Raw genomic sequence first — 226,550 nt, 5'->3', positions numbered from 1 at the left:
CGTGCCGGCGGTGGTGTCGGCGGGGGCCGCGCTCGCGATGCCGGACCCGGCGGGGTTCTTCACGCGGACGCTGCCGTTCCTGCTGCGGGGCGACGACAGCTTCGTACGGCTCTACGAGGCGTCGCCCGCCGCGATCCTGCCGCGGCTCGGGGTGCCGCAGGGGGTGGCGTCGCTGCTCGCCCTCGCGGCGGCAGGGGCGGGGGTGTGGTGCGCCTGGCGGCGGTGGAAGAGCGGTGGGGGGCCGGGGGAGCTGCGGGTGGTCGAGACGGCGGTGATGCTGATGCTGGCGGCCTTCCTGGTGTCCAGGCCCTCGTACGACCACTACCTCCTTGTGGTCGTGCCGCTGCTGCTCGCGGGGGCGCTCGTGCCGGGGGCGGTGGCCCGGGGGCCGTGGTTCTGGGTGGCGCTCGTGCCGCAGGTCCCGGGGTTCAGCTGGCCCTGGCTGGAGCCGGGCACCAGGCGGGCCTTCCGGGACTGCGTGACGCTCTGTGTGCTGGCGCTCACGGTCGCCCGGAGCTGCGTCCGGAAGGGCGGGGCTACTCTGGAAAGTACAGACCCGCCGGTGGTGGGGGAGTCGCCGTTGCCGGTCTCCAGAGCCGCGTTTTGACCCGTACGGGGCGGCGCGGGTACTCTCGGAGATTGTTATGCGTATTGGTGTCGTCGTTCTCACGCGAAGGGCCCATACGTAGGTTCCCTGGAGCAGTTACCAGTGGCTCGCATACGGGCAGCGTCCCCGGCACTGTGAGCCCCAGCTGCATGATCGCTTCCTGGGTGCCGTGTGTCTGGACCCCATCCACTGAAGAAGCGAAGGCTACGAAGTGCGTACGTACAGCCCCAAGCCCGGCGATGTGACCCGCCAGTGGCACGTCATTGACGCTCAGGACATCGTCCTGGGCCGTCTGGCGACCACTGCCGCCAACCTCCTGCGCGGCAAGCACAAGGCGATCTACGCCCCCCACATGGACATGGGCGACTTCGTCATCATCATCAACGCCGACAAGGTTCACCTGTCCGGCAACAAGAAGACCCAGAAGATGGCGTACCGCCACTCCGGCTACCCGGGTGGTCTGCGTTCCGTCCGCTACGACGAGCTTCTTGCGAAGAACCCCGAGAAGGCCGTCGAGAAGGCCATCAAGGGCATGATCCCCAAGAACACCCTGGGTCGTCAGATGCTCTCGAAGCTGAAGATCTACTCGGGCGACCAGCACCCCCACGCTGCTCAGCAGCCGGTGCCGTTCGAGATCACCCAGGTCGCGCAGTAGTTCCGGCCACAGCCCCTAAGACGTAAAGAAAGATCTGAGGAGAATCGTGGCCGAGACCACCGTTGAGCAGCCGGTCGAAGAGACCGAGGTTGTTGACGTCGAGCAGTACACCACCGAGTCCGAGGCGCCCGTCGAGGGCGAGTACACCTCGGAGTCGAACGCCGCGCGCTTCGGCGACCCGCAGCCGGCCGCCGGCCTGGGCCGTCGCAAGAACGCGATCGCCCGTGTCCGGATCGTTCCGGGCACCGGCAAGTGGAAGGTCAACGGGCGCACGCTCGAGGACTACTTCCCGAACAAGGTCCACCAGCAGGAAGTCAACGAGCCCTTCAAGGTGCTCGAGCTCGACAACCGCTACGACGTCATCGCCCGCATCTCGGGCGGCGGCGTCTCCGGTCAGGCCGGTGCGCTCCGTCTCGGTGTCGCCCGTGCGCTGAACGAGGCCGACGTCGACAACAACCGCGCCGCCCTCAAGAAGGCCGGTTACCTCAAGCGTGACGACCGTGCGGTCGAGCGCAAGAAGGCCGGTCTCAAGAAGGCCCGCAAGGCTCCGCAGTACAGCAAGCGCTAATCTGCCTGCTTGTGCTTTTCGTTCGCCCCGGCGGCACGTTGTGTGCTGCCGGGGCGTTCGTTTATCGGGAACCTGGTGATCACCCCGGTGATCCCGGGTCGGGACCCCGGTGATCCCGGGGTAGAAGTCCGGAGGAGGACAGCAGTGGGACGACTCTTCGGCACGGACGGCGTGCGCGGTGTCGCCAACGCGGATCTGACGGCCGAGCTCGTGCTCGGGCTCTCCGTGGCGGCGGCTCATGTGCTCGGCGAAGCGGGCACGTTCGAGGGCCATCGGCCGGTCGCGGTGGTCGGACGAGACCCCCGCGCGTCAGGGGAGTTCCTGGAGGCCGCGGTGGTAGCCGGTCTCGCGAGCGCGGGCGTGGACGTCCAGCTCGTCGGTGTGCTGCCCACCCCCGCGGTGGCGCATCTCACCGGTGCGCTGGGCGCCGACCTCGGCGTGATGCTCTCCGCGAGCCACAACGCCATGCCGGACAACGGCATCAAGTTCTTCGCGCGCGGCGGTCACAAGCTGCCCGACGAGCTCGAGGACCGCATCGAGTCCGTGTACGAGGAGCACCGCACCGGCGATCCCTGGCAGCGGCCCACGGGCGCGGGCGTCGGCCGTGTGCAGACGTACGACCAGGGCCTGGACCAGTACGTCGCGCATCTCCTCGGTGTGCTCCCCAACCGCCTCGACGGACTGAAGATCGTCCTCGACGAGGCGCACGGCGCCGCCGCCCGTGTCTCGCCCGAGGCGTTCGCGCGCGCCGGTGCCGAGATCATCACGATCGGCGCCAAGCCCGACGGCCTGAACATCAACGACGGCTGCGGCTCCACCCACCTGGGTCTCCTGAAGGCCGCCGTCGTCGAGCACGGCGCCGACTTCGGTGTCGCGCACGACGGCGACGCGGACCGCTGCCTCGCGGTGGACCACACGGGTGCCGAGATCGACGGCGACCAGATCCTCGCCGTCCTCGCGCTGGCCATGCGCGAGCACGGCACGCTGCGCTCGGACACGGTCGTCGCGACGGTCATGTCGAACCTGGGCTTCAAGCTCGCCATGGAGCGCGAGGGTCTCTCCCTGGTGCAGACCGGTGTCGGCGACCGCTATGTGCTGGAGTCGATGAAGCAGAACGGCTTCGCACTCGGCGGCGAGCAGTCCGGGCACGTGATCATCCTGGACCACGCGACCACGGGTGACGGCACGCTGACGGGTCTTCTGCTCGCGGCGCGCGTCGCCGAGACCGGGCGCAGCCTCGCCGAGCTCGCCGGGGTCATGGAGCGGCTTCCGCAGGTCCTGATCAATGTGCCCGACGTCGACAAGTCCCGGGTCACCACCTCCGCCGAGCTGACGGCCGCCGTCGCCGAGGCCGAGCGTGAACTGGGCGCCACGGGACGGGTGCTGCTGCGGTCGTCCGGCACGGAGCCGCTGGTGCGTGTCATGGTCGAGGCCGCCGACATCGACCAGGCCCAGTCCGTGGCCGAGCGGCTCGCCGACGTGGTGAAGTCCGCGCTGGGCTAGGGCAGTTGAGTTGCCCGGCCGGGACCGCTGCCCGGCTAGGACGGTTGTGACGTGGCGGTGCGCTCGCGTTGCTTGGCCCAGAAGAACTTCTGGGCCAGGAGCGTGAGCGTACCGGCGAGGACGATGCCGAGCAGGTTGAGCAGGAGCTGCTCGGTGGAGCCCCACGCCTGCTTGTACTCGTCGTAGCTGAAGGCCACGGCCGCGTTCGCCGCCGCGGGGACCGTCGTCACCGAGATCGCGACGCCGACCAGGGCGCCCGACTTCGCCGAGGTGAGGGAGAGCATGCCCGCCGCGCCCGCGAGGACCGCCACCACGAACGAGAACCAGTCGGGGCGGTAGATGAAGTTCGTGTTCGGGCGCTCCGACTTCAGGGCGTCGTCGCTGAACAGGTTCACCGCGTCCATGAAGTAGCTGAAGCCGACGGTCACCACCATCGCGACCGCGAAGCCCACCAGTATCGCGATGAGCGAGCGCAGGGCCAGGCGCGGGGCGCGCTGGACCAGGGCGGTGCAGAAGCCCGCCAGGGGGCCGAACTCGGGGCCCACCGCCATCGCGCCGACGATCAGGATCGCGTTGTCGAGGACCACGCCGCAGGCCGCGATCATCGTGGCGAGCGTGATGAACGCGACGTACGTGATCGAGAGCGTCGACTCCTCGTGGGTCGCGTCGGAGAGCTGCTCCCACAGGACCGCGTCCGCGCCTTCGCCCGGGGCGTCCTCCTCGGCCTTGTCGGCGCGGTGGGACAGGGACAGGTCGATGTTCTCGACCGCGATCGAGCCCGACTCGTCGATGCCGAGCCCGCGCAGACCGCCGATCAGTTCGTCGCCCGCCTCGCGGGCCACGTCGCACATGACGACGTCGCCCGAGGGGTTGCGGGCCGCGCCCGGCAGCACGGCGAGGTGGGTGGTGCCGGTCGTCTCCTCGATCAGACGCACCACGTCATCGGTTCTGTCCGCCGGGGTGATCAGGCGTAGATGCAGCATGCGCGCAGGGTAGCCGCCCGTACCGGGACGTGTGGGGTCAGAGCTTGCGCAGCCTCAGGCGCTGCACCTTGTGGTCGGGGCCCTTGCGGATGACCAGGGCCGCCCGGCCGCGCGTCGGGGCCACGTTCTGAAGGAGGTTGGGCTTGTTGATGGTGCGCCAGGTCGTACGGGCGTAGTCCAGGGCCTCTTCCTCCGAGACCTGGGTGTACTTGCGGAAGTACGAGGACGGGTCCTGGAAGGCCGTGGCGCGCAGCTTCTTGAAGCGGTTCAGATACCAGCGCTCGATGTCCTCGGCGCGCGCGTCCACGTACACGCTGAAGTCGAAGTAGTCGGCGAGGCCCACGCGGGTGCGGCCGTCCTTGCCGGGGAGGGCCGGCTGGAGGACGTTGATGCCCTCGACGATGAGGATGTCGGGGCGGCGGACCGTGAGGCGCTGGTCCGGCACGATGTCGTAGATCAGGTGGGAGTAGACGGGCGCCGTCACCTCGTCCTTGCCCGCCTTGATGTCCGCCACGAAGCGGGTCAGGGCCCTTCTGTCGTACGACTCGGGGAAACCCTTCCTGGACATCAGGCCGCGGGCCTGAAGCTCCTTGGTGGGCAGGAGGAAGCCGTCCGTCGTCACGCGCTCGACGCGAGGGTGCTCGGGCCAGCGGGAGAGGAGTGCCTGGAGGAGACGGGCGACGGTCGACTTGCCGACCGCCACCGAGCCCGCGACTCCTATGACGAAGGGCGTGCCCGACTGGGAGCCCTTCTCGCCGAGGAAGGTGTTGAGCGCGCCGCGCAGGCCGTCGGTGGCGCCTACGTAGAGGTTGAGGAGGCGGGAGAGCGGGAGATAGATGTCCCGCACCTCGTCCAGGTCGATGACATCGCCCAGGCCGCGCAGCTCCTCCAGCTCGGCGGCGGTGAGGGGAAGCGGCGTCTTGTCACGCAGGGCGCTCCACTCGGTGCGGGTGAGGTCGACGTAGGGAGTCGCCTCCGGCCTGTGCCGGTGGGCGCTCCGCGCGGTCGTCGGGGGTACGGAGACCGATGAGATCACAGTCCATTGTTACGGCTGTTTGAACGGGGCGGGGGGTGGGGTGCGTCACCCTGCGGGGCCTGGGCGGTCGGGGTGTGCGGTTTTGTGGGCCGGCGCACCCTGCGGGGCTTGGGCGGTGGGGGGTGCGCGGGCTCGTAGGCTGCTGCTCGTGATTATTGGGGTCGGTATCGACGTGGCCGAGATCGAGCGGTTCGAGGCGGCGCTTGAGCGTACGGCGGGGATGGCCGGGCGGCTGTTCGTGGAGCGGGAGTTGCTGCTGCCGAGCGGGGAGCGGCGCGGGATCGCCTCGCTGGCGGCGCGGTTCGCGGCCAAGGAGGCGCTGGCCAAGGCGCTGGGGGCGCCTGCGGGGCTGCGGTGGACGGACGCGGAGGTGTTCGTCGAGGGGAGCGGGCAGCCGCGGCTGCGGGTGAAGGGGACGGTGGCCGCGCGGGCCGCCGAGTTGGGGGTGCGGTCGTGGCATGTCTCGCTGAGTCATGACGCGGGGGTGGCTTCGGCCGTGGTGATTGCCGAGGGCTGATCGCTGAAAGGCTGATTGCTGAGGGGTGGGCGTCGTGCTCGGCGCTGGGTGACACTCGGGGTATGCGTACTGCGTACACGGTGGAGACGGTCAGGGCAGCTGAGCGGGAGTTGATGGCTCGGGTGCCGGAAGGTGCCTTGATGCAGCGGGCCGCTGCGGGGCTCGCGGTGGTCTGTGCCGAGGTGCTCGGCAAGGTCTACGGCTCCCGGGTCGTGCTGCTCGTGGGGAGCGGGGACAACGGGGGTGACGCGCTGTTCGCCGGGGCGCGGCTTGCCCGGCGTGGGGCCGGGGTGTCCGCGGTGCTGCTTTCGCCCGAACGGGTGCATGCGGGTGGGCTTGCGGCCTTCCGCGCGGCTGGGGGGCGGGTTGTCGCGGGTGAGGGTGCGGAGGGTGTTCTGCGGGGGGCCGACCTTGTCGTGGACGGGATCGTGGGTATCGGGGGGAAGGGCGGGCTGCGGGCCCCGGCTTCTCAACTGGTGAGTTCTGTACGGGCGTTGGGCGCGCCGGTGGTTGCCGTGGATCTGCCGAGTGGTGTCGATGCGGACAGCGGTGTCGTCGTCGGCGAGGCGGTGCGGGCCGATGTGACGGTGACGTTCGGGGTGTACAAGCCGGGGTTGCTGATCGATCCGGGGCGGGAGTACGCGGGGGTCGTGCGGCTGGTCGACATTGGGCTTGAGCTGGGTGTGGGTGTGGGCGCGGGTGGGGGTGCGGGTGCGGGTGTGGGGGAGGCTGAGGTCGAGGCTTTTCAGTACGCCGATGTGGCCTCGCTGCTGCCGTTGCCGACCGGGGAGAGCGACAAGTACCGGCGGGGTGTCGTGGGGATCGTCGCGGGGTCCGCCCGGTATCCCGGGGCCGCTGTGCTCGCTGTCGGCGGTGCGCTGCGGGGCGGCGCGGGGGCCGTGCGGTACGTGGGGCGCGCGGCGGATGCGGTGATCGCCCGGTTCCCGGAGGCCCTTGTCTCGGCGGGGCCGCCGTCCAAGGCGGGGCGGGTGCAGGCCTGGGTGGCCGGTCCGGGGCTCGGGGACGATGCCGAGGGGCTCGCGGATGTGGTGGGTGCCGATGTGCCCGTGCTGATCGACGCGGACGGGCTGCGGCTCGCCGATGCGGCGGCGGTGCGGGGGCGGGGCGCGCCTACCTTGCTCACGCCGCACGCGGGGGAGGCTGCCGCGCTGCTGGGAGTTGCGCGGGAGGAGGTCGAGCGGGGGCGTCTTGCCGCTGTGCGGGAGTTGGCGGGGCGGTACGGGGCGACGGTGCTGTTGAAGGGGTCGACGACGCTGGTCGCGGGCCCGGACGGCGGCGCGGTGCGGGTCAACCCGACGGGGACGCCGTGGCTGGCCACCGCGGGCAGCGGGGACGTGCTGTCGGGGCTGGCGGGGGCGTTGCTCGCGGCGGGGCTCGGGGCGGGGGATGCGGGGGCGGTGGGCGCGTATCTGCATGGGCTCGCGGGGCGGCATGCGGCGGATGGGGCGCCGGTGGGTGCGCAGGACGTGGCGGAGGCGATTCCTGCGGCTTGGCGGGATGTTCGGGGGGACTAGCGTCCGGCTTGGCGGTGCGGTGCGGGTCTGTCTGTGGGGCGGGGCCGTGCCGGTATGTCCGTCCTCGCTATCGTCCGGTGGCCGTGGGGTTGCTTCGGCGGGGGAGTGCGGGGAGCCGTGCTCCGGGCGGACATACCGGCACGTCCCCTCGGGTGCGTTCCCGGCTGCGGCCCATCCGGTCTCGCTCTTCGGTCAGGCGCGTGCTGCGGGGCAAACGGGCGGGTGGGAGGGAAAGCTTGTTCGTCCAGGGGTGGATGCGGGGCAAACGGGCGGGTGGGTGGGAAAGGCTCGTTCGGGGGGCGGGCGTTGCCGGGTGATCGGGTGGGGCAGGCAATCGGGGGAACCGGCGTAGGCGCGGGGTGACCCCACCGCGCGGCACAGGCCGACAGGCCACACCGCAGGGTTCGCTCATCGCATGATCAGTAAGACAGCTCAGCGCGGCCTGGCCGTGCTGCTCGCGGTGGCCGCCACGCTGCCGGCAGGCCCCGCGTTCGCCGACCCCGCACCGCCGAGCCCCGCGTCCCCCGCCGCCCGCCTCGTCCCCGGCATCCCGCTTCCGCCACGGCACCCGTGGCAGCTGGACACCCCGGACCAGGATCTGGCGCCGCACGTCTACACCCCCGGCGCCGCCGAGGACGCCATCGAGCCGGACGACGCCGTCGGCGAGCAGCTCATCGAGTACGTGCCGCCGGGTGAGGTTGTCAGGAAGTCGGTCGGCGCTCGGTGCAGCGCGAGTACCGGGCCCCATCAGCGGGATGTCGAGCGGTGGCTGAGGCTTGACGTGGACGGGAAGCAGTCCGCCAAGGACTGCCGGGCCATCCGTGCCTTTCAGCGGAAGGAAGGGATCCGGCCCGCCATCGGCTTCGCGGGGCCCGTCACCTGGGCGCGGATGCGGCTCATCTCCGCCCGCAAGAAGCCGAACGCAGCCAAACAGTGCCCTACGCGCGCGTACCGCCTCGCCTGCGTCGATCTGCGGCGGCAGCTGATGTGGGTGCAGAAGGGCAAGAAGGTGCTGCTCGGGCCCGTGCCGATCCGGAGCGGGCGGGCCGGGTACGCGACCCGCGTCGGGTGGCACAAGATCTACTGGAAGCACAAGAACCACTGGTCGTCGATCTACGAGACCCCCATGCCCTACAGCCAGTTCTTCAACGGAGGCCAGGCCTTCCACGCCATCTACGGCAACATCTACAGCCCCCCTGGCTCACGCGGCTGCGTGAACATGCGGCTCGACGACGCCCGTGCCCTGTGGAAGACCCTGCACAAGGGAGACCGGGTCTACGCGTGGGGACGCAGACCCGGGACCTGAGGCCAGCGGCTGCCAGGGTGTCAGCGGGCTCTGAGACACTGGTCGGCGTTATGACTGAGACCGCACCCTTGCGTGCCCGCGCCGAGATCGACCTGGCCGCCCTCCGGGCCAACGTGCGGACTTTGCGCGCCCACGCCCCAGGCGCCGCCTTCATGGCCGTCGTGAAGGCGGACGCGTACGGCCATGGGATGGTGCCCTGCGCCCGCGCCGCCGTCGAGGCGGGCGCCACCTGGGTGGGCGCCGCGACGCCCGAGGAGGCGCTCGCGCTGCGGGCCGCCGGGATCCAGGGGCACCTCATGTGCTGGCTGTGGACTCCGGGCGGGCCCTGGCGCGAGGGCGTCGAGGCCGATCTCGACATGTCGGTGAGCGGGCTCTGGGCGCTGCGCGAAGTGTCCGCCGCCGCGCGGGCCGTGGGGCGCACCGCGCGTATCCAGCTGAAGGCCGACACCGGCCTCGGGCGGGCCGGCTGCATGCCCGCCGACTGGCCCGAGCTCGTCTCGCAGGCACGCCAGGCCGAGGCCGAGGGCCTGGTGCGCGTCACGGGGATCTGGTCGCACTTCGCGTGCGCCGACGAGCCGGGGCATCCGTCCATCACCGCTCAACTCACCCTCTTCCGCGAGATGATCGCGGCCGCCGAGGAGCGCGGGATCCGCCCCGAGGTGCGGCACATCGCCAACTCGCCGGGCACACTCACGCTTCCGGAGACCCACTTCGATCTCGTACGACCGGGGATCGCGATGTACGGGATCTCGCCGAGCCCCGAGGTCGGCACCCCGGAGGAGTTCGGCCTGCGGCCCGTCATGACGCTCAGCGCCTCGCTCGCCCTCGTGAAGCACGTCCCGGGGGGTCACGGCGTCAGTTACGGGCATCACTACGTCACACCCGGCGACACGACCCTGGGCCTCGTCCCGGTCGGGTACGGGGACGGGATCCCGCGCCACGCGTCCGGCACGGGCCCCGTGCTCGTCGGCGGCAAGTGGCGCACGGTCGCGGGGCGCATCGCCATGGACCAGTTCGTGGTCGACCTCGGCGGCGACGAGCCGGAGGTGGGCTCCGAAGCGGTCCTGTTCGGTCCCGGTGACCGGGGCGAGCCGACCGCCGAGAACTGGGCGCAGGCGGCGGGCACCATCGCGTACGAAATCGTCACCCGCATCGGATCGCGTGTCCCGCGCGTCTATGCCAATGAGCGACCCGACGACTGAGTAGGAGCGGCACGTGAGCGAGACCAGCACGGGGGCGGCCGCGGAAGCGGTGACGGAAGTCGCCGCGGCGGCCGGGAACTGGCGCAGGGCCGGATTCGCCGGCGCGGCGATAGGCGTCGTCGCCGCGGGCGCCGCGGCCGGTGTCGCCATCGAGCGGCTGACCGTCGGACGCGGCATGCGCAAGAAGGCGCGGCTCGCACTCGACGCCTCCGGGCCGTACGGCTCGCTGCGCGGCATGCCGGGTCAGGCGTACGCGGACGACGGCACCGAGCTCTCGTACGAGGTCGACGAGGTCGAGGCGGACAGCGCCCAGGCACCGCGCCGCCGCAGGCTCTTCGGGCGCAAGGCCCCCGCTCCCGTCACCGTCGTCTTCAGCCATGGGTACTGCCTGAGCCAGGACTCCTGGCACTTCCAGCGGGCGGCCCTGCGCGGCGTCGTGCGCTGTGTGTACTGGGACCAGCGCAGCCACGGCCGTTCGGGGCGGGGAGCCGCGCAGCTCGCGGACGGGACGCCGGTCTCCATCGACCAGTTGGGGCGGGACCTGAAGGCCGTCATCGACGCGGCGGCGCCCGAGGGACCGCTGGTCCTGGTCGGGCACTCCATGGGCGGCATGACGACGATGGCCCTCGCCGACCACTTCCCGGAGCTGATCCGCGAGCGCGTCGTCGGTGTCGCCCTCGTCGGTACGTCGTCCGGGCGGCTCGGCAGCGTCAACTTCGGTCTCCCGGTCGCCGGGATGAATGCCGTGCGACGGGTGCTCCCGGGTGTCCTGAAGGCGCTCGGCTCGCAGGCCGATCTCGTGGAGAAGGGGCGGCGGGCCACCGCGGACCTCTTCGCCGGCATCATCAAGCGCTATTCGTTCTCGTCGAAGGACGTGGACCCGGCGATCTCGCGGTTCGCCGAGCGGATGATCGAGTCGACGCCCATCGACGTGGTCGCGGAGTTCTATCCGGCGTTCGCCGAGCACGACAAGACGCAGGCGCTGAAGCACTTCTCCGAGCTCCCGGTGCTCGTCCTGGCCGGGGACAAGGACCTGGTGACGCCCAGCGAGCACAGCGAGGTCATCGCCGATCTGCTCCCGGACGCCGAGCTCGTCCTCGTCCCGGACGCCGGGCACCTGGTCATGCTGGAGCACCCCGAGGTGGTCACGGACCGCCTCGCGGATCTCCTCGCCCGCGCGGGGGCCGTCCCCGCGGCGGCCGACGCACGGACGTCCAGCGGCTAACGTTGGGGGGCATGGAAGCACCGCACAACCCGGCCCCCGTGAACTCCCTCGGCATCACCGTCACCTCCCCCGAGCAGATGGGGGACCTGGGTCGCCGCCTCGCCAAACTGCTCCGCCCCGGTGACCTCGTGATGCTCACCGGCGAGCTCGGCGCCGGCAAGACGACGCTCACCCGCGGCCTGGGCGAAGGCCTCGGCGTCCGGGGCGCCGTCACCTCCCCGACCTTCGTCATCGCCCGCGTCCATCCGTCCCTGTCCGAGGGACCGCCCCTGGTGCATGTGGACGCGTACCGCCTGGGCGGCGGTCTCGACGAGATGGAGGACCTCGACCTCGACGTCTCGCTGCCCGAATCGGTGATCGTCGTGGAGTGGGGCGACGGCAAGGTCGAGGAACTCTCGGACGATCGGCTGCGCGTCGTCATCGACCGGGCCGTCGGCGACACGACGGACGAGGTGCGCGAAGTGACGCTGACCGGGGTCGGGACGCGGTGGGCCGAGGCCGACCTCACGCTGCTTTCGGCCTGAACCGCGTCTTCTCGCCCTGATCCGCTGCCTTTTCGCCGAACATTCCGACAAGGCGTCGGGAAGATGTTGCGCGGCGTGCTCCGGGCGTGGTCACATGGATACCGGTACTGGTTAGGTCTACCTAACCACGTCTGCCCCCGGAGCCCAGGAGGCATCCATGTCGGCTTCAGAACGTGACGTACAGCCCCGGCCGCGAGGGCTGTCGGGGCCATCGGGGATTTCCATGCGCGATCTGCTGGCGTCCTGCGCGGCCGCCACCGCGGTCTCGACACCGCCGCGCGATCCTGCGCCCACGGGCGAGGTCCCTAGGGAACGACGACGACCTTCTTGCTGATCGTCGCGAACTCCCACATCGCGTTGCCGTCCTTGCGCGACTCGCGGATGCCGCCGGTCTTCTTCGACGGGTCGGGCTTCGGCGTCGAGCCGTCGACGGCCGCGCTGAAGCCGATCGCGATGCCGTCCACGTTCGCGAAGCGCACGACGTGCTCGATCGCCACGCCGTCCGTTCCGGTGACGGTGCCCGAGCGCGAGGTGACGGCGTACGTGCCGGGGACCGGGTCCACCGTGCTCGGCGTGACCTTGAACGTGCGCTGCGCCTTGCCGGAGCCTCCGACCAGCCACACGCGGTCCTCGCCCACCGAGTAGACGACCCGCTCGCCGCTGCCGGACTGCGCCGGAAGCGCCGTCGGGTTGGCCTTGTCCTTGGGGGAGCGCGACGCGGAGGCCGAGGGGGACGTGTCGGGCTTCTTGCCCAGGGAGTCCGGCGCGCTGGCCGAGGCCTGGTAAGCGAGGAAGCCGACCGCGGCGAGCGCAGCGGCGGTGAGCCCGGCCACGAATCCCGAGCTGCTCCTAGACACCTGCGCCACCCTCTTCGTACTCCGTACGGCTACGGGGTGACGTTAGCAGCAGGTGTGCGGCATCCTCGGTCGGCCGTGCGCCGGGCGCCGGAGCCGTAGGCTATTCGCGTGCTCTTGCTCGCTCTGGATACCGCCACCCCCGCCGTCACCGTCGCGCTGCACGACGGCGCCTCCGTCCTCGCAGCCTCCAGCCAGGTGGACGCCCGCCGCCACGGCGAGCTGCTGCTGCCCGCCGTCGACCGCGTGCTCGCCGACGCCGGGCTCAGACTCGACGCCGTGACCGGCATCGTCGTCGGCGTGGGCCCCGGCCCCTACACCGGCCTGCGTGTCGGCCTGATGACCGCCGACACCTTCGGCCTCGCGCTCGGCGTGCCGGTGCACGGGGTGTGCACGCTCGACGGGCTCGCGTACGAGTCCGGCATCGAGAGCGGCCCCTTCGTCGTCGCCACGGACGCGCGGCGCAAGGAGGTCTACTGGGCGCGGTACGCGGACCCGCGCACCCGCCTCACCGAGGCCGCCGTGGACCGCCCCGCCGACATCGCGGACGCGGTGGCTGGCCTGCCCGCCGTCGGCGCGGGCGCCGTGCTCTACCCCGAGACCTTCACCGACGCCCGCGCCCCCGAGCATGTCTCGGCGGCCGCTCTCGCCTCGCTCGCCGCGGAGAAGCTCGCCGCCGGTGAGGAGCTGCTGGCCCCGCGGCCGCTGTACCTGCGCCGCCCGGACGCGCAGGTCCCCAAGAACTACAAGGTGGTCACCCCCAAGTGACATCCGTGACGACAGCTGTCCTGCGCGAGATGCGCTGGTGGGACATCGAGCCCGTCTTCGTCCTGGAGAAGGAGCTCTTCCCGGACGACGCCTGGTCGCGCGGCATGTTCTGGTCCGAGCTCGCCCACGCCCGCGGGCCGCTGGCCACCCGCCGCTATGTGGTCGCCGTGGACGGGGACCGGCTCGTCGGGTACGCGGGGCTCGCGTCGGCCGGCGACCAGGCCGACGTGCAGACCATCGCGGTGGCCCCGAGCCACTGGGGCACGGGGCTCGGCTCCCGGCTCCTGACCGACCTGCTGGGCGCGGCCACCGCCTTCGAGTGCGCCGAGGTCATGCTCGAGGTGCGGGTCGACAACACACGGGCCCAGAAGCTGTACGAGCGCTTCGGCTTCGAACCCATCGGCTTCCGGCGGGGCTACTACCAGCCGGGCAATGTGGACGCCCTGGTCATGCGTCTGACCGATCCCTCAACTTCCGTACAAGGAACCGACACCCATGGCTGACTCGCGCGATCAACCTCTCGTTCTCGGCATCGAGACCTCCTGCGACGAGACCGGCGTCGGCATCGTCCGCGGCACCACCCTGCTCGCCGATGCCATCGCCTCCAGCGTCGACGAGCACGCGCGCTTCGGCGGCGTCGTGCCCGAGGTCGCCTCGCGCGCGCACCTGGAGGCGATGGTGCCGACCATCGACCGCGCGCTGAAGGAGGCGGGGGTCGCCGCCTCCGACCTCGACGGCATCGCGGTGACAGCCGGTCCCGGCCTCGCGGGCGCGCTGCTCGTGGGCGTCTCGGCGGCCAAGGCGTACGCGTACGCGCTCGGCAAGCCGCTGTACGGCGTGAACCACCTGGCCTCGCACATCTGCGTCGACCAGCTGGAGCACGGCACGCTGCCCGAGCCGACGATGGCGCTGCTCGTCTCCGGCGGCCACTCCTCGCTGCTGCTCTCCACCGACATCACCTCGGACGTACGTCCCCTGGGCGCGACCATCGACGACGCGGCGGGCGAGGCCTTCGACAAGATCGCGCGGGTGCTCAACCTCGGCTTCCCCGGCGGCCCCGTCATCGACCGGTACGCGAAGGAGGGCGACCCGAACGCGATCGCCTTCCCGCGCGGCCTGACAGGCCCGCGCGACGCCGCGTACGACTTCTCCTTCTCCGGCCTGAAGACCTCCGTCGCGCGCTGGATCGAGGCCAAGCGGGCCGCGGGCGAGGAGGTGCCCGTCCGTGACGTGTCGGCGTCCTTCCAGGAGGCGGTCGTCGACGTGCTGACCCGCAAGGCCGTGCGGGCCTGCAAGGACGAGGGCGTGGACCACCTGATGATCGGCGGCGGCGTGGCGGCCAACACGCGGCTGCGGGCGCTGGCCCAGGAGCGGTGCGAGGCGGCCGGGATCCGGCTGCGGGTGCCGCGGCCGAAGCTGTGCACGGACAACGGCGCGATGGTGGCCGCGCTGGGCGCGGAGATGGTGGCCCGTAACCGCTCGGCCTCCGACTGGGACCTGTCGGCGGACTCCTCGCTGCCGGTGACGGAACCGCACGTCCCGGGCCACGCGCACAGCCACGACCACGACCACGACCATGTGCACGAGGTCAGCAAGGAGAACCTGTACTCGTGACCGTCGCGCTGATGTGGGAGGCCCGAGCCGTCGACGGCCGTGGCGAGGAACTGCTCGCGTGGGCGCGGGCACAGCCCCTGGCAGCCGAGCCGGTACGCCGCGAGAGCTTCCGCGCCCCGCAGGACCGGGTCCTCGTCCTGACGTGGTGGGACGCGGCGTACGACGCCGACCTGCCCGAACTGCCGGAGCCCGCGCCGGAGTTGGTGACGCGGGCGGTGCACAGGTGGCGCTTCGAGTCGGCCGGGCTCGGCTGACCCGGAGGGACCAGCCGGTCAGGGGCGTCGCGCCTGCCCAAGGAGCCCGTCGATGACCGCTCCCAGCTGCTTGGCCACGTCGTAGTCCGCCGTCAGTTCCAGCCAGCGGCCGGCGAGTGCGGTCATGTGGGGGAGTTCCTCGGCGTCCGCGTCCGTGAGCATGCCGGGGAAGTGGCGCCTGCGGTCCGGCTCCTCGGCGCGGCGGGCCATCGCCTGGCGGAAGACCAGGTCGCCGTAGACGCAGTGCCAGATGGTGCGGTAGGCGGCGACGGCCTCGGCCGGGGTCAGGCCGCAGGTCATGCAGGAGTCGATGATCTCCTCGACCATCCACAGGGCGCCCTTGTCGGTGAGGTCGCCCAGGCTCAGCACCTCGACCACCCAGGGCATCCGCGCCAGCGTGCCGTGCATGTGCAGGGAGACCGCGAGCAGCCGGTCGCGCGGGTCGTCGGGGAGCTCCGGGCGCGGGACTGAATCGGCCGTGCCGGACAGGGTGAGCATCAGGAGCTCGTCCTTGTCGCGCACGTGGTGGTAGAGGGCCATCGGGGTCGTGCCGACCTCCTTGGCGACCCTGCGCATGCTCAGGGCGGCCACGCCCTCCTCCTGGAGGATGCGGCGCGCGATGCCGACGATCGTGTCGAGGTCGATGCGGCTGGGGCGGCCGCGTTTCTTCTTCTGCTCGACGGGTTTCTCCGCGGCCGCCGGTGGTGCCGCGTCTGTGCTTTCCGATTCTGCTGCCACGTGGCTCATTGTCGCGCCCCGAGGGTGTGGGTGACGCACGCCGTTTTATTTTCTATACGCGTACAGTAATGTGCGTGGGCATGGTGAATCCCGCTGACTCGAAGCCCCCGCGGACCCGTTGGCTGCTGCCGGTGCTGCTCACCGTGCAGTTCCTGGTCTCCCTGGACATGTCCGTCGTGAACATCGCGCTGCCCGACATCGGCGACGACCTCGGCTTCGGAGCCGATTCGCTGCTCTGGGTCGTCAACGCCTACGCGCTCGCCTTCGGTGGCCTCCTCATGCTGGGCGGGCGCCTCGCCGACCTGGCCGGGCGGCGGCGCACCCTGATCGCCGGGTTCGCGGTCTTCGGCATCGCGAGCCTGGCGGGCGGGCTCGCGCAGACGCCGGGGCAGCTCGTCGCGGCGCGGGCCGTGCAGGGCGCAGGCGCGGCGGCGCTCGCTCCTGTCGCGCTCGCGCTGATCACCGTCAACTACGCGGCCGGGTCCGCGCGTTCACGGGCGCTCGGGCTCTGGGGCGCTGCGGGCGCGCTCGGCGGTGCGGTCGGAGTGATGGCGGGCGGGGTGCTCACCGACTGGGCGGGCTGGCGCTCCGTGATGCTGATCAACGTCCCCGTGGTGCTCGGCGCGCTCCTCCTCTCGCGCCGCGGCGTGCCCGCCGACCGGCGCACCGGGCCCGCGCCGCGCCTCGACGTACTGGGCGCGCTGCTCGTCACGGCGGGCATGGCGCTGCTCGTCCTCGGCCTCGTCCGCACGGAGACGTACGCATGGGGATCCGGCACGACGCTTGGCACCCTCGGCGCTGCGGCCCTGCTGCTCGCCGCGTTCGCCGTCGTCGAGTCCCGGCAGCGTGAGCCGCTGCTCCGGCTCGGCCTGCTCAAGAACCGCCCCGTGGCCTCCGCGAACGCCTTCGCGCTGCTGATGTCGTCGGGGCAGTTCGCCGCCTTCTACTTCACCTCGCTCTATCTCCAGGAGGTCATGTCCTACGGGTCGACGCGGGCGGGGGCGGCGTTCCTGCCGTTCTGCGTGGGCGTCGTCGCCGGGTCGGTGATCTCGGCACGGAAGGTCGGGCGCTTCGGGGAACGGGCGCTGCTGGTGACCGGAGGGCTGCTCGGAGCGGCGGGGTTCGTGTGGTTCGCCCTCACCGTCGGGCCCGGCGGCACCTTCCTGGGATCCATCGTGGGGCCCTCGCTGGTGGCGAGCGTCGGCATCGGCATGTGCTTCGTGCCGCTGGGCACGGCGGCGACGTCCGGCGTCGCCGCCGAGGAGACCGGCATGGCATCGGGGCTGCTCAACAGCTCCCGGCAGCTGGGCGGCTCGCTGGGGCTCGCGGTCCTGGTGACGGTGGCGTCGGGCGTCACGGGGTCAGGGCGGGGGCCCGGCGCGCTCGCGGACGGGTACGCGACGGCGTTCGGTGTCGCCGCGGCGCTGCTCGTGGCGGCAGCGGTGGCCACGGCCGTGCTGCATCGTGCTCCCGCACGGCTGCGACCTGCGGAAACGTACGCCCAAGAAGAATCTTCGAAGAATCTGGGCGACGATGTCGATCCGGGCGTCTCCCGTTCGACGCATGGGTGAGAGGCGAGGAGAAGCCCCGCCACCACCCGATGGGAGACCACCATGCCGCGCTACCTGACGATGATCCGCGTCGACGAGAAGAACTCCCCCGAGGGCGGCCCGAGCCCCGAGATGGGCGAGCGCATGGGTGCGCTCCTCGAAGAGATCACCAAGGCCGGGGTGATGCTCGAGACCGCCGGCCTCACGCCGAACGCCGAGGGCACCCGTGTCCACTGGGAGGGCGGCCGGCTGTCCGTCACCGACGGGCCGTTCACCGAGGCCAAGGAGGTCGTCGGCGGCTACTCGATCACCCAGTGCAAGGACAGGGCCGAGGCGGTCGAGTGGGCGAGCCGGTTCCTGAAGGTCCACGACGAGCAGTGGACCGTGACGGCGGAGGTCCGGGAGATCATCGAGGGCTGAGGCTGAGGCTGAGTCCGGGCTGCGGGCTGCGGGCCGCGGGCCGTGGGCGTCGGGTCTTTGCGGTGCCCCGCGGAGGGTGCTCTGATGGGTGGCCGTGACGGCCCACTCCTCAGAGCACCCTCGCCAGGACGCTCCCCGCAACGCCATCGAGACCGTCTTCCGGATCGAGTCCCCGCGCCTCATCGCCGGTGTCGCGCGGATCGTGCGCGACGTGGGCATCGCGGAGGAGCTGGCGCAGGACGCGCTGGTCGCCGCCCTCGAACAGTGGCCGAAGACCGGCGTCCCCGACAATCCGGGCGCCTGGCTGACGACCACCGCCAAGCGCCGCGCCATCGACCTCGTACGCCGCAGGGAGCGCTACGCGCGCAAGTTGGAGGAGATGGGCCGCGACCTGGAGACGGCCCCGCCCCACGTCGACGAACCCGCGGACTCCGTCGACCCTGACCACATCGACGACGACCTCCTGCGCCTCGTCTTCACCGCCTGCCACCCGGTGCTCTCCGCCGAGGCCCGCATCGCACTCACCCTGCGGCTGCTCGGCGGCCTCACGACGGCGGAGATCGCCCGCGCGATGCTGGTCCCCGAGGCGACGGTGGCCCAGCGCGTCGTGCGCGCGAAGCGCACGCTCGCCGCCAAGGGCGTGGCCTTCGAAGTGCCGTACGGAGCCGAGCGCGAGGCCAGGCTCGGATCGGTGCTCGAAGTCATCTACCTCATCTTCAACGAGGGCTACGCGGCCACGGCGGGCGACGACTGGCTGCGCCCCTCCTTGTGCGAGGACGCGCTGCGCCTCGCCCGGGTGCTGGCAGGGCTGATGCCGCGGGAGGCCGAAGTGCACGGCCTGGCGGCGCTGTTGGAGCTCCAGACGTCCCGCGCGGCGGCGCGGACTGGCCCGAAGGGCGAGCCGGTGCTCCTCGCGGACCAGGACCGCCGCCACTGGAACCGGCCGCTGATCCGGCGGGGCTTCGCGGCACTCGCCCGCGCGCGGGCCGTGTCGACGGGTGGCCCCGGCCCCTACGAGCTCCAGGCCGCGATCGCCGCCTGCCACGCGAACGCCGCGTCGTACGAGGAGACGGACTGGCCCCAGATCGCCGCCCTGTACGGCCTGCTGGCCGCCCGCACTCCGTCACCGGTGATCGAACTGAACCGCGCGGTGGCGGTGTCGATGGCATCGGGCCCGGCTCAGGCGCTGCGTCTGGTGGACGCGCTCGCGGACGAACCCGCCCTGAAGGACTACCACTTGCTGCCCAGCGTGCGGGGCGACCTGCTGGCCCGCCTCGGGCGCGGCGCGGAGGCGCGGGCGGAGTTCGAGCGTGCGGCGGGGCTCACGCGCAATGAGCGGGAGCGGGAGTTGCTGCTGGGGCGGGCGGAATCTTGTAGCCCGTCCGGCGTTTGAGGACGAACTCGGCGGAGCCGGTGATGACGGCGACCAAGGCCCCCGCGCCCAGCGGGTTTGTGGGAACGGGCGGGGTTGGGGAAAGGGAATCAGTCCACCACCGCCGGGTGCCCGATCAGCATCGCCGGCGCACCCGCCACCCGGGTGAGGAACACGGTGGCCGAGTTCTTGCCCTGCGGCTTCACCTTCCGCCGCAGCTCCTCCGGCTCCACCGCGGACCCCCGCTTCTTCACCGTCAGGATCCCGACCTCCCGCTCCCGCAGCACCGCCTTCAACTTCTTGACGCCGAAGGGCAGTTGATCGGTGATCTCGTACGCCACCGCGTACGGCGTCGCGTGCAGCGCGTCGGAGGTGACGTACGCGATGGTCTCGTCGATCAGGCCGCCCTCCACCCGCGCGGCCACCTCCGCCACCAGATGCGCACGGATGACGGCGCCGTCCGGCTCGTACAGATAGCGTCCGACGGGTCGCACCGCCGGGTCGGGGAGCATCTCGGCGAGGGAGGACGCGACCGAGACTCCCGAGGGCAGCAGCGTCGCGCGGTGCGAGGACGGGGTGTCCGTGCCGAACCACAGCACGGCCTCCTTCACGTCCCCGCCGTCCGAGATCCACTCCGCAGCGGCCTCGGCGGGAACCGCCTCGTGCGGAATGCCGGGAGCGATCTTCAGCGCCGCGTGCGGGGCCTTGCGGGCGGCCTCGACGGCCCAGGAGAGGGGCGGGGAGTAGGCCTCGGGGTCGAAGATGCGGCCCCGCCCGCCACGCCGCGCCGGGTCCACGAAGACCGCGTCGTGGGCGGCCGTGTCGACCTCGGTGACATCGGCCTCGCGCACCTCGATGAGGCCGTCGAGCCCAAGCGCCTCCGCGTTCGCGCGCGCCACCGCGCAGGTCAGCGGGTCACGGTCCACGGCGAGGACGGCGATCCCAGCGCGCGCGAGGGCGATCGCGTCACCGCCGATGCCGCAGCAGAGATCGGCCACGCTCCGTACGCCGAGGGACCTGAAGCTCTCGGCGCGGTGCACGGCCACGCTCGTGCGGGTCGCCTGCTCGACACCGTTCGGCGTGAAGAACATCCGCCCCGCGTCCTGCGCGCCGAACTTCGCCACCGCCCGCCGCCGCAGCCGCGCCTGCGCGAGCACCGCCGTGACCAGCTCCGCCGGGTGCTCGCGGCGCAGTCGGGTGGCGACGGCCAGCTCCCGGGCCGGATCGGCTTCGCGCACCTCGTCGAGATCGAGCAGGGCCCGGCCTTCGGCGGTGAGCAGCGCGGAGAAGGAGGTCAGGGCGGTCGAGTCGCGGTCGAGGTCGTTCACCCGGCCCATTGTGGGCCAGTCGGTGGATGGTGCGCGCCCGGCGGCGGTGTCGGCCCGTCAGCAGGGCTTTGAGCTGCAAAGATCCGGCGCCATGCAACTAGTACGACAAAACGACAAATTCAGGGCGAGACGGAAGGCGCGGAGGCCTGTCCCGGCCCGGGTCCCGGCCCGGGTCAGGGGCCGGGTACGGGCCGGGGCGGCCGTGCTCACCGTCGCCGCGATCGCCTCCGGCTGTGCGTCGGGCGCCGACGGCGGGGCGAATCCCGCCCCCGGTCAGCAGCGCCTGGACGCGCCGCCCGCCCGCGCCCTCGACTCCTACGCCCAGAAACTCCGCGTCGCCCAGGTCGCCCGCGCCGCCGCCGCGAAGCGCTGGGGCCTGGCGAAGACCCCGCTGACCGCGCCGGCCGCCCCGGCCGTGAAGCCGAAGATCACCACCCGCAAGGGATTCGAGGTCAAGGGGCAGGCGGGGCTGCCGCCCGTCTTCACGACCATCCCGACCAAGAAGAAGATCGTCTTCCTGACCATCGACGACGGCGCCGAGAAGGACCCGGCGCTGCTCAAGATGATGAGCGACCTGAAGATCCCGTACACCGCGTTCCTCAGCGACTACCTGGTCAAGGAGGACTACGGCTACTTCAAGAAGATGCAGTCCCGCGGGGTCGCGCTGAACAACCACACCCTCAACCACCGCTACCTGCCGGGGCTTTCGTACGAGGGTCAGCGCCGCGAGATCTGCGGCATGCAAAACGTCATCCACAAGCGCTACGGCAAGCGGCCCGAGCTCTTCCGCCCGCCGTACGGCAACTACAACGTGGATTCGCTGCGCGCCGCCAAGTCCTGCGGCATCAAGGCGGTCCCGCTGTGGGCCTCCGAGGCCTTCCCCCACCGCATGGACTGGCGCGAGTGGGACAAGGACCTGCACCCCGGCGACATCATCCTCACGCACTTCCGGGGGCGCGAGGACTGGAAGGGCACGATGCCGGACATGGTCCGCAAGGTCATGAAGACCGTCACCGACAAGGGGTACGCGGTGGCCAGGCTGGAGGACTACCTGTGACGGGGCGGGCGCGGGCGCACCGCTACTTCGCCGCGGCCCTCGCGGCGGGCGTGCTCGCGCCCGCGCTGCTCACGGGGTGCGCGCAGTCGGTGGACCCGATCGAGCGGTTGGGGAGGAAGGCGGCGGAAAAGGTCCCGAAGCGAAAGCCGATGGACGACCGCTGTGGGCAGGCGTTCCGCACGGCGGAACGGGTGGGCACAGCCCCACCTGCAGGGCCACCAAAAACAGGGCAGATCCCAGCTTCGGGCAAGGAACTCCCTGACCATGAGAAGCGTTGCCCGGACACGGGCGAGACCCCGCCCGCACCGCGGGATGACGCCTCGCCCCGCTGAGCCAGCCGCCAGGCGAATTAGCAGTCCGCTTGACCGAGTGCTAATCGTCGTCCTAGTCTCGGCCTTGGCACTCACCACTGGAGAGTGCCAACAGCGACGGGCAGGTCCGGCACCCGCGACGACGGATCCACCTGGTCGCCACCCCAGACTGTTAACCCCGTAGATCTCCGAAGGGGGAGACCGGATCGTGACGACCGCCAGCTCCAAGGTTGCCATTAAGCCGCTCGAGGACCGCATTGTGGTCCAGCCGCTCGACGCCGAGCAGACCACGGCCTCCGGCCTGGTCATTCCGGACACCGCGAAGGAGAAGCCCCAGGAGGGTGCTGTCCTCGCCGTGGGCCCGGGGCGCTTCGAGAACGGCGAGCGCCTGCCGCTCGACGTCAAGGTCGGCGACGTCGTTCTGTACAGCAAGTACGGCGGCACCGAGGTGAAGTACAACGGCGACGAGTACCTCGTCCTCTCGGCTCGCGACGTGCTCGCGATCGTCGAGAAGTAATTCACCTGCTTCACCAGATTTACTTTTTTGAGCTGCGCCCCTGGTCACCCCGCTGATTGCCGGGCGGCGAGGGGCGCAGCTCGTTAAACCCGAGTTTCGAGAGGGCTGAACCGCTCCCATGGCGAAGATCCTGAAGTTCGACGAGGACGCCCGTCGCGCCCTCGAGCGCGGCGTCAACAAGCTTGCCGACACGGTCAAGGTGACGATCGGCCCCCGCGGCCGCAACGTCGTCATCGACAAGAAGTTCGGCGCACCCACCATCACCAACGACGGCGTCACCATCGCCCGTGAGGTCGAGGTCGAGGACCCGTACGAGAACCTCGGCGCGCAGCTCGTCAAGGAGGTGGCGACCAAGACCAACGACATCGCGGGTGACGGCACCACCACCGCGACGGTCCTCGCCCAGGCCCTGGTCAAGGAAGGCCTGCGCAACGTAGCCGCCGGCGCCTCCCCGGCCGCCCTGAAGAAGGGCATCGACGCCGCGGTCAAGGCCGTGTCCGACGAGCTCCTCTCGACCGCGCGCCCGATCGACGACAAGGCCGACATCGCGGCCGTCGCCGGTCTGTCCGCCCAGGACCCGCAGGTCGGCGAGCTCATCGCCGAGGCGATGGACAAGGTCGGCAAGGACGGTGTCATCACCGTCGAGGAGTCCAACACCTTCGGCCTGGAGCTCGACTTCACCGAGGGCATGGCCTTCGACAAGGGCTACCTGTCCCCGTACATGGTGTCCGACCAGGAGCGTATGGAGGCCGTCCTCGACGACCCGTACATCCTGATCCACCAGGGCAAGATCTCCTCCATCCAGGACCTCCTGCCGCTGCTCGAGAAGGTCATCCAGACCAACGCTTCGAAGCCGCTCCTGATCATCGCCGAGGACGTCGAGGGCGAGGCCCTGTCGACCCTGGTCGTGAACAAGATCCGTGGCACCTTCAACGCCGTCGCGGTGAAGGCCCCCGGCTTCGGCGACCGCCGCAAGGCCATGCTCGGTGACCTCGCCACCCTCACCGGCGGCACCGTCATCGCCGAAGAGGTCGGCCTCAAGCTCGACCAGGTCGGCCTGGACGTGCTCGGCACCGCGCGCCGCGTGACCGTCACCAAGGACGACACCACTGTCGTCGACGGCGGCGGCGACGCCTCCGAGGTCGCGGGCCGCGTCAACCAGATCAAGGCCGAGATCGAGTCCACGGACTCGGACTGGGACCGCGAGAAGCTGCAGGAGCGCCTGGCGAAGCTCGCCGGTGGTGTCTGCGTGATCAAGGTCGGCGCCGCGACCGAGGTCGAGCTCAAGGAGAAGAAGCACCGTCTGGAGGACGCCATCTCCGCGACCCGCGCCGCGGTCGAGGAGGGCATCGTCTCCGGTGGTGGCTCCGCTCTGGTGCACGCCGTCAAGGTGCTCGAGGGCAACCTCGGCAAGGAGGGCGACGAGGCCACCGGTGTCGCCGTCGTCCGCCGCGCCGCCGTCGAGCCGCTGCGCTGGATCGCCGAGAACGCCGGCCTCGAGGGCTACGTCATCACCTCGAAGGTCGCCGAGCTCGACAAGGGCTTCGGCTTCAACGCCGCGACCGGCGAGTACGGCGACCTGGTCAAGGCCGGTGTCATCGACCCGGTCAAGGTGACGCGCTCTGCGCTCGAGAACGCCGCCTCTATCGCTTCGCTGCTGCTGACGACTGAGACCCTGGTCGTCGAGAAGCCGGCCGACGACGAGGGCGACGCCGCGGGCCACGGCCACGGTCACTCCCACTGACCCGCTGCCGCTGAGCTGAACCGAGGCCCGGTGCCCCCGCTTGGGGGCGCCGGGCCTCGGCGTTTTCGGATGCGCGTCTGCCGGGTTGTGCGCCGTTGCCGACCGCGGGTCGTGGTCCGTCCTCGCGCAGTTCCCCGCGCCCCTTGCGGGGCGCTCCCTGCGGGGCGTATCTCTCTACTGCGGGCCGTACTTCCTGCCCGTCCTGGACGTCACCCCGCCAAGCAGCGCCCTCGGCGTCACCTTCACCACGCCCATCAGGGCCTTGTACCTGGGGTCCGGGACGGAGAGGGTCTTGCCCCGCGCCAAGTCGGACAGCCCCGCCGCGACCAGCTTGTCCGCGTCGAGCCACATCCACTTGGGGATGTTGGACGTCCCCATCCCGGCGCGCTCGTGGAACTCGGTCCGTACGAATCCGGGGCACAGGGCCATCAGCCGCACCCCGGAGCCGGCCAGATCCTTCGCCGCGCCCTGCGTGAACTGCACGACCCACGCCTTCGACGCCCCGTACGTCCCGCGCGGCACGAACGCCGCCACCGATGCGACGTTCACGACGCCACCGCGGCCCCGCTCCCGCATCGACTCCGTCGCCGCCGACGTCAGCCGGAGCACCGCCTCGCAGTGCACCTTCAGCATCGTCAACTCGTCCTCGATCGACACCTCCAGGTACTGGCCCTTGTTGCCGAACCCGGCGTTGTTCACCAGGAGGTCGACCGCGTTCCTGCGGTCCGCGAGGCGCTTCTCGACGGCGGCGATACCGTCGTCGGTCGCGAGGTCCGCGGTGAGGACCTCCGCCTCGATGCCGTGCCGGTCGTGCAGTTCGGTCGCCTGTTCCCGCAGTCGCTCGGTGTTCCGTGCCACCAGGACCAGGTTGTGGCCGTCACCGGCGAGCCGCCGGGCGAAGGCCGCGCCGATACCGGCGGTCGATCCCGTAATCAGAGCCGTAGTCATGGACCAAGGCTAGTGAGATCCGAAGGCCGCTGTGTCGCCCGGACCGGCCCCTTGACCTGCTGCCTCGTCAAGTCGCCGGTCCCGAACGTCAGTTACGAGGCCTGCGAGCCGTACTTCGCCACATACTTCCGAGCCGTTTCGATCGCCTCGGGATGCAGCGCGTCCCCGGCGGCGAGCAGGCGCGGCAGCAACTCCCTCTCCGTCGTGACGGCTTTGAACTGGAGGGCGACGGTGACGTCGTGCTCCGGCCGGTGCACGACCTCGATCGTGTCGCCGCCCCGGATCTCGCCCGGTTCGATCACCCGCAGATAGGCGCCGGGAGCGCCCTGCTGCGTGAAGCGCTTGACCCACTTCGTCTCGCCGAGATGGCCCTGGAACGTCTGACAGGGAATGCGGGCCGACGTCACCTCGATGAGCAGATCGGGGCCGACGCGCCAGCGCTCGCCGATCTTCGCGCCGCTCACGTCGAGGCCGGACGTCGTGAGGTTCTCGCCGAAGGAGCCGCCCGCCAGCGGGTGGCCGAGCAGGCGCTCCCACTCGTCCAGGTCCTCGCGCGCGTAGGCGTACACCGCCTGGTCGTTTCCGCCGTGGTGCCGCAGGTCGCAGACCTCGTCCCCGGCTACCCCGCTCCCGGCGGCACCCTTCGCGCCGGGAGCCGCCACCCGTACGGCCCCTTCGGCGGGCTGTTTGTCGATGCCGGTACCGCCCGAGGGGGCGTCGGTGTACTCCACGGCTTTGTGCCGGCCCAGATTCACGGAGAGAAGCTTCATGGCGGAAGGGTAGGCGAGCCCGCTCAAAGCGTCGACGCATTATTGGGCGTTTGATCCAAGTGTCACTTATGCTTGATCCATGATCGAGGCCCGTCATCTCCGCGTCCTGCGTGCCGTCGCCGCCACCGGCTCCTTCTCGGCAGCCGCGCGCGAGCTCGGCTGCACCCAGCCCGCCGTCAGCCAGCAGATGAAGGCACTCGAAACCTCCGCGGGTACGCCGCTCCTGATCCGCACAGGGCGTGAGATGCGCCTGACCCAGGCGGGCGAGGCCCTGGTCCGGCATGCCGCGGGGATCCTGGCGGGACTGACCGCCGCCGAGGAGGAGGTCGCCGCCATCGCGGGCCTGCGGGCGGGCCGGGTCCGCCTCGTCTCCTTCCCCAGTGGCAGCTCGACGCTGGTGCCGAGCGCGCTCGCCGCCCTGCGCGCGGCACACCCCGGCACCCGGGTCTCACTGGTGGACGCCGAGCCGCCGCGCTCGGTCGAGATGCTGCGCGAGGGCGACTGCGACGTGGCGCTCGCCTTCCGGTACGACGGCGCTTGTGCCGCCGAGGAGTGGGACGACCTGGTCGTGCGGCCGCTGCTCGCCGACCGGCTCGTCGGCCTCGTGCCCGAGGGGCACCGGCTCGCCAAGGCGGAGTCGGTCGCCATCGGGGAACTGGCCGACGAGCCGTGGATCGCGGGCTGTCCGCGCTGTCGCAGGCAGCTGGTCGAGGTCTGCGAGGGGGCGGGGTTCGTGCCCCGCATCGATTTCGCGACCGATGACTATCCGGCGGTGATCGGCCTGGTCGGCGCAGGCCTGGGGGTCGCGGTGCTGCCCGAGCTCGCCATCGAGTCCGTACGCCCCAAAGGTGCACGCACAGTGACGGTGGAGCCTGCCGTCCAGCGCGAGATCGTCGCGCTCACCCTGCCGGATCTGGCGCAGGTGCCCGCTGTGGCGGCCACCCTTGACCACCTGGCGCGGGCCGCGGAGCGCTGAGCGCCCGCCGCGAAGAAACGTTCCTTCAGGTACGCGTGATCATGCCGCCGTGCGCTGCCGAGGCCGCGGCGGACGCCGATGCCGACGGCGTGGATGTCGTGACGAGGCGGTTGCGGGCGCGGCCCATGAGTTCCTCGCGCTCGTCCTCGGTGAGCCCGCCCCACACGCCGTACGGCTCCCGTACCGCGAGGGCGTGAGCGGCGCACTCCGCGCGTACCGGGCACCTCATGCAGACCTCCTTGGCGGAGTTCTCACGCGCGCTGCGTGCCGCGCCCCGCTCGCCCTCGGGGTGGAAGAAGAGCGAGCTGTCGACCCCGCGGCAGGCCGCGAGGAGCTGCCAGTCCCAGAGATCTGCGTTCGGTCCTGGAAGGCGGGAGAAATCTGCCATTGCTTGTCTCCTGGTAGCCGTTCTGCGCGGATACGGTGCCCATGACCGTACATCTACTGTCTAAGGAGATGAAAATATGACTCATTGGAAAATCTAGCCACAGACACCAGCAAAAGGGAAGGAAGAGGGCTAAATGGGGCATGGGTTGTGATGAAAGGTTGAGGGTCTCTCGCGCTGTCTGCTCTGTGTCCGCGCCCTCACGTAGAGTGCCGAACGAGGCCGACCGCCCCGTAACTCTTTCGGGTGACCGTCGTTGAGAGTGCGAGGCGGTTGAAAGAACAAGCGCTCGGGCAGATGTCCGAGAGCGTCAACCGCACAGGTGACGAATATGTACCAGCCTGGAGGCTCAAGGTGACGCGCAGCAGCTGTGAGAGCCGCGGAGGACAGTCATGACATCCGTCCTCGTCTGCGACGACTCCCCGCTTGCCCGAGAGGCGCTCCGCCGCGCGGTCGCGACCGTGCCCGGCGTCGAGCGCGTGACGACAGCGGCCAACGGCGAGGAAGTCCTCCGCCGCTGGGGCGCCGACCGCTCGGACCTGATTCTGATGGACGTACGCATGCCCGGTCTGGGCGGCGTGGAGACAGTGCGGCGGCTGTTGTCCGCCGACCCCGGTGCGCGCATCATCATGCTCACCGTGGCCGAGGATCTGGACGGTGTCGCGCTCGCGGTCGCCGCCGGTGCCCGCGGCTATCTGCACAAGGACGCCTCGCGCGCCGAACTGCGCGCGACCGTCACCCAGGCACTCGCCGACCCGACGTGGCGACTGGCTCCGCGCAGACTGCGCTCGGCCGAGATGGGCGCCGCGCCCACACTCACCGCGCGTGAGATCCAGGTGCTCGAGGGCATGAGCCACGGCCGGTCCAACGCCGAGATCGGACGTGAGCTTTTTCTCTCCGAGGACACGGTCAAGACCCACGCCCGGCGGTTGTTCAAGAAGCTCGGCGCCTCGGACCGCGCGCACGCCGTGGCGCTCGGTTTCCGCTGGGGCCTGGTCCGATAGGTGTGCCGCCGTGCGGGCACGGCGCTCCCCGCCCGCCGAGTGGTGGGCGGGGTGACGGATGCCCGTAGCTCCCTCTCGCGGGAGCGGTTGCCGTTGCTTCGCCGCCGATGCCGCATCCTTGAGGTGTGGAGTTCCTCGGGGACAGGTCGGTCGAGCGGGAGGGGAGGGCGCACGAGATGAGTTCCGGCGCACCTGCTCATAACGCTTCGGTGCACAACTACGGACGTGGTGCCACGGATCAATCGGCGCCAAGGCACCATGGACCGATGCGCGATGACAAGACGACGGTGATCGGTGCCCTCGTCCTTCGCGCGGTCGAGGGTGATGAGCAGGCCACGCACGATCTGCTGGCTCATGTGCACCCCCTGGCGCTGCGGTACTGCCGCACACGGCTCTCCCGACTGCCGGGTGACGCGCGGCACTTCGTGGAGGATCTGGCGCAGGAAGTGTGCGTCGCGGTCCTCCTCGCGCTGCCGCGCTACAAGGACACGGGACGCCCCTTCGAGGCGTTCGTCTTCGCGATCGCCGCGCACAAGGTCGCCGACCTGCAGCGCGCGGCGATGCGCCATCCCGGATCCACGGCGGTGCCGTCGGACGAGATGCCGGAGCGCCCCGACGACTCCCTCGGCCCCGAGGAGCGCGCGCTGCTCAGCAGCGATGCCGAGTGGGCCAAGAAGCTCATGGCCAACCTTCCGGAGAACCAGCGCGAGCTGCTGCTCCTGAGGATCGCGGTCGGGCTCACCGCCGAGGAGACCGGGCAGATGCTGGGGATGTCCCCGGGGGCCGTGCGCGTCGCGCAGCATCGCGCGCTGAGCCGGTTGCGGGCACTGGCCGAGCAGTAACGATCACCGGTTGCCCGACGATCGCCTTCGCCGTCCGTTCATGACGTATGAACGTACAAACCTGGTCGATGATCTTGATCGTGGAATGAGACACCCTCCGTTCCCGTTAGCATGGACATCCGCACCGATCAAGGCCATTTGGGGAAGGTGTCATGACTGCAAACGGCGGTTCTTCGACTGGGGTGCCCGAGAAATTCGCGACGCTCGGGCTGACCTACGACGACGTGCTGCTGCTGCCCGGCGCGTCGGAAGTCCTCCCGAACGCGGTCGACACCTCGTCGCGTATCTCCCGCAACGTGCGCGTGAACATTCCGCTGCTGTCCGCGGCGATGGACAAGGTCACCGAGGCCCGCATGGCGATCGCCATGGCGCGGCAGGGTGGCGTCGGCGTGCTGCACCGCAACCTGTCGATCGAGGACCAGGTCAACCAGGTCGACCTGGTGAAGCGCTCCGAGTCCGGCATGGTCACCGACCCGATCACCGTGCACCCGGACGCGACGCTGGGCGAGGCCGACGCGCTGTGCGCCAAGTTCCGCATCAGCGGCGTCCCGGTGACCGACCCGGCGGGCAAGCTGCTCGGCATCGTCACCAACCGCGACATGGCCTTTGAGAACGACCGCAGCCGCCAGGTGCGCGAGGTCATGACGCCCATGCCGCTCGTGACCGGCAAGGTCGGCATCTCCGGCGTCGACGCCATGGAGCTGCTGCGCCGCCACAAGATCGAGAAGCTGCCGCTCGTCGACGACGCGGGGATCCTCAAGGGCCTCATTACGGTCAAGGACTTCAAGAAGGCCGAGCAGTATCCGAACGCCGCCAAGGACGCCGAGGGCCGTCTCCTCGTCGGTGCCGCCGTCGGTGCGAGCCCCGAGGCTCTGGAGCGCGCGCAGGCACTGGCCGGTGCGGGCGTGGACTTCCTCATCGTCGACACCTCGCACGGGCACAACAGCAACGCCCTGAGCTGGATGGCGAAGATCAAGTCGGGCGTGGGTGTCGACGTCATCGGCGGCAACGTCGCGACGCGCGACGGCGCGCAGGCGCTGATCGACGCCGGTGTCGACGGGGTCAAGGTCGGTGTCGGCCCGGGTTCCATCTGCACCACGCGCGTGGTCGCCGGAATCGGCGTCCCGCAGGTCACCGCCATCTACGAGGCGGCTGTCGCGGCGCGCGCGGCTGGTGTCCCGGTCATCGGCGACGGCGGCCTCCAGTACTCGGGTGACATCGGCAAGGCGCTGGCCGCCGGCGCCGACACCGTGATGCTCGGCTCGCTGCTCGCGGGCTGCGAGGAGTCGCCGGGTGAGCTGATGTTCATCAACGGCAAGCAGTTCAAGTCCTACCGCGGCATGGGTTCGCTCGGTGCCATGCAATCCCGCGGCCAGGGGCGTTCGTACTCGAAGGACCGCTATTTCCAGGCGGAGGTCTCCTCGGACGACAAGCTCGTCCCCGAGGGCATCGAGGGCCAGGTGGCCTACCGCGGCCCGCTGGCCAACGTGCTGCACCAGCTCGTCGGCGGCCTGCGCCAGACGATGGGTTACGTGGGCGCCGCCTCCATCGACGAGATGGAGTCCAAGGGCCGCTTCGTGCGCATCACGTCGGCGGGTCTCAAGGAGAGCCACCCGCACGACATCCAGATGACGGTCGAGGCGCCGAACTACACGAACAAGCGCTGACCCACTTCGCGTGTGGGGGGCGGTCCCGATTCCCGGGGCCGCCCCCTTTGCGCGCGTCGGGGATACTGGAGCGGCAGACCGAGTGCCGAAGTGCCGAAGAAGTGCGAAGTACCGAAGAAAGCTGAAGGGCCACCCACGTGACTGAGATCGAGATCGGGCGCGGCAAGCGCGGCCGCCGCGCGTACGCCTTCGACGACATCGCCGTCGTGCCGAGCCGTCGTACCCGCGACCCGAAGGAGGTCTCGATCGCCTGGCAGATCGACGCCTACCGCTTCGAGCTGCCCTTCCTGGCGGCGCCGATGGACTCGGTCGTCTCGCCGCAGACCGCGATCCGCATCGGCGAGCTGGGTGGTCTCGGCGTGCTGAACCTCGAGGGCCTGTGGACGCGGTACGAGGACCCGCAGCCGCTGCTCGACGAGATCGCGGAGCTGGACACCGACAACGCCACCCGGCGCCTCCAGGAGATCTACGCGGCCCCGATCCAGGCCGACCTGATCGGGCAGCGCATCAAGGAGGTGCGCGACTCGGGCGTGGTCACCGCCGCCGCGCTCTCCCCGCAGCGCACCGCCGAGTTCTCCAAGGCCGTCGTGGACGCCGGTGTCGACATCTTCGTGATCCGCGGGACCACCGTCTCCGCCGAGCACGTCTCCGGTGCCGCCGAGCCGCTCAACCTCAAGCAGTTCATCTACGAGCTCGACGTGCCGGTGATCGTCGGCGGCTGCGCCACGTACACCGCCGCGCTGCACCTGATGCGCACGGGCGCGGCCGGTGTCCTCGTCGGCTTCGGCGGCGGCGCCGCGCACACCACGCGCAACGTCCTGGGCATCCAGGTGCCGATGGCCACGGCCGTCGCGGACGTCGCGGCCGCCCGCCGTGACTACATGGACGAGTCCGGCGGCCGGTACGTGCACGTCATCGCGGACGGCGGCGTGGGCTGGTCCGGCGACCTGCCCAAGGCCATCGCCTGCGGCGCCGACTCGGTGATGATCGGCTCCCCGCTGGCGCGCGCCACGGACGCGCCCGGCAAGGGCCACCACTGGGGCATGGAGGCCGTCCACGAGGATGTGCCGCGCGGCAAGCGCGTCGACCTCGGAGTGGTCGGCACGACGGAGGAGATCCTCAGCGGTCCCTCGCACATCCCGGACGGTTCGATGAACTTCTTCGGGGCGCTGCGCCGGGCGATGGCGACGACGGGCTACAGCGAGCTCAAGGAGTTCCAGCGCGTCGAGGTGACGGTCGCGGACGCGCAGCACAAGCGCTGATCGACTTCTTCTTTAAGAAGGGCCCCGGTACTCGTACCGGGGCCCTTCTTCGTCTGTCAGATGTCAGATGTCAGATGTCAGATGTCAGAGGCGGTGGGCCGCGCCCGCCGGGGTCGCGCCCCGGGTGTCGAGGAGCAGCTGGGCCTTCACGGCGAGACCTTGCAGGTCGTACGTGCGGTGGTGCTGGAGCAGGATCGTGAGGTCGGCGTCGGCCGCCGCTTCGTAGAGGGAGTCCGCGCGGGGGACGGGGTGGCCGAGGACGCTCCAGCTGGGGACGTAGGGGTCGTGGTAGCTGACGGCGGCGCCCATCTCCATCAGGCGGGTCGCGACCTCCTGGGCGGGGGAACCCTGCTGGTCGGCGAGGTCGGGCTTGTAGGTGACGCCGAGGAGCAGGACGCGGGCGCCGCGGGCGGACTTGCCGTGTTCGTTGAGCAGGGTCGCCGAGCGCTGGATCACGTACCGGGGCATGCGGTCGTTGACCTGCTGGGCCAGTTCCACCATGCGCAGGGGGCGGGCGCCGCGGCCGGGGCCGGGGATGTCCAGGGGGACCCCGTGGCCGCCGACGCCGGGTCCCGGGCGGAACGCCTGGAAGCCGAAGGGCTTGGTCTCGGCGCAGCGGATGACGTCCCACAGGTCGATGCTCAGGTCGTGGCAGAGCACGGCCATCTCGTTGACCAGGGCCATGTTCACGTGCCGGTAGTTGGTCTCCAGGAGGTGCACGGTCTCGGCCTCGCGGGGGCCACGCGCGCGTACGACCTTGTCGGTGAGCCGGCCGTAGAAGGCGGCGGCCGATTCGGTGCAGGCCGGGGTGAGGCCGCCGATGACCTTGGGGGTGCCCGCGTAGCCGTGGGTGCGGTTGCCCGGGTCGAGGCGGCCCGGCGAGTGCGCGAGGTGGAAGTCGCGGCCCGCGCGCAGGCCTGAGCCCTCTTCGAGGATGGGGCGGAGGAATTCCTCCGTGGTCCCCGGGTAGGCGGGGGACTCAAGGATGACCGTGGTGTGCGGGCGCAGGCGCGCGGCCAGGGCGCGGGCGGCTTCGGCCACCTGGCCCAGGTCGAGGGTGCGGTCGGCCGCCGGAGGAGTGGGAGCGCAGATGACCGCGGTACGGACCCGGCCGAGCTCGACCGGGTCGGTGGTGGGCCGAAAGCCCCTGGAGAGCATCCGGCGGACATCGGCGGCGGTGAGGGTTCCCTCGGCGCCGTCGCAGGGCAGGCGGCCGCTTGCCAGGTCGACGGCGCGGGCGGGGTCGTAGCCGATGGTGGCGATGCCGCCGGAGACGGCGGCCTGGGCGAGGGGCAGGCCGAGGTGGCCGAGACCGATGACGGCGAGATCTGCGGGCATGGCGGTGGGCCGTCCTCCCAATAGCCGGAGCGGGACGAGCGCGCAAGCCCTGTGGACAAGGTGGACCAGCGCAATGTCAGACTAGGAGTAAATATGACCGTTATGCGGCATTGCGCTGCGCCGGGCGTCGGAGTGTTGGCCGCGTGTTGTCCACAGGCGGCGGCCGAACTCAGCGGACCTGACCAGAATCTGGGCATGATGTGAGCGCGACCACACCCGACAGCTAACGGGAGGCAGCGGTGAGGACAGCGACCTTGGGACCGGCGGAGCGTGCCGAGTCACTTGCGGAAATGGCCGAGCGGGAGCTGGATGTCCTGGTCGTGGGCGCGGGAGTGGTCGGTGCGGGCACCGCACTGGACGCCGTGACCCGCGGCCTGTCCACCGGCCTCGTCGAGGCACGGGACTGGGCGTCGGGCACGTCGAGCCGGTCGAGCAAGTTGATCCACGGCGGCCTGCGCTATCTGGAGATGCTCGACTTCGCGCTGGTGCGCGAGGCGCTGAAGGAGCGCGGCCTGCTCCTCGAGCGGCTCGCCCCGCATCTCGTGAAGCCGGTGCCGTTCCTGTATCCCTTGCAGCACAAGGGCTGGGAGCGGATCTATGCCGGATCGGGCGTCGCGTTGTACGACGCCATGTCGATGTCGCGGGGCCACGGCCGAGGCCTGCCCATGCACCGCCATCTGACCCGGCGTCACGCCCTGCGCGTAGCACCGTGCCTGAAGAAGGACGCCCTGACGGGGGCCATGCAGTACTACGACGCGCAGATGGACGACGCCCGCTATGTGGCGACACTGGTGCGCACAGCGGCGGCGTACGGCGCGAAGGTCGCCAACCGCGCCCGCGTCACGGGCTTCCTGCGCGAGGGCGAACGCGTCGTCGGTGCCCGGGTGCAGGACGTCGAGGGCGGCGGGGAGTACGAGGTCCGGGCCAAGCAGGTGGTCAACGCCACCGGTGTGTGGACGGACGACACCCAGGCGATGGTTGGCGAGCGGGGACAGTTCCACGTCAGGGCGTCCAAGGGCATCCATCTGGTCGTGCCCAAGGACCGGATCAACTCGACGACTGGCCTGATCCTGCGCACGGAGAAGAGCGTCCTCTTCGTCATCCCGTGGGGACGGCACTGGATCGTGGGGACGACCGACACCGACTGGGACCTGGACAAGGCGCATCCGGCGGCGTCCAGCGCCGACATCGACTATCTGCTCGAGCATGTGAACTCGGTGCTCGCGGTGCCCCTCTCACGGGACGACGTGGAAGGGGTGTACGCGGGACTCAGGCCGCTGCTCGCCGGGGAGTCGGACGCCACGAGCAAGCTGTCGCGCGAGCACACGGTGGCGCATCCGGCGCCGGGCCTGGTCGTCATCGCGGGCGGCAAGTACACGACGTACCGAGTCATGGCGAAGGACGCCGTGGACGAGGCGGTGCACGCCCTCGACCAGCGGGTCGCCGACTGCGTCACCGAGGACATCCCGCTGGTCGGCGCCGAGGGGTACAAGGCGCTGTGGAACGCGCGCGCCAGGATCGCCGCACGCACCGGGCTCCATGTGGTGCGCGTGGAGCACCTGTTGAACCGGTACGGATCGCTGGCGGAGGAAGTCCTCGCCCTCGTCACGGCCGACCCCACGCTGGGCGAGCCGTTGCCCGCCGCGGACGACTATCTGCGCGCAGAGATCGTCTATGCCGCGTCGCACGAGGGGGCACGGCATCTGGACGACGTGCTGACCCGGCGCACGCGCATCTCGATCGAGACGTTCGACCGGGGCACGCGCAGCGCGCGGCTGTGCGCGGAGCTGATGGCGCAGGTCCTCGGCTGGGACAAGGACCAGGTGGAGCGGGAGGTGCAGCACTACGAGAAGCGGGTGGAGGCCGAGCGGGAGTCGCAGCGACAGCCGGACGACCTGACGGCGGACGCGGCGAGGCTGGGCGCGCCGGACATCGTGCCGCTCTAGCCGCGGGCGCCCTCAGCTGCCGGACGGGCCGGAGCCGCAGAACTCGGCAGTCAGGAGAGCCGGTTCGAGGGCCGGGTCGGCCAGCTCGTCCGTGTTGACCCGGAAAGTCAGGACACGGTCGCCGTCGCGGGTGGCGGCCGTGCGGACGTAGCTTCCGGCGATGCGGCCGTTGTGGCCCCAGACCGTGGTGCCGCAGGGCAGCTTCTGCGGGTAGAGGCCCATGCCGTAGTGGCCCTCCGTGGTCCGGGTGTTGAGCATCTGTCGCAGCTGGGGCGCGGGGAGCAGCCGGCCGGTGAGGAGGGCGGCGTAGAAGCGGTTCAGGTCGGTGAGCGTGGAGACCAGCTCGCCCGCGGCGCCCGCGATGCCCGGGTCGAGGGCGGTGACGTCCTGGCCCTCGCTCGTGTATGCGCGACCGTGCGGGGCGGGGAGCGTGGTGCGGGTGCCGGGGAATGAAGTGCCGGACAGGCCAAGGGGGGTGATGACGCGGCGTTCGGTCTCGGCGGCGTAGGAGCGGCCGGTGACCTGCTTGATCACCATGCCGAGGACGACGTAGTTGGTGTTGGAGTACGACCAGCGGCCCGGCGTGGTCGCGGGGTGGGCGAGGGCGGTGCGGACCGCCTCCGTCGGAGTGAGGGGGACGAGGCCTTTGGTGTCGGTGGTGTAGTCAGCGAGGCCGCTGGTGTGGGTGAGCAGGGCGCGCAGCGTGAGGCTGTGGCCGTCGAGACTTTTGCCGCGGATGAGACCGGGCAGGTGGAGTTCCACGGGGTCGGACAGGGACAGACGGTGTTCGGCGGCGAGTTGGAGTACGACCGTCGCGATGAACGTCTTGGTGATGCTTCCGGCGCGGAAGTGGTCGGTGCGGCGGATGCGGGTGGCGTCGCCGGTGTCGCGGGTGCCCGCGCGGGCGCCGGTGCCGGAACCGGTGTCGGCGCCGCTTCCAGGTCCGGTCGCGGGCGCTTGGTTTCTGTCCGTACCTGTGGTGGTGTCGTCGGCCGTGGGCTGTTTGGCCTGGGCGAAGTGCCAGTGGGGCCGCTGGGTCGCCCGCTGTCCCGGTGGTGGGTCCGGGGCGCCCGGCTCGGTTGTTGACCATGGGGCCTCGCGGGCCAACAGAGCCGCGGCGGGGGCCTTGCCTCGGGTGACGAGCAGCGGAAGAGTGGCGTCCGTGGCCGGTTTGGCGGCCAGCGGCGCACTGGCGGAAGTCAGGCCGATGAGGGTCACCGCAAGGGGCAGGGCCAGCAGTGTCCGCGGAATGGGCATGACGGTCCCTCCTTGTGCGGAGCCCATCATGAGGGACGTTGGACCCTGGGCGTAGACCGGTCCCTGAGTAAGGGACAATGGAGGCTCTGTCAGGGCGGGTTGCGCGGGTAGCAGCGGTAGCAGCAGAGGGGACGCATGTCGGACGCGGAGCAGGCGGGTCAGTCCCGTCAGGACAAGAGCGAACGTCTCCTCTCCGGGCGTTACCGGCTGGGAGAAGTGCTCGGCCGCGGCGGAATGGGAACCGTCTGGCGCGCCAAGGACGAGACACTCGGTCGTACGGTCGCGGTGAAGGAACTGCGTTTCCCGTCGAGCATCGACGACGACGAGAAGCGCCGGCTCATCACGCGTACGTTGCGTGAGGCCAAGGCGATCGCGCGGATCCGCAACACCAGTGCGGTCACCGTGTACGACGTGGTCGACGAGGACGACCGGCCGTGGATCGTGATGGAGCTGGTCGAGGGCAAGTCCCTCGCCGAGGCCATCCGCGAGGACGGGCTGCTCACGCCGAGGCGCGCGGCCGAGGTCGGGCTCGCGGTGCTCGACGTGCTGCGGTCCGCGCACCGCGAGGGAATCCTGCACCGTGACGTGAAGCCGTCGAACGTGCTGATCGCCGAGGACGGCCGGGTCGTCCTCACGGACTTCGGCATCGCGCAGGTCGAGGGCGACCCGTCGATCACGTCCACCGGCATGCTCGTCGGCGCGCCGTCGTACATCTCGCCGGAGCGTGCACGAGGGCACAAGCCGGGCCCTGCCGCCGACCTGTGGTCGCTCGGCGGGCTGCTGTACGCGGCGGTGGAAGGTGTTCCTCCGTACGACAAGGGGTCGGCGATCGCGACCCTCACCGCGGTGATGACCGAGGACGTCGAACAGCCGACGAACGCGGGTCCGTTGGAGAAGGTCATCTATGGCCTGCTGGCCAAGGACCCCGAGCAGCGGCTGGACGACGCGGGGGCGCGGGCGCTCCTGCTCGACGTGATTCACGCGCCCGAGGTCAAGGACGAGCCGGAGCCGGTCGACGCGACGAAGGTCGTGCCGTTGCCTCCGGTGCCGCCGGCCTTGGGGAAGCGGTTCGGGAAGGACAAGGGCAAGGACAGGGGCAAGGGCAAGGGAGGCGTCGGCCGTGCGGCCGGTGCGGGTGCGGCCGGTGGAGGCGCCGCGGGTGCCGCTGGTGCTGCGGCCACGTCTGAGGCCGCAGGGTCCTCCGAGACCGCTGGATCCTCCGTGGACTCCGGTGGCCGCAAGGGCGAGGAGGCCGCCGAGCGGCTGAAGGGCGCGCTCCGGTCGGTGCGGAAGGCCGCGGCTGCGGCTACCGCGCGGGGCGCGGGGTCGGGTGCGGGCGCCGGGACGGCTGCTTCTGGTTCTACTTCGCCCTCCGACTCCGGTTCCGGTTCCGACTCCAATTCCGGTTCTAGTTCTGGGGCCGGTTCCGCTTCTGGTGCGGTGGCGGAGAAGCCGTCGCGTTCCGGGGCGGCTGGAGCGGCCGCTGGAGCGGCCGCTGGTTCTACTGCGTCCGGTCCTGCTCCTGCTGCCTCTTCTTCCGCTCCTGCCACTCCGCCGGTTCCCGCGACGCCGCCGCGTGCGACGCCTCCCAAGGCCTCGCTCACCGACGTGGTGCCGCGGCGCACGCTCGTGATCATCTCGGTGGCCCTCGTGCTCGCGGTGCTCGGGACCGTGCTGGCCTTCGCGCTGAACGGCGGGGACGAGAACGGCGGGCAGGACAGCAAGAACGGCGGTGACAAGGCCGCGTCCAGCGGCGCCACCGCGGGCAGCGGCGAGAAGGAGACGGACAAGGGCGCCGGGCAGGACGACGGCGCCGAGAAGGACACGGACGACGCGGACAAGGGCACGGGCTCGGGGGCGAACCCCGGCGCGGACGAGAGCAAGGATCCGGACGGCAGCGGCGAGGGCAGCGGCAACGACCCCGGCAAGGAGCCGGGCGACGGTGCCGAGTCGACGTACAAGCACTCCCAGGGTTTCTCGGTGGGCCTGCCCAAGGGCTGGAAGTACCAGTCCACGGCTGCCGCGGGCGCGCGCTTCACCGGTCCGAACGGGCAGAAGCTGCTGATCGGCTGGACTCCCACCCCCAAGTCCGACCCCGTGGGCGACTGGAAGAGCCAGGAGTCGTACATGGTCCGGTCGCAGTACAAGCGGATCCGGATAGAGAAGGTCGACTTCCGCGGCTGGAACACGGCTGACTGGGAGTTCACGTACGTCGAAGGCGGCACGAAGTACCGCTCGATAGACCGTGGCTTCGTCGTCAACGACCACCTGGGCTACGGAATGATGTACACGGCCAAGGACGGCAAGTGGGGCAGCGACGAGCGCAAGGACGCGTGGCGGACCTTCACGAAGTCGTTCGAGCCGAAGAAGTAGCCAGAGGGAGTAGCAGAAAGAAGTAGCCAAGGGTCTCGGCGAGATCTCGCATCCCCTCAATGTGGTTTGCCTCCGGCACGTATCGTGAGTGTCTGCGGACCGTACGCAGCCGCAACAAGGCGTTAGACGAACGGAATTGACCACCGGGCGGACGGGGGAGGCGTCGTGGACGAATACGCGGGGCGGGTACTCGCCGACCGCTATCGCCTGCCGCTGCCTCCCGCGGATGAGTACGAACTCGCCGAGACGCGCGCCTTCGACACGTACAGCGGGCAGGAAGTCCTGGTCAGGCAGGTTCCGTTGCCTGAGGTCGTCGACGCGGAAGTGCTTGAGCTCGATGAGCGCGACCTCCCGGAGGGGGAGCTTCCGGCGGGGTTCGTGAGTGCGGGGGCGGTGCGGCGGCCGTCGGCGCGTACGACGCGCAGGCCGTCGGACCCGGCGGTGCGGCGCGCGATAGAGGCGGCGCAGGCCGCCGCGCAGATTCCCGACCATCCGCGGCTCGACCAGGTCTTCGACGTGTTCGCCGAGGGCGGTTCGCTGTGGATAGTCAGCGAGTTGGTCGCGGCGAGGCCGCTGGCCGCGCTGCTCGCGGACCGGCCGCTGAGCCCGTATCGGGCGGCGGAGATCGCCTCGGACGTGGTGACGGCCCTGCGGGTGCTGCACGCGCACGGCTGGGTCCACCGGAACATCACCGCCCGCACGGTCCTGGTCTGCGACGACGGCCGGGTGGTCCTCACGGGCCTCGCGGCGGGCGCGGCGGAAGAGGCGCTGTGCGGGTACGACCCTCGGCCCGAGGAGTTCCTCGCGGGTTTTGAGGGTGAGGCTGGGGATGGTGCCGGGGGTGGTGCCGGGGCCGCCCCGAACGCCGATGAGGGTGAGCCTGACGAGGCCTATGAGGTTGACGAGAGCGATCGTTCGCGTGGGCATGCCGCGATCGAGGCCGCCCCGGCCGCTGAGCCCGGGGGCGATGTGCGGGCGGCACGGTCCAACGCCATAGCCGCGTATCGCGCCGGGGCACGGGCCGCGGCGCGGGTGAGCGAGGACGAGGGGCGGCGGGGCCCGGCGTCGAGGGGCGCGGAGTTGCCGGGGCCCAGGGGCGGCGGGTCGTTCGGGGCGCGTGAGGGTTACGAGGGGTATGAGGCGTACGACGATGAAGGGGCGCGTGGGTACGGCGCGGAGGGCGGGAGCGGGGGCGAAAGCCGCAGCGGGGGCAGCGGGAGTAGCGGGAGCAGTGGGAGCAGTGGTGAGGCCGAGGTCGCCGGGCGGATCCTGGATCCGTATGGCGTCAGGGGTACGCAGCAGTGGCACGGGGCCGTGCCGAGGGGCGGAGGCGCGGGGGCGTCGAGTGCCGGTGCGGGCAAGGGCGTTGGGGGTGTTGGGGATGTTGGGGGCGTCGGCGGTGGAGGCTTTGGTGGGCCTGCCGGTGGGTTCGCCGGTGGGGTAGGCGCCGAGCGAGGCGCCGACCGAGCTGAGCTAGGCCCTGCGAGTGGCCGTGGCGGTCAGGGCACTGGTGCCGGCTATGAGGGACAGAACTTCGGCTACGAAGGACATGGCTCTGGCTACGGCGCCCCAGGTTCCCCGTCGCGTCACGACGCACCGGGCTCCGCGCTCAGCCGAGGCGGTCCGGACTCCACCTCCGGCCGCACCACTCCCACCCCGAAGCCGACCCCACCCCGACCCCCACCCCGCCCCCCTCCTCGTCCGGCCACAGCTACTGGGACGCCCTCGTCGCCGAGCGGAGCGTGGCCCGGCGTGGCCCCGCCACCGCCCTTGCCGCCGAGCGGGCCCGGCACGCGCGGATGACCGTGGTCGGGGCCGTGACCGAGCGGTGGGCGCCCGAGCAGGCCGGGCCCGTGCACGAGAACTGGCAGCTCGCCCCGCCCATCGGACCCGCCACCGACCTCTGGGCGCTCGGCGCGTTGCTGTTCCGGGCTGTACAGGGCCACGCGCCCTACCCCGAGGAGAGCACCTTCGAGCTCGTCCAGCTGGTGTGCGCCGAGCCGCCCGCCTTCGCGGAGGAATGCGGTCCGCTCCGGCCCGTGGTCGAGTCGTTGCTGCGCCAGGACCCCACCGAGCGGCTCGACTTCGAGGAGCTGAACGGCTGGCTGCGGTCGTTGGTCCGCTCGGCGCCCGAGCCGGAAGCCGGTGCGAACGTCGTGCCCGCGCCGCCGTTCGACGCCAGGCGGCTGCCTGTCGTACGCCGTCGCGGTGTTCTCGTACGCCGCAAGAAGCGGCGCGCCACCGCGCCCGCCGCCACCGCCCCCATGCCGAACTCCCGCCAGAACGGGCGTCACAAGCACAAGCAGTCGAAGCAGTCCAAGCAGTCGAAGCAGCCCAAACGAGGGCGGGAGGCCAGGCCCGCAGCCGCCGCGTCCGCCTCGGCGTTCGCGTCCGCACCCGCACCCCCGCGGGCACCCGCGCCCCCACGCGCACGCGCGCCCAAGCGGAGCGGGACGGGGCAGCCGCGCTCCCTGGGGCGCCTCCTGCTCCTGCTCATCCTGGTCGGGCTCGTCGCGGCGATCGCGTACGCCGTGGCCTTCATGCCCAAGTCGGGCGAGAACAAGGGCAGCGAGCGTGCCGGATCCGCCGGTGACCCCGGCACCAGCCAGGGGCCCGACCCCGGCAGCAGCTCCAGCTCCCGGCCCAGCGAGGACGGCAAGTCCGACAAGCCCAGAGACAATCCGAGCGACAAACCGGAGAGGAGCCCCGACTCGCAGCAGCCGCAGACCAGCGGACCCGCGCTGCCGAAGGGCTTCACGCTCCGTAAGGACGCCGAGGGCTTCCGGGTCGCCGTCGCGAGCGGCTGGGACCGGCAGCCCAAGAACGGGCGGGGACAGGTGCTTTACACGCAGGGCGACTTCGAGCTGATCGTCGTGCCGGGGCGGGACGGCACGGACGAGTACGGCAGCGACCCCATGAAGTACCAGCGCGAGCACGAGCGCGAGCTGCAGCCGTTCCGCGACTCGACCTGGGCGGTGTCCTCCGGGATGCGCAGGATCGATGTGGGCGGACGGGTCATGGGCGAGGGGCAGTTCACCTGGAGCGGCTCGGACGGCGGCGAAATCTTCGTACGCAATCTCGCGATGATCGTCGGCGGGAAGTACCACGTCGTGCAGATCCGAGGGCCTGAGTCCGAGCGGGACGAGGTGGACCGGTTCTATGAGCAGGCCTCGGCGACCTATCAGGTCACTGATTGAGCTGTTGACCGGTTTCCAGTCCTCATCAGTCATCATGTGATGCGTCGGGCACGGTATTTGACTGTTCCTGATCGACGTTTCGCGGAGCTTCTCGGCCGCGGGAGCGGTTCGGTGTCGTTGCGTCACGCGTCACAGTGAGGTCTCCGAGCACCCCCGGAGGTTCCCCGCACGCCACCGGCTCCCTAACCTGGGCCATGTCAGAACCATTGCGGGGGATCGTGAATCAGATGCAGGACCTGCTCCTCGCGGGCCGCTACCGGCTCGGAGAGTCCATCGGGCGCGGTGGCATGGGACGGGTGTGGCGCGCGCGGGACGAGGTGCTGCACCGGGTCGTCGCCGTCAAGGAGCTGACGGCCGCGCAGTTCGTGCAGGAGGCCGACCGCGCGGTCCTTTTCGCCCGTACGCACGCGGAGGCGCGGGCCGCGGCCCGGATCAACCACCCCGCGGTCGTCACCGTCCACGACGTCCTCGAGTACGACGACCGGCCCTGGATCGTGATGGAGCTGGTCGAGGGCCGGTCGCTCGCGGACGCCGTCAAGGAACAGGGCCGCATCGAGCCCGCCGAGGCCGCCCGCATCGGCCTGTGGACCCTGAAGGCCCTGCGCGCGGCGCACGCGGCCGGGGTCCTGCACCGTGACGTCAAGCCCGGCAACGTACTCCTGTCGAACGACCGGCGCATTCTGCTCACCGACTTCGGGATCGCCGCGATCGAGGGGGACTCGACGATCACGCGGACCGGCGAGGTCGTCGGCTCCGTCGACTATCTGGCGCCCGAGCGGGTCAGCGGCGCCAACCCGGGCCCCGCGTCCGACCTGTGGGCGCTCGGCGCCACGCTGTACACGGCGGTCGAGGGGAACTCCCCGTTCCGGCGCACGTCCCCGCTGGGCACCATGCAGGCCGTGGTCACGGAGGAGCCCGCACCGCCCGAGTACGCGGGGGTGCTCGCCCCTGTGATCAGCGCGCTCCTCCGCAAGGACCCGGACACGCGGCCGACCGCGGAAGAGGCCGAGCTGATGCTCGCCGAGGCGGCGGAGGGACGACAGCCGAGCGGGGGGCAGGCGTATGTGCCGACGCAGATCCACTCCACGTCCCAGCAGCAGCAACAACAACAGCCACAGCAGCCGCAACAGCCGCAGCCCCAGCCCCCAGCGCAGACCCGGCACCAGTACACACCGCAGTACGGCCACCACTCGGCGGAACCCGGCACTGTCGTCCACGGGAACAGCGGGACAGGAAACGGCACCGGCCCCAACTCCGCGTCCTACCAATCCGGCACCGTCGTCCACGGCATCCACCAGTCGCACCAGTCACAACAGTCCCCCCAGTCCCCGAGTCATCCCCCGAAGCGCCGCAAGCGGGCCGCGATCGTCGCGGTGATCGCCGCGGCCGTGCTGCTTGGCGGCGGAACCGCGGGCTACCTGTACTACGCGGACGGCGACGACGGCCGTACGGAGCAGTCCAGTGACGGAGCGCCGGGCAAGGCGGTCGGCGGCATACCCAAGGACTGGCCGTTGGTGGAGGACGCCGAGGGCTTCAAGCTCAGGCTGCCCAAGGGCTGGGAGCGCGAGGCCGACGGCAATCAGATCGACTACACCCCTGACCACGGACGGCATTTCGTACGCATCAGCATCGACCGCAACACGACGTGGGAGAGCCCCTACACGCACCAGCTGGACCTGGAGAGGAACCTGAAGGTCAAGCTGCCCGACTACAAGCGGCTGCAGCTCGACCAGAACACCTACCGCGACCGGACGGGCGCGCTCTGGGAGTTCAGCTGGACGGCGGGAGCGAACGACACGACCGCGGGCCCGCGCCGCGCCATCTCACAGTCCTATATCGGCCGTGACGGCGTCGAGTACGTGATTTACATGTCGTCCCCCGCCGCCGACTGGAACAAGGCGCGCCAGCAGTTCGACGCGATACTCCGGGGCTGGCGGGAGCGCTGAATGTCCTCGCCCGCGGCCGGGGTGGCTGGGACGAGCGGCCTGAACCAGTCCGCCGCCCAGGTCCGGAGGGTCCGTTCGCACACGTGTGGGGCATGATGGCCGCATGGGGAGCGTGGGGGACAACGCCCGGGTCATAGCTGGCCGTTACCGCCTGGATGTGCGGCTCGGCAGGGGTGGCATGGGCGTCGTCTGGCAGGCCACCGATCAGTTCCTCGGCCGCCGGGTCGCCGTCAAGGAACTGGCGCTCGACGACACGCTCTCCGAATCCGACGCGATGCAGCAGCGCGAACGAACCCTGCGCGAGGCGCGGGCGGCGGCGCAGCTCAGGCATCCGCACATCATCGTCGTCCACGACGTCGTCGTGCAGAGCGACCACCCGTACATCGTCATGGAGTTGATCGAGGGCGGTTCGCTCGCCGGGCGGATCGCGCGTTCGGGTCCGATGAACGCGCGGGCGGTGGCCCGGATGGGCATCGATCTGCTGGGCGCGCTGAGCGTCGCGCACGCCGCCGGGGTCCTGCACCGCGACATCAAGCCCGCGAACGTCCTCATGGAGGAGGCGACCGGGCGCGTCGTCCTCACCGACTTCGGGATCGCGCAGGTCAGCGGGGCGACGACGCTCACGGAGATCGGGTCGTTCGTGGGCTCGCCCGAATACACCGCGCCCGAGCGGATGTCGGGCGAGCGGACAGGGCCCGAGTCCGACCTCTGGTCGCTCGGCGCGCTGCTCGTCGCCGCGCTGACCGGCGAGTCGCCCTTCCGGCGCGACTCGATCGGCGGCGTGCTGCACGCCGTCGTCTTCGACGAGATCCGCCCGCCGCCGGCCGCCGCACCGCTGCTGCCCGTCATCCTCGGCCTCCTCGAACGCGACCCGGACCGACGGCTCGGGGCGGCGGAGGCGGTGCGGCTGCTGCGGACGTACGTCGAGACGGGGCAGATGCCGTCGACACCGGCGGGCCGGGCCGGCGGTCAGCCTTCGGCGCTGCCGGGCGGGCGGCTCGGCGGCTACACGCCCACCTACCGTGACCTGCCCACTCGTCCGCCCGCGCACCCGGCAGGGCCTTCCCGGGGCAGGCGCAGGGCCATGCTGATCGCCGCCGCGCTGGTGGCCGCGGTGGCCGGGGCCGGGGTGTCCGCCGCCGTCCTGCTGGGCAGGGACGACGACGGGAAGGGCGGCACGCCGTCGACACCGGCCTCGCAGAGTTCGCAGACCGGGCAGACGGGGAAGCCGAGCCCGTCGCCTTCGCCGACCCCGACGGTGACGGTCACGCGCGGCTCCCGTACGCCGAAGCCCTCCACGCCCGAGGCCCCCGAGGGCTACCGCGTGACGAAGGACCCCAGGGGCTTCACGCTCGCCGTGCCGGAGGGCTTCACGCGCGAGCTGGACGGGCCCCGCACCTTCTACAAGTCCCCCGGCGGCACCTACCGCATCGGCATCAAGGAGTCGGCCCCGGAGCCGGGCGGCCCGCTCGCCGTGCAGCGCCGCTCCGCCGCCAAGGGGCCGGAGAACAACCCCGGTTACCGGGACGGCGAGGTCAGCGAGACCTCGCACAACGGACGGCCCGCGGCCCTGTGGCAGTTCAGCTGGGACGGCTTCACGGAGGCGGAGGGTGCCCGGCACACGTACGACCTGTGCTGGGAGGAGGGCGGCCGGATGTACGACGTGTGGGTCTCGGCGCCGGTCGGCAAGGCCGAGGAGGGCAGGCGGTATTTCGACACGGCGGTGGACTCGTTCGTACGCCGCTGAAGCGGGGAGCCGTACGCCGCTGGAGCGGGGAGCCGTACGCCGCTGAGGCCGGGCCCGGCGCATCACCCCTGTCACAAGTCGGTGACCCGAGTGGAAGCGGGGGCCTTCGGCAAGGTACTGATGTGGGCATGAGTAATGACGGGGGAGCCAACTACGGCCCGTACGAACCGACCAGTTTCGGACTGCAGCCGCCGCAGTCGTCCGTACCGGGGCAAGGCGGGCAGCAGGGTCAGGACGGCAACCCGTACGCCCAGCAGCAGCCGCACCAGCAGCCGCACCAGCAGCCGCATCAGCAGCAGCCGCCGCACCAGCACCAGCCGCACACGCAGCTGTCGCACCCGCAGCAGCCCGCCGCGCCGACGCCGCCCCCGTCGCCCTACGCCCAGCCCACCCAGGTGGTGCCGAACCAGCAGTCCGAGCCGGACCCGGGCGCGGGCCGCCTGATCGCGGGCCGCTACCGCCTCCTTTCGAAGCTCGGCCACGGCGGCATGGGCACGGTCTGGCGCGCGAAGGACGAGACGGTGGACCGCGACGTCGCGGTCAAGGAACCCCGCATCCCCGACCACCTGCCCGAGCGCGAGCGCACCAACGTCTTCGAGCGGATGCGCCGCGAGGCGCGCGCCGCGGCCCGCCTCGACCACCCGGCCGTGGTCAACGTCCACGACGTGGCGGTCGAGGACGGCCAGCCGTGGATCGTCATGGAGCTGGTCCAGGGCCGCTCGCTCGGCGCCGCGCTCCAGGAGGGCACCCTGGGCGCCCGCGAGGCGGCCCGCGTCGGCCTGGAGGTGCTCGGCGCCCTGGACGCCGCCCACCAGGCGGGCATCCTGCACCGTGACGTGAAGCCGGACAACGTGATGCTGGGGCAGCACGACCGCGTCATCCTCACGGACTTCGGCATCGCCCAGATCGAGGGCGAGACGAACCTGACGGACACGGGCGGCTTCGTCGGTTCGCCCGAGTTCATCGCCCCGGAGCGGGTCCTCGGCCAGCGCCCGGGACCGGCATCCGACCTCTGGTCGCTCGGCGTGGTCCTCTACGCCGCGACGGAGGGCGTCTCGCCGTTCCGCCGCAACAACACCCCCGCGACACTCCAGTCCGTCCTGAACGCGACGCCCGCGGCACCGGCTTCGGCCTCGGGCCCGCTGGCACAGGCGATCAACGGGCTCCTGGCGAAGGACCCGGCCCAGCGCCCGCGCGCGGCCCAGGTCCGCGCCCTCCTGGAGGAAGCGGCCAAGCCGCCGGAGGTGGCGCCGACGCGGGTCGTCCAGGTCGGCGGGGGCGGTGCCTCCGGTGGCAAGGGCGTCACCATCGGCCGCAAGGGGCTCATGGGCATCGGCGCGGTGGTCGTGGCGGCCGTGGTCGCAGGCGTCCTGGTGGTCATGAACCCGTTCGCGGCGGCCGAGGCGGACAGCTGGAAGCAGCACGAGGAGAAGGCGCTGGGCGCGACGCTGGCGGCGCCGCCGGACTATGTGAAGTCCGCGCCGGACGGCACCGTCGCGACGGAACACTGGGTCAGGTACACCGACCCGAGCACCGCCATCTCGATCACTCTGTCCCTCGCGAAGAAGTCCGAGGACAGCACCGGCGAGATGGCGGGGTCCGCGGCCGCGCAGGCGTACAGCGACAGCGACGGCGTCGAGAACGGCGACGACACCGACATGGCCGAGGATCCCGCTCCCCGGAGCAGTACGGCGAAGACGTCGTACAAGGACCGGGAGTCCGCCGAGAACACGATCACCTACGTCGACGATTCGGACTCGGAGAGCCTGAAGCCGCGCGAGGCCAAGGTCTTCTACTACAAGACCGCCAAGTCCGGCGACATGTACAAGCTCGCGATCGACTACCCGAGCAAGGGCGACTTCGTCGAGCGCGGCCGTGAGGTCGCCAAGACCGCGATCGCCGAGCTGGAGATCACGAACCCCTGACGCGGGCCTGTTCCGCGAGTGCAGTCCGAATTGGTGACCCGTCGTTGATCAACTCCGGCTAAGCCGCTGATCAGGTGCTTTACCGCCAGCGATCGCTGGCGCGGTGTGTGCGCCCGGTGAAAGCTGATTACCGACGGGTACCCAAATCCCTGACCTGGGCCTACGCTCACCTCCATGACGGACTCGCAGGCCACCGCAGCGCCCCTCGGAACGAACCCGATAGCCACCGCCCCCGAAGGCGCGCGCACCGCCGCCGACGTGGTGACTCCCGAGCTGATCGCGCAGCTCACCCGGGATGTGATCGGCACGGGCCGGACCGCCAATCACCAGCCGTTCACCGGTGAGAAGCTGGCCGACCTGCCCGAGTCCACCCCCGAGGACGTGGCCACCGCCTTCGAGCGCGCCCGCGTGGCCCAGGTCGCCTGGGAGCGCACCCCGCTCCGCCGCCGCGCCGCGATCCTGCTCCGCTTCCACGACCTGGTGCTCCAGCGCCAGGCGGAGGTCCTCGACCTCATCCAGCTGGAGACCGGCAAGGCGCGCCTGCACGCGCACGAGGAGCTGCAGGCCGTCGCCGTCGCCGCCCGGCACTACGGCCGCAAGGCCCCCGCGTATCTGAACCCCAAGCGGCACACCGGCGTCGTACCGACCCTCACGAAGGTCACAGAGAACCGTCAGCCGCGCGGTGTGGTCGGCCAGATCGCGCCCTGGAACTACCCCCTCGAACTGTCCATCGGCGACGCCCTCCCCGCGCTCGTCGCGGGCAACGCGCTGGTGATGAAGCCCGACACGGAGACCTGCCTGACCGCCCTGTGGGCGCGGGACCTGATCATCGAGGCCGGGCTGCCCGCCGAGGTCTTCCAGGTGGTCCTCGGCGAGGGTCCTGTCGTCGGGCCCGAGATCGTCAAGCACGCCGACTACGTCTCCTTCACCGGCTCCACCCGCGTCGGCCGCGAGGTCGCGCAGGGCGCCGCGGGCCGGCTCGTCGGCGTCTCGCTCGAACTCGGCGGCAAGAACGCCATGCTGGTGCTGCACGACGCCGACATCGACAAGGCCGCGGCGGGTGCCGTGCGCGCCTGCTTCTCGTCCGCCGGGCAACTGTGCATCTCCATCGAGCGGCTGTACGTCCATGAGTCGATCGCGGACGAGTTCGTGGAGCGCTTCGCGGCGCGGACGAAGGCGATGCGGCTCGGCAAGTCCCTCGCGTACGGCGCGGAGATGGGCTCGCTGGTCGGCGAGCGGCAGCTGGAGACCACCAAGCGGCACGTCGACGAGGCGGTCGCCAAGGGCGCCACGCTGATCGCGGGCGGCGTCGCCCGTCCCGACATCGGCCCGTTCTTCTTCGAGCCGACGATCCTGGACGGCGTCGAGTCCCCGATGGCGGTGTGCGGCGAGGAGACCTTCGGGCCCGTCGTCTCCATCTACCGCTTCACCGACGAGAACGAAGCGGTCGAGCTCGCCAACTCCACGTCGTACGGACTGAATTCCTCGGTCTGGACGAAGGACGGCAGCCGCGGCCGCAAGATCGCGGCGCGCCTGCGCACCGGCACGGTCAACGTGAACGAGGGCTTCGCGCCCGCCTACGGCAGCGTGCAGTCGCCGATGGGCGGCATGAAGGACTCGGGCCTCGGCCGCAGGCACGGCTCCGAGGGCATCCTGAAGTACACCGAGGCGCAGACCGTCGCGCACCAGCGCCTCATGCCGCTCGCGCCGTCCTTCGGCATGGACGACGAGAAGTACGCGGCGTTCATGAGCCTGAGCCTGAAGGTCATGAAGTCGCTGCGCCTGCGCTAGGCATCTCAAGAGCCGTTCTCTAGGGGTCAGTTCTCAACGAGGAGAGTCAATGTCACAGGAGAGCTCTGTCCAGAAACAGTCGGACAGTGAGGCGGGTGGATACGACGACGCGTCGTACGACTACGACGTCATCGTCGTCGGGTCCGGCTTCGGCGGCTCCGTCTCCGCCCTGCGCCTGACGGAGAAGGGTTACCGCGTCGGGGTGCTCGAAGCGGGCCGCCGCTTCACCCGTGAGTCGCTCCCGAAGAACTCCTGGGACCTCAAGAACTACCTCTGGGCCCCGGCCCTCGGCCTCTACGGCATCCAGCGCATCCACCTGCTGGGCAACGTGATGGTGCTCGCGGGGGCGGGCGTCGGCGGAGGTTCGCTGAACTACGCGAACACGCTCTACGTACCCCCCGCGCCGTTCTTCAACGACCCGCAGTGGAAGGACATCACGGACTGGCAGAACGAGCTCGCCCCCTACTACGAGCAGGCCAAGCGCATGCTCGGGGTGCGGCTCAACCCGACCACGACGCCGTCCGACGTCCACCTGAAGGCGACCGCCCAGGCCATGGGAGTGGGCGACAGCTTCCACATGGCGCCGGTCGGCGTCTTCTTCGGCGACAAGCAGGACGCCTCGGGTACGTCAACGGCCAAGCCCGGCACGGAAGTTCCCGACCCCTACTTCGGTGGCGCGGGCCCGTCGCGCAAGGCCTGCACCGAGTGCGGCGAGTGCATGACGGGCTGTCGGCACGGCGCGAAGAACACCCTCAACGAGAACTACCTCTACCTGGCGGAGAAGGCGGGTGCCGTCATCCACCCGATGACGTCCGTCGTCACCGTCACCGAGGACTCGCGGGGCGGGTACGCCGTCGCCACCCTGCCCACCGACGCCAAGCGCAAGGGCAAGGGGCGTACGTTCACGGCGCGCAGGGTCGTCGTCGCGGCGGGCACCTACGGCACGCAGACGCTCCTGCACCGCATGAAGGACACCGGAATGCTGCCGCGCATCTCGGGGCGGCTCGGCGCGCTGACCCGCACCAACTCCGAGGGTCTGGTGGGCGCGCAGACCACCGACCGCCGCTACCGCAAGCAGCACGGCGCCGAGAAGGCCGACTTCACCAAGGGCGTCGCGATCACCTCGTCGATCCACCCGAACGCCACCACGCACATCGAGCCGGTGCGCTACGGCAAGAGGTCCAACGCGATGGGCGGCCTGACGGTCCTTCAGGTGCCCTACAGTATCGCGGGCGGCAAGGCGCGCGTCGCGGGCTGGCTCGGCAACGTCGCCAAGCATCCGTGGCTCGCGGTCCGTTCGCTCTCCAACTGGCACTGGTCGGAGCGGACCATCATCGGCCTCGTCATGCAGACGCTCGACAACTCCCTGACCACGTACCGCAAGGAGAAGGGCATCGGCAAGGGCCTGCTGACCGCACGGCAGGGCCACGGCGCGCCCAACCCGACGCAGATCCCCGAGGCGACCGAGGCGGCGACGCTGCTCGCCAAGGAGATCAACGGATTCGCGGGGTCGAACGTCGGCGAGCTGATGGGCACCCCGCTGACCGCGCACTTCCTGGGCGGCTGCCCGATCGGCGACAGCGCCGACACCGGGGTCATCGACCCCTACCACCGCCTCTACGGCCACCCCGGCATCTCGGTCGTCGACGGCGCGGCGGTCTCCGCGAACCTGGGCGTGAACCCCTCTCTGACGATCACCGCGCAGGCCGAGCGCGCGATGTCGTTCTGGCCCAACAAGGGCGCCGAGGACACACGCCCCGCGCAGGGCACGCGGTACGTACGCCTCGCCGCCGTCGAGCCGAAGTCCCCGGCGGTACCGGCGGGCGCGTTCGGCGCGCTGAGGCTTCCCTTCCTGGGGATGCCCGCCGTGCCGGCCAAGAAGTAGTCCGGCAAGAAGTAGTCCTGGCGGCCACCACGGCCGCGTACGCGAAAGGACCTGCGCCCCCCTCCGAGCGCAGGTCCTTTCGCGTGCTTCAGGTGCCGCTGAGCGGCGTGCCGTCGGCAGGCTTGCTGCTGCCGTTACCGGCATACGTGCTTACGCGGTGGCGTCGGCCTTCTTGCGGCGGACGACGAAGACCGCGCCCGCACCGGCGATGACGGCGACGCCGCCGACGAGGCCGATGGTCGGCAGCATGGAGCTGGAGCCGGTCTCGGCGAGGTTGCCGGTGGTCGGGATGTCGTTGGCGCCGCCCTGGGGGGCAGTGCCGCCGGAGGGCTTCTTGCCGTCCTCGTTTTTGTCGGCCTCGCCCGGGTTGTCGTTCGTGCTGCCGGGCTTCAGGACGGTGAACTCGTAGAAGGCGAACGACTCGTGCACGCAGTTCTGCTCGGAGTCGAGGTAGCCGCCGAGGCCGAGCGCGTAGCCGTCACCGGCCGGGGCCTTGGCGCTGACGTTGACGCGCAGCTTGATGTCGACCTTCTCCTTGGCGCCCAGCTCGGTGGTGCCGAAGTAGAGGCCGCCCGAGACCTCGTCCGCGATGGACTCCCAGGCCTTGGTGTCGGGGTTGAAGTACTGGATCTGCGCGTAGTTGGCGAGCCAGTCCTTCTCGTCCTCGCTCTCCGTGAAGTTGTCCACGGCGGCGAGCCACTGGACCTCGCCGAGGTCCTCGTCGGTCGGGTTGGAGGCGGTCAGCTTGAACTGGTGCCAGCCGCTGCCCGCGACGATCTTGCCGGGCAGACCCGAGAGTCCGAGCTCCAGCTTCGAGTCGACGTCGTTGCCGTCCTCGTCGACCGGGCAGTTCGTGGGCTCCTCGGAGGGCTCCTCGGTCTCGGCCGGCGGGGTTGTCTCGGCCGGAGGCGTGGTCTCGGCCGGCGGGGTCGTCTCGGCCGGAGGCGTGGTCTCAGCCGGCGGGGTCGTCTCGGCCGGAGGCGTGGTCTCAGCCGGCGGGGTCGTCTCGGCCGGCGGCGTCTCGGACGCGGGGGCCGACGTGCTCGGCGGCGGAGTCGTGGGCTCGTCGGTCGCGAAGGCGGCAGGGGCCGAAAGCAGCGCGATCGGGGCTATGGCGGCGGTCGCGGCCGCGGCGGCCATGACACGGCGAAGCTTCATGAAGACCTCAGTCAGTCCGGCGTACCACCTGGTGGGCGATACGGAGGTGGAGGCCTCCGCGGTGGGGACGCGGGTGTGGCCGTTGTTACGCATGCATGACCTGCGTCTGCTGTGAATGGTTGTCCTGGAACTCACAGAATTCTTATGTGGCTTGGATCACAGAGCTTGTGCGTCCGTCGCCGGGTGCCGTAGAAATTCCCCCGCTCTACGGTGATCCGCCGGGAGCAAGGGGCAGCGGGAGGGGGCGGCGTGGCGGAGCCGGATGAGATACCGGACGCGATACCGGACGACGTGTGGGAGCGGTTCGAGCGGGACAGTCTGCGCGACATCCGTTCCTCGGCGCCGAAGGAGCCGTCCGCGCGGGCGCGCATGGTGGCCGAGAGGCTGCGGCGTCTTGACGAGGAGGCGGCGCGCCAACAGGCCGCGGAGTCACGGGCGTTGGGTCGCAGGCGCAGGAAGCGCAAGGCGGCGAAGGGGGAGGCCGCCGGGGCGTGGCGGCCGGACGAGTGGCGGTCCGCGCCGACCGGGCCGCGGCGCGGCGGGCGTTCGGAGCGCAGCCGCCGGGTGTGGAGCGTGGTGATCGTGGTGGGCGGCATGGCGCTGGCGATCGTGTTCCTGAGTCCGTTCCGGTTCTGGATCTGGCAGTAGCGGGACCTGGCAGTGGCGGGATCCGGCAGTGGCGGGATCCGGCAGCGGTGGGACCCGGCGTCGGGAACTGGTGTCGGAATTCGGTGGCGGGAACCGCCCGGAACGATCTTCCGTCGTAGAAGGGGTGCGGGTGACTCCGCATGAGCGGGTGGCCGCGCGTGAGCGGGTGACCCGCACTGTGCGAGACGAAATTGGGGGAGCGGGAACGTGAAGTCGGCTGTGTCGCGTGGTGTGGTGGCTGTTTCGACCGTGGCGGTGCTGGGCCTTACGGCGGCGTGCAGCGGTAGCGGTGGTGGCAGTGGCGGCGACGGCAAGGACGAGAAGCCCGGACGGGCGGACGCGACCTCCGCCACGGCGAAGCTGGAGAAGGCGGCTCTCGCCTCGGGCGACGTGAAGAAGTACAAGGTCGCGAAGGAGTCCGGCGAGGCCAACCAGGGCAAGGGCGCGCCGCAGGCGGGACGCGTGAACCCGGCCGAGTGCCGCCCGCTGTCCGAGATGCTCACGGCCGCCGCCCCGCCGAAGTCGAAGGCTCACGTCAGCCGCACGCTGAGCAGCACCGATGTCGCGGAGACCACCACGACGGAGGTCGTGCTGCTGGCGTACGGCCAGGCCGATGCCGAGAACACCATGGACACCCTGCGCACGGCGACGAAGTCGAAGAAGTGCGCCACGTTCGGCGACGGCGGCCACCGCTACATCGGTGTCCGTCCGCAGCCCGCGCCGGTCGGCGGCGACGAAGCGGTCTCGTACAAGCTCGCGAGCCGTGCCGGTGAGTTTCTCGACCGGGACCGCGTCACCGTCGTACGCAGCGGCTCGACGCTGATCGCTTTCCGTGCCTCGAACGTCTTCGACCCGGAGTCGGCCAAGTCCGACGAGGAGGGCGAGGCCGCCGGGCTGCCCGAGAAGTTCCGTGACGGAGTGACGGCCGACCCGAAGGTGGCCGACGCGATCGTCGACGCGCAGCTCGCGAAGCTGGCCGAGGCGGGTAAGCGGTAGCGGGGTGACGGAGCGAAGGGCCCCGCGGGACGGATCCGCGGGGCCCTTGGCCGTCAGCACCGACGTCAGGGCAGCGTCGGTGCCACGGAGCGGCGCAGGGGGGAGTGCGCCGCGGGTCTGGAGGTCGCCGGTGGCAGCCCCGGCGCACGAGGGGTGCACGAGGGGCGCACGAGTGGTCTCGACCAATGGCAATGAAGTTGTGGAGTGCCGCGCGTGCGGCCAGTCCTGCTACGCATCGTGCTCGATGCGCCGTGGCCCGCGCAACCGGTTCGACATGATCCGGACGAACAGGGACAGCTGGGCCTTTTCGTGGGAACGGGGGACGGTTCGAGGGGACGGTCGGGGGACGGTTCGGGGGACCGGGAAGGCCGGTCGGCTCCGGGCGTCCCCGGAGCCGACCGTTCCCTGGGTGACCGGGCTGCTGTCCCCTGCCGTCCGGTCACGTCTCTGGAGCGAGGTCCCACGGCACACACGGAGTGTGCGCCTCATCGCTCCAGCGGAGCCACGCGTGGTTTTTCCGTGCCCGCCCCTGGCTGGCACGGACATCGGGACCAACGAAGCCGCTCCGCGCCCGGTCACGCGCCGTACGGGTGAGAGCGGACCCGAACTCAGGTCCGGGGGCGGCAGCGGGGGCGGCGCCGGGGGCGGCAGCGGGGGTCGGACCCGGCCCCCGCACAGCTCTCAGACCCGGCCCCTGCACAGCTCCAGGAGCGTCATCGCGAGCGACGTACCGGGCTTGCCGAGCGCGTCCCTGTAGTGGCCGAGGACCTCCATCTCGCGCGAGAGATTGACGCGGCGGCCGCCCGAACCGATCCGGGCCTCCTGGATGACGGCCGACACGGCCATCCGTTCCTGTACGAGACCGATGATGCGGTCGTCGAGTGCGTCGATGCGGTCACGCGCGCCCTCGATCACGTCGGCGGCCTCGGGGGTGCGGGCGCCGGTCTTGTCGGTCGTGGTGATGGTCATCTGGGGCTCCTCATCGGATGTGGATCCCGGGATCCCTAGGGGTCCCGGTGGGTCCCGCTGGATCTCGGACGGAGTGCCCCGGAGCGACAAGGCCCGGAAATGACAGAACGCCCCGGGCCTTGTCGGCCCGGGGCGCCTGGGAAGTCGCTTGTCAGTGGATCAAGCAGCTCGACCATGGCAGCCGGCGGGCCGGTTGCCATAGGTAAAGAGGAAGCTGAGGTGCTTGGTCACGAGGACAGTATGCCCCCAGGCGCGCGTGCCTGGTCAACACGGGTTCCGCCGCGGCTCGGATGCTGAGACGCGACGCACTGCCACCTGCGCGGGCATCCCACCGTCACCTCTGGGGGGCACCGGCTCCGTCGGATGCGACGAAGGGGGGGCCCGCGAGCCCGTTAGAATCGACAAAACAGATCCCTGCTCACGCACGAGCCCCAGCTCACGCGCAAGCTCACGCTCAATGCCGGAAGGCCGCCGCCGTGCCATCAGCGTCCCCCGCTGCCGCCGCCCCCGACACCGTTCTGGTCGTCGACTTCGGAGCGCAGTACGCCCAGCTCATCGCCCGCCGCGTCCGCGAGGCCCGGGTCTACAGCGAGATCGTGCCGAGCACCATGCCGGTCTCCGAGATGCTCGCGAAGAACCCCGCCGCGATCATCCTCTCCGGCGGCCCCTCGTCGGTGTACGCGGACGAGGCGCCCAGCGTCGACCGCGCCCTGTTCGAGGCCGGTGTCCCCGTCTTCGGCATGTGCTACGGCTTCCAGCTGATGGCGACCACCCTCGGCGGCACCGTCGACAACACGGGCGCGCGGGAGTACGGACGTACGGCCCTTGCCGTCTCCAAGCCCGGCTCGACGCTCTTCGAGGGCACCCCCTCCGAGCAGTCCGTGTGGATGTCGCACGGCGACGCGTGCAGCGCGGCGCCCGAGGGCTTCACCGTCACCGCGTCCACGGACGTCGTGCCGGTCGCGGCCTTCGAGGACGACGAGAAGAAGCTGTACGGCGTGCAGTACCACCCCGAGGTCATGCACTCCACGCACGGCCAGCAGGTGCTCGAGCACTTCCTCTACCGGGGCGCGGGCCTGAAGCCCGACTGGACCACCGGCAACATCGTCGAGGAGCAGCTCACCGCGATCCGCGAGCAGGTCGGCACCAAGCGCGCGATCTGCGGCCTGTCCGGCGGCGTCGACTCCGCCGTGGCCGCCGCCCTCGTGCAGAAGGCCATCGGTTCGCAGCTGACCTGCGTGTACGTCGACCACGGTCTGATGCGCAAGGGCGAGACCGAGCAGGTCGAGAAGGACTTCGTCGCGGCCACGGGCGTGCAGCTCAAGGTCGTCGACGCGCAGGAGCGCTTCCTGACCGCCCTTGCCGGTGTCTCCGACCCCGAGCAGAAGCGGAAGATCATCGGACGCGAGTTCATCCGCGTCTTCGAGCAGGCCCAGGCGGAGATCATCGCCGAGGCACCCGGTGACCAGCCCGTCGAGTTCCTCGTCCAGGGCACGCTCTACCCCGACGTCGTCGAGTCCGGCGGCGGCTCCGGCACCGCCAACATCAAGTCCCACCACAACGTGGGCGGCCTCCCCGAGGACCTCGAGTTCCAGCTGATCGAGCCGCTGCGCCAGCTCTTCAAGGACGAGGTGCGGATGGTCGGGCAGGAGCTCGGCCTGCCGGACGAGATCGTCCAGCGCCAGCCCTTCCCGGGCCCCGGCCTCGGCATCCGCATCGTCGGCGACGTCACCAAGGAGCGTCTGGACCTGCTGCGCGAGGCCGACGCGATCGCCCGCGAGGAGCTGACCGCGGCCGGTCTCGACCGTGAGATCTGGCAGTGCCCCGTGGTGCTGCTCGCGGACGTGCGCAGCGTGGGCGTGCAGGGCGACGGCCGGACGTACGGCCACCCGATCGTGCTGCGGCCCGTCTCGTCCGAGGACGCCATGACGGCCGACTGGACGCGCATGCCGTACGACGTCCTCGCGAAGATCTCGACCCGCATCACGAACGAGGTCGCCGACGTCAACCGCGTCGTCCTCGACGTGACGAGCAAGCCGCCGGGCACCATCGAGTGGGAGTAGTCCTCCCGGCGGGACGCCCTGTCCCGCAGCGCTGATACGGCGCCGTCCACCGAGGTGGGCGGCGCCGTTCGCGTACGTCAGGTCCGCCTGGTCGTCCGCGCCGGCGCACCCGGCTTCCACAGCTGCACCGCCAGATACTTCTCGTCCTCGATGTACGTCCGCACCACCTCCGTCAGCTCCGTGCGGAAGAGGTGGAACGCGTCCGGGTCCGGCGGGTTCACCTCGCCCGTGTACCGCGCGATGAGCTCGGGGTCCTCGGCCTTGATCGCCCGCCCGGAGATCCGGATGTCGCCGCCTGCCATCTCCGTGCCCGGTCCCGGGTTCGCCTGGAGCGAGAAGCGCGGATCGCGGAGCAGGTCGAGCGCCTTCATCGAGTTCGGCATCATGCCGAGCCACAACTCCCCGTACAGGAAGCGCACTTCGAGCCCGCTCGTGCGTGGTGATCCGTCCTTGCGGAGTGTGGCGAGGGTGTGGTGCGTGAACAGGCCGAACCGCTCCTCGGCGGTCCGCGCGAAGGTGGGTTCTGCTGCGCTGAAGGCTGCCCAGTTCGTCGTCATACGGCGAGTGTCCCGCCGATACCCGACACCTACTGTCCGGCATGACGCACCGACTTCTGTCCCGCCTCGCGCCCCGATTGCGCACTCTCTTCACAGGGCACCCCTGTCTTCCTGCGCTGACCGGCGGTAACTTCCGCTCCGTACAGCCAGGGATGGAGGACACATGCAGGCGCCCACACCGATACCCGTCGAGCGGTTGCAGTTCGCGATGCCGCCGGTGCACGACTCGTTGGCGGAGGAACGGCGTTACCGCAAGGAACGGCTCGCCGGGGCACTGCGGATCTTCGGACGGCTCGGCTACGAGGACGGGGTGTCCGGGCACATCACGGCGCGGGACCCGGAGCACGAGGACTGTTTCTGGGTGAACCCCTTCGGGATGCCCTTCAAGCACGTCACCGTGGGCGATCTGGTCCTCGCCAACGCGGAGGGGCAGGTCGTCGAGGGACGCCACCACGTCAATCAGGCCGCCTTCACCGTCCACGCACAGGCGCACCTGGCGCGGCCCGACGTCGTCGCCGTCGCACACTGCCACTCGCTGCACGGCCGCGCCCTGTCCACACTCGGCGAACTCCTGGACCCGATCACTCAGGAGTCCTGCGCCTTCTACGAGAGCCACGCGCTGTACGACGGCTACACGGGCGTCGTCGTGGACTCGGACGAGGGCCGGCGGATCGCCGCCGCGCTCGGCAACCACAAAGCCGTCATCCTGCGCAACCACGGGCTGCTCACCGTCGGCGACTCCGTCGACGCCGCCGCCTGGTGGTTCCTCACGATGGAGCGCTCCTGTCAGGTCCAGCTGAGCGCGCGGGCCGCGGGTCGGCCGATCCTCATCGGCCACAAGCAGGCGGTGGCGACGCGCGAGCAGCTCGGCAGCGACCTCGTCGCATGGATCAACTACCAGTCCCTGTGGCAGGACATCAGCCGCAGCGAACCGGACCTGCTCGCCTGAGCCGTTGACCTCGGACGTCAACACGGGCGCGGCGCATTCACCCTCGCTGACCTGACCCGGGGAACCCGATCGCCTTCCAGTACGGCACAATCCCCTTTCATCGCAAGGAAGTTCACGTTTCGGTGCTCGAACGAGGGCGGGGAAGGCGGCGTACGCGGTGGCGGTGCAGGAGGCGCGGCAGGGCGCACACGGGGGCGGCTGCACATGCGGCGACTGCCCGCACGGTGCGCGCGAGGGGCATCGGCGTGCCGTGGCCGCATTCCTCGCCAAGCGCGACGAGCTGGCGGTGGGCCATGGGCTGCCCCCGGCGGTCGCCCACTCGGCGGGCGCTTCCCGGCAGTGGGTGTCGGACGAGCTGACCCAGTCCGCACGCGACGTCGCCGAACGTGGCCGGGCCGATGGCCAGGCCTGGCTCGGCCTGCAGTGGCGGCGCACCGCCGCTGTCGTCTGGGTGGCCGTGGGCGTCCTGCTCCTGGTCCAGGCGCTCACCGCGATCGGCACCGGGTGGACCCTCGCCCGCACCGCCGGAGTGCTCGCGGCCGTGGTGGTCGGCGGCCTGCTGACCGGTGCCGGATATGTGCACCGGGCGCGCGGCGGGATCCTCGCTCCGTTGATCGGCGAGGACAACCGCCTCTCCACCTCCCGCTCGGTGGCCGCGTGTTGGGTCCTGCTCGTCGTCTTCGCCGTGCTCGTCCTGGTGGGCGAGCTCGCCGGGGCGTCCGGGCACCGCGAACGGGACGAGCTGATCGCCGGGCTCGACCTCGCCCGCGCCGCGGGCGCCGTGACCGTGCTCGCCGTGGTCTGCGGGGTCGCCGTGCTCGTACGCCGCGTGGTGGGTCTGCGCGTCCTTGGCCAGCGGCTGCAGAAGGTGCCCGCCGACCGCCCCCGGGCCGCCGACCTGCTCACCGACGACGCGGGCCGCGGCAGCTTCGCGGACGCGCAGTACATCCTGGTCAGCGCCGTCGCCATGATCTTCGCCGCCGTACGCCTCGCGCGCCGTCCCGAGCAGCTGCCCGACCTGCCGTGGGGGCTCGCCCTCCTCGTCCTGGTGTCGGCGGCGACGTACCTCGCCGGCAAGTACGCCGAGGGCGGCCGGCCCGTGATCCTCTCCGTGGTGCGCGCCCGCGAGGCGGGCGATCTCGACGCCCCCATCCGCACGGGCGACGACATCGAGATCCGCGGCGCCGGATTCGTGCCCCCGGGCGCGCAGACCGCCGATCGCCTCGCCCGTATGGTCGTTCGCATCGGAACCGTGCACGTCCATGTGCCGCTCGTCCCCGTGCCGGGCGGTTTCACCAACCCGACCGACGCGGCCCTGACCGTCCCCGTCCCGGTGGACGTGGAGCCGGGGCGGGTCGACGTCCAGGTGATCACGGCCGCGGGCGTCGAGACGAACCGCTGCACGATCGACGTCACGGACTGAGCACCCCGGCTCCGCGCCGGGCCGGTCCTCGCGAATTCGATGCAAGCCACTGAGCAGGCCCCCCTGTTCGTACGTATCGTCAGATGACGGGTCCATGGGCGAAGCGGGTCAACGGGAGAGGCGGCGAGAGCGATGGCTCACGGCATGCGTACCGACAGCCACACCAGCTACGTCAGAAGCAGCGGCTGGCGGGAGAGCGCTTCCCGATACGCCCTGCTCCCGCTCCGCGTCTTCCTCGGGGTCACCTTCATCTACGCGGGCCTGGACAAGCTCACCGACAGCGCCTTCATGTCGGCCAGTGGCGCCGGGTCCATCGGCGAGATGATGGAAGGCGTCCGCGACATCTCCGCCATCCCGGCCCTCGTCGACCTCTCCCTCAAGAGCCCGGTCGGCTTCGGCTATGCCATCGCCCTCGGTGAACTGGCCGTCGGCATCGGCACCCTCGTCGGCCTCTTCGCCCGGATCGCCGCGCTCGGCGGTGCGCTGATCTCGCTCAGCCTCTGGCTGACCGTGAGCTGGTCCACCGAGCCCTACTACTACGGCAACGACCTGGCCTACCTGATGGCCTGGCTCCCGCTGATCCTCGCGGGCGCGTCCATCTTCTCGCTGGACGCGATGCTCGCGGCCCGACGCAAGTACGGGTCGGGGCTCGGCTGAGCCGCGGGCCAGGCCGGGCAGGGCTGGGTCGGGTCGGGCTGGGGCGGCTAGGCGTCCCGGGAGTCGTCGACCGGGCGGTCGGCTATTCGGTCCGCCGTGCTGTCCGTCGTGCTCTCCGCCGTCCGGTTCGCGGTGCGGTCCGCGGTGCGGGCCCTGGGCCGGCCGCGTATCCCGTAGGACACGGCTGCCGCCGCGCCGCCGAGCAGCAGACCCGCCAGCAGGAGCGGGAACACCACGAACCACGGTGTGTCCCAGATGCCGCCCGCGTCACCCGCGTAGGCGATGGCCGCCATCAGCAGGAACAGGCCGAGGACCAGCTTGCCGGGATGGAACTCATGACGTAGCACGGGTCACCTCCACCTGTCCGATGCCCACTTCGACGTGCAGCTCGAGCGTGCCGCCGTCCTTGCTTCCCGCGGGCGGGTTCAGCGTCACCGTCTTCTCCTTGCCCGGAGCGATGTCCACGTCGCCCTTGCGGTCCTCCGGCAACTGGATGTCGCCGATGCCCACTTCCACGTCCAGCTTCACCGTGCTGTCCTTCGGCACGATCACCTTCACCTGGCCTGCCCCCACCTCGGCGCCAGTGCTCAGCGTCTCGCCCTTGCCGGGACCGGCCCGGGTCAGGTCGAGCGTGCCGAGGCCCGTCCCCAGTTCATACCGAGGCTCGACCTGTTCCGCCGCGGTCGGTTTCCACTCCGTCTCCGCCCAGGTGGTGCTGATGTCCTTGGGCAGTGCGGCCGCGCCCGCGAGCAGCCCGGCCGTGATCACCGCGAGCACGATCGAGCCCACGCCGGTGCGTCCCAGGAAGGCGCTGAGAGCGATGCCGATGCCGAACACGGCGAGCGCGAGGGCGAGGCCGGTCTGCAGGCTGGTGCCGAGCGGCTGCTCCTCCCACGTGAGGCCGGTGCCCAGACCGCCCGCGAGCAGCGCTCCCAGAAAGACGGAGCCGCCGATCCAGCGCGGGCCGCGCTGCTTGGGCCGGGGGGCCACCGCGGGCTCCCGCTGCTGCCGTATCCGCCCGTGCGGTGGGTCGGGCTGATACTGGACGGCCACCCCCTCGGGCCCCCAGAAATAGCCCGAGATCCCGTCGTGCGTGCCGTCCTTGACGATCGGGTCCCGCCACCACGAAGGCGCACCGGCCACCGGCGGTGCCTTCGCCTCGGGCGGGGCGTCCGCCACGGCCTGGGCCGCCACCGGATCGGGGTCGGTCGTGCCGCGCTGCTGCGACCAGTACCCCGCGCCCGCGAGGAGCAGGGCGAGGACGGCCGCGAAGGTGAGCGCCCCGCCGTTGTTCAGCAAGGAGAGGAAGACGCCGCAGCCGACGAGCGCGAAGAGCACGGCCGTCAGGGCCTGGCCGTCCACACGGCCGGAGAGGAGCCTGCGCGCCTCGTTCTCCTCCTCGTCCTCGGAGGGGACGAACAGCCACGCGAAGCCGTAAAAGACAAGGCCGAGCCCGCTCGTGACGGAGAGGAGCGCGAGCCCGATCCGGAAGATCACCGGATCCATGTCGCAGTGCTGACCGAGACCCGCGCACACGCCGCCCAGCTTCTTGTGCCGGCGGTCGCGGCGGAAGGCCCGCACGTCCATCGGCCCGCCCGGTTCCTGCGCCGTGGCGGTGAGAGGATCGCGCGGCGCGGCCTGCGGGCCCGTCCCGGCGGGCTGCTCGTCTGTCATGTGTCCATGGTGACGGGCCGGAGGCCACCGCGGCAGTCGGGACAACCCTGGCCGAACCCTGAGATCGCCCCTGACACGTCCCTGCCCCGGCCTCCGCACCCCTGTGTCCGGGGCGGAGATCAGGGACGTCTCGGGGGTCGACCCTGATGCCCCCGCCCGCGTACGCGTGTGAATATCGGAGGCATGCCGGAAGCCGCAGCAGTATCCATCGAAGACGAGCGGCCGCTGCGAAAGCTCTATCGCAGCGGTGACGGCCGTTGGCTCGGCGGGGTCGCGCGCGGCCTCGCCGGTCATCTCGGTCTGCCCGTCGTCTGGGTGCGGCTGATCTTCGTCGGCCTGTCCATGGCGGACGGGATGGGTGCGCTGCTGTACGCGGCGTTCTGGTTCTTCGTGCCGCTGGGCGTCGGCGGGGTCGACGCCCAGCGGCCGCCCTCGGCCGTGACCACCGAGACGGCGCCCGACGGACGCCGCAGACTCGTGGCCCGCAAGCCGGACAAGGGCCAGCTCGTCGCGCTGCTCGCGATGGTCGTCGTCGCCATGGTCTTCGTCGGCAATGTGGATCTGGGCAGCTCGACCAAGGCCTATCTGTTCCCGACGCTGCTCGTCGCCGCCGGTGTCGCGCTCGTCTGGCGGCAGGCCGACAACGCCCGCCGGGCCCGCTGGATGGCCGTCGGCCGCCGCAGGCGCACCCTGACCATCGCCCGTGCGGGGGCCGGAGTGCTGCTCGTCGGCGCCGGTGTCAGCGGCATCGTCGTGCTGCAGGGCTCCACCTCGCACCTCAGCTCCGTGCTACAGGCCGCGCTCGCCGTCCTCGTGGGCGTCGCGCTGCTCGCCGGCCCCTATCTCGTGCGCATGATGCAGGACCTCTCCGAGGAGCGGCTGATGCGGATCCGTGCACAGGAGCGGGCGGAGGTCGCCGCTCATGTGCACGACTCGGTCCTGCACACCCTGACCCTGATCCAGCGCAACGCCGAGAACGCCTCAGAGGTGCGCCGCCTGGCCCGCGCCCAGGAGCGGGACCTGCGTCAATGGCTCTACAAACCGGAGGGCACGGGCAAGGACGAGGCGGACGAGCCCGACACCCTCGCCGAAGCGGTCCGGCGCAATGCCGCGGAGGTGGAGGACAAGCACGGAGTGCCCATCGAGGTCGTCGTCGTCGGCGACTGCCCGCTCGACGACCGGCTGACCGCGCAGATGCAGGCCGCGCGGGAAGCAATGGTGAACGCCGCCAAGTACGGTGGCGATGGCGGTGCGGTGCAGGTCTTCGCCGAAGTCGAGGGGGAGACGGTGTTCGTGTCCGTCCGCGACCGTGGCCCCGGCTTCGATCTGGATTCCGTGCCGGACGACCGCATGGGCGTACGAGAATCGATCATCGGCCGTATGCAGCGCAACGGCGGCACGGCGCGGCTGCGCGCGGTGCCGGGGGGCGGCACGGAAGTCGAGCTGGAGATGGAGAGGACGGCGACGACATGAGCGACGCGAGTGAGGCCGTGGGGCCCAGGGGCGGATCAGAGGGTGCGGCCGAGCCGTCCGCGGCCGAACCGAACACGGCGGCCACGGCCGGGGCGGCCGAACCGGCTCAGCCCGCCGACGCGGCCGATTCAGCCGGTGCTGCCGTCGGCGGCGACCAGGAGAGCCGCCGTGCGCGCGTCGTCCTCGTCGACGACCACCGGATGTTCCGCACGGGCGTCCAGGCGGAGATCGGCAGGACCGCGATCACCGGTGTCGAGGTAGTCGGCGAGGCCGCGGACGTCGACCAGGCGGTCACGGTCATCACGACGACGCGCCCCGAGGTCGTGCTCCTCGACGTGCACCTTCCGGGCGGCGGCGGGGTCGAAGTGCTGCGCCGCTGCGCGCCGTTGATGTCCGATGCCGAGCGCCCCGTGCGGTTCCTCGCACTGTCCGTATCGGACGCCGCCGAGGACGTCATCGGCGTCATCCGTGGCGGTGCCCGCGGCTATGTCACCAAGACCATCACCGGTACCGACCTGGTCGACTCCATCTTCCGCGTGCAGGACGGCGACGCGGTCTTCTCGCCCCGCCTCGCCGGGTTCGTCCTCGACGCCTTCGCGTCGACCGACGCGCCCCCGGTGGACGAGGACCTGGACCGCCTCACGCAGCGCGAGCGGGAGGTGCTGCGGCTCATCGCTCGGGGGTATGCGTACAAGGAGATCGCCAAGCAGCTCTTCATCTCCGTGAAGACGGTCGAGTCGCATGTGTCGGCGGTGCTGAGGAAGCTCCAGCTGTCCAACCGGCACGAGCTGACGCGGTGGGCGACGGCGCGCCGACTGGTCTGACGGTCGGGCCGGTCCCGGCTAGGTAGTGCGCCGGTGGTCCGGTGGTCCGGCCCTGGCTCAGCGGTGCGCGCTGTTCGCCGCCGGGGTGGCCCGTGTGGCGGGGCCCAACTTCCGTATTGCCCAGCGGTAGTGGCCCACCGCCTTGGTGATGCCGATCAGGCCCGTCAGCCACAGGATGAGGCCCGTGCCCATGCCGAGCACGACGTCGCTGTACGAGTCCCGTCCCGGTTCGGCGTAGGCGGCGGACGCGAAGGACGCCCACAGGCCGAGGGCGCACACGAGGAGGGACGAGAGGAGCCAGCAGAGGCTGAGGCCGGGGGAGCGGAGGGCGGAGTCCGACGCCGGGTGGCTGTCGAGCGCCAGCCAGCTGTCGGTGAGTTCGCGGGCCTTGCGGTCGTTGCGGATGCCGGCGACGACTCCGTAGACGCAGGGGGCGATGGCTCCCAGGCCCAGGATCGCGCAGAGCGGGACCATGACGACGGCCATCACATCGTGGTCCTCGATCATCTCCAGCGGCACCGTCAGGAGCGCCCAGCCGATGACGCAGCCGAGCCCGAACAGCCAGAGCAACAGGATCCGGTGCAGGCCCAGGCTCCGCCTGCGCAGTTCATCGAGCGCCATGCCGCGGTCGTGCAGGAGCGCGTTCCGGTCCGGCCAGGTGCGCAGATAGGCAGGTGGCGGGGGCGGCGGCAGCGTACGGCGGGGCATGCCCCTGACAGTACCTGCGGGGGTCGAGCGGCTCCTCAACCCCCTTCCCCGCCGCCCCCTGCGAGCCCTTCATCGCACCCGCAGGACGTCTCACGCCACCCGCGTCGCCCCCGCGAAGGGCATTTGGCTGATCGGCGCGAGGCGCACCGGAGCGCTCGGGTTCGGGGCGTGGATCATCTGGCCGTTGCCCACGTAGAGGCCGACATGGCTGATGCCCTGATAGAAGAAGACCAGGTCGCCGGGCTGGAGTTGGGAGCGCGGGATCCGCTCGCCCGCGGCGATCTGCGCGTACGTCGTGCGCGGCAGGTCGACCCCCGCCGACCGGTAGGCGGCCTGGGTGAGCCCGGAGCAGTCGAACGCGTCGGGGCCGGTGGCGCCCCATACGTACGGGCTGCCGAGCGCCTTGTGGGCGTACGAGACGGCCGCTGAGGCGCGGGAGTTGGGAGCCTTGGCCGTACCGCCCGTGATGCCGTCGCGGGCCGCCGTACGGGACGCCCTGTCCTCGCCCGAGAGCTCCGCGCGCTGGTCGCCGGTGAGCTGCGACAGGAGCCGCTTGGCCGTGTCCAGCTTTCCGTTGACCGTCTTCTTGTGCTTCTTCAGCTCCGCCTGGCGGGACTTGAGGTGCGCGAGGGTGTCGTCGGCCTCGGTGTGCAGCTGGTCGATCTCCTGGAGCTGCTTGCGCACGCCGGTGACGGCCGCGGCCTGGCGGCTGTCCGCCCGGTCGGCGAGCGCGGCGCGCTCGAGGTACTGGTCGGGGTCGGAGGAGAGCGCGAGCTGGACGGCCGGGTCGATGCCGCCGCTGCGGTACTGCGCGGCGGCGATCGAACCGAGGCCCTCGCGCGCCGAGTTGAGCTTCTCCGTCTTGCGGGCCGCCTCGTCGCGCAGCTCGCCCAGTGACTTCTCGGCGTTCTGGGCCTTCTCCTTGGCGCCGTTGTACTTCTCGGTGGCGATCTCCGCCTCGCGGTAGAGCGCGTCGACCTTGGACTTCACCTCGGCCGGGCTGAGCCGCGGGTCGGCGTGTCCCGTCCCGTCGAAGGCGGTGGCTGTCGCGGCCCCGGCGAGGGCGATGGTGGCGGCGGTGCGGGCCGTATGGCCACTGAGCGAGCGCTGTTTGGGCTTGCGGTGCGCTGCCACGAAGGGGGCTCCTTAAGGTTCCGGCGGCGGCCCGCACAGGGGGAGCGGACCGCCGCCGGATTCTCGGCGGTGGTGTCCGACTGCCGCCCCTGGTCCGGGCGGCGGTGGGGAGCCGGGCACCTGACGAAGGACGCTAAACCTGGCCGTCACGGGTTGGTGACGGAATGTGCGCAACTGACGGAAGTGTTCTGGAAGGTGACCGTATGTGACTGCGTCATCCGCCAGGCCGCACGTCCTTCACGTGCGCGCGTGACCGATGCGGCGCTTGTGGCCCACCTGGCTACGGAGTGGTGATAAGGCCCCGGCTAGGCTCCGGAACCATGGACGTTCTCACCCATCTCTTCGTCGGCCTGCACATCATCGGCATCGCCTCCCTCCTGGGCGGCTTCCTGACTCAGATGAAGCAGATGGGCCAGGGCACGGCCCGCTTCAACCCGGCGATGCTGCACGGCGCGCTGACGATGCTCGTCACGGGCGTCATCCTGGTGGGTCTCAATCAGGCGGACGACAACCCGGTCAACAACCTCAAGATCGGCATCAAGATGGCCGTGCTGATCGTGATCCTCGCGCTGGTCTATGTGAAACGGGACGAGGAGAAGGTGGACAAGGCGATGTTCGGCGCCGTCGGGCTGCTGACCGTCGTGAACATCTTCATCGCGGTGCTGTGGACCTGAGTCGCCCCGCAGACAGAAACGGCCCTCCACGCGCGCGTGGAGGGCCGTTTTCTTGTGTGTGGTGTCTTGTGTGACGGTTACGCGGGCCGCACCACGCTGTGGATCGGCATGTAGTAGATCGACTCGACGCGGACGTTCGCGCCCGGCTTCGGGGCGTGGATCATCTTGCCGTCGCCGATGTAGATGCCCACGTGGCTGATGTCGTCGTAGAAGAAGACCAGGTCACCCGGCTTGGCGTCGGCGGTCTTCACGGTCGTGCCGACCTTCACCTGGTCCCACGTCGTACGCGGCAGGGAGATCCCCGCGGCCTTCCACGCGTCCTGGGTGAGCCCGGAGCAGTCGTAGGAGTCGGGGCCGGTGGCGCCCCACACGTACGGCTTGCCGATCTGGGCCTCCGCGAAGTTGATGACCTTCGCGGCCTTCGTCGCGTAACCGCTGTCCGTGTCGCCGGAGCCGGAGCCGGAACCCGTGCCGGATCCGGAGCCGGTGTCGGAACCGGAGCCGGAGTCCGGGGTCTCCTTGTTCTGCTCGCGCTCCTTGGCCGCCGCCTCTTCCGCCGCCTTGCGCTTGGCCTCCGCCTCGGCCTCCTGCTTGCGGGCCAGCTCGGCGGCCTTGCGCTTGGCCGCTTCTTCCTTCTTCTTCTCGATCGCCGCGAGCCGCGCCTTCTCCTCGGCGGTCAGCTCCGAGAGCATCGTGCGCGCCTGGCCCAGCTTCTTCTGGACGGTCTGCTTGCTCGTCCTGAGATCGTCACGCGAGTCGCTCAGCGTCTCCAGGCTCTTGGCGGCCTTGGTGCGCTGCTTCGTCGCCGAGGCCTGCTCGGTCTGATAGTCGTCGACCGCCTTCTTCTGGCGCGCGGTCAGCCGGTCCGACAGGTGATTCTGGTCGAAGTACCCCTGCGGGTCGTCGGCGAGCATCATCGTGGCGGTCTCGGAGACGGCGCCGGTGCGGTACTGGGCGGCGGCGAACGAGCCCAGCTCCTGGCGGGCCTCGTTCAGCTTGTCGGTGCGCTTGGCCACGTCGTCGAGAAGGGTGTCGACCTTCTTGCGCTGCTTGTCGGTGCGCTCCTTGGCCGAGTTGTACTTCTGCGTGGCCACGCCCGCCTGGTGGTAGAGGTCGTCGACCTTTTTCTGGACCTCTTCGAGGCTGGGCTTCTGCGGCGCGGACGGTGCGGCTTGCGCGCTCTGTGACAGGAGGGCCACGGAGGTGAGGGCCGCCGTCGTGATGCCGAGGGCGGGAGTGGCGCGTAGGCCGGTCATGCGGGTCCGCGGCTTGCGGTGCGACGCCAAGGGAGGCGACTCCTTCCGTAGACCGCCTACCGGGTTAGCTGTCGGGTTCGGGCGGATGGTTCCGGAAGGTTGCCCTACAGTCCCGTACTTCGTACGGGACCGATTCACCCCAAGTTCATGGTGGGTCCCCGGCTCCGAGGAGATCGAACTCGGCGGAGGCCACCCGTTCCCGGCGGGGTTCGCCGGTGGGAGTACGAGCGGCCCGCGGAGCACGCTAGCCAACTCGTGTGGTCCGTGTGAAGGTTGATGTTCGATATGCCCGATACATTTTCGTTACTTTACGAAGCTCTTGACGCGGGCACGCCGTGCCATGGCGGAGCGTGACCATGCGCGCTCGGGGCGTAGGCATGTGACGTGGCCGGAACCCGGGGCGGGTTGTCAGTGGGGCCGCCTAGACTCGGGAGGCGATGAGCAGCCTCTTTGATGACAGCTTCCTGGCGGACCTCAAGCCCTCGCGGGCTTCGGAGGAGGAGCACCCGCCGCCGCCCGAGGACAGTGCCCCGGAGTCCATTCCGGATGATCTGTTCGACGGGAAGTTCGACGCGCCCGCACCCCGGGACGCGCACTATCGCGGCGGCGCCCCGCGCCCCGTGATCGACCCGGCGGCCCTGCTCGACGGGCTGAACGAGAACCAGCGCGCGGCCGTCGTGCACGCGGACTCCCCGCTGCTCATCGTCGCCGGCGCGGGCTCGGGCAAGACCCGGGTCCTCACGCACCGCATCGCGTATCTCCTGGCCGAGCGGCACGTGCACCCGGGGCAGATCCTGGCGATCACGTTCACGAACAAGGCCGCGGGCGAGATGAAGGAGCGCGTCGAGCAGCTCGTGGGGCCGCGGGCCAACGCGATGTGGGTGTCGACGTTCCACAGCGCGTGCGTGCGGATACTGCGCCGCGAGTCGAAGACGATCGGCTTCACCTCCTCCTTCTCGATCTACGACGCCGCCGACTCCAAGCGCCTGATGGCACTGGTCTGCCGCGACCTGGACATCGACCCGAAGAAGTTCCCGCCGAAGTCCTTCAGCGCCAAGATCTCGAACCTGAAGAACGAACTGATCGACGAGGAGACCTTCGCGGGACAGGCCGCCGACGGCTTCGAGCGGACGCTCGCCCAGGCGTACGCGATGTACCAGTCGCGCCTGCGCGAGGCGAACGCCCTCGACTTCGACGACCTGATCATGACGACGGTCAACATGTTCCGCGCGTTCCCGGACGTCGCCGAGCACTACCGCCGCCGCTTCCGGCACGTGATGGTCGACGAGTACCAGGACACGAACCACGCCCAGTACGCCCTGGTGCGCGAGCTGGTTGGCCCCTCCGGGGGTGAGGGCGACGACCCCGCCGAGCTGTGCGTCGTGGGTGACGCGGACCAGTCGATCTACGCCTTCCGCGGCGCCACGATCCGCAACATCCTCCAGTTCGAGGAGGACTACCCGAACGCGACGACGATCCTCCTGGAGCAGAACTACCGCTCCACGCAGACGATCCTGACCGCGGCCAACGCCGTCATCGAGCGCAACGAAAGCCGCCGCCCCAAGAACCTGTGGACCAACGCGGGCGCGGGCGCGGGCATCACCGGCTATGTGGCCGACACCGAGCACGACGAGGCGCAGTTCGTCGCCGACGAGATCGACCGGCTCACCGACGCGGGCGACGCGAAGGCGGGCGACGTCGCGATCTTCTACCGGACGAACGCGCAGTCCCGTGTCTTCGAAGAGATCTTCATCCGCGTCGGCCTGCCGTACAAGGTCGTCGGCGGCGTCCGCTTCTACGAGCGCAAGGAGGTCCGGGACGTCCTCGCGTATCTGCGCGTGCTCGCCAACCCCGAGGACTCCGTCCCGCTGCGGCGCATTCTCAACGTACCCAAGAGGGGTATTGGCGACCGCGCGGAGGCGATGATCGACGCGCTCTCGCAGCGCGAGAAGATCTCCTTCCCGCAGGCTCTGAAGCGCGTCGACGAGGCGTACGGAATGGCCGCGCGCTCGGCGAACGCCGTCAAGCGGTTCAACGTGCTGATGGAGGAGCTGCGGACCGTCGTCGAGTCCGGCGCGGGCCCCGCCGTCGTCCTGGAGGCCGTGCTCGAACGGACCGGGTATCTCGCCGAGTTGCAGGCCTCCACCGACCCGCAGGACGAGACGCGCATCGAGAACCTCCAGGAACTCGCCGCCGTGGCACTGGAGTTCGAGCACGACAACGGAGAAGCCGCACAAGCCGGTGAAGGCGGCGAAGGACAAGGCGAAGGACAAGGCGAAGGGGAGGCGGAAGGCGGAGAGGACGCGGGCGCGGGCACAGGCGTGTCGGGCACGCTCTCCGAGTTCCTGGAGCGGGTCGCGCTCGTCGCCGACTCGGACCAGATCCCGGACGAGGAGGACGACGGCTCCGGAGTCATCACGCTGATGACCCTGCACACCGCCAAGGGCCTCGAGTTCCCGGTCGTCTTCCTGACCGGCATGGAGGACGGCGTCTTCCCGCACATGCGCTCCCTCGGCCAGGTCAAGGAGCTGGAGGAGGAGCGCCGCCTCGCGTACGTGGGCATCACGCGCGCGCGTGAGCGGCTCTATCTGACGCGGTCCTCGATGCGCAGCGCCTGGGGACAGCCTTCGTACAACCCGCCGTCGCGCTTCCTGGAGGAGATTCCGGAGGCCCATCTGGACTGGAAGCGGAAGGGTTCGGTCGGCGCACCGGCATCCTCCGGGCCCGCGGCCGGAATCGCCTCCTCCTTGTCGTCGTCGCGCTCGCGCACCGGGGGCGCGCAGGGCTTCGCCACGCGCCGCGCCACGGAGAAGCCGGTGGTCGCGCTGGCGATCGGGGACAGGGTCACGCACGACCAGTTCGGCCTCGGGACCGTGGTCGGGGTGAAGGGCACGGGCGCGAACGCGGAGGCGACGGTGGACTTCGGAGAGCCGAAGCCGAAGCGGCTGCTGCTGCGGTACGCGCCGGTGGAGAAGCTGTAACGCCGGGGGCGGCGGCCGGAGTTACGTCGGGTCGAGGCCGTGGCTGCGCAGCCACGGCAGCGGGTCGATCGCCGAGCCGCCGCCGGGACGCACCTCGAAGTGCAGGTGCGGTCCCGTGGAGTTGCCGGAGTTCCCGGAGAAGGCGATGGGGTCGCCCGCCTTGACGGGACCGCTGGAGACCTTGTGCGTGGAGAGGTGGCAGTACCACGTCTCCGTGCCGTCCTTGGCGGTCACGATCGCCATGTTGCCGTAGGCGCTGTTCCACTTCGTGGAGACGGTGCCGTCGGTGGCGGCGAGCACCTCGGTGCCGTACGACACCGGGAAGTCGATTCCGGAGTGCGCGGACATCCAGTTGATGCCGGCCTGGCCGTAGTACGCGCTCAGGCCGTGCTGCTTGACCGGCAGCGAGAACTTGGGGCGCAGACGCTCCTTGCGCGCGGCTTCCTCGGCGGCCTTCTTCTCGGCGGCGACCTTCTCCGCCTTGAGGTCGATGCGCTCCTGGGTGCGGCTCGCGCGGTCGGCGAAGTCACCGGCGTCCGCGGAGAGGTTCGCCAGCTGCGTGTCGAGCTTGTTGTTGGCGGCGGAAGGCTGGACCGACGTGGGGTCCGGGGCCGATGCCGCCTGCGCCTCCTTCTCGTCCCCGCCGCCGAAGTCGCCCACGGACGCGGCGGCGATACCCGCGACGCCCATCACGCAGGCGGAGGGCACGGCGACGGTGAAGAGCGCGGAGCGCTTGGCGGGGGAGCGGCGGCGGGCCCGCGAGCGGGAGCCGTGCGAGCGGTCCATGACCGGCGGTTCGTCGTCGCCGACGGAGCCGTGACGGCTCGGCTCGACCGGACCGAGTGAATCGGCGGGAGCCTCGTCGGGCGTGAACTCGTGCTCGGCGGGGGCCGGTTGTGCGTAGGCCTCGGGGGCGTGGGATCCGGAGGCGTAGGACCCGGTGTCGTAAGGCGAATGCTCGTACGGTTCGGGTGCCTCGTACGTGTCGGGCGCTCCGGGCGTGTCCTGGGCCTCGTACGTCCCGTGTGCGCCGTGTGCCTCTTGCGCCTCGGGGGCGCTGTACGCGTCGAGCGTCTCCGTGGCCCCGTACGTCATGTCCTGGCCGCCGGAGTTCCACGCGGTCGCGTCGTACGCGCCGGTGTCGAAGGCCTGGGTCTCCCACTGGCCGGTCTGCTGCGCCTGGTGCTGCTGCTCGTGCTGCGGCTGGTTCTGCGGCTGGTTCCAGGAGGCGGTGTCCCACTGGCCGGTGGCGTCGGGGCCCGGCTGCGCGGGGATGTCGGCGGAGAGGTGCTGATAGCCGCCGGTCGACCACATGCTGGTGTCGTAGCTGCCGGTCTCGTAACCACTGGTGTCGTACGCGGCCTGGTGCTGCGCGGCGTACGGGTCGTAGTTCAGCGTCTGCTGCGTCCCCGTGGCGGACCACTGGCCGGTGTCGTACTGACTGCCGGGCATGTCGCCGAAGAGCGGGTCGGACGCGAAGCTTCCGGTGTCGGGACCGGCCGTCGCATAGCCGCCTGAGGTGTCGAAGCTACCCGTGGAGTAGCCGTCGTACCCGGCGTAGGCGCCATGCTGGGTGCTCTGCGGTTCATACGCCGCGTAGGGCGCATAGTCGGCGGGTGCCGAGGCCGGGGGTGTTGAGCTCCCCGACGGGTGACGGTCGTTCACCAACTTCTCTTTCGCCTCGGCAGCAGGGGCAGAGCAGTGCGGCGACTGTACCCGGCGGTATGCGGGCGCGACAATCTTCGGCAGGTTTCACGCTCTCAGGAAACGGGCATTCGGCCGCCTTTCGGCGGACTGTGGGCACAGCTTTGGCCCTGCGTTCGAGCTCCGTTCGACAAATTTCCCGCATCGAGGGGTGCGGGAGCTGCTCCTCAGGCCACGGTCAGTCCCGTTTCGGCACCCGTGGCGGGGGTCCCCGAAGCAGGCATGTCGAGGGCCTGGCGGATTCCGGCGGCGACCGCGGGGTGCACGGGCAGGGCGAGATGGCCGATACCGGAGACACGTACGTTCTGTGCGATCAGGTCGGGATGGTTGACGCAGGCCGTTTCCAGGGGGGCCATCAGCTGGTCCAGGTCGCTCCAGAAGCTCACGAAACGGGTCCGGCAGCCCGGCGCGGGCTCGCGCAGCTCCTCGATCACGTCCGAGCCGGGGCGCATCTGGCGCACGATCGGGTGCGCGTCGGCCAGCGGCACGACCCGTGTTCCCTCGTGTGGGGTACCGAGGGTGACCAGCGTGCGGACGCGTTCGTCGCCGCCGAGGCGCTGCGCGTAATAGCGGGCTATCAGGCCGCCGAGGCTGTGTCCGACGATGTCCACCTGGTGGTGGCCCGTGCGCTCACAGATCTCCTCTATATGGCGGCCGAGCAGCTCGGCGGCGGTGCGGATGTCGCAGGTGAGGGGGGAGTAGTTCAGGGACTCCACGTGCTGGCCGGCGTGCTGGGCCAGGGAGCGGCGCAGCAGGACGAAGACCGAGCGGTTGTCGATGAAGCCGTGCAGGAGGACGACCGGGGGGCGGCGCTCCGCGGGGAGCCTGGGGGCGTCCGGCGGCGGCAGTTCGGCGGCGACCCTGCGTTCCTGGGCGATGCCCGACGGGTACAGGAGGAGGTGGCCGGCGAGGATCGCCACCTCGAGTGCGGTCGCCTTCAGCAGGGCCAAGGAGAGTCCCGCGAGTCTGGCGGGCAACTGGAGGCAGGGCGGGCGAAAGGGCAAGACCCTGGTGACGGTCATGGTCGACCTCCCGGTCGGCACGCGGGAGGACGGCTCTGTCCCCCGTGTGCCCGTAGTGGGGAGGCGTGACAGAGGTCGTACGGCGGTACGTGGTCGGCGCATGTGGCGCACCGAATACCGGCGCGATCGCCGATGCGCCGCATCACCACGGCGCGCAGCTGGCGGCGCGGTGGCACGGCGACCTCGTTGCGGCTCCCCTTGCGCCGTCCCGAAAACGGTCCGTATGCCGCTGGATACGGGAGTGGCGCGCAGCGAACGTGTCCCATCGTGTGATTTCCCCCTCGCTCTCCACCGTGAAACTGCCGGGTGCGAGATGCTGGAGATAACGTTCGTTCACTTCCCCGGCCGGTGCGGCACGGGGTGCCAGTGCTTGGACAGATGGATATCGGTACATGGAGGCAGTGATGGGTGTGGCAGCCGGTCCGATCCGCGTGGTGGTGGCGAAGCCGGGTCTCGACGGTCATGATCGCGGAGCCAAGGTGATCGCGAGGGCACTGCGTGACGCGGGTATGGAGGTCATCTACACCGGCCTGCATCAGACGCCCGAGCAGGTGGTGGACACCGCGATCCAGGAGGACGCCGACGCGATCGGCCTGTCCATCCTCTCCGGCGCCCACAACACGCTCTTCGCGCGCGTGATCGAGCTCCTCAAGGAGCGCGACGCGGAGGACATCAAGGTCTTCGGCGGCGGCATCATCCCCGAGGCGGACATCGCGCCGCTCAAGGAGAAGGGTGTCGCGGAGATCTTCACTCCCGGGGCGACGACGGCTTCGATCGTGGACTGGGTCCGTGCGAACGTCCGCCAGCCGGCGGGCACCTGACGGCAACCGCTCCTCGGCGGGGGCGTCGTCCGGCCTCTCTCGCTCCGGGGTGAGGGCGGCTCGGCGGCCTTGGGCTGCGCGGCGGCTTTGGGCTGCGCCGGGAGCGGCCGACCGCCTTCGCCCCGGGACGAAGGCGTCTGGCTGCCTCGGGATCGGGGGAGAGCTGTTCGGCTGCTGCGAAGCTGGGCCTGGGCCTGGGGCTGGGGCTGCGGTGAGGGGCGTGGGCTGCCTTGGCTCAGGGGCTTCGGTGAGGGGTGTCCGCTGCCTGGCATCAGGGGCTGTGGTGAGAGGCGCCGGCTGCCTCGGCTCAGGGGCTTCGGTGAAGGGCGTGGGCTGCCTCCGCTCAGAGGCTTTGGTGAGAGGCGTCGGGCGCCCCGTCCCAGCAGCGGGGTCGCCTAAGTTGCCTGACATGACGGCACCCCCGGATCTTCCGGCGCCGCGCCCAGCTCCGCCCGCATCGCCGCGCGTAGACGCAACGTACTGACCAGGCGCTGGAAGGCCTCCGACCAGTAGCCGCCCGCGCCGGGGGAAGCGTCCTCCGGCTCGTCCGGTATCGCGGTCAGTACGTCGAGACGGACCGCCTCCGCAGGGTCGAGGCAGCGCTCCGCCAGACCCATCACCCCGCTGAAGCTCCAGGGGTAACTCCCGGCGTCACGCGCGATGTTCAGCGCGTCCACCACCGCACGGCCCAGCGGTTCCGACCAGGGCAGCGCGCACACGCCGAGCAGCTGGAACGCCTCCGAGAGGCCGTGCGTCCCGATGAATCCCGCGACCCAGTCGGCCCGCTCAACGGCCGGCAACGCGGCGAGGAGCTTCGCGCGCTCGGCGAGCGACGCCGCTCCGGGGCCCGCCGCATCGGGGGACGAGGGAGCTCCGAGCAGCGCCCGGGACCAGACGGCGTCGCGCTGCCGCACCGCCGCGCGGCACCACGCGGCGTGCAGCTCGCTCTGCCAGTCGTCGGCCACGGGCAGCGCCACGATCTCCGCGGGGGTCCGGCCGCCGAGCCGCTCCGGCCAGGTTCCGAGCGGTGCCGCCTCCACCAACTGGGCTAGCCACCAGCTGCGTTCGCCCCGACCTGCGGGAGGCTTCGGAACGACGCCGTCGCGCTCCATGCCCGCGTCGCACTCGTGCGGCGCCTCGACCGTGAGCGTCGGCGTGCTCTTCGTGCCCTGGGCGTGGTCGATGGCCACGCACGAGGCGGCGCGGGCCGCCATCCGCGCGGCGAGGGCGGATGAGGGCAGTGCGGAGAGGAGCTCGGCCGCCGTCGCGCGGACGTTGCGGCTGCGGTCGGTGAGGGCCTGCTCCAGGAACGGCTCGTCCGCGTCGCACAGTTGGGTGCGCAAGGAGTCGAGGAACATCAGGCGGTCCTCCGCTCGCTCCGTGCTCCAGGTGGAGGCGAGCAGCTCCCGCGCGGCGGCGGGTTCATGCGCCCGCACCGCGCCGAGCAGGGCGACGCGCTCGGCGAACAGGCCTTCCTCCCAGAGCTGTTGGACCAGTGCCGTCTCCTCGGGGGCGGGCAGCGACACCCCACCGCCCGGAGTGGAGCGGAGCGCGAACTTCCAGTCCGGGTTGAGCCGCGCGAGCCACAGGGCCCGCGGGCCCGCGAAGGTGAGCGCCTGCGGCCGGAGGTCCGTGCGCCCGCGCGCCGCGTTCAGGAGGGCCGGAATCAGCTCGGGCGGCGCAGCGAAGCCGCGGTCGTTGGCCAACGCCAGCCACTGGGGCAGCAGTTCCATCAGGTCGGGCACCGCGCCCCGGCGTCCACCGCTTGCCGCGCCGGGGTGGTCGGTGAGCAGCGTGGCGAGCCTGCGCCGTGCAGCTGGCGGCACCAGGGGCCTGGGGTCGTCCGCCGCGGGCTCGGGAGCTGTCGCGGCGGGTGCGGGACGAAGCCCGGCTCTGCGCCGGACGGTCTGCACGGCTGCCGCGTCCAGAAGAGCGGTCGGTGCGTCCTTGTCCTGGGTTCGTACGGGGGGCGTGCGGCGGTCGGTGCCGAGGAGCGCGGCGGTGACCAGGTCTTCCCAGGGGATGACGGTCGCTTCGGTGAGTGCGGTGATGCCGGTCATGTGGACTCCTCTCTCGGACGGATCACTCGGTCTTTCGTTTGGAGTTGCCGTCTTGGACGCCGGATCTACCGGATCTGTTTGGATCTGCCGCCGCGGTGCCGCGGTGCCGCGGTGCCGCGGTGCTGCGGTGCTGCGGTGCTGCGGTGGAGCGGTGGAGCGGTGGAGCGGTGCTGCGGTGGAGCGACGGATGGCCCTGCGGTGCGTTGCGCGAACCCAGCGCTCCTCCTCGAACGCCGCAGCGCTCTAGGAGTACGCATCGGTGTGACGGTGGTGAGGCGTGGCGGTCAGCACAGGGCGACCGCCTCTCCCGCTCCGCACGGCCAGGCCGTCAGAGGGATGAAGCCCTCGTGGCCACACTCGCCGAAGACCGTCACCGGAGCGCCTCCGGAGAGTGCCACCAGCCGCCACAGCCCCGCACGGGACGCCGCGGAAGGCGTGATGGGCAGCGCCATGTCGCCTTTCGCGTCCGCCAGTTGCCAGCCTTCGGAGGAGGGGCCGGGGCACGGGGTCGGTATCACTTCGCTCAGTGTCACCGGCCAGGAATCCAGCCAGGGGTCGTCCCGCAGCACTTCGCCGTAGCTGTGCGCGGCCTGTTCCGTCCGTACGCCCGGTGGACGGGCCGCCGTCGGCGCGGGGGCGCTGAACTGTTCGCCCAGGTCGGCCCTCAGCTGCCCGGCGCCCGGGTACGCGGTCAGCTCGGCGTCCAGCGCGAGGCCGACCGGCAGCGCGAGCGCGGGTGCGCGGCCCGCGGCTCCGTACGACAGGAGCAGGGCCGTCCGGCCGGACTCCGCGCCGTGCAGCCATATCCGGCGGGTGGTGAGCTTGCTGTCTGCCGTGTCGTACTGCGCGAGCACCAGCCAGTGGTCCCGCACCGGCGGACCCTCCGCCGGCGTGGGCAGGCCCGTGCGGGAGCGGACCGTGGCAGCCAGGGCCTCCGGCAACTGCCCGCGGTGCAGCCAGCCCTGGTCGAGGAGGTGGAGGAGCGCGCACTCCTCCAGCATCCGCACGGGCCAGCCGGGACCGGAGGAGGGAATGGCACCCAACTCCCTTACGCGCGCGGCAAGTCCGGGTGCCTGGGCGTCGACCATGCGGGCCGCCGTCTCCTCCCACAGCCCGTACCCCATCTGCTCGGCGGAGGCTATGCCGCCGCGCAGCAGATCGGAGAGGCGCCGCTCCAGCTCCGTCACTCCTGCCGTGACCCGCTCGGCCCGCCGCTCCGCCCTGCGGCGCGCGGCCTCGGGGTCAGCGGGTGACGAGTCCGGCGCGGCGTCCGAGGCCCGCTTCGTCTCCGCTCTCTTGCGGCGCCCCGCAAGCCACTCCGCCGCCCAGTCCGGCGGCTCCGCTTCCGGCGCCGAGCCGGATGGCGCCCCGCCATCCGCCGCCCAGAGCAGCAGCAGCCCGAGCGCGTGCTTGCACGGGAACTTGCGGCTCGGACAACTGCATTTGTACGCCGGGCCTGCCGCGCCGGTGATGTCCGCGATGTCGACAACTGTCTGATACGGCTTGCTGCCACTTCCCTTGCACAGTCCCCACACCGTCCCCTCGCTCGAACTGCCTGCCGCCGACCATGGGCCGGCGACGCCGAGTTTGCTTCCCGCCTTGCGTGACGGGGCGTCAGGTGCCAAGGCAAGGACCTGATCCGCCGTCCAGCGCACCCCCTGCTGAGTCATGTCATCGAAGGTAGATCCCGCCACTGACAATCGATCCCGCACTCGGTGTCTGTGCAGGTCAGAGGCGTGCTCGGGTCGATTGTCAGTGGCGTGGTGCACGGTTGGAACCACATCCGGGCCAGAGGTGTCCGGACGAGTTGGAGGGGGATCGCTCCATGACTGTGTCCGTCGGCTCGACGACCTCGATGACCTCGACGATCGAGGGCCAGCCCGCGTCTGCATCCGCTGTATCCGCGTCCGCAGCCGCGCCCGCGGGGGAGGCGGAGGTGCTGCGGCCGCATGCCGAGCACGCCTTCGCCGCCGAACTGGCCGCGCTCGCCGCGCAGGACGACCGGCCGCGGCCCGAGCGCTGGCGGCTCTCGCCGTGGGCGGTCGCGACGTATCTGCTCGGCGGCACGCTGCCGGACGGGACGGTGATCTCGCCGAAGTACGTGGGGCCGCGCCGCATCGTCGAGGTCGCCGTCACCACCCTCGCCACGGACCGCGCCCTGCTTCTGCTCGGCGTGCCCGGCACCGCGAAGACCTGGGTGTCCGAGCATCTGGCGGCCGCCGTCAGCGGAGACTCGACGCTGCTCGTGCAGGGCACGGCAGGGACGCCGGAGGAGGCGATCCGGTACGGCTGGAACTACGCGCAGCTGCTCGCGCACGGCCCCAGCCGCGACGCGCTCGTGCCCAGCCCTGTCATGCGGGCCATGTCCGACGGCATGACGGCGCGGGTCGAGGAGCTGACCCGCATCCCCGCCGACGTGCAGGACACGCTGATCACGATCCTGTCGGAAAAGACCCTTCCGATACCGGAGTTGGGCCAGGAGGTGCAGGCCGTCCGCGGCTTCAACCTGATCGCGACGGCCAACAACCGCGACCGCGGGGTCAATGACCTGTCGAGCGCGCTGCGCCGCCGCTTCAACACGGTGATCCTGCCGCTGCCGGAGAGCGCCGACGCGGAGGTCGACATCGTCTCGCGCCGCGTCGACCAGATCGGGCGCTCGCTCGACCTGCCGACCGGGCCCGAGGGGATCGACGAGATACGCCGCGTCGTCACGGTCTTCCGCGAGCTGCGGGACGGGGTCACGGCCGACGGGCGTACGAAGGTGAAGTCGCCGAGCGGCACGCTCTCGACGGCCGAGGCGATCTCCGTCGTGACCAACGGCCTGGCGCTGGCCACGCACTTCGGGGACGGCGTGCTGCGGCCGGGCGATGTCGCCGCGGGCATCCTCGGCGCGGTGGTCCGTGACCCGGCGGCGGACCGGGTGATCTGGCAGGAGTACTTGGAAGCGGTGGTCCGCGAGCGTGACGGCTGGAAGGACTTCTACCGCGCGTGCCGTGAGGTGAGTGCGTGACGGGACGGATGCGGGTGGCGTGGGCCGCCCGGGTCTGAGCGGGGTTGTGGGCGTGACGGTGGCTGTGGGCGTGACGGTGACTGGTTCGCGTGAGACGGCGCGAGACGGCGTGAGACGGAGAGGGGGCGGACATGAGCGACGAGGTGCGCGGGGGCGAGGCGCGAGCGGGCGAGGGGCCGTTGCTGCTCGGGGTGCGGCATCACGGGCCGGGGTCGGCGCGTGCGGTGCGGGCCGCACTCGAGGAGGGCGCGCCGCGCGTGGTCCTGATCGAAGGGCCGCCGGAGGCCGACGCGCTGGTGGCGCTCGCGGCGGACGAGGGGATGCGGCCGCCGGTCGCGCTGCTCGCGCACGTGGTGGACGAGCCCGGCCGGTCGGCGTTCTGGCCGCTGGCCGAGTTCTCGCCGGAGTGGGTCGCGATCAAGTGGGCGGCGGGCGCCGGGGTTCCGGTGCGGTTCATGGATCTTCCGGCGGCGCATTCGCTGGCGCGCGCGGAGGGTACGGAGGAGGCTGAGGACGCCGCAACTCCTGGGGGCGTGGACGCTGACGCGGTGCGGATCGATCCCCTCGCGGTGCTCGCGGAGACCGCAGGGTACGACGATCCCGAGCGGTGGTGGGAGGACGTCGTCGAGCACCGGGGGGCCGGGGCGGACGCCTTCGCGCCGTTCGACGCGCTGGGTGAGGCCATGGGGGCGCTGCGCGAGGAGTACGGGACCGGTGGGCATGACCGTGACCTGGTGCGCGAGGCGTATATGCGGATCCAAGTCCGCGCGGCACAGCGCGAGTTCGGTCCGGACGACGTCGCGGTCGTGTGCGGGGCCTGGCATGTGCCCGCGCTGCGGCAGAAGGTGACCCTGTCGGCCGACCGGGCGCTGCTCAAGGGGCTGCCCAAGGTGAAGGTCGACATGACCTGGGTGCCCTGGACGCACCGCCGCCTCTCGCGGGCCAGTGGATACGGCGCGGGAATCGCGTCGCCCGGTTGGTACGGGCATCTGTTCAGCGCGCCCGACCGGCCCGTGGAGCGCTGGCTGACGAAGGTCGCGCGACTGTTCAGGGACGAGGACAGGATCGTGTCGTCCGCGCATGTCATCGAGGCGGTACGGCTCGCGGACACCCTCGCCGCGATGCGGGGGCGTCCGCTGCCGGGGCTCACCGAGACGACGGACGCGGTCCGTGCGGTGATGTGCGAGGGCTCGGACGTGCCGCTCTCCCTCGTGCACGACAAGCTCGTCGTCGGGGACGTCCTCGGGGAGGTTCCCGACTCGGCCCCGGCCGTGCCGTTGCAGCGCGATCTCACGCGGCTCCAGCGGAAGCTCCGGATCAAACCCGAGGCGCTTGAGCGGGAGTTGGAGCTCGACCTGCGCAAGGAGGCGGACGCGGCGCGCAGCAGGCTGCTGCACCGCCTCCGGCTGCTGGGTATCGGCTGGGGCGAGCCCGCCGCGTCGCGGGGGAGCACGGGTACGTTCCGGGAGACCTGGCGGCTGCGGTGGGAGCCGGAGCTGTCGGTGCGGGTGGCGGAGGCGGGGGTATGGGGGACGACCGTGCTCGCGGCGGCCACAGCTCGCGCGGAGTCCGATGCCATCGGGGCCGGCGCCCTGGCTGACGTCACCGCGCTGGCCGAGCGGTGTCTGCTGGCCGACCTGCCGGACGCGTTGCCGGTGGTGATGCGGGTCCTGGCGGACCGGGCGGCACTGGATGCGGACGTCGGGCATCTGGCGCAGGCGCTGCCCGCGCTGGTGCGGTCGCTTCGGTACGGGGATGTGCGGGGTACGGACACGGCTGCGCTCGGCGAAGTGGCTCTGGGGCTCGCGGAGCGGGTGTTCGTCGGGCTGCCCCCGGCGTGCGCGGGGCTCGACCAGGACGCGGCGGTCGAGATGCGGGGGCACATGGACGCGGTGCACCAGGCGGTGGGCCTGCTGGGCGAGTTGGACGCTGATCCTGCGGGCGAGGGGAGCCCGCGCCCGAGTGAGCCCAAGGTCGGCGCTGCCGGTGTACGGGGGCGGTGGCACTCCGTGTTGAGGGTGCTGGGGGAGCGGGACAGCGTGGCCGGGGTGGTGCGCGGGCGGTGCGTGCGGATCCTGATGGACGGCGGGGAGTTGGCCGAGGACGAGGCCGCTCGGTTCATGGGGCTCGCACTGTCCCGGGGGACCGAGCCCGCCGAAGCAGCCGCCTGGATCGAGGGGTTCGTGGGCGGTGGGTCAGGGGGCGGCATGCTGCTCGTGCACGACGAGCGGCTCCTCGGCCTCGTCGACGACTGGCTGAGCGGGGTCCCTGACCGAGCCTTCACCGACGTACTGCCCCTCCTGCGGCGCACCTTCTCGGCGTACGAACCGGGGGTGCGGCGGACGCTGGGTGAGCTGGTGCGGCGCGGTCCGGGGGCGGGCGGTGGTGGCCTGGCCGTCACCGGCGGGATACCCGGCTTCGGGGCGGAACTTGACGGTGAGCGGGCGGATGCGGTTCTGCCGGTGCTGAGTCTGTTGCTGGGGGTCGCGTCCGGGCCCGGGGCAGGAGTCAGTGGCGGCGATGGATTCGGTGTCGGTGGCGGTATCGAGCTTGTGGAGGTGGGCTGATGACGCAGGAAGTGTTGGATCCCGCGGGGGAGCGGCTGCGCAGGTGGCGGCTTGTGCTGGGTGGGGGTGCGGCCGAGGGGACCGGGTGTGAGCTCGTCGGGCGGGACGCGGCGATGGACGGGGCGCTCGGTGCGTTGTACGGGGGAGGGGACGCGGGGAAGAAGGACCGGGGGCGGGAGCGTTCGGCGGGGCTCGGGGCGTCCGCGCCGTCCGTGTCGCGCTGGCTCGGGGACATTCGGACGTACTTCCCCTCGTCCGTCGTCCAGGTCATGCAGCGCGACGCCATCGAGCGGCTCGGCCTCTCCACGCTGCTCCTTGAGCCCGAGATGCTGGAGGCCGTCGAGGCCGACGTGCATCTGGTGGGGACCCTGCTCTCCCTCAACAAGGCCATGCCGGAGACCACCAAGGAGACCGCGCGGGCCGTCGTGCGCAAGGTCGTGGAGGACCTGGAGAAGCGGCTCGCCACGCGTACCCGTGCCACCCTCACGGGCGCGCTCGACCGCAGCGCCCGTGTCAGCAGGCCGCGCCACCACGACATCGACTGGAACCGCACGATCGCGGTCAACCTCAAGAACTACCTGCCGGAGTACAAGACGATCGTGCCCGAGCGGCTCATCGGGTACGGGCGGGCGTCGCAGTCCGTGAAGAAGGAGGTCATCCTCTGCATCGACCAGTCGGGCTCGATGGCCGCGTCCGTCGTCTACGCCTCGGTGTTCGGTGCCGTGCTCGGCTCGATGCGGTCGCTCAACACGCGGCTCGTCGTCTTCGACACGAACGTCGTCGACCTCACCGATCAGCTCGACGACCCGGTGGATGTGCTGTTCGGTACGCAGCTGGGTGGCGGGACCGACATCAACCGGGCGCTCGCGTACTGCCAGTCGCAGATCACCCGGCCCGCCGACACCATCGTCGTCCTCATCAGTGACCTCTACGAAGGGGGCATACGCAACGAGATGCTGAAGCGGGTCGCGGCGATGAAGGCGTCCGGAGTGCAGTTCGTGACGCTGCTCGCGCTCTCCGACGAGGGGACGCCCGCGTACGACCGAGAGCACGCGGCGGCGCTCTCGGCGCTGGGCGCACCGGCCTTCGCGTGCACCCCGGACCTCTTCCCGGAGGTGATGGCGGCGGCGATCGAGAAGCGGCCCCTGCCCATACCGGACATGAATACGCATCAGTAACAGGGGGCTTGCGCGAGGGCGGGCGGCCCGTGCGAGGATCGGCGGGCTTCACTCCCGGAGCACTACGCTCCGTGTCTCACCCCGATCCTGGTCCTCCCCTCCCCGCTCAGCAGAGGAATCCCCTCGTCTTGACTCCCGCAGTAGTCGTTCTGCCTGATGCCGCTGTGCGCCTGGTGCGTGCGGTGGCCGGGCGGCGTGCGCTGCAAGTGGTGGTGCTGCTGGCCGGTTTGCTCGCGCTGGGGTTCCTCTGTGGCGAGCGGGCGGAGGCGGTGGACGGAGCGCCGTCGGCTCCGGAACGTGCACAGGTGACCGCGCCCGTGCGTGAGCGGGTGGCCGAGCCCGTGCGTGAGCAGGTAGGCGAGCCCGTGCGTGAGCAGGTGGCCGAGCCCGTGCGGGAGACCGCGCGCGAGGATGTCCGTCACGGGCGGCAGGCGGTGCGCGACGCTGCGGTCGAGCCGATGGCCGACGCCGCCGAGCCCGTGGTGCGGACCGAGCGGACCGAGCGGGCCGTGCGGGGCGTGGTGGGGCCGGTTGCCGACGGGGTCACCGGAGTTCTCGGCGGTTCGCCGCAGCGGGTGCTGCCCGCGGCGCCCGACAGGCCCGAGCTGCCGCTGCCTGGTCCCGGTGCGGGCCATGGCGATGACGCGGACGCCGGCGTCGGTGCCGAGCCCCAGTCTCCCGAGAGCGCCGCCAAGCCTGGCGACGGTCGGGGCGGGGCGGGAGCTCGGGCGCACGAGGCGCGGAAGTCGTCCGGGGCGCGGGGCGAGTCGTCGTACGGCACCGGTGCCGGTGCCGGTGTCGGTGCCGGTGTCGGTACCGGCGCCACGTATCCCGCTGGTCAGCAGGCGCGCGGCGCCGCCGAGTTCGGCGGTGACGCCTCGGACCACGCGCACGGCAGCGGGCACGAGCCGTTCCCGTCCGCGCCCGCTCCCGGTGATCCGGCGCGGACCCTGGGCGGTCAGTCGGCCGGTGACGGGAGTCAGACGCGGCACGGCGATCCGTGTGCCGCGTCGTGCGACAGCCGTGCGCCGGTGCGGCTTCTTCAGGGTGCCGGGGCCGGTCAGGCCGCCGCGCCGATCCGCGAACGACACCGGGACATTCCCGAATTCCCTGGCTAGGGCAGCCCTTTCCCCGCGAAGACCTGCCGCGCGGGGGTGGCAAAGGTCTGCCCGCCGACCGGACGTATCCGAGTCGGATTCACAGCCAGAGTTCGAAGGATCTGAAGCACGCATGAACAAGAACATCCGTCGTTCCATCGTCATAGCCGCCGGTGTCACGGGCGCCTGGGCGCTCGGTTCCGCCGTGGCCAGCGCGGACGAGCTGCCGCAGCACTCCGTGGCGCTGCCGGACAACGCGTCCGCGTCCGACGCGGTCGCTGACGTCACCGGCGACGTGGCAGACGCCGGCGATGCCACCGACGTCGCCGACGTCGCCGACGTCCAGGGCAAGGCGAAGTCCACCGTCACGGACGCGAAGTCCACCGTCACGGACGCGAAGTCCACCGCTCACAAGGCCACCGCCCCCGCCGTCGACGCCCCGGACGTCAAGACCCCCGCCGTCGACACCCCCGACGTCTCCACCCCCGAAGACTCCGTCGACTACCTCTTCGGCCCGCTCTCCGCCTTCGCCCCGGAGGTCGAGGCCGCCGCGGCGAAGGCCCCGGGGACGGCGACGCAGACGGCCACGGACGCGACGCGGGCCACCACGAAGACCGCCGCCCCGATCGTCGACGAGACGGCCACGGCCGTGCTGCCGCCCGTCGCCGCCACCGCCGTCGACGGCGTCGTGCCGGTCGCCGGGCAGGCGGTCAACGACGTCACGTACCTGGCGCAGGGCGTGGTCGGAGATGTGACGCCGTTCGCCGGCGGTGTCGTCGGCGAGGTCCCGCCGTTCGCGCAGGGCGTCGTCGGCGACGACGTGCAGCCCTTCGCGGGCGGTGTCGTCGGCTCGGTCACGCCGCTCGTGCAGACCGTCACCGACCAGGTGCGGCCCGTCGTGCAGGGCGTCGGTGGCAGCGCGGACGAGCTCGCGTACGGCGTTACGGGTGACGTCCACCCGTTCGCCGGTGGCGTCGTCGGCCAGGTCTCGCCGTTCGCGCAGGACCTCACGGGCACCGTCGCCCCCGACGCGCAGTCCCTCGCGGGCAACGCCGTCTCGGGCCTCCAGGGCGTGGCCGGCTCGGTCACCCCGGACTACCTGCCGACGTACGAGCAGGCGTACAACGCGACGTACAACACGGCCTACAACACGGCGAACAACGCGACGTCCAACGTCTGACAGCGGGAGCGACGCGGAACGACGCAGAAGCAACGCGGGAGCTTCACGGAAGTGACAGCAGTGCGGCGGCACGCGCTGTACCAGCCGTAACAGGAGCAAATGGGCGGTCCCTGACACCTCAGGGGCCGCCCTCCTTCACGCAGATCAGCCCCGGATCGGCGATCTGTGACAGTCATCACCGCCCAAATGTGATCTGCGATTTAGGGACCTACGGCCCACGGCGATAACCTGCGAGACGGACATGCCGCGTACCGGACTCCGTCCTACGCCTCCCTTGTGACAGCGCAGTCACGTTGCCCTCCGCGGCACGCCCACGCAGACAGCTGACCACAAAGCAGCGAGATCGCAGCGAGATCACGGAAAAGGGACGGACGCGCGTGGACCTGTTCGAGTACCAGGCGAGGGACCTCTTCGCCAAGCACGGTGTACCGGTGCTGGCCGGTGAAGTCATCGACACGCCTGAGGCGGCGCGCGAGGCCACCGAGAAGCTGGGCGGCAAGTCGGTCGTCAAGGCACAGGTGAAGGTCGGTGGCCGCGGCAAGGCCGGCGGCGTGAAGCTGGCCGACAACCCCGACGAGGCAGTCGCTCGCGCGACGGACATCCTCGGAATGGACATCAAGGGCCACACGGTCCACAAGGTGATGATCGCCGAGCTGTCCCCGGAGATCGAGGCGGAGTACTACGTCTCGTACCTCCTCGACCGCACCAACCGCACCTTCCTGGCCATGGCCTCGGTGCAGGGCGGCATGGACATCGAGGAGGTCGCGGAGAAGACTCCCGAGGCCCTCGCGAAGGTCCCGGTCAACGCCGTCGACGGCGTGAACATCGAGAAGGCCCGCGAGATCGTGGCCCAGGCGAAGTTCCCGGCCGAGGTGGCCGAGGGCGTCGCCGAGGCGATGGTGACCCTGTGGGACACCTTCGTCGCCGAGGACGCGCTCCTCGTCGAGGTCAACCCGCTGGTGAAGACCAAGGACGGCCGCATCCTGGCCCTCGACGGCAAGGTCTCGCTCGACGAGAACGCCGACTTCCGCCAGGCCGACCACGAGGCTCTTGAGGACAAGGACGCAGCCAACCCGCTCGAGGCTGCTGCCAAGGCCAAGAACCTCAACTACGTCAAGCTGGACGGCGAGGTCGGCATCATCGGCAACGGCGCGGGTCTCGTCATGAGCACCCTCGACGTCGTCGCGTACGCCGGTGAGAACCACAGCAACGTGAAGCCGGCCAACTTCCTCGACATCGGCGGCGGCGCTTCCGCCGAGGTCATGGCGAACGGCCTGGAGATCATCCTGGGCGACCCGGACGTCAAGTCCGTCTTCGTCAACGTCTTCGGTGGCATCACCGCGTGCGACGAGGTCGCCAACGGCATCGTGCAGGCGCTCGAGCTCCTCAAGTCCAAGGGCGAGGAAGTCACCAAGCCGCTGGTCGTGCGTCTCGACGGCAACAACGCCGAACTGGGTCGCAAGATCCTCTCGGACGCCAACCACCCGCTCGTGCAGCGCGTGGACACCATGGACGGCGCGGCCGACAAGGCCGCCGAGCTCGCGGCTGCGAAGTAAGGGACCAGGTCAGAACACCATGGCTATCTTCCTGACCAAGGACAGCAAGGTCATCGTCCAGGGCATGACCGGTGCCACGGGCATGAAGCACACCAAGCTCATGCTGGGCGACGGCACGAACATCGTCGGTGGCGTGAACCCGCGCAAGGCCGGCACGTCCGTCGACTTCGACGGCACCGAGGTACCGGTCTTCGGCACCGTCGCCGAGGCGATGGAGAAGACGGGCGCCAACGTCTCCGTCCTCTTCGTGCCGCCGGCCTTCTCCAAGGCCGCCGTCGTCGAGGCGATCGACGCCGAGATCCCCCTCGCCGTCGTCATCACCGAGGGCATCGCCGTCCACGACTCCGCCGCCTTCTGGGCGTACGCGAAGTCGAAGGGCAACAAGACCCGCATCATCGGCCCGAACTGCCCCGGTCTCATCACCCCGGGCCAGTCGAACGCCGGCATCATCCCGGGCGACATCACGAAGCCGGGCCGCATCGGCCTGGTCTCGAAGTCCGGCACGCTGACGTACCAGATGATGTACGAGCTCCGTGACATCGGCTTCTCCTCGGCCGTCGGCATCGGTGGCGACCCGGTCATCGGCACGACGCACATCGACGCCCTCGAGGCGTTCGAGGCCGACCCCGACACCGACCTGATCGTCATGATCGGCGAGATCGGCGGCGACGCCGAGGAGCGTGCGGCCGACTACATCAAGGCCAACGTGACGAAGCCGGTCGTCGGCTACGTCGCAGGCTTCACGGCGCCCGAGGGCAAGACCATGGGCCACGCCGGCGCCATCGTCTCCGGCTCCTCCGGCACCGCGCAGGCCAAGAAGGAGGCCCTTGAGGCCGCGGGCGTCAAGGTCGGCAAGACGCCGACCGAGACGGCCAAGCTCGCGCGGGCGATCCTGGCAGGCTGAAACTTCAGCCTGGCCTGAGCTGTTGAAGGTGGGCCCGCATCTCACTCACGTGAGGTGCGGGCCCACCTTTTGTCTGCGGGCCGCCTGTGGCTGGTCGCGCAGTTCCCCGCGCCCTAACGGAGCTGCGGCGTCAGCTTCTCCGGGCCGCTCGACAGGTCCTCGCGGAGCTTCTTGTGGAGGATCTGGTCCTCGTACGTCAGGTGGCCAGGACCCATCCTCGGCGGTACGCCGCTGATGGCCTTGCCCGGGGACTGCGGCGGCTCGTAGTGCGTGGGGGCCGAGCGCAGCGTCAGGGCCGTGGCGCCGACGATCAGTGCCGTGAAGGCGATCGCCGCGCGGGTCCAGAAACGGGCGCGGTGTTCGCTCCCGGTGCGGACCCGGCCCGCGTTCGGGGGCTGGAGCTTCTCCGCGGAGCAGAGTTCGCCGAGGCGCTGGTGCAGGGCTTCGGGGGTCGCCGCCTGCTCGGGCAGCCTCTCGGCGATCGCCTCGCGTGCGCGGAGCAGACGGTTGGCCGCCGCGGGCGTGCTCGCCTCCGTCTCGGCGGCGGTCTCGGGCAGGTCGAGCCCGACGCCGTCGTAGAGCAGGAGGGTGCGGCGCTGCGCGGGCGGCAGGCTCATCAGGACGGTGAGGAAGGCGCGGTCGGCCGCCGTGGCGGGCGGCGCGTCCGGCTGCCGGTGGGTGGGGCGCAGGCGGTGCCAGGGGGACATCGCGTACTCGTACGCCGCCGCGCGGACCCAGCCCGCCGGGTCGCGGTCGACGGCGACCTCGGGCCAGCGCTGCCAGGCGAGCTGGAAGGCGCGCTCCACGGATTCCTGGGCGAGGATGCGGCGGCCGGTGAGGAGGTACGTCTGGCGTACGAGGCCGGGGGCGCAGGTCGTGCAGAGCGCGTCGAAGGCTTCGGCGGGGGTCGGCCCGGCGGTGGAGCGGGCCGGTGCGGGCTCGGTCGCGTCCTGGACGGCAGCGGCAGCGGCAGCGGCAGCGGTCGCGGTCGCCGTATCCGCGCCCGTGGTTCGCACCAACGGCTGGGCTGGTGTCACGTGGCCGTTCATCGCCGCGCCCACCGGGATGCGCGCGGGGGACTTGCCGTCCTTGGCGTCGACGGTCGACTCCAGGTCCTTGGCCCAGCTGGGGCGCCGTACGGGGCGCTTGTCGTGCACGGTCCGCTCGTTCGCGATCTCGGCGAGCAGCTTCGCGTAGGCCGCGCGCCGGCGGCCGCGTGGCGTCGAGCGGCCCGACTCCCAGGAGCGGACCGTCTCCCGGGTGACGCCCACCCTCGTGGCGACATCGGCCTGGCTGAGGGACTTCGCCTCGCGCAGACGTCGGCGTTCCTTGGGGGACGGCAACGGGGTGGCAGGGCTCTGGGTCATGTCGGACTCTCCGCGCCGGGGGCCGTGGGCCTTCGTGCGGCGGGGAGCCGGGCGCGGCTGATCCGTCGTACGAAAAAGTACATAAACGTATCTTGTGCGACACATCCGGTATTCGCCTGTTACGGGGAGAAAGCGCGTGTCGTTGGGAGCATGGCGACGTGACTCAAATCACCGACCGCAGCTCACCGTTGCCGCCCCTCAAACCGCTGATCGAGCGGGCCCGTGACCGCTCACCCGGACTGGCGACGTGCCTGTTCGGAGGGGCCGTCGCGGCGGGGCTCGGGCTCGGCTCGTGTGCCGTCCTGGTGATGGTCCTCTGGATCAGCTCGCCCTATCCGGACAGCGGGCCCGGCGGGGCGCTGCATGTCGCGGCCTCGGTGTGGCTGATCGCCCACGGCGCGGAGCTGATCAGGACGGACACGCTCTCCGGCACGCCGGCCCCGCTCGGCGTCACGCCCATGCTCCTGATGGTGCTTCCGGGCTGGCTCGCACACCGGGCGGCGCGGGACGCGGCGGATCCCGAGGAGCGGGGGATGGCGCCGCGGACCGCGTGGTGCGGGGTGGTCGGCGGCTATCTGCTGGTCGGCGCCGCCGCGACGCTGTACGCGGCCGGGGGCGAGCCGCGGCCGTCGTGGCCGAGCGTGGCGCTGCACCTGCCGGTGTTCGTGGCGGGCGCGGCGGCGGTGGGGGTCTGGACGGCGCTGGGGCGGCCCCAGAGCCCGCTGCCCGGCGTGGTGCGGGCGGGCCTTCGCGCGCTGCCCGCAGGGCTACGTCCCTTCTTCGTACGTCGATACGTCCGCGCCGTCACGCGGGCCGGGGCGGCCGGGACGCTGGTGCTCGTCGGCGGCGGAGCGCTGCTTGTCGGGATCTCCCTCGCGCTGCACGGCGGCCTTGCCAGGGCGTCGTTCGGGCAGGTCACGGACGTGTGGTCGGGCCGCTTCGCGGTGCTGCTGCTCGCCGTGGCGCTGGTGCCGAACGCGGCGGTGTGGGGCGCGGCGTACGGCCTCGGTCCCGGCTTCGCGCTGGGCACGGGGAGCGTGGCGGGGCCGCTCGCCGTGACTGCTGGGCCGATGCTGCCGGCGTTCCCGCTGCTCGCGGCGGTGCCGGCGGAGGGGCCCGGGTCTCCGTTGACGTGGGCGGCGGGTGCGGTGCCGCTGGGGGCGGGGATCGCGGTGGCGTGGTTCACGGCGGGGGCGGCGGCGCCTGCCTTCGGGGAGCGGGACGAGGCGTGGTCACGGGGGCGGACGGCGCTGGTCGCGGGGGCGGGGGCGGTGTTGTGCGGGGCTGCGCTCGCGGGGCTCGCCGAGCTGGCGGGCGGTCCGATGGGGGTGGCCGTCCTGGCCGACTTCGGGCCCGTGTGGTGGCAGGTGGGGGCCGCGGCGCTGGGGTGGACGGGGGTGGTGGGGGTGCCGGGGGCGTTGCTGGTGCGGGCCTGGCGGCTGCGGACCCGCCGGGCGGCTGCGGGGCGCTGGGCGTGGCTGCGGCTGCGGCTGCGGTTGCGGTTGCCGAGGCCCCGTGTCCCGCAGCTTCAGCTGCGCGCTCCTCGCCTGCGGCTTCCGCGGATCCCTCGCCGCCGCCGCAGCCCTTCTCCTCCTCCTTCTCCGGAGGCGGGCCCGCCGGTCGCGGAGCCGTTCGAGCCGTACGACTTCTTGCCGCGGGCACCTGCGGTGGGCGGGGCGGAGGACTGGGGCGGCGGACTGGACTGGCACGACGACGCGTCCCGGGAGGCCCGCTGGGCCGCTTTGCGCGAAGCGAACGGGGAGGAGCGGCCGCCGGGGGCTTGAGGGGGCGTCGCGCTTCGGCTGAGCTACCGCTACCGCTGTGCTGAGGCGGGTCCCCGCCTCGCTTGCGCTGCCCTGGCCAAGCTGGCGGCGTCCCTGCCCTCACCAAGCCCGCCGCGTCCCTGCTCTCACCAAGCCCGCCGCGTGCGCTGCCCTCGCCAAGCCCGCCGCGTGCGCTGCCCTCGCCAAGCCCGCCGCTTCACGGCGGATGTCTCCCGCCCACCCACCCGAGCACCCCGCGGCTTCGCCACCTAGGGCAAGCAAGTCCGCCGCTTCGCGCCGGATGTCTCCCGCCCACCCACCCGATTACCCCGGGGCAATCGGGTGGGTGGGCGGGAAAATCGCCGCGAAGCGGCGGACTGGCGAAGCCGACCAGAGAGCGGAGAGGAAACGAGAGACCAGCCCCTGCAAGGGGCAGACGAACCCGCTCGCCGAGCGGGGGCGGGGAGAGAACGCGAGATCAGCCCCTGCCAGGGTTCCCTCCCGCTCACCGAGCGGTGGGGAAAGTCAAGGCCGAGGCCAGCCCTCTCCGCCAGGGGCAGACCCGCTCGCCGGGCGGAGAGTCAAGGCGAGGTCAGGCCCCGCCAGGGGGGGGCAAGGCCCGCTCGTCGGGCGGAGGGGCAAGGCGAGGTCAGGCCCCCGGCCAGGCCCCGCCAGGGATCAGTCCCGCTCGCCCAGGAGTGGGCGCAACTGCTTCGGCAGGAGATCGTTGCACTCCTGCTTCGACTGGCTCGTGAGGGCATCGCTCACGCACGTGTAGTAGTCGCGGTACACCAGCTGCGCAGCGAACGTCGCCGCCACCATCGCCAGCGCGAGCGAAGCCGTCACCAAGCCGCTGATCGCCGCCGTGGTCTGCGGCTTCGTGCTGGCGGGGTCCGCCGCGGGCCGCTGCACGGCGGGCGCCGTCGGATCCGGCTGCTTCGGCTTCGCCCGCAGCGAGCTGATGCCCCAGTACAGCGCGAGCGCGCCCAGGAGCAGGGCCACGTACCGCCAGCCGAAGAGTGCGAAGAAGAAGGCCCACATGCCGGAGAGCAGGGCGTACCGAGCGCGGCGCTGGGCCGGGTCGGTCGGGTCCCAGCGCATGCCGCTGCCGGGTCCGGACCCGGAGCCGGACGGGCCGTCGGGGCCCTGCTGGCCCGGCCGCTCGCCGAAGCCGCCGCCCTGGGAGCGGCCGGGCTGCCGGTCGCTCCACTGGCTGCCCCAGGGGGACTGGCCCTGGCCGCCGTCAGGGCCGTCGCCGCCATTGCCCGGGCGGGGCCGCCACGGCTGGTCCGGGGTCCCCTCCGGCGGCGGCGCGAAGGGGTTGTCGTCCTTCTTCCCGGAGCTGCCCGAGCCCGAAGAGTCGGAGCCCGAAGAGCCGGAGCCCGAAGAGTCGGAGCCCCCGGAGTCCTGGGAGTCCTGCGGCGGGGACGACGGGCGGCCGTCGCGCAGCAGCGTCGAGCCGCGCTCCCCTCCGTGCGTCAACCCGAACGCGAAGGACAGCGGGAGGCGGAGGCTACGGTCCGGCATCAGGTGTGCGTCTTCCCCTTGGTCGAGCGAGCTTCTGAAGTGTTCGGGACGGTGCTCTGGACGGTGTGACGTCATGTGACGTCCTGGTGCAGACGCTACCTTCCGGCCGCGCCCCCGTCCCGTGAGGGGCCGCACCGTGTGCCGGTATCGTTGCTGACGGTCGGCCGCTTCGTAGAGTTCCCCGTATCGCGGGGTGCGAAGCCTTTGTACGACCCTACAAAGACGCACCTCCCGAGAAAGGGCCCCGCTGTGGCCAAGAGCCCTGTGGCCAAGCGCCTCGTCGTGCTGGTCTCCGGATCAGGCACGAATCTGCAGGCTCTGCTCGACAAGATCGCGACGGACGGGACATCGGGCTACGGCGCCGAGATCGTCGCCGTCGGCGCGGACCGCGACGGCATCGTGGGGCTCGAACGTGCCGAGAGCGCCGGGATTCCCACCTTCGTCTGCCGGGTGAAGGACCACGCGACGCGCGACGAGTGGGACGCGGCTCTGGCCGAGGCGACCGCCTCGTACGAGCCCGATCTGGTCGTGTCGGCCGGGTTCATGAAGATCGTGGGGAAGCGATTCCTCGCACGGTTCGGCGGCCGGTTCGTCAACACGCACCCCGCCCTGCTGCCCAGCTTCCCCGGGGCCCACGGCGTGCGCGACGCGCTCGCGTACGGCGCGAAGGTCACGGGATGCACCGTCCACTTCGTCGACGACGGCGTCGACACCGGCCCGATCATCGCCCAGGGCGTGGTCCCGGTCGGGGATGAGGACGACGAGAGCGCTCTGCACGAGCGCATCAAGGAAGTCGAGCGAAGGCTGCTCGTCGATGTCGTGGGGCGTCTGGCCCGCAACGGCTACCGCATTGAGGGACGAAAGGTATTTATCCCGTGACCGCCGAAGGTACGCACGGTTCGCAGCGCCCGATCAAGCGCGCGCTCATCAGCGTCTATGACAAGACCGGGCTCGAGGAGCTCGCGCGCGGTCTTCACGAGGCCGGCGTCGAGCTCGTCTCGACCGGTTCGACCGCCGCGAAGATCGCCGCCACCGGGGTGCCCGTCACCAAGGTCGAGGAGCTCACCGGTTTCCCCGAGTGCCTGGACGGCCGGGTCAAGACGCTGCACCCGCGCGTGCACGCCGGGATCCTCGCCGACCTGCGCCTCGACGACCACAAGCGCCAGCTCGCCGACCTCGGCATCGAGCCGTTCCAGCTCGTCGTCGTGAACCTCTACCCCTTCAAGGCGACCGTGGCCTCGGGCGCGACGCCCGACGAGTGCGTCGAGCAGATCGACATCGGCGGCCCCTCGATGGTCCGCGCCGCCGCCAAGAACCACCCCTCGGTGTCGGTCATCACGAGCCCCGACCGGTACGCCGACGTGCTCGCCGCCGTGCGCGACGGCGGGTTCGACCTGACCGCCCGCAAGCGCCTCGCCGCCGAAGCGTTCCGCCACACCGCCGAGTACGACCTCGCGGTCGCCTCGTGGTTCGCGGAGGACTACGCCGCCGACAGTTCGCCCTTCCCCGAGTTCATCGGCAGCGCGTACGCCCGCAAGAACGTCCTGCGGTACGGCGAGAACCCGCACCAGGGCGCCGCCCTCTACGTCGACGGCAACGGCGGCCTCGCCGAGGCCGAGCAGCTGCACGGCAAGGAGATGTCGTACAACAACTACACGGACACGGACGCCGCGCGCCGTGCCGCGTACGACCACGACGACCCCTGCGTCGCGATCATCAAGCACGCCAACCCCTGCGGCATCGCGATCGGTTCGAACGTCGCCGAGGCGCACCGCAAGGCGCACGCCTGTGACCCGCTCTCCGCGTTCGGCGGCGTCATCGCCGTCAACCGCCCGGTCTCCAAGGAGATGGCGGAGCAGGTCGCCGACATCTTCACCGAGGTCATCGTCGCGCCGGAGTACGAGGACGGCGCTCTCGAAGTCCTCACCAAGAAGAAGAACATCCGCGTCCTGCGCGCCCACCAGGCCCCGTCCAACACGGTCGAGGTCAAGCAGATCGACGGCGGCGCGCTCCTCCAGGTCACCGACCGCCTCCAGGCCGACGGCGACAACCCCGCCAACTGGACGCTCGCCACGGGCGACGCCCTCAACGCGGGCGAGCTCGCCGAGCTGGCCTTCGCCTGGAAGGCGTCGCGCGCGGTGAAGTCCAACGCGATCCTGCTCGCCAAGGACGGCGCCTCGGTCGGCGTCGGCATGGGTCAGGTCAACCGCGTCGACTCCGCGAAGCTCGCCGTCGAGCGGGCCGGCGAGGAGCGCGCGCACGGCGCGTACGCCGCGTCGGACGCGTTCTTCCCGTTCCCCGACGGCCTGGAGATCCTGACCGCCGCGGGCGTCAAGGCCGTGGTCCAGCCGGGCGGTTCGGTCCGTGACGAGCTGGTCGTCGAGGCCGCGAAGAAGGCGGGCGTGACGATGTACTTCACGGGTACGCGGCACTTCTTCCACTGATCCCGAGCGAGCCCTGTGGCCATCGGTGGCCGCGCCCTTCCCCCGAGGGCGCGGCCACCGAGAGTGTCCCGGGTCAGGCGACGCAGTTGCGGCTGGTCACGCTCGGCCATTCCTTGTTGGAGCCGGTGTAGCGGACGCCGTTGAAGTGCACGGCCTTGCGGTGACGCTCGTCGGTGAAGTTCCCGGACGCCAAGTACCGCTGCTCATAGTGCAGATGGGCCCATCCGGAGTTCCCGGAGGTGCCGATCCGCCCGATCTTCGTGGACGCCTTGACCTTGTCGCCCTTCTGGACGTACTTCGTGGGCGCGTCCTTGAGGTGGTAGTACGCCGTGAACCAGCCTCCCCCGTGGCTCACCTGAATCGTGTTCCCGGAGCCCGTGTCCTTGTACGTGGCGGACACCGTTCCCTTCGCCGATGCCAGGACGGGCTTGCCGTCCGAGCCCGTGTTCCCCTTCACGACCATGTCGAGGGCCGGGCTGTGCCCCCAGGTGTTCAGCTGCCACTTGGTCCCGCACGGAAAGGGCATCTGAAAGGCAGGCTTCGCGGCGGCCGACACCCGGTCGTCCCGCTGGTCGTGCGGTGCCGCCTGGGCGAGCCCCGGTGCGGTGAGCAGCGCGGCACAGACCCCCGCCGTGCCGATGGCCGCCATCGCTGAACGCGTCGTTGTGCGCTTCGTTGTGCGCATGGAATCTTCCCCCTGGAATTCCGTGCCACCCCCGTGGTGGTGGGACTGACGTTAGGAGGGTGCGAGGGGGCGGGGTACCTCGTACGTCAGAGGGTCAGCACCCCTCGATCCAGCGATGGGAGAGCGGCTTGACCGGTGGGGTGAGGTTCTTCTTCGTCTGCACCTCGACGCAGCCGAGGCTTTTCCCTGCCAGCTCCGGCTCCGCGAAGTAGACGACGTCGACGAACTTCGTTCCCATGTCGGTGTCATGGCCGTTGTTGTAGATCGACCGCGGGTTCTCCTGCGCCGTCCACGCGCACTTGCCGTCGCCCGTGAGCCAGTTCATGTCGTCGCCGACCCAGGTGCACATCTGCCCCTGGCCGTCCTTCCCGGAGAACGCGCAGACGGAGCCCACGACACAGCGGGCGTAGCCGGACTTGGGTCCGCCTGTCGGAGTGCCCGGGTCTTCCTCGTCGAGGAGGGCGTTCAGGCCGAAGCCGAGCGCGGTGAACGTGGCCGCCGCCGTGACGGTGGTCAGGAGCGCGCGGCGGACGCGGCGGGTGCCGGGTACTGGCCGCCGGGGGAGCCGGGGTGCGCGGTCGGCGCCCGCCGCCTCCTCGGCGCGGCGGAGGACCGACGGGGCGTCGTGGGCGGCGCGTTCCGCGTGGGTGCGGGAGAGGCAGTCCGTGATCAAGGCGTGCCAGGGCGGCGGCAGTTCGGGGGAGAGGCGCAGCTCGTCGGTGCCGCGTGCGTAGCGGATGGCGGCGTCCCTGCGGGCCGATGGGGTGCCGCCGGGCAGTGGGTAGGTGCCGGTGAGCACGAGGTGGGCCAGGACGCCGAACGCCCAGATGTCGGCGGTCGGGCGGATCTGCTGCCCGCGTTCGCCGATCTCGGACCAGAGGAGTTCGGGCGGGGTGTAGTCGGGTGTGGAGAAGGCGGGCGTGTACGCGTGGGTGCCCTCCAGTTCCGCCGCCATGTTGAAGTCCGCGAGGCAGGACGAACCGTCCTTCATCAGCAGGACGTTGGCCGGTTTGAGGTCGCCGTGCACCCAGCCCGCGTGGTGGAGCTGGCGCAGGCCGTCGCCGATCTGGGCGAGCAGGGCGGGGCCTGACTGCGGCCGGTGCGACCGGGCGAGCAGTACGTCCAGGGACTCCGCGGCCTCCTCCAGGACGAGGACGGTGGCGCCGTCGAGCGCGGGGTGCTCCGCGTCGTCCACGGTCAGGACGTCGTACATCCGGATCAGGCGCGGGGAGCGCAGCTTGCGCAGCAAATCGACCTCGCGCTCGGCCAGTTCGCGCAGATGGTTCAGCTGGCGCGGGGTGTGCGTGCCGGTCGGCAGGAACTTCAGCGCGGCCCGTCTGGGCAGCTCAGGGTCGCCGGACGCGGTCCGCCGCGCCGCGTACACGCTGCCGAAACTGCCGGTCGCCAGCGGCTCGCGCACCTGCCACGGGCCGATCCGATAGCCCTTGGGCACCGAGACGGCGTAGACGAGACCGCCCGCCGGGTCGTTGCCCGCACTCATCGGCCGACTCCGCTGGGGGGCGGGATCAGGACGACGAGATCGTCTTCGCGTACGAGATCGAATCGCAGCGCGAGCGAGACCAGCGACTCCTTCTTGCCGTTGAGGCGTGGGCCCGAATCGGCCGTGTCCGGGCCGGGCTTGAGGCGGAGCTTGACCGCGAGGTAGTCGATGTTCCACTGCACGGCGGCGCGGTTCGCCGAGGGCCAGCCGGGCCTGAGGCGGTCCACGACCTGCTCGACGGTAGGCAGCGGGGCGTGCGGGGCGCCGCGCAGGCGCGGTTCGCACAGGGCGGCGAGCACGGCGAAGTACCGCTTGGTGCGGTCGACGGAGAAGGCGGGGCGGGTCGTCGCGCCGACGATCCCCGCGCGGTCCCGGCCGCGCAGGTAGTCGTGGCGCGGCGCCCACACCTCCAGATGCAGCAGCTCGCCCGCGGCGGGCAGCACGATCCGGGAGAACTCGAAGGGCACGGGCGCGTCCAGACGGCCGGGCCCCACCTTGATGTGCTCGCCCGCGCCCTCGGGGTTCTCCACCACGTACGTCTGGTGGGCGCTGAGGTTGCTCAGTATCCAGAACGCGCCGTGCGCGGCGATCTCGCCTGCCGCGCGTGAGACGCCCTCGTGGTCGATGGGCAGGTCGTTGGCCTCGGCCGATCTGCCGAAGGTGAGCCTTTCGCCCGGGGCGAGGCGGAGTTGACCCGCGCTCGCCCGCTGCTGCTCCCCTGTCCGTGGCGGCACGACGATGATGCTGTACAAGGCCTGTCCCCCTCACGCCCGACGTGGTCAGAGTAGAGCGAGAACCCACGGGCCGTGCCCCCCTCGACAGGGTGAGCACGGCCCGTGGGTGTGAATGGCTTGTGCGGCGCGGTTGCCGCCCGCCTCAGTAGCGGGGGCGGTTGAACCACGCGGTGCCGCTCGGCACGACCGGGGCGATCGTGATGATGACGGCGAAGGTGACCCAGATCAGCGGGCCGATGATGGCGGTCGCGAGACCGGAGTCGAGGCCGACGAAGAGGCCGATCAGACCGACGATGCCACCGAGCGCGCCGTAGACGACCGTGGTGATCCGGACGCCCTGACCACCGCGGCTGAACTTCACGCCGAGCGTGATGGACAGGGTCCCGAGAGCGGCCGCTATGAGAGCGGCGATGATCGCGATACCGGCGACCGCGTCACCGGCGTCGCTCATGCCGCTCAGGCCAAGGTCTTCACCGCTGTCACCGGCGTCGCTCGCGATCGCACCCAGGTAGAGGTAGACGATCGCCAGGATGATCTGCACGGCCGAGATCAGGAACAGGAAGACGCGCGCGGTGACCAGAAGCCCCGGCATCGACTGCTGCATCATGTTGCCGCCGCCGCCCGGGTAGCCGGGGTAGGCCGGCTGCTGCGGGTAGCCGTAGCCCTGCTGCGGCGGGACACCGGGCGGGGCCTGGGGATAGCCGTACCCGGGAGCGGCCGGGGGCTGCTGGGGCGGCTGCCCGTAAGGGTTGTTCGGGTCGCCGTAACTCATGGCGGTCTTCCTCCGTCGGGTAATGCGGGGACGACGCGGCACATCACGGAGGAAAGTTCTACAGATGCGGTCCGTCCCCCCGACACTGCCCGCGGCACTGTGCCGCATATCGTTCTTTAGGCCAGGCTTATTTGTCCAGCCGCATTCCCTATGTGTTGTGCAAGTGCAACAGAGCTGGTCAGGTCTCGGGACACAGCTGGGACACAGCCGGGCCGCGACGGCGCCCTGATTGGTACCGGGCGGGTCTCATCCGGGAAGATGGAGTCATGACCGCCCAGATTCTCGATGGCAAGGCCACCGCAGCCGCGATCAAGTCCGAACTGACCGTCCGCGTGGCGGCCCTGAAGGAGAGGGGCTTCACGCCCGGCCTCGGGACTGTTCTGGTCGGTGACGACCCGGGCAGCCAGAAGTACGTCGCCGGGAAGCACCGCGACTGCGCGCAGGTCGGCATCGCCTCCATCCAGCGCGAGCTGCCCGCCACGGCGACGCAGGACGAGATCGAGGCCGTCGTCCGCGAGCTCAACGACGACCCGGCCTGCACCGGCTACATCGTGCAGCTCCCGCTGCCCAAGGGCATCGACGAGAACCGCGTCCTCGAACTGATGGACCCGGACAAGGATGCCGACGGCCTGCACCCGATGAACCTCGGCCGCCTCGTCCTGAACGAGCCCGCGCCGCTGCCCTGCACGCCGAACGGCGTGATCACGCTGCTCCGCAAGCACGGCGTGGAGATCAACGGCGCCGAGGTCGTGGTCGTCGGCCGCGGTGTGACCATCGGCCGCTCGATGCCGCTCCTGCTCACCCGCCGCTCGGAGAACGCCACGGTGACCCAGTGCCACACCGGCACCCGTGACCTGGCCTACCACCTGAGGAAGGCCGACATCATCGTGGCCGCCGCGGGCGTCCCGCACCTGATCAAGCCCGAGGACGTGAAGCCGGGCGCCGCGATCCTGGACGTCGGCGTCTCGCGCGACGAGTCCGGCAAGATCGTCGGCGATGTGCACCCGGGCGTCGGCGAGGTCGCCGGCTGGATCTCGCCGAACCCCGGCGGCGTCGGCCCGATGACGCGCGCCCAGCTGCTCGTCAACGTCGTCGAGGCCGCCGAGCGCGCCGCGTCCGCCGCCGCGAGCTGAACCGGGAAGGGTGAAGCCCATGAGCGCAGAACCTGAGCAAGGGGCATCGCCGGCCGACGCTCCGGAGGCCCCGGAGGCCCCGGAGGCCCCGGAGGCCCCGGAGGCCCCGGAGACCGTGGAGGCCCCGAAGGCCGTGGAGGACGCCGAGGCCAAGGGCGCCGTCAGCGCCCCCGGTCCCGACGGGCCGAAGAAGACCACGCGGCGCTTCCCGCTCCTGACCCGGGACACCGCGCGGCCCGAGGGCGGCGGCAGGGCCGCGCCCGGCGACGCCCCCGCGCCCGCCCGGCAGTGGCCGCTGCTCAGCGTGCTCTCGACGGTGGGGCTCGGGCTGCTGCTCACGGCCTTCGACGTGTTCCGCGTCGGCACGATACTGATCGGCCTCGCGCTGATCGCGGGTGCCTTCATGCGGTGGGCGCTGCCCGGCGTCGGCATGCTGGCGGTGCGTTCGCGCTTCACGGACATGGTCACGTACGGCGTGCTCGGCGTGGCCATCGTGCTCCTCGCGATGATGGCGCAGCCCAATCCGTGGCTGGAGATCCCGTTCCTGGGCGACACCTTGCACCGGACGATCACCACGTAACAGGCGGTCGTACGACGTGGCCGGCGGCCCCGGGCAAGAAGTTACGGCGGTGGGGCGGGGGAGTCGTCCCGTGCCGGGTTGAGGTTCGGGCGCGCCCTGCGGAGTGCGCCCGTGGTTCCTGCAACTTCCGCTGTACCGCGGTGGTTTGACGTACCTGTGCCCGCACCGGGGCTACGCTGCGGCGATGCGGATCCGCCCCCTCGTCGCCGACACGTCGATCGCGGTCGCCCTGACCACGGTCGCCGTGCTCCTCGGGCAGGAGTCCGCTCGGGAGAGGTGGCCCGAACTCGACGCTCTGGGCTACGCGTTGGTGGCGCTCGTCAATCTGCCGGTCGTGTTCCGCTCCAGGGCGCCGCTCGCGGTCCTGCTCCTGGTGCACGTGGTGTGGATCGGGTACGTCACCGTCGGCTACTGGCCCGTCGTGAACACCTTCGCGCCCATGCTCATGGTCTACACGGTCGCGTCCCTGCGGCCCGCCCGCGTCTCCGTCCCCTGCGCCGTCCTGATGAGCGCCGTCTGGATCTACGCGGGCGTGGTGAGCGAGGGTGCGGCGATGCCGTCCGTGGTCGGGCAGGCCATCGGATTCCCCCTGGTGATCTGGCGGTTCGGGTACGTCGCGCGCCGCTCCGCCGAACTGGCCCGGCAGCTCAAGCGCGAGCAGGACGAGCGGGCGCGGCGCGAGGTGGCCGAGGAACGCGGGCGCATCGCACGGGAGTTGCACGACGTGGTCGCCCACCACATGTCGGTGATATCCGTGCAGGCGGGCCTCGCGAAGTTCGTCTTCGCCTCGGATCCGGCCACCGCCCACGCCGCGCTCTCCACCATCTCCGGCACCAGCGGCGAGGCGCTGGAGGAGCTGCGGCGCATGCTGCGCGTGCTGCGGGCACGGGAGGACGGCGACGGCGCGCCCGACGCCCCGATGCCCGGTCTCGCGCGGCTCGGCGAGATGGTCGAGCGGGTGCGGGCCGGGGGAGTCGCTGTCGAGCTGCGCGTCGAGGGGGCTCGGCGACAGCTCGCACCCGGCATCGAACTCTGCGCGTACCGCGTGGTGCAGGAGGCCCTGACCAACGTACTGAAGCACGCGCGAGGGGCCGGCGCGGTGGTCGAACTGCGTTACGAGACACACCATGTGACGGTCTCGGTGACCAATGACGGAGAGGGGGTGATTCCGGACAGAGTGGTCACGGGGAGCGGTCACGGGTTGATTGGGATGAGGGAGCGGGCCAAGCTCTACGGCGGGACGATCAGCATCGGTCCGCTGAGCGAGGGAGGGTTCGCCGTGCGCCTGACCCTGCCGACCTCCGCGCAGGCCGCATCGCAGGGGGACGGCGCGACTTAGATGACCAGGGTGCTCGTGGTCGACGACCAGTTCCTCATCCGGGCCGGTCTCGTGGGGCTGCTGCGTGCCGCGCCCGGCATCGAGGTCGTGGGTGAGGCGGGTGACGGCGCCGAGGCGGTCGAGCTCGCCGCGACGACCCGGCCCGACGTGATCCTGATGGACATCCGGATGCCCGGCATGAGCGGCATCGTGGCCACCGAGAAGATCCTCGCCGAGGCGCCCGAACCGCCGCCGCGCGTACTGATCCTGACCACGTTCGACCTCGACGAGTACGTGTACGGGGCGCTGCGGGCCGGGGCTTCGGGATTCCTGCTCAAGGACTCCGGGCCCGAGCGCCTGCTCGCCGCGGTGGCCGCCGTCGGCGGCGGCGACGCGCTCTTCGCGCCCAGTGTCACCTGCCGCCTCGTCGAGGCCTTCGCGCGGCAGGCCGGTGCCGCGGCGGCCGGTGACTCCGCCGAACCGCCGCCGGACCTGCGGGCGTTGACCCTGCGCGAGGTCGAGGTCCTGAAGCTGATCGCCGCGGGTCTGTCCAACGCGGACATCGCCGACCGCCTGTACATCAGCGAGGCCACCGTCAAGACCCACCTCAACCGGACGATGTCCAAACTCGACCTGGACAGCAGGGCGCAGGCCGTGGTGGTGGCGTACGAGACGGGCCTCGTCACGCCGGGCTGCGGCGACCGCTGACCTGGCGGACAGGAGCCCGGTGACAGGAGCCCGGCGGACAAGAAGCCCCGCCGGACAAGAAGACGGCGCCCGTCCTCTCCCCCGTGGGAGGACGAGCGCCGCCGGTTCGTGGGGGGCCGTTCCAACGGGATCCAGCGTCATGCCCCCGCCAACTCCGTACAAGGGATGGGTTGCCCCTGTGGCATGGAGGTGACCATTCCGCAACGGTGTTCTCGGCCCGCAACAGAGGGCCGCCCCGCGCGGAAGGAACCACTTCGGGTCGCGCAGCCGTCATGGGGGCAAACTGGGCACATGCTGGGGGTGAAGCATGAGTGCTGCCTGGCAGCGTTACCTCAGCGGCAGGCGGCCACCGCCCCGGCAGGCGGTCGCGGAGCTGTGCCGGGTGGCGGGGGAGGACGGCGAACGGCTCTGCGCGCACTGGGAGATGGCCGTCCGCGCGTGGCCGCGGGGCGGGGCGGGCGATGCGGGGTCCGCTCCGGGTGTCGTACTGAGCAAGGCGGGCGAGGGCGTTCCCTCTACCCGACCGAGAAGGCCACGGCCGCCGTCACGTGCCCGCTCGTCGTGGACGTGGCGCTCCACCGCCGGGGTCACGACGTTCCTCGTCCTCATGGCACTGCTGGAGGGGCTGCTGCGGTACTTCATTCTGTAGGGCCGTCACGACGTGGCGGCGGGGGCATCGCGCAAAAGGGTCAAGCCGTGCAATCAGGATGCTTTGGGGCGTCCCAGGTCGCTCCCAGGGGTTCCGCATCGTGGACCCCGACTGCGGTGGGACACTGGACGTTGGACCGCATGGAGTGCGACGGTGCACGCCAGTGGCCCGAACTGCTCCCGTGCGCCCCCCGTCCGGGAACTGACATCCTGACTTTTGGCATCCCTCTGGGTAGCCCATGACAGGAGCAGCGGGAGCTGCCCCATGGGCAGAGCGGGGGGCACCACGCGCGGGGGCACGTTGGCACGTACGGGGGGAATAGGGGGAGTAATGCCTCGTTGGAAGGCACTACCGGATGAGCTCGATCCGCAGGTCAGGGAGTTCGCCAGTCAGCTGCGCAGGCTGGTCGACCGGAGCGGTCTGAGCATCGCCGCGGTGTCGGACCGCACCGGGTACAGCAAGACGTCGTGGGAGCGCTATCTGAACGGGCGACTGCTCGCTCCGAAGGGTGCGATCGTCGCGCTTGCCGAGGTGACGGGCACCAACCCCGTTCACCTCATCACCATGTGGGAACTCGCCGAGCGCGCCTGGAGCCGCTCCGAGATGCGGCACGACATGACCATGCAGGCGATCCGGATCTCCCAGGCGCGGGCCGCGCTCGGAGAGCTGGGGCCCAATCCGCCCAAGAGCAAGGGCGGTGGCGGTACGGCGCGCAACGGCGCGGCGGGCGCGGGCGCGGGCGCCGGCACGGGCCCTGGTGCCGGTGCGGGCACCGGTGTCGATTCCGCCGACCGTCCCGACCGTCCCGGCCGTTCCGACCAGCCCAGCGGCTCCCACCGTTCCGGCCGTCCCGGCGGGAGCGTCACCGGGGTCGCGGGCCCCGCGGGCGTCTCGCCCACGGTGCCGCCGCAGTCGCCGTCGTACGCGGCCGGGGGCGGCGGCGACCAGGGAATGGTCTTCGGCCCGCCCGGTGCGCACGAGCCGGGCCAGGGCGGGGACTCGCCCGACCGGCAGCGGCGGCGCAGGAAGCTGACGATGTTCCTCGCGGGCGTCGTCGGCGCGCTCGTCGTCATAGCCGCCGCCGTCTTCCTGACGGACTTCGGCAAGGACGACAAGGGCGACGAGAGCGCCAAGCCGCCGGCGTCGCCGAGCACGAGCGACAAGGACCTGCCCGCGGGCGTCGAGTGCAGCGGCAAGAGCTGCACCGGCAAGGACCCGGAGACCATGGGCTGCGGCGGCGAGCTGGCCGGCACGACGGCGCGCCAGACGGTGGGCAAGGCGCTGATCGAGGTCCGCTACAGCAAGACGTGCGGGGCGGCGTGGGCGCGGATCACGCAGGCGGCGCAGGGCGACAAGGTGACCATCTCGGGCGCCGGGGGCGCCGAGCAGAAGGGAACCGTGAACGCGGACTTCGACGCCTACACACCGATGGTGGCCGTCAAGGACGATGCTTCCGCCAAGGCGTGCGCGACGCTCAAGGCCGGCCAGACCGGCTGCACGAAGTAGGCGCCGTCCGGGGCGGGCCCGAGGGATGACCCCCGGGAGGTGGCGGCCACCACCTCAGGGGGGAGCGTGGCGGCCGCCCGGGGGTGTGACCACTCCCGTGGGGGTACTGGTCCGTGTGCCCGGACTCGCACGAGCCATGCCTGTCGATTTCGCAGAAATTTCGCGGACCCGGGGCGCGTGCGCCGAACGGGGGCTCAGGACCGCCGCCGGCCAGCCAGGACGGACCTTTGTGGGGTGGGCCACACCCTCCCGTGGTTCGGGGGTCGGCGGGGCGCGATAGCCTGGCGGCGGATCTCTCTTGATGCCAAGAGATCGATCATCGAGAGGCGATCGACGAGGGCGTCGGCAGGGGATCCAGCACAAGGGGCAGGGACCCCCACCGCCAGCTGTCTTACGGAGATCGCCATGACCCGCACTCCCGTGAATGTCACCGTCACCGGCGCGGCCGGCCAGATCGGCTACGCGCTGCTCTTCCGCATCGCCTCGGGCCACCTGCTCGGCGCGGACGTGCCGGTCAACCTGCGACTGCTCGAGATCACGCCGGCCCTGAAGGCCGCCGAGGGCACCGCCATGGAGCTCGACGACTGTGCCTTCCCGCTGCTGAACTCGATCGAGATCAGCGACGACCCGAACGTCGCCTTCTCCGGCGCCAACGTCGCCCTCCTCGTCGGCGCCCGCCCCCGCACCAAGGGCATGGAGCGCGGCGACCTGCTCGAGGCCAACGGCGGCATCTTCAAGCCGCAGGGCAAGGCCATCAACGACAACGCCGCGGACGACATCAAGGTCCTCGTCGTCGGCAACCCGGCCAACACGAACGCGCTCATCGCGCAGGCCGCGGCCCCGGACGTACCGGCCGAGCGCTTCACCGCGATGACCCGCCTGGACCACAACCGCGCGCTGTCGCAGCTGTCGAAGAAGACCGGCGCCCCGGTCTCCGACATCAAGCGCCTCACCATCTGGGGCAACCACTCGGCCACCCAGTACCCCGACATCTTCCACGCGGAGATCGCCGGCAAGAACGCCGCGGACGTCGTGAGCGACCAGTCCTGGCTCGCCGACGACTTCATCCCGACCGTCGCCAAGCGCGGCGCCGCGATCATCGAGGCCCGTGGCGCGTCCTCGGCCGCCTCGGCCGCCAACGCCGCCATCGACCACGTCCACACGTGGGTGAACGGCACGGCCGCCGGTGACTGGACCTCCATGGGCATCCCGTCGGACGGTTCGTACGGCGTTCCGGAGGGCCTCATCTCCTCCTTCCCCGTCACCACCAAGGACGGCAAGTACGAGATCGTCCAGGGCCTGGAGATCAACGACTTCTCGCGCACGCGCATCGACGCGTCGGTGCAGGAGCTCACCGAGGAGCGCGACGCGGTCCGCGGTCTCGGTCTGATCTAAAGCGAGCGTTCCCCGTCAGTACGTGACGCGACCCCCGGCAGCCTTCTGGCGGCCGGGGGTCGGTCTTATTGGCGTACGACACGGGGGCTGACGGCCCCTACGCTGAGACCACTGCCTGTTCCAACTCGCCCATGGGCGAAGGCAGTCAGCACATCGGGGGCCCGTTGACACCTACCTACGTACCTCAGCCGACAGCCCCGAGCGCGAGCGATGCGACCCGGCTCCTGTGCGCGGGCGCCTACGTCGACGTCGGCTTCCGGGAAGCGGTGATCGACGAGCTGTACGTCCATGAGGAGCGCATCGCCGCCCCCTCGCTCGGCATCGACGCCACCCGCGTGCTCGCCCACGCGCTGCGCGCCCGGCGCGTCGAGTTCGGCTGGGCGCTCGTGATCCTGTTGATGTGGATCGCGGCCCTGCCCCTCACCCGAGGGCTGGCCCTCTTCTATCTGCCGTCCTTCGCGATGCTCGTCCTCGCAGGGTGGGTTCGGGGGGCCGCCAGGCGCCCCTCCCTGTTCCGGCGTGTCGTGGCGTGGCAGTTGCGCTGGGGCGGACGGGCGTTGCTCGTCTTCGTGATCTTGTTGCTCCTCGGCATCGCCGCCGGGGGCAGCGGCGGTCTTCTCGGCATCGAGGGAGCGGAACCGGCCCTGGCGTGGTTCGCCCTCGCCCTGCCCCTCCTGATGGCCTGGGTGGTGGCGGCACAGGGCGGCCAGTTCGCCAAGGCGCTGACCGGTGAGCTGTCCAGGGCCCGGTTCCCCGATCTCACCGCCGACCCGGCCGAGCAGGCGGAGGGGGAGCGCTTCCACCGGCTGCGCCGCCGTATCCACGTCGAGCAGCGGGCGCGCCTGGTGATGTACCGCGCGGCGGCCCCCTTCTGCGGGGCGGGCACGCCGTACGCGCCGTGGTCCCTGTCGGTGGAGCTGCGGCCGCGTGAGGGAGCCCAGCCCGAGCCCGTGGACAACACGGTGATCCTGGGCCACATCGTCCCGCTCCTCGAGGCGTTGCGTGTGCCGTCCCCGCACGGTGCGCCCTATCGCGCCCTGGCCGTGCGCGACCGGCTGCGTGAGCTGGAGATCGACGAGGTGGTGTTCCTGCCGGCGGATGGGCTGCCGCGCAGGTCCCAAGCGCCGTACGCACCCGAGGCGTTCGAGGAGCACCGCTTCCGGTCGGTCGAGGAGGGCGGGGAGACCCGGCGGCACTTTCTGCGGGTCAGGGTCGGCGGCTGGGACGAGGAGGTGGTCACGACGGTGTTCGTCCGGGCCCACACCCAGGGCGGGATGCTGATGCTGGAGGTCGCCCCCCATGTGCTGCGCCCGGTGCGGCAGTTGTACCAGTACGCCGATCGGGCCGCCTACCGGTACCGGCACAACAGCCACTTCGGCAAGGCGGTCTGGGCGCTTGGCCGGGTGCCGGCCTCGGCCGTGAGCGCCCTGGTGACGATGTGGCGGGCGTCGGGGGTGCTGTGGCGGATCGCCTCCGGCGGCCATGGGAAGGCACTCGCCGACGGTCCGTGGGCGTCCGTGCGGGAGCTCGGCTCGGACGACGAGGCCTCGCTCTTCCAGGAGATGGACGTCAGCCGCTACCTCAAGTCCATCCAGGACCGGGTGGCGGTCGGGGTGCGGCGGGCGCTGTCCGAAGCGGGCTGGCAGACCGAGGAGTTCGAGCAGAAGATCGACCTCGCCATCGGCACGCTGAGCATCGGCACGGTGGGTGCCCTGGCCATCGGCAATCAGAACACCGTCGTCAGTAACACCGGTGGAGCGACCGCCACGACGGCGGCGCACCGGAGTGGGGGAGACCATGGGAGCACCTGAGGAACGCGGCGCGGGCATCCATATCGGCAGTGTGGAAGGCGCTTTCGCGATCGGTGACGGCAACGAGGTGACGTACTACGAGGCCGGAGGTCCGGTGCGCGACCGGGCCCAGGAGGAACTGCTGTCCGCCGTACGGAGGCTGCGCGAGGACCTGAGGCGTGCGGCCGTCGACGGCCGGACCACCGCCCTTGACGCCGAACTGGCTGCCGCCGAGGCCGAGATCGCGTCGCCGGGCGGCGCCGGTCCTGGCAGGCTCGCCCGGCTGCGGACGGCTCTGGCGGACGCGGGCACCGGAATCGGGGCCCTGGCGTCGGGCGCGGCGGTCGCCGAGTCGGTGCGCGCGCTGTTGGGCGGCTGACCATGAGCGGGCACGGTGATCCCGTGCACTGGAACACCGAGACCCAGCGCTGGGAGCCGGGCGTGGACCCCTCCGTGGAGCCGGTGCCGCCGCGGAATCCTGACGGGCGGGGGGCCTCGGGGGTTCCGGGGGCTCCGAGGGCTCCGGGGGAGCGCTTCCCCGGGTACGGCCCGCCGAGCGGCCGTCCGCGCCGCAGGCATCTGGCCGTCGTCGTCGTGGTGGGCGCCCTGGTTGCCTGCGGTCTGGGCGGCAGCTGGCTGGTGTGGGGCCGGGACGACGGCGGGAACGGCCGGGCGGACGGCCGTCCCGCGGTGAGCGCCTCCGCCCCGACGTCCGGCCCCGGAGACCGGGCGAGCGCCTCCGCCCCGACGCCTCTCCCCGGAAACCGGGCGAGCCCGGTGCCGGAGGGCTACGAGATGCGGAAGGACCCCAAGGGCTTCGCGACCGCCGTGCCGCGCGGCTGGGTGCGCAGTACCGAGGGAGTGCAGGTCTACTACCACTCGCCGGACGGGAGCTCGTGGCTGCAGGTCTCCACTCCCTCGGGCCTGGAGATGACTCCGTACGAGGCGCTGCGCCGCACGTCCGAGGCCCTCAAGGGGGGCGACGACCCCCTCCCCGGCTACCGGCAGGACAAGCTGGTCGAATTCAACGACATCACGTCCATGCTGTCCTTCACGTACGACAGTCCGGATGACCGCGAGCGTCGGAGAGTCATGGACTGGGCGTTCATGACCGAGAACGCCGGCCCTCAGTACGCCGTCCTCGTCGACGGACCCGCCGACGAGTGGCCGCTACAGCAAAGCAGGTCGAAGATCGCCCTGGACTGCTTCCTGCCAAGGCCCGGCCGGTGACCAGCGCGCGACCTGCTGTCCGCGGGTCCGGTCGGGACGGTCGGCCGAGGGTGCAGAGGGACGTTTACGCCGCTGCCTCCTTCGTCAGCTGTACCGCCGCCAGCAGGCTCAGGCCCGGTTCCGCCTGGCGCAGTGCCTTGATCGCCGCCACCGAGTCCACTGGGCCCTCGTGACCGGCATCCGTGAGACGTTGGCGTGTCCACCGGCCGCGCAGCTCCGCCTCCGTGGTCCGCGAGGCCTCCGCTACGAGTGCGGCGGCGCGTTCGAGGCCGGGCCGTTCCGCCTCGCCCGCACTCGACAGTGCGTCCCGCAGCGCCTCCGCGATCACGTCCGCGTCCCGCAGCACTACCACCGAGACTCCCCGCTTGCCGAACATGGTGCCCACTTCCTGTCCATATGCGTATCGCCCTGCGTATCGCCATTGCATGCTTGCTCTTGAATGTAGTACTTCTTATACATGAGTGAGCAGGTGCACAACAGGTTGGCGATGGTGCGCGCGGAGCGGAAGGTGTCGCGCCAGAGCCTGGCCGAGGCGGTGGGGGTCCACTACCAGACCATCGGCTACATCGAGCGCGGGCAGTACAACCCGAGCCTCGACCTGGCGCTGAAGATCGCGGCGTTCTTCGGCCTTCCGGTGGAGGCGCTGTTCTCCCTGGAGCCGTTCCGCCCGCTCACGGACGAGGTCTACGGGAGGAGTCAGGGATGACGGGCCAGCAGGTGCGGGAGAAGTCGACGCAGCGGATGACGGGGTACGACCGCCGGATGCTCGCGCTCATGAACCGGCGCGAGGCGGCGCCGATGTACGCCACCGCCGTGCGCAGGCGGCTCGCGGTCGGCGCCCACATCACCCTGACCGTGGCGAGCGTCGCGGCCTGGCTGCTCACGGTCGTCGGCGATCAGCGCTGGGCGATGTGGACGATGCTCGGCCTCCTGCTGCCGTGGTGTGTCGCCACCGGCGTCATCAACGGCGCCACGCGCGGCCTGCTCGAACTGCGCGAACGCGCCCTCGACGAGCGGCAGCGCGCGGAGCGGGTCCGGGTCGCGGCGCGTGCCCGCCAGGTGATGCAGTGGCTGCTCCTCGCGGCCGCCGTCGGCGCGGGGATCGCTGCCTACCAGGGGTGGGGCGCCGAGGGGCTGCTCTTCCCCGTGCTCTTCACCGCGTTCGTCGTGCACTGGCTGATGCCGCTGTGGGTGGCCGGGCTCGCCGTGCAGGACGAGCCCGCGGACCTCGACCCCGAGGGTCTGGACGAGATTCCGTAGGTGTCCGGCCTTCAGTAGGTGTTCGGCTTGTCCGTCACCTGGCCCTGCAGCTGGGACACGTCCACGGAGTCCTCCTCCGACGGAGTCTTCGACGGGACCGGCTTGTCGTAGTCGCCGAGCGTCAGCGTCGAGTCGGTCCCTTCGCCCTTCTCCGTGGCCCTGACCAGGTACGGAGTGCCTTCGGTCGCGACGTACAGCGTGGTGGTCTTGCCGTCCTCCCTGCCGGAGACGGGGATCGCGGGGGTGCCGTCGACCTTGGTCGTCTCGCCCTTCTTCAGGGCCGTGTTGTCGTCCGACTTGTCCTTGACCTCGTCCTGGATCGCGTTCAGGTCGCAGACCCCGGCCATGTCCTTGAGCAGGGCGTCGTCGGTCGTGCCGTAGAGATAGCGGTCCCCGACGACTTCGGCGGCTGCCTCGCCCTGGCCGCCGGGGAGCTGGGCCTTCCAGAAGGCGAGGTCGGGCTTCATCCACACCTTCTCGCCCTGTTTGATCAGCTCCAGGCTGCCGCCGTCGTCGGCCATGCGCAGCGAGCCGACGCAGTTGTCGTCCTGGTCCAGGGTGAGGTCCATGGAGACCGGCTCGGCGCTGTCGGTGTCCGGGCCCTTCTGCTCCAGCTTCAGGTGCACCGACTTGGCGTCCAGCAGCTCCTTCTCCGCCTTGTCGGAGATCTCCTGTGCGCTCAGATCCTCCGTGTCGGCGAGCGCGACAGACGGTGCGACCAGGAGCGCGGCCGCCGTGCAGGCCGCCGTACAGGCCGCGGTGCCCCAGGCGTGCCTCTTGGATATTCCGCGCATAGCGCCACCTCCAGGGATAAACCCCTCTTCGAGCGTACGTTTCGCCCCAGGTGCCTGCACGCGCAGTGACACAGCGCACTTTCAGTTATGTAATGCGCATGGTTTCTTCACGTCAGGGCAGGTGGACCCGGCTACCGCGAGTGACAGGCGGGGCGTATGACAGGAACGGAAGGCAAACGGGACGTGTCCGCACAACAGACCATCCATGTGGGCGGAGAGTGGCGTAACGCCCTCTCCGGCGCCACGCGCGAGATCCTCGACCCGGCGGATGCCAAGCCGTTCGCACTGATCGCCGAGGGCGGCACCGAGGACACCGACGCGGCCATCGCCGCCGCACGCGAGGCCTTCGATCACGGACCGTGGCCGGCCACGCCCGTCGCCGAACGGGCCGCGCTGCTGCGCCGCGTCGCGGACCTCCTCGTACGCGACCGGGAGAAGATCGGGCTCCTGGAGAGCCGCGACGCGGGCAAGACCGTCGAGGAGGGCCGTGTCGACGTCGACTGCGTCGCCGACGCCTTCCGGTACTTCGCCGACCTGGTGATCGGCGAGGGCGCGGGCCGCGTGGTCGACGCGGGGTCCGACGACATCCACAGCGTCGTCGTGCACGAGCCGGTCGGCGTCTGCACGATGATCACGCCGTGGAACTACCCGCTCCTTCAGGCCAGCTGGAAGGTCGCCCCCGCGCTCGCCGCGGGCAACACCTTCGTCATCAAGCCGAGTGAGGTCACTCCGCTGACGACGGTCGCGCTGATCGAGCTGCTCGTCGAGGCGGGCCTCCCGGCCGGTGTCGCCAACATCGTGACGGGGCCCGGCCACACCGTCGGCGCGCGCCTGTCCGACCACCCCGACGTCGACCTGGTCTCCTTCACCGGCGGCCTCGTCTCCGGCACCAAGGTCGCCCAGGCCGCGGCGCTCGGCGTCAAGAAGGTCGCCCTCGAACTCGGCGGCAAGAACCCGAACGTCGTCTTCGCCGACGCCTGCGCCACCGAAGAGGGCTTCGACACCGCCGTCGACCAGGCACTCAACGCCGCCTTCATCCACAGCGGTCAGGTCTGCTCCGCCGGTGGCCGCCTCATCATCGAGGAGTCGGTGCGCGAGCGCTTCGTCGCCGAACTCGCCCGCCGCGCAAGCCGCATCAGGCTCGGCCGCGGCACCGAGGACGGCGTCGAGTGCGGCCCGCTCGTCTCGCAGCAGCAGCGCGAGAAGACCGAGGCGTACGTCGCGTCCGCCCTGGAGGAGGGCGCGGTCCTGCGCACCGGCGGCAAGCGCCCCGAGCCGAGCGAGACGCGCCCCGCCACCGGCTACTTCTACGAGCCGACCGTGCTCGACCAGTGCCACCGCGAGATGCGCGTCGTGCGCGAAGAGGTCTTCGGCCCGGTCCTGACCGTCGAGACCTTCCGCACCGAGGACGAGGCCGTCGCGCTCGCCAACGACACCGAGTACGGCCTCGCGGGCGCCGTCTGGACCAACGACGCGGGCCTCGGCCGCCGCATGGCCCGGCGCCTGCGCCACGGCACGGTCTGGATCAACGACTTCCACCCCTACCTGCCGCAGGCGGAGTGGGGCGGCTTCGGCAAGAGCGGCGTCGGGCGCGAGCTCGGACCCGCCGGACTCGCCGAGTACCGCGAGTCCAAGCACATCTACCAGAACCTCGCACCGCAGCCGGTCCGCTGGTTCGCGGGCTGAGGCCCGACACGTAGAGGCGTGCGCGGGGGCGGCAGTCCCGCCCCCGCGCACGTATGTCCGAAGTTCCGAGCACCCCCCGCTCATTACGCGCGAGCACCTTGGCACCACACCTCGCAGGAAGAGGAGCAGCACGCATGGCTGAGACCACCGAGTACGACTACGTCATCGTCGGCGGCGGCACCGCAGGTTCGGTGATCGCATCCCGCCTCACCGAGGACCCGGACGTCACCGTCGCCGTCATCGAGGGCGGCCCCAGCGACATCGACCGCGACGACGTCCTCACGCTGCGCCGCTGGCTCGGCCTCCTGGGCGGCGACCTCGACTACGGCTACACGACCACCGAGCAGCCGCGCGGCAACTCGCACATCCTGCACAGCCGCGCCAAGGTCCTCGGCGGCTGCTCGTCGCACAACACGCTGATCTCGTTCAAGCCGCTGCCGTCCGACTGGGACGAGTGGGAAGAGGCGGGCGCCACCGGCTGGGGCGCCGCGGCGATGGACCCCTTCTTCGGCAAGCTGCGCAACAACATCGTGCGCGTCGCCAAGAAGGACCAGAACCAGATCGCCACCGACTGGGTCGCCGCGGCGCAGGACGCGCTCGGCATCCCCGAGGTCATCGGCTTCAACGACAAGCCCTTCGACGAGGGCGTCGGCTTCTTCGACCTCTCGTACCACCCGGAGAACAACAAGCGTTCCTCCGCGTCCGTCGCCTACCTCCACCCCCACATGGAGGCCGGTGACCGCCCGAACCTCCACCTCTTCCTGGAGACCTGGGCCACCAAGCTGGAGCTGGACGGCAAGACCGCGCGCGGCGTCCACATCCGCACCAAGGAGGGTGTGGAGAAGCTGCTCACCGCCCGCCGCGAGGTGCTCGTGTGCGCGGGAGCGGTCGACACCCCGCGTCTGCTGATGCACTCCGGCATCGGCCGCGCCAAGGACCTCGAAGCCCTCGGCATCCCGGTCGTGCACGACCTGCCTGGCGTCGGCGAGAACCTCATCGACCACCCCGAGTCGGTCATCGTCTGGGAGACCAACGGACCGATCCCCGGCAACTCCGCGATGGACTCCGACGCGGGCCTGTTCGTGAAGCGGGACCCGGACCACAAGGGCCCGGACCTGATGTTCCACTTCTACCAGATCCCGTTCACGGACAACCCGGAGCGCCTGGGCTACGAACGCCCGGAGCACGGCGTGTCGATGACGCCGAACATCACCAAGTCCCGTGCGCGCGGCCGTATTTACCTCACGTCGGCCGACCCCGAGGTCAAGCCCGCCCTCGACTTCAAGTACTTCGAGGACGAAGAGGACTACGACGGGCAGACCCTGGTCGACGGCATCAAGCTGGCCCGCAAGGTCGCGCAGTCCGAGCCGTTCGCCAAGTGGCTCAAGCGCGAGGTGTTCCCCGGTCCCGAGGTGACCGAGGACGCCGAGATCAGCGAGCTCGTGCGCAAGGCCGCGCACACGGTGTACCACCCGGCGGGAACCTGCCGCATGGGTGCCGCCACCGATGAACTCGCCGTGGTCGACCCGGAGTTGAAGATCCGGGGACTCGAAGGAATCCGTATCGCGGACGCATCCGTCTTCCCGACGATGCCCGCCGTGAACCCGATGATCGGAGTGCTCATGGTCGGGGAGAAATGTGCCGAGATGCTGGGTGGTGACGGCCGATGAGCGAGGCCTTGGTGAAGAACGCGGAAGACACGACGCCGCCGTCGAAGCAGGAGTCCGCCGACGGACCCGTCTTCGCCGTCGAGAACCTCTGGAAGGTATTCGGTCCGAAGGCCGACCGAATACCGGGCGACACCTCGGTCCACGACCTCACGCCCGCCGAACTGCGTGAGCAGACCGGCTGCACCGCCGCCGTGCGCGATGTGTCCTTCGAGGTGAAGAAGGGCGAGGTCTTCGTCGTCATGGGCCTGTCGGGCTCCGGCAAGTCGACGCTCGTACGCTGCCTCACCCGCCTGATCGAGCCGACCTCCGGGGCCGTCGCGATCGACGGCGAGGACGTCCTGGCCATGGACAAGGCGCGCCTGCGCGAACTGCGCAGGCACCGCGCCGCGATGGTCTTCCAGCACTTCGGCCTCCTCCCGCACCGCACCGTCCTCGACAACGTCGCGTACGGCCTGGAGATCCAGGGCGTCGGCAAGGCCGAGCGCCGCGCCAAGGCCCTCGAAGTCGTCGCCAAGGTCGGCCTCGAAGGACTCGAGCAGCGCAAGCCCGGACAGCTCTCCGGCGGTCAGCAGCAGCGCGTGGGCCTCGCCCGCGCCCTCGCCGTCGACCCCGAAGTCCTCCTCTTCGACGAGCCGTTCAGCGCGCTCGACCCGCTGATCCGCCGCGACATGCAGGAAGAAGTCATCCGCCTGCACCGCGAAGAGGGCCGCACCATGGTCTTCATCACCCACGACCTCAGCGAGGCCCTGCGCCTTGGCGACCGCATCGCGCTGATGCGCGACGGCCGCATCGTGCAGCTCGGCACGCCCGAGGAGATCGTCGGCTCCCCGGCCGACGACTACGTACGCGACTTCGTACGGGACGTGGCACGCGCCGACGTGATGAGCGTGCGCACCGCCATGCGCCCCGCCGACGCCGACGAGCAGGGCCGCGGCCCCGCGCTCGCGCCCGACGCCAAGGTCGCCGACGCCATCGAGGCCGTCGCCAAGTCCGGCTTCCCGGTGCGCGTGATGGACGGACCGCGCTGTCTCGGCGTCGTCGACCACGAGGCGCTGCTCGGCGTCGTCGCGGGCGTGGCCCCGGCACAGAAGCCCGGCGACCCGGCGCAGAAGCCCGACAAGGGGCGCTCCGACACCGGCGAGGTGGTCGCCTGATGGCCACCGCCACCGCATCGAGTCCCGTACGAGATACGGGCATCGGCGCGCTCCTGCGCCACCGCGCCGTCGGCAAGCTCCTGCTGCTCGCCGTCGCCGCGGCGATCCTCGTGCCGATCGTCAACGCCAAGTGGGCGTCGGGCGCCTGGCCCGACGCGCTCACCGTCGACCTGACCGAGCCGCTCGGCAAGACCACCGACTGGATCATCGACAACCGCGACAGCCACCCGCTGTTCGTCTATGTCCTCGGCAACATCTCCAACGGCATCGTGCTCTCCATCCGCGGTGTCTACCTCGTGCTGCTCGCGGCCGGCTGGGCCGGAGTGACCGTCGGCGCCGCGCTCATCGCGTGGCGCGTGGCGGGCGTACGGCTCGCGGTCCTGGCCGCCGCCTCGTTCGGCCTGTGCGGGATGCTCGGCATGTGGGTGCCGACGATGCAGACGCTGGCCCTGATGATCGTGGCCGTGCTCGTCTCCGTCGTGCTCGGCATGCTGCTCGGGCTCGCCGGCGGTCTGAGCGACCGCGTCTACCGCATCCTGCGGCCGGTCCTCGACACCATGCAGGTGCTCCCCGCCTTCTCGTACCTGCTGCCCGTCGCCCTGGTCTTCGGCATCGGCGTGCCCGCCGCGGTCATCGCGACCGTCGTGTACGCGGCCCCGCCGATGGCCCGGCTCACCGCGCTCGGCCTGCGCGGCGCCGACGGCGGCGTGATGGAGGCGGTGACGTCGCTCGGCACCACCGCCCGCCAGCGCCTGCTCTCGGCGCGCCTCCCGCTGGCCCGCAAGGAACTGCTGCTCGGCCTCAACCAGACGATCATGATGGCGCTCGGCATGGCCGTCATCGCGTCGATGATCGGCGGCGCCGGTCTCGGTGACCGCGTCTACCAGGCCCTCGGCTCGGTGGACGTCGGCGCGGCGCTCGCGGCCGGAATCCCGATCGTGCTGCTCGCCGTGGTCCTCGACCGCGTGACGGGCGCGGCGGGGGAGCGGCTCGGCGACAACACCGAGGACAGCTCACCGCTGCGCGGCCGGCGCGGCTGGGCCGTGGCCGGAGCGGTCACCGTCGTGGCGGCGCTCGCCGCGCGCTTCGCCGACCGCCTGGAGTGGCCGGAGAGCTGGATCGTCAACATCGTCGGGCCGGTCAACACCGCCAAGGACTGGATGGTCGACCACATCTACACCGACGTGCCCGTCGTCGGCGGCACCGCCGACTGGGCGGCGCACTTCACCACCTGGGTCCTCGACCCGATCCGCGACGGACTCCAGGGGATGCCCTGGTGGTCGATCCTGCTCGTCATCGCCGCCCTCGCCTGGCTGATCGGCACCTGGCAGACCGCGCTCACCGCCGTCCTCGCGATGGCGGCGACCGGCGTGCTCGGCGTGTGGAAGCCGTCGTTGGACACGCTCGCGCAGGTCCTCGCGGCCGTCGTCGTCACGGTGGTCCTCGGCTTCGCCATCGGCGTCGCGGCGGCGCGCAGCACGAGGCTGGAGCAAGTGCTGCGGCCCGTCCTCGACGTGTTCCAGACGATGCCGCAGTTCGTGTACCTGATCCCGGTCGTGGCCCTCTTCGGCATCGGCCGAGCCCCCGCGGTCGCCGCAGCCGTCGTGTACGCGCTGCCCGCCGTCATCCGCATCACCACGCAGGGCCTGCGCCAGGTCAACGGCGCCGCGATGGAGTCCTCCCGCTCGCTGGGCGCCACCAGCTGGCAGCAACTGCGCCAGGTCCAGCTCCCGCTGGCCCGCCCGGCCCTGCTGCTCGCCGTCAACCAGGCGGTCGTCCTCATCCTCGCCGTCGTCGTCATCGGCGGCCTGGTGGGCGGAGGCGCGCTCGGCTACGAAGCGGTGTTCGGCCTCGCGCAGGGCGACCTCGCGACGGGTCTGGTGGCGGGTGTGGCGATCGTCTGCCTCGGCCTGATGCTCGACCGGGTCACGCAGCCGACGGAACGCCGCGCGAAGAAGGGTGCCTGACATGCGAGTACGTACGCGTGTGATGAGCGCTGTCACGGCGAGCTGTGCGTTGCTCGCGCTCTCCGGCTGTGCCTCGGACATGACCAAGCAGGCGTCTCCGTACGCCAATGCCGCGGGCGCCAAGACGGTGACGTTGTCCGTCCAGTCCTGGGTCGGCGCGCAGGCGGACGTGGCCGTCGCCGAGTACCTGCTCAAGAAGGAGCTCGGCTACCGGGTCGACAGGGTCCAGATCGACGAGGTCCCCGCCTGGGACGCGCTCAGCCAGGGCCGTGTCGACGCGATCCTGGAGGACTGGGGCCACCCGGACCAGGAACAGCGCTACATCAAGGACAAGAAGACGATCGTCCCCGGCGGGGATGTCGGCGTGACGGGTCACATCGGGTGGTACGTCCCGACGTACTTCGCGAAGAAGCACCCGGACGTCACCAACTGGAAGAACCTGAACAAGTACGCGAAGGACTTCCGCACCTCCGAGAGCGGCAGCAAGGGCCAGCTCATGGACGGCTCCCCGTCGTACGTCACGAACGACAAGGCGCTGGTGAAGAACCTCGGTCTGGACTACGAGGTCGTCTTCGCGGGCTCCGAGGCGGCGCAGATCACGCAGATCGAGCAGTTCGCCAAGCACAAGAAGCCGTTCCTGACGTACTGGTACAAGCCGCAGTGGCTGTTCGAGAAGGTGCCGATGACGGAGGTGAAGCTGCCCGAGTACAAGGAGGGCTGCGACGCCGACCCCGTCAAGATCAAGTGCGCTTACCCGCACACGCCTCTGCAGAAGTACTTCAACGCCGACTTCGCCAAGAAGGGCGGCGACGCGGCGGAGTTCCTGAAGAACTTCAAGTGGTCGGAGGAGGACCAGAACGAGGTCTCGCTGATGATCGCCGACAAGAAGATGTCGCCGGAGGACGCGGCGGCGAAGTGGGTCGCCGGGAACGAGGCGAAGTGGCGGGGCTGGCTGCCTAAGTAGCCCCGTGGCGGGGGGGGGCTTGACCGCTTCGCGGCGGGATTCTCCCGCCCACCCACCCGTTACTCCGCGGGGTAATCGGGTGGGTGGGCGGGAAAGATCCGCCGCGAAGCGGCGGTCCAGGGCGTTGCCACGACGACGGCGCGCCCGGCATGGGGCGTTGCTACGACGACGGCGCGCCCGGCACGGGGCGTTGCCACGACAGCCGCGTGCCCGGTGCGAGGCGGCGCCGGGCACCCGGCAGCGAGACGCAGCCGACTACCCCAGCCCGGCAGCGATCTCCCGCAGCGCCTCCGTCGCACGGATCTGCAACCCCGGGCCGAAAGTGATCCGCGTGGCGCCCAGCGCGCCCAGCTCCCGCAGGGCGGAACCGGAAGCCGGTCCGGCGCCCACGTTGATGGGGCCCTTGATACCCGCCCGAAGCTCCGGAAGCACCTCCTGCGGCGCGCCGATCGGGTAGACACAGTCCGCGCCCGCCGCCACGTACAGCCGCGCCCGCTCGATCGCCCGGCCGGGGTCGGAGACACCCTTGATGAAGGTGTCCACGCGCGCGTTCAGGAACACCGCACCGCCCGCGACGGAACGCACCTCCGCCAGCCACTCCGCCTGCTCGCGCGGATCCTTGAGAGCCCCGTTCGCGTTCGAGGAGTCCTCCAGGTTGCAGCCCACCGCGCCCGTCTCCAGGAGCCGCTCCACCAGTTCCTTCGGCGGCAGGCCGTACCCGTCCTCGATGTCCGCACTCACCGGCACGGCTCCGGACACCGACCGCACGATCCGGGCCACCGCCGCGAACATCTCGTCCGGCGGCACCTCGCCGTCCGCGTACCCCAGCGACGCCGCGACCCCCGCGCTCGGCGTCGCGAGGGCCGGGAACCCGGCATCCACGAAGACGCGCGCGCTGGCCGCGTCCCAGGGCCCCGGCAGGACCAGCGGGTCACCCGGCGCGCGCCCACGGTGCAGCGCGCGGAAGTCGTCCACGAGGCTCATGGCGCGTACCCGCCCGGCTCCGTACGGCGGCTGACCATCACCCGGTTCCAGCTGTTGATGACGGTGATCACCCCGATGAGATGGGCGAGTTCGGAATCGCCGAAGTGCTTGGCCGCAGCCTCGTACGCCTCGTCCGGCACGAACCCGTCCGTCAGGACCGTGACCGCCTCCGTCAGCGCGAGCGCGGCCCGCTCCCGCTCGCTGAAGACCTCGCCCGCTTCCGCCCACGCGTTGAGCAGTGCGATCCGCTTCGCCGTCTCGCCGTTCCGCACGGCGATGTCCACATGCATGTCCAGGCAGAACGCGCACGCGTTGATCTGCGAGGCCCGCATCATCACGAGCTCGGCGAGCACGGGGTCGCCGAGCCCCTTCTTCGCCGCCGCGCTCAGCGCGGCGAGCGCGGCCCCGACCCCCTTGTCGAGATGAGTGGTCCGAGCGCTCACTTGTGGTCACCGGCCTTGTAGTGGCCCGGCACCTGACGCGTCGAGACGCCGAAGCGGTTCCACGCGTTGATCACCGTGATCGCGGCGATCAGCTGCGTCAGCTCCTGCTCCTCGAAGAGGGCCGCCGCCCGCTCGTACACCGCGTCCGGCACGAAGCCGTCCGTCAGGACGGTGATCGCCTCGGCGAGCTCGATCGCGGCGACCTCCTTCGCCGTGTAGAAGTGCTGCGACTCCTCCCATGCGCTGAGCTGGATGATCCGCTCGACGCTCTCGCCCGCGGCGAGGGCGTCCTTGCTGTGCATGTCGACGCAGAGCGCGCAGTGGTTGAGCTGCGAGGCGCGGATCTTGACGAGCTCAAGGATCACCGGGTCGACGCCCTTACGGGCCGCCGCGTCGAGCCTGACCATCGCCTTGAAGACCTCGGGGGCGTGCTGGTGCCAGTCGAGGCGGGGCGTGTGTTCGGGGACGTACTCCTTGGTCTGCGTCTGCGTCTGCCTCTGCGCCTGCGCCTGCGACTGCGTCTGCGTCTGTGCCGGGGCGGGGGTGCTGTCATTCGTCGTCATGCCATCGACCGTACGGCCGGAGTAGCCCACAGGTATGGTCCATTCCCATGGAAGATTCCTGGGCCACTTTGGGCGTCGACCTCCACCTGGAGATGGCCGGTGAGGCGGCGACGCACTCCGGCGTACGCAAGGGCCTCACGGACGCCCTGCGCGAGGCGGTGCGCGGCGGCAGACTCGCCCCCGGCACCCGCCTGCCCTCCTCCCGCTCCCTCGCCGTCGACCTGGGCATCGCCCGCAACACCGTCGCCGACGCGTACGCGGATCTCGTCGCCGAGGGCTGGCTCACCGCCCGCCAGGGCTCGGGCACCCGCGTGGCCGAACGCGCCGTGCCGCGCCCCGCGGCGCCCGCACCGCGCCGCAGGGCCGCCGGCGGTCCGACGTACGACCTGATGCCGGGCACCCCCGACCTCGGCTCCTTCCCGCGCGCCGCCTGGCTCAAGGCCGCGCGCCGGGCCATGGCAGCCGCCCCGAACGACGCGCTCGGCTACGGCGACCCGCGCGGCCGGATCGAGCTGCGCACCGCCCTCGCCGACTACCTCTCCCGTGCGCGCGGCGTGCACGCTGACCCGGACCGCATCGTCATCTGCGCCGGGTTCGCGCAAGGTCTCAGCGTGCTGGGCGGTGTGCTGCGGGCGCGTGGACTGCGGGAGATGACGGTCGAGTCGTACGGCCTCGACGTGCACTGGAATCTGCTGAAGCGGGCGGGGCTGCGGACCAGGCCGCTGCCCTTCGACGAACTGGGGACATCCACAGAGGAGTTGGGATCAGGGCGGGCCAGGGCGGCGCTCCTGACGCCCGCGCACCAGTTCCCGATGGGGGATCCGCTGCACCCCGACCGGCGCGCGGCCGCCGTCGACTGGGCACGGAGCGCGGGCGGGCTGATCCTGGAGGACGACTACGACGGGGAGTTCCGCTACGACCGCCAGCCGGTGGGCGCGCTCCAGGGCCTCGACCCCGACCGCGTGGTCTACCTCGGCACAGCGAGCAAGTCCCTCGCCCCCGGCCTGCGGCTCGGCTGGATGGTCCTTCCCGCACCGATCGCCGCCGAGGTCGTCGAGGCGAAGAGCGGCGCGGAATGGGCCTGCGGAGCGCTCGACCAGCTGACGCTCGCGGAGTTCATCACGTCGGGCGCGTACGACCGCCATGTGCGGGGCGCGCGCCTGCGCTACCGGCGCCGCCGCGACCAACTGGTCGCCGCACTGGCCGCACGCGCGCCGGAGGTACGGGCCACGGGGATCGCCGCGGGGCTGCACGCGGTGCTCGAACTGCCGCCGGGCACCGAGCGATCGGTGGTCCAGGCGGCGAGCTGGCAGCGGCTCGCGGTCCAGGGCCTGTCCACCTTCCGCCACCCGGCGGCGCGGGTCCCTGGCCGGGACGCGCTGGTGGTGGGGTACGGGACGCCGCCGGATCACGCGTGGGCGGGGGCGTTGGACGCGCTGTGCAGGGTCCTGCCGTGAGGCTCGGCGGTCTGTGCGCACCGCCGATCACCGGCTCCGCCGAGTTCGTCCTCAAACGCCGGACGGGCTGGAGTCCGCCGTCTCCTCAAATGCCGGGCGAGCTGGAGTCCGCCGTCTTCTCATTCGCCGGGTGGGTTGGAGTCTGCCGTCTTTTCAAGTGCGGGGTGGAGTCTGCCGTCTCCTCAAGCGCCGGGTGGGTTGGAGTCCGCCGTCTCCTCAAATGCCGGGCGGGTTGGAGTCTGCCGTCTCCTCAAGCGCCGGGCGGGCCGGAATCCGCCGTCTCCTCAAACGCCGGACGGGGATGCCGGGTGGGTTGGATTCTGCCGTTTTCTCAAGTGCGGGGTGGGTTGGAGTCCGCTGTCTTCACAAGTGCGGGGTGGGCTGGATTCTGCCGTCTCCTCAAGCGCCGGGCGGGCCGGAATCCGCCGTCTCCTCAAACGCCGGACGGGGATGCCGGGTGGGTTGGAGTCCGCCGTCTCCTCAAATGCCGGGCGGGTTGGAATCTGCCGTCTCCTCAAGCGCCGGGCGGGCCGGAATCCGCCGCCTTCTCAAACGCCGGACGGGGATGCCGGGTGGGTTGGAATCCGCCGTCTCCTCAAACGCCGGACGGGCTGGAATCCGCCGCCTCCTCCGCAGGAGCCGGCGCCTCGCCGAAGCGCGCCAATGCCAGCGCCCCCACCACGGCAATCGCGAACCCGAGCACCGCGACCCACTCCATTCCGCCCCGGGTCCGATCCCCCAGCCACACCACCCCCACCACCGCGGGCCCGATCGTCTCCCCGATCACCATCCCCGCGGTGGCGGTCGTCACCGACCCCCGCTGCAACGCGGACGTGAGCAGCAGAAACGCCGCGCCTCCGCCCACCAGCAGGGCGTAGGAAGCCGGATTGGTCACCAAGGCCCCCGGCGAGACATCGTCGATCAGCCGCACCGCCACCTCCACCACCCCGAACCCGAACCCGGCCCCGAGCCCCAGGGCCAGCGCCCGCCCCCGGCCGGGCAACCGCCCCGCCACGGCCCCCAGGGCCAGCACCCCCACCGCCACGCCAAGCATCACGTACCGCAGAGTCGTAGACCCGACGCGCTCCCCTTCGTCCCCCGAAGCGAGCCCCAGCATCGCGAGCCCCGCGCACACCACCGCCACGGCGGCCCACTCCACCCCGCTCAGCCGCACCCGCAGCATCCGCGAGGCCACCACCGCCGTGACGGCGAGGCTCGCGGCGAGCGCCGCGCCGACGGCATAGATCGGGATGGAGCGCAACGCCACGATCTGCAGCAGGAACCCGAGCCCGTCGAGCCCGAGCCCCACGACGTACCGCCACTGCTTCACCGCGCGCAGCAGCAGCGCGGGGTCGACCCCGGACCCCGTCCCCGGCGCCGTGGCGCGCGCGGCGACGGCCTGGAAGACGGAGGCCGTGCCGAAGCAGACCGCTGAACCGAGTGCGCAAATCATCCCAAGAGACACGAAGTGACTGTAGAGGAGAGGGATTCGGCTGAGCCGGTTGGCATGGCGCACGGCCCTTTACCTACGCTGATCGCCGATCAAGCTTTGACACATGTACGACAACGGGGAGCGGTAGACCTGATGGCACCATCAGAGCAGGCGCAGGCGCAGGCGCAGGCGCAGAAGACGGAACAGGGGACGCGGCGTCGGAGGCTGCGGTCCAGCACGGTCGTGCTCGGCGGCATGGGCGTCCTCGCGGCGGCCCTGTCCTCGTGCGGCTCGGAGCCGGACAAGCGGTGCGTGGACCGCGACAGCTACGACTACCTCACCGGCTACAGAATCGTCGCCGACAAGAACTGCAAGAGCGGTACGTCCTCCTCCTCGTACGGCAAGGGCCGCCAGGCCAGTGGCAGTTCCTACGGAACGGGCACCGGCACGGGTACGGGCACCGGCAAGTCCGGCCGCATGGACGCCGACTGGTACTACGACGCCGACGTCGACGGCCGCCGCGCCGACTACGGCACCTTCAGCCGCAGCGAGGCCGTCGACCGCGACGGCTTCGGCTGCTCGGGCAGCGGAAGCGGCGGCGGCTGAGCGGCACCGAGGACCAGGACCGAGAATCAGGACCGAGGACATGGAACGCCGCACCCTCACCCCCCGCCCCGGCTGGCAGCAGACCGTCGAGGACCAGGGGCTCATCTACCCCCTCACCCGCTACCCCGACGACTCGCTGCGCCCCTACTGGGACGAGTCCGCCTGCTACGTCTTCTCCCTGCCCGAGGTGGAGGCCCTCGAAGAGGTCGTCGAGGAGCTGCACGCGATGTGCCTCGCGGCAGCCGAGCACATCGTCACGCACGACCGCCTCGCCGACCTCGGCATCACGGACCCCCGAGTGGCCGAGGCCGTCACCGAGGCCTGGCGCCGCCGCGCCGAACTGCCCTCCCTCTACGGGCGGTTCGACCTGCATTACGACGGCACGGGCAGCCCGGCCAAGATGCTGGAGTACAACGCCGACACCCCCACCTCGCTCGTCGAGGCCGCGAGCCCCCAGTGGTTCTGGATGGAGGAGTGCTTCCCCGGCGCCGACCAGTGGAACTCCCTCCACGAACGCCTCGTCGACGCCTGGAAGAAGCAGGCCGCGCTGCTTCCGCCCGGCGGCCCGCTGTACTTCGCGCACTCGGCGGGGGACGAACTCGGCGAGGATCTGATGACGGTCGCGTATCTGCGCGAGACCGCGCAGCAGGCCGGGCTCGACACCGAGGCCATCTCCATGGAGGACATCGGCTGGGACCGGCTCTCGCGGCGCTTCGTCGACAAGAAGCTCGGCTTCATCCGCAGCTGCTTCAAGCTCTACCCCTGGGAGTGGCTGACCACCGACCGCTTCGCCCCGCACGTCCTGGAGACCCTCGACAACGGCGGCGGCACCGGATCCACCCTGTGGATCGAGCCCGCCTGGAAGATGCTCCTGTCCAACAAGGCGCTGCTCGCGGTCCTCTGGGAGCGGTACCCCGGCCACCCCAACCTCCTCCCCGCCTATCTGGACGGGCCTCGGGAGCTCGCTTCCGGGCGCGGCTACGTCACCAAGCCGCTCCTCGGCCGCGAGGGCGCCGGAGTCACGGTCCATCCACCGGGCGAGGCCGGAACCGACGTACGCGGTGAAGAGGGTTACTGCTACCAGGAGTTGGCGCCACTGCCCGACTTCGACGGCAACCGTGTGGTGCTCGGTGCGTGGGTCGTCGAGGACGAGGCGGCGGGGCTCGGTATCCGGGAGTCGGCCGGTCTGATCACGGACGAGTACGCGAGGTTCCTGCCGCACGTGATTCTCTGAGGTCGACGTTCCCGAGGGGCGGCCCGCTCGCTAAGTCCCTTGGGTACGCTGCCGGTTGATCGCGAAGACGTACTCGGAGGCGAACCGGACATGGCCGACAGCAGGATCAACACCACGCAGCCTCACACGGCCCGGATCTGGAACTACTGGCTCGGCGGAAAGGACAACTACCCCGTCGACCAGGCCGCCGGGGACCAGATCCGCACGCTGCACCCCGGAATCGGCGCGTACGCGCTCGCCGACCGGCAGTTCCTCGGGCGCGCCGTGAGCCACCTCGTGACCGAGTGCGGCATCCGGCAGTTCCTCGACATCGGCACCGGACTGCCGACCGCGGACAACACCCACGAGGTCGCGCAGCGGATCGCCCCCGAGTCCCGTGTCGTCTACGTGGACAACGACCCGCTGGTCCTCACCCACGCCCGCGCCCTGCTCACCAGCGCCCCCGAGGGCAGGACCGACTACCTCGACGAGGATCTGCGCAACGTCGACGCGATCCTCGAACACGCCGCCAAGACACTCGACTTCGACCAGCCCGTCGGGCTGATCCTGCTCGGGGTCGTCATCTTCATCGAGGACGACTCCGAGGCGTACGGCATCGTGCGCCGTCTGCTCGACGCGCTGCCGGCCGGCAGCCACCTGGTCCTCTCGCACACGATCACCTGCCCGGCGATGCCTGACGTGGACGAAGCGGTGGCGTTCTGGAACGAGAACGGCACGCCCAGGCTCACGCAGCGCCCGCCCGAGCAAGTCGCCCAGTTCTTCGACGGCTTGGAGCTCCTGGAACCCGGTGTGGTGTCGTGCAACCGCTGGCGCGCGGAGGAGGCGGCCGGGGTCGAGGACGTGGCCATGTTCGGGGGCGTGGGCCTCAAGCGCTGAGGTGGGGCTCAAGCGCTGAGGCCGGGGCTGCTTGGACCCGGTCGGCCGAGGTCCAGTCCGTCGAGGGCCGCGTCCGTCCGTCCGTCTCCTTGAACGCGGCCTCGCCCGCGTTCAACGAGTCGTACACGAAGTGCACCGAGGCGGGGGCGGGAGCGGCCGTAGGCGAACCCGTAGTTCCACACCCGGTCGATCCACCCCTTGGCCAGGGCCGGGAGCCCGAACCACCACAGGGGGAAGACGACGATGACGGTGTCGGCAGCCGCCACGCGCCGCATGTGGGCGTGCACTTCGTCCGAGTACGTCTTGTCGCGGTCCGCCCAGTCCGGCTCGTCCGCCTCGGCCATCCGGGGGTCGAAGCCCTCGGCGTGCAGGTCGAGGAGGTCGAGGAGGTCGACGGTGTGGCCTTCGCGCATGAGTCTGACCCGGGCGTGAGGGGTGAGCAGACCGGTCAGGGAGTCGGTGCGGGGGCTGTGGCCGGCGCCAGGCGGACGAGCATCTTGCCGGTGTTGGCGCCGCGAAGCACACCGAGGAAGGCGTCGGACGCCTGCTCGATGCCCTCGACGACGGTCTGCTCGGTGCGCAGGGTGCCGTCGTCGAGCAGGCCCGTGGCCTTGCCGATCCACTCGGGGAACAGGTCGAAGTGGCTGCTGACGAGCATGCCGCGCAGGGTCGCCTCGTGGGTCGCGGCGCGGAAGAGGTTGCTCGGTCCGGGCGTGGGTGTGGTGGTGTTGTAGCCACTGATGGCACCCACGAGGGCGATACGTCCGCCGGTGCGGATGGCTCCGATGGCGGCTTCGAGGTGATCGCCGCCGACCGAGTCCAGGTAGACGTCGATGCCGTCGGGGGCGGCCTGGGCGAGCTGTTCGGGGATGCCGCCCTGGCGGTAGTCGATGGCCGCGTCGTAGCCGAACGTGTCGAGCAGCTTCTTGGTCTTCGCCGGTCCGCCCGCCGAGCCGATCACGAGGGAGGCACCGAGCTCGCGGGCCAACTGCCCGGCGACGCTGCCGACCGCGCCCGCCGCCGCCGAGATGAAGACGACGTCGCCCTCGCGGACGGGGGCGGTGCGGGTGAGCGCGGCGTACGCGGTCAGGCCCGTGGTGCCCAGGGGGCCGAGGTAGGCGGGGGCCGGGGCGAGCGTGGTGTCGATGACCGTGGCGGTGGCGGCGTCCACGACGGCGTACTCGCGCCACCCGAGGAAGTGCGAGACGGTCGCGCCCACCGGCACATGCTCGGCACGGGAGGCGACGACCTCGCCGACCGCGCTGCCTTCGAGGGCGGCGCCGAGTGCGAAGGGCGGGATGTAGGAGGGGGCGTCGTTCATGCGGCCCCTCATGTACGGGTCCACGGACATCCAGGTGTTGCGGACCAGGATCTGCCCCTCGGCGGGCTCCGGGATGTCGGTGGTGACCAACTCGAAGTCGGCGGGGGTGGGTTCACCGGTGGGGCGGGCGGCGAGGCGGACCTCGCGGGAGGTGGTGGGGGTGGCGGTGAGGGTAGGGGAGCTGGACTTGGAACTGGACTTGGAACTGGACTGGGAGCTGGACATGGTGGTGGTCCTTCCGGGTCGTGGCTTGCGCTTCGTTCGGCTTCGGTCCGTGTGACCGGGCTGCCGTCCGGCCCTTCCTGGTCACGTGGACTACCGTGCCCGGGGCCGCGCACGGACCACTGACGGCTCGCGCACGGCCGCGGGGGCCCCGCCGCGGCCCGCATTAACGTGGCGGCATGCGATTCGAGGTGCTGGGCCCGTTGACGGTGCGCACGGCGGACGGGACGGTCGTCCCGGTTCCCGAGCCGAAGGTCCGTGCCCTGCTCGCGAATCTCCTGATCCACCAGGGGCGGCCGGTCCCCGCTGACGTCCTGATCGACGGCCTGTGGGGCGAACGGCTGCCGGGCAACCCCGCCAACAGCCTCCAGACCAAGATCTCCCAGCTGCGCAGGGCCCTGGAGAAGGCGGAGCCGGGCGCGCGGGAACTCGTGGCGTACGGCCCGGCCGGGTATCTGCTGCGGGCCCCGGAGGGAGTGGCGCCGGAGCAACTGACGGACGCGGCAGGGTTCGTGGCCCTGACATCACGCGCGTACGACACACCCAACACACCCAACACGCACGACACCCTTGATGCGCGGACGAGGGTCTCGCTCCTCTCCGAGGCGCTGACGCTGTGGCGCGGACCGGCGTACGCGGATTTCCGCGACGCGGAGTTCGTGCGGGTGGCGGTGGCTCGCCTGGAGGAACAGCGGCTCACGGCTCAGGAGGTGCGGGCGGAGCTGCGCCTTGACCTGGCCGCCCCCGGTGAACACGCCTCGCTGGCGGATGAGTTGGCGGACCTCGTGGCCGAGCAGCCGCTGCGGGAGAGGCTGCGGGGCGCGTACATGAGGGCGCTGTACCTGGCGGGGCGCCCGACGGAGGCGCTGGACGCCTATCGGGACCTGCGCGAGCGCCTGGCGGACGACCTGGGCATGGACCCCGGCGCGGAACTCGCCGCACTCCAGGAGGCAATGCTCCGCCAGTCACCGGAACTGGCGGCACCGAGGGCGGAAGGACGAGGACCGCGACCGCGCTCGGAGCCCTCCTCCGACCTCTCCGAGGCGGCGCAGGCTGAGCCGGAGCCGGAGGCACTTCACCCCCGGACGAACCTGCCCGCCCCCGTCACCGCCCTCGTGGGCCGGGAGGGCGCGGTGTCCCGGGTGCGGGAGCTGGTAGGAGCGTCACGCCTCGTCACGCTGACGGGACCGGGCGGCGTCGGCAAGACCCGCCTGGCGGTGGAGGCGGCGGCGGGACTCGCGGACGACTTCAAGGAGGGCGTCTGGCTGGTGGAACTGTCCGGCACGAAGGGCGACGTCGCCGAAACGGTGGCAGCGACACTGGGCATCCGGGACGACCCGTCACTCATCCGCGAGGGGGCGCGGGAGGGGACGCGTGAGGTGGCGCACGAGGGGACGCGTGAGAGGGCGCGTGAGGTGGTGCGTGAGGGGACGAGTGAGGTGGCGCACGAGGGAACGCGCGAGGAGGTGCGTGAGGGGACGCGCGAGGAAACGCGTGAGCCGGATGGCAACGCCGCCACGGCATCGGCCGAGCGGCGGCCGAGTACAACCACGCCCGAAGCCACGAACTCGGCGTTCGGCGCAGGGCAGACCCTCGGTACCGGGGAGGCCCTGAGTGCAGGGCAAGTTCTCGGTACCGGGGAGGTTTTTGGCGCTGTGCGGGCCCTGGGCGCGGGGCAAGCCTTCGGCGCCGACTCGGCCTTTGATGCTGGTCAAGTCCCTGGCGCGGGGCAGGCTTCCGGCTCGGGGCAGGACTCCGGTGCAAGGCAGGCTTCCGGCGCTGGGCAGGCCCTGAGTGCAGGGCAAGTTCTCGGTACCGGGGAGGTTTTTGGCGCTGTGCGGGCCCTGGGCGCGGGGCAAGCCTTCGGCGCCGACTCGGCCTTCGACGCTGGTCAAGTCCCCGGCGCGGGACAGGCTTCCGGCTCGGGGCAGGACTCCGGTGCAAGGCAGGCTTCCGGCGCTGGGCAGACCCTCGGTACCGGGGAGGTTTTTGGCGCCGTGCGGGCCCTGGGCGCGGGGCAAGCCTTCGGCGCCCACTCGGCCTTCGACGCTGATCAAGTCCCCGGCGCGGGGCAGACTTCCGGCGCAGGGCAGGCCCTGAGCGCAGGGCAAGTTCTCGCTACCGGGCAGGCCTCCGGCCCCCGGCAGGCCCCCGGCCCCCGGCACGCCCCCGGTACCGGACCCGCCCCCGGTACCGGACCCGCCCCCGACCCCCGACACCCCCCCCACGCTGGTGCGACTCCTCGCCCGAGCCCTCGCCCCTCGTCGTCTCCTCCTCGTCCTCGACAACTGCGAGCACGTCCTGGAGCAGGTGGCCGCCCTGACCTCCGAGCTCCTCCGGCACGCCCCCGAGTTGCGCGTCCTCGCCACCAGCCAGGAGCCGCTCGCCCTCGCCGGCGAGACCCTGGAGGCAGTCGCGCCGCTCGCGGAGGGCGAGGCCTTGGCGCTGTTCGCCGAGCGTGCCGCTGCCGCCGCCCCCGGCTTCGTACTGGATGCGGAGAGCACCCCCGCCGCCGCCCTCATCTGCCGCCGCCTCGACGGCATACCACTCGCCATAGAACTGGCCGCCACCCGCGTACGCGCCCTCGGCGTGCACGCCCTCACCGATCGGCTGCACGACCGGTTCCGGCTGCTCAATCAGGTACGCAGGGACGCCCCCGCCCGACAGCGCACCCTCCGCGCGATGATCGACTGGAGCTGGGAGCTGCTGACGGTGGAGGAACAGGGCGCACTGCGCCAACTCGCCGTGTTCTGCGGCGGTTTCACCCTGGACTCCGCCGAAGCGGTGTACGGCATCACTCCCGGCGGCTCCGCTCCTGGCAGTTTCACTCCCGGAGGCTTCGCTCCCGGCGGCCCCGCTCCTGGCGGCAGCGTTCCCGGCTTCTCCGCTCCCGGCGGCTCTGCTCCCGGCAGCTCCGCTCCCGGCGGCAGCGTTCCTGGCAGCTCTGCTCCCGGCAGCTCCGCTCCCGGCGGCAGCGTTCCCGGCGGCTCCGCTCCCGGCAGCTTCACTCCCGGCGGCTCCGCTCCTGGCGGCTCCGCTCCCGGCGACGCAGCGGACGTGCTCGACCTCGTCACCCGCCTCGTCGACCGCTCCCTCCTCACTGCCACAACCCCCCAAGCAGCTGACCGCACCCACGGCATCCGCTACCGCATGCTGGAATCCGTCACCGCCTACAGCCTCGAACGGCTCGACGAGGCGGGGGAGGCGAAGGACGTACGCCGCCGCCACGCCCACCACTACGCCGACCTCGCCGAACGCGCCGCCCCCCAACTCATGGGCCCCGGCCAGCAACAGTGGCTGCACCGCCTCGACTCCGAGGCCGTCAACCTGCGCACCGCGCTGGAGTGGGCCGAGGCCGAAGGCGATGCCGCCCTCGCCCTGCGTCTGGCCAACTCCCTGACCTGGTACTGGTTCCTGCGCGGTCGCCTGGGCGAAGCGGAGCGCTCCCTGACCCTCGCCCTGAACCTGCCCCCGTCCGGGGAGACAGATACCGTCACCGCCACAGCCCAGCCCCGCGCCTCCGCCCGCACGGCCCGCGCCGCCCTCGCCCTGCTCACCGGCGACGACGCCCCCTACACCGACATCGGCACCGATGCCGACGCGGAAGGCGCCGACCTCCGCTCCCGCTGGCTCCTCGCCTACGCCCGCTGCGGATTCGACCGTACGAGGAGCGAGGAGACCCAGGTCGACGAGATCCTGGAGGAGTTCCGCGCGGCGGACGACCGCTGGGGCGTGGCCGCCGCTCTCAGTACCCGCGCCACCCGTGCCCTCTACCGCGGCGACCTCGCGACCCTGCGGCGCGACGCCGAGGCCAGCGCCGCGCTGTTCGCCGGACTGGGCGACCGCTGGGGCCAGTTGCAGGCGTCCGAGCAGCTGGGCGTGCTCGCCGAGATCGCCGCCGACTACGAGGGTGCCGCCCGGCTCCACCGCGACGGCATGCGCGGCGCTGAGGAGCTCCAGCTGTGGACCGACGTGTCCTTCCGCCTCGCCCGCCTCGGCCGCATCGCCCTGCTCACCGGTGACGACGCCGCGGCCACCGACTTCCACGAGCGCGCCGCACGCCTCGCCGCCCAGCACTCGCACGGGCCCGCGCAGCAGTTCGCCGAGACGGGCCTGGCCATCGGCGCCCGTCGCCTCGGCGAACTGGACGCCGCCGAGAAGCACCTCCTGCCCTGGCTCGCCTGGAACCGCCGCCTCGGTGTCCACTCCGGCACCGCCCTGATCCTGGCCCAGCTCGGCTACGTAGCCGAGCAGCGCGGTGACGCGGCACGCGCGGAGGAACTCCACCGGGAGGGCCTCACCGTGGCCCGCGGCACGGGCGACGAGCGCGCGGTCGCCCAAGCCCTCGAAGGCCTGGCCGGAGCCCGCTCCCTCGCGCACGACCACACCCGCGCCGCCGAACTCCTCGGAGCCGCCGCCGCCCTGCGCGAGGCAACCGGCAGCCCCCTGCCGCCGGCCGAACGCTTCGACGTCGACCGCGCCGCACAACGCTCCCGCACAGCCCTCGGCGAGGACGACTACGCGGCCGCGTACACCCGCGGCCACGACGCCCCCGCCCCGGACCTGGCGGACGGTCCACTGGCGAACGGATCGGTCACCGGCGACTGACCGGGCCCTCGGTAATCGGTAAGCGGAACTAGGCCAGCACTCCCCGCAGTTGATCAAGCCCCCAGTCCAGGTCCTCCTTGCTGATCACCAGCGGCGGCGCGATCCGGATCGTCGACCCGTGGGTGTCCTTGACCAGCACACCCCGGTCCATCAGCTTCTCGGAGATCTCCCGGCCCGTGCCGTGCGACGGCTCGATGTCGAGGCCCGCCCACAACCCGCGGCCCCGCACCTGCGTCACCGCGCCCGTGCCCGCGAGCAGCCCCAGCTCGGCGTGCAGATGCTCGCCCAGTTCGGTGGCCCGCTGCTGGAACTCGCCCGAGCTCAGCATGTCGACGACCTCAAGCGCCACCGCGCACGCCAGCGGATTGCCACCGAACGTCGACCCGTGCTCCCCGGGCTTGAACACCCCGAGGACATCCGCGTCCGCGACCACCGCGGACACCGGCACGACACCCCCGCCGAGCGCCTTGCCCAGGATGTACACATCCGGCACCACGCCCTCGTGCTCGCACGCGAACGTCCTGCCCGTCCTGCCGAGCCCCGACTGGATCTCGTCCGCCATGAAGAGGACGTTCCGCTCCTTGGTCAACTCCCTTACGCCCTGGAGATATCCGGCCGGCGGCACCAGAACCCCGGCCTCGCCCTGGATCGGCTCGAGGAGCACGGCCACGGTGTTCTCCGTGACCGCGGCCCGCAGCGCGGTCAGATCGCCGTACGGCACGATCTCGAAACCCGGCGTGTACGGGCCGTAGTCCGCACGCGCCTCGGGGTCCGTCGAGAAGCTGACGATGGTCGTGGTCCGCCCGTGGAAGTTGTCGCGCGCGACGACGATCTTCGCCCGCCCGTCGGGCACGCCCTTGACCTGATACCCCCACTTCCTGGCCGTCTTCACGGCCGTCTCCACCGCCTCCGCGCCGGTGTTCATCGGCAGCACCATCTCCTTGCCGCACAGCTCCGCGAGCCGCGTACAGAAGTCGGCGAACCGGTCGTGGTGGAACGCCCGCGAGGTGAGCGTCACCCGCTCCAGCTGCGCCTTGGCCGCGTCGATCAGGCGGCGGTTGCCGTGCCCGAAATTCAGCGCCGAGTACCCGGCGAGCATGTCGAGGTAGCGGCGCCCCTCGATGTCCGTCATCCAGGCACCCTCGGCCGACGCGACCACGATGGGCAGCGGGTGGTAGTTGTGCGCGCTGTGCGCTTCGGCCGACGTGATGAACTCTTCGGTAGTCGACACGGGGTCTCCGTTCGTCCTGCGGCATGGGGCGGGTGTGGCGCCCAAGTTCTATCGTCGCTCGGATCCCGGACGAGGAAACCTGCCGCCCCGGCGTGCCCGATAGGCTGGTCTTTACAGCACGGCGACTGGCGCACGGGGAACGGACCCCGAGGAAGCCGTGCGAGGCAGAACCTTCGAGGTGCCGACCGCCTGGGCACCCCGGGACCACGACCGGACACTCACCGCTCGCCCCGGAGGACGCCATGACTCACTCCCCTTCGCCCAGTTCCTCGCATTCCGCGGTCTCCGCGGATGCCCCGAACACCCTCAACCACCCCGCGCTCGCCGCACAGGACCCCGAGCTGTCCGCGCTCATCGGCGCCGAGGAGCAGCTCCAGGCCGACACCCTGCGCCTGATCCCCAGCGAGAACTACGTCTCCACCGCCGTCCTCGAAGCCTCCGGCACGGTCCTGCAGAACAAGTACAGCGAGGGCTACCCGGGCCGCCGCTACTACGAGGGCCAGCAGAACATCGACCCCGTCGAACGCCTTGCCGTCGCCCGCGCCAAGTCCGTCTTCGGCGTCGAGCACGCCAACGTCCAGCCCTACTCCGGCTCCCCGGCCAACCTCGCCGTCTACCTCGCCTTCGCCGAACCCGGTGACACCGTGATGGGCATGGCCCTCCCGATGGGCGGCCACCTCACCCACGGCTGGGGTGTCTCCGCCACGGGCAAGTGGTTCCGCGGCGTCCAGTACGGCGTCCGCCACGACACCGGCCGCATCGACTTCGACGAGGTGCGCGACCTGGCCCTCAAGGAACGCCCCAAGCTGATCTTCTGCGGTGGCACCGCCCTCCCTCGCACCATCGACTTCGCCGCCTTCGCCAAGATCGCCCACGAGGCGGGGGCCGTCCTCGTCGCCGACATCGCGCACATCGCCGGCCTGATCGCGGGCGGCGCGCACCCCTCACCGGTGCCGCACGCCGACGTGATCTCCACGACCACCCACAAGACCCTGCGCGGCCCGCGCGGCGCGATGCTGATGTCCCGCGAGGAGCACGCCAAGGCCATCGACAAGGCGGTCTTCCCCGGCCTGCAGGGCGGCCCGCACAACCAGACCACCGCCGCCATCGCCGTCGCCCTGCACGAGGCGTCGCAGCCCTCCTTCCGCGACTACGCCCACGCGGTCGTCGCCAACGCCCAGGCCCTCGCCGAAGCGCTGCTCGCCCGCGGCTTCGACCTGGTCTCCGGCGGCACCGACAACCACCTGATCCTGATGGACCTCACCCCCAAGGACGTCCCGGGCAAGGTCGCCGCCAAGGCCCTCGACCGGGCCGGGATCGTCGTCAACTACAACACCGTGCCGTACGACCCGAGGAAGCCCTTCGACCCCTCCGGCATCCGCATCGGCACCCCCTCGCTCACCTCCCGCGGCCTGGGAACGCAGCACATGCCGACCGTCGCCGACTGGATCGACCGAGGCGTCGCCGCGGCCCGTGCCGGTGACGAGGACGCCCTGACGACGATCCGGTCCGAGGTCGCCGACCTGATGGCCGCCCATCCGGCCCCGGGCCTGCCGGCCCACTGACCCTCCGAGCTGAACAGCCGCCCCGGCCGGCCAACTCACCGGCCGGGAGCGGCCGCAGCCCTCATACATCTCTCAACTCCTGCCGCGGGCCATCCTCATGAGACCGTCGCCCACGCAGCGAGACGAGGAAGGACCGCCGCTTGGTGAGCGGCCCCCGCAGCAGCAGCGCTCCCGCGGCCCCCGCCGCGACGCCCCCTGCCGCCCACCACCAGTCCGTGCCGCTGTCTCCCGACGCGTCATCGGCCCGTGCGGTGGCCGCCTGCCCCGGCCCGGCGGCTTCCGGGGCGGTCGTCGGCGGTGGGTCCGCATCCGTCCTCGGCGGTATCGCCTGATTGCCCCCGTCCGCCGACGCGCCCATGACCCCGAGCTTCTTGAACAGCGCCGTCAGACGAGCCGGATCCTCCGCCTTGTGCCAGGTGCCGGTCATGGAATCGACGTCCGTCGTCGTATGGATCCACACGGCCTTGGCGCCCTTGCCGTCCTTGGAGCCGGACGCCACCGGATAGGCCCGGTCCACCCGCCACGGCTGCACGTCGTGGACCATCCACGTCACATTGATCTGACGGCTGCCGTCGCCCATGTCGAGGCCCGGCGGCTGCTCGCGCCTGCCCTTGCCGATGTCGCCGATGGTGCCGAGACAGCGCTCCAGCTCGCCGTACTCCTTCTCACTCACATAGAGCGCCGTGCTCTGTCCGCTCTCGGGCGAGACCACGAGGACGCTCGTCGGTCCGCCCGCCACCGCCTGCGGCGCTCCCATCACCCCCAGCGCCAGCGCGGCCGCGAGCCCCGCCACCGACCCGCACATTCCCCTTGCCGTCCGCATCCGCATGTCCGATCCCCCAGCCGCTCTCCGGCACGACCCGTCCGCACCGCGTCACTTCTGGTACACCGCCCGAGCCGTTCAGGTTCCCGATTCGCCCGACCGCGCCGGAACGGATTTCCCGATCTCCAGCGCCCGCTCCTTCGACGCCACACCTTCGAGCCGCAGCGTGAGCTCCGGCCCGTGCGTCCACAGGAGCGTCGGCCCCGCCGTGCGCTCGGAGCGCGTCCACCGGTCGCCGTCGCCCTCCACCATCCAGAACGTGAGCCGGTGCGGGTGCGGGAACCACAGCCCCGTCTCCCGGCCGACCTGGACCCAGTCGGGACGCTCCGTCACCGTCTTGCTGAAGCCGAGGTCGAGGCGTGCCCCGAACTCGTCGAGCCGTATCGTCCTGCCGTCGTCGCGCCAGCACAGGGTGACCAGGGTGCGCGCGCCCGGCTCCCGCGTCACCGCCACGGCGTCCGGCGCGCCCAGCGCCTCCGGCACCGCGGGCACGAACCCGGCCCGCCGCTCGGCCTCGGACAGACTCACCCCGCCGCCGCACCCCGGCACGCCCGCCGTGGCCGGCGGGGTCGCCGACGGGTCGTACCGGACCTCGACCCCGCCGAAGTCGAACCACTCGAAGACCGCGGCCCGCACCGGCGGTGTGAGCACCGCCGCCGTCAGGAGCCCGCACAGCGCGGCCGTCAGGACCCGCCACCGCGCCCGCAGCCATGACCGCAGCCGGGAGAGGCGACTGGGCGGCTCGGCCACCGGGACCGGCACCGACTCCGCGATGATCTGCGCCAGGACCCGCTCGGCCATCGACGCGCCGGAGGCCCCCGGCGGGTCCAGGGACCGCCCGAGCGCCCGCAGCTCCTCGGGAAGCCGACGGGCGCCGCTGCTTCCGTCCTGCCCGGCGCCGCCCTCGTCCTGACCGTCGCCCCGCTCACTCATGCCCGTCACCTCCTTGTGGCCCTTCGCGTCCTTCCGGACCCTGCGGCAGCAGTCGCTCCAGCTTCCGCAGCGCGCGGTTCAGCCGGGACTTCACCGTGCCCCGCGGCCAGCCCAGGGCCTGGGCCGTCTCCGTCTCGTCCATCTCCAGGAGATAGCGGTACGTGACGACCAGGCGGTGCTCCTCGCTCAGCCGGTCGAGCGCGGCGAGCAGGGCCGTCCGGCGCTCGCCCTCCAGCGCCGCCACGGCCGGGTCGGCCGATTCCGGTATCAGCGGCTCCGCCTCCGCGAGCGCTGCCTCTCGTCCGACGAGCGACCGCTGCCGCACCGCCGAACGCACTGTGTTCCTCGTCTCATTGGCGACGATCGACAGCAGCCACGGCTTGAACGCCGAGCCGTCCCTGAACCGCCCCAAGGAGCAGTACGCCTTGAAGAAGGCCTGCTGCACCACGTCTTCCGCGTCCGATCCCGCCCCGAGTGCCGCGGCCGCCCTGAGTGCGATCCCGGTGAAAGCGCGCACCAATTCCGCGTACGCCTCCGGCTCCCCGGCGCGCACACGCGCGATCACCGCACCCTCGTCGACGACGCGGCCCCCCTCCAGGACCTCCCCCTGTGCCCTCACACTCTTGATACACCGGCCGGACGAGATCGGTTCCGCCTTCGCGCGACCCGATCGAAGCGGCGAACGAAGCGGCTCTCGCAGTGACAGATCCAAGCCACGCATCACAAGATCGCGGCACACCCGTCACACGTCTGTTTCCGAGCAATGAGAGACACCTGAGAGAATGAGCCTCATGGCCTCTGATCGTCCTCGCGTGCTCTCCGGAATCCAGCCCACCGCGGGCTCGTTCCACCTCGGCAACTACCTCGGTGCGGTCCGCCAGTGGGTGGCGCTGCAGGAGTCCCACGACGCCTTCTACATGGTGGTGGACCTGCACGCGATCACGATCCCGCAGGACCCGGCCGAGCTGCGTGCCAACACCCGACTCGCCGCCGCCCAGCTCCTCGCCGCGGGACTCGACCCCGAGCGCTGCACGCTCTTCGTCCAGAGCCACGTCCCCGAGCACGCCCAGCTCGGCTGGGTCATGAACTGCCTCACGGGCTTCGGCGAGGCGTCGCGCATGACGCAGTTCAAGGACAAGGCGGCCAAGCAGGGTGCGGACCGCGCCTCCGTCGGCCTCTTCACGTACCCCGTCCTGCAGGTCGCGGACATCCTGCTCTACCAGGCCAACCAGGTCCCGGTCGGCGAGGACCAGCGCCAGCACATCGAGCTGACCCGCGACCTCGCGGAGCGCTTCAACGGCCGCTTCGGCGAGACGTTCACCGTCCCGGCGGCGTACATCCTCAAGGAGACGGCGAAGATCTTCGATCTTCAGGACCCGTCGATCAAGATGAGCAAGTCGGCGTCCACGCCGAAGGGCCTGATCAACCTCCTCGACGAGCCCAAGGCCACCGCCAAGAAGGTCAAGAGCGCGGTCACCGACACCGACACGGTCGTGCGCTACGACACCGCGGAGAAGCCCGGTGTCAGCAACCTCCTCAGCATCTACTCGACGCTCACCGGCACGGGTATCCCGGAACTGGAGCAGAAGTACTCCGGCAAGGGCTACGGTGCGCTGAAGACTGACCTCGCCGAGGTCATGGTCGACTTCGTGACTCCCTTCCGGGACCGCACCCAGGCCTACCTGGACGACCCGGAGACGCTCGACTCGATCCTGGCCAAGGGCGCGGAGAAGGCGCGCGCCGTCGCCGCGGAGACCCTCGCCCAGGCGTACGACAAGGTGGGCCTGCTGCCCGCCAAGCACTGAGTCACACAGCCCCCTGCACCAAGCCAGGTACAACAGCGCCCTCTGCCCGCCATCCGACCGACAGGAGTACGACGTGGGGACCGTAACGATCGGTGTGTCGATCGCGGTCCCGGAGCCTCACGGCAGCCTGCTCCAGGAGCGGCGCGTGGGCTTCGGGGACCCCGCGGCGCACGGCATCCCCACGCACGTCACGCTGCTGCCGCCGACCGAGGTGGACTCCACGGCGCTGCCCGCGGTCGAGGCGCACCTGGGGGCCGTCGCGGCCGCCGGGCGCCCCTTCCCGATGCGGCTCTACGGAACGGGTACGTTCCGTCCGCTGTCGCCCGTGGTCTTCGTCCAGGTGATGGCGGGCGGCGCGGCCTGCGGCTGGCTGCAGGAGCGGGTGCGGGACGCGTCCGGGCCCATGGCGCGCGAGCTCCAGTTCCCGTACCACCCGCACGTCACGGTGGCGCACGGCATCTCCGAAGAGGCCATGGACCGGGCCTACGCGGAGCTTTCGGAGTACGAGGCCGAGTGGCCCTGCACCGGCTTCGCGCTCTATGAGCAGGGCGCCGACGGCGTGTGGCGCAAGCTGCGCGAGTTCGGCTTCGGCGGTGGCGGCCCGGTCGTGCCTCCGCAGGCTGCGGCCCCGGCCGCGCACGGCACGCTGCCCGCCCGCTGACCTCGGGCCCCGAAGGGCTGCCTCACACCGGGAGCCGCCGGAACACCGTCCGCGGCACGTGACGCAGTGCCGACATGACCACCCGCAGCGCGCCGGGCACCCACACCGTCTCCGAGCGGCGCCGAAGGCCCGTCTCGATGGCCAGCGCGACCGCCTCCGGAGTGGTCGCCATCGGAGCCTCCTCCAGGCCCGCCGTCATCTTGGAGCGCACGAAGCCGGGACGTACGACCATCACGTGCACCCCTGTGCCGTGCAGTGCGTCGCCCAGGCCCTGGGCGAAGGCGTCGAGGCCCGCCTTGCTGGACCCGTAGATGAAGTTCGAGCGTCGGGCGCGCTCGCCCGCGACCGACGAGAGCACCACCAGGGAGCCGTGCCCCTGGGCCTGCAGGGAACGGGCGCACACCAGGCCCGCCGAGACCGCGCCGGTGTAGTTCGTCTGCGCGACCCGCACCGCCGACAGCGGCTCGTCCTCGTCGCGTGCCTGGTCGCCGAGGATGCCGAAGGCCAGCAGGACCATGTCGATGTCGCCCTCGGCGAAGATCTTGCCGAGCGTGGCCTCGTGGGACTCGGAGTCCAGGGCGTCGAAGGCGACGGTGCGGACGTCCGCGCCCATGTCGCGCAGGCCCGCGGCGGCCTTCTCCAGGCCCGGGGACGGCCGCCCGGCGAGCCACACCGTGCGGGTGCGCCGCGCGACCAGACGACGGGCCGTGGCGAGGCCGATCTCGGAGGTGCCGCCGAGTACGAGCAGGGACTGGGGGGTGCCGAAGGCGTCCTTCATGGGACCAACTCCTGGAGGTGCTAGAGGGCGAGGCGGCGCGAGAGGTCCGAGCGGAACAGGCCGCGCGGGTCGAGGTCCGCCCGCAGCGCGCGGAAATCGTCGAGCCGCGGATACATCGCGGCGAGCATCTCGGGCCGCAGGCGGGAGTCCTTGGCCAGGTAGACGCGGCCGTCGGACGCGGCGACCTCCTCGTCGAGCTCGTCGAGGAAGGCGCCGAGGCCCGGCAGGTTCGCCGGGATGTCCAGGGCGAGGGTCCAGCCGGGCATCGGGAAGGAGAGCCAGCCCGGATCGCCCTCTCCGAAGCGCTTCAGTACGGCGAGGAAGGACGGGCAGCCGCGCTCCGAGATGCGCCGCACGATGCGGCGCAGGGACTCCTCCTGGCCGTACCCGACGACGAATTGGTACTGCACGAAACCGCCGCGGCCGTACACGCGGTTCCAGTGCGGGACGCCGTCCAGGGGGTGGAAGAACGTCGACATCTTCTGGAGCTCGCCCACCCGCAGGCGCGGTGCCTTGCGGTACCAGAGCTCATTGAAGAGGCCCACCGACTTCGGGCCGAGCAGTCCCTCGGGCAGGAAGCGCGGGGCGGGCGGCAGCTGGCCGGGGCGGAACGTCAGCGGGGCTCTACGCGCGCGTGCCGGAAGGGCGTCCAGGGGAGCGTGGTCGCCGCGCGTGAGCACCGAGCGCCCCATCGACGCACCGCGCGCCAGGAGGTCGATCCAGGCGACCGAGTAGCGGTAGCGGTGGTCCGTGGCCGTGAGGCGGGCCATCAGGTCGTCCAGGTCGGTGGCGCGCTCGGTGTCCACCGTCATCAACGACGTCTCGACCGGCTGCAGTTGCAGGGTCGCGGCGAGGATCACGCCGGTGAGGCCCATGCCGCCGGCCGTCGCGTCGAACAGGGGAGTGCCGCGCTCGACCGCGCGCACCTCGCCGTCGGCGGTGAGCAGTTCCACCGCCATCACATGGCGCGCGAACGACCCCGACCCGTGGTGGTTCTTGCCGTGGATGTCCGCGCCGATCGCGCCGCCGACGGTCACATAGCGGGTCCCCGGTGTGACCGGCACGAACCAGCCGAGCGGGAGCAGGACTTCCATCAGGCGATGCAGGGAGACCCCGGCGTCGCACAGGACGGTGCCCGCGTCCGCGTCGATGGCGTGCACGCGGTCCATGCCGGTCATGTCGAGGACCGCGCCGCCCGCGTTCTGCGCCGCGTCCCCGTAGGCCCGTCCAAGGCCCCTGGCGATGCCGCCACGCTCCCCGCAGGCCTGGAGGGCGGCCACGGCCTCCTCGGGCGAACGGGGGCGGATCAGACGGGCGGTGGACGGTGCGGTGCGCCCCCAGCCCGACACGGACACGGACTCGGGCGTCGTCGCGGTCGCGGCGTCGGCGGGCGGAGCGGAGTCGGCAGGCATAGGCGTGACCGTATCGTCCGAGCAAGGGCAGTTTGTTCCTATTCGTCCAAGCCCTCACCGAAATGGGTGATTGATGGAGTGTCGTCCTATATTGCCGTAAATATTGAGAGGTTGCCTAGAAGAGTCGGGAGGTCAGGTCCTGAAGTCCCCGGAGAAGGAGGCCCCATGCACGACATGGACCACCGGCTGCTGTCGGCCCTGCGCGACTGCGGCTCCGACGCGCGCGTGGCCGCCGCCGCACGGGCCCTGTCCTGGGCCGGCGAGCACGGCGCCCTCTGGCTCGCCGCGGGGCTCGCGGGCGCCGCGGTCGACCGCGAGCGGCGCGGCGCGTGGCTGCGCGGCACGGCGCTGACCGCCGCGGCCCACCTGGCCAGCATGGGCGTCAAACGGGTCGTACGGCGCCCACGACCCGGCGGCGACACGGGCGTGGAGCCCCTCGTCAGGACCGCGGGACGGCACTCCTTCCCCAGTTCGCACGCCACTTCGGCCGCCGCGGCCACCGTCGCGTACGGCGCGCTGAGCCCGGTCGGAGCGCGCATCGTCCCGCCGCTCGCCGCCGCGATGTGCGTCTCCCGGATGGTCGTCGGCGTCCACTACCCGAGTGACGTGGCGGCCGGCGCGGCCCTCGGCGCCCTCACCGCGCGCGTGGGCTCCGCCTGGATGAACGGGGGCCGCAAGCATGGCTGACCGCACCGCCCTGCTCGAACGCCCCCACCCGCCAGGCCCGTCGGGCCCGAGCGCCCTCGCGCTTCCGCTCGGCCTCCTGAAGACCGCGCGCCCCCGCCAGTGGGTGAAGAACGTCCTGGTCGTCGCGGCCCCCGCCGCGGCGGGCGAGCTCTTCTCGCGGCACTCGCTGATCCAACTCGCCGTGGTGTTCGCCCTGTTCACGGCCGCCGCGTCCGCCGTCTACCTCATCAACGACGCGCGCGACGCCGATGCCGACCGGGCCCACCCCACCAAGTGCCGCAGACCGGTCGCCGCGGGCCAGGTGCCGGTGGCCGTCGCGTACGTGGTCGGCGGGCTGCTCGCCGTGCTCGCGCCCGTGGCCGCCGCCGCGCTCTGCACGCCCCTGACGGCAGCGCTGCTCGCCGCCTACGTAGTGATGCAACTTGCCTACTGCGTGAGCCTCAAGCACGTCCTCGTCGTCGATCTCGCCGTCGTCACCACGGGTTTCCTGATGCGGGCGATGATCGGGGGAGTGGCCCTCGGCATTCCGCTCTCGCGCTGGTTCCTGATCACCACAGGCTTCGGCGCGCTCTTCATGGTCTCCGCCAAGCGCTACTCCGAAGCCGTCCAGATGTCCGGGAGCTCCGAGAAACTGGGCGCCACGCGCGCGTTGCTCACCGAATACACCACCGGCTACCTCCGCTTCGTCTGGCAGCTCGCCGCCGGGGTCGCCGTCCTCGCGTACTGCCTGTGGGCCATGGAGAGCGGCGGCACCGCCAACGGCAGCCTGCTGCCCTGGCGGCAGCTGTCGATGGCCGCCTTCGTCCTCGCGGTCCTGCGGTACGCCGTCTTCGCCGACCGAGGCACCGCGGGCGAGCCCGAGGACGTCGTCCTGCGCGACCGGGCGCTCGCCGTCATCGGCCTGGTGTGGATCGCGATGTACGGCCTGGCGGTGGCCGACTTGTGAGCCCCTTCAGGGAGCGGCTGCGGGCCATGGGCCCCGAACTGCTCGGCTTCGCCGCCGCCGGGATCTGTGCGTACGCCGTCGACCTCGGCCTCTTCATCTGGCTGCGTGGCCCCGTCGGTCTCGACCCGCTGACCGCCAAGGCGCTGTCCTTCGTGGCCGGTTGCACGGTCGCGTACGCGGGCAACGCGCTCGGCACCTACCGGCGTAGCGCGGCGGCCGAGGTCTCGCGCCTTCGTCAGTACGGGATCTTCTTCGCCGTCAACATCGCGGGAGCCCTGGTGCAGTTGCTCTGCATCGCGGTGTCCCACTACGGCCTCGGCCTCACCTCACAGCGCGCGGACACCGTCTCCGGAGCGGGCGTCGGTATGGCACTCGCCACTGTTCTGCGTTTCTGGGGTACTCGGACCTTGGTCTTCCGTACAGCGGGCAGGGAGGCATCATGGACTGGCTGAAAAAGCTCCCCGGCATCGGGCCCCTGGTGGAGCGTCTGATGCGCACGCACGCGTGGAGCGCGTACGAGCGGCTCGACAGTGTGAGCTGGAGCCGCCTCGCGGCGGCGATGACCTTCATCAGCTTCCTGGCGCTCTTCCCACTGATCACCGTCGCCGCCGCGGTCGCCGCCGCGACGCTCTCCAAGAGTCAGCAGGACAAGCTCGAGGACACCATCTCGAAGCAGGTCCCCGGCATCTCCGACCAACTGAACCTGGACGCCCTGGTCGCCAACGCGGGCACCGTCGGCCTCATCGCCGGCGCCCTGCTGCTCTTCACCGGCATCGGCTGGGTCGGCTCGATAAGAGAGTGCCTGCGGGTCGTCTGGGAGCTGGAGGACACCGACGAGAACCCCGTCATGCGCAAGATCAAGGACGCCGGGGTGCTGCTCGGGCTCGGCGGCGCCGGGCTCGCGTCCGTCGTCGCCTCGACCCTCGCGTCGACCGCCGTCGGCTGGAGCGCCGACCTCCTCGGGGTCTCCAGGGACGGCTGGGGCGGCGTGCTGCTTCAGGGCATCGCGTTCGCCATCGCCGTCCTCGCGGACTTCCTGCTGCTGCTCTACGTCCTGACGCTGCTGCCCGGCGTGCAGCCGCCCCGCCGCCACCTGATCACCGCGGGCCTGATCGGCGCGGCCGGGTTCGAGCTCCTCAAGCTGCTGCTCGGCGGCTACATGAAGGGCGTCGCCGCGAAGAGCATGTACGGCGCCTTCGGAGTGCCCGTCGCGCTGCTCCTGTGGATCAACTTCACCGCGAAGCTGCTGCTGTTCTGCGCCGCCTGGACGGCGACGCGGAAGCGGACACGTACGGAACAGGAACAAGAAGAGCAACAAGAAGAGCAACAAGAAGAGCGGCAGAAACAGCAGCGGGCGGAGCCCGGTGACGTCAGCGGCGGCTCTTCCGCCGCACCAGGTCCGGCAGCGGCATCCGGCGGCTGATCACGAACCACCCGGCGGCGATGAGCGCCAGGACGCCGCCCGCGACCCCGAGCGCGACACCGACGCCGCTGCCCGAGTCCTTGTCGGAGGCGTGCGCCACGTTCTTGGCCGAGTCGGACTCGCCGCCCTTGCCGGCGCCGGGAGCGCCCTTTCCGCTGCCCGTACCGGCACCCTTCGGAGCGACGAGTTCGCCCACAGGATCGACCTTGCCCGAGGCCTTGAAGCCCCAGTCGAGAAGCCGCTCGGTCTCCTTGTAGACCGCGTGCTGCTCTCCGGAGTCGGGGTTCATGACAGTGACGAGCAGCACCTTGCCGTTGCGCTCGGCGACACCGGTGAAGGTGTTGCCCGCGTTCGTGGTGCTGCCGTTCTTGACGCCCGCGATGCCCTTGTAGGCGTCGAGACCGACGTCCCCCGTAAGGAGCCGGTTGGTGTTCTGGATCTCGAAGGACTCGCGCTTCTTCTTGCCCTTGTCCTTGCCCTTCTTGACCTTCTTGGTCTCGCCGGGGAACTTGGCGGTGGCCGTCGAGCAGTACTCGCGGAAGTCCTTCTTCTGCAGTCCGGACCGGGCGAAGAGCGTGAGGTCGTACGCGGAGGAGACCTGCCCCTTCTCGTCGTAGCCGTCCGGGCTGACCACGTGCGTGTCGAGCGCCTGGAGCTCCTCGGCGTGCGACTGCATGTTCTTGACGGTCTCGGGGACGCCGCCGTTCATCGCCGACAGGACGTGCACCGCGTCGTTGCCCGACCGCAGGAAGACGCCGAGCCACAGGTCGTGGACCGTGTACGTCTCGTTCTCCTTGACGCCGACCATGCTGCTGCCCGCGCCGATGCCTGCCAGGTCGGAGAGCTCGACCTTGTGCTTCTGCGTCTTGGGGAACTTCGGCAGGACCGTGTCCGCGAAGAGCATCTTCAGGGTGCTCGCCGGGGGCAGCCGCCAGTGCGAGTTGTGCGAGGCGAGCACCTCGCCCGTCTCGGCGTCGGAGACCATCCAGGAGCGCGCCGAAAGATCCTTGGGCAGCACGGGCGCGCCCGCCTTCAGGCTCACCTGGGTGCCCGGCTCGCCGAGCTTGGCGCCGCCGACGGTCGACATCTTCGACGGCGGCTTGGGCTTGTTCTCGCCCCCCGGCTTGCCGTCGGCCCATGCGGGAGCCGTGGTCGACATGGTCAGCAATGCGGCGGAAGTGACCAACAAGGCGGTCTTTTTTACGGCAGGCACGGACGAGAACGTACAGGGCCCCGCTGTGGAAGTCGCCGCCGAGGTGGCCTGAGTGTCGGGCTCCCCACCCCGGCGACGATGCGGAAGGGAGGCTCGCGATACTGAACGCATGAAGCTCAGCCGCCCGGTCTCCTGGTTCCTGCTCGCCTTCGGTGTGTGGAGCTGGTTCATCTGGATCACTTTCGTCAAGAACCTGTGGAAGGACGGCAGTGGGCTCGCCTTCGATGACGCAGGCGACCCGACCGCGTACTTCTGGGTCCACCTGACGCTCGCCGTCGCCTCCTTTGTCTTGGGGACGGTCGTGGGGACCATCGGGTTGCGCGGAGTCCGTGCTCTGCGCCGTACGTCATAGCTGATCGGTCACTCCTGAGGGGCGCGCTCCGTGGTCATCCTGTTCGTGCTGGCCGGTCTCGCCGCGCTCGCGGCCCTCGCCGGGATGCAGTGGTACGCGTGGCGGCGCCTGGTGCGGGACACCACGGCCGGGCCCGGGTTCGCCCGGCGCGCGGGCGCCGTGGTCTTCGTGGCGGGGCCGCTGCTGATGTTCGCGGCGGTCGCGAGTGAGCGGGCCGGGGCGCCGTTCTGGCTCCAGCAGGTGCTGGCCTGGCCCGGCTTCATGTGGATGGCCCTGTCGATCTATCTCGTGCTCGCGCTTCTCGTGGGGGAGCTCGTACGGCCCTTCTTCTTGAGGCGCCGCACGAAACCCACCCCTACGGAGGAGCCCTCTACGGATGTCCTCTCTACGGAGGGTCACTCCACGGAGGAGCCCCCTACCGAGGACCCCGCACCAGTGCGGGCGGAACCGGCCACCCCCTCGCGCCGCCTCTTCGTCTCCCGGATCGTCGGCGGGACCGCGGCCGCCGTCGCCGTCGGAACGGTCGGCCACGGAACGTACGGCGTCCTGCGCGGCCCCCGGGTGAAGCGCGTCACCGTGCCGCTGGCCAAGCTGCCGCGCGGGGCGCACGGGTTCCGGATCGCCGTGGTCAGCGACATCCACCTCGGGCCGATTCTCGGACGCGGCTTCACCCAGCGCGTGGTCGACACGATCAACGGCACGCAGCCCGACCTCATCGCGGTCGTCGGCGACCTGGTCGACGGCAGCGTCGAGGACCTCGGGCCCGCAGCCGCCCCGCTCGCCCAGCTCCGCGCGCGGCACGGCACGTACTTCGTGACCGGCAACCACGAGTACTTCTCGGGAGCCGAGCAGTGGGTCGATCACGTACGCGAACTCGGCCTGCGCCCCCTGGAGAACGCCCGCACCGAGCTGCCCGGCTTCGACCTCGCGGGCGTGGACGACGTGGCGGGCGAGAGCGAGGGACACGGTCCCGACTTCGCCAAGGCGCTGGGTGACCGGGACCGCTCGCGGGCGTCCGTGCTCCTGGCCCATCAGCCGGTCGTCATCCACGACGCCGTCAAGCACGGCGTCGACCTCCAGCTCTCCGGCCACACGCACGGCGGACAGCTGTGGCCAGGCAATTTCATCGCCGACCTGGCCAATCCGACGCTCGCGGGACTTGAGCGGTACGGCGACACCCAGCTGTATGTGACACGTGGCGCGGGTGCCTGGGGGCCGCCGGTGCGGGTCGGGGCGCCGTCCGACATCACGGTCGTCGAACTGGCCTCCCGCCAGGCGTAATCGCTAGTTGGTTCGATGCGGTACAAACCTGGCTGGATACTGCCGCGCCGCACGGTGACGGAGTGACACCGGGCACTACCTCTGCGCAGCATTAAGTGTCGGAAGTGTGTGCGGTTCTTGGCGCTTTGGTGTGCCATAGGGGGAACGTTGTTGCGACGTCATGCTTTCCGGCTGCCACCGCACCCGGCATCCGTCTCGCTCGCCAGACTCCGTGTGCATGACCATTTGGCCGCCTGGGGGCACAAGGAAGAGAGCGCGGCGCTGCAGGACGCCGTACTCCTCGTGTCGGAGCTGGCGACGAACGCCGTCTGTCACGGCCACTTCCTGGAGCGGGAGTTCGAGTTCGAGGTCGCGGTCACGGTGCTCGCCGACGGCGACTGCTTCATAGAGGTGTCCGACGAGAGCCCGACCAGCCCCGAGCTGCGGGAACTGGGCCCCTGGGAGGAGAACGGCCGTGGCCTGCGGCTGCTGGACGCGCTCTCCGAGGCGTGGGGCGTGTGGCAGCGGGGGCGGTACGGGAAGACGGTGTGGGCGCTGGTTCGGGCCTAGGGCCTTGCGGTCCCGGTTCCCCCCCCCGCATCCGACTCTCGACGAACAGACCTCTCCCGCCCACCCGCCCGTTCACCCCGCATCCGACTCTGGACGAACAGGCCTCTCCCTCCCGCCCGCCCGGCACTCCGCATCCGACTCTGGATGAACAGGCCTCTCCCTCCCGCCCGCCCGGCACTCCGCATCCGACTCTGGATGAACAGGCCTCTCCCTCCCGCCCGCCCGGCACTCCGCATCCGACTCTGGATGAACAGGCCTCTCCCTCCCGCCCGCCCGGCACTCCGCATCCGACTCTGGATGAACAGGCCTCTCCCTCCCGCCCGCCCGTTCACCCCGCCGGCAGTGTCACCGTCACCGTGAGGCCCGCCCCCGGTGTCGTCTCCACCTCCACCTCGCCGCCGTGTGCCACGACGACCCCCTGCACTATCGCCATGCCGAGCCCGCTGCCCGCGCCCCCGCCCGCCCGGAAGAATCGGTCGAATACGCGTGCCGCGTCCTCCTCCGCGAGGCCGGGCCCCTGATCGGCCACGCGCAGCCGCACCACCCCGTCCTGCCGCTCCACGCCCAGCGTGACCGGCGCGTCGGTGGGCGTGTGGACGCGTACGTTGCCCAGCAGGTTGCCGAGCACCTGGCGCAGCCCCGACTCGTCCGCGCGGATCAGCACCGCCCCGTCGGCGCGGACCGTCAGCGGGCGCTCCGGCTCCTGCACCCGCAGGTCGTCGGCGGCGTCCCGTACCAGGCGGCTCAAGTCGACGTTCCGGAAGCGCAGTTCCGGCTGCTGGTCCAGGCGGGCCAGGGTGAGCAGCTCGTCGACGAGGTGCCCCATCCGGTCGGTCTCGGCGATGACGCGGCTCCACGCGCGCGTGCGCTCCGCCGGATCGCGGAGCATCCCCTTGTCGTACAGCTGGAGGTAGCCGCGGATCGCCGACAAGGGCGTACGCAGCTCGTGCGAGGCATCGGCGACGAAGCGGCGCAGCTGTGCCGAGCTGCGCTCGCGCGTCTCGAAGGCGGATTCGACCTGGTGGAGCATGGAGTTGAGGGCGAGGCGCAGCTGCTCGGTCTCCGTCGCCGGGGCACGGCTCGAGGGCACGCGCCGGGTCAGATCGCCCTCGGCGATGGCGGACGCCGTCTCGACCATGTCCTCCAGGGGGCGAAGGCGGTGGTGCGCGGAGATCATCGTCAGGACGGCGAGCAGCCCCAACAGGACCACTCCGAAGGCGGCGTCGAGCTTGAGCGCCTTCTTGATGCCCGATTCCACGTTCTGCGTCGCCGCGGCCATCAGGACCGTCGTGCCGTCGGTGAGCCGCGCGCCCACCATGCGGTGGGCGTCACCGTCCAGGGTGATGTCCTGCGGCTCGGACTCGTCGGCGACCGCATCGGGGTCGCCGACGGCGGCGGCCAGGGCGCGCTGGCGCGGGGTCGGCGTGAGCGCGCCGATGGCGACGGGCTCGCCGCGCTCGTCCACCGCCACGAACACCGTGTCCCCGCGCGGCAGGGAGGTCGCGCGCTCCTTGCCGTCGGGCGAGAGCTTGTCGAGCACGACGCCCAGCTCGCTGAGCCTCTCGATGTCCTTCATGGTGAGCCCGGTGCTCAGCAGTGAGGTGCGCGACTGCGTCAGCTCGGCGTCCACGCTGTCGAGCAGGTAGTGGCGCATGCCCATGACGCTCACGCCGGTCGCCACGACGACGCCGAGGGCCAGCAGGGCCACGTTCACCCAGGTGAGCTTGGCGCGCAGCGAGCTCATGCCACGGCGGTGCGCACGCCTCATGCGAGGCCGTATCCGACGCCCCGCCGGGTCGTGATCAGCGGCGGGCCCAGGGCGTCCAGTTTGCGCCGCAGATAGCTGATGTAGGTCTCCACGACGGTCGACTCGGGCGTGTGCTCGTACTGCCAGACGTGGCGCAGGAGTTGCTCCTTGGGCACCACACGGCCGCCGTTGCGGACCAGGAAGCGGAGCAGGGCGTACTCGGTGGGCGTGAGCTGCGCCGTGCGGCCCGCCCTGCGCACCACGTACGTCGTCTCGTCGAGCTCCAGGTCTCCGTAGCGCAGCGGCGGGCGCTGGGGGAGCACGTCACCGTCCCTGGTGCGGCGCAGGACCGCGCCGATGCGGGCGACGACCTCGTCGATGTTGAACGGCTTGGTGATGTAGTCGTCGCCGAAGCCGAGCGCGCCCACGACCTCCGCGGGCGCGTCCCGTGCCGTCAGGAAGAGCAGGGCCATCTCGGGGCGCCTGGCGCGCAGTTCCCTGGCCAGGGCGCGGCCGTCGCCGTCCGGCAGCATCACGTCCAGGAGCGCCACGTCGGGCCGGGTCCGCTCGGCGAGCGCCAGGGCGTCGCGCACGGTGCCCGCCACCATCACGTCGAAGCGGTGGTAGCGCAGGGCTATGGCGAGCACGTCGGCGATGCTCGGCTCGTCCTCGACGACGAGGACGGTGGCCCCGACGCCAGGACCGGTCGGCACTCCGACATCTGTTCCCTGCTGGCCTTCGGCGTGGCTCATGCCTCCAGTATCGGCACGGGCGTTGTACGAAGACCCGGTCCGTGCCTTGGAGTTGCTTGAGAATCATGGCCGCGCGGCGCCGCTGGGGCGCGGTGCCGCCGATGCTGAGGCTCCTGAAAGCACGGACCCGGGGGACCTGGCGACGCGGAGGAGGAGTGGATCGTGACGGCATTGGCGCGATGGTGCTATCGGCACCGTCTGGTGGTCCTTGTGCTGTGGGTGGGAGCCCTGTTCGGCCTGGGGGCGGCCGGGACATTGGCGGGCACCAACTACTCGAATGTGTTCTCCCTGCCGGACACGGACTCCACGCGCGCGTACGACTTGATGACCAAGGCCTTCCCGGAGCGCTCCGGGGACACCGACACGGTCGTCTGGCGCGTCGACGAGGGCGCTTCGGCCCGTGACGAGGACGTACGTGCGCGGATCGAGCCCGCGCTCAAGGAGATCGCCGGCATGAAGGGCGTCGGCGAGGTCGCGAGCCCGTACGCGTCCAAGGAGGCGGGCGCCGCCCAGACGAGCGAGAACGGCCGCATCGCCTACGCCCAGGTGACCTTCACCGAGCAGGCGAACGAGGTTCCCAAGAACCTGGTCCAGGACGTCGTGGACACCGCCCAGAAGGCCGAGAGGTCCGGCCTGCAGGTCGAACTGGGCGGCCAGGCGATCACCCGCATCCAGGAGCCGCCCACGGGCACCTCCGAACTGGTCGGCATCGCGGCCGCGGCCGTCGTCCTCTTCCTGGCCTTCGGCTCGCTCTTCGCGATGGCCCTGCCGATCGTCATCGCCGTCTTCGGAGTGGGCATGGGGATGCTCTCGACGATGCTGCTCAGCCACGTCACGGACATCCCCGAAGTGGCCCCGCTGCTCGGCTCGCTGATCGGCCTGGGCGTCGGCATCGACTACGCGCTCTTCATCGTCACCCGGCACCGGCGCGGCATTCTGCGCGGCATGGAGCCCGAGGAGTCCGCGGTGCAGGCCCTGAACACCTCGGGCCGCGCGGTGCTCTTCGCGGGCGGCACGGTGTGCATCGCGCTCGCCGGGATGCTGGTGATGAACATGCGCTTCCTGGACGGCGTGGTCATCGCCGCCTCCCTGACGGTGGTCCTGAGCGTCCTCGCGGCCGTCACCCTGCTGCCCTCGCTCCTCGGGCTGCTCGGCCCCCGGGTGCTCAGCCGCAGGCAGCGGCGCCGCCTGGCGGCCGAAGGACCGGAGCCGGCCGAGGCGAGCGGCCTGGCGGCGCGCTGGTCCTCGTACGTCCAGAAGCGTCCGCGCTCGATCGCGGCACTCGCCTTCGTGGTGATGGCCTTCCTGGCCCTGCCGCTGCTCTCCTTGCGGCTCGGTGCGACCGACCAGGGCAACCACCAGGAGTCGACGACGACCCGGCAGGCGTACGACATGCTGGCCGAGGGATTCGGTCCGGGATTCAACGGCCCGCTCCAAGTAGTGGCCGAAGAGGCCGACACCGGGAACCTGGTGGCGACCATCCGCGAGACGGAGGGCGTGGCGAGGGTGGCGGCGGCTCCGCCCGCGGACGGCATCTCGGTCATCAACGTGGTCCCGACCACCTCTCCCCAGTCGGTGGAGACGGATCAGCTCATCGACCGTCTACGGGGGGACGTGATTCCGCAGGCCGGAGTCGAGGCCCACGTGGGCGGCGTGACGGCCGTCTTCAAGGACTTCGCCGCGGTGACGGGCGACCGACTGCCCTACTTCGTAGGAGCGATCATCGCGCTCGGCTTCCTCCTGCTGCTTGTCGCGTTCCGCTCGCTGGTGGTGCCGCTGACGGCGGCCCTGATGAACCTGATCGCGGCGGCGTCGTCCTTCGGCGTACTGGTGGCGGTCTTCCAGTGGGGCTGGGGCACGGAGCTCCTCGGCATCGGCAAGGAGGGACCGATCACCGCCTTCCTGCCGGTCATCATGCTGTCGCTGCTCTTCGGGCTCTCGATGGACTACCAGGTGTTCCTGGTGAGCCGCATGCACGAGGAATGGGTGCACACGAAGGACAACGCCCGCGCGGTGAGGGTGGGCCTCGCCGAGACGAGCAGGGTCATCAACTGTGCGGCCCTGATCATGATCTGCGTCTTCTCCGCGTTCGTCCTGAGCGGCGACATGGAGGGCGCGATGGCGGGCATCGGCCTCGCGGCGGCGGTCGCCCTGGACGCGTTCATCCTGCGCACGGCGCTGGTCCCGGCCGCCATGCACCTGCTCGGCCGCTCCAACTGGTGGCTCCCCGCGGGCCTGGAGAAGCGTCTGCCGCACTTGGCGGTGGAGCCGCGGGAGGAGCCGGAGCCGGGGGAGGAGCCGGCGACCGTGCCGCACGCGCGCGTGCCGGAGTCTGACGGTGAAGGCGGCGCCTCCGTGGTGCACGGTTTCATCCGCACCGCGGAGGGCGAACCGGTGGAGGGCGCGATCCTGACCCTCCTGTCCAAGGCGGGCCGCCAACTGGACCGCGTCACCTCCCTCGCCGACGGTTCCTACATCGTCGCGGCCCCGTCGGCGGGCGCCTACCTGCTGGCCGTCACGTCCCCCGGCTACGCGGCCCGCGCGCGGCACATCCAGGTCGCGGGCGAACCGCTGGTGTACGACGTGGAGCTGGCGGTGGGCGAGATGGACACGGTGAACTAGCAGGCCCGGACGCTCGGCAGGCCAGGGCCAGGACCCGGGTCAGAGGGCCCGGACCCTCGGCAGCCCCGTCACGGACATCACCAGCGAGTAGAGCGAGGTCGTCGCCGCGATGAAGAGCCGGTTGTTCCTCGGCCCGCCGAAGGCGATGTTGGCGACGGCCTCGGGGACGGTGATCCGCCCGATGAGGGTGCCGTCGGGGTCGTAGCAGTGGACGCCGTCGTGAAGGGCGGCGGCCCACAGCCGGCCCCCGTCGTCGAAGCGGATGTTGTCGAATCCGGAGTCCTTGGACTCGGCGAAGACGACGCCGTCCGAGAGGGTTGTGTCGTCATGGACGTCGAAGGCGCGGATCTGGGCGGCGCGGGAGTCGGACACGTACAACTTCCGCTCGTCGGGCGAGAAGACGAGGCCGTTCGGCCCGTCGAAGCCGTCGGCGACGATGCGCACGTCACCGGTCACGGGGTCGATCCGGTAGACGTGGCAGCCGCCGATCTCGGCGGGGGCGCGATGCCCTTCGTAGTCGCTGGTGATCCCGAAGTCGGGGTCGGAGAACCAGATCGACCCGTCGGAGCGGACCACGGCGTCGTTCGGGCTGTTGAACCGCTTGCCCTCGAAGCGGTCGGCGAGGACGGTGACGCGGCCGTCGTGCTCGGTGCGGGTGACGCGCCGGTTGCCCTGCTCGCAGCAGATCAACCGCCCCTCCCGGTCGAGGGTGTTGCCGTTGACGTACCCGGCGGGCGTACGGAAGACGCCGACGGTGCCGGTCGCCTCGTCCCAGCGCAGCAGCCGGTCGTTGGGTATGTCGCTCCAGATGAGCTGCCGCCAGGCGGGCAGGTAGAGCGGCCCTTCGGCCCACCGGCAGTCGTCGTGGAGGACTTCCAGCTTGGCGTCCCCGTTGGCGCACCGGCCGGTGCGGAAGCGGTCGTCCAGAACCTCGTACGACGTGGGCACCTTCTGGGAAGACATGACGACCCCTGTCTGACGTGTGTGTGAATCACATTCGGTGACAGGAGGATATTGCAGTACGAGATATGGTGTACGTCAAGGAAGAGTGAACGGATGGCAGGGAGTGCGGCTGATGGACGACACCGACCGAGAGCTCCTGGCACTGCTGCAACAGGACGCCGGGCAGTCGTACGCGAACCTGGGCAAGGCGGTGGGCCTTTCGGCGGGCGCGGCCCACGAGCGGGTGCGCAAGCTGCGCGAGCGGGGGGTGATCCGCCGCACGACGGTCGACGTGGATCCGGCGGCCGTCGGCCAGGGCGTGCTGGCGTTCGTCATGGTCGACTCGACGGCCTGGATGGGGGACAGGGCGCAGGACTTCGCCGCGATCCCCGAGATCCTGGAGGCGCATGTCATCGCGGGCGCGGCGAGCGTCCTGGTCAAGGTCCGCACGGGGACGACGGAGCAACTCCAGGACGTGCTGCGGCGGCTGTACGCGATCGACGGGGTGAGCGGGACTCAGGCGACGGTGTCGCTGGAGACGTTCTTCGAGAGGCCGGTGTCGCCCGGGACGGGCTGACTCCCCCGTTCGCCGGGGACGGGCCGGTGCCCGCCGTCGCTCACTCCGAAGCGGCGCACTCCCGGCACGGCCGCCGTCCCGGCGCACGCGACGCCCACCAGGGCCGCCGCGATCCACAGCGGGGCCGCCGTGCCCCACGCGTCCGCCGCGAGCGGCCCGAGAACGTACGCCAGGGGCATCGCGGCCAGTGACAGCAGCCAGTCGTACGAGGTGACGCGGGCCAGTGCGCCGGAGGGTATCGCCGCCTGGACCGACGTCTGCCAGACGGGGCTGAGGAAGCCGAGTCCCGCCTGCGCGAGGCCGTACGCGGCGATCACGGCCGGCGTGGGGGCCTCGGCCGCGAGCAGGGCGAGGGGCAGGGCGTACGTCGCGAGGCCGAGGTTGGCCACCAGGACCGGGCGCTTCGGCCGCGCCCGCCCGGCGAGCAGCGAGCCGGCCAGCAGGCCGAGGGCGCCCGCCTGGAGGATCGCGATCCAGGTGCCCTCGCCGCCCAGCTCTTCGACGGCGATGGCGGGTCCGAGTGTCATGAGGACGGCGGCGGCGCCGTTCCAGGCGGAGTGCGCGACGAGGCTGGTCCAGTACCAGTCACGGCTGCGCACCTCGTGCCAGCCCTCGACGAGATCCTTGCGCAGCGAACGGTGCGCGGCGGGTTCCTCGACGCGGTGGAGGCGGACGGCCGCGAGGAGGCACGCGCTGACGGCGAAGGACGCGGCGTCGAGGACGAAGGCCCAGCCGGGCCCCGCGAGCAGGATCAGCAGCCCGGCGAGCGCGGGGCCGCCGACGCGGGAGCCGCTGCTGACCACTCCGATGAGGGCATTGGCCGCGTGCCGGTCCTTCGCCGCGACCGTGCCGGTGATGAGCGGAGAGAGGGTCGGCATGGCGAAGGCGGAAGCGGCGCCGCCGATGGCTTCGGCGAGGGCGATGTGCCACAACTGGGGATCTCCGCCGAGCAGTTGAACCCCGACGAACAGCTGGGTCACGCACCGCACCAGGTCGGATGCGAGGGCCACGGTTCGGGGGTTGAACCGGTCGCCCACGACACCGCCGAGCGGCAGCAACAGCAGCTTCGTCCCCATCGCGCAGCCGAGTACGAGCGCGAGCGCGGAGGTGGAGCCGGTGGCGCGGAGTACGGCGAGGGCGAGGGCGGCGGGGATGACCGCGTCGCCGATGAGGGAGAGGGAGCGGCCGAGGAAGAACAGCCGGAAGGAGCGGTTGCGCAGCAGGGGGTGCGACAGCATGGAGGGGACTATATTTCGGTTCCGAATTATTCGTCAACGAAATATCAGGAAGCGAAGGACGCCGAAGTAGGCTGCCGCGTATGGCGAAGAGGCACAAGAACGACGGCGTGGGCGAGACAGAGGGAGAGGGGGAGCCGCAGCGCGACTGGACCGACGATCACGTGGAACGCTGGCTCCCGGTGCTCCCCGCTCTCGACCCGGACATCGAGGGTGCGGTCACCCGCATGAAGAAGCTCACCGTCCATCTGCGCCGCGTCCGCGAGCAGTCCTTGGTCGACTTCGACCTGGAACGCCCGGAGTTCGACACCCTCCACAAGCTGGCGGGCCGCGGCGGCCGCGCGACCCCCTCCCAACTGGCCGCCGACCTGGACCTGGCCCCGGCGTCAGTGACAGGCCGCCTGGACGGCCTGGAGAAGCGCGGCCTGATCCGCCGCACACCGTCGAAGGCGGACCGCCGCCGGGTGGACGTGGAGCTGACGAAGTCGGGCCGGTCGATCTGGCTGGGCGCGATGGACGTACTGGGCCACGAGGAGTACCGCCTGCTGGCCGCGCTCTCGGGGCCGGAGCGCGCGCAGCTCTCGGAGATGCTGCGCCGCATCATGGTGGTGGCGGAGGAGGGCGGCGGGGCGCAGTGGAAGTAACACGCGCCCCGGGGGCTCACGCCCGCCCTGGCCGGACTGGCTAACTCCGAGCCAGCTCGGGCCGCTTGCGATAGTCGGTGAACCCGATGACGTTCCCCCACGGGTCGGCGAACTCCACGGTGTACCCGGTGGCGACGGAGAAGGGCGGGGCCAGGAGCTTGACCCCGGCGTCCTCAAGAGCCCGCCCGGCACCCCGCGCGTCGGGCACCTCCAGCCACACCCGGGGCGTGGACCACGCGGAAGGCCGATGCTCGACCCCGTCCTCCACCCGCAACAGAATCCCGGGTGTCTCTTTCCCCACCTTCAGGATGGCGAGCCCGATCTCGTCGATCCGGTGCGCCACGGGAAACCCGGCACGCTCGTAGAAGCCGACGGCCTCGCCGAGGTCGCCGACGGGGAAGAGGACGTTGTCGAAGCCGAGCAGTTCGGTCGACTGCTCACCGGATTGACGAACGGACTGGTCAACGGACAGGCCGACCGACTGGTTGTCTGACATTCCGTCAGAGTAGGTCGGTCGGCCCGAATTCAGCCGTACTGTCACTGTTTGACGGCCACAGGGGCCTTGGTGTCACCCGGCCGGATCAGCGATTGACGGCCCCGTCAATCCCAGGGCTCGCGCACTGGCTTGCGTTTCCACCACTCCCCGAGGTCGGCCTCGGGCTTCTCTTTCGTCGGACGGACCCAGGGGCGCAGGGAGAGCTCTGGGTCCGGGACAGTCTCGGCGCGGAAGCGCGAGTCCAGCCGGGCAAGGAGCTGACCCAGCGCGCCCTCGCGAGCCTCGGCCGACAAGGCACTCCGCATCACGTCTTCAAGGGAGTCGCGGGAGTCCAGGTCGTTGCTGTAGGCGCTGACGGGATAGAAATCTTCGCTCGACCAACCTGGCTCCATACGGCGCACCACACGCTCCCAGGAGGCGAACCGGTGCGCCACTGAGTACACGGGTTCGGTCAGCGACTCCCGTCCCCTCGGCGAGAGCCGGGACCGCTCCACCTCAAGCCGATCCGCATCGCACCGCGCGATCTCGTCAAGCACCGATGCAGGCAGATCAGCCCAGACAGCCCTGCTTTCCGGCGCCGCCCGGAACACGTCATATGGTTTCCGCTTCCCGGCTCGCCGAGCTGAACCATTCTCCGTCTCGCCCTCCAACTGACTCACTCCTTCAACTGCTTCAGGAAGTACTCGTATCCTTCATCGGGCTGCATGAAGGTTCCATTGTCCCCTTCGCGGATCAGCATCGTCCCGCTCGCATCGTCCCACCAGGCGAAACGGGGGTTCCCTGAAGTGGTACTGCGCATGCGGATGCCGGGGGTGCTGGTCATCATGTTCTCGAGATGCTCCGCCACGTCCAGGTCGTCGACGTCCTTGATGCCTCGACTGTTGATGTCACCGTGCGCGGCGATCTTGTCAGCGAGCACCGGCAGATTGCCCTGCTGGCTGGCGGGGTCCGGCTTGCCGATCTCGTAGAGACCGAGCGGGTCGCAACGGAGCAGTGGATCGAGGACATAGCGGAAGGGGTTAGGAGCAGGCCCCAGACCCAGCGGGTCGGGAGTGGCGTACCGGGCCGTCTCCGGGTCGTAATAACGGTGAACGTTGTAGTGCAGACTTGTCTCGGGGTCGAAGTACTGCCCGGGGAAGCGCAGTGGTGTGTAGGCGCTGTTTCCGTCCTGCCAGGCGGTAATGCCCCACAGGGTGCTCCGGCCGTGCCAGGCGATATGACCGTCCTCATCTATGAGTTCGGTGGGGGCGCCGGCGAGATCAGTGGCGATGGCGAAGAACCGCGCGTCGATCTCCTCGCGGGTGGCGGTGAGGATCCGCTCGGTCTGGGTGATGGGGCGAAGACCGTCGTACTCCCAGGTCAGGGCTACGCCGTGCGGTCGCGAGTGATCGGTGGTGAACTGCTCGCAGAGGGTTGTGCCGTCCCAGGTGAAGTCGGTCTGTTCCACAACGGTCGTGCCGTCCGCACCCAGCCTCTGCTTGGAGATACGGCGCCCCATCGGGTCGTAGCGGTACCTCCAGAGTGTGCCGTCCGGGGTGCGGACCGAGGTGAGCCGGTCCTCCGCGTCCCAGGTGTATGTCCAGGTCTCCGGCTTGCGGGAGAGTCGGCGTCGGTGGCGGCGCACCACTCGTCCTTGGTCGTCGTAGCCGTAGCGGGTGCCGCCGGCGCGGAGCAACCGGGTGCCCTCGGAGTCGCGCTGCCCCACTGCTGTCTGTCCGGGGTGCCTGCCCGGCCAGTCGGCGGTCACTTGCGTGCCGTCGTCGTCGTAGGCGTACGACTCGCTCCAGCCTTCTGCTCGGACGGCGGTGACGCGACCGGCCGCATCGCGCTCGTAGGTCCGCCTCTGACCGTCCTGGCTCTCGATGCCGGTGAGGTGTCCGTCGGCACGGTAGCGGTAGGCCCGGCCGCGAATCGTGCGTCCGCCGCCGGTGGTGACCGACTGGGCGGTGACTCTGCCGAGACCGTCGTAGGCCCGGGTCAGTGACAGGGCGTCGTCGACGTCGAGCGCGAGCAGTCGTCCCGCGGCGTCGTAGTCGAAATCCAGGGTCCGGCCCGCGGTGCTCGCGCGAGTGCGGTCACCCCGGCCGTCGTACCCCCAGGCGCTGGTCACGCCGGTGGGAGTAGTGCGGTTCAGGGTTCGGCCCGCGGCGTCGTGGGCGAACGTAAGCGTTCGGCCGTTGACGGTCTCGGAGACGAGGCGTCCCTGCGTGTCCCGGCGCAGCGTCACGCTCGCGTCAGGGCCCTCGGCTGCACAGAGCCGGTCGGACAGGTCGTAGGTGTACGTGCTGACTGCGCCGTCCGCGTTTTTGGCGACCATGCGCCCGAACACGTCCCGAGTCATGCTCACGGTCTGCCCGACGGCATTGGTCCGCAGGACGACCTGACCCTTGGCGTCGTGGCCGTAGGTCTGTGTGCGCCCGTCGAAGTCCGTCTCGGAGACGAGCCGCCCCGCGATGTCGTACACGTAGCTCCAGCGCCGCCCATCCGGGCGGTTCACACCAAGGAGGCGCAGCGAGGGGTCGTAATCGAAGGTGTGACGGACACGGTTGGGTCCGGTGCGCGCCGCGAGCAGGTTGAAGTGGGTGTACTCGAACCGTGTCACCGCGCCCATGGCGTCGGTGTGACTCGACCGGTTGCCCTCGGGGTCGTACGTCCAGACCTCCGCCTGTCCGTCTGCCCCGACCCGGCGCAGGAGTTCGCCGTCCGCGCCCCATTCCATGCGGGTCATGTTGCCGAGTGGGTCGGTGACGGTCGCCACTCGGCCGAAGGCGTCATGGGCGTATCGCGTGACACCGCCCAGAGGATCGGTGACGTGCTCGGCCAGGCCGGCCGCATCGCACCGCACGCGGGTGAGATAACCCGTCGGGTCGGTGACCGAGGACAGGTGACCGAGGCTGTCATATGTGTAACGGATCGTGGCGCCACCGGGTTTGACGATCCTGACGCAGTTGCCGCGGGCGTCGTACTCCCGGCGCTGGACACGGCCGTCGGGGCCGGTGATGGCGACCGGGCTGCCCAGGACGTCGTACGCGAGACGTACCGTCGCACCGTCCGGCCGCCTTACCTCCATGAGTCTGCCGAGACCGTCGTACGTCTTGCTCGTGGTGTGACCGAGCTGATCTGTCCAAGACGTCAGGTGGTGGTGCTCGTCCCAGGTGGTGCGGGTCGTACCACCGAGTGGGTCGATCTCGGCGACGACCTGGCAGTTGTCGTTGACGACGAATTTTGTGACCGCGCCCTCGGCGGTGGTGAGGGAGGTGACCCGGGCCAGGGGCCAGGCCGGGTCGGTGGCTTCGTAGTCCAAGGTGAGGGTGAGGTACCCGGCCTCGCCGCCCTCCGCGACGCAGCGGTCCTCGGAGTCGTAGCTGTAGCTGTAGCTCCGGCCATTGCGATCGGTCCAGGACGTGATGCGGTACCGGTCGTCGTAAGTGAACCGCGCAGTATGGCCGTTGGCGTTGACGACACCGGTGAGGCAGTCGTCGGAGTATTCGTACTTCCGTAGCGCGACGTCCGATCCGTCCTCGCCCCCACCGGCCAGGTGCAGGGCGGTGACGCGCCCATCCGTGACCGTCAGCTTGAGGTGGTAGCCGCCACTGTGCCGGATGGCGAGAGGGGTGCCGTCCAGGGCGTAGTCGAAGTCGATGGTGTCGCCGTTGCGATCGGATATTCGCTCCAGCGGAGCGATGCCGTCGACAGGTATGGCGAAGTGGTGGGTATGCCCGGTGAGCGGGTCGTCAATGCGGTAGCTGCCGTCGTCGAGACGAGTCAGAGGACGACGGGGCCCGGCCTCGGGCAGGACCGGCTCCAGTGTGCTTTCGGGATGACGGTAGCCAAGGAGTAGCCCGTCCTCGGTGACGTACACCACCCCGTCGGTGTGGGTCTCAAGGCGCTGATCGATGGTCGAGGCCCAGGTGGGGCCGAACCACCAGCCGGTGCGGTAGCCGGAGGACACCCGGCGGGTGAAGGCGAGCGACAGTGAGCCGGGCAGGGCGACATCGGTTTCCGGCAGAAACATGAACCCGGTGGCCATGTCGATCGGGTCGGACCCCTTGCTGCTCACCGCGTCCGCAGCCCGATTGTCAGCGCCCTTGGCGCCGTCGGCGAGAGCATCTGGCGCGTTCTTGCCGAGCCCCTTGAGGCCGGCCTTCAGCCCCTTCAGCCCGCTCTTGAGGCCCTTCATGCCCTTGGCGAGGCCGCGGAGGGAGGTGAGGCCCTTCATGCCGGGGATGCAGTCGAGGGCGGCGAAGGCGACGTCGAGTAGCCCTGCTTCCCCGTTGGCGTATTTGTGGAGGGTGTCGGCGAGGACGACGAGGGCGGCGATGAGGACGATCGCGCCCAGGATCGGCCCACCGATGATCATCGCGATGACGCCGAGTACGGCGACGACGACCTTGCAGACGGCGACGATGGTGTCCCAGTTGTCGGTGACCCAGTCCCCGACCTCCTCCCACCACTTGCGATTCTGAATACCCGCGTCGGAAGCGTCTTCGAGCTTCTTCTTCGCGGTCCCGGCGGCGTCCTCGCGCATCTTGCGCGCGTCTTCCGCCATCTTCTTCGCGGCGTCGAGGTTGTTCTTCGCTGCGGACACGTCGGACTTGGCCGCCGTGTGGGCCTTCTCGGCGGAGTTCGCGTTGCGAGTGGCGGCCTTGACCTTGTCCGGGTCCGGCTTGGGGACGTCCTTGCCGGAGTCTTTGTCGTCCTTGTACTTGTCGGCTTCCTTGCCCGCCTTGTCCATCCACGAGTCGGCGGAGGTCAGCCGGGTCTGGGCGCTGCTCAAGTCCCCTTGCGCCTCACGGCCCTTGACCAGGGCCTTGTCGGCGAGGGCCTGGGCGCGTTCCAGCTCCGGCCAGTAGGTGGAGAGGGCGTCGCCGGCCATCTCGTAGCTCTTCTTGAGCTTCTTCAGCTTGCCCGGCGCGTCCTCGAACTCCGCCGTGAACGACTCCGCCGTCTTGCCCGCCCAGGTGAGGATCGCGTCCTCACCCGCCATCCCCTTGATGTCACGGAGGACCTTCGACACGTCGTCGGCGAAGTCGTGCAGATTCTTGGCCAGGTTCCGGACCCGGTCCGGATCGCCGGGAGTCGGGTCCCTGTCCAAGTCCAGGACATGCCAATCCGCTGGACGATTCCCCGCCATCCCGCAACCCCCGTCGAGCTCGTCAGTCGTCTATCGGTTGATGGACTGGACTTCCTGGACGTTGATGTCCTGCGTCCCGTCGAAGGTGCCGTTCGGCAGGTCGCCGCCTGCGCCGCCGGAGCCTTCCCAGGTGATCTCCCAGGTGATGGACGCCTTCAGCTGGAACGGCTTGCCGCCGGTGGAGCGGAGGTATGCGATGCCGCACGGCGGGTCCTCCTTGGAGGAGCCCTTCGTGTACGGGGTGCCGATGCTGCCGTCTTCGTTGACCTTGCACTCGCCGGACGCGGGGAAGGTCTGCGCGTCCGCCGTACCCGGCTCCAGGTGCAGGCTGACCGGCTTCGCCGTGGTCTCCGCCCACACTCCCGTACCGGGCAGTTCGGCGCGAACCTTGACGTCCTCGAAGGCGCCCTTGTCCAGCCAGACCCAGGTGGGCAGATTCACCGTCGATTTGGCTTCCGGCTTCAGCTCGACCTTGGTGTCGGGGACCTTGACCTTGTCGTACGCGTAGGAGGCGAGGACCTTGGGCGAGGGGGCGTTGGCGATCTTCGGAAGGGTCCCGGCATCCTGCCAGAAGAGGGTCTCCTGGCAGTTGTACGCCTCCGGATCGTCCTCCATGTCAGGGTTGACGACGCCGCGCCAGAACTTGCCGTCCTTGCCGAGGTTGAAGTTCTTGTAGCTCTTGGTGCCGTCGCTCTGCGGCGTGCCCTTCTCGTAGTTGTCCACCATCAGCTGCTCGCCCCAGCTGAGCGTGGGCGTGACCGGGACCAGGTTCTCGTTGGGGTTCTTCTTGAGCCGCTCCGTCGCGGCCTTGACCTGCTCGGACGTCGCCACGGGCTCGTACCAGCAGGCCGGGGGCTTCCAGTTCGGGTCCACCGGAGCGAGGCCCTTGCCGGCCGTGCCCGACTTCCCGCCGGAGACCTGCTCGACCGTCACGCTCGTGGCAGTGGCCCCTGCGTTGAGCGAGTTGCCGGAGGCGCCGCCGGACGGGCCGGCGGGCGGGTGGTCGTTGTCCTCACCGAACGCGTGCGCCGCCGTCGGCCAGGCGCCGAGGGCGAGCACCATCGTGGCCAGCAAGGGGAGAGACCTCTTCAGCGACCTCATCACTTGTCGCAACCCCCGCGCACCGTCTGGAGCGAAACGGTGCTCCAGACGCCCTCGGACGTCTTCTTCAGGGTGGTGCGGTACTGGAGGACGGGGTTCACGTCGTCAGGAGTGCCCGTCTTCTCCTTGGTCTTGCGGTCCTCGGTGTAGCCCTTGCTCTCGTCCACACAGTAGAAGAGCACGCCCCCACCCGTGTCGGAGATGCTCACCTGCGGATTGAAGACCCTGGCCTTGCCGATCAGGTTGTGGTTGTTGTCCACGTACCCCTTGATGTACGTCCTGGACGACGTCAACGCCTGCTGCGAGTTGTAGAAACTCACGGCCTTGGACTGGGGGGCCGAGTCGATGATGGCCAAGTACTCCGCCTTCAGGCGCTCCTTGCCGTCATCCAGAATCGCCTGCTTCTTCGGGTCACTGTTCTTCCAGCCGGCGAATTCGGCCTTGAAGGAACCCGGCAGCTCCACCTCAGGACGCTTCGCACCGCCCGGCTTCGCCGAAGGGCTCGCTGAAGCCTTCGCGCCCCCGCCCCCCGCCCCCTCGATCTTGTCCGAGGACCCGTCCCCGCCTCCCGAACCGCAGGCAGTCAACAGCAGGGCCGCGGACGCGGTGAGCGTGGCCGTCATGAGACGGATGGGGCGGTTCACTCGGGACTCCCGTGAGGTGGGGGGTAACTGAAGCGAACCCACGCTATCTCTGGGGCGCGTGCAGGCACCAGGCGGATTGGGTCAACGGCCTGGGCTTTTATGCTGATCCAGGACTATTGGTGACCCTTGGTCGGCAGATCTGGGATCAGCGACATTTGCCGTAGCAGGCTTCGCTCACTCTCCCCGCCCCGCCCGCTGACCGACAACCGGCACAGCAGCGCTCAACTGCCGCTCTGCACAGGCTTTCCCGCCTCCAGGACCTCCGTCACGTCGAGCGTGACCTTCGCGCCGATCGACTCGGGGAGGTTGACCAGCTGGCCCGGGGCGTGCGCCTGGTGCGTCTTGTACTCGTCGTTGGACGGGTCCATGAGGGTGTGGAGGCGCCCGTGCTTGCGGTCGACGATGACGTAGACCGGGATCTCGGCGGCGGCGTACGACGTGACCTTCGCCCGAAGGTCGTTCTGGTAGTTGCTGGAGGTGACTTCGAGAACCAGGCGGAAGGAGAGGGGGTCGTAGCAGTTGTTCTCGATGAGGTGCTCGTCGATGTCGGCGTCGACGACGACGAGGTCGGGGATCGCGTAATCCTCCGCACCCGTGGGGAGCCAGAGGCCGACGCCCTGGAGCACCTTGCTCTCGATCCCGTGGAGTCCGGCAGCGAGGAAAGGAACCATGAGGTCGGTGAGGGCGCGGGCATGTGCCACATCCGGGGGAGCGGTCACCGTGATCTGGCCCCCGATGATCTCGACGCGGTGGCCCGGGTTGCGACCCATGAGCAGGTTCGCCCCGGCGAGCAGGGACCGCTCGCCGGACAGGTCGTCATCGGGCCGCTCGGCAGCTTCTGCAGACATGGCGTGTCTCCTGAGGGCTTGTGTCGAGAGCATCCTCGTAGGACGGGGAAGGGATCGGGGTCCTGTCTCGACGCGTTCACCGGTACGGGTGAGTGAGGCCCAGGTCGGCCGCCGGGAACAGCGAGAGGGCCCCGCCCCCGGCGCAAGACCAGGAAACGGGGCCCTCAGCAGCTGCGTAGAGCGAGCCAGGAAGGAATCAGAAGCGCCGCGTGATCAGCGCGCGCTTCACTTCCTGGATCGCCTTCGTGACCTCGATGCCACGCGGGCACGCGTCCGTGCAGTTGAACGTCGTGCGGCAACGCCACACGCCGTCCTTGTCGTTCAGGATTTCGAGGCGCTGCTCGCCCGCTTCGTCACGGCTGTCGAAGATGAAGCGGTGCGCGTTCACGATCGCCGCGGGGCCGAAGTACTGGCCGTCGTTCCAGAAGACCGGGCACGAGGACGTGCACGCCGCGCACAGGATGCACTTCGTCGTGTCGTCGAACCGCTCGCGGTCCTCCGGCGACTGCAGGCGCTCGCGCGTCGGCTCGTTGCCGGTGGTGACCAGGAACGGCATGACGTCGCGGTATGCCTGGAAGAACGGGTCCATGTCGACGACCAGGTCCTTCAGGACCGTCAGACCCTTGATGGCCTCGACCGTGATCGGCTTGGACGGGTTGATGTCCTTGATCAGGGTCTTGCAGGCCAGGCGGTTGCGGCCGTTGATGCGCATGGCATCCGAGCCGCAGATGCCGTGGGCGCAGGAGCGGCGGAAGGTCAGCGACCCGTCGAGCTCCCACTTGATCTTGTGGAGGGCGTCGAGGACACGCTCCTTGGGGTCGATCTCCACCTGGAAGTCTTCCCAGGTCGCGTCCGCCGAGATCTCCGGGTTGAAGCGGCGGATGCGGAAGGTGACCGTGATGTACGGGGAGTCGGCGAAGCCGGCCTCGGGCTTGGCGTCTTCCTTGTCGAGGGTCGGGGTTGCCATCAGTACTTACGCTCCATCGGCTGGTAGCGGGTCTGGACGACAGGCTTGTAGTCGAGGCGGATCGACTCGGCGCCGTCGTCGCCGACCTCGCGGTACGCCATGGTGTGGCGCATGAAGTTGACGTCGTCGCGGTTCGGGAAGTCCTCGCGGTAGTGACCGCCGCGGGACTCCTTGCGGGCCAGGGCCGACTGCGCCATGACCTCGGCCAGGTCGAGCAGGTTGCCCAGCTCGACGGCCTCCAGGAGGTCGGTGTTGAAGCGCCTGCCCTTGTCCTGGATCGAGACGTTGAGGTAGCGCTCGCGGAGCTCCGCGATCTTCTCCACCGCCGTCTTGATCGTCTGCTCCGTGCGGAACACCATGACGTTGGCGTCCATGGTCTCCTGCAGCTCCTTGCGGAGCTCGGCGACCCGCTCGTTGCCCGTGGCGTCGCGCAGGCGCTCGACCTGGGAGACGACGAGCTCCTCGGCGTTCTCCGGGAGTTCGACGAAGTCGTTCTTCGCCGAGTACTCCGCGGCGGCGACACCCGCCCGCTTGCCGAAGACGTTGATGTCCAGGAGCGAGTTGGTGCCCAGGCGGTTGGCGCCGTGCACCGAGACGCAGGCCACCTCGCCCGCCGCGTACAGACCCGGGACGACCGTGGTGTTGTCCGCGAGGACCTCACCCTCGACGTTCGTCGGGATGCCGCCCATGGCGTAGTGCGCGGTCGGCTGGATCGGGATCGGGTCCGTGTAGGGCTCGATGCCGAGGTAGGTGCGAGCGAACTCCGTGATGTCGGGAAGCTTCGCGTCCAGCTGCTCCGGCGGGAGGTGCGTCAGGTCCAGGTACACGTGGTCGCCCTCGGGACCGCAGCCGCGGCCCTCCCGGATCTCCGTGTAGATGGAGCGCGAGACCACGTCTCGCGACGCGAGGTCCTTCATCACCGGCGCGTACTTCTCCATGAAGCGCTCGCCGTCCTTGTTACGGAGGATGCCGCCCTCACCGCGGGCGCCTTCCGTAAGAAGGATGCCCATGCGCCAGATGCCGGTCGGGTGGAACTGGAAGAACTCCATGTCCTCCAGCGGCAGACCGCGGCGGTAGCAGGCCGCCTGGCCGTCACCCGTCAGCGTGTGCGCGTTCGACGTCACCTTGAAGAACTTGCCGGTGCCGCCCGACGCGTAGACCACGGACTTCGCCTGGAAGATGTGGATCTCGCCGGTGGCCAGCTCGTAGGCGACCACGCCCGCGCTCTTCTTGACGCCGTCGACCTCGACGAGGAGCTGGTCGAGGACGTAGAACTCGTTGAAGAACTCCACGCCCTCCTTGATGCAGTTCTGGTACAGCGTCTGGAGGATCATGTGGCCGGTGCGGTCGCCCGAGTAGCAGGCACGGCGGACAGGAGCCTCGCCGTGGTTGCGGGAGTGACCGCCGAAACGGCGCTGGTCGATCTCACCCTTGGGCGTACGGCCGAAGGGCAGACCCATCTTCTCCAGGTCGAGAACGGCGTCGATGGCTTCCTTCGCCAGGATCTCGGCGGCGTCCTGGTCGACCAGGTAGTCGCCGCCCTTGATCGTGTCGAAGGTGTGCCACTCCCAGTTGTCCTCCTCCACGTTGGCGAGCGCGGCGGCCATGCCGCCCTGCGCCGCGCCCGTGTGGGAGCGGGTCGGGTAGAGCTTCGTCAGGACCGCGGTCCGGCTGCGCTTCGTCGCCTCGATGGCCGCGCGCATGCCCGCGCCGCCGGCGCCGACGATGACGGTGTCGTACTTGTGAATCTTCACGTGGGTCGCCTCGGCTTTAGCGGATGTTCGGGTCGAAGGTGAAGATCACCAGCGTGCCCAGAAGGATGGTGAACACCGTGGCGGTGTACAGCAGGCCCTTGAGCCACAGACGCGTGTTCGGGCGCTCCGCGTAGTCGTTGATGACCGTGCGCAGGCCGTTGGCGCCGTGCAGCATCGCGAGCCACAGCATCAGCAGGTCCCAGACCTGCCAGAACGGCGAGGCCCAGCGACCCGCGACGAACGCGAAGCCGATCTTCGAGACACCGCCGTCGAGCACCAGCTGGATCAGCAGGTGGCCGAGGACGAGGACGACCAGGACGACGCCGGACAGCCGCATGAAGAGCCATGCGGCCATCTCGAAGTTGCCGCGGGTCGAGCGCGGGGTCTTGGAGGTGCGCTTGCGCGGCGCCTCGATGAGGGGAGCCGGGTTGTCTACGTCGTACAGCGAGGCGCCTTCGACGGGACCCACTCCGGCTTTGTCGAGCGTGGTGTCGGACATGTCTGGCGTCAGCTCCCGAAGACTTCGCGGACGGCGTGGCCGAGGACCGGGTAGAGCGCCCCCACCATCAGGACGACCCAGATACCCACGACGGTCCAGAGCATCTGCTTCTGGAAGCGCGGGCCCTTGGACCAGAAGTCGACGGCGATGACACGCAGGCCGTTCAGGGCGTGGAAGAGGATGGCGGCGACCAGGCCGTACTCAAGGAGTGCGACGAGGGGCGTCTTGTAGGTGCTGACGACATCGTCGTACGCCTCCGGGGAGACGCGGACGAGAGCGGTGTCCAGCACATGCACGAACAGGAAGAAGAAGATGAGGACGCCGGTGACTCGGTGAGCCACCCAGGACCACATTCCTTCCCGGCCGCGGTACAGCGTTCCAGCCGGCACGGCAGAACCCTCCGGGAGCGGGGATTGGGGCCAGCCGGCTTGGGTGGTCGGACGGGCCCGGCCGGGTACGGTCCACCGGCCGCTCGTCATCGTATCGACGAGTTGTCGGTTCGTTCGCGCGGGGTAGCCAGGTGTGATCAAACAGGCAATCAAACAGGCACGTACGGGCTATTCAGGTCGTGCACGAGCCGGGTGAGTCGCCCGCGGGCGAGCTTGCGCAATTCCTCGGCCGCCAGGACCCGCTCCTCCTCCGGGTCGTTGGCGAGACGGGCGCGGATCCCGGCGAGCAGATGGTCCAGGGCCTGGGTCGGCGGGACGTCGTCCAGGCAGATCACGAAGACGTGACCGAACCGGCTCTCGTACGCGGCGTGCGCGGCCCGCAAGGCGGTGTCGGCGGCGCTGTACATGCCCTGCCGGGGGGCGACCGGACGCAGAGGTTCGCAGGCCAGGGCCTCGGCGAGGTCCGCGAGCGGGAGGTCGTACGCCGCTTCGTCGGACGCCGCGAGCAGGGCGTCCAGGTCGGGATACGGCCGGTGGGCGACGAGCCTGCGGGCCCAGAGGTGGCTGCCGCAGCAGGTGAGGAGGGCGGCTTCGGCTGCGCCGGGCTCTGCGGTGTTCAGTTGCTCCGGGGTGTTGTTCGGCTCCGCCGGAGGGCTGGGTGAACTGTGCGGGGGCAGCGGGGGCTCCTGGGCAGGGGGCATCGATGAGGGAGGCGTGGGGATTTGTCGTAACGGTAGCGAGACGTGGTGAGGACTGTCTGACGTATGCGTGAATTTCACCCGGATGGGAGAGTTTCGCTTCGCGTGGTGGACGGTAGGGCCGCGGGCCCCGTTTTACCGTGTGCGGATGCTGGCTCTCACTGCTGATGTCCGTGGCGCCCGTGCCGTCCGGTGGGGCGTTCCCTGGACCGCCGCTTCGCGGCGGATCTCTCACTCCCTCCCACCCGTTCACCCCGCAGCGCACTGCCCGACGAAGAGCGGTGACCAGTGATCTCCCGCCCCCTCGCCATCGCCGCCGGCGCGGTGGCCGCCGGAGCCGTTGCGCTGACCGTTGCCGTCTGGCCCGACGGCGGGGACGGTGGCGCGCCCGCGAATCCGCCCTCCGACAGCAAGTCCGCCGTCTCCCCGACCCCCTCGCCCACGAAGTCCTACCCCCTCTCCAAGGCCCCCTCCACCATCCCCGCCGTACGCGAGCACACCGCGGCGCGCGGGCCGGGATGGAAGCCGCAGGACGGCGGGCGCGTGGTCGTCGGTGACGGCGACCTCGCCGACGAGGGGAAGCTGCTCGCCGGGGAGCTGAAGCTCAAGTACGCCGGTGACGCCGACCCCCGCAAGGGCGACGTGGAGCTCGCGCTCACCCCGGACAAGGCCGACACCTCCGACGGCAGGGACGAGTCGTACACCCTCTCCGTGAAGGGGCAGCGGGTGAAGATCACCGCCCCCGAGGAAGTGGGCGTGTTCTACGGGACCCGCACCCTGAAGCAGGAGGTGCGCGGCGAAGGGACCGCGCCCGAAGGCGTCGTGCGCGACCGGCCCGCCAAGCCCCAGCGCGGCTTCATGATCGACATCGCGCGCAAGCACTTCGACGCGGCGTGGATCGAGGACCGGATCCGGGAGCTCGGCGACCTCAAGTACAACCAGCTCGGCCTGCACTTCTCCGACGACCAGGCCTTCCGCATCGAGTCGGACTCGCACCCCGAGATCGTCTCGCGCGACCACCTCAGCAAGGCGCAGGTCCGCCGCATCCTCAAGCTCGCGGCCAGCCGCCACATCACCGTCGTGCCCGAGATCGACTCGCCGGGCCACCTCGGCGCGGTCATCGCCGCGCACCCCTCGCTCCAGCTCCGCGACACCCGTGGCATCCCCGCGCGCGGCGCGGTCGACATCTCCAAGCCGCAGGCCGCGGAGATCGTCGACGATCTGCTCGAGGAGTACGCGGACCTGTTCCCCGGGCGCTACTGGCATCTGGGCGCCGACGAGTACCGCGCCCTGACGGTCGAGAACCCGGAGGCCAGCTATCCGCAGCTGGCCTCCGCCGCCCGCGAGAAGTACGGGTCCGACGCCCGCGTCCAGGACCTCGCGACCGGCTGGCTCAACGACCGGGCCGAGACCATGCGTCCCTACGAGCGCGGGCTCAGGGCCTGGAACGACGGGTTCTTCCGCGGCGGGGTCGTGCAGGCCGACGACGATCTCGACGTCGCGTACTGGACCGGCAAGGAGATCGGGGCGAGGGAGCCGGTCGAGTACCTGAAGGCGGGCCGGAAGGTCATCAACTACAACGACGAGTACCTCTACTACGTCCTCGGCCAGCCCAACACCTTCCGCTATCCCACCGGGCAGCGGATCTACGAGGAGTGGACCCCGCTGGTGATCCGCGGGACGAAGCCGGTGAGCGCGGAGTACGACGACCAGATCCTCGGCGGCTCCTTCGCCGTCTGGTGCGATCTGGCCGACTCGCAGACGCAGGCACAGGTGGCGAAGGGGGTCCGGATGCCGCTGCGGGCGACGGTCCAGAAGCTGTGGGACGAGCGCGAACCGGGCCTGTCCTGGGGAGAATTCGTGAAGTTGGCCGACCGGGTGGGGTAGGTTCCGGAGGCCGTCGGCGCCCTGGGGAGGGACGTCGGCGGCCTCTTCTGTCCCGGAGTCCCGGAGTTCTGGAGACCTGGAGCTCTGGAGTCCTGGACGGATCCGTCGTCCTGTCTGAACCCGTGGGGGGTCGCTCAGCCATGCTGTGCACGGAATGTCAGTTCAATACGGCGACGACGTCGGACGGCCTCTGCGGCGTCTGCGTCATCGCGGCCGCGCAGTCGCAGCCGGCGCCTCGCCCCGGGTACTCGTTCAACGGGCATCCCGCTCACCTGCGTTCGCCGGTCGGACTCGCCCGGGCGACCATCGCGCTGCTCGGCGCCGTCATCGCCGCCGACCTGTACTCGCTGTGGGCGGGCACGGTCGTCCAGGACGTGATGGACGATCTGCTCGGCTCGGGCTACACGGTGGGCTACGGGACGGATCTGGTGCGGGAGGCCGAACGGGCCGACACGCTGTACTCCGTCTCCGGCTATCTGCAGACGGCCGCGCTCGTGGCCACCTGCGTCGTCTTCCTCTGCTGGTTCCACCGGGTCCGCGTGAACGCCGAGGTGTTCGAGCCGTACATCCACAGCAAGACCCGCGGCTGGACGGTGGGCAGCTGGTTCGTGCCGGTCGTGAACCTGTGGTTCCCGCGGCGGATCGCGCTGGACATCTGGGACGCGAGCGGCGACCGCTCCGTGGCCCTCGACCGGACGATGACCCTCGGCGACTCCTCGGCGCGCGCCACGCACCCGCTGATCAACGGCTGGTGGACGCTGTGGGTGGCGAGCCTGCTCGTCGGGCGGTGGGCGTCCTCGGGGTACTGGGCCGCGGAGGAGCCCGACGAGGTCGACGCGGCGGTCTCCGGGCTGATGCTCGCGGACGTCCTGGACCTCGCGGCCGCCGTGATGGCGATCCTCTTCGTGCGCCGTCTGACGCGGATGCAGGACGCGAAGGCGAAGGCGGACCCGCTGACGGTCGGGCACGTTTCGTGAGCGGTCCTTGAGCGGTCCTTGGTCCTTGAGAGGTCCGTGAGATCCGTTTTCTGCTTTTTGGTGGCGAACTTGCTTACGTCTGTGGTGTATTCGCCCAAAGCCGATCGCAGCCGCCAAGAGCAGTTGAGCAGCGTGAGTCGAGTACACGGGGAGAGACGCAGGCATGGGCTACTGGGGTTATTACGTCGTGGGCAGGAGCGAGCGGCCGCTCGTGGAGCTCGCGGCGGTGGCGGGAGTGCGGGACGAGCTCAGCCTCCTCGTGCAGCGGGACGACGGCTGGCAGGTGTGGGAGGTGCCGGGCGGTGACGGCACGCGCGACGTCGGCAACATGAACACCCTGGCCCTGGAGACGGGTTCGCCCGCGCTCTTCGGCTACGTCATGGACAGCGACTGCGTGGTCGTCGAGGCGGCGGCCCCGGAGAGCGGCGTATGGACGACGTGCCTGGCCCGCGAGGCGATGGCCGGGTACCTCGGCGACGACGGTCTGAGCCTGGACGACTACTTCCTGGAGCCGCGTGACGCGGCGACCCGCGCGGTGACCTGGGCGGCGGAGTCGGGCAGGACGGTGGGGGCGGCGCCCCTGCTCGACGTGCTGAACGCCGCCGCCGAGCCTTCGGCGGAGGAGCTGTTCTTCCGCTTCCTGGACCGGCTCGGCGTGGTGCCGCAGTGACGTTCCTGGGGGCCCGCACGCAGTAGGGGACGTGCAGTGTCCGCAACGGGAGGCGTACGACATGGGCGGCCCGAGTCTGGTCGAGCTGATTGCCGAGGCCGACGAGAGGGGTCTGGCGGCGAGCGGGCTCGCCTGCCTCGACCGGTGTGTGCCGCTTCTCGGCGGCGGTGACGAGGTGCTGCGCCCGCTGTGGGGGAGCCTCGCGGAGGGCGGCGCCTGGGACATGGCGCTGGCGGAGGTGCGGGTGAAGCTGGGTGGCGCGGACGTCCTCGAGGACTCGTCCGCCGACGAGGCCATCACCCTCGCCTACCGCATGCTCGGCGCCGTCCCCTCCGCGCGGTCCGCCGCCGAGCTGCGGGAGTGGGCCGACGCCTGCTCCGTCGCCGCGCTGCAGATCCACCGTCTGCTGGACACCGCGCCGGACGGAGGCGCCCGCCCGTCGTCCCTGAGCGCGAGGCGTGAGGGCCGTACGGACGGGATGTCGCCGCTGGTCGCTGCCGAGTTGCGGCGACAGGTGCGGATCCTGGAGCTGCTGGCGAACCAGGGGGCGGGCGCCGGGGCGCTGCGGCAGGCGCTGGAGGTGTCGATCGAGGGGCGGCGCGTGCTGCGGGCCGTCGTCTCGCGGCGGGAGCGCGGCAGCAGGGTGTAGCCGCCGCCTGCTTCCCCCCGAGAACCGCCGCGAGCGGCTGCTTCTTCTCGAAGACGGTGGACGGCTGCGTGACGTGCTCACCGCCGATGTACAGGCGGTCACCGGCGAAGAGCATGCGGCGCTCCGTCGTGAACCTCGCCTTCATCTCGTACGTCGAGGACGGGTTCTGCTGGAGCTTCGTCTTCTCGTGCGGGCGTCGTCCTGTCCTCCGGGACGCCGAGCGCCGTGCCGCTCCCTCAGCTTCGGGGAGCAGCACGGCGCATGGGTTACTTCCTGCGGATACGTCTACGGCGTCAGGGTCTCGCCCAAGTGTGCGCCCGCCGGGGTGCCCAGCAACGTACGGCCGTAGTAGACGCCACCCGACGTCGATACGCCCGAACTGCCGCTGTCCAGCTGCAGGATCGTGCCGTTGCCCGCGTCCTCGCCGTCCACGCCGATCGCCAGATCCGCGCGGCCGTAGCCGGACAGGTCCGTCAGGGTCACCGACGCGCCCAGGCGGTCGGCCGCCTCCGTGGAGCCGGTGATCCCCGTCGTGTCCTGCGAGAACGCCGACGCGCCCGTGCCCGTCAGGCCGGACGACGTGCCCTTCAGGAGGAGTGACGTGCCTGCGTCCTTCCTCGACGAACCGTCCCGCGTGATGTCCTCGTTCGGTGCGCCCGCCAGGACGTCCGCGTAGCCGTCCAGGTTGTAGTCGCCCGCCGAGACCGACCAGCCCATCGCGTCGCCCGACTCGGCGGCGCCCGGGACTCCGGACGTGTCCTGGTGGACCGTCTTCATGCCGGTGGTCGTGAAGCCCGTCGACGTGCCTGGGATCACCGTCACCTGGCCGCCCGCGAACGCGCCCGACTCCGCCGTGTACGGCTGGCCTATGACCAGGTCGTCGTAGCCGTTGCCGTTCACGTCGCCCACTGCCAGTGACCTGCCGCCCTTCACCGTCAGCGAACCGACCCTGCTCAGGCCCGACCTCGTGCCCTTGAACCACTGCACGCGGCCGATCCCCGACTGGTCGCGGTAGTTCAGCGCCACGTCCGCGTAGCCGTCACGGTTGAAGTCGCCGGACGCGGCATCCGCGTACGAGATGGCCGTGTCGCCCGACGTCAGGGTGCCGCCCACCTCGCTGCCCGCCTTGAAGCGTGCCGCCCAGGTGCCGCCGGTGCCGGTGGACGCCGCGAAGACGTCCGCCTTGCCGTCCGCGTTGAAGTCGCCGACCGCCACCGCGGAGCCGAACTTGGCACCCGGGTAGTGGAAGTCGTCCGCCAGCTGCATGTCCGTGCCGGTGGTGAAGTCCGGGCCGTAGAGCATCGTGACCGCGCCGCGGTCCTTGTTCGTGGTGTCGTCCTCGCCGGGGGCGCCGATCGCCAGGTCCGCGTATCCGTCGCCGTTGATGTCACCCCAGGCCGTGGCCGCCGCCCAGTTGTCGCCCGCCTCCGAGGCGCCGGGGACTCCGGGGCTCGACTGGGTGAGGGTCTTCTTCAGCCCGCTCACCGGGCCGTCGAGGCCGCCCGGCACGACCGTCAGGCTGCCCACGCCGCCCGATGCCTTGGGCGTGCCCGCCACCAGGTCCGTGATGCCGTCCCGGTTGGAGTCCGACGTGGGGATCGCGGAGTTGCGGGCCGGGCTCGCCGCGTAGCGGCGGATCTCGCCGAGCTTCGCGTAGAGGGTCTTGCCGGGGCATGCCGTCGCGAAGCCGTCCCGGTGGCCCGAGATCGTGTTGAGCGACGGGGTGTCGCCCTTCTTCCACACGCCCGTGTCGTCGGCCGCCGTCAGCGTGGCCTTGCCCAGCGGGTCGCCGCCGTACTGGCCCAGCTTCCAGGCCGCGACGCGCGACACCGACTCCAGGGTCGCGCGGGTCGGCTTGCCCGCCGGTTTGCCCGTGGCCGGGTCGCCCTCGAAGTCGCCGAGCACCGCGATGCCCGCGGACTCGCCGTTGAAGCCGTACGTGTGCGCGCCGCGCACCGGCAGATCGGTGCCGCCGCCGCGGCCCTCGAAGACCTGGCCGCACTTGTCCACGAGGAAGTTGTAGCCGAGGTCGTTCCAGCCCTCGGTCTTCACGTGGTACGTCATGACACCGCGGACCAGGGACGCCGACTGGGCGCAGCTGTAGTCGTTCGTGCCGACCGTGTGGTGGACGAAGACCGCCTTGACCTTGTCTATGTACTCCGGCGGGTCCTCGACCTGGGACTCGTCCGCGCCCCACGCCGCCCTGCTGAGGATGGGCGGCTTGCTGACGGTGGACGGCGGAGCGGGCGGAACCGTGGGCTCCGGGTCAGGGGAGGCGGTGGGGGAGCCCGTGGGGGCGGGGGACGTGGGCGGCTCGGTGCCCGGATCCGTGGGGGTGGGCGAGGAGGGTGCCTCTGTCGGTGCCTCCGTCGGGGGGTCAGTCGGGGGGTCCGACGGCGCGGGCTCCCCGGAACCGCCGCCCGAACCCGGGTCCGGTGGCACCGTCGTCTCGTCGGCCGCGGGGGCCGCGAACGCCGCCGGCGCCATCGCGGAACCGTCCAGCGCCGGGTTGTCCGCCTCCTTGGACGTCACACCCGGGTCCACGAGGTTGACCTCAAGTCCCTTGGGGAGCGCCTCACTTGAGGTGCCGTCCGCCGCCACCACGCGGACCTCGACGCCGTCCGAAGGGCCGACCCACAGCGGCTCGGAGGCCGCGCGCATGCCCGCCTCGGCCTTCTCGGGCAGGTGCAGCTCCAGGTCCAGGCTCTGCCACCCGGTCCACTTGGCGCTCTCGATGGAGCGGGTGCGGACCTGGGCCGTGCCCTCAAGTTCCTTCGTCACGCCGGTCCATGAGACGCCGAGCAGCGAGAACTGCTTCGTCGACGTGCGCGGCAGCTCCCTCTCCTTGGCGCCGTCGGCCCTGAGCGCGATGTCGTGCACACTCACCGGGCGCTTGCCGCGGGAGACCTCGTCCGTCGAGTCCCCGGTCGAGGGATCCGCCATCGCGTACGTGACGGCCCCCGCGCCCCCCAGCACGACGGCTCCGATCGTCAGCCACGCCCTGCGCTTGAGACTCAGCGGTCTGTACGCGTGCGTGGTTCGCGCTGTATCGCGCGGTTTACGCGGGCTCAAATACCCCACCCCTTAGCGGAATTACCGGTTGACCAAAACGAGTGCTTACGACCGGCCCGAGGGTCAAACGGTTGTACGTGGCTGGGCGAAATGCGACGTGACGTATCCCGCACTTCTGAGGTGTGACGTTTGGGTAATGCGTTGCGCTGGGTCACCTGACAGCTGTGAACGGGGAGTGAGAGAGAAGTGCGGGTGGGGAGCGTGGTTTCTGTGGTGGGGAAGAGACGCCGGTGGGTGCGGGGAGTCGCCTGCTGTCTCGTGATGGGGGCGCTCGTGTCCTGCGGTGGTGGTGAGGGGAAGGTGTACGAGGGGCTGGTCGAGCGGACGCCGTCGGAGCCGCCGAAGCCCGCCGACGAGGTGCGGGGCGAGCGGCTTTCCGGGGAGGCCATGGAGTTGCTCAAGAGCGCCGACACCTTGCGCATCAGCGCCGAGATCACCGGCCCCGCCAAGCACCAGAAGATCTCCGTGCACATGGACCGCCACAACAGATGCACCGGGACGTTCGACGACGGGCCCACCAAGAGCGGCGACATCGTCATGATCAGTGCCAAAGAGGCCTACTTCCGTTTCTCGGGCGAGGCGCTCGACGCGATCCGTGCCGCCGGTGAGGCGAGCGGCCGCCCGGAGGTCGCGGCCAGGGCCAGGGAGCGGACGGCGCTCGCGCGCGGCAAGTACATGAGGATCCCGACGGAGCGCCGGGCGCCGAGCGCGGCCTCGCCGGCGCAGATGTGCGACCTGGGCACGGCGCTCGGCGACCTCGACGGCGGCTCACTCACCGATCTGAGCGGGACGCGGGCGCTGCCGGAGAGGCAGTGGCACGGGCGGCGGGTGACGCCGCTCGAAGCGACGGACGGCGGCAACGACATGACCGTCTACCTGGCGACGGGCGACAAGCCGTACCTCGTCGGCATGACACAGACAAAGGACGACGTGCGCATGGAGATGGAAATGTCCGACTACGACAAGCCGGTCGTCGCGCGGGCCCCCGACCCGTCCCTGGTCCTCGACCTGGCGGACGTCGGCCTCGGCGGTGGCTCGCTCTTCGAGGTCTGAACCGCCCGGACCTGTGACATTTCTGTGGACCTTGGCGCAGCTCACCGTGGGGGCACGGACACGGTGAGCAGTGTCGCAGCGGTACGGATGGGAAAGCGTGGGTCGAGGAGGGGAACCCCGTCGCGCACAGGCGCGGGACGAGGAGCTGGGCGCCGCGGTCGCGCGGGCACAGGAGGGCGACGAGGCGGCCTTCGCGGTCGCGTACCGCCTGGTGCAGCCGGGGCTCGTCGGCTATCTGCGGGGTCTGGTCGGCCACGACGGAGAGACCGCCGAGGACATTGCGGCCGAGGCCTGGCTGGAGATCGCCCGCGACCTGGGGCGGTTCCGGGGCGACGGCGCGGGCTTCCGCGGCTGGACGGCGACCATCGCGCGCCACCGGGCCCTCGACCATCTGCGGCGCCAGAAGGTCAGGCCGCGCCCGTCCGCCCTCGAACAGGACATGCTCGAACTCCCCGGACCGCACAGCACGTCGGAGCAGGCGCTCGAGTCGATCTCCACGGAGCAGGCCATCGCGCTGATCGCTGGGCTGCCGCGGGATCAGGCGGAGGCGGTGCTGCTGCGGGTGGTCGTCGGCCTGGACGCCCCGGCGACGGCGCGGGTGCTCGGCAAACGCCCCGGGGCGGTGCGTACCGCCGCGTACCGGGGCCTCAAGCGGCTCGCCGAGCAGTTGGGCGCGGCGCGAGGTGTGACGGATGACGGCGCCGGTCCGCTGGGGGAGTCGAGATGACCGGGGAGTCAGGATGGGCGTGAACGAACGCGTGGACGCGGTGTTGGGTGAGGCGGTGCGTTCCGGCGCCGTCGACGCCGACGCCCAGAGCCGTGCGGTCGCCGCGTTCCGCTCCGCGCGGGACGGGGGCAACCACCGGGCACGCACCCGCCGCCGCGACGACTGGCGTCCGAGCGCACGAGGCCGTGCGCTGGGTTCGCTGCGGGCGGCGGTGGGCGCGGTGATCGCGAGCGTGCTGCTCGGCGGGGTCGCTCTCGCCTCCATCAACGCGTCGCCTACGCCGGACACCAGCGCCCCCGACCGCGACCGCCCGAGCCCGCCCCGCACAACGGCCCCCGCACAGCGCCCGGCCTCGCCGACGCCGCCGCAGGCGGAGCAGCCCGGCAAGGCGAAGGACGCGAGCAAGGGCAAAGGCAAGGACAAGGGCAAGAGCAAGGCCCCCAAGGAGAGCCACAACAAGCACTCCAAGGAGCCGAAAAACGCGAAGCCCCCCAAGCCCCCCAAGCAGCCCAAGCCCCACACCGGTTGAGGAGCGGCCGGGGGAGCGCCCCGAAGGGGCGCGGGGAACGGCGCGACCAGCCACGACCAACCCGCAGACGAACAAGGGGAGAGGGAGCGGCGCCCGAAGCCAAGGGGGAAGGGGCGAAGCCACAGGGGGGAGATCCGCCCAGGGCCCCCGCCAAGGTGAGCGGCCGGGGTCGCCACCCCCCACAGGAGAGACCCCGGCCGTCACGCGGACGGACCGCACGCGGCCCGTACTCCCTTCAGCGCCGCGGGTGCGTTTTCTGTCACACCGCGTACTGTCACGCGCTAGTTGCGCGTTGTACCAAACATGGACGTGAGCCCACTTCAGCCCGTAGCGTGCTGCTTCGCGCCAGGCTGCGGGGGCAGGACCGCAACCGGTGTAGGCGCATAGGGAGAAGTTGTGCTGGGGGACGACGCGGAACTGACCGCCGCGGTGCTTGCGGCGCAGGACGGGGACGAGACCGCGTTCCGGACTGTGTACCGCGCCGTGCACCCGCGGCTGCTCGGCTACGTAAGAACGCTGGTCGGAGACCCGGACGCGGAGGATGTCGCGTCCGAGGCCTGGCTGCAGATAGCCCGGGACCTCGACCGGTTCAGCGGCGACGCGGACCGGTTCCGCGGCTGGGCCGCGCGCATAGCGCGCAACCGCGCGCTCGATCACATACGTATGCGGGGCCGCCGCCCGGCGATAGGCGGCGACGAGACCGAGCTGACCGGGAAGCCGGGCGAAGCGGACACAGCCGACGAGGCGATGGAGTCCCTCGCGACCGGAGACGCCCTCGCCCTGATAGCCCAGCTCCCGCAGGACCAGGCGGAAGCGGTCGTGCTCCGGGTGGTCGTCGGCCTCGACGCCAAGAGCGCGGCCCTGACCCTCGGCAAGCGCCCCGGAGCCGTCCGCACCGCCGCGCACCGCGGCCTGAAGCGGCTCGCGGAACTGCTCGGCGCCGACGGCCCGCCGAGTCAGGGTGCGCTGGACGCGGTACCGCCCCAGAGGGAGCGGCGCGGGCCTGCGGTGACGTCCGCCGGTGTGACGCATTCGCGTATCCGGGCGCAGAAGGACATGTGATGGCCGACGAGGATTACAGGTGGCTGGACCGCGAAGCGGCGGAGCGTTTGCTGAGCGGTGACCCCTTCGACGGCACCGACGGCACCGACGGCACCGACGGCGTTGACGGCACCGACGGCATCGACAGCACCGACCCTCAGGCGCGGGAACAGGCCGCGCAACTGGCCAAGGCGTTGGCCGCACTGGCCGCCGACGACCGCGCGGGCTCCGTCGTACCGGCCGACATTTCCTCCGAACTCCCTGGTGAAGCCGCCGCGCTCGCGGCGTTCCGGGAGGCTCGTGGCCCTCATGCACGGACAGCTTCTACGCGCGTGGGAGCGGGCGAAACGGTGCATATCGGCCGCTCGTCCGAGTCTCCGCGCCCCGCACGCTGGGCCCGCCCCCTGCGGTACGGACTCGCCGCGGTGCTGGCCGGCTGCATGATCGGCGGAGTCGCCGTGGCGGCCGGCACGGGCGTGCTCCCCTCGCCGTTCGGCGACCGTGACAAGCCGGGCCCCGCGGCCTCCGCCTCGTCCGTCGCCTCGCCCGAACCGCTCTCGTCGCCGTCCGACGACGCGAGCAGCGCGCCGGACGTCGAGCCCGACGACGTGACCACCACCCCGGAAGACCCCACGCGCGAACCCGGCAGCAGCGCGCCGCCGCAGGAAGTCGAGGACCCAAAGAGCACGTCCAAGGGCGGCAACGGCGGCGCGGGCACCACGCAGCCCGGCTCCGGCGACCCGCAGCGCGAGGACGAGGCGAGCGACTGGTACCGCAAGGTGGTCTCCGCCTGCCGCGACTACCGCAGCGGAGAGCTCCAGGGCGACAAGAGGCGCCGCCTGGAGGAAGCCGCCAAGGGACCCCGGCGGGTGACCGAGTTCTGCGGCCGTGTCCTGGACGGATCGGGCAACGACCGCGAGCACAACGGCGGCAGCGGCGATGGCGGCAACGGCGGCGACGACGGAGACAACGGCGGCGACGGCGACCAGGGCAACGGCGACGGAACGTCCGGCGGCGGCAACGACCACTGGGGCAACGGCGGCAGCAGCCCCGTCCCGCCGATCGTGGCCCCCTCGGTGCCGCATCCGGCGCCCACGGTGACCGCCTCGTACAGCGCGCAGCCCGTACTGCCCGATAACGGGTCCTAGCCGAGTCCTGCCCGCGTCCCGGTGGGCCTCTGACCTGCTCGGAAACATCGCGCGCCGCAGGTGTGACGTTTTTTGGAGCAGCGACGCAGTAAGAAGTGAGCCGACTGGTCATCGGCCCGCGCACGAGCCAGGGGTTCCCCCCGTACCTTTGGCTCAGTGCCACCAGCGTGGGCGGGAGACGTTCCCCCGATCCCGCCCACGCTGATTAATCCGGCCCCGGGCCGTTCTCCGCATCTGCCGGCCTCACTTGTAGACGACGACCTTGTCGCCGTTCTTTACCTGCGAGAACAGACTCGCGATCTTCTTCTCGTCCCGTACGTTCACGCAGCCGTGCGAAGCGCCGTTGTAACCGGTCGCCGCGAAGTCCGACGAGTAGTGCACGGCCTGGCCGCCGCTGAAGAACATCGCGTACGGCATGGCGGTGTCGTACAGCGTCGAGACGTGGTGGCGTGACTTCCAGTAGACGGTGAACGTGCCGTCACGGGTGGGGGTGTACTGCGAGCCGAAGCGCACGTCCATCGTCGAGACGGCCTTGCCGTCGATCATCCAGGTCAGCGTGCGGCTCTCCTTGCTGATGCACAGGACGCGGCCGGTCATGCAGCGCTTGTCGGGCTTCGACGCCGGGATGCCGCCTCCCGAGTACAGCTCGTACTTCGTGGGCTCGCGCGTCATGCCGACCAGCTTCTGCCAGGTCACCGTGTCCGTCGTGCCCGTGCGGGGCAGCCCGCGCTTGCCCTGGAACCCCTTGACCGCGGAGGTCGTGGACGAGCCGTACGTCCCCGAGGGGTTGTCGAAGAACCAGGCGATCTGCCGGAGCCTGGCCTGCAGCTCACGCACCTGGTCGCCGCGCTGCCCCGGCGCGAGCAGCGTCTTCGGCGCCGGCTCGGGGGTCGGCGCCGCCTCGGAAGGTCCCTCGGCCGTCCCCTTGGACGGCCCGGACGGCTCATCGGGGCCGGTCCCGTCCGACTTCGTCTTCGTGGGGGAGATCCTGACCGGCTGCGCCTTCCCGTCCGAGTCGACGGCCTGCGCCTTGCACCCGCCGACCAGGGCGACCGCGACCACGGCCCCCACGGCTATCGCACCTTTGCCCACAACGACCCCCGTCATCGCTGAACTGCTCCACAGCCTCGCTGAGAGTGTTCCCCGCGAGTGACCACCCCTGAACGTTGCCGCATGCTGGGGGAGGACCGCTATACCGGAGAAGTAACGGAGAAGGATCTCTCGCAGGAGGCGCAGAGCGATGGCGCGTGATTCGGAGTCCGGACTGCCCGTCGAGCCCGTGTACGGCCCCGAGGCCCTCGACGGCTGGGATCCCGCGACGAAGCTGGGCGCACCGGGCGCCTATCCCTTCACACGCGGCGTGTATCCCACCATGTACACCGGCCGCCCCTGGACGATGCGCCAGTACGCGGGCTTCGGCACGGCCGTCGAGTCCAACGCCCGCTACCAGCAGCTGATCGCGAACGGCACGACGGGCCTCTCCGTCGCCTTCGACCTGCCCACGCAGATGGGCCACGACTCGGACGCCCCGATCGCGTCCGGCGAGGTCGGCAAGGTGGGCGTCGCGATCGACTCGATCGACGACATGCGCGTCCTGTTCGGCGGCATCCCGCTGGACAAGGTGTCGACGTCGATGACGATCAACGCCCCCGCCGCCCTGCTGCTCCTCATGTACCAACTGGTGGGCGAGGAACAGGGCGTCGACGCAGGCGAGCTGACGGGCACGATCCAGAACGACATCCTGAAGGAGTACATCGCGCGCGGCACGTACATCTTCCCGCCCAAGCCGTCGCTGCGCCTGGTCGCGGACATCTTCAAGTACTGCCGGGCCGAGATCCCGAAGTGGAACACCATCTCCATCTCCGGCTACCACATGGCCGAGGCGGGTGCGACGCCCGCGCAGGAGATCGCCTTCACCCTCGCCGACGGCATCGAGTACGTCCGCACGGCGGTCGCGGCGGGCATGGACGTGGACGACTTCGCGCCCCGCCTGTCCTTCTTCTTCGTGGCACGTACGACGCTCCTGGAGGAGGTCGCCAAGTTCCGTGCCGCGCGCCGCATCTGGGCCCGCGTGATGCGCGACGAGTTCGGCGCGAAGAACCCGAAGTCGCTGATGCTGCGCTTCCACACGCAGACGGCCGGGGTCCAGCTCACCGCCCAGCAGCCCGAGGTGAACCTCGTCCGGGTCGCGGTCCAGGGCCTGGGCGCGGTGCTCGGCGGCACCCAGTCCCTGCACACGAACTCCTTCGACGAGGCGATCGCGCTGCCGACCGACAAGAGCGCGCGCCTGGCCCTGCGCACGCAGCAGGTCCTCGCGTACGAGACGGACGTGACCGCCACGGTCGACCCGTTCGCCGGGTCGTACGTCGTCGAGAAGATGACGGACGACATCGAGGCCGCGGCCCTTGGGCTCATGGAGCGCGTCGAGGACATGGGCGGCGCGGTGGCCGCCATCGAGCACGGCTTCCAGAAGAGCGAGATCGAGCGCAGCGCCTACCGCATCGCCCAGGAGACCGACTCCGGTGAACGCGTGGTGGTCGGCGTCAACCGCTTCCAGCTGGACGCGGAGGAGCCCTACGAACCCCTCCGCGTCGACCCCGCCATCGAGGCCCAGCAGGCGGCCCGCCTCGCGAGGCTGCGGGCGGAGCGCGACCGGGCGGCGGTGGACGCGGCACTCTCCTCGCTCCAGGAGGCGGCCAAGGGAGAGGCCAACGTCCTCTACCCGATGAAGGACGCGCTGCGGGCGCGGGCGACGGTGGGCGAGGTGTGCGACGCGCTGCGGGAGGTGTGGGGGGCGTACGTGCCGACGGACGCGTTCTGACCAGGGGGGTTACTCGAATGGGTGATGCAGGGCGGAATGACGGCGGGGGCGGTTACGCTCATGAAGAGTGCTCCCGAAAGGAGGCTGCCATGGCCGTGATAATGCATGAGACGTCGCTCGCCGATGCTGCCGACCGCCTCTGGGAAGAGCTGCCCGGACACCGGGTGGAGATCCTCAACGGGAGCATTGTTGTGACACCGCCGCCGGATGGTCAGCACCAGGACACCTTGTCCTGGCTCACCGTGGAGCTTTACAAGGCTGGGGCCCGGGAGGCGGGGCTCCGCCATGTGCAGGGCATCGGCCTCTGGCTGCCGACCGGCCCTGACGACTTTGCGGTGCCCGACCTGTCCATCGTCGACGTGGACTACAAAGACGAGGTCGTCGAGAAGAACTGCTACGCCCCGCATGTGTTCCGCCTGGTCATGGAAGTGACATCGTCCAACCGGGCCGACGAACTGGTCACGAAGGTCGAGACCTACGCCAGGACGGGCATTCCCGTATACGTCGTCGTCGACCGGAAGCACGACGAGGTGCTGGTGTACTCGGACCCCGACGGGGACGAGTACGTGACCTGCTCCCGCTACAAGCGCGGCCAGTCCGTCCCCGTCCCCCCGTCCGTGGGCGTCACCCTCGACCTGCCCGTGGACACCCTCCTGGACGGCGACTGACCGATCCGGGAGGGGCAGGCCTCAGTGGTGCCAGGCCGACCCGCCCACGTTGTGGATCATGCGCTGGAGGACCTTGAGGGTGCGGATGTACTCCTCCTCAGGGATGCCCTGGTGGATCTGGTCCCGGGTCTTCTGCTGGCGCAGGGCGGTGTTGTCCCGCAGGGTGCGGCCCTCATCGGTGATGCGGAGGCGGCCGTCGGCGTCCTCGGTGAGCAGGCCGCGCTCGTGCAGGGCGCGGATGTCGTGCTGCAGGGAGCCGTCGCCCACGTTCAGGTAGCCGCGCAGAGTGGCGAGCACGGCCGCCTTGTCGCGGCCGTCGTCGGCGACGATCTGGTTCAGGATCCACCACTCGGGCTGGGTGAGCCCGGACTCGGCGAGCATGGTGCGGATGTGGTGGACGACGGCCTCACCCGCGGCCGATGCCCAGTAGCCGATGGGCTGGTCGATGAGGTCTTCGTCGCTGTGGGAGTACGTGAAAGTGTCCATGCCCTGAAGGTAGAACCTCAAGTTTGCTTGAGGTCAACTGTCTTCGCGGATGAGTTGTCCTGGCGGATCAGCCTGACGTAGTCGGTCAGGCCCCTCGCGTCCTCGCCCGCCCAGCCGACGTACCCGTCCGGGCGCACCAGGAAGAGGCCCTTGCCGTAGGGCGCGTAGGCATCGACGCGGTGTACGTGCACCAACTCCTCGTCCAGCGAAGGCAGTTCGGCATCCGTGCCGACCGCGAGCAGTGTGCAGTGCGGTCCCCTGAACGCGTCGAAGAGCCGTCCCGCGCCGCACGGCCCGTCCGGTGCTCGGTCGCCCGCCCGCAGCGCCTCGTCCGGGAGGTCCGTGCGGGTCTCCACCGACAGGGAGCTGTCCCGGTAGCCGAGGCCCAGCTGGCGGGTGGCCTCCCCGCGCCGCTCCTCGCCCCGGTGGATGCGGGTGGAAAGGCCCAGCATCTGCGCGGCGTTGGGCAGCCGCTCGGCCTCGTACGTGTCGAGGAGTGCGTCGGGGGCGCCGCCCCGCAGGACCGCGCCCAGCTTCCAGCCCAGGTTGTACGCGTCCTGCACGCTGGTGTTCAGGCCCTGGCCGCCCGCGGGTGAGTGCACGTGCGCCGCGTCGCCGGCCAGGAACACGCGGCCTGCGCGGAACCGGTCCGCCATCGCCGCGCGCGGCCGGAAGTCGGAGGCCCAGCGCACCTCGGTCACCTCGTCGGCGGCCAGGTGCGTACGGGCGGCGACGACTTTGCGTACGCCTTCGAGCGAGGTGTCGGGGGCGGTCCCGTCCGTGAACTGGGCCGTCAGCTGGAAGTCCGGGGTGCCCGACAGCGGGCAGATCGCCAGGAAGCCCCCGCCGTCGGCGGCGGGCGGGAACATGTGCCAGTTGTCGCGGTCCAGGGCGGGGATGCGGACGTCGGCCACCAGGATCGGGTTCGGGTCGACGGTCTCGCCCGTCATGCCGATGCCGAGCGCCGCGCGCACGGTCGAACGGCCGCCGTCGGCCGCCACGGCGTAGGCGGCGCGGACCGTCCTGCCGTCCGCGAGCCGGGCGGTGACGCCCTCCTCGTCCTGCGCGAGGCCGGTCAGTGCGGCGCCGAACTCGATCTCCGCGCCGCCGAGTTCGCGCAGGCGGGCGTGGAGGATCTCCTGCGTGCGCCACTGGGGGAGCATCAGCGGCCGGTCGTACGGGGCGTCCGGGGTCGGCTCACTCTCCTCGAACATCCGGTGCTCGCCCTGCCGCTCGCCGTCCTGCCAGACCATGCCGACCGGGTAGGGGCCGCCCGCCGCCTCGGCCGCCTCGATGACCCCGAGGTCGTCGAAGACCTCCTGGGTGCGGGGCTGGATGCCCTTGCCGCGGGAGCCGGGGAAGAGGGTGTCGGCCCGCTCGACGACCAGGGCGTCCACGCCGCGTCGAGCGAGGTCGCAGGCGAGGGTCAGGCCCGTGGGTCCGGCGCCCACGATCAGTACGTCGGTCATGACAGCCATGACGGCTCCGTCCTTAACGCTGTTAAGTGCCATGCCCGGAGCCTGCGCTTAACGGTGTTAAATTGTCAAGGTGGCTACGACACCCCTGGACCGCACCCGCGTGGCGCGCACCGCCCTGAAGCTCCTGAACGAGACGGGCCTCGACGGGCTCTCCCTGCGCGCCATCGCCAAGGAGCTGGACGTCAAGGCGCCCGCTCTGTACTGGCATTTCAAGGACAAGCAGGCGCTGCTCGACGAGATGGCGACGGAGATGCTGCGGCGCATGAACGACGAGCTCGCGGCGGAGGCGGTACCGGACGCCGACTGGCCGACCGCCTTCGCCGCCGCGATGCGCGGCCTGCGGCGGCACCTGCTGAGGTACCGCGACGGCGCGAAGGTCTACAGCGGTACGCGCTTCACGGACATGTCGTACGCCGCCCCCATGGAGGCGCACCTGCGCATGCTCACGGCGGGGGGCTTCACGCCGGGCGGCGCGGCCCGCGCCTGGCTCACGGGGTACAGCTACACGATCGGCTACGTGATCGAGGAGCAGTCGATGGGCCCCGACCCCGCGAAGGAGGGGGGCGGCTACGACCTGGAGGCCCGCGCGCAGCGGCTCGCCGCGTATCCGCTCGCCTCGGCGGCCGGGGACGAAATGTTCCGCGACTACGACGCGGGGTTCGAGAAGGGCCTCGCCGCTGTGGTCGCCGGGATCGGGGCGACGATGCTGGACACCCGGCACGCATAGGCTTGGCCCATGGATGAGGGCGAGACGCTGGAGCGGTTGGTCCAGGAGCTTGTGGACGCGATAGGGGAGGCCGAGGTCGTCATGGGCGAGGCCATGGACGTGGCCCGCGCGGTGGCGGCGGACGAGGACGCCGACACCGCCGCGGACGGAGTCACTTCCGAACCATGAGCCCGTTCCGGATCAGCGGCGTCAGCCGCTCCTCCACGAAACGGTTCAGGAGCCAGGCGAGCAGCAGCATGGCCGCGATCGTCAGGCCGAAGGTCGCGTACGACGGAAGCCCGAGCCCCCGGTGCAGCGCGGCCACCGTCACCCAGCCCAGGTGCTCGTGCACCAGGTAGAACGGGTAGGTCAGGGCCCCCGCCACCGTCAGCCACTTCCAGTCGACCCGGTGCAGGGCGCCGAGGGCGATCAGGAGCACCGCGGCGAAGCCCGCCGTCACGACCGCGATGATCCCGAAGGACGTGCGGTAGGAGAAGAAGTCCGGGTTCGGGGCGTGCCACAGGCGCGAGACCGCGTAGTGCTGGCCGATCAGCCAGCTCACCCCCACGATGCCCCAGGCCGTGAGGTCCCTGCGGTCGCGGTGGACGAGGTAGATGCCGATGCCGCCGATGAAGAAGGGGGCGTACTCGGGCATGAGGACGAGGTCGAGCAGCGGCTCGTTCGCACCCTCCGCGACGACCGCGGCCAGGGTCCACACCGCGCAGAACAGGATCACGCGGGCCCGGTTCGCGCCCGGCAGGACGACGAAGAGCGCGAAGAGCGCGTAGAAGCGCAGCTCGGCCCAGAGCGTCCAGCAGACCCCGAGCACCCGGTCCACGCCAAGCGGTTGCTGGAGCATGGTCAGATTCACCAGGGCGTCGCTGGGCGAGACCGCCTCGTACGTCACGACGGGCAGCGCGAAGACCGCCGTCACCAGGATGATCGCCGCCCAGTAGGAGGGGAGCAGCCGCGAGGCGCGTGAGGCGAAGAACGCGCGCAGCGGACGGCCCCAGCCGCTCATGCAGATCACGAAGCCGCTGATGACGAAGAAGATCTGCACGCCCAGGCAGCCGTAGGCGAACCAGCTGTGCGCGGTGGGGAATTGAAGCTGCGGCGAGCCGCCCCAGGCCTCGCTGATCTCGCCGTCGCGGCCGCCGTAGTGGTAGGCCGCGACCATCAGGGCCGCGATGAGCCGAAGGCCGTCCAGGGCTCTGAGGCGGGGCCGCGCACGCTTGGCGGCCACGGGGGCCGGAATCGTGCGCGCGAGGGCAGCCGTCTTGTCCGCCCCCGGGGAGTGCTTCGGGAGCGTGGTTCCGGGAGAGGTCATCCGAGTGCGGTCCGCTTGATGGTGCGCTGGACCGAACGGGCGCGGCGCGCGACCCGGCGTACGGCCGCGTTGCGCGGGATGAACGAGAGCTGCGAGGGCAGCGCTCCGGGCAGGGCGAGGGCCGTGAGGCGGCGCCGCTTGAAGTAGCGCCAGGTGTGCGGAGTGAGGTGCGTCGAGAGATACCGCTCGGCGGCCCCGCGCAGACGGGGATAGATCTGCGGCTGCATGGCGAAGCCGACGGCGACGAGCAGCTCGCCCAGGTCGCCGACCGGCATGCCCGGCTGCCGCCCGGTGACCGCGCCCTTGTCGGCGAGGTCGGGGATCAGCGCGTCCACGATGGTGACCGGGACGCGGTTGCTGTTCTGGTAGGGCGCGAGCCGCTCCAGAAGCGTCTCGGTGCCGGTGCGGGCGACCGGCAGGCCGTACAGCGCGGACGCGGTGAGCAGCGCCGTCGAGAAGCAGCCGATGACGAGCGCGGGGCGCATCCGCTGGTAGAGGACCTCGGCGAGGACCGGCGAGTCGAGGACGGTCAGCTCCACGCCGATCGCCTCCGCCTCCTTCTCAAGCATGCGCGACCAGCGGGCCGGAGCCGTCGGGTGCGGCTTGAACACCACGCGCGTGTGGCCGAGTCCGGCTGCGCCGCGCACCATGCGCACGTGCAGCTCCTCCTCTTCCTCGGCGGTCAGGATGCCGAGCGCGGAGAGGTACTGGCCAAGGAGCAGGGCGGGTTCGGCGATGTCGGGGATGTCCGCGACATCGGCCTCGGCGAGGCGGTCGAGCACCTTCACGAACGCCTCGGTCGGCACGATCTCCGGCTCCACGCCGAACTCGGTCAACAGCAGCGGGGTCAGGCCCGGCACCAGGTCCAGGTGAAGGAGGCGCCGCACCCGCGTGCCGACCAGCGGGTCGATCTTGTTGCGGGTGGGGCCGTAGCTCATCAGGCCGTCCGCGTAGACGTCCACGGGCGCGCCCGTGAAGATCTGCGCGAGGGCCAGGGCCGGGTTGACCTGGATCGACTCGACGGCCAGCTCGATGTCGTCGTCACCGAGGTCCCACAGGAGCCGGATGTACCGCTCCCACATCGGGATGTCGTCCGCCCGGGGGGCCCAGCCGCCCGGGTGAAAAGGGGAGATGGCCTCGTTCCAGGAACGTACGTCGTCGAAGCGGTCCCGCAGGCGCTCGAAGCCCGGCATCTCGTCCACGGCGACCGTCGTCTCCGGGGTCGCCGCGTTGTTGCTGACGAGCAGCAGCCGCCGGTCGGCGGGACCGAAGCGGTCGGCGTCGATCGCGGCGGCGAGCGTCGCGGTGCCGTACAGCGTGGACGCCATGAAGATCTGCGTCGTCGCCATTACGCGGCCACCTCCGCCGACACCGGGCGCCGGCGCAGCCGGCGAAGGCGCGTCGCCCGCTGTATGTCCATGGAGTCGAGGGCGTCGTCGAGAACGCCCTGCGGCATCCGCTTCAGGGCTGCCGCACTCAGCGACTTCAATTTCCGCGCCACTTGTGGCTCGAACCTTTCGATGGATCCCAGATGGTGGGAAATGATCGCGCAGTAAGTACGGACGGCCTTCGGCAGGAGTTTGTCCGCATCGCGGTCCTGAGCCGTTTCCCGGACCACCTGGTCGAATGCACGGATGAAATCGAGCTGTCGTACGTCACCGATCTGCGTCAGTGACGACGCGACCCCGCGCCGGTAGAAAACGCCGAGCAGACCCACCGCGGCGAAGGATTCCGCCTCGCGGTGCAGGCGCCAGATCCACGGCCGGTCCTCCGCGGTGCGCAGACCGTCCGTGAAGTGGAGCAGGCCCTGGTCGGCCAGGCGACGGTGGTAGATGCCCGCCCAGGCGTAGGCGTAGTCGACGGACGTCGACCGGTCGGCGGGCAGGATGACGTCCCGCGGCGGCATGACGACGCCGCGCCTGCCGTGCGGGACACGGTGGACGGAGCGGGCCCGAGCGGTGCACTGCACATGGTCGGTACGCACGAAGTCGCAGCCCAACTGCTCGATGGACGCCACGAGTTGCGCGTAATAACCGGGGGCGAGCCAGTCGTCACCGTCCAGGAAGGTGAGGTACTCGCCGCGCGCCGCGTCAAGGCCCGTGTTGCGGGCGGTCGCCAGACCGCCGTTCGTCTCATGTCTGAGATGGACGGCGCCGGGCAGTTCGCGCGCGGCACGCTCCAGGATCTCTGGAGTCTCGTCCTTCGAACAGTCGTCGACGAGAATGAATTCGAAGTCTTCGCGTGCGTTCGCTCGCAGACTCTTCAAGGTGTCGGGCGCGTATTGCTGCACGTTGTAGAACGGCACGATGACGGAGAGCTTAACCACGTGGGTGACGTTAGGTGTCGGCCCGGCATTCGTCTTGGCCGAAGGTGAGATGTCAGGTGAACGACGCATGGCGGAATGGTTAACCCGCCTGCCCATCGGCGGTTTCCCGGGCTGATTCGCCATTCGTCGGCGTGCTGTTAACCGTTTGTTGCACCTGAGTTGGGCCGCCAATCTCAATGCCTTCCTAGCGTCCTTCCTGTGCCAGTAAGCAACAGCGGGACGACACGGATCACCGTGCTCGCCGACTCCGACACCCGGTGGAAATGGGGTGCGCTCACCGCGGGCCGCCTCGCGGGTGAGGGAGCGGACACACGCCTCGACGGACGCCTCCTCAGGGGCCGGGCCACGCCCACCGTCCGCCAGCTCGAAGAGGTCGGGGTGCGCGCGGACTCGCTCCGTGAGGTCACCGCGGTCGAGTTCCTGCGCGAGGTGGAGCGCGAAGCACCCGACGTGATCGTGCTCGCCCTCGTGGGCGGCGCGGTCCAGGCGGTGCTGCACGGCCTGGCCCGTATGACCGCGGCCTCGAAGCGGCGTCCCGTGATCGTCACCGGCTATGTCGGCGTCGTCTACGAGAAGCTCGCCGACGGCCTGCTCCTGCGGCACGGCGCGGACGTCGTCCTCGCCAACTCCCGGCAGGACGCGGAGCGTTTCCGCGCCGTGTACGAGGGAGTGGGCGCCGACGCGTCGGGCGTAGTGGAGAGCGCGCTGCCGTTCCTCGGCGGCGCGGCGTACGAGAGGAACGACCCCTACACGGTCGTCTTCGCCGCGCAGCCCTCCGTGCCCGACAGCCGCGCGCACCGCACGTACCTGCTGAGCCGCATGGTCAAGCACGCACGCCTGCACCCGGACCGCGAGGTCCTGATCAAGCTGCGCAGCAAGCCCGGCGAACACACCACGCACATCGAGGAACTGCCCTACCAGAAGCTCGCCAAGGGCGAGGACCTGCCGCCCAACTGCCGCCTCGTGTACGGGAACATGGGCGAGGTCCTCGACCGCACCGACCTGCTCGTCACGGTCAGCTCCACCGCCGCGCTCGAATCCCTGCACCGCCGCATCCCCACCGCGGTCCTCACCGACCTCGGGGTGCGCGAGGCGCTCGGCAACCACCACTTCATCGGCTCCGGATGCCTGGCGTCCTGGGACGAGATCGACGCGGGGTACAGCCCCGAGGCCGCTCCGGAGTGGGTCGCACGGCAGGGCGTCGCGCCCGACGGGACGTACGAGACGGCCTTCGACGCGGCTCGTGAGCGCGTCGCGAGCCTCCTCGCACAGCCTCAACTGCCGCCCGTCGCCCCGTACTACAGCCTCCTCACCGCCCCCGGCTACCTCCCCGGCATCCTGGCCCGCCACCACCTCGGCCCGGACGGCACCCCGCTGCCCGGCGCGCCCGCCGCGGACCGCGAGCCGGGCCCGGTGCGCCAGGCCGTCCGCAGCGCGGCGCGCGGCGCCTACCGGCACGGGGTGCAGCGCGTGGCCCCCGTCATCCGGCGGATGGGCGAGCTGTGAACCCCGGGCGAGCCGTGATCCCCCACCCCACTCAAGGAGCCCCCATGTCCCACCCCGCCCCAGGAAGCGCGCCCGCACACCGCGTCCTCGCCGTCATCCCGGCCCGCGGCGGCTCCAAGGGCGTGCCCGCCAAGAACCTCGCCCCGGTCGGCGGTGTGCCCCTGGTGGCGCGCGCCATCCGCGAGTGCCTGGCCGCGCGGCTCGTCACGGACGTCGTCGTCTCCACGGACGACCACGTGATCGCCGAGGCCGCGCGCTCGGCCGGCGCCGAGGTGGTCCTGCGGCCCGCGGCGATCGCGGGGGACACCGCGACCAGCGAGGCGGCCGTCCTGCACGCGATGGACGCGCACGAGTCGCTGCACGGCACGGCCGTGGACGTCGTCCTGCTCGTGCAGTGCACCAGCCCCTTCATCGTCCGCGAGGACGTCGACGGCGTGGTCGGCTCGATCATCGACGGCGGCGCGGACACGGCGCTGACCGTGGCCCCCTTCCACGGCTTCGTGTGGCGCGACGCCGACGACGAGCCCGCGGCCCTGGACGCGCGGCGCACCGGCGAGGTGGGCGGCACCACGAAGGTCGCCAACTCCACCGCCACCGACGGCGGTTACGGCGTCAACCACGACAAGTCCTTCCGCCCGCGCCGCCAGGACCGCCCCCAGGACCTCCTGGAGACCGGCGCGGTCTACGCCATGGACGTGGCCGGGTTCCGCGAGCACAAGCACCGCTTCTTCGGGCGCACCGAGCTCGTACGGACCGACCCGGCGCGCGTCCTTGAGGTCGACGATCCGCACGACCTCGCCCGCGCCCGCGCGCTCGCCCCGCTGTTCGACGGCGGCCGGGCCGACGCCCTTCCGACCCGCGACGACATCGACGCGGTCGTACTCGACTTCGACGGCACCCAGACCGACGACAGGGTGCTGATCGACTCCGAAGGACGGGAGTTCGTCTCCGTGCACCGCGGGGACGGCCTCGGCATCGCGGCCCTGCGTGATGCGGGGATCCCGCTGCTGATCCTGTCCACGGAACAGAACCCGGTCGTCGCCGCGCGGGCCCGGAAGCTCAAGCTTCCCGTCCTGCACGGCATCGACCGCAAGGACCTCGCACTCAAGCAGTGGTGCGAGGAGCAGGGCATCGCTCCCGAGCGCGTGCTCTACGTCGGAAACGACGTCAACGACCTCCCCTGCTTCGGCCTCGTCGGCTGGCCGGTGGCGGTCGCGAGCGCCCACGACGTCGTACGCGGCGCCGCACGCGCGGTCACCGCTCTCCCCGGTGGTGACGGCGCGATCCGAGAGATCGCCGCATGGATCCTCGGCCCCTCCCTCAACAAGTAAGGAAAGTTCCTGCCATGAGCTCCAACTCCCGTCTGCGCACCTTCGGTTCGAAGACCGCCGGTCCCGGCCACCCCGTCTACATCACCGGTGAGATCGGCATCAACCACAACGGCGAGCTCGACAACGCCCTCGCCCTGATCGACGTGGCCGCCGACGCCGGCTGCGACGCGGTCAAGTTCCAGAAGCGCACCCCGGAGATCTGCACCCCGCGCGACCAGTGGGACATCGAGCGCGACACCCCCTGGGGCCGGATGACGTACATCGACTACCGCCACCGCGTGGAGTTCGGCGAGTCCGAGTACCAGGCCATCACCGAGCACTGCAAGAAGCGCGGCATCGACTGGTTCGCGTCCCCGTGGGACACCGAGGCCGTCGCCTTCCTGGAGAAGTTCGACCTCCCGGCCCACAAGGTCGCCTCCGCGTCGCTCACCGACGACGAGCTGCTTCGCGCCCTGCGCGCCACGGGCCGCACGGTCATCCTCTCGACCGGCATGTCGACCCCGAAGCAGATCCGCCACGCGGTCGAGGTCCTCGGCTCGGACAACATCCTGATGTGCCACGCCACGTCGACGTACCCGGCGCAGGCCGAGGAGCTCAACCTCCGCGTCATCAACACCCTCCAGCAGGAGTACCCGAACGTCCCGATCGGCTACTCCGGCCACGAGACGGGCCTGCAGACCACGCTCGCCGCGGTCGCGCTCGGCGCCACGTTCGTCGAGCGCCACATCACGCTCGACCGCGCCATGTGGGGCTCGGACCAGGCCGCGTCGGTCGAGCCGCAGGGCCTGACCCGCCTCGTCCGCGACATCCGCACCATCGAGGCCTCCCTCGGTGACGGCGTCAAGAAGGTCTACGAGTCGGAGCTCGGCCCGATGAAGAAGCTGCGCCGCGTCGCGGGCGTCGTCGCCGAGGCCGACGCGGCCGAGCGCGAGCCGGTAGCGGTCTGAGCGCGCTGACGCTCTTACCGGGACCTTTCACCGGGACCCCTCACCACCAGGACAGGACACGGTCATACGACGATGAGCCCCCGACCCGGGCCGACGGCCCCCACCGCTGCGGCGCCCGCCACCCTGGCGTTCGTAGAGAGCCCTGTGCAGCTCCTCAACGTCCTTGAGTGGGCGCATTCGGCGGGGGCGACCGGCCCGGCCGGGGGTCTCACCGTCGTCGTCCTCTCCCCGAACGACCCGATGACCCGGGGCCAGCTGCGCCGCATGGCCCAGCTGGCGCGCGACGAGGGCCTGAACGTCCGCTGGGAGGAGGCGCGCGGCGGCGCGGCTGCTCCCTTCCACACGATCGGCGGCCTGACGGGCGCGCTGCGGGCGGCGGGCCGGATCGTCATCGGCGACCCGTTCTCGCGCTACGTACAGCTGCTCCTGACGATCACCAGGGCCCGCTCCCTCGTGGTCGTGGACGACGGCACGGCCACGATGGAGTTCGTGGCCCAACTGGCCGCGGGGGAGCGCCTGGTGCGCTGGCACCGCCGCGGCGGGCGCCCCGGCGTGCGCGACATCGCCTTCGCCCCGATCTCGGCCTCCGCCCGCCGCCGCCTGACACCCGGTGGCAAGCGCACGGTGGAGGTCTTCTCCTCCATGCCGATCGACTCGGCGCCGGACGGCGTGCGGGTGACGGTGAACAGCTTCGCGTGGACGCGGGAGCGCTTCGGCCCGCCGCGCGTCTCCAAGGGCGCTGACCTGGTCGGCACCTCACTCGTCGAGACGGGTGTGGTGGACCTGGACCGCTATGTGGAAGCGGTCCGCACCCTGTCCCGCGCACACGGAGCGACCCGCTATTTCGCGCACCGCCGCGAGAGCTCGGAGAAGCTCCACCGCCTGGCGGTGGAGACGGGCCTGCAGGTGGTCCGCCCGGACCTCCCACTGGAACTGATCGCCCGCCGGGGCCCGATCGGCAGCACGATCCTGAGCTTCCCCTCGACGGTGGTCCACACCCTGCCCCTGGCCCTCGCGGGCACGGAGGTCCGCGTCGCGGTCTGCGACATCGACCCGGCCTGGCTGACGGAGAACGCCTCACCCCGGGCCCAGGGCTTCCTGTCGGGCGTCACGGGCACGGCACGTGACGTACACCGCCTGGCGTCGGTGGCCTCCGCGCATTCCCCGGCGCAGGGGGTCGCGGCCACGGCGTGACCAGCGGCTTTCCCCCTGGAGGGCGAGAGAGTTTACCCACCTCAACTAGCGCCCATGCGCTACGCGGCCACTTTTTCTTACCCTATCGGGCTGAACTTTTGTTGATCGTGGGTCAGTTGGCCCGTGCCTCGCCCTACCCTTCAGAGGGTGAACCAACTGATGTCACGAGAGTCCGAGCGAGGGTCCGAGGCCGATCTGTCCGGGGAAGCAGCGGGGGACGCCCCCGGGGAAGCAGTACTCCCCGGTGCGCTCCCGGACGCCCTGCGCACCGAACTCATTGCCTTCCGCCGCGACTTGCACATGCACCCCGAGCTCGGCAACCAGGAGTTCCGTACGACCGCGGCCCTCAAGGCCCGGCTCGAGCGCGCGGGCCTCAAGCCCCGCGTACTCGACATCGGCACCGGACTGGTCTGTGACATCGGCACCGAACAGTGGGACGGCGTGCGCCCCATGCTCGCGCTGCGCGCCGACATCGACGGGCTCCCCATCCCGGACACCAAGCTCGGCGTCCCGTACCGCTCCACCGTGCCCGACCGCGCCCACGCCTGCGGGCACGACGTGCACACCACCGTGGTGCTCGGCGCGGGGCTCGTCCTCGCCGAGCTCGCGGAACAGGGGCAACTGCCCTTTCCCGTACGGCTGATCTTCCAGCCCGCGGAGGAGGTCCTGCCCGGCGGTGCGCCCGATGCCATCGAGTCCGGTGTGCTCGACGGCGTCGGCCGCATCATCGGCGTGCACTGCGATCCCCGCGTCGACGCCGGGAAGATCGGCCTTCGGCACGGCGCGATCACCTCCGCCTGCGACCGGCTCGAAGTCTCGCTGGACGGCGCGGGGGGACACACCGCGCGCCCCCACCTGACCACCGACCTCGTCACCGCCGCCGCCAAGGTCGTCACCGAGGTCCCCGCCCTGGTCGCCCGGCGCATCGACGCCCGCTCCGGGCTCGCGGTGACGTGGGGCCGCATCGAGTCAGGCCATGCCTGCAACGTCATCCCGCAGCACGCCGAACTCTCCGGCACCGTGCGCTGCCTGGACCTCACCGCCTGGCGCAAGGCGCCCGACCTGGTGCACGGCGCCATCCAGGAGATCGCCGACCTCTACCGCGCCAAGTCCGAGGTGAACTACATCCGGGGCGTCCCGCCCGTCGTGAACGACCCGGACGTGACGGACCTGTTGAGCGAGGCCATGCGGCTGCGCCTCGGCCCGCACTCCGTCGAGGACACCGAACAGAGCCTGGGCGGCGAGGACTTCTCCTGGTATCTGGAGCACGTGCCCGGTGCCATGGCCCGCCTCGGCGTCCGTACGCCCGGCGAGCGCACCGTCCGGGACCTGCACCAGGGCGACTTCGACGCGGACGAGTCGGCGATCACGGTGGGCGTCGAGCTCTTCACCGCGGCGGCGCTGATCGACGGCGTCGGTAGGTGAGCAGGTAGGTAAGCACCGCTATCGGCCGGTTACGGCGGACCCGTTCACCCGGACGTAACCGGCCCTCGGCACGAATAGGTAACGCAGTGCGAAACCCCGTTCCCCTCCCTTTCTACGCGCGTTACTGTGCGCCGAAATCAGGCCCTTCAAGGGTGCTTTGGGGAACGTAAGGGGTGCGTCCTATGCGTCTTCGTCGAGGATCTCGTGGAACCCGAGGATCGAAGCTCTCCCAAGTGGCCGTCGTGGTGGCGTCCGTCGCCCTCGCGGCCTCCGCGTGCGGCAAGACGAGCAGTGAGGCCTCGCAGGAGGACGACAAGGACGACAAGTCCGGCGGATCGTCCTCGGAGTACAAGGGCAAGGGTGTCGGCCTCGCATACGACATCGGCGGCCAGGGCGACCAGTCGTTCAACGACGCCGCGTACGCCGGGTACGAGAAGGCGCGCAAGGACTTCAAGATCGGCGGCGTCGACATGGAGCCCGGCGACGGCGAGTCGAGCGCCGACAAGGTGCAGCGCATCGAGCAGCTGGCCAAGCAGGGCTACGACCCGGTGATCGGCGTCGGCTACATCTACGCCCCCGCCATCAAGGAGGCCGCGGCGAAGTTCCCGAAGACCACCTTCGGGATCATCGACGACAACACCGTCAAGGCGGACAACGTCGCCGACCTCGTGTTCCACGAGGAGCAGGGGTCCTATCTGGCGGGCGTCGCCGCCGCGAAGGCGACCAAGGCCGACCACGTCGGCTTCATCGGCGGCGTCGACATCAACCTCATCCACAAGTTCGAGGCCGGCTTCGTGCAGGGCGTCAAGTCCGTCGACCCCAAGATCAAGATAGAGAAGCGGTATCTGACCGAGAAGCCCGAGGACGGCGGCTTCTCCAGCCCCGACAAGGGGCAGAACGCGGCGAGCGGTCAGATCGAGTCGGGGGCCGACGTGATCTACCACGCGGCGGGTCTCTCCGGGCAGGGCGTGATCCAGGAGGCCGGCTCCCAGAAGGTGTGGGCGATCGGCGTCGACTCCGACCAGTACAAGCAGAAGGCCCTGGCCAAGTACAAGGACTACATCCTCGGCTCGGCCCTCAAGGACGTCGGCGGCGCGGTCTACGACCTGACGAAGTCGGTCGTCGAGGGCAAGCCGATCACGGGCGAGCAGCGCTACGACCTGAAGTCGGGACGCGTCGGGTTCGCCGACTCGAACCCGAAGTACACGGCGATGAAGGACGTGGTCGCCGCCGTGGAGAAGGCCGAGAAGGACATCGTCGACGGAAAGGTCACGGTCGAGACCGTGCCGTAACCGGACCCGCACAGCAGGACCGCGACAGGTGGGGCGCCCCGTGACGTGCGGGGCGCCCCACCGTGCGTCCACGCTCCCGCAACCTCGCGGCCACAGCTCGATAACGGACGGGACAGAAGGGTTCTTATGTCAGGTCTACGCGCGTTACGCTGCGGCGAAATCAGCGCCAGGTGAGGCGCTCGTACGTGCTTGTGCTTGCTTGTACATAAGGAGTTCCTCTCTATGCGCCGGGTTTCCCGAATTGCCGCAGCGGGTGTAGCCACCGCCGCACTCGCCGTCTCCGCCACCGCCTGCGGCGGCACCTCCAGCGACGCCGCCGGTTCCAAGGGCGACGGCAAGAACAAGGGCGTCGCCATCGCGTACGACGTCGGCGGCAAGGGCGACCAGTCCTTCAACGACGCCGCGACGGCGGGCATGGACAAGGTCGCCAAGGACCTGAAGATCGGCAAGAAGGCCGTCGAGCCGACGGACGGCGAGTCCGACGCCGACAAGGCCCAGCGCCTCACCGAGCTCGCCAAGCAGGGCTACAACCCGGTGATCGGCATCGGCTACGCCTACGCCCCCGCCGTGAAGGAAGTCGCCGCGAAGTTCCCGAAGGTCACCTTCGGCATCGTCGACGACGCCACCATCAAGGCGGACAACGTCTCCGACCTGGTCTTCAACGAGGAGCAGTCCTCGTACCTCGCGGGCGTCGCCGCGGCCAAGGCCAGCAAGAAGAAGAGCGTCGGTTTCATCGGCGGCGTGAACAACAACCTGATCCGCAAGTTCGAGGCGGGCTTCGTCCAGGGCGTCAAGGACACCGACAAGTCGGTGAAGATCAAGCGCCAGATGCTCACCGAGAAGGCCGAGGACGGCGGTTTCTCCAGCCCCGACAAGGGCAAGGAAGCGGCCAGCGGCCAGATCGAGGGCGGCGCCGACGTGGTCTACCACGCCGCCGGTCTCTCGGGCCAGGGTGTCATCGAGGCCGCCGCCGCCGAGAAGGTGTGGGCGATCGGTGTCGACTCCGACCAGTACAAGCAGAAGGCCCTGGCCAAGTACAAGAAGTACATCCTGACCTCGGCGACCAAGGACGTCGCCGGAGCGGTGTACAACCTGACGAAGTCGGTCCAGGATGACAACGCCAAGGGCGGCGTGGTCCGTGCCGACCTGGCGTCCGGCGGCGTCGCGCTCGCCGACTCGAACCCCGAGTTCAAGAAGATGAAGGACCTGCAGGCCGCCGTGAAGAAGGCCGAGCAGGACATCAAGAGCGGCAAGATCAAGGTCAAGACCACGCTGTAACCGGACTGCGCTGTAACAGCGAAGTCACGGCCGCGGAACGGGGTGTGGGGGACGATGGTTCCCCGCGCCCCGTTCGCGCGGCCGACTGCTCAACTCCCGTCGAACCAGGGGCGCTACGCGCGTAGGTGGCCCCTTTCCTGAGGATTCCCGAGGAGAGTGCGCCATCGACGCGTCCACCAGCCCTCCGCCCACCGCTAGGGCCGTTGCCGTTGAACTCACCGGCATCACCAAGCGCTTCCCGGGCGTCGTGGCCAACCACGACATCCGCCTGACCGTCCGCAAGGGCACCGTGCACGCCCTCGTCGGCGAGAACGGCGCGGGCAAGTCGACCCTGATGAAGATCCTCTACGGCATGCAGAAGCCGGACGAGGGCACCATCTCGGTCGACGGTGCCGAGGTGACCTTCGCCAGCCCCGCCGACGCCATCGCGCGCGGCATCGGCATGGTCCACCAGCACTTCATGCTCGCCGACCAGCTCACGGTCCTGGAGAACATCGTTCTCGGCAGCGAGAAGCTGCACGGCATCGGCGGCGCGGCCCGCCGCAAGATCGTGGAGATATCCGACCGGTACGGCCTCGGGGTGCGCCCCGACGCCATGGTCGAGGACCTCGGCGTCGCCGACCGGCAGCGCGTGGAGATCCTCAAGGTCCTCTACCGCGGCGCCACCACGCTGATCCTGGACGAGCCGACCGCGGTCCTCGTACCGCAGGAGGTCGACGCGCTCTTCGACAACCTGCGCGAGCTGAAGTCCGAGGGCCTCTCCGTCATCTTCATCTCCCACAAGCTGGGCGAAGTCCTCTCCGTGGCCGACGACATCACCGTCATCCGGCGCGGCACGACCGTCGGCACGGCGATCCCGTCCGAGACGACACCCCGCCAGCTCGCCGAGCTGATGGTCGGCAGCGAGCTGCCCACCCCGGAGACCGCCGAGTCGACGGTCACCGACCGGGCGATGATCGAGGTCAAGGAGCTCAAGCTCCTCGCCGAGGGCGATTCGGGCCGCGCCCTCCTCGACGACATCTCCTTCACCATCCACGAGGGCGAGGTCCTCGGCCTCGCGGGCGTCGAGGGCAACGGCCAGACCGAGCTGATCGACGCGCTCATCGGCCTCAAGCACGCGGACTCCGGCGTGATCCGCATGGCGGGCGAGGACATCACCGCCCTGGCCACGCGCCACCGCCGCGAGCAGGGCGTCGGCTACATCCCCGAGGACCGCCACCGCCACGGCCTCCTCCTGGAGTCGCCGCTCTGGGAGAACCGCATCCTCGGTCACGTCACCGAGAAGCCCAACTCCCGTGGCAAGCGCGGCTTCTGGCTCGACACCAAGGGCGCGCAGGCCGACACCCGGCGCATCGTCGAGCAGTACGACGTCCGTACGCCCGGCATCGACGTCACGGCCGCCTCCCTCTCCGGCGGCAACCAGCAGAAGCTGATCGTCGGCCGCGAGATGAGCCACAAGCCCCGCTTCCTGATCGCCGCCCACCCCACCCGCGGTGTGGACGTCGGCGCACAGGCCCAGATCTGGGACCAGATCCGCGAGGCGCGCCGCGAAGGACTCGCGGTCCTCCTCATCTCGGCGGACCTGGACGAGCTGATCGGCCTTTCCGACACCCTCCGCGTGATCTACCGCGGGCGGCTCGTCGCCGACGCCGATCCGGCCACCATCACGCCGGAGGAGCTGGGTTCGGCGATGACGGGCGCGGCATCCGGCCACCTCGAACACGTAGAAGAAGACCCCGAAGAGGGCTCTGCCGGCACTTCAAAGGACGAGGCCCGATGAAGAAGTTCGACAAGGAGCGCGTGCTCCTCGCGGTGGCTGGACCGGTCATCGCCCTTGTCGTGGCCGTGGCGCTGACCTCGGTCGTGCTGCTCGCCTCGGGCAAGAACCCGATCGAGCCGTACACCCTGATGCTGGAACAGATCAGCTACTCCGACGTCCAGGTCCTGACCATCAACCAGGCCGGGATGTACTACCTGGCCGCGCTCGCGGTGGCCGTCGGCTTCCGCATGAACCTGTTCAACATCGGTGTGGACGGGCAGTACCGCCTCGCCGCGATGACCACCGCCGTCGTCGGCGCGCACATCGCGCTCCCGGCCCCGCTCCAGATCCCGCTCCTGATGCTGGTCGCCATGCTCACCGGCGCCTTCTGGGCGGGCATCGCGGGCATCCTCAAGACCACCCGCGGGGTCAGCGAGGTCGTCGCGACGATCATGCTCAACGCCATCGCGACGAGCGTCATCGGCTACATGACCCTCACCGACAACTTCGGTGTCCCGGTCGGCAACAACCAGACCACCGGTGAGATGCACAAGTCCGGCTGGTTCCCCGGCATCAGCATGGGCGAGTCCGGCGAGATCTACGGCTTCGTGATCATCGCCGCGCTCGCGGGCGTCCTGTACTGGCTGGTCCTGAACCGCACCCGCTTCGGCTTCGACCTGCGCGCCACCGGCGCCTCCCAGTCGGCCGCCGCGGCCTCCGGCGTGAACGCCAAGCGCATGGTGCTCAGCGCGATGCTGATCTCCGGCGCGGTCGCGGGCCTCGCCGGCATGCCGATCCTGCTCGGCGACACCCACACCTACAGCCTCAGCTTCCCCGCGGGGCTCGGCTTCACCGGTATCGGCATCGCCCTGCTCGGCCGCAACAACCCGGTCGGCATCGCGTTCGCCTCGCTCCTGTGGGCCTTCCTCGACAAGGCGTCGCCCGCCCTCGACTACGCCCAGCCGGTGGCGTACGACAAGGAGATCGCGGTGATCATGCAGGGCCTCATCGTGATCGCGGTCGTCGTCTCCTACGAGGCCGTACGCCGTTGGGGCCTCAGCCGTCAGCAGCGCCGCGTCGGCGAGGAACTGGCCGCCGCCGCCCGCAACGACAACGGCACCGACGGCAACAACGACACCGTGAAGGAGGTGGCTGCCCGATGAGCTCGACAACCGTGGCCAAGCCCCCGGCCAAGCAGCCCGCGCCGGGCCGCCGCCGCATCTCGCTCCCCGTCCTCCTGCTGATCATCGCGGGCGTCCTCGTCCTGACCTCCGTGGTCCGGCTGATCACCGACGCGAACGGCATCACCTCCACCGGCCAGATGTCCACCGCGCTGCGGCTCGCCGTGCCGATCGGCCTCGCGGGCCTCGGCGGCCTGTGGGCCGAGCGCGCGGGCGTGGTCAACATCGGCCTTGAGGGCATGCTCATCCTCGGCACCTGGTTCGGCGCGTTCGCCGGTTACCAGTGGGGCCCGTGGGTCGGCATCCTGTTCGGCATACTCGGCGGCGCGCTCGGCGGACTGCTGCACGCGATCGTCACCGTCACCTTCAACGTCAACCACATCGTCTCCGGTGTGGCCCTGAACATCCTCGCCCTGGGCGTCACGCGCTACCTCTCGACCTTCGCCTTCGAGGGCAAGGAGGGCGGTACGTCCAAGCAGTCGCCCCCGGTCGACTCGCTGGGCAGCTTCTCCGTCCCAGGCCTCTCCGACTGGCTCCAGGACCTGAACGAGAAGCACTGGTTCCTGATCTCGGACATCGCGGGCCTGTTCGGCGGTCTCTTCACGAACCTCTCGCCGCTCACCGTCATCGCGGTCGCGATGGTGCCGCTGAGCTGGTGGGTCCTGTGGCGCACGTCGTTCGGTCTGCGCCTGCGCTCCTGCGGCGAGAACCCGGTCGCGGCCGAGTCGCTGGGCGTGAACGTCTACAAGTACAAGTACCTGGCAGTGATCATCTCGGGTGGTCTGGCGGGTCTGGGCGGCGCGTTCCTGTCGCTCGTCGCCTCCAACATCTACCTGGAGGGCCAGACCGGCGGACGCGGCTACATCGGCCTCGCCGCCATGATCTTCGGAAACTGGATGCCGGGCGGACTCGCGCTCGGTGCCGGCCTGTTCGGTTACACCGACAGCCTGAAGCTCCGGGGCGGCGGCACGAACGTGCACGCACTGCTCCTGCTGCTCGCGATCCTGCTGGTCATCGGCGCGGCCTACCTCGTATGGCGCAAGCGTTACGTGCCCGCGGCGATCACCGCGGCCGTCTCGGCGCTGATGTTCGCGTGGTACGGCTTGACCGACGAGGTGCCCAACCAGGTCGTCACCGCGACGCCGTACGTCGTCACGCTGCTGGTGCTCTCGCTCTCCGCCCAGCGGCTGCGGATGCCGAAGGCGGACGGCCAGCCCTACCGAAAGGGACAAGGAACGTGACCGAGACCGACTGGGACGCGCTGCGGGATGCTGCGCGCGAGGCCATGTCCCGTGCGTACGCCCCCTACTCAGGCTTCCCGGTCGGTGCCGCGGCCCTCGTGGACGACGGCCGCACGGTGTCGGGCTGCAACGTGGAGAACGCGTCGTACGGCCTGGGCCTGTGCGCCGAGTGCGGCCTGGTCTCGCAGCTCCAGCTAACCGGGGGCGGCCGTCTGACGCACTTCACGTGCGTCGACGGCAAGGGCGAGATCCTGATGCCGTGCGGCCGCTGCCGCCAACTGCTCTACGAGTTCGGCGGCGCGGCGCTCCTCCTGGAGACGGCCGCGGGCGTCCGGACCCTGGGGGACATGCTGCCGGACCCGTTCGGCCCGGAGCACCTCAACTGACGTACGGCCCCTGCCTGTTGGTGTACGGCGGGCAGGGGCCGTCTTCACCGGGTGACTCTATGCGCGTAGAGTCACCTCGCCGGGTGCGATGGCGCCCAGTGATCACCACAACCATCAATTGAGCAACCATCACGGCGAGAACCTGGTCCGCGAGAGCGGCGCCGGTTTAGGCGCAAAGGGGAGTCATGGACGTCATCTCCGTCATCCGTACGAAGCGGGACCGAGGCGAGCTCAGCGACGAGCAGATCGACTGGGTCATCGACGCGTACACGCGCGGCGCGGTCGCCGACGAGCAGATGTCGGCGCTCGCCATGGCGATCCTCCTGAACGGCATGAACCGCGGCGAGATCGCCCGCTGGACGGCCGCGATGATCGCGAGCGGCGAGCGCATGGACTTCTCCTCCCTCTCCCGCCCCACGTCCGACAAGCACTCCACGGGCGGCGTCGGCGACAAGATCACGCTGCCGCTCGCCCCGCTGGTCGCGGCGTGCGGCGCGGCGGTCCCGCAGCTGTCGGGCCGGGGCCTCGGCCACACCGGCGGCACCCTGGACAAGCTGGAGTCGATCCCGGGCTGGAAGGCCCTCCTGTCGAACGAGGAGATGCTCTCGGTCCTCGACGGCGTCGGCTCGGTGATCTGCGCGGCGGGCGACGGCCTGGCTCCCGCGGACAAGAAGCTCTACGCGCTGCGGGACGTGACGGGCACGGTGGAGGCGATCCCCCTGATCGCCTCGTCCATCATGTCGAAGAAGATCGCCGAGGGCACGGGCTCGCTGGTCCTGGACGTGAAGGTCGGCACCGGCGCCTTCATGAAGAACCTGGAGGACGCCCGCGAACTGGCGTCCACGATGGTCGGGTTGGGCACGGACCACGGCGTACGCACGGTGGCCCTGCTCACGGACATGGCCACGCCGCTGGGCCTGACGGCGGGCAACGCCCTTGAGGTCCGCGAGTCGGTGGAGGTCCTCGCGGGCGGCGGCCCCTCGGACGTGGTCGAGCTGACCCTGGCCCTGGCGCGGGAGATGCTGGACGCGGCGGGCCTGCGTGACGTCGACCCGGCGAAGGCGCTGGCCGACGGCTCGGCGATGGACGTGTGGCGCCGGATGATCTCCGCCCAGGGCGGCGACCCGGACGCGACCCTCCCGGTGGCCCGGGAGACGCACGTCGTGACGGCGCCGTCGTCCGGGGTCCTGACCCGCCTCGACGCGTACGACGTCGGGGTGGCCGCGTGGCGTCTCGGCGCGGGGCGTGCGCGCAAGGAGGACGTGGTCCAGGCGGGTGCGGGTGTGGAGCTGCACGCTAAGCCGGGCGCTCAGGTCCGCGCGGGGGAGCCGCTGATGACCCTGCACACGGACACTCCCGAGCGCTTCGAGTACGCCTTGCAGGCGGTGCAGGGTTCCTTCGACATCGCCCCGGAGGGCACGGAGTTCACGGCGACGCCGATCGTCTTGGACCGCATCGCGTAGGGGCGGGTCCCTGCAGGGCTTTCCCCAGCCCAGCCCCGCCCCTTCCCGATGTTCGTAAGCAGGCGTTCTGTCCCGCCCGGTATCTGACCGGGCGGGACGTCTTCTTCTTGCGTCTATTCCTGTGCCTTTGAGTACGGGGTGGGGATCTCGTCGTCGGGGGTCGGTCCGGCTCCGAGTTCAGGGGCGCACTTGGGGCAGGCGTACAGAGTGGTTCCGGGGCCGCTCGTGCTTTGGATCCAGCGGACAGCCACGGGCGCGCTGGTGTTCTTCTTGCACTTGACGCAGAGCGCAACCGTCACGACGGGCGTTGCGCCGGTCAGTCCCTCGCTCGTCATGCGGACACCCCTACAGCGGCGAACGCGGACGGTCCGAAGGGGGCGCCTGGGTAGCTGTATGGGTAGTCCACGCCCATGGTCGCCAGAACGGCGGCGCGGCGACGTTCCCGGATGAGTGCAAGTTCCATCGTGCTCTCGGATTGCTGCCGGAAGAACGCGGCGGCTTCCTCCTTGGTCGGTCCGGTCCACGGACGCGCCCAAGGGCTGACCGATGTGGGGGTCGGCTCGGCGTGGTCCGCGAGAAATGCGGCGGAGTGCCGTCCGGGGCGACGCGGGGCGAGGACCGAGAGGGCCCAGGTGAGGGCTCGGGCGATACGATCACGCATAGTCGTTCAGCTCCTAGAAAGCTGCTCGGCGGAGCCCCGGCGGACCGGTCCTAAGCGGTCTGTCGGGGCGTTTTCATGTCTGACGTTAGAGCAACCGGTATAGCCCCGTCTAGGTCGGTGCAGTCCGGTACAGGAATGGTCGATTGTCTACGCTTCACGGCATGGCAGCGCTTGAAATCGATCACCAGGCACCGGAGCCCCCGTACCGGCAGATCGCTGCCGATCTGACGGGGCAGATCGAGCGGGGTGAACTCGTCGCCGACCGGCCCATCCCCTCGGAGAAGGCGCTCACGGACCGATACGGGGTTGCCCGCAACACGGTCCGGTCAGCGATTTCCGTACTCAGGGAAAACGGACTCGTCTACACCGTGCCGAACCGGGGGACCTACGTTCGAGATCGCAGCGCCCCCGACGACAAGTAGCCCCGTCCGACGGGTCTGTATCGCCGTCGTCGGACGGGGCTGCAAAAGGGGCTTCGACTTCTCCGGATCCGAAGCGGATTCCGCACCGCACAGGGCTGCGCCCCGGCGAGCGGGCTTGAGGTCAGAAGCTCTTGGCGCGGAGCGTGGGGGCGTCGCCGGAGTTCGTGTGCGTGGCCCCGGCCAGAGGCAGAGCTTCGAGCAGCGTGTTTGCAGCGGCGACCCGGAGAACGCCGACTTCCACGTACGCGCGGCCGTTGCCGGTGACCAGACCACGAACCCTTGAGGCGTCCTCTTCGGAGAGCCCGGCACGGATAAGGGCGGCTCGCATGAGCCCCGCGATGTGGTCAGCCTCTGTGCGCGCGCTCTTGTACTGATTCATGGGAATCATGCGCGCCGCCTCTTCCTGTGCGGATGATTCCGGAGCTCGACGTTCACGTCTGAGACCTTGGACATGTTGCCCGTGGTCCGTGCGTCACTGCGTTCTGCGCTCAGTGCCTCACATACGTCACAGCCGGGCACCGGGTGAGGGTCGCCTTCGAGTCTCAAAGGCAGTTCAACAGGCGGATTGGAATACGTCGTCGGGTTGGTCATGGGTGGACCCCTTGCGTCGTCCTGAGGGTGACAACGCTAGGAACTTGCCTGCCGCAACTCACAGCAGATTGCACGCGATTGCAGGGCAATCAATCAAGCGAGTCAATTGACGCTGTGATCAGTGTCCGAGCCTTCGCACCGTAGACCGCGATATCGGCCAGCATGCTGAACGTTTCGGCATAGGCGCTTACTTCGCTGGGCTGCGTGAGCGTGAGATAGCCCGAGACGAGTTCGACGTTGACCTGCGCCCTGTCGTAGATCCAGAAGCCTTCCACCGGCATCCGTGACCGGCTGAGACGGGTGGGGACCACGCCCAAGCTGACATGGGGAAGCGAACCGATCGTGAGCAGGTGTTCAAGCTGTTCAAGCTGCGTGTCCGACTGCCCGAGCCCGTTCCGGAGAACCGACTCTTCCATCAGGAACGCGAAGCGCCGGTCTCCCTCGTAGAGGACGCGTTGCCGTTCCATACGTACTGCCACGGCGTCGGCCACGTCATCGATGGTGACCCGCCTTCGCTGGACAGCACGCAACACGTCCTCGGTGTACCCATGGGTCTGCAGCAGGCCAGGTACCAACCATGAGGAGTAGGCGCGGAACCAGTGAGTGCGTTCGAAGAGAGGCAGAACGGCCTCCTGTGCCCGCCGCAGTCCTGAACGCTCCATGCGGCGCCATTCCACCCACATGCCTTCAACGGCTCGCAGAGAAGCGATGAGGTCTTCTGTCTGGTCGTCAGCGCCACACGCACGGCACCAGGCCCGGATGTCGTCAGCGCTCGGCTGGGTCTTCGCTGTCGAGATGCGGGACACCTTGGACGGATGCCAGCCACACAGTACGGCTACGTCCTTACCTTCCAGCCCAGCGTCTTTCACCAACTCCCGTAGACGGCCGGCAAGAAGGCGCCGGGCTTGCTGAGCGCTCGATGATCCTGAAGCGGGCATGGGCGGTCAGGTCAGCTTGTGGTCCTCGTGGGGCGTGGCTCGCTCCCAGACCGTCTCAAAGGCCGAGCTGACCAACTCCACAACGGCGGGCTTCGTGCACCATTCCCGGTCCACAATTTCACCGTTGCCGGAGAAGTAGGTGAACAGCACTGACGAGCTGTCGAACATCCAAAGGTCGGTACCCGGGAGTGCGATATCAGCGGCCTTGCGGCGCGGCAGCCAACGCACCAGTTCCCCCGCCGCCACGTTGGCGAACGTCAGGTCGTGCTCGTACCGGATGTACTCGGTGACCGGCTCCGAGACGACCCGAGCCCGGCGCATCACCACTGCGCGTGCCGTCATGTCGCCCACCAGGTCCCGCCAGGGCCCCCACCACTCGGGCAGTTTCGCAGGATCGTTGCCGTACCGGTGATCAGCCCGCCAACGGGCGAACTCGGGGTCATCCGGGGTGTAGCTGTCGCGCATCTCCAGATGCACGGCGGAGTGCTGCGTCTTTGCCAGTCCCTCACGTACGGGGTACTTCACCGTTGTCGCCTTCCGGTCGCGGGATGTACTTCAGCATGACTGCCGGAAGCCGGATGATCGTCTCGTGATTCGGAACGTCTGTGGAGTGACCGGGAATGGAACCGATCTCCTGGCACGCCTTTACGTCTTCTTCCGTGGCCTGTAGGGCTGGATCAACAGGTCTCCCGTGTCCTCGTCCAACCAGATGGTCGGCGAGTCGTCCACGGGCGTGTTCGGGATGATCCCAAGGAAACGTAGCTTCATGACTTCACCCTCTGTCGATCCGATTGCGCTCGATTGCACGACCATCACGCTCGTCGCGAGGGGCGTCAAGAGGGCATACATGTATGGCACTTGATACTGCACCCGGCAAGACAAGCCCCCCACCCACCGCCCTGGAGGGGTGGCGAGCGCGAGGGCTCTTTGATCAGCCGCAAATGTCACAGCCGGGAAGCGGCGGGGTTGGGGAAGGAGAAGTCACTCCGGCAGCAACCTGCCCCGCCGCCCCAGCAGGAACTTCTTGAACGCCGCCACCGGCGGAGTGTCCGGGTGGCCGTCCAGCCAGGCCACGCCGATCTCCCGCACCGCCCGCTGCCCCGTCACCGTCAGCTCCACAACTCCCGGACGCGGGACGGCCGGTGGTGGCAGGAGGGCCACCCCCAGGCCCGCCGCCACCAGGCCACGCAGCGTCTCCGCCTCCTCCCCCTCGAACGCGATCCGCGGCTTGAAGCCCGCCTCCTGGCAGAGGTCGTCCGTGATGCGCCGCAGGCCGTAGCCCGGTTCGAGGGTCACGAAGGCCTCGTCCGCCGCCTCCGCGAGGCGGACCCGCTTCCGGGAGGCGAGGCGGTGGTCGTCCGGCACGACGAGGCGCAGGCGCTGCTCGTCCAGGCGGCGGGCCACCAGGTCGGGGGCGTCCGGCACGGGCGAGGTCAGGCAGAGGTCCAGCTCCCCTGCCCGCAGCCGCTCGATCATCGCCTCCCCGTAGTTCTGTACGAGGCTGAAGCGGACCCTTGGATGGTCCGCGCGGAAGGCGCGGATCAGGCCGGGTACGGTCTCCGAGCCCATCGTGTGGAGGAAGCCGAAGGCGACCTTGCCCGACGCCGGGTCCGCGTCCGCCCGCACCGACTCCGCGGCCCGCTCCACCTCGCCGAGCGCCCGCTCGACGGAGGCGAGGAACGTACGGCCCGCCGGGGTCAGGGACACCGTCCTGCCGTGCCGCGCGAACAGGTCGACCCCCAGATCCTGTTCGAGGCGCACCAGCGCACGCGACAGCGTCGACTGCGGCACCTGCATCTCCTGCGCGGCCCGCGTCACGTGCTCCGTCCGCGCGACCCCCGCGAAGTACGCGAGGCGCGGCGAGAGCAGCGCCGACCAGGACCCGGGTGTCAGCTCGGCGGGCGCCGACGCGCCCGCGCCGATGTCTCCTATGTAACTGCTCTGCGACAGACGCTGCTCTGAACTGCGCTCATGCACCATGGGAACGATTATGGCCAATCCATGCATTGGACGGATGAGTCACGTGTGCCTACGTTCGACACATGCCTCCTGCCAGTAGCGGGGCGTCCGCCACCCACGCGGTCGCCCCCGCCCCGTCGTCCACCGATGCCTCTCCCGAAGCCGACTCCCGGCTCACCCCCGGCGGCCCCGGCTACCGCCGGATGAGCTTCGCCCTCTTCCTCGCGGGTGTCGCCACCTTCGCCCTCCTCTACTCCACGCAGGCGCTGCTCCCCCTCGTCTCCGCCGACTTCGGCGTCAGCGCGAGCACCGCGAGTTGGACGGTCTCGGCCGCCACGGGCGCGCTCGCCCTCTTCGTACTGCCCCTGAGCGCGCTCAGCGAGCGCTTCGGGCGGCGGACGCTGATGACGGTCTCGCTGACGGTCGCGGTGGTCGTGGGGCTGCTCGTCCCCTTCGCGCCCTCCATCGGCGCGCTCATCGCGCTGCGTGCCGTGCAGGGCGCGGCGCTCGCCGGGCTCCCGGCGTCCGCGATGGCGTTCCTCGCGGAGGAGGTCAGGCCCAAGGCGCTGGTCGCCGCGATCGGCATGTTCGTGGCGGGGAATTCGATCGGCGGCATGAGCGGGCGCGTCATCACGGGCTGGGTCGCGCAGGCCTGGGGCTGGCGCGTGGCCGTGGGTGTGGTCGGCATCGTGGCCGTCCTGTGCGCGCTCGCCTTCCGCGCGCTGCTGCCCGCGCCGCGCCACTTCACCGCGGGCTCGCTCAACCCCAAGGCGCTGGGCCGTACGATCCGTTCGCACCTCGCCAACCCGCTGCTGTGCAGGCTGTACGCGATCGGCGCGCTGTTCATGACGGTCTTCGGCGCGGTCTACACGGTGATCGGCTACCGCCTCACCGAGGCGCCCTTCTCGCTCCCGCAGGGCATCATCGGCTCGATCTTCCTGGTCTATCTCGTCGGTACGGTCTCCTCGGCCGCCGCGGGCAAGCTGGTGGCGCGGCTCGGCAGGCGCGGGGCGCTGTACCTGGCGGTGAGCACGACGGCCGGCGGTCTGCTGCTCTCCCTGTCCGACTCCCTGGCCATGGTGCTGCTCGGGCTCGTCCTGATCACCGCGGGCTTCTTCGCAGGTCACGCGGTCGCGTCCTCGTCCGTCAGCCGTACGGCCACCGCGGGGCGTGCGCAGGCTTCGGCGCTCTACCAGTCCGCGTACTACCTGGGCTCCAGCGCGGGCGGCACGCTCGGCGCGGTCGCCTTCCACTCGGGGGGCTGGGCCGGGACGGTGGGCCTGGGTCTGCTCGCGGTGCTCGGCGTCGTGTCCATCACCGTCTGGGGGTCGCACGCGGCCCGGGTCCAGGAGCGGCGGGACCGGCGGGGGCTCGTGGCCGCGCACTAGCTGTTCCGGGCGACCCCCTCCCGCCTGCGGGTTTTCCTACTCCGGGGGCCGTTGTCAGTGGGCTGCGGTAGCTTCCAAAGTGCTGGGACTTTCGTGGTAGCCGCAGGGGTGGGTGGGTCGGTATGACGGACATCGCAGGGACGACGTCGGAACTGGACGTCACGCTGGAGAAACACCGGGTCGAGCTGACCGGGTACTGCTATCGCATGCTGGGCTCGGCCTTCGAGGCCGAGGACGCGGTGCAGGACACGATGGTCCGCGCCTGGCGGAGCTACGAGAAGTTCGAGGGCCGCTCCAGCCTCAGGTCGTGGCTGTACAGGATCGCGACGAACGTCTGCCTGGACATGCTCAACGCGGGCAACCGCCGCGCCCGTCCCATGGACCTGACCGCGGCGGCCCCGCTGGCCCAGGCCGCTCTCACGCCGCGCCCGGACAATGTATGGCTGGAGCCGATGCCGGACGCGCGCATGCTGCCGTCCGTCAGTGACCCCGCGGAGGCGGCCGTGGCGAAGGAGTCGGTGCGGCTCGCGTTCGTCGCCGCCCTGCAACAACTGCCGCCCAAGCAGCGGGCGGTGCTCATCCTGCGCGAGGTCCTCGCGTGGAAGGCCAGCGAGGCGGCCGAGCTCCTCGACACGTCGGTGGCTTCCGTCAACAGCGCGTTGCAGCGGGCGCGGGCGACGCTGGCCGAGGGCCATGCGGACGACACGGCGGTGTCCGATCCGCTGGACGACGAGCAGCAGAAGCTCCTTGAGCGCTATGTCGCCGCCTTCGAGGGCTATGACATGGCGGCGCTGACGGCGCTGCTGCACGAAGACGCCATCATGACGATGCCCCCGTTCGACCTGTGGCTGCGCGGCACGTCCGACATCACCGGCTTCATGTCGACCATCGGCGCGTCCTGCGCCGACAGCAAGCTGTTCCCGGTGGAGGTCAACGGCACGCCGGGCTTCGCCCACTACAAGCCCGACCCCGAGAAGGGTGGGTTCGCGCCGTGGGCGGTTCAGGTCATCGAGATCTCAGAGGGGCGGATCGCGGGCTTCCACTGCTTCCTGGACACGCCCCGGTGGTTCCCGCTGTTCGGCCTGCCGCTCCATCTCGATCTCCATGGGGATCCCGACGAGGTCCAGTAGTTCGCGCAGGTGCGGGGCCGGGTTCCGCAGGCGGATCCGGCCGCCCGCGCGGCGGGCGGTGAGCTGGAGGCGGGCCAGCGCGTCTATCGCTGCCAGGACGGGTGGGCCCAGGTCCGCGACGTCGCATACGAGGACGTCCGCGCCGGTCGCTTGCAACGTGGCGCGGGCCTCCTCGCAGAGGCGGTGCGTGGCCTCTCGGTCAAGGGTGCCGGTGAGGGTCAGGTCTGGCTGCGGTTTGGGGTTCACGTTGGGATGACTGGGCGGGGGGCCGGAACTCATCGGTAGGTCCGCCAACCCGGTGGCGCGGGGCAAGGGGTGCCCGCGCGCGGAGCGCGCTAATAGGCGCAGTGGGGAAAGCCCCGCAGGGACCGCCCGAGCTCGAGCCCAGGCACCTCACCGCTGCCGCATCGACTCCCCGAAGCCGGAGGCGAGCGGCATCCGCAGCCCCAGCGGCGGCGGAGCCGCCAGCGCGTCCTCCAGCGGGCGCGAGTACGCGTGTCCGAACAGCGAACCCAGGACGAAGTCCGATGCCAGCGCCTGGACTTCGGAGTGATGTTGCTGCAACCGGTGTCCGTCGGAGTGGACTTCGAACCGGCACACCTCCCGGTTCGCCTTCTTCGCCCGCTCCGCGAGCCGGAACGAGAGCTCGGGATCGGTCCGTTCGTCGTTCGTGCCGTGCACGATCAGGACCCGCCGCCCCGCGAGCTGCTTCACCGGTTCGGGGGACGCGGCCACATCGTCCTCGGGCAGCCAAGGGGCCAGCGCGAGGACGGAGTTGACCGCGTCGTGTCCTGCCACCCGCAGCGCGGCCCGGCCGCCCATGTCCATGCCGACGAGGCAGATCGAGACGTCGCCGTAGAGGCGGACGATCTCGTCCGCCGCCCACTCCGTGTCCCGCGCGAGCTGCGCCTGCGCGCCGTTCCACCCCCGGCAGCGGTAATGGACGACGTGCGCGGCGAGCCCCTCGCCGCGGCCGTCCTGGGCGAGCCTGCGGCCGAGCGCGCGCATCGCGTTCGCGGCGAACGGGGACGGCTTGCGGGCAGAGGTCTCGTGGCCGCCGGGGAGCAGCAGCACCGCGCCGCTGACCGCCGATGGACGGGTGCCGATCACGCGCCCGAGCCTGGCCGCGCGCGCGGAATCGGGCGTCGCTTGCTGTGCCATGACAGAACAGTGTCAGAAGCGATGGTGTACGCCACCCGTCCGCGGGGTCACTGTTACGTATCGACCCGTGAGATCTACGCGCGTAGGCGCTAGAGTGCCGAGATGACGAGCCAGACCACCAAAGCCGGTCACACGGACCGCGAAACGCCCAGCGCCGAACAGATCCGCCGCGCCCCGAAGGTGCTCCTGCACGACCACCTCGACGGCGGTCTGCGCCCCGGCACGATCGTCGACCTAGCCCGTGAGTCGGGGTACGAGTCACTGCCCGAGACCGACCCCGACAAGCTCGGGATCTGGTTCAGGGAGGCCGCCGACTCCGGTTCGCTGCCGCGCTATCTGGAGACCTTCGCCCACACCTGCGCTGTCATGCAGACGAAGGACGCCCTCAAGCGCGTGGCGGCCGAGTGCGCCGAGGACCTCGCCGAGGACGGCGTCGTCTACGCCGAGATCCGGTACGCCCCCGAGCAGCACCTGGAGCAGGGCCTCACCCTCGAAGAGGTCGTCGAGGCCGTCAACGAAGGCTTCCGGGAGGGCGAGCGGCGCGCGAAGGCGAACGGCCACCGCATCCGCGTGGGCGCGCTCCTCACCGCCATGCGGCACGCGGCCCGCGCCCTGGAGATCGCCGAACTCGCCAACCGCTACCGCGACCTGGGCGTCGTCGGCTTCGACATCGCGGGCGCGGAGGCGGGCTTCCCGCCCACCCGGCACCTCGACGCGTTCGAGTACCTCAAGCGCGAGAACAACCACTTCACCATCCACGCGGGCGAGGCCTTCGGCCTGCCGTCCATCTGGCAGGCCCTCCAGTGGTGCGGTGCCGACCGGCTCGGCCACGGCGTGCGGATCATCGACGACATTCAGGTCGCCGACGACGGCACCGTCAAGCTCGGCCGCCTCGCCAGCTACGTACGCGACAAGCGCATCCCCCTGGAGATGTGCCCCAGCTCCAACCTCCAGACCGGTGCGGCGAGCTCGTACGCCGAGCACCCCATCGGCCTGCTCCGCAAGCTGCACTTCCGTGCCACGGTGAATACGGACAATCGTCTTATGTCCGGCACCAGCATGAGCCGCGAATTCGAGCACCTGGTCGGCACATTCGGCTACACACTCGACGACATGCAGTGGTTCACAGTCAATGCGATGAAATCAGCGTTCATTCCTTTCGATGAACGCCTTGCCATGATCAATGACGTCATCAAGCCCGGATATGCCGAGCTGAAGTCCGAATGGCTGTTCCGTCAGACCGCCTCCACCAGGGCTTCTGTCGACGTGTAACAGAAATTGAGGCAATGCGGGCGCGGCCGGGAACATTAATTCCCGGTCGCGTTTCGCTGTTTGCGGACCGCCCCTTCACATGTTTACGGTCGTGGGCCGCTCAAAAGTCCCCGTCATCAAGGACGCATTGAAGATGAAGCAGTCTGCCGCCAAGACCCTCGGTGTCGCCGCTCTCGGCGCCGCCTTCGCCGCCGCCGGCGCGGGTGCCGCGAACGCCGCACCGGCCGTGCCCGACGCCACGGGCGCGCTGGGCGCCGCCACCTCGACGCTGCCCACGGCGCAGGTCGCCGACACCCTGCCCGCCGGTGGCCCCGAGGCGGTCGCCGCGGGCCAGAACGCGCTCGGCAGCACCCTGCAGGCCGCCGCGCCGACCGTCGACAAGCTCGGCGAGAGCACCAAGGACGCCGCCGACCGCGGCAAGCCCGCCGCCGACCCGCTCTCCGGTCTGCTCGGTGGTCTGCCGGTCGCCGGTGCCCTGCCGCTCCAGGGGGGCCTGCCCACGCAGGGTCTGCCCGTCGAGGGCCTGCCGCTCGGCTGACCCTCACCGGTCTCCGCGTACGCCGATGGGGCGCACCCTTTCGCAAGGGGGCGCCCCATCGGCGTACGTATGTGGCAGTGAGAGCCGCCGGATCACCAGGCGGCCTGCCGGGTCTTGCCCTCGGTGGGCAGCAGGAACCAGAGCGCGATGTAGAGCAGGAACTGCGGTCCGGGAAGAAGGCACGAGAGCACGAAGATCACGCGCATCGTGGTGGCCGATGTGCCGAAGCGCTTGGCGAGGGCGGCACAGACTCCGCCGATCATCCGGCCGTTCGTGGGGCGGGCAAGGGCGGTCATGGTGGCTCCTTCGTGAACCGTCGGCATGAGGTCCGGGGGCGTTTCCCCGATGACTCAAAGTTACGTTCACGAAGCGGGCAAAGCGTCGCTCTAGGGTGCGATACCGACCCTGGGAATCGTCGGGGTCGCACCCTGAGAAGCGTCCTCCCGCAGGAGGGCCGCGCGATGCTCCACGTCCGTCCGGCGGCGGAGCCTGGCCCTGACCGCGGGCACCACGGCGACGTGCGCGAGCGCCACGCCCACCGTGTTCAGGAACAGCGAGTCGATGTCGACGACCTGCCCGGGGACCCCGGTCTGCAGCAGTTCGATGCCGAGCGAGATCAGCGCGCCCGCCGCGACCGTGCGCACCAGCGAACCCAGCGGCGAGACGTGCACCCGCCCCCCGGCGAGCGGAAGCAGCAGGCCCAGCGGGGCGAGGAGCAGCAGGCTGCCGCCTATCTGCCGGGCCGCCTGGACAGGGCCGAGCGCCAGATCCGCCTTGATGCCGGCGAACGGCTGAAGGTTCGCCGCGCTGACCCACGGCACGTCCAGTGGACGCAGAGTGAACCAGCCGACGAGCAGAAGATGCGCGACGAGGAGGAATCCTCCCGCCGCGCGGAAGCGGATGGCGGCCCCGTGGCCGCCCGAGCCTTGACGCACGCCCCCCAAGACGCGCCCAGCGGCAGGATCGGTTCCGCGCATCTCATCCCGGTACGCGGTGCTGTCCCGATCGCACAGGGTGACTGCCCTGTGCGGCCGCTTCAGCCGGGTCCTGCTACTTCACCGTCTCCGTGGGCGGAGCCACCGTTCCGGGGCGCTGACGGACGGCCTGGGTGCATTCGTAGCGGCGCAGCGGGTCGTCGCCGGGGCCGCCCATGATGACCTCGCGGTCGTCGCCCGCCGCCGCGCTGTCCGCAAACGTGCACACGATCTGGGCCAGCGCGAACGCCGACAGGTCCTCCGGGGACGAACTGAACCGCAGCGCGTCCTCGGGATCTCCCTCAGCGGGGCCGCTGACGACCGTCCCGCCGCGTACGTCCGTCGCGAAGCCCGCCTGCTTCTCCGGGGCCGACGGGGTGTGCGCGAGCTCGTCGAGGAGCGCCTGAGCGATGCGGACCCGGTCGGACGTCGCCTTCTCCGCGGGGATCCGCACCGACCGGTCCACCGTCACCAGCTGCGCCGCGCACACCAGGAAGACCTGTACCGGCACGCCGCTGGTGGACTGCGACGCGATGCTCGACCCGGACATCACGCACGGCACCCGGGAGGGACCGGGACCGAAGTCCGTGGGCACCTCCGTCGAGCGGATCCCGCATCCGGCGAGCGTCCCGGTCAGCGCGGTGGCCAGGAGAGCGGCCCGAAGCCGTCGGCGGTTCATCGTTCGTCTCCCTCGACGCCGGCGTCGGCGTCGCCGTCCGTGCCGTCGTCCCCCTCGTCGTCGGGCAGCAGCCCCGACGGATCGCGCGGCAGCCACAGCGTGAACACCGCGCCGCCCTTGGGCGAGTTCGCGGCAGTGATCTCCCCGCCGTGGATGTGCGCGTTCTCCAGCGCGATGGAGAGCCCGAGACCGCTGCCCTCCGAACGCGGCCGGGACGCGCTCGCCTTGTAGAACCGGTCGAAGACGTGCGGCAGTACGTCCTCGGGGATGCCGGGGCCTCCGTCGCGCACCGCGATGACGAGCTTCTCGCCCGCGAGCCGCACCGACACCTCCACCGGCGAACCACCGTGCTTGAGGGCGTTGCCGATCAGGTTCGCCAGGATGACGTCCAGGCGCCGCGGGTCGAGCCGCACCGTGATGCCGCGCTCCGCGTCGAGCTCCACCGCGTCGAGCCAGGCACGGGCGTCGATGCAGGCCGTGATCTGGTCGGCGATGTCGACGGCGTCCAGGACGAGCCTGGCCGTGCCCGCGTCGAAGCGGGTGACCTCCATCAGGTTCTCCACCAGGTCGTTCAGGCGGCGGGTCTCGCTGACCACCAGGCGTACGGCGGGCTCGATCATCGGGTCGACGGAACCGGTCTCCGCGTCGAGCTCCTCCTCAAGGACCTCCGTCACCGCGGTGATCGCGGTCAGCGGCGTACGCAGCTCGTGCGACATGTCGGCGACGAAGCGCCGCGACGCCTCCTCGCGGGCGCTCATGTCGTCGACCTTCTTCTCCAGGCTCTCCGCGGTCCGGTTGAACGTCCGTGACAGATCGGCAAGTTCATCCGTGCCCGACACCCTCAGGCGCGTGTCCAGCTTGCCCTCGCCGAGCCGCCGCGCGGCGACACCGAGCCGGTGCACCGGTTTGAGCACGGTGGTCGCCGCGGCCTGCGCGAGCAGCGCGGAGCCGATGAGCGCGAGCCCGGTCGCGATCGCGAGCGACCAGCCGAGCGAACTCAGGTCCTTCGCCTCGGGTTCGAGGGACTTGAGCATGTAACCGGTCGGCCCGCCCCCGATGACCTTGGCACCGCCCACGAGATACGGGGTGCCGCCGTCGACGGTCCGCTGCCAGTACAGGTGGTACGGACTCTTGTTGCTCGACGTGAGCGGCTGCTCCTTGTTCACCGTCTTGCGCAGCGACTTGGGCACGTCGGCGAGCGTGAAGGCGTCCAGGTCGGAGTAGCCGACGATCGTGTCGCCGTCGGAGTTCTCGCCGATCAGGAGCACGCTGTAGCGCTGGCTGCTGTTGGCCATCGTCCCGGCGGCCTGTTGCAGTTCGTCCTGGGTCGGATTGGGCGGCAGCGCGCCGGCGCGGGTCTGCATCTCCTGCTGGAAGTCCTTCAGGGCCGCGTCCTGCGCACGGGTCAGGACCGCCTCGCGGTTCAGCCAGTACGCGATTCCGGACGCCGTCACGGCGGCGGTGAGCGCCACCAGGCCGAACACCACGACCAGCCGGAGCCTGAGGCTCGTGAAACGCAGTCCCGCCATGATCGCCTTGCGCGCCGCGGCCCAACCGCGGAGCTTGTCCTGCGGTTTGGTCACTGAGGAGTGTCCAGCCGGTAGCCGACCCCACGGACCGTACGGATCAGAGTCGGCGAGGACGGCACGTCCTCGACCTTCGCGCGCAGGCGCTGCACACACGCGTCGACGAGCCGGGAGTCGCCGAGGTAGTCGTGCTCCCACACCAGACGCAGCAACTGCTGCCGCGACAGGGCTTGTCCGGGCCTGCGGCTCAGCTCCAGGAGCAGCCGCAGCTCGGTCGGCGTGAGCTGGAGATCCTCGCCGTTCTTCGTCACGGTCATGGCGGCGCGGTCGATGACGAGCGAACCGAACGTCGCCGCGTCGTTGGCCTCGCGCTCACCGCGCCGGAGCACCGCGCGGATACGGGCGTCGAGCACCCGTCCCTGCACGGGTTTCACCACATAGTCGTCGGCACCGGACTCGAGCCCGACGACCACGTCGATGTCATCGCTGCGCGCGGTCAGCAGGATGATCGGCAACTGGTCGGTGCGCCGGATGCGACGGCACACCTCGAATCCGTCGATGCCCGGCAGCATCACATCCAGCACGATCAGGTCCGGCCGCTGCTCACTGAGCAGCTTCAGGCCGTCCTCGCCGGTGGCAGCAGTAGCCACCCGATGCCCTTGGCGGGTGAGCGAAAGCTCAAGGGCCGTACGGATGGCGTCGTCGTCCTCGATCAGCAACAGGGAAGGCACGGACGTCATTCTGTCCCATGGCAAGGCCACAGTTCGACTGTTGGAGCCCTCCCACACTTCTCCCCTACACATAGAAGGGCTGTTGCAGGCCTGTGACAGTCGGCGGACACCCTCATGAAGTGGGTCCGGCAGAGTTCTGGTCACACGGAAGAAGCCGGACTCCACCGACGGGGGGCGCGAGATGAACACACTGCACAGCACCAGCTCAAGCGCAGTAATCACGCGTCTCCACGACGTGATCCGGCCTGCCGAGAGGCACGAGAAGTCCGGTGCCGTGAGCGGGCGGGGGTGCGCTCGCGGCACCGGGCGTCAGCACACCGCGTACATGACGGTGGTTGACGCGTTCCCGGGGGCGACCCGCGGGGACAACGGGGGAACCGATGGGGGGGCTCACGGGGGAGCCGCGTACAGGGAGGACACGGGGGAGCGCACCACAGCGTCGGAGGCGGAGTTCACCGCCTACGTCCAGGAGCGTCGTGCCTCCCTGTACGCAACCGCCTACCACCTGACCGGTGACCGCTTCGAGGCCGAGGACCTGCTCCAGAGCGCCCTCTTCTCGACGTACCGCGCCTGGGACAGGATCAGCGACAAGGCCGCGGTCGGCGGATATCTCCGCCGGACCATGACCAACCTGCACATCAGCGCCTGGCGGCGCCGCAAGCTCAACGAATACCCGACCGAGGAGCTGCCGGAGACGGCGGGCGACACGGACGCGATGCGTGGCACCGAACTCCGCGCGGTTCTCTGGCAGGCCCTGGCCCGCCTCCCCGAACTGCAGCGGACGATGCTGGTCCTGCGCTACTACGAGGGCCGCACGGACCCCGAGATCGCGGACATCCTCGACATCAGTGTGGGCACGGTGAAGTCCAGCATCTGGCGCTCGCTGCGCCGGCTGCGCGAGGACGAGGTCCTCAGCTTCGGCCGTGACCAGGAAGAGTCCTTCGGCGAGTTGGTCGCCTAGGGATCATGGGGGCCGCCGCTCCCGGGGGGAGGCGGCGGGCAGTACCGGGGGGATCCACGGGGGAAAACGGGGATCACGGGGGAAACAAGTGGCGGGACCGGAAGGCCGGGGGGTCTTTCCGGTCCTTCTGCTTGTGCTGCCCGGGTTGCCGCGCGGATCTACGCGGCGTCGGCGCGCGCCTTGACGCACCGCCCCGCGGCAGCGGCGGCAACCCGCCCCAGGGCCTCGTCCTTGCCGCAGGGGTGAGCACCGAGCGCGGTCTGCCGGGCCACGATGGCGCGTTCGGCGCGCATCAGGCGCCAGCCGCGCCGCAGCAGGAACGCCACCGACTTGCGTCCCTCGCGCAGATCCCGCAGCAGCCGCCGCCGGTAGGTGGTGGACGGCCGCCCGCGCAGACAGATCGCGTCGGCGAGCACGCCGCTCTCCCGGCACCGTTCCACGATGTCCGCCGCGAAGATCCCCTCCGCGATGAAGAGGGGCGTGCGCTCGATGTCCATCGCGGACTCGCCCGTACGCGAGCTGGTGGAGATGTCGTAGACGGGGACGCTCGTACGTCCCGTGCGGCACAGCTGCTCGATGGCGGCGACGGCGACGTCGGCGTCCCAGGAGGCGGGGGAGTCCCAGTCGATGTCCGTGCTGCCGGGGACCTGCGGCACTGTCGGGTCGTCACCCTCCTTGTAGAAGTCGTCGAGGCACAGGACGGGCAGCCCGGAGCGGGCGGCGAACGACGACTTGCCTGACCCGGAGGGGCCGGCGAGCAGCACGACTCGGGTGGGTATCGGGGGATGGGAACTCACGAGAGACCAGTGTGCTGCATTGAGCCGCCCAGGCGACCCCACGGGTAGGGCTTTGGCGCCCACAACGCACCTCAACTACGCTACGTGCGCATCTGATTACTCAAGAGGATTCGGGCGGTACTCATGGCACGGCACGCAACAGCCTCCACGCAACTCTCCCGCGCCCTCCTGCGCGCGGGCCTGACGGTCACCGTCGCGGGCGCGGCCCTCGGCATCGGCGGTGCGGCGACGGCGAGCGCCGCGCCGGCCCCCGCGCCCCCGGCGTCCGACCAGCTGTCGGCGGGTGCCGCTGGGGCGCTCTTCGCGGTGCAGGAGGCCGCCGGGGGTGGGCTCGGGCCCGTCAAGGAGCTGAAGCTCGACCCGCTCGCGGGCACGGGGGTCGACCCGCTGGACAACGCGGTCGGCACCCGGATCGCGGACTTCAAGCCGGTCACGACGGCGCCGCTCACCGCCCCGCTGACGCAGGGCGGATCGCTCGACGACCTGCCGCTGGTGGGTCCGGCCACGGGACTGCTGCCCGGCTGACCTCCGGCGGCGTCAGCTCTTTCGCAGCGGCACTTCCCGCACCAGCCAGGCCACCGCGAACGCCGCGGCCCCAAGGAGCGCGGATCCCAGGACCACGCCGTGCAGCCCGCTGGTGACCGACGTCCGCACCACGTCCCGCACCCCCTCCGGCATCTCCCGCACCGCTTCGGGCGTCCACGCCATGCCGCCCTCCGGCATCCCGGCCGACGCGACCCGGCTGGAGTAGACCGCGCCGAGCACGGCGATCCCGAGCGAGCCGCCGATGGTCCGGAGGAGGGTGGCGGTGCCGGTGGCCGCGCCCATGTCGCGCGGCTCCGCGCTGTTGATGGTGATCAGCAGCGTGCTCTGCATCAAGAAGCCCATTCCGGCGCCGAGTACGAGGGTCAGCGCGGAGGTCACCGCCGTCGGGGTGTCCGCGCCGACCGCGAGGAGCGCGAGCCCGCCCACGGCCGTCAGGGCCCCGCCGATGATGGGGTAGGCGCGGTAGCCGCCGCCGTTGGACGTGACCTTCCCCAGCAGGAGTTGCGCACCGAACATCCCCGCCATCAGCGGAAGCAGCAGCATGCCGCTGGCCGTCGAGGACGCGCCGCGCACGAACTGCATGTACTGCGGCAGATAGGAGGACGCCCCGAGCATGGCCGCGCCCACCAGGAAGGAGAGGATCTGGGCGAGCGTGAAGTTGCGGTCGGCGAAAAGGCGGGGCGGGATGATCGGTTCGGGCGCCCGCCGCTCGACCCGGGCGAACCAGACGAGGGCGCCGGTGCCGAGCGCGCCGAGTCCGAGGATCTGCGGTGACGTCCAGGCGTACGTCGTGCCGCCCCAACTGCCCAGCAGCGTCAGGGAAAGGATGCCCGCGGAGAGCAGCGCGGCCCCGGCGTAGTCGATCCGTGCGGTGCTCCGTTCGCCGGGCAGGTGCAGGCGGAAGCAGACGACGAGCAGGGCTACCGCCCCGACGGGCACGTTGACGTAGAAGACCCAGCGCCAGTCGAGCTGGTCGGTGAGGAATCCGCCGAGCAGGGGCCCGCCGACCAGCGCGACCGGCATCATCGCACCGACCATCGACTGCGAGCGGCCCGCCTGCGACGGCGGCAGCATGACGCCGATGATCGAGATGGCGCCGACCATGAGGCCGCCCGCGCCCAGTCCCTGCACGGCGCGGAAGGCGATGAGCTGTCCCATGTCCTGGGCGAGCCCGGAGAGCACGGAGCCCGCGAGGAACACCGTGATCGACCAGATGAAGCTGCCCTTGCGCCCGTAGAGGTCGCCGAGCTTGCCCCAGATGGGGGTGGAGACGGACGCGGTGAGCAGATAGGCGGTCACCACCCAGGAAAGGTGGTCCAGGCCGCCCAGGTCGCCGACGATCGTGGGCAGGGCGGTCCCGACGATCGTGCCGTCGAGCAGACCCAGCATCAGGCCGAGCAGGAGCCCGAAGAGGACGAGCTTGGACGGTCCGTCCGGCGCGGCGGGCGGCTGCGTGGCACCCGGTCCGTCGGGGACGCTCGTCTCTTCCGTACGTTGACTCATCGTTCCCCCCAGAGGACGTGATGCCGCGTCAGGCGGCGTAGGGCCGGATGGACTTGGCGTCCCGCAGGGCGTGCGCCCACCACGTCAGCTGGTCGAGCAGCGCCTTGGCGGCCGTGTCGACCTGGGGGTCCTCGACGGTGCCGTCCTCGCCGAACTGGCCCCAGGCGTTGTGGAAGCTGACCGTGTTGCGGATGGTCGTGGCGTTCAACTCGGCCATGACGACGCGGAGTTGTTCCACCGCGCGCAAGCCGCCCGACAGGCCGCCGTAGGAGACGAAGCCGATCGGCTTCGCGTGCCACTGCTCGTTGTGCCAGTCGACGGCGTTCTTCAGGGACGCAGGGAAACTGTGGTTGTACTCCGGCGTGATGAAGATGAACGCGTCGGCCGCCGCGAGGCGCGGGGAGACCAGGGCGAGCATCTCCTCGGTGCCGGGTGCGGGCGGCTGGCCGAAGGCGGGGAAGACGGTCGGCAGCGGGGTCTCCGCGAGGTCGACGACATCGGCGGTCAGGTCGTCGCGCTGGGCGAGATGCCCCGTCAGCCACCGCGTGACGACGGGGGCGAACCGGCCCTCGCGGTTGCTGCCGACGAGGACGGCCACGCGGAGGGGCTGGGTGGTGGCGGTGCTGGTCATGGGATCCCCCGGGGATTCGTGGGTCTGTACGGCGTGAATGTGCACGGCGTGAATGTGTACGGCGTATCGAGATGCGTACAACGTACACGCTGATGTGTACAGCGTCTACTGAGAGATACGTTGTACGCTCACGTCCTGATGAGAGGAGCCCTGCTGTGGCTGGCCAGAAGAAGGACGGCAAGACGGCGGTGCCGGACAAGTCGCTCTGGGAGCGCCTGGAGCAGCCCTCGGCGCCCCGTGCCTCGCTGTCCCTGGAGCGCATCGGGGCCGTCGCGGTGGAGGTCGCCGACGCGGAGGGCTTCGCCGCCGTCACCATGCGACGGCTCGCCACGGAGCTGGGGGTCGCGCCCATGGCGGCGTACCGGCACGTCTCGGGCAAGGACGACCTGTGGGCGCTGATGGCCGAGCGGGTGGCGGCCGAGTACCGGATTCCCGAGGGGCTGACCGAGTGGCGCGAGGTGCTGCGGGCCTACGCCCTGCTGACCCGGGACATGATGATGCGCCACCCGTGGGTGGGCCAGCTGCCCACGGCCCTCTTCGTGCTGACCCCGGGCCGGATGGCCATCGCCGAGCGGCAGTTGGCGGCGCTCGACGGGATCGGTCTGGACGAGGACGCCATGATGATGGCCTTCCGCACGGTCAGCTCGTACGCGCACGGCGCGGCCTCGTCCGAAGTGGCCCTGCGGGACTGGACGGAGTCGGAGGGCTGGTCGTCCGGCGCCGAGACCCGGATGGGCCTCGCGCCGCAGATGACGTACCTCATGGACACGGGCCGCTACCCCACCTACCGGCGCTACGGCCTGCGTTCGCGCCGCAAGGACGACGCCACCTGGATGTACGAGACGGGCCTCGAATGCGTCCTGGACGGGATCGCGGCACGGCTCGGCATCTGACCGAGTCGTGGGACGGACGAAGCCCCGGCCCTCCTGGACGGAGGAGGGCCGGGGCTTCGTGGTGCGGGGAGTGGCTCGGTGCAGATCTCAGTACGAGGAGCCGGACGCGCCGAGCGAACCCGTGGGGTGCCAGACCGTCTTGGTCTCCAGGAAGGCCGTCAGACGGTGCGTGCCCGGATCGGCCGACCAGTCCACAGGCTGTGGACGGACGACGCGCTTGAGGTTGTCCGCCGCGGCGACCTCAAGCTCCTTGGCCAGTACGTCGTCCTCGACGCCCGCGAGGTCGATCGCGTTCACGTCCTGGTGCGCCGCGAGGGACGGAGTGATCTCCGCCGTACGGCCCGACAGGATGTTCACGACGCCGCCGGGCAGGTCGGAGGTGGCGAGCACCTCGCCGAGGGAGAGCGCCGGGAGCGGGGAGTTCTCGCTGGCGATCACCACGGCCGTGTTGCCCGTCGCGATCACCGGGGCGATCACGGACACCAGGCCCAGGAACGACGACTTCTGCGGGGCGACGACCGTCACCACGCCCGTCGGCTCCGGCGAGGAGAGGTTGAAGAAGGGGCCCGCGACCGGGTTTCCGCCGCCCACGATCTGGGCGATCTTGTCGGTCCAGCCCGCGTACCAGACCCAGCGGTCGATGGCCGCGTCCACGACGGCGGCGGCCTTCGACTTGGAGAGTCCCTCGGCGTCGGCGACTTCCCGTACGAACTGGTCCTTGCGGCCCTCCAGCATCTCCGCGACGCGGTAGAGGATCTGGCCGCGCAGGTAGGCCGTCTTGCCCGCCCAGGAGCCCTGCGCCTTGCGCGCGGCCACGACCGCGTCACGCGCGTCCTTGCGGGACGAGAGCGGGGCGTTGGCCAGCCACTTGTTCTTCCCCGCCGCGGCAGCGGCTGATGTTCCTGTGGTCACCTCGTACACCCGGCCGCTCTCGCTGCGG

Annotated in this window: 202 protein-coding genes, 5 pseudogenes and 2 riboswitches (2 of these 209 only partly in view); of the genes and pseudogenes, 123 read left to right on the top strand and 84 right to left on the bottom strand. The window is 70.7% G+C overall.

Features of this window, described 5'->3' with window-relative positions; all coding sequences use genetic code 11:
- The 4 genes from M4V62_RS18190 to glmM all read left to right on the top strand — a co-directional run.
- Positions 1–607: the 3' portion of a glycosyltransferase family 87 protein gene (locus M4V62_RS18190; RefSeq protein ID WP_249588323.1), read on the top strand. It extends 605 nt beyond the left edge of the window; the window shows 607 of its 1,212 coding nt (coding positions 606–1,212); the start codon falls outside the window, past its left edge; its stop codon occupies positions 605–607.
- A 211-nt stretch (positions 608–818) separates the two neighbouring features.
- The gene (rplM, locus tag M4V62_RS18185) at positions 819–1,262 is read left to right on the top strand and encodes a 50S ribosomal protein L13 (RefSeq protein ID WP_249588322.1); all 444 of its coding nucleotides are present in this window, start codon (positions 819–821) and stop codon (positions 1,260–1,262) included.
- 46 nt (positions 1,263–1,308) lie between these two features.
- A complete protein-coding gene (gene rpsI, locus M4V62_RS18180) occupies positions 1,309–1,830 on the top strand; it encodes a 30S ribosomal protein S9 (protein ID WP_249588321.1) in 522 nt (173 codons plus the stop codon).
- Positions 1,831–1,974: 144 nt separating this feature from the next.
- Positions 1,975–3,333, top strand: coding sequence for a phosphoglucosamine mutase (gene glmM, locus M4V62_RS18175; RefSeq protein WP_249588320.1), 1,359 nt, complete (start codon positions 1,975–1,977; stop codon positions 3,331–3,333).
- Positions 3,334–3,368: 35 nt separating this feature from the next.
- Here glmM and M4V62_RS18170 read toward each other — a convergent pair whose 3' ends face one another.
- Positions 3,369–4,316 (bottom strand): DUF389 domain-containing protein, encoded by a 948-nt coding sequence (locus tag M4V62_RS18170; RefSeq protein WP_249588319.1) that lies wholly within the window; start codon positions 4,314–4,316, stop codon positions 3,369–3,371.
- A 37-nt stretch (positions 4,317–4,353) separates the two neighbouring features.
- The gene (coaA, locus tag M4V62_RS18165; protein ID WP_249588318.1) at positions 4,354–5,352 is read right to left on the bottom strand and encodes a type I pantothenate kinase; all 999 of its coding nucleotides are present in this window, start codon (positions 5,350–5,352) and stop codon (positions 4,354–4,356) included.
- 148 nt (positions 5,353–5,500) lie between these two features.
- Between coaA and M4V62_RS18160 the strand changes: the two genes are divergently transcribed.
- The 6 genes and pseudogenes from M4V62_RS18160 (at position 5,501) to tsaE (ending at position 11,661) form a co-directional block, all read left to right on the top strand.
- Positions 5,501–5,869, top strand: coding sequence for a holo-ACP synthase (locus tag M4V62_RS18160; protein WP_249588317.1), 369 nt, complete (start codon positions 5,501–5,503; stop codon positions 5,867–5,869).
- Positions 5,870–5,931: 62 nt separating this feature from the next.
- Positions 5,932–7,404, top strand: coding sequence for an NAD(P)H-hydrate dehydratase (locus tag M4V62_RS18155; protein WP_249588316.1), 1,473 nt, complete (start codon positions 5,932–5,934; stop codon positions 7,402–7,404).
- 415 nt (positions 7,405–7,819) lie between these two features.
- Complete coding sequence (locus tag M4V62_RS18150; protein ID WP_249588315.1) at positions 7,820–8,710, top strand: L,D-transpeptidase family protein; 891 nt, start codon at positions 7,820–7,822, stop codon at positions 8,708–8,710.
- Positions 8,711–8,760: 50 nt separating this feature from the next.
- Positions 8,761–9,912 (top strand): alanine racemase, encoded by a 1,152-nt coding sequence (gene alr, locus M4V62_RS18145; RefSeq protein WP_249588314.1) that lies wholly within the window; start codon positions 8,761–8,763, stop codon positions 9,910–9,912.
- Positions 9,913–9,925: 13 nt separating this feature from the next.
- Positions 9,926–11,171: pseudogene (locus tag M4V62_RS18140) on the top strand (alpha/beta fold hydrolase); the annotation flags it as partial.
- Entirely contained in the window at positions 11,149–11,661 is a 513-nt protein-coding gene (gene tsaE, locus M4V62_RS18135) for a tRNA (adenosine(37)-N6)-threonylcarbamoyltransferase complex ATPase subunit type 1 TsaE (protein ID WP_249588312.1), read from the top strand. The pseudogene M4V62_RS18140 and the gene tsaE, both read left to right, overlap by 23 nt.
- Before the next feature lie 305 nt (positions 11,662–11,966).
- Here the strand turns inward: tsaE and M4V62_RS18130 are convergent, their stop codons facing one another.
- Positions 11,967–12,518, bottom strand: a complete 552-nt coding sequence (locus M4V62_RS18130; RefSeq protein ID WP_249588311.1) for a hypothetical protein — start codon at positions 12,516–12,518, stop codon at positions 11,967–11,969.
- 108 nt (positions 12,519–12,626) lie between these two features.
- On the opposite strand from M4V62_RS18130, the gene tsaB reads away from it, so the two are divergent.
- Genes tsaB through M4V62_RS18110 form a run of 4 tightly spaced genes read left to right on the top strand, consistent with a single transcriptional unit; the run spans position 12,627 to position 15,151 of the window.
- Positions 12,627–13,283 (top strand): tRNA (adenosine(37)-N6)-threonylcarbamoyltransferase complex dimerization subunit type 1 TsaB, encoded by a 657-nt coding sequence (gene tsaB / locus M4V62_RS18125; RefSeq protein ID WP_249588310.1) that lies wholly within the window; start codon positions 12,627–12,629, stop codon positions 13,281–13,283.
- Between the two features lie 29 nt (positions 13,284–13,312).
- Positions 13,313–13,786 (top strand): ribosomal protein S18-alanine N-acetyltransferase, encoded by a 474-nt coding sequence (gene rimI / locus M4V62_RS18120; RefSeq protein WP_249592888.1) that lies wholly within the window; start codon positions 13,313–13,315, stop codon positions 13,784–13,786.
- On the top strand, positions 13,779–14,897 hold the full coding sequence (tsaD, locus tag M4V62_RS18115; RefSeq protein ID WP_249588309.1) for a tRNA (adenosine(37)-N6)-threonylcarbamoyltransferase complex transferase subunit TsaD: 1,119 nt from the start codon (positions 13,779–13,781) through the stop codon (positions 14,895–14,897). The genes rimI and tsaD overlap by 8 nt, the downstream gene beginning before the upstream one ends.
- Positions 14,894–15,151, top strand: coding sequence for a hypothetical protein (locus tag M4V62_RS18110; protein WP_249588308.1), 258 nt, complete (start codon positions 14,894–14,896; stop codon positions 15,149–15,151). The genes tsaD and M4V62_RS18110 overlap by 4 nt, the downstream gene beginning before the upstream one ends.
- Positions 15,152–15,169: 18 nt before the next feature.
- Here M4V62_RS18110 and M4V62_RS18105 read toward each other — a convergent pair whose 3' ends face one another.
- Positions 15,170–15,889, bottom strand: coding sequence for a TetR/AcrR family transcriptional regulator (locus M4V62_RS18105; RefSeq protein ID WP_430626880.1), 720 nt, complete (start codon positions 15,887–15,889; stop codon positions 15,170–15,172).
- 80 nt (positions 15,890–15,969) lie between these two features.
- Between M4V62_RS18105 and M4V62_RS18100 the strand changes: the two genes are divergently transcribed.
- From M4V62_RS18100 to M4V62_RS18090, 3 genes are all read left to right on the top strand, one after another.
- Complete coding sequence (locus M4V62_RS18100; protein ID WP_249588306.1) at positions 15,970–17,460, top strand: MFS transporter; 1,491 nt, start codon at positions 15,970–15,972, stop codon at positions 17,458–17,460.
- A gap of 42 nt (positions 17,461–17,502) precedes the next feature.
- Positions 17,503–17,859 (top strand): YciI family protein, encoded by a 357-nt coding sequence (locus M4V62_RS18095; RefSeq protein WP_249588305.1) that lies wholly within the window; start codon positions 17,503–17,505, stop codon positions 17,857–17,859.
- 88 nt (positions 17,860–17,947) lie between these two features.
- A complete protein-coding gene (locus tag M4V62_RS18090; RefSeq protein ID WP_249588304.1) occupies positions 17,948–19,252 on the top strand; it encodes an RNA polymerase sigma factor in 1,305 nt (434 codons plus the stop codon).
- A gap of 89 nt (positions 19,253–19,341) precedes the next feature.
- On the opposite strand, the gene M4V62_RS18085 is transcribed toward M4V62_RS18090, so the two are convergent.
- A complete protein-coding gene (locus M4V62_RS18085; RefSeq protein WP_249588303.1) occupies positions 19,342–20,568 on the bottom strand; it encodes a THUMP-like domain-containing protein in 1,227 nt (408 codons plus the stop codon).
- 82 nt (positions 20,569–20,650) lie between these two features.
- On the opposite strand from M4V62_RS18085, the gene M4V62_RS18080 reads away from it, so the two are divergent.
- The 3 genes from M4V62_RS18080 to groL all read left to right on the top strand — a co-directional run bounded on the left by M4V62_RS18080 (position 20,651) and on the right by groL (position 24,188).
- Positions 20,651–21,616 carry a polysaccharide deacetylase family protein gene (locus M4V62_RS18080; protein ID WP_249588302.1) on the top strand — a complete coding sequence of 322 codons (966 nt, stop codon included), beginning with the start codon at positions 20,651–20,653 and terminating at the stop codon, positions 21,614–21,616.
- A 519-nt stretch (positions 21,617–22,135) separates the two neighbouring features.
- A complete protein-coding gene (gene groES, locus M4V62_RS18075) occupies positions 22,136–22,444 on the top strand; it encodes a co-chaperone GroES (RefSeq protein WP_006347174.1) in 309 nt (102 codons plus the stop codon).
- A 118-nt stretch (positions 22,445–22,562) separates the two neighbouring features.
- Entirely contained in the window at positions 22,563–24,188 is a 1,626-nt protein-coding gene (groL, locus tag M4V62_RS18070; protein WP_249588301.1) for a chaperonin GroEL, read from the top strand.
- Between the two features lie 174 nt (positions 24,189–24,362).
- On the opposite strand, the gene M4V62_RS18065 is transcribed toward groL, so the two are convergent.
- Positions 24,363–25,136: an SDR family NAD(P)-dependent oxidoreductase gene (locus tag M4V62_RS18065; RefSeq protein ID WP_249588300.1), complete on the bottom strand. Its 774-nt coding sequence runs from the start codon at positions 25,134–25,136 to the stop codon at positions 24,363–24,365.
- A gap of 92 nt (positions 25,137–25,228) precedes the next feature.
- Positions 25,229–25,906 (bottom strand): MOSC domain-containing protein, encoded by a 678-nt coding sequence (locus tag M4V62_RS18060; RefSeq protein ID WP_249588299.1) that lies wholly within the window; start codon positions 25,904–25,906, stop codon positions 25,229–25,231.
- Positions 25,907–25,985: 79 nt separating this feature from the next.
- Here M4V62_RS18060 and M4V62_RS18055 point away from each other — a divergent pair, with 79 nt between their 5' ends.
- Complete coding sequence (locus M4V62_RS18055; protein WP_249588298.1) at positions 25,986–26,882, top strand: LysR family transcriptional regulator; 897 nt, start codon at positions 25,986–25,988, stop codon at positions 26,880–26,882.
- Positions 26,883–26,907: 25 nt separating this feature from the next.
- Here M4V62_RS18055 and M4V62_RS18050 read toward each other — a convergent pair whose 3' ends face one another.
- Positions 26,908–27,270, bottom strand: coding sequence for a WhiB family transcriptional regulator (locus M4V62_RS18050; protein WP_249588297.1), 363 nt, complete (start codon positions 27,268–27,270; stop codon positions 26,908–26,910).
- Between the two features lie 389 nt (positions 27,271–27,659).
- Between M4V62_RS18050 and M4V62_RS18045 the strand changes: the two genes are divergently transcribed.
- The 4 genes from M4V62_RS18045 (at position 27,660) to M4V62_RS18030 (ending at position 32,042) form a co-directional block, all read left to right on the top strand.
- On the top strand, positions 27,660–28,271 hold the full coding sequence (locus tag M4V62_RS18045; RefSeq protein ID WP_003948568.1) for a response regulator transcription factor: 612 nt from the start codon (positions 27,660–27,662) through the stop codon (positions 28,269–28,271).
- Between the two features lie 266 nt (positions 28,272–28,537).
- Positions 28,538–29,113, top strand: a complete 576-nt coding sequence (locus M4V62_RS18040; protein WP_055549856.1) for a sigma-70 family RNA polymerase sigma factor — start codon at positions 28,538–28,540, stop codon at positions 29,111–29,113.
- A 152-nt stretch (positions 29,114–29,265) separates the two neighbouring features.
- Positions 29,266–30,780, top strand: coding sequence for an IMP dehydrogenase (guaB, locus tag M4V62_RS18035; RefSeq protein ID WP_249588296.1), 1,515 nt, complete (start codon positions 29,266–29,268; stop codon positions 30,778–30,780).
- A 137-nt stretch (positions 30,781–30,917) separates the two neighbouring features.
- Entirely contained in the window at positions 30,918–32,042 is a 1,125-nt protein-coding gene (locus M4V62_RS18030; RefSeq protein ID WP_249588295.1) for a GuaB3 family IMP dehydrogenase-related protein, read from the top strand.
- 84 nt (positions 32,043–32,126) lie between these two features.
- Here the strand turns inward: M4V62_RS18030 and M4V62_RS18025 are convergent, their stop codons facing one another.
- Positions 32,127–33,380, bottom strand: a complete 1,254-nt coding sequence (locus tag M4V62_RS18025) for a nucleotide sugar dehydrogenase (RefSeq protein WP_249588294.1) — start codon at positions 33,378–33,380, stop codon at positions 32,127–32,129.
- Positions 33,381–33,619: 239 nt separating this feature from the next.
- Here M4V62_RS18025 and M4V62_RS18020 point away from each other — a divergent pair, with 239 nt between their 5' ends.
- Positions 33,620–35,326 (top strand): glycerol-3-phosphate dehydrogenase/oxidase, encoded by a 1,707-nt coding sequence (locus tag M4V62_RS18020; protein WP_249588293.1) that lies wholly within the window; start codon positions 33,620–33,622, stop codon positions 35,324–35,326.
- Positions 35,327–35,338: 12 nt separating this feature from the next.
- Here the strand turns inward: M4V62_RS18020 and M4V62_RS18015 are convergent, their stop codons facing one another.
- A complete protein-coding gene (locus tag M4V62_RS18015) occupies positions 35,339–36,583 on the bottom strand; it encodes a serine hydrolase domain-containing protein (protein ID WP_249588292.1) in 1,245 nt (414 codons plus the stop codon).
- 135 nt (positions 36,584–36,718) lie between these two features.
- Between M4V62_RS18015 and M4V62_RS18010 the strand changes: the two genes are divergently transcribed.
- The 8 genes and pseudogenes from M4V62_RS18010 to M4V62_RS17980 all read left to right on the top strand — a co-directional run bounded on the left by M4V62_RS18010 (position 36,719) and on the right by M4V62_RS17980 (position 51,447).
- Positions 36,719–38,956, top strand: coding sequence for a serine/threonine-protein kinase (locus M4V62_RS18010; RefSeq protein ID WP_249588291.1), 2,238 nt, complete (start codon positions 36,719–36,721; stop codon positions 38,954–38,956).
- A 165-nt stretch (positions 38,957–39,121) separates the two neighbouring features.
- Entirely contained in the window at positions 39,122–40,759 is a 1,638-nt protein-coding gene (locus M4V62_RS43910) for a protein kinase (RefSeq protein WP_430626879.1), read from the top strand.
- Positions 40,729–42,153, top strand: a pseudogene (locus M4V62_RS43905) (serine/threonine-protein kinase); the annotation flags it as partial. The gene M4V62_RS43910 and the pseudogene M4V62_RS43905, both read left to right, overlap by 31 nt.
- Positions 42,154–42,380: 227 nt before the next feature.
- Positions 42,381–44,099, top strand: coding sequence for a serine/threonine-protein kinase (locus M4V62_RS18000; RefSeq protein WP_249588290.1), 1,719 nt, complete (start codon positions 42,381–42,383; stop codon positions 44,097–44,099).
- Positions 44,100–44,202: 103 nt separating this feature from the next.
- Positions 44,203–45,846, top strand: coding sequence for a serine/threonine-protein kinase (locus M4V62_RS17995; RefSeq protein WP_249588289.1), 1,644 nt, complete (start codon positions 44,203–44,205; stop codon positions 45,844–45,846).
- Between the two features lie 128 nt (positions 45,847–45,974).
- Complete coding sequence (locus M4V62_RS17990) at positions 45,975–47,771, top strand: serine/threonine-protein kinase (RefSeq protein WP_249588288.1); 1,797 nt, start codon at positions 45,975–45,977, stop codon at positions 47,769–47,771.
- A 174-nt stretch (positions 47,772–47,945) separates the two neighbouring features.
- Positions 47,946–49,562, top strand: a complete 1,617-nt coding sequence (locus M4V62_RS17985; RefSeq protein WP_249588287.1) for a succinic semialdehyde dehydrogenase — start codon at positions 47,946–47,948, stop codon at positions 49,560–49,562.
- Positions 49,563–49,611: 49 nt separating this feature from the next.
- On the top strand, positions 49,612–51,447 hold the full coding sequence (locus tag M4V62_RS17980; protein WP_249588286.1) for a GMC family oxidoreductase: 1,836 nt from the start codon (positions 49,612–49,614) through the stop codon (positions 51,445–51,447).
- A 150-nt stretch (positions 51,448–51,597) separates the two neighbouring features.
- Here the strand turns inward: M4V62_RS17980 and M4V62_RS17975 are convergent, their stop codons facing one another.
- Positions 51,598–52,605 carry an LPXTG cell wall anchor domain-containing protein gene (locus M4V62_RS17975; protein ID WP_249588285.1) on the bottom strand — a complete coding sequence of 336 codons (1,008 nt, stop codon included), beginning with the start codon at positions 52,603–52,605 and terminating at the stop codon, positions 51,598–51,600.
- 249 nt (positions 52,606–52,854) lie between these two features.
- Here M4V62_RS17975 and M4V62_RS17970 point away from each other — a divergent pair, with 249 nt between their 5' ends.
- Both M4V62_RS17970 and M4V62_RS17965 read left to right on the top strand, forming a co-directional pair.
- A complete protein-coding gene (locus M4V62_RS17970) occupies positions 52,855–53,253 on the top strand; it encodes a hypothetical protein (RefSeq protein WP_249588284.1) in 399 nt (132 codons plus the stop codon).
- A gap of 234 nt (positions 53,254–53,487) precedes the next feature.
- Positions 53,488–54,249, top strand: a complete 762-nt coding sequence (locus tag M4V62_RS17965; protein WP_249588283.1) for a hypothetical protein — start codon at positions 53,488–53,490, stop codon at positions 54,247–54,249.
- Between the two features lie 681 nt (positions 54,250–54,930).
- On the opposite strand, the gene M4V62_RS17960 is transcribed toward M4V62_RS17965, so the two are convergent.
- On the bottom strand, positions 54,931–55,218 hold the full coding sequence (locus tag M4V62_RS17960) for a chorismate mutase (protein ID WP_249588282.1): 288 nt from the start codon (positions 55,216–55,218) through the stop codon (positions 54,931–54,933).
- Positions 55,219–55,694: 476 nt separating this feature from the next.
- Here M4V62_RS17960 and guaA point away from each other — a divergent pair, with 476 nt between their 5' ends.
- Positions 55,695–57,281 (top strand): glutamine-hydrolyzing GMP synthase, encoded by a 1,587-nt coding sequence (gene guaA, locus M4V62_RS17955; protein ID WP_249588281.1) that lies wholly within the window; start codon positions 55,695–55,697, stop codon positions 57,279–57,281.
- Between the two features lie 77 nt (positions 57,282–57,358).
- On the opposite strand, the gene M4V62_RS17950 is transcribed toward guaA, so the two are convergent.
- Positions 57,359–57,838, bottom strand: a complete 480-nt coding sequence (locus tag M4V62_RS17950; protein WP_249588280.1) for a pyridoxamine 5'-phosphate oxidase family protein — start codon at positions 57,836–57,838, stop codon at positions 57,359–57,361.
- A gap of 163 nt (positions 57,839–58,001) precedes the next feature.
- Here M4V62_RS17950 and M4V62_RS17945 point away from each other — a divergent pair, with 163 nt between their 5' ends.
- The 3 genes from M4V62_RS17945 (at position 58,002) to M4V62_RS17935 (ending at position 60,867) form a co-directional block, all read left to right on the top strand.
- Positions 58,002–58,787, top strand: a complete 786-nt coding sequence (locus M4V62_RS17945) for a class II aldolase/adducin family protein (RefSeq protein ID WP_249588279.1) — start codon at positions 58,002–58,004, stop codon at positions 58,785–58,787.
- 157 nt (positions 58,788–58,944) lie between these two features.
- A complete protein-coding gene (locus tag M4V62_RS17940) occupies positions 58,945–60,210 on the top strand; it encodes a hypothetical protein (protein ID WP_249588278.1) in 1,266 nt (421 codons plus the stop codon).
- A gap of 132 nt (positions 60,211–60,342) precedes the next feature.
- Positions 60,343–60,867 (top strand): DoxX family protein, encoded by a 525-nt coding sequence (locus M4V62_RS17935; protein WP_249588277.1) that lies wholly within the window; start codon positions 60,343–60,345, stop codon positions 60,865–60,867.
- 47 nt (positions 60,868–60,914) lie between these two features.
- On the opposite strand, the gene M4V62_RS17930 is transcribed toward M4V62_RS17935, so the two are convergent.
- On the bottom strand, positions 60,915–61,214 hold the full coding sequence (locus tag M4V62_RS17930; RefSeq protein WP_249588276.1) for a hypothetical protein: 300 nt from the start codon (positions 61,212–61,214) through the stop codon (positions 60,915–60,917).
- Positions 61,201–62,541 carry a PspC domain-containing protein gene (locus M4V62_RS17925; RefSeq protein ID WP_249588275.1) on the bottom strand — a complete coding sequence of 447 codons (1,341 nt, stop codon included), beginning with the start codon at positions 62,539–62,541 and terminating at the stop codon, positions 61,201–61,203. The genes M4V62_RS17930 and M4V62_RS17925 overlap by 14 nt, the downstream gene beginning before the upstream one ends.
- Before the next feature lie 183 nt (positions 62,542–62,724).
- On the opposite strand from M4V62_RS17925, the gene M4V62_RS17920 reads away from it, so the two are divergent.
- Together M4V62_RS17920 and M4V62_RS17915 are read left to right on the top strand one after the other, a co-directional pair.
- Positions 62,725–64,014, top strand: a complete 1,290-nt coding sequence (locus tag M4V62_RS17920) for an ATP-binding protein (protein WP_249588274.1) — start codon at positions 62,725–62,727, stop codon at positions 64,012–64,014.
- Positions 64,011–64,838, top strand: coding sequence for a LuxR C-terminal-related transcriptional regulator (locus M4V62_RS17915; protein ID WP_283779095.1), 828 nt, complete (start codon positions 64,011–64,013; stop codon positions 64,836–64,838). The genes M4V62_RS17920 and M4V62_RS17915 overlap by 4 nt, the downstream gene beginning before the upstream one ends.
- 57 nt (positions 64,839–64,895) lie before the next feature.
- On the opposite strand, the gene M4V62_RS17910 is transcribed toward M4V62_RS17915, so the two are convergent.
- Positions 64,896–65,546, bottom strand: coding sequence for a hypothetical protein (locus tag M4V62_RS17910; protein WP_249588273.1), 651 nt, complete (start codon positions 65,544–65,546; stop codon positions 64,896–64,898).
- A gap of 90 nt (positions 65,547–65,636) precedes the next feature.
- Positions 65,637–66,680, bottom strand: coding sequence for a C40 family peptidase (locus tag M4V62_RS17905; protein ID WP_249588272.1), 1,044 nt, complete (start codon positions 66,678–66,680; stop codon positions 65,637–65,639).
- Positions 66,681–67,000: 320 nt separating this feature from the next.
- Between M4V62_RS17905 and M4V62_RS17900 the strand changes: the two genes are divergently transcribed.
- Positions 67,001–67,354, top strand: a complete 354-nt coding sequence (locus M4V62_RS17900; RefSeq protein WP_249588271.1) for a hypothetical protein — start codon at positions 67,001–67,003, stop codon at positions 67,352–67,354.
- A 77-nt stretch (positions 67,355–67,431) separates the two neighbouring features.
- Here M4V62_RS17900 and M4V62_RS17895 read toward each other — a convergent pair whose 3' ends face one another.
- Positions 67,432–68,640 carry a C40 family peptidase gene (locus M4V62_RS17895; protein WP_249588270.1) on the bottom strand — a complete coding sequence of 403 codons (1,209 nt, stop codon included), beginning with the start codon at positions 68,638–68,640 and terminating at the stop codon, positions 67,432–67,434.
- Between the two features lie 8 nt (positions 68,641–68,648).
- A riboswitch (cyclic di-AMP (ydaO/yuaA leader) is annotated at positions 68,649–68,805 on the bottom strand.
- A gap of 242 nt (positions 68,806–69,047) precedes the next feature.
- Between M4V62_RS17895 and M4V62_RS17890 the strand changes: the two genes are divergently transcribed.
- Entirely contained in the window at positions 69,048–71,591 is a 2,544-nt protein-coding gene (locus M4V62_RS17890; RefSeq protein WP_249588269.1) for an ATP-dependent DNA helicase, read from the top strand.
- A 21-nt stretch (positions 71,592–71,612) separates the two neighbouring features.
- Here the strand turns inward: M4V62_RS17890 and M4V62_RS17885 are convergent, their stop codons facing one another.
- Both M4V62_RS17885 and M4V62_RS17880 read right to left on the bottom strand, forming a co-directional pair.
- Positions 71,613–73,256, bottom strand: a complete 1,644-nt coding sequence (locus tag M4V62_RS17885) for a M23 family metallopeptidase (RefSeq protein ID WP_249588268.1) — start codon at positions 73,254–73,256, stop codon at positions 71,613–71,615.
- Positions 73,257–73,462: 206 nt separating this feature from the next.
- On the bottom strand, positions 73,463–74,317 hold the full coding sequence (locus M4V62_RS17880) for a lipase family alpha/beta hydrolase (RefSeq protein ID WP_249588267.1): 855 nt from the start codon (positions 74,315–74,317) through the stop codon (positions 73,463–73,465).
- A gap of 404 nt (positions 74,318–74,721) precedes the next feature.
- On the opposite strand from M4V62_RS17880, the gene icmB reads away from it, so the two are divergent.
- The gene (icmB, locus tag M4V62_RS17875; protein WP_249588266.1) at positions 74,722–75,138 is read left to right on the top strand and encodes a coenzyme B12-dependent isobutyryl CoA mutase small subunit; all 417 of its coding nucleotides are present in this window, start codon (positions 74,722–74,724) and stop codon (positions 75,136–75,138) included.
- 395 nt (positions 75,139–75,533) lie between these two features.
- Here icmB and M4V62_RS17870 read toward each other — a convergent pair whose 3' ends face one another.
- Complete coding sequence (locus M4V62_RS17870; protein ID WP_249588265.1) at positions 75,534–77,198, bottom strand: DUF5691 domain-containing protein; 1,665 nt, start codon at positions 77,196–77,198, stop codon at positions 75,534–75,536.
- A 284-nt stretch (positions 77,199–77,482) separates the two neighbouring features.
- Entirely contained in the window at positions 77,483–78,868 is a 1,386-nt protein-coding gene (locus M4V62_RS17865) for an SWIM zinc finger family protein (protein WP_249588264.1), read from the bottom strand.
- Positions 78,869–79,053: 185 nt separating this feature from the next.
- Here M4V62_RS17865 and M4V62_RS17860 point away from each other — a divergent pair, with 185 nt between their 5' ends.
- The 3 genes from M4V62_RS17860 to M4V62_RS17850 all read left to right on the top strand — a co-directional run bounded on the left by M4V62_RS17860 (position 79,054) and on the right by M4V62_RS17850 (position 83,953).
- Positions 79,054–80,208, top strand: coding sequence for an ATP-binding protein (locus M4V62_RS17860; RefSeq protein ID WP_249592886.1), 1,155 nt, complete (start codon positions 79,054–79,056; stop codon positions 80,206–80,208).
- A 131-nt stretch (positions 80,209–80,339) separates the two neighbouring features.
- Positions 80,340–82,775: a DUF5682 family protein gene (locus M4V62_RS17855; protein ID WP_249588263.1), complete on the top strand. Its 2,436-nt coding sequence runs from the start codon at positions 80,340–80,342 to the stop codon at positions 82,773–82,775.
- Positions 82,775–83,953 (top strand): vWA domain-containing protein, encoded by a 1,179-nt coding sequence (locus M4V62_RS17850; protein WP_249588262.1) that lies wholly within the window; start codon positions 82,775–82,777, stop codon positions 83,951–83,953. Before M4V62_RS17855 ends, M4V62_RS17850 begins: the two co-directional genes overlap by 1 nt.
- Positions 83,954–84,015: 62 nt before the next feature.
- On the opposite strand, the gene M4V62_RS43590 is transcribed toward M4V62_RS17850, so the two are convergent.
- Positions 84,016–85,044 (bottom strand): hypothetical protein, encoded by a 1,029-nt coding sequence (locus tag M4V62_RS43590; RefSeq protein WP_283779094.1) that lies wholly within the window; start codon positions 85,042–85,044, stop codon positions 84,016–84,018.
- A gap of 139 nt (positions 85,045–85,183) precedes the next feature.
- Between M4V62_RS43590 and M4V62_RS17840 the strand changes: the two genes are divergently transcribed.
- The 3 genes from M4V62_RS17840 to sucD all read left to right on the top strand — a co-directional run bounded on the left by M4V62_RS17840 (position 85,184) and on the right by sucD (position 88,690).
- On the top strand, positions 85,184–86,230 hold the full coding sequence (locus M4V62_RS17840) for a hypothetical protein (RefSeq protein WP_249588261.1): 1,047 nt from the start codon (positions 85,184–85,186) through the stop codon (positions 86,228–86,230).
- A 377-nt stretch (positions 86,231–86,607) separates the two neighbouring features.
- On the top strand, positions 86,608–87,786 hold the full coding sequence (gene sucC / locus M4V62_RS17835; protein ID WP_249588260.1) for an ADP-forming succinate--CoA ligase subunit beta: 1,179 nt from the start codon (positions 86,608–86,610) through the stop codon (positions 87,784–87,786).
- A gap of 19 nt (positions 87,787–87,805) precedes the next feature.
- Positions 87,806–88,690 carry a succinate--CoA ligase subunit alpha gene (gene sucD / locus M4V62_RS17830; RefSeq protein WP_249588259.1) on the top strand — a complete coding sequence of 295 codons (885 nt, stop codon included), beginning with the start codon at positions 87,806–87,808 and terminating at the stop codon, positions 88,688–88,690.
- A gap of 113 nt (positions 88,691–88,803) precedes the next feature.
- Here the strand turns inward: sucD and M4V62_RS17825 are convergent, their stop codons facing one another.
- Positions 88,804–90,057 carry a helix-turn-helix domain-containing protein gene (locus M4V62_RS17825; RefSeq protein WP_249588258.1) on the bottom strand — a complete coding sequence of 418 codons (1,254 nt, stop codon included), beginning with the start codon at positions 90,055–90,057 and terminating at the stop codon, positions 88,804–88,806.
- A gap of 158 nt (positions 90,058–90,215) precedes the next feature.
- Between M4V62_RS17825 and M4V62_RS17820 the strand changes: the two genes are divergently transcribed.
- Positions 90,216–91,841, top strand: coding sequence for a cell division protein PerM (locus M4V62_RS17820; protein WP_249588257.1), 1,626 nt, complete (start codon positions 90,216–90,218; stop codon positions 91,839–91,841).
- Between the two features lie 657 nt (positions 91,842–92,498).
- Here the strand turns inward: M4V62_RS17820 and M4V62_RS17815 are convergent.
- Positions 92,499–93,347, bottom strand: coding sequence for a hypothetical protein (locus M4V62_RS17815; protein WP_249588256.1), 849 nt, complete (start codon positions 93,345–93,347; stop codon positions 92,499–92,501).
- 249 nt (positions 93,348–93,596) lie between these two features.
- Here M4V62_RS17815 and purN point away from each other — a divergent pair, with 249 nt between their 5' ends.
- Together purN and purH are read left to right on the top strand one after the other, a co-directional pair.
- Positions 93,597–94,226, top strand: a complete 630-nt coding sequence (purN, locus tag M4V62_RS17810) for a phosphoribosylglycinamide formyltransferase (protein WP_249588255.1) — start codon at positions 93,597–93,599, stop codon at positions 94,224–94,226.
- On the top strand, positions 94,223–95,791 hold the full coding sequence (gene purH / locus M4V62_RS17805) for a bifunctional phosphoribosylaminoimidazolecarboxamide formyltransferase/IMP cyclohydrolase (protein WP_249588254.1): 1,569 nt from the start codon (positions 94,223–94,225) through the stop codon (positions 95,789–95,791). Before purN ends, purH begins: the two co-directional genes overlap by 4 nt.
- Positions 95,792–95,864: 73 nt before the next feature.
- Here purH and M4V62_RS17800 read toward each other — a convergent pair whose 3' ends face one another.
- From M4V62_RS17800 to M4V62_RS17785, 4 genes are all read right to left on the bottom strand, one after another.
- Entirely contained in the window at positions 95,865–96,476 is a 612-nt protein-coding gene (locus M4V62_RS17800; protein ID WP_249588253.1) for a M23 family metallopeptidase, read from the bottom strand.
- Between the two features lie 94 nt (positions 96,477–96,570).
- Positions 96,571–97,977, bottom strand: a complete 1,407-nt coding sequence (locus M4V62_RS17795; protein ID WP_249588252.1) for a serine/threonine-protein kinase — start codon at positions 97,975–97,977, stop codon at positions 96,571–96,573.
- A complete protein-coding gene (locus M4V62_RS17790; RefSeq protein WP_249588251.1) occupies positions 97,974–98,729 on the bottom strand; it encodes an FHA domain-containing protein in 756 nt (251 codons plus the stop codon). Before M4V62_RS17790 ends, M4V62_RS17795 begins: the two co-directional genes overlap by 4 nt.
- A 124-nt stretch (positions 98,730–98,853) precedes the next feature.
- Positions 98,854–99,483 (bottom strand): hypothetical protein, encoded by a 630-nt coding sequence (locus tag M4V62_RS17785; protein ID WP_249588250.1) that lies wholly within the window; start codon positions 99,481–99,483, stop codon positions 98,854–98,856.
- Between the two features lie 266 nt (positions 99,484–99,749).
- Here M4V62_RS17785 and M4V62_RS17780 point away from each other — a divergent pair, with 266 nt between their 5' ends.
- From M4V62_RS17780 to M4V62_RS17735, 10 genes are all read left to right on the top strand, one after another.
- Positions 99,750–100,616, top strand: coding sequence for a bifunctional methylenetetrahydrofolate dehydrogenase/methenyltetrahydrofolate cyclohydrolase (locus M4V62_RS17780; protein WP_249588249.1), 867 nt, complete (start codon positions 99,750–99,752; stop codon positions 100,614–100,616).
- A 19-nt stretch (positions 100,617–100,635) separates the two neighbouring features.
- Entirely contained in the window at positions 100,636–101,196 is a 561-nt protein-coding gene (locus tag M4V62_RS17775; RefSeq protein WP_249588248.1) for a DUF3017 domain-containing protein, read from the top strand.
- A gap of 184 nt (positions 101,197–101,380) precedes the next feature.
- Positions 101,381–102,535: a sensor histidine kinase gene (locus tag M4V62_RS17770; protein WP_249588247.1), complete on the top strand. Its 1,155-nt coding sequence runs from the start codon at positions 101,381–101,383 to the stop codon at positions 102,533–102,535.
- Positions 102,536–103,222 carry a response regulator gene (locus M4V62_RS17765; protein ID WP_249588246.1) on the top strand — a complete coding sequence of 229 codons (687 nt, stop codon included), beginning with the start codon at positions 102,536–102,538 and terminating at the stop codon, positions 103,220–103,222.
- A gap of 307 nt (positions 103,223–103,529) precedes the next feature.
- Positions 103,530–103,871 (top strand): hypothetical protein, encoded by a 342-nt coding sequence (locus M4V62_RS43745; protein ID WP_344646416.1) that lies wholly within the window; start codon positions 103,530–103,532, stop codon positions 103,869–103,871.
- A 330-nt stretch (positions 103,872–104,201) separates the two neighbouring features.
- Positions 104,202–105,377: an XRE family transcriptional regulator gene (locus M4V62_RS17755; RefSeq protein WP_249588245.1), complete on the top strand. Its 1,176-nt coding sequence runs from the start codon at positions 104,202–104,204 to the stop codon at positions 105,375–105,377.
- 405 nt (positions 105,378–105,782) lie between these two features.
- A complete protein-coding gene (locus M4V62_RS17750) occupies positions 105,783–106,772 on the top strand; it encodes a malate dehydrogenase (RefSeq protein WP_249588244.1) in 990 nt (329 codons plus the stop codon).
- A gap of 131 nt (positions 106,773–106,903) precedes the next feature.
- Complete coding sequence (locus M4V62_RS17745; RefSeq protein WP_249588243.1) at positions 106,904–108,583, top strand: hypothetical protein; 1,680 nt, start codon at positions 106,904–106,906, stop codon at positions 108,581–108,583.
- On the top strand, positions 108,570–108,941 hold the full coding sequence (locus M4V62_RS17740; RefSeq protein WP_249588242.1) for a hypothetical protein: 372 nt from the start codon (positions 108,570–108,572) through the stop codon (positions 108,939–108,941). Before M4V62_RS17745 ends, M4V62_RS17740 begins: the two co-directional genes overlap by 14 nt.
- A gap of 23 nt (positions 108,942–108,964) precedes the next feature.
- Positions 108,965–109,792, top strand: coding sequence for a chromosomal replication initiator protein DnaA (locus tag M4V62_RS17735; RefSeq protein ID WP_249588241.1), 828 nt, complete (start codon positions 108,965–108,967; stop codon positions 109,790–109,792).
- Between the two features lie 64 nt (positions 109,793–109,856).
- Here M4V62_RS17735 and M4V62_RS17730 read toward each other — a convergent pair whose 3' ends face one another.
- A complete protein-coding gene (locus M4V62_RS17730) occupies positions 109,857–110,168 on the bottom strand; it encodes a hypothetical protein (protein ID WP_249592885.1) in 312 nt (103 codons plus the stop codon).
- An 81-nt stretch (positions 110,169–110,249) separates the two neighbouring features.
- Between M4V62_RS17730 and M4V62_RS17725 the strand changes: the two genes are divergently transcribed.
- Both M4V62_RS17725 and M4V62_RS17720 read left to right on the top strand, forming a co-directional pair.
- Positions 110,250–110,498: a helix-turn-helix transcriptional regulator gene (locus M4V62_RS17725; protein WP_249588240.1), complete on the top strand. Its 249-nt coding sequence runs from the start codon at positions 110,250–110,252 to the stop codon at positions 110,496–110,498.
- On the top strand, positions 110,495–111,052 hold the full coding sequence (locus M4V62_RS17720; protein ID WP_249588239.1) for a hypothetical protein: 558 nt from the start codon (positions 110,495–110,497) through the stop codon (positions 111,050–111,052). The genes M4V62_RS17725 and M4V62_RS17720 overlap by 4 nt, the downstream gene beginning before the upstream one ends.
- A gap of 11 nt (positions 111,053–111,063) precedes the next feature.
- On the opposite strand, the gene M4V62_RS17715 is transcribed toward M4V62_RS17720, so the two are convergent.
- A complete protein-coding gene (locus M4V62_RS17715; protein ID WP_249588238.1) occupies positions 111,064–111,846 on the bottom strand; it encodes a hypothetical protein in 783 nt (260 codons plus the stop codon).
- Between the two features lie 156 nt (positions 111,847–112,002).
- Here M4V62_RS17715 and M4V62_RS17710 point away from each other — a divergent pair, with 156 nt between their 5' ends.
- From M4V62_RS17710 to M4V62_RS17690, 5 genes are all read left to right on the top strand, one after another.
- Positions 112,003–113,532: an aldehyde dehydrogenase family protein gene (locus M4V62_RS17710; RefSeq protein ID WP_249588237.1), complete on the top strand. Its 1,530-nt coding sequence runs from the start codon at positions 112,003–112,005 to the stop codon at positions 113,530–113,532.
- Between the two features lie 134 nt (positions 113,533–113,666).
- Entirely contained in the window at positions 113,667–115,202 is a 1,536-nt protein-coding gene (locus M4V62_RS17705; protein ID WP_249588236.1) for a GMC family oxidoreductase, read from the top strand.
- A complete protein-coding gene (locus M4V62_RS17700) occupies positions 115,199–116,356 on the top strand; it encodes a quaternary amine ABC transporter ATP-binding protein (protein ID WP_249588235.1) in 1,158 nt (385 codons plus the stop codon). The genes M4V62_RS17705 and M4V62_RS17700 overlap by 4 nt, the downstream gene beginning before the upstream one ends.
- On the top strand, positions 116,356–118,323 hold the full coding sequence (locus M4V62_RS17695) for an ABC transporter permease subunit (RefSeq protein WP_249588234.1): 1,968 nt from the start codon (positions 116,356–116,358) through the stop codon (positions 118,321–118,323). Before M4V62_RS17700 ends, M4V62_RS17695 begins: the two co-directional genes overlap by 1 nt.
- Before the next feature lies 1 nt (position 118,324).
- Entirely contained in the window at positions 118,325–119,287 is a 963-nt protein-coding gene (locus M4V62_RS17690) for an ABC transporter substrate-binding protein (protein ID WP_249588233.1), read from the top strand.
- A gap of 255 nt (positions 119,288–119,542) precedes the next feature.
- Here M4V62_RS17690 and M4V62_RS17685 read toward each other — a convergent pair whose 3' ends face one another.
- Genes M4V62_RS17685 through M4V62_RS17675 form a run of 3 tightly spaced genes read right to left on the bottom strand, consistent with a single transcriptional unit; the run spans position 119,543 to position 121,277 of the window.
- Positions 119,543–120,271, bottom strand: coding sequence for an isocitrate lyase/PEP mutase family protein (locus tag M4V62_RS17685; protein WP_249588232.1), 729 nt, complete (start codon positions 120,269–120,271; stop codon positions 119,543–119,545).
- Positions 120,268–120,714, bottom strand: coding sequence for a carboxymuconolactone decarboxylase family protein (locus tag M4V62_RS17680; protein ID WP_249588231.1), 447 nt, complete (start codon positions 120,712–120,714; stop codon positions 120,268–120,270). Before M4V62_RS17680 ends, M4V62_RS17685 begins: the two co-directional genes overlap by 4 nt.
- Positions 120,711–121,277 carry a carboxymuconolactone decarboxylase family protein gene (locus tag M4V62_RS17675; protein ID WP_249588230.1) on the bottom strand — a complete coding sequence of 189 codons (567 nt, stop codon included), beginning with the start codon at positions 121,275–121,277 and terminating at the stop codon, positions 120,711–120,713. The genes M4V62_RS17680 and M4V62_RS17675 overlap by 4 nt, the downstream gene beginning before the upstream one ends.
- Before the next feature lie 47 nt (positions 121,278–121,324).
- On the opposite strand from M4V62_RS17675, the gene pdxR reads away from it, so the two are divergent.
- On the top strand, positions 121,325–122,734 hold the full coding sequence (gene pdxR, locus M4V62_RS17670; protein WP_249588229.1) for a MocR-like pyridoxine biosynthesis transcription factor PdxR: 1,410 nt from the start codon (positions 121,325–121,327) through the stop codon (positions 122,732–122,734).
- Positions 122,735–123,329: 595 nt separating this feature from the next.
- Here the strand turns inward: pdxR and M4V62_RS17665 are convergent.
- On the bottom strand, positions 123,330–124,187 hold the full coding sequence (locus M4V62_RS17665) for a hypothetical protein (protein ID WP_249592884.1): 858 nt from the start codon (positions 124,185–124,187) through the stop codon (positions 123,330–123,332).
- A 234-nt stretch (positions 124,188–124,421) separates the two neighbouring features.
- Between M4V62_RS17665 and M4V62_RS17660 the strand changes: the two genes are divergently transcribed.
- The 3 genes from M4V62_RS17660 to M4V62_RS17650 all read left to right on the top strand — a co-directional run bounded on the left by M4V62_RS17660 (position 124,422) and on the right by M4V62_RS17650 (position 126,882).
- The gene (locus M4V62_RS17660; protein ID WP_249592883.1) at positions 124,422–124,772 is read left to right on the top strand and encodes a hypothetical protein; all 351 of its coding nucleotides are present in this window, start codon (positions 124,422–124,424) and stop codon (positions 124,770–124,772) included.
- Between the two features lie 40 nt (positions 124,773–124,812).
- Positions 124,813–126,006 (top strand): glutathionylspermidine synthase family protein, encoded by a 1,194-nt coding sequence (locus M4V62_RS17655; protein ID WP_249588228.1) that lies wholly within the window; start codon positions 124,813–124,815, stop codon positions 126,004–126,006.
- Between the two features lie 90 nt (positions 126,007–126,096).
- Entirely contained in the window at positions 126,097–126,882 is a 786-nt protein-coding gene (locus M4V62_RS17650) for an SAM-dependent methyltransferase (RefSeq protein WP_249588227.1), read from the top strand.
- Positions 126,883–126,890: 8 nt separating this feature from the next.
- On the opposite strand, the gene M4V62_RS17645 is transcribed toward M4V62_RS17650, so the two are convergent.
- Positions 126,891–127,295 (bottom strand): NAD(P)H-dependent oxidoreductase, encoded by a 405-nt coding sequence (locus tag M4V62_RS17645; protein ID WP_425575250.1) that lies wholly within the window; start codon positions 127,293–127,295, stop codon positions 126,891–126,893.
- Positions 127,296–127,330: 35 nt separating this feature from the next.
- Positions 127,331–128,428 carry an NADP-dependent oxidoreductase gene (locus tag M4V62_RS17640; protein WP_249588226.1) on the bottom strand — a complete coding sequence of 366 codons (1,098 nt, stop codon included), beginning with the start codon at positions 128,426–128,428 and terminating at the stop codon, positions 127,331–127,333.
- Positions 128,429–128,604: 176 nt separating this feature from the next.
- Between M4V62_RS17640 and M4V62_RS17635 the strand changes: the two are divergent.
- Positions 128,605–129,372 (top strand): annotated as a pseudogene (locus M4V62_RS17635) (AfsR/SARP family transcriptional regulator); the annotation flags it as partial.
- Positions 129,373–130,642: 1,270 nt separating this feature from the next.
- Positions 130,643–131,212: pseudogene (locus M4V62_RS17630) on the top strand (ATP-binding protein); the annotation flags it as partial.
- A gap of 1,849 nt (positions 131,213–133,061) precedes the next feature.
- On the opposite strand, the gene rocD reads toward M4V62_RS17630, so the two are convergent.
- A complete protein-coding gene (gene rocD, locus M4V62_RS17625) occupies positions 133,062–134,264 on the bottom strand; it encodes an ornithine--oxo-acid transaminase (RefSeq protein ID WP_249588225.1) in 1,203 nt (400 codons plus the stop codon).
- 111 nt (positions 134,265–134,375) lie between these two features.
- Positions 134,376–134,466, top strand: a riboswitch (ZMP/ZTP riboswitch).
- A 40-nt stretch (positions 134,467–134,506) separates the two neighbouring features.
- Between rocD and M4V62_RS17620 the strand changes: the two genes are divergently transcribed.
- Positions 134,507–135,829, top strand: coding sequence for a serine hydroxymethyltransferase (locus M4V62_RS17620; RefSeq protein WP_249588224.1), 1,323 nt, complete (start codon positions 134,507–134,509; stop codon positions 135,827–135,829).
- Between the two features lie 61 nt (positions 135,830–135,890).
- Here M4V62_RS17620 and M4V62_RS17615 read toward each other — a convergent pair whose 3' ends face one another.
- From M4V62_RS17615 to M4V62_RS17605, 3 genes are all read right to left on the bottom strand, one after another.
- Positions 135,891–136,658 (bottom strand): hypothetical protein, encoded by a 768-nt coding sequence (locus tag M4V62_RS17615; RefSeq protein ID WP_249588223.1) that lies wholly within the window; start codon positions 136,656–136,658, stop codon positions 135,891–135,893.
- 72 nt (positions 136,659–136,730) lie between these two features.
- Positions 136,731–137,585 (bottom strand): hypothetical protein, encoded by an 855-nt coding sequence (locus M4V62_RS17610; RefSeq protein ID WP_249588222.1) that lies wholly within the window; start codon positions 137,583–137,585, stop codon positions 136,731–136,733.
- On the bottom strand, positions 137,578–138,204 hold the full coding sequence (locus tag M4V62_RS17605; RefSeq protein WP_425575249.1) for an RNA polymerase sigma factor: 627 nt from the start codon (positions 138,202–138,204) through the stop codon (positions 137,578–137,580). Before M4V62_RS17605 ends, M4V62_RS17610 begins: the two co-directional genes overlap by 8 nt.
- 172 nt (positions 138,205–138,376) lie before the next feature.
- Here M4V62_RS17605 and trpS point away from each other — a divergent pair, with 172 nt between their 5' ends.
- Together trpS and M4V62_RS17595 are read left to right on the top strand one after the other, a co-directional pair.
- On the top strand, positions 138,377–139,390 hold the full coding sequence (gene trpS, locus M4V62_RS17600) for a tryptophan--tRNA ligase (protein WP_249588221.1): 1,014 nt from the start codon (positions 138,377–138,379) through the stop codon (positions 139,388–139,390).
- 73 nt (positions 139,391–139,463) lie between these two features.
- A complete protein-coding gene (locus M4V62_RS17595) occupies positions 139,464–140,051 on the top strand; it encodes a 2'-5' RNA ligase family protein (protein ID WP_249588220.1) in 588 nt (195 codons plus the stop codon).
- Between the two features lie 22 nt (positions 140,052–140,073).
- Here M4V62_RS17595 and dprE2 read toward each other — a convergent pair whose 3' ends face one another.
- Positions 140,074–140,829, bottom strand: coding sequence for a decaprenylphospho-beta-D-erythro-pentofuranosid-2-ulose 2-reductase (gene dprE2, locus M4V62_RS17590; protein ID WP_249588219.1), 756 nt, complete (start codon positions 140,827–140,829; stop codon positions 140,074–140,076).
- Positions 140,830–140,849: 20 nt separating this feature from the next.
- Positions 140,850–142,241 carry a decaprenylphosphoryl-beta-D-ribose oxidase gene (gene dprE1 / locus M4V62_RS17585; protein WP_249588218.1) on the bottom strand — a complete coding sequence of 464 codons (1,392 nt, stop codon included), beginning with the start codon at positions 142,239–142,241 and terminating at the stop codon, positions 140,850–140,852.
- A 165-nt stretch (positions 142,242–142,406) separates the two neighbouring features.
- Between dprE1 and M4V62_RS17580 the strand changes: the two genes are divergently transcribed.
- From M4V62_RS17580 to M4V62_RS17565, 4 genes are read left to right on the top strand one after another with little or no spacing between them, the layout of a single operon-like run.
- On the top strand, positions 142,407–142,928 hold the full coding sequence (locus tag M4V62_RS17580) for a phosphatase PAP2 family protein (RefSeq protein ID WP_249588217.1): 522 nt from the start codon (positions 142,407–142,409) through the stop codon (positions 142,926–142,928).
- Positions 142,921–143,874: a decaprenyl-phosphate phosphoribosyltransferase gene (locus M4V62_RS17575; protein WP_249588216.1), complete on the top strand. Its 954-nt coding sequence runs from the start codon at positions 142,921–142,923 to the stop codon at positions 143,872–143,874. The genes M4V62_RS17580 and M4V62_RS17575 overlap by 8 nt, the downstream gene beginning before the upstream one ends.
- Positions 143,875–143,900: 26 nt before the next feature.
- Entirely contained in the window at positions 143,901–144,326 is a 426-nt protein-coding gene (locus tag M4V62_RS17570; RefSeq protein WP_249592881.1) for a GtrA family protein, read from the top strand.
- Positions 144,314–145,297 (top strand): YihY/virulence factor BrkB family protein, encoded by a 984-nt coding sequence (locus M4V62_RS17565; protein WP_249588215.1) that lies wholly within the window; start codon positions 144,314–144,316, stop codon positions 145,295–145,297. The genes M4V62_RS17570 and M4V62_RS17565 overlap by 13 nt, the downstream gene beginning before the upstream one ends.
- Here M4V62_RS17565 and M4V62_RS17560 read toward each other — a convergent pair.
- The gene (locus M4V62_RS17560) at positions 145,245–146,456 is read right to left on the bottom strand and encodes a D-alanyl-D-alanine carboxypeptidase family protein (RefSeq protein ID WP_344646415.1); all 1,212 of its coding nucleotides are present in this window, start codon (positions 146,454–146,456) and stop codon (positions 145,245–145,247) included. The two genes, M4V62_RS17565 and M4V62_RS17560, sit on opposite strands and share 53 nt — an antisense overlap.
- Before the next feature lie 163 nt (positions 146,457–146,619).
- Here M4V62_RS17560 and M4V62_RS17555 point away from each other — a divergent pair, with 163 nt between their 5' ends.
- The 3 genes from M4V62_RS17555 (at position 146,620) to M4V62_RS17545 (ending at position 148,692) form a co-directional block, all read left to right on the top strand.
- Entirely contained in the window at positions 146,620–146,862 is a 243-nt protein-coding gene (locus M4V62_RS17555) for an SCO4848 family membrane protein (protein ID WP_249588213.1), read from the top strand.
- Positions 146,863–146,892: 30 nt separating this feature from the next.
- Positions 146,893–148,143, top strand: a complete 1,251-nt coding sequence (locus M4V62_RS17550) for a metallophosphoesterase (protein WP_249588212.1) — start codon at positions 146,893–146,895, stop codon at positions 148,141–148,143.
- Positions 148,144–148,290: 147 nt separating this feature from the next.
- The gene (locus M4V62_RS17545; RefSeq protein WP_249588211.1) at positions 148,291–148,692 is read left to right on the top strand and encodes an ATP-binding protein; all 402 of its coding nucleotides are present in this window, start codon (positions 148,291–148,293) and stop codon (positions 148,690–148,692) included.
- A 328-nt stretch (positions 148,693–149,020) separates the two neighbouring features.
- Here the strand turns inward: M4V62_RS17545 and M4V62_RS17540 are convergent, their stop codons facing one another.
- Positions 149,021–150,436: a sensor histidine kinase gene (locus M4V62_RS17540; RefSeq protein WP_249588210.1), complete on the bottom strand. Its 1,416-nt coding sequence runs from the start codon at positions 150,434–150,436 to the stop codon at positions 149,021–149,023.
- Positions 150,437–150,456: 20 nt separating this feature from the next.
- Entirely contained in the window at positions 150,457–151,191 is a 735-nt protein-coding gene (locus tag M4V62_RS17535; protein WP_249588209.1) for a response regulator transcription factor, read from the bottom strand.
- 171 nt (positions 151,192–151,362) lie between these two features.
- On the opposite strand from M4V62_RS17535, the gene M4V62_RS17530 reads away from it, so the two are divergent.
- A complete protein-coding gene (locus M4V62_RS17530) occupies positions 151,363–153,813 on the top strand; it encodes an MMPL family transporter (protein ID WP_249592880.1) in 2,451 nt (816 codons plus the stop codon).
- 39 nt (positions 153,814–153,852) lie between these two features.
- Here M4V62_RS17530 and M4V62_RS17525 read toward each other — a convergent pair whose 3' ends face one another.
- Complete coding sequence (locus tag M4V62_RS17525; protein ID WP_249588208.1) at positions 153,853–154,776, bottom strand: SMP-30/gluconolactonase/LRE family protein; 924 nt, start codon at positions 154,774–154,776, stop codon at positions 153,853–153,855.
- Between the two features lie 112 nt (positions 154,777–154,888).
- Here M4V62_RS17525 and M4V62_RS17520 point away from each other — a divergent pair, with 112 nt between their 5' ends.
- On the top strand, positions 154,889–155,332 hold the full coding sequence (locus M4V62_RS17520; RefSeq protein WP_249588207.1) for an Lrp/AsnC family transcriptional regulator: 444 nt from the start codon (positions 154,889–154,891) through the stop codon (positions 155,330–155,332).
- Here M4V62_RS17520 and M4V62_RS17515 read toward each other — a convergent pair.
- Positions 155,272–156,570, bottom strand: a complete 1,299-nt coding sequence (locus tag M4V62_RS17515; protein ID WP_249588206.1) for an MFS transporter — start codon at positions 156,568–156,570, stop codon at positions 155,272–155,274. The two genes, M4V62_RS17520 and M4V62_RS17515, sit on opposite strands and share 61 nt — an antisense overlap.
- An 80-nt stretch (positions 156,571–156,650) precedes the next feature.
- Here M4V62_RS17515 and M4V62_RS17510 point away from each other — a divergent pair, with 80 nt between their 5' ends.
- Positions 156,651–157,211 (top strand): MarR family winged helix-turn-helix transcriptional regulator, encoded by a 561-nt coding sequence (locus tag M4V62_RS17510; protein WP_249588205.1) that lies wholly within the window; start codon positions 156,651–156,653, stop codon positions 157,209–157,211.
- A 40-nt stretch (positions 157,212–157,251) separates the two neighbouring features.
- Here the strand turns inward: M4V62_RS17510 and M4V62_RS17505 are convergent, their stop codons facing one another.
- The 11 genes from M4V62_RS17505 to M4V62_RS17455 form a co-directional block, all read right to left on the bottom strand.
- The gene (locus tag M4V62_RS17505; RefSeq protein ID WP_249588204.1) at positions 157,252–157,707 is read right to left on the bottom strand and encodes a VOC family protein; all 456 of its coding nucleotides are present in this window, start codon (positions 157,705–157,707) and stop codon (positions 157,252–157,254) included.
- Between the two features lie 104 nt (positions 157,708–157,811).
- Positions 157,812–158,243, bottom strand: a complete 432-nt coding sequence (locus tag M4V62_RS17500; RefSeq protein WP_249588203.1) for a hypothetical protein — start codon at positions 158,241–158,243, stop codon at positions 157,812–157,814.
- A 119-nt stretch (positions 158,244–158,362) separates the two neighbouring features.
- Complete coding sequence (locus tag M4V62_RS17495) at positions 158,363–162,802, bottom strand: RHS repeat-associated core domain-containing protein (RefSeq protein WP_249588202.1); 4,440 nt, start codon at positions 162,800–162,802, stop codon at positions 158,363–158,365.
- 69 nt (positions 162,803–162,871) lie between these two features.
- Positions 162,872–163,942 carry a hypothetical protein gene (locus M4V62_RS17490; protein ID WP_249588201.1) on the bottom strand — a complete coding sequence of 357 codons (1,071 nt, stop codon included), beginning with the start codon at positions 163,940–163,942 and terminating at the stop codon, positions 162,872–162,874.
- Entirely contained in the window at positions 163,942–164,586 is a 645-nt protein-coding gene (locus tag M4V62_RS17485; protein ID WP_249588200.1) for a hypothetical protein, read from the bottom strand. The genes M4V62_RS17490 and M4V62_RS17485 overlap by 1 nt, the downstream gene beginning before the upstream one ends.
- Positions 164,587–164,807: 221 nt before the next feature.
- Complete coding sequence (locus M4V62_RS17480) at positions 164,808–165,434, bottom strand: Uma2 family endonuclease (protein ID WP_249588199.1); 627 nt, start codon at positions 165,432–165,434, stop codon at positions 164,808–164,810.
- 196 nt (positions 165,435–165,630) lie between these two features.
- Positions 165,631–166,401 carry a succinate dehydrogenase iron-sulfur subunit gene (locus M4V62_RS17475; RefSeq protein ID WP_249588198.1) on the bottom strand — a complete coding sequence of 257 codons (771 nt, stop codon included), beginning with the start codon at positions 166,399–166,401 and terminating at the stop codon, positions 165,631–165,633.
- Positions 166,401–168,155 (bottom strand): succinate dehydrogenase flavoprotein subunit, encoded by a 1,755-nt coding sequence (gene sdhA / locus M4V62_RS17470; RefSeq protein ID WP_249588197.1) that lies wholly within the window; start codon positions 168,153–168,155, stop codon positions 166,401–166,403. The genes M4V62_RS17475 and sdhA overlap by 1 nt, the downstream gene beginning before the upstream one ends.
- 16 nt (positions 168,156–168,171) lie before the next feature.
- On the bottom strand, positions 168,172–168,654 hold the full coding sequence (locus M4V62_RS17465; protein WP_249588196.1) for a succinate dehydrogenase hydrophobic membrane anchor subunit: 483 nt from the start codon (positions 168,652–168,654) through the stop codon (positions 168,172–168,174).
- A gap of 8 nt (positions 168,655–168,662) precedes the next feature.
- Positions 168,663–169,043, bottom strand: coding sequence for a succinate dehydrogenase, cytochrome b556 subunit (gene sdhC / locus M4V62_RS17460; protein WP_283779093.1), 381 nt, complete (start codon positions 169,041–169,043; stop codon positions 168,663–168,665).
- 149 nt (positions 169,044–169,192) lie between these two features.
- Positions 169,193–169,744 (bottom strand): 2-oxo-4-hydroxy-4-carboxy-5-ureidoimidazoline decarboxylase, encoded by a 552-nt coding sequence (locus tag M4V62_RS17455; RefSeq protein WP_249588195.1) that lies wholly within the window; start codon positions 169,742–169,744, stop codon positions 169,193–169,195.
- Positions 169,745–170,029: 285 nt separating this feature from the next.
- On the opposite strand from M4V62_RS17455, the gene M4V62_RS17450 reads away from it, so the two are divergent.
- From M4V62_RS17450 to M4V62_RS17435, 4 genes are all read left to right on the top strand, one after another.
- Positions 170,030–171,628, top strand: a complete 1,599-nt coding sequence (locus M4V62_RS17450) for a beta-N-acetylhexosaminidase (RefSeq protein WP_425575056.1) — start codon at positions 170,030–170,032, stop codon at positions 171,626–171,628.
- A 140-nt stretch (positions 171,629–171,768) separates the two neighbouring features.
- Positions 171,769–172,605 (top strand): DUF4328 domain-containing protein, encoded by an 837-nt coding sequence (locus M4V62_RS17445; RefSeq protein ID WP_249588194.1) that lies wholly within the window; start codon positions 171,769–171,771, stop codon positions 172,603–172,605.
- 163 nt (positions 172,606–172,768) lie between these two features.
- Complete coding sequence (locus M4V62_RS17440) at positions 172,769–173,275, top strand: hypothetical protein (protein WP_249588193.1); 507 nt, start codon at positions 172,769–172,771, stop codon at positions 173,273–173,275.
- A gap of 61 nt (positions 173,276–173,336) precedes the next feature.
- Positions 173,337–173,924: a hypothetical protein gene (locus M4V62_RS17435; protein ID WP_249588192.1), complete on the top strand. Its 588-nt coding sequence runs from the start codon at positions 173,337–173,339 to the stop codon at positions 173,922–173,924.
- Between the two features lie 285 nt (positions 173,925–174,209).
- Here the strand turns inward: M4V62_RS17435 and M4V62_RS17430 are convergent, their stop codons facing one another.
- Complete coding sequence (locus M4V62_RS17430; protein ID WP_249588191.1) at positions 174,210–176,900, bottom strand: FG-GAP-like repeat-containing protein; 2,691 nt, start codon at positions 176,898–176,900, stop codon at positions 174,210–174,212.
- A gap of 357 nt (positions 176,901–177,257) precedes the next feature.
- Here M4V62_RS17430 and M4V62_RS17425 point away from each other — a divergent pair, with 357 nt between their 5' ends.
- The 5 genes from M4V62_RS17425 (at position 177,258) to M4V62_RS17405 (ending at position 181,494) form a co-directional block, all read left to right on the top strand.
- On the top strand, positions 177,258–178,049 hold the full coding sequence (locus M4V62_RS17425; RefSeq protein WP_249588190.1) for a hypothetical protein: 792 nt from the start codon (positions 177,258–177,260) through the stop codon (positions 178,047–178,049).
- A 97-nt stretch (positions 178,050–178,146) separates the two neighbouring features.
- On the top strand, positions 178,147–178,776 hold the full coding sequence (locus M4V62_RS17420) for an RNA polymerase sigma factor (protein WP_249588189.1): 630 nt from the start codon (positions 178,147–178,149) through the stop codon (positions 178,774–178,776).
- Between the two features lie 19 nt (positions 178,777–178,795).
- Positions 178,796–179,305, top strand: coding sequence for a hypothetical protein (locus M4V62_RS17415; RefSeq protein ID WP_249588188.1), 510 nt, complete (start codon positions 178,796–178,798; stop codon positions 179,303–179,305).
- A gap of 396 nt (positions 179,306–179,701) precedes the next feature.
- Complete coding sequence (locus tag M4V62_RS17410) at positions 179,702–180,367, top strand: RNA polymerase sigma factor (RefSeq protein WP_249588187.1); 666 nt, start codon at positions 179,702–179,704, stop codon at positions 180,365–180,367.
- Entirely contained in the window at positions 180,367–181,494 is a 1,128-nt protein-coding gene (locus tag M4V62_RS17405) for a hypothetical protein (RefSeq protein WP_249588186.1), read from the top strand. Before M4V62_RS17410 ends, M4V62_RS17405 begins: the two co-directional genes overlap by 1 nt.
- Positions 181,495–181,737: 243 nt before the next feature.
- Here M4V62_RS17405 and M4V62_RS17400 read toward each other — a convergent pair whose 3' ends face one another.
- On the bottom strand, positions 181,738–182,601 hold the full coding sequence (locus M4V62_RS17400) for a L,D-transpeptidase family protein (protein ID WP_249588185.1): 864 nt from the start codon (positions 182,599–182,601) through the stop codon (positions 181,738–181,740).
- A gap of 133 nt (positions 182,602–182,734) precedes the next feature.
- On the opposite strand from M4V62_RS17400, the gene M4V62_RS17395 reads away from it, so the two are divergent.
- A complete protein-coding gene (locus M4V62_RS17395) occupies positions 182,735–184,315 on the top strand; it encodes an acyl-CoA mutase large subunit family protein (protein WP_249588184.1) in 1,581 nt (526 codons plus the stop codon).
- A gap of 89 nt (positions 184,316–184,404) precedes the next feature.
- Entirely contained in the window at positions 184,405–184,983 is a 579-nt protein-coding gene (locus tag M4V62_RS17390) for a Uma2 family endonuclease (RefSeq protein ID WP_249588183.1), read from the top strand.
- A 21-nt stretch (positions 184,984–185,004) separates the two neighbouring features.
- Here the strand turns inward: M4V62_RS17390 and M4V62_RS17385 are convergent, their stop codons facing one another.
- Both M4V62_RS17385 and M4V62_RS17380 read right to left on the bottom strand, forming a co-directional pair.
- Positions 185,005–185,469, bottom strand: coding sequence for a MarR family winged helix-turn-helix transcriptional regulator (locus M4V62_RS17385; RefSeq protein ID WP_249588182.1), 465 nt, complete (start codon positions 185,467–185,469; stop codon positions 185,005–185,007).
- Positions 185,470–185,486: 17 nt separating this feature from the next.
- Positions 185,487–186,947 (bottom strand): FAD-dependent oxidoreductase, encoded by a 1,461-nt coding sequence (locus M4V62_RS17380; protein WP_249588181.1) that lies wholly within the window; start codon positions 186,945–186,947, stop codon positions 185,487–185,489.
- A gap of 61 nt (positions 186,948–187,008) precedes the next feature.
- On the opposite strand from M4V62_RS17380, the gene M4V62_RS17375 reads away from it, so the two are divergent.
- Positions 187,009–187,674 (top strand): TetR/AcrR family transcriptional regulator C-terminal domain-containing protein, encoded by a 666-nt coding sequence (locus M4V62_RS17375; protein WP_425575065.1) that lies wholly within the window; start codon positions 187,009–187,011, stop codon positions 187,672–187,674.
- A 9-nt stretch (positions 187,675–187,683) separates the two neighbouring features.
- Entirely contained in the window at positions 187,684–187,842 is a 159-nt protein-coding gene (locus tag M4V62_RS17370) for a hypothetical protein (RefSeq protein ID WP_249588179.1), read from the top strand.
- Here the strand turns inward: M4V62_RS17370 and M4V62_RS17365 are convergent.
- From M4V62_RS17365 to M4V62_RS17355, 3 genes are read right to left on the bottom strand one after another with little or no spacing between them, the layout of a single operon-like run.
- Positions 187,826–188,980 (bottom strand): acyltransferase family protein, encoded by a 1,155-nt coding sequence (locus tag M4V62_RS17365; protein WP_249588178.1) that lies wholly within the window; start codon positions 188,978–188,980, stop codon positions 187,826–187,828. The genes M4V62_RS17370 and M4V62_RS17365 overlap by 17 nt on opposite strands.
- Complete coding sequence (locus tag M4V62_RS17360; RefSeq protein WP_249588177.1) at positions 188,977–190,329, bottom strand: alpha-2,8-polysialyltransferase family protein; 1,353 nt, start codon at positions 190,327–190,329, stop codon at positions 188,977–188,979. The genes M4V62_RS17365 and M4V62_RS17360 overlap by 4 nt, the downstream gene beginning before the upstream one ends.
- Positions 190,329–191,306, bottom strand: coding sequence for a glycosyltransferase family 2 protein (locus tag M4V62_RS17355; RefSeq protein WP_249588176.1), 978 nt, complete (start codon positions 191,304–191,306; stop codon positions 190,329–190,331). The genes M4V62_RS17360 and M4V62_RS17355 overlap by 1 nt, the downstream gene beginning before the upstream one ends.
- Before the next feature lie 198 nt (positions 191,307–191,504).
- Between M4V62_RS17355 and M4V62_RS17350 the strand changes: the two genes are divergently transcribed.
- From M4V62_RS17350 to M4V62_RS17295, 12 genes are all read left to right on the top strand, one after another.
- Entirely contained in the window at positions 191,505–192,812 is a 1,308-nt protein-coding gene (locus M4V62_RS17350; RefSeq protein ID WP_249588175.1) for a DUF6716 putative glycosyltransferase, read from the top strand.
- Positions 192,813–192,856: 44 nt separating this feature from the next.
- A complete protein-coding gene (locus M4V62_RS17345) occupies positions 192,857–194,143 on the top strand; it encodes an acylneuraminate cytidylyltransferase (RefSeq protein ID WP_249588174.1) in 1,287 nt (428 codons plus the stop codon).
- Positions 194,144–194,157: 14 nt separating this feature from the next.
- Entirely contained in the window at positions 194,158–195,090 is a 933-nt protein-coding gene (locus tag M4V62_RS17340) for an N-acetylneuraminate synthase family protein (RefSeq protein ID WP_249588173.1), read from the top strand.
- A 72-nt stretch (positions 195,091–195,162) separates the two neighbouring features.
- Positions 195,163–196,284, top strand: coding sequence for a hypothetical protein (locus M4V62_RS17335; RefSeq protein WP_249588172.1), 1,122 nt, complete (start codon positions 195,163–195,165; stop codon positions 196,282–196,284).
- 159 nt (positions 196,285–196,443) lie between these two features.
- The gene (locus M4V62_RS17330) at positions 196,444–197,709 is read left to right on the top strand and encodes a M20 family metallopeptidase (protein WP_249588171.1); all 1,266 of its coding nucleotides are present in this window, start codon (positions 196,444–196,446) and stop codon (positions 197,707–197,709) included.
- Positions 197,710–197,891: 182 nt separating this feature from the next.
- The gene (locus M4V62_RS17325; RefSeq protein WP_249588170.1) at positions 197,892–199,001 is read left to right on the top strand and encodes a BMP family lipoprotein; all 1,110 of its coding nucleotides are present in this window, start codon (positions 197,892–197,894) and stop codon (positions 198,999–199,001) included.
- Between the two features lie 222 nt (positions 199,002–199,223).
- Positions 199,224–200,279 (top strand): BMP family lipoprotein, encoded by a 1,056-nt coding sequence (locus M4V62_RS17320; RefSeq protein WP_249588169.1) that lies wholly within the window; start codon positions 199,224–199,226, stop codon positions 200,277–200,279.
- A gap of 163 nt (positions 200,280–200,442) precedes the next feature.
- A complete protein-coding gene (locus M4V62_RS17315; RefSeq protein ID WP_249592877.1) occupies positions 200,443–202,059 on the top strand; it encodes an ABC transporter ATP-binding protein in 1,617 nt (538 codons plus the stop codon).
- Complete coding sequence (locus M4V62_RS17310) at positions 202,056–203,201, top strand: ABC transporter permease (RefSeq protein ID WP_249588168.1); 1,146 nt, start codon at positions 202,056–202,058, stop codon at positions 203,199–203,201. Before M4V62_RS17315 ends, M4V62_RS17310 begins: the two co-directional genes overlap by 4 nt.
- A complete protein-coding gene (locus tag M4V62_RS17305; RefSeq protein ID WP_249588167.1) occupies positions 203,198–204,460 on the top strand; it encodes an ABC transporter permease in 1,263 nt (420 codons plus the stop codon). Before M4V62_RS17310 ends, M4V62_RS17305 begins: the two co-directional genes overlap by 4 nt.
- Entirely contained in the window at positions 204,457–204,846 is a 390-nt protein-coding gene (locus tag M4V62_RS17300) for a cytidine deaminase (protein ID WP_249588166.1), read from the top strand. Before M4V62_RS17305 ends, M4V62_RS17300 begins: the two co-directional genes overlap by 4 nt.
- A gap of 185 nt (positions 204,847–205,031) precedes the next feature.
- Positions 205,032–206,309: a thymidine phosphorylase gene (locus M4V62_RS17295; RefSeq protein WP_249588165.1), complete on the top strand. Its 1,278-nt coding sequence runs from the start codon at positions 205,032–205,034 to the stop codon at positions 206,307–206,309.
- 113 nt (positions 206,310–206,422) lie between these two features.
- Here the strand turns inward: M4V62_RS17295 and M4V62_RS17290 are convergent, their stop codons facing one another.
- Positions 206,423–206,644, bottom strand: a complete 222-nt coding sequence (locus M4V62_RS17290) for a hypothetical protein (protein WP_249588164.1) — start codon at positions 206,642–206,644, stop codon at positions 206,423–206,425.
- Complete coding sequence (locus M4V62_RS17285; RefSeq protein ID WP_249588163.1) at positions 206,641–206,970, bottom strand: hypothetical protein; 330 nt, start codon at positions 206,968–206,970, stop codon at positions 206,641–206,643. The genes M4V62_RS17290 and M4V62_RS17285 overlap by 4 nt, the downstream gene beginning before the upstream one ends.
- A gap of 161 nt (positions 206,971–207,131) precedes the next feature.
- Between M4V62_RS17285 and M4V62_RS17280 the strand changes: the two genes are divergently transcribed.
- A complete protein-coding gene (locus tag M4V62_RS17280; protein ID WP_249588162.1) occupies positions 207,132–207,392 on the top strand; it encodes a GntR family transcriptional regulator in 261 nt (86 codons plus the stop codon).
- Positions 207,393–207,513: 121 nt separating this feature from the next.
- On the opposite strand, the gene M4V62_RS17275 is transcribed toward M4V62_RS17280, so the two are convergent.
- From M4V62_RS17275 to M4V62_RS17250, 5 genes and pseudogenes are all read right to left on the bottom strand, one after another.
- Complete coding sequence (locus M4V62_RS17275) at positions 207,514–207,780, bottom strand: hypothetical protein (RefSeq protein ID WP_249588161.1); 267 nt, start codon at positions 207,778–207,780, stop codon at positions 207,514–207,516.
- Positions 207,781–208,072: 292 nt separating this feature from the next.
- Positions 208,073–208,921 carry a helix-turn-helix domain-containing protein gene (locus M4V62_RS17265; protein WP_249588159.1) on the bottom strand — a complete coding sequence of 283 codons (849 nt, stop codon included), beginning with the start codon at positions 208,919–208,921 and terminating at the stop codon, positions 208,073–208,075.
- A 6-nt stretch (positions 208,922–208,927) separates the two neighbouring features.
- The gene (locus M4V62_RS17260; protein WP_249588158.1) at positions 208,928–209,446 is read right to left on the bottom strand and encodes a DUF6879 family protein; all 519 of its coding nucleotides are present in this window, start codon (positions 209,444–209,446) and stop codon (positions 208,928–208,930) included.
- A pseudogene (locus M4V62_RS17255) lies at positions 209,427–209,689 on the bottom strand (hypothetical protein). Before M4V62_RS17255 ends, M4V62_RS17260 begins: the two are co-directional and overlap by 20 nt.
- Positions 209,690–209,902: 213 nt before the next feature.
- Positions 209,903–210,901, bottom strand: a complete 999-nt coding sequence (locus tag M4V62_RS17250) for a LysR family transcriptional regulator (RefSeq protein ID WP_249588157.1) — start codon at positions 210,899–210,901, stop codon at positions 209,903–209,905.
- A 62-nt stretch (positions 210,902–210,963) separates the two neighbouring features.
- Between M4V62_RS17250 and M4V62_RS17245 the strand changes: the two genes are divergently transcribed.
- Positions 210,964–212,268: an MFS transporter gene (locus tag M4V62_RS17245; RefSeq protein WP_249588156.1), complete on the top strand. Its 1,305-nt coding sequence runs from the start codon at positions 210,964–210,966 to the stop codon at positions 212,266–212,268.
- Positions 212,269–212,390: 122 nt separating this feature from the next.
- Positions 212,391–213,398, top strand: coding sequence for a sigma-70 family RNA polymerase sigma factor (locus M4V62_RS17240; protein WP_249588155.1), 1,008 nt, complete (start codon positions 212,391–212,393; stop codon positions 213,396–213,398).
- On the opposite strand, the gene M4V62_RS17235 is transcribed toward M4V62_RS17240, so the two are convergent.
- Both M4V62_RS17235 and M4V62_RS17230 read right to left on the bottom strand, forming a co-directional pair.
- On the bottom strand, positions 213,285–213,677 hold the full coding sequence (locus M4V62_RS17235) for an STAS domain-containing protein (protein WP_249588154.1): 393 nt from the start codon (positions 213,675–213,677) through the stop codon (positions 213,285–213,287). The two genes, M4V62_RS17240 and M4V62_RS17235, sit on opposite strands and share 114 nt — an antisense overlap.
- Positions 213,678–213,791: 114 nt before the next feature.
- Positions 213,792–214,559, bottom strand: coding sequence for an alpha/beta hydrolase (locus M4V62_RS17230; RefSeq protein ID WP_249588153.1), 768 nt, complete (start codon positions 214,557–214,559; stop codon positions 213,792–213,794).
- 102 nt (positions 214,560–214,661) lie between these two features.
- Between M4V62_RS17230 and M4V62_RS17225 the strand changes: the two genes are divergently transcribed.
- Entirely contained in the window at positions 214,662–215,831 is a 1,170-nt protein-coding gene (locus M4V62_RS17225) for an adenosine deaminase (protein ID WP_249588152.1), read from the top strand.
- A 133-nt stretch (positions 215,832–215,964) separates the two neighbouring features.
- Positions 215,965–216,369, top strand: a complete 405-nt coding sequence (locus M4V62_RS17220; protein ID WP_249588151.1) for an ATP-binding protein — start codon at positions 215,965–215,967, stop codon at positions 216,367–216,369.
- Positions 216,370–216,461: 92 nt separating this feature from the next.
- Here the strand turns inward: M4V62_RS17220 and M4V62_RS17215 are convergent, their stop codons facing one another.
- The 5 genes from M4V62_RS17215 to afsQ1 all read right to left on the bottom strand — a co-directional run bounded on the left by M4V62_RS17215 (position 216,462) and on the right by afsQ1 (position 220,279).
- The gene (locus tag M4V62_RS17215; RefSeq protein ID WP_249588150.1) at positions 216,462–216,665 is read right to left on the bottom strand and encodes a PspC domain-containing protein; all 204 of its coding nucleotides are present in this window, start codon (positions 216,663–216,665) and stop codon (positions 216,462–216,464) included.
- A gap of 90 nt (positions 216,666–216,755) precedes the next feature.
- Positions 216,756–217,346 carry a VanZ family protein gene (locus tag M4V62_RS17210; RefSeq protein WP_249588149.1) on the bottom strand — a complete coding sequence of 197 codons (591 nt, stop codon included), beginning with the start codon at positions 217,344–217,346 and terminating at the stop codon, positions 216,756–216,758.
- 73 nt (positions 217,347–217,419) lie between these two features.
- Positions 217,420–218,022: a hypothetical protein gene (locus M4V62_RS17205; protein WP_249588148.1), complete on the bottom strand. Its 603-nt coding sequence runs from the start codon at positions 218,020–218,022 to the stop codon at positions 217,420–217,422.
- Positions 218,019–219,605: a sensor histidine kinase gene (locus M4V62_RS17200; protein ID WP_283779092.1), complete on the bottom strand. Its 1,587-nt coding sequence runs from the start codon at positions 219,603–219,605 to the stop codon at positions 218,019–218,021. Before M4V62_RS17200 ends, M4V62_RS17205 begins: the two co-directional genes overlap by 4 nt.
- Positions 219,602–220,279, bottom strand: coding sequence for a two-component system response regulator AfsQ1 (gene afsQ1 / locus M4V62_RS17195; protein ID WP_030562528.1), 678 nt, complete (start codon positions 220,277–220,279; stop codon positions 219,602–219,604). Before afsQ1 ends, M4V62_RS17200 begins: the two co-directional genes overlap by 4 nt.
- Before the next feature lie 181 nt (positions 220,280–220,460).
- On the opposite strand from afsQ1, the gene M4V62_RS17190 reads away from it, so the two are divergent.
- A complete protein-coding gene (locus tag M4V62_RS17190) occupies positions 220,461–221,240 on the top strand; it encodes a SigE family RNA polymerase sigma factor (RefSeq protein WP_249588147.1) in 780 nt (259 codons plus the stop codon).
- Positions 221,241–221,398: 158 nt separating this feature from the next.
- On the opposite strand, the gene M4V62_RS17185 is transcribed toward M4V62_RS17190, so the two are convergent.
- The gene (locus M4V62_RS17185; protein WP_249588146.1) at positions 221,399–222,037 is read right to left on the bottom strand and encodes a uridine kinase family protein; all 639 of its coding nucleotides are present in this window, start codon (positions 222,035–222,037) and stop codon (positions 221,399–221,401) included.
- Positions 222,038–222,160: 123 nt separating this feature from the next.
- Between M4V62_RS17185 and M4V62_RS17180 the strand changes: the two genes are divergently transcribed.
- The gene (locus M4V62_RS17180) at positions 222,161–222,562 is read left to right on the top strand and encodes a hypothetical protein (RefSeq protein ID WP_249588145.1); all 402 of its coding nucleotides are present in this window, start codon (positions 222,161–222,163) and stop codon (positions 222,560–222,562) included.
- 12 nt (positions 222,563–222,574) lie between these two features.
- On the opposite strand, the gene M4V62_RS17175 is transcribed toward M4V62_RS17180, so the two are convergent.
- Positions 222,575–224,086, bottom strand: coding sequence for an MDR family MFS transporter (locus M4V62_RS17175; protein WP_249588144.1), 1,512 nt, complete (start codon positions 224,084–224,086; stop codon positions 222,575–222,577).
- Positions 224,087–224,114: 28 nt separating this feature from the next.
- Positions 224,115–224,717: an NADPH-dependent FMN reductase gene (locus M4V62_RS17170; RefSeq protein ID WP_249588143.1), complete on the bottom strand. Its 603-nt coding sequence runs from the start codon at positions 224,715–224,717 to the stop codon at positions 224,115–224,117.
- A 155-nt stretch (positions 224,718–224,872) separates the two neighbouring features.
- Between M4V62_RS17170 and M4V62_RS17165 the strand changes: the two genes are divergently transcribed.
- The gene (locus tag M4V62_RS17165) at positions 224,873–225,610 is read left to right on the top strand and encodes a TetR/AcrR family transcriptional regulator (protein ID WP_249588142.1); all 738 of its coding nucleotides are present in this window, start codon (positions 224,873–224,875) and stop codon (positions 225,608–225,610) included.
- Positions 225,611–225,697: 87 nt separating this feature from the next.
- On the opposite strand, the gene M4V62_RS17160 is transcribed toward M4V62_RS17165, so the two are convergent.
- Positions 225,698–226,550 carry the 3' portion of an aldehyde dehydrogenase family protein gene (locus tag M4V62_RS17160; protein ID WP_249588141.1) on the bottom strand. 62 nt of this gene lie beyond the right edge of the window, so only the last 853 of its 915 coding nucleotides appear in the window; its start codon lies off the right edge, out of view; it ends in the stop codon at positions 225,698–225,700.

The organism is Streptomyces durmitorensis (assembly GCF_023498005.1).
In the GTDB taxonomy this organism is placed as follows: Bacteria; Actinomycetota; Actinomycetes; order Streptomycetales; family Streptomycetaceae; genus Streptomyces; species Streptomyces durmitorensis.
This window is presented reverse-complemented; position numbering and strand designations above follow the sequence as displayed.

Bases quoted from the DNA above. Each gene is read 5' to 3' on its own strand.
- M4V62_RS18170 (WP_249588319.1), bottom strand. From the start codon at position 4,316: ATGCTGCATCTACGCCTGATCACCCCGGCGGACAGAACCGATGACGTG.
- M4V62_RS18155 (WP_249588316.1), top strand. From the start codon at position 5,932: ATGCGTACTGCGTACACGGTGGAGACGGTCAGGGCAGCTGAGCGGGAG.
- M4V62_RS18150 (WP_249588315.1), top strand. From the start codon at position 7,820: ATGATCAGTAAGACAGCTCAGCGCGGCCTGGCCGTGCTGCTCGCGGTG.
- alr (WP_249588314.1), top strand. From the start codon at position 8,761: ATGACTGAGACCGCACCCTTGCGTGCCCGCGCCGAGATCGACCTGGCC.
- tsaE (WP_249588312.1), top strand. From the start codon at position 11,149: ATGGAAGCACCGCACAACCCGGCCCCCGTGAACTCCCTCGGCATCACC.
- rimI (WP_249592888.1), top strand. From the start codon at position 13,313: ATGCGCTGGTGGGACATCGAGCCCGTCTTCGTCCTGGAGAAGGAGCTC.
- tsaD (WP_249588309.1), top strand. From the start codon at position 13,779: ATGGCTGACTCGCGCGATCAACCTCTCGTTCTCGGCATCGAGACCTCC.
- M4V62_RS18100 (WP_249588306.1), top strand. From the start codon at position 15,970: ATGGTGAATCCCGCTGACTCGAAGCCCCCGCGGACCCGTTGGCTGCTG.
- M4V62_RS18095 (WP_249588305.1), top strand. From the start codon at position 17,503: ATGCCGCGCTACCTGACGATGATCCGCGTCGACGAGAAGAACTCCCCC.
- M4V62_RS18085 (WP_249588303.1), bottom strand. From the start codon at position 20,568: ATGGGCCGGGTGAACGACCTCGACCGCGACTCGACCGCCCTGACCTCC.
- M4V62_RS18080 (WP_249588302.1), top strand. From the start codon at position 20,651: ATGCAACTAGTACGACAAAACGACAAATTCAGGGCGAGACGGAAGGCG.
- groL (WP_249588301.1), top strand. From the start codon at position 22,563: ATGGCGAAGATCCTGAAGTTCGACGAGGACGCCCGTCGCGCCCTCGAG.
- M4V62_RS18065 (WP_249588300.1), bottom strand. From the start codon at position 25,136: ATGACTACGGCTCTGATTACGGGATCGACCGCCGGTATCGGCGCGGCC.
- M4V62_RS18060 (WP_249588299.1), bottom strand. From the start codon at position 25,906: ATGAAGCTTCTCTCCGTGAATCTGGGCCGGCACAAAGCCGTGGAGTAC.
- M4V62_RS18055 (WP_249588298.1), top strand. From the start codon at position 25,986: ATGATCGAGGCCCGTCATCTCCGCGTCCTGCGTGCCGTCGCCGCCACC.
- M4V62_RS18050 (WP_249588297.1), bottom strand. From the start codon at position 27,270: ATGGCAGATTTCTCCCGCCTTCCAGGACCGAACGCAGATCTCTGGGAC.
- M4V62_RS18045 (WP_003948568.1), top strand. From the start codon at position 27,660: ATGACATCCGTCCTCGTCTGCGACGACTCCCCGCTTGCCCGAGAGGCG.
- M4V62_RS18040 (WP_055549856.1), top strand. From the start codon at position 28,538: ATGCGCGATGACAAGACGACGGTGATCGGTGCCCTCGTCCTTCGCGCG.
- guaB (WP_249588296.1), top strand. From the start codon at position 29,266: ATGACTGCAAACGGCGGTTCTTCGACTGGGGTGCCCGAGAAATTCGCG.
- M4V62_RS18025 (WP_249588294.1), bottom strand. From the start codon at position 33,380: ATGCCCGCAGATCTCGCCGTCATCGGTCTCGGCCACCTCGGCCTGCCC.
- M4V62_RS18015 (WP_249588292.1), bottom strand. From the start codon at position 36,583: ATGCCCATTCCGCGGACACTGCTGGCCCTGCCCCTTGCGGTGACCCTC.
- M4V62_RS18010 (WP_249588291.1), top strand. From the start codon at position 36,719: ATGTCGGACGCGGAGCAGGCGGGTCAGTCCCGTCAGGACAAGAGCGAA.
- M4V62_RS18000 (WP_249588290.1), top strand. From the start codon at position 42,381: ATGCAGGACCTGCTCCTCGCGGGCCGCTACCGGCTCGGAGAGTCCATC.
- M4V62_RS17995 (WP_249588289.1), top strand. From the start codon at position 44,203: ATGGGGAGCGTGGGGGACAACGCCCGGGTCATAGCTGGCCGTTACCGC.
- M4V62_RS17990 (WP_249588288.1), top strand. From the start codon at position 45,975: ATGAGTAATGACGGGGGAGCCAACTACGGCCCGTACGAACCGACCAGT.
- M4V62_RS17985 (WP_249588287.1), top strand. From the start codon at position 47,946: ATGACGGACTCGCAGGCCACCGCAGCGCCCCTCGGAACGAACCCGATA.
- M4V62_RS17980 (WP_249588286.1), top strand. From the start codon at position 49,612: ATGTCACAGGAGAGCTCTGTCCAGAAACAGTCGGACAGTGAGGCGGGT.
- M4V62_RS17975 (WP_249588285.1), bottom strand. From the start codon at position 52,605: ATGAAGCTTCGCCGTGTCATGGCCGCCGCGGCCGCGACCGCCGCCATA.
- M4V62_RS17960 (WP_249588282.1), bottom strand. From the start codon at position 55,218: ATGACCATCACCACGACCGACAAGACCGGCGCCCGCACCCCCGAGGCC.
- M4V62_RS17950 (WP_249588280.1), bottom strand. From the start codon at position 57,838: ATGACGACGAACTGGGCAGCCTTCAGCGCAGCAGAACCCACCTTCGCG.
- M4V62_RS17945 (WP_249588279.1), top strand. From the start codon at position 58,002: ATGCAGGCGCCCACACCGATACCCGTCGAGCGGTTGCAGTTCGCGATG.
- M4V62_RS17935 (WP_249588277.1), top strand. From the start codon at position 60,343: ATGGCTCACGGCATGCGTACCGACAGCCACACCAGCTACGTCAGAAGC.
- M4V62_RS17925 (WP_249588275.1), bottom strand. From the start codon at position 62,541: ATGACAGACGAGCAGCCCGCCGGGACGGGCCCGCAGGCCGCGCCGCGC.
- M4V62_RS17920 (WP_249588274.1), top strand. From the start codon at position 62,725: ATGCCGGAAGCCGCAGCAGTATCCATCGAAGACGAGCGGCCGCTGCGA.
- M4V62_RS17915 (WP_283779095.1), top strand. From the start codon at position 64,011: ATGAGCGACGCGAGTGAGGCCGTGGGGCCCAGGGGCGGATCAGAGGGT.
- M4V62_RS17910 (WP_249588273.1), bottom strand. From the start codon at position 65,546: ATGCCCCGCCGTACGCTGCCGCCGCCCCCGCCACCTGCCTATCTGCGC.
- M4V62_RS17900 (WP_249588271.1), top strand. From the start codon at position 67,001: ATGGACGTTCTCACCCATCTCTTCGTCGGCCTGCACATCATCGGCATC.
- M4V62_RS17890 (WP_249588269.1), top strand. From the start codon at position 69,048: ATGAGCAGCCTCTTTGATGACAGCTTCCTGGCGGACCTCAAGCCCTCG.
- M4V62_RS17880 (WP_249588267.1), bottom strand. From the start codon at position 74,317: ATGACCGTCACCAGGGTCTTGCCCTTTCGCCCGCCCTGCCTCCAGTTG.
- icmB (WP_249588266.1), top strand. From the start codon at position 74,722: ATGGGTGTGGCAGCCGGTCCGATCCGCGTGGTGGTGGCGAAGCCGGGT.
- M4V62_RS17870 (WP_249588265.1), bottom strand. From the start codon at position 77,198: ATGACCGGCATCACCGCACTCACCGAAGCGACCGTCATCCCCTGGGAA.
- M4V62_RS17865 (WP_249588264.1), bottom strand. From the start codon at position 78,868: ATGACTCAGCAGGGGGTGCGCTGGACGGCGGATCAGGTCCTTGCCTTG.
- M4V62_RS17860 (WP_249592886.1), top strand. From the start codon at position 79,054: ATGACCTCGACGATCGAGGGCCAGCCCGCGTCTGCATCCGCTGTATCC.
- M4V62_RS17855 (WP_249588263.1), top strand. From the start codon at position 80,340: ATGAGCGACGAGGTGCGCGGGGGCGAGGCGCGAGCGGGCGAGGGGCCG.
- M4V62_RS17850 (WP_249588262.1), top strand. From the start codon at position 82,775: ATGACGCAGGAAGTGTTGGATCCCGCGGGGGAGCGGCTGCGCAGGTGG.
- M4V62_RS17840 (WP_249588261.1), top strand. From the start codon at position 85,184: ATGAACAAGAACATCCGTCGTTCCATCGTCATAGCCGCCGGTGTCACG.
- sucD (WP_249588259.1), top strand. From the start codon at position 87,806: ATGGCTATCTTCCTGACCAAGGACAGCAAGGTCATCGTCCAGGGCATG.
- M4V62_RS17825 (WP_249588258.1), bottom strand. From the start codon at position 90,057: ATGACCCAGAGCCCTGCCACCCCGTTGCCGTCCCCCAAGGAACGCCGA.
- M4V62_RS17815 (WP_249588256.1), bottom strand. From the start codon at position 93,347: ATGCCGGACCGTAGCCTCCGCCTCCCGCTGTCCTTCGCGTTCGGGTTG.
- M4V62_RS17800 (WP_249588253.1), bottom strand. From the start codon at position 96,476: ATGCGCACAACGAAGCGCACAACGACGCGTTCAGCGATGGCGGCCATC.
- M4V62_RS17795 (WP_249588252.1), bottom strand. From the start codon at position 97,977: ATGAGTGCGGGCAACGACCCGGCGGGCGGTCTCGTCTACGCCGTCTCG.
- M4V62_RS17785 (WP_249588250.1), bottom strand. From the start codon at position 99,483: ATGAGTTACGGCGACCCGAACAACCCTTACGGGCAGCCGCCCCAGCAG.
- M4V62_RS17780 (WP_249588249.1), top strand. From the start codon at position 99,750: ATGACCGCCCAGATTCTCGATGGCAAGGCCACCGCAGCCGCGATCAAG.
- M4V62_RS17775 (WP_249588248.1), top strand. From the start codon at position 100,636: ATGAGCGCAGAACCTGAGCAAGGGGCATCGCCGGCCGACGCTCCGGAG.
- M4V62_RS17770 (WP_249588247.1), top strand. From the start codon at position 101,381: ATGCGGATCCGCCCCCTCGTCGCCGACACGTCGATCGCGGTCGCCCTG.
- M4V62_RS17765 (WP_249588246.1), top strand. From the start codon at position 102,536: ATGACCAGGGTGCTCGTGGTCGACGACCAGTTCCTCATCCGGGCCGGT.
- M4V62_RS43745 (WP_344646416.1), top strand. From the start codon at position 103,530: ATGAGTGCTGCCTGGCAGCGTTACCTCAGCGGCAGGCGGCCACCGCCC.
- M4V62_RS17755 (WP_249588245.1), top strand. From the start codon at position 104,202: ATGCCTCGTTGGAAGGCACTACCGGATGAGCTCGATCCGCAGGTCAGG.
- M4V62_RS17750 (WP_249588244.1), top strand. From the start codon at position 105,783: ATGACCCGCACTCCCGTGAATGTCACCGTCACCGGCGCGGCCGGCCAG.
- M4V62_RS17745 (WP_249588243.1), top strand. From the start codon at position 106,904: ATGGGCGAAGGCAGTCAGCACATCGGGGGCCCGTTGACACCTACCTAC.
- M4V62_RS17740 (WP_249588242.1), top strand. From the start codon at position 108,570: ATGGGAGCACCTGAGGAACGCGGCGCGGGCATCCATATCGGCAGTGTG.
- M4V62_RS17730 (WP_249592885.1), bottom strand. From the start codon at position 110,168: ATGTTCGGCAAGCGGGGAGTCTCGGTGGTAGTGCTGCGGGACGCGGAC.
- M4V62_RS17725 (WP_249588240.1), top strand. From the start codon at position 110,250: ATGAGTGAGCAGGTGCACAACAGGTTGGCGATGGTGCGCGCGGAGCGG.
- M4V62_RS17720 (WP_249588239.1), top strand. From the start codon at position 110,495: ATGACGGGCCAGCAGGTGCGGGAGAAGTCGACGCAGCGGATGACGGGG.
- M4V62_RS17715 (WP_249588238.1), bottom strand. From the start codon at position 111,846: ATGCGCGGAATATCCAAGAGGCACGCCTGGGGCACCGCGGCCTGTACG.
- M4V62_RS17710 (WP_249588237.1), top strand. From the start codon at position 112,003: ATGACAGGAACGGAAGGCAAACGGGACGTGTCCGCACAACAGACCATC.
- M4V62_RS17705 (WP_249588236.1), top strand. From the start codon at position 113,667: ATGGCTGAGACCACCGAGTACGACTACGTCATCGTCGGCGGCGGCACC.
- M4V62_RS17700 (WP_249588235.1), top strand. From the start codon at position 115,199: ATGAGCGAGGCCTTGGTGAAGAACGCGGAAGACACGACGCCGCCGTCG.
- M4V62_RS17695 (WP_249588234.1), top strand. From the start codon at position 116,356: ATGGCCACCGCCACCGCATCGAGTCCCGTACGAGATACGGGCATCGGC.
- M4V62_RS17690 (WP_249588233.1), top strand. From the start codon at position 118,325: ATGCGAGTACGTACGCGTGTGATGAGCGCTGTCACGGCGAGCTGTGCG.
- M4V62_RS17685 (WP_249588232.1), bottom strand. From the start codon at position 120,271: ATGAGCCTCGTGGACGACTTCCGCGCGCTGCACCGTGGGCGCGCGCCG.
- M4V62_RS17675 (WP_249588230.1), bottom strand. From the start codon at position 121,277: ATGACGACGAATGACAGCACCCCCGCCCCGGCACAGACGCAGACGCAG.
- pdxR (WP_249588229.1), top strand. From the start codon at position 121,325: ATGGAAGATTCCTGGGCCACTTTGGGCGTCGACCTCCACCTGGAGATG.
- M4V62_RS17665 (WP_249592884.1), bottom strand. From the start codon at position 124,187: ATGATTTGCGCACTCGGTTCAGCGGTCTGCTTCGGCACGGCCTCCGTC.
- M4V62_RS17660 (WP_249592883.1), top strand. From the start codon at position 124,422: ATGGGCGTCCTCGCGGCGGCCCTGTCCTCGTGCGGCTCGGAGCCGGAC.
- M4V62_RS17655 (WP_249588228.1), top strand. From the start codon at position 124,813: ATGGAACGCCGCACCCTCACCCCCCGCCCCGGCTGGCAGCAGACCGTC.
- M4V62_RS17650 (WP_249588227.1), top strand. From the start codon at position 126,097: ATGGCCGACAGCAGGATCAACACCACGCAGCCTCACACGGCCCGGATC.
- M4V62_RS17645 (WP_425575250.1), bottom strand. From the start codon at position 127,295: ATGCGCGAAGGCCACACCGTCGACCTCCTCGACCTCCTCGACCTGCAC.
- M4V62_RS17640 (WP_249588226.1), bottom strand. From the start codon at position 128,428: ATGTCCAGCTCCCAGTCCAGTTCCAAGTCCAGTTCCAAGTCCAGCTCC.
- M4V62_RS17620 (WP_249588224.1), top strand. From the start codon at position 134,507: ATGACTCACTCCCCTTCGCCCAGTTCCTCGCATTCCGCGGTCTCCGCG.
- M4V62_RS17615 (WP_249588223.1), bottom strand. From the start codon at position 136,658: ATGCGGATGCGGACGGCAAGGGGAATGTGCGGGTCGGTGGCGGGGCTC.
- M4V62_RS17610 (WP_249588222.1), bottom strand. From the start codon at position 137,585: ATGAGTGAGCGGGGCGACGGTCAGGACGAGGGCGGCGCCGGGCAGGAC.
- trpS (WP_249588221.1), top strand. From the start codon at position 138,377: ATGGCCTCTGATCGTCCTCGCGTGCTCTCCGGAATCCAGCCCACCGCG.
- dprE2 (WP_249588219.1), bottom strand. From the start codon at position 140,829: ATGAAGGACGCCTTCGGCACCCCCCAGTCCCTGCTCGTACTCGGCGGC.
- dprE1 (WP_249588218.1), bottom strand. From the start codon at position 142,241: ATGCCTGCCGACTCCGCTCCGCCCGCCGACGCCGCGACCGCGACGACG.
- M4V62_RS17580 (WP_249588217.1), top strand. From the start codon at position 142,407: ATGCACGACATGGACCACCGGCTGCTGTCGGCCCTGCGCGACTGCGGC.
- M4V62_RS17575 (WP_249588216.1), top strand. From the start codon at position 142,921: ATGGCTGACCGCACCGCCCTGCTCGAACGCCCCCACCCGCCAGGCCCG.
- M4V62_RS17570 (WP_249592881.1), top strand. From the start codon at position 143,901: ATGGGCCCCGAACTGCTCGGCTTCGCCGCCGCCGGGATCTGTGCGTAC.
- M4V62_RS17565 (WP_249588215.1), top strand. From the start codon at position 144,314: ATGGACTGGCTGAAAAAGCTCCCCGGCATCGGGCCCCTGGTGGAGCGT.
- M4V62_RS17560 (WP_344646415.1), bottom strand. From the start codon at position 146,456: ATGTCGACCACGGCTCCCGCATGGGCCGACGGCAAGCCGGGGGGCGAG.
- M4V62_RS17555 (WP_249588213.1), top strand. From the start codon at position 146,620: ATGAAGCTCAGCCGCCCGGTCTCCTGGTTCCTGCTCGCCTTCGGTGTG.
- M4V62_RS17540 (WP_249588210.1), bottom strand. From the start codon at position 150,436: ATGAGCTCGCTGCGCGCCAAGCTCACCTGGGTGAACGTGGCCCTGCTG.
- M4V62_RS17535 (WP_249588209.1), bottom strand. From the start codon at position 151,191: ATGAGCCACGCCGAAGGCCAGCAGGGAACAGATGTCGGAGTGCCGACC.
- M4V62_RS17525 (WP_249588208.1), bottom strand. From the start codon at position 154,776: ATGTCTTCCCAGAAGGTGCCCACGTCGTACGAGGTTCTGGACGACCGC.
- M4V62_RS17520 (WP_249588207.1), top strand. From the start codon at position 154,889: ATGGACGACACCGACCGAGAGCTCCTGGCACTGCTGCAACAGGACGCC.
- M4V62_RS17515 (WP_249588206.1), bottom strand. From the start codon at position 156,570: ATGCTGTCGCACCCCCTGCTGCGCAACCGCTCCTTCCGGCTGTTCTTC.
- M4V62_RS17510 (WP_249588205.1), top strand. From the start codon at position 156,651: ATGGCGAAGAGGCACAAGAACGACGGCGTGGGCGAGACAGAGGGAGAG.
- M4V62_RS17505 (WP_249588204.1), bottom strand. From the start codon at position 157,707: ATGTCAGACAACCAGTCGGTCGGCCTGTCCGTTGACCAGTCCGTTCGT.
- M4V62_RS17490 (WP_249588201.1), bottom strand. From the start codon at position 163,942: ATGAGGTCGCTGAAGAGGTCTCTCCCCTTGCTGGCCACGATGGTGCTC.
- M4V62_RS17480 (WP_249588199.1), bottom strand. From the start codon at position 165,434: ATGTCTGCAGAAGCTGCCGAGCGGCCCGATGACGACCTGTCCGGCGAG.
- M4V62_RS17475 (WP_249588198.1), bottom strand. From the start codon at position 166,401: ATGGCAACCCCGACCCTCGACAAGGAAGACGCCAAGCCCGAGGCCGGC.
- M4V62_RS17465 (WP_249588196.1), bottom strand. From the start codon at position 168,654: ATGTCCGACACCACGCTCGACAAAGCCGGAGTGGGTCCCGTCGAAGGC.
- M4V62_RS17455 (WP_249588195.1), bottom strand. From the start codon at position 169,744: ATGCCCCCTGCCCAGGAGCCCCCGCTGCCCCCGCACAGTTCACCCAGC.
- M4V62_RS17445 (WP_249588194.1), top strand. From the start codon at position 171,769: ATGCTGTGCACGGAATGTCAGTTCAATACGGCGACGACGTCGGACGGC.
- M4V62_RS17440 (WP_249588193.1), top strand. From the start codon at position 172,769: ATGGGCTACTGGGGTTATTACGTCGTGGGCAGGAGCGAGCGGCCGCTC.
- M4V62_RS17435 (WP_249588192.1), top strand. From the start codon at position 173,337: ATGGGCGGCCCGAGTCTGGTCGAGCTGATTGCCGAGGCCGACGAGAGG.
- M4V62_RS17425 (WP_249588190.1), top strand. From the start codon at position 177,258: ATGGGGGCGCTCGTGTCCTGCGGTGGTGGTGAGGGGAAGGTGTACGAG.
- M4V62_RS17405 (WP_249588186.1), top strand. From the start codon at position 180,367: ATGGCCGACGAGGATTACAGGTGGCTGGACCGCGAAGCGGCGGAGCGT.
- M4V62_RS17400 (WP_249588185.1), bottom strand. From the start codon at position 182,601: ATGACGGGGGTCGTTGTGGGCAAAGGTGCGATAGCCGTGGGGGCCGTG.
- M4V62_RS17395 (WP_249588184.1), top strand. From the start codon at position 182,735: ATGGCGCGTGATTCGGAGTCCGGACTGCCCGTCGAGCCCGTGTACGGC.
- M4V62_RS17390 (WP_249588183.1), top strand. From the start codon at position 184,405: ATGGCCGTGATAATGCATGAGACGTCGCTCGCCGATGCTGCCGACCGC.
- M4V62_RS17385 (WP_249588182.1), bottom strand. From the start codon at position 185,469: ATGGACACTTTCACGTACTCCCACAGCGACGAAGACCTCATCGACCAG.
- M4V62_RS17380 (WP_249588181.1), bottom strand. From the start codon at position 186,947: ATGGCTGTCATGACCGACGTACTGATCGTGGGCGCCGGACCCACGGGC.
- M4V62_RS17370 (WP_249588179.1), top strand. From the start codon at position 187,684: ATGGATGAGGGCGAGACGCTGGAGCGGTTGGTCCAGGAGCTTGTGGAC.
- M4V62_RS17365 (WP_249588178.1), bottom strand. From the start codon at position 188,980: ATGACCTCTCCCGGAACCACGCTCCCGAAGCACTCCCCGGGGGCGGAC.
- M4V62_RS17360 (WP_249588177.1), bottom strand. From the start codon at position 190,329: ATGGCGACGACGCAGATCTTCATGGCGTCCACGCTGTACGGCACCGCG.
- M4V62_RS17345 (WP_249588174.1), top strand. From the start codon at position 192,857: ATGTCCCACCCCGCCCCAGGAAGCGCGCCCGCACACCGCGTCCTCGCC.
- M4V62_RS17340 (WP_249588173.1), top strand. From the start codon at position 194,158: ATGAGCTCCAACTCCCGTCTGCGCACCTTCGGTTCGAAGACCGCCGGT.
- M4V62_RS17335 (WP_249588172.1), top strand. From the start codon at position 195,163: ATGAGCCCCCGACCCGGGCCGACGGCCCCCACCGCTGCGGCGCCCGCC.
- M4V62_RS17330 (WP_249588171.1), top strand. From the start codon at position 196,444: ATGTCACGAGAGTCCGAGCGAGGGTCCGAGGCCGATCTGTCCGGGGAA.
- M4V62_RS17325 (WP_249588170.1), top strand. From the start codon at position 197,892: ATGCGTCTTCGTCGAGGATCTCGTGGAACCCGAGGATCGAAGCTCTCC.
- M4V62_RS17320 (WP_249588169.1), top strand. From the start codon at position 199,224: ATGCGCCGGGTTTCCCGAATTGCCGCAGCGGGTGTAGCCACCGCCGCA.
- M4V62_RS17310 (WP_249588168.1), top strand. From the start codon at position 202,056: ATGAAGAAGTTCGACAAGGAGCGCGTGCTCCTCGCGGTGGCTGGACCG.
- M4V62_RS17305 (WP_249588167.1), top strand. From the start codon at position 203,198: ATGAGCTCGACAACCGTGGCCAAGCCCCCGGCCAAGCAGCCCGCGCCG.
- M4V62_RS17295 (WP_249588165.1), top strand. From the start codon at position 205,032: ATGGACGTCATCTCCGTCATCCGTACGAAGCGGGACCGAGGCGAGCTC.
- M4V62_RS17290 (WP_249588164.1), bottom strand. From the start codon at position 206,644: ATGACGAGCGAGGGACTGACCGGCGCAACGCCCGTCGTGACGGTTGCG.
- M4V62_RS17285 (WP_249588163.1), bottom strand. From the start codon at position 206,970: ATGCGTGATCGTATCGCCCGAGCCCTCACCTGGGCCCTCTCGGTCCTC.
- M4V62_RS17280 (WP_249588162.1), top strand. From the start codon at position 207,132: ATGGCAGCGCTTGAAATCGATCACCAGGCACCGGAGCCCCCGTACCGG.
- M4V62_RS17275 (WP_249588161.1), bottom strand. From the start codon at position 207,780: ATGATTCCCATGAATCAGTACAAGAGCGCGCGCACAGAGGCTGACCAC.
- M4V62_RS17265 (WP_249588159.1), bottom strand. From the start codon at position 208,921: ATGCCCGCTTCAGGATCATCGAGCGCTCAGCAAGCCCGGCGCCTTCTT.
- M4V62_RS17250 (WP_249588157.1), bottom strand. From the start codon at position 210,901: ATGGTGCATGAGCGCAGTTCAGAGCAGCGTCTGTCGCAGAGCAGTTAC.
- M4V62_RS17245 (WP_249588156.1), top strand. From the start codon at position 210,964: ATGCCTCCTGCCAGTAGCGGGGCGTCCGCCACCCACGCGGTCGCCCCC.
- M4V62_RS17240 (WP_249588155.1), top strand. From the start codon at position 212,391: ATGACGGACATCGCAGGGACGACGTCGGAACTGGACGTCACGCTGGAG.
- M4V62_RS17235 (WP_249588154.1), bottom strand. From the start codon at position 213,677: ATGAGTTCCGGCCCCCCGCCCAGTCATCCCAACGTGAACCCCAAACCG.
- M4V62_RS17230 (WP_249588153.1), bottom strand. From the start codon at position 214,559: ATGGCACAGCAAGCGACGCCCGATTCCGCGCGCGCGGCCAGGCTCGGG.
- M4V62_RS17225 (WP_249588152.1), top strand. From the start codon at position 214,662: ATGACGAGCCAGACCACCAAAGCCGGTCACACGGACCGCGAAACGCCC.
- M4V62_RS17220 (WP_249588151.1), top strand. From the start codon at position 215,965: ATGAAGCAGTCTGCCGCCAAGACCCTCGGTGTCGCCGCTCTCGGCGCC.
- M4V62_RS17215 (WP_249588150.1), bottom strand. From the start codon at position 216,665: ATGACCGCCCTTGCCCGCCCCACGAACGGCCGGATGATCGGCGGAGTC.
- M4V62_RS17210 (WP_249588149.1), bottom strand. From the start codon at position 217,346: ATGCGCGGAACCGATCCTGCCGCTGGGCGCGTCTTGGGGGGCGTGCGT.
- M4V62_RS17205 (WP_249588148.1), bottom strand. From the start codon at position 218,022: ATGAACCGCCGACGGCTTCGGGCCGCTCTCCTGGCCACCGCGCTGACC.
- M4V62_RS17190 (WP_249588147.1), top strand. From the start codon at position 220,461: ATGAACACACTGCACAGCACCAGCTCAAGCGCAGTAATCACGCGTCTC.
- M4V62_RS17180 (WP_249588145.1), top strand. From the start codon at position 222,161: ATGGCACGGCACGCAACAGCCTCCACGCAACTCTCCCGCGCCCTCCTG.
- M4V62_RS17175 (WP_249588144.1), bottom strand. From the start codon at position 224,086: ATGAGTCAACGTACGGAAGAGACGAGCGTCCCCGACGGACCGGGTGCC.
- M4V62_RS17170 (WP_249588143.1), bottom strand. From the start codon at position 224,717: ATGACCAGCACCGCCACCACCCAGCCCCTCCGCGTGGCCGTCCTCGTC.